211 protein-coding genes, 3 tRNA genes and 1 pseudogene (1 of these 215 only partly in view) are annotated in these 230,686 nt (G+C 47.3%); 110 read left to right on the forward strand and 105 right to left on the reverse strand.

Features of this window, described 5'->3' with window-relative positions:
- From HZF10_RS02655 to HZF10_RS02710, 12 genes are all read right to left on the reverse strand, one after another.
- Positions 1 to 337: the 5' portion of a mechanosensitive ion channel domain-containing protein gene (locus HZF10_RS02655; RefSeq protein WP_176004629.1), read on the reverse strand. 203 nt of this gene lie to the left of the window's left edge; only the first 337 of its 540 coding nucleotides appear in the window; its start codon is at positions 335 to 337; the stop codon falls past the left edge of the window.
- Complete coding sequence (locus HZF10_RS02660) at positions 337 to 924, reverse strand: Maf-like protein (RefSeq protein ID WP_176004630.1); 588 nt, start codon at positions 922 to 924, stop codon at positions 337 to 339. The genes HZF10_RS02655 and HZF10_RS02660 overlap by 1 nt, the downstream gene beginning before the upstream one ends.
- The gene (locus tag HZF10_RS02665; RefSeq protein ID WP_176004631.1) at positions 917 to 1,837 is read right to left on the reverse strand and encodes a geranylgeranylglycerol-phosphate geranylgeranyltransferase; all 921 of its coding nucleotides are present in this window, start codon (positions 1,835 to 1,837) and stop codon (positions 917 to 919) included. The genes HZF10_RS02660 and HZF10_RS02665 overlap by 8 nt, the downstream gene beginning before the upstream one ends.
- Positions 1,838 to 1,881: 44 nt before the next feature.
- A complete protein-coding gene (locus HZF10_RS02670) occupies positions 1,882 to 2,412 on the reverse strand; it encodes a KdsC family phosphatase (protein ID WP_246282452.1) in 531 nt (176 codons plus the stop codon).
- Positions 2,393 to 3,151 carry a Rossmann-like and DUF2520 domain-containing protein gene (locus tag HZF10_RS02675; RefSeq protein ID WP_176004632.1) on the reverse strand — a complete coding sequence of 253 codons (759 nt, stop codon included), beginning with the start codon at positions 3,149 to 3,151 and terminating at the stop codon, positions 2,393 to 2,395. The genes HZF10_RS02670 and HZF10_RS02675 overlap by 20 nt, the downstream gene beginning before the upstream one ends.
- 30 nt (positions 3,152 to 3,181) lie before the next feature.
- Positions 3,182 to 4,216 (reverse strand): carboxypeptidase-like regulatory domain-containing protein, encoded by a 1,035-nt coding sequence (locus HZF10_RS02680; protein ID WP_176004633.1) that lies wholly within the window; start codon positions 4,214 to 4,216, stop codon positions 3,182 to 3,184.
- Positions 4,213 to 5,037, reverse strand: coding sequence for a DUF3667 domain-containing protein (locus tag HZF10_RS02685; protein WP_176004634.1), 825 nt, complete (start codon positions 5,035 to 5,037; stop codon positions 4,213 to 4,215). The genes HZF10_RS02680 and HZF10_RS02685 overlap by 4 nt, the downstream gene beginning before the upstream one ends.
- Positions 5,038 to 5,162: 125 nt before the next feature.
- Positions 5,163 to 6,596, reverse strand: a complete 1,434-nt coding sequence (locus HZF10_RS02690) for an MBOAT family O-acyltransferase (RefSeq protein WP_176004635.1) — start codon at positions 6,594 to 6,596, stop codon at positions 5,163 to 5,165.
- A 6-nt stretch (positions 6,597 to 6,602) separates the two neighbouring features.
- Positions 6,603 to 7,652, reverse strand: coding sequence for a hypothetical protein (locus HZF10_RS02695; RefSeq protein ID WP_176004636.1), 1,050 nt, complete (start codon positions 7,650 to 7,652; stop codon positions 6,603 to 6,605).
- A 139-nt stretch (positions 7,653 to 7,791) separates the two neighbouring features.
- Positions 7,792 to 8,730: a T9SS type A sorting domain-containing protein gene (locus HZF10_RS02700; RefSeq protein WP_176004637.1), complete on the reverse strand. Its 939-nt coding sequence runs from the start codon at positions 8,728 to 8,730 to the stop codon at positions 7,792 to 7,794.
- A gap of 190 nt (positions 8,731 to 8,920) precedes the next feature.
- The gene (locus HZF10_RS02705) at positions 8,921 to 9,547 is read right to left on the reverse strand and encodes a response regulator transcription factor (protein WP_176004638.1); all 627 of its coding nucleotides are present in this window, start codon (positions 9,545 to 9,547) and stop codon (positions 8,921 to 8,923) included.
- Complete coding sequence (locus tag HZF10_RS02710; RefSeq protein ID WP_176004639.1) at positions 9,544 to 10,944, reverse strand: sensor histidine kinase; 1,401 nt, start codon at positions 10,942 to 10,944, stop codon at positions 9,544 to 9,546. Before HZF10_RS02710 ends, HZF10_RS02705 begins: the two co-directional genes overlap by 4 nt.
- A gap of 199 nt (positions 10,945 to 11,143) precedes the next feature.
- Between HZF10_RS02710 and HZF10_RS02715 the strand changes: the two genes are divergently transcribed.
- Positions 11,144 to 14,317 carry a cytochrome c biogenesis protein CcsA gene (locus HZF10_RS02715; RefSeq protein WP_176004640.1) on the forward strand — a complete coding sequence of 1,058 codons (3,174 nt, stop codon included), beginning with the start codon at positions 11,144 to 11,146 and terminating at the stop codon, positions 14,315 to 14,317.
- A gap of 167 nt (positions 14,318 to 14,484) precedes the next feature.
- On the opposite strand, the gene HZF10_RS02720 is transcribed toward HZF10_RS02715, so the two are convergent.
- Together HZF10_RS02720 and HZF10_RS02725 are read right to left on the reverse strand one after the other, a co-directional pair.
- Positions 14,485 to 15,270: an anti-sigma factor gene (locus HZF10_RS02720; RefSeq protein WP_176004641.1), complete on the reverse strand. Its 786-nt coding sequence runs from the start codon at positions 15,268 to 15,270 to the stop codon at positions 14,485 to 14,487.
- 6 nt (positions 15,271 to 15,276) lie between these two features.
- Entirely contained in the window at positions 15,277 to 15,807 is a 531-nt protein-coding gene (locus HZF10_RS02725) for an RNA polymerase sigma factor (protein ID WP_176004642.1), read from the reverse strand.
- A gap of 383 nt (positions 15,808 to 16,190) precedes the next feature.
- Between HZF10_RS02725 and HZF10_RS02730 the strand changes: the two genes are divergently transcribed.
- Positions 16,191 to 16,775, forward strand: coding sequence for a glutathione peroxidase (locus HZF10_RS02730; protein WP_176004643.1), 585 nt, complete (start codon positions 16,191 to 16,193; stop codon positions 16,773 to 16,775).
- 27 nt (positions 16,776 to 16,802) lie between these two features.
- Complete coding sequence (locus HZF10_RS02735) at positions 16,803 to 17,273, forward strand: GyrI-like domain-containing protein (protein ID WP_176004644.1); 471 nt, start codon at positions 16,803 to 16,805, stop codon at positions 17,271 to 17,273.
- Between the two features lie 4 nt (positions 17,274 to 17,277).
- On the opposite strand, the gene HZF10_RS02740 is transcribed toward HZF10_RS02735, so the two are convergent.
- Complete coding sequence (locus tag HZF10_RS02740; RefSeq protein ID WP_176004645.1) at positions 17,278 to 17,778, reverse strand: GNAT family N-acetyltransferase; 501 nt, start codon at positions 17,776 to 17,778, stop codon at positions 17,278 to 17,280.
- Entirely contained in the window at positions 17,775 to 18,956 is a 1,182-nt protein-coding gene (locus HZF10_RS02745; protein ID WP_176004646.1) for a thioredoxin family protein, read from the reverse strand. Before HZF10_RS02745 ends, HZF10_RS02740 begins: the two co-directional genes overlap by 4 nt.
- A gap of 99 nt (positions 18,957 to 19,055) precedes the next feature.
- Between HZF10_RS02745 and menD the strand changes: the two genes are divergently transcribed.
- The 5 genes from menD (at position 19,056) to ygiD (ending at position 24,034) form a co-directional block, all read left to right on the forward strand.
- A complete protein-coding gene (gene menD, locus HZF10_RS02750) occupies positions 19,056 to 20,714 on the forward strand; it encodes a 2-succinyl-5-enolpyruvyl-6-hydroxy-3-cyclohexene-1-carboxylic-acid synthase (protein WP_176004647.1) in 1,659 nt (552 codons plus the stop codon).
- The gene (locus HZF10_RS02755) at positions 20,714 to 21,523 is read left to right on the forward strand and encodes a sulfurtransferase (protein ID WP_176004648.1); all 810 of its coding nucleotides are present in this window, start codon (positions 20,714 to 20,716) and stop codon (positions 21,521 to 21,523) included. The genes menD and HZF10_RS02755 overlap by 1 nt, the downstream gene beginning before the upstream one ends.
- A gap of 266 nt (positions 21,524 to 21,789) precedes the next feature.
- A complete protein-coding gene (locus HZF10_RS02760) occupies positions 21,790 to 22,623 on the forward strand; it encodes a CvfB family protein (protein WP_176004649.1) in 834 nt (277 codons plus the stop codon).
- A 1-nt stretch (position 22,624) separates the two neighbouring features.
- Positions 22,625 to 23,092: a DinB family protein gene (locus HZF10_RS02765; RefSeq protein ID WP_176004650.1), complete on the forward strand. Its 468-nt coding sequence runs from the start codon at positions 22,625 to 22,627 to the stop codon at positions 23,090 to 23,092.
- 108 nt (positions 23,093 to 23,200) lie between these two features.
- Entirely contained in the window at positions 23,201 to 24,034 is an 834-nt protein-coding gene (gene ygiD, locus HZF10_RS02770; protein WP_217703340.1) for a 4,5-DOPA-extradiol-dioxygenase, read from the forward strand.
- 107 nt (positions 24,035 to 24,141) lie between these two features.
- Here the strand turns inward: ygiD and HZF10_RS02775 are convergent, their stop codons facing one another.
- Positions 24,142 to 25,248, reverse strand: coding sequence for a C1 family peptidase (locus HZF10_RS02775; protein WP_176004652.1), 1,107 nt, complete (start codon positions 25,246 to 25,248; stop codon positions 24,142 to 24,144).
- Between the two features lie 58 nt (positions 25,249 to 25,306).
- Here HZF10_RS02775 and HZF10_RS02780 point away from each other — a divergent pair, with 58 nt between their 5' ends.
- The 5 genes from HZF10_RS02780 to HZF10_RS02800 all read left to right on the forward strand — a co-directional run bounded on the left by HZF10_RS02780 (position 25,307) and on the right by HZF10_RS02800 (position 30,062).
- Positions 25,307 to 26,146, forward strand: a complete 840-nt coding sequence (locus tag HZF10_RS02780; protein ID WP_176004653.1) for a 1,4-dihydroxy-2-naphthoyl-CoA synthase — start codon at positions 25,307 to 25,309, stop codon at positions 26,144 to 26,146.
- Between the two features lie 65 nt (positions 26,147 to 26,211).
- Entirely contained in the window at positions 26,212 to 26,724 is a 513-nt protein-coding gene (locus tag HZF10_RS02785) for a PH domain-containing protein (RefSeq protein ID WP_176004654.1), read from the forward strand.
- A gap of 2 nt (positions 26,725 to 26,726) precedes the next feature.
- On the forward strand, positions 26,727 to 28,217 hold the full coding sequence (locus HZF10_RS02790; protein ID WP_317171580.1) for a PH domain-containing protein: 1,491 nt from the start codon (positions 26,727 to 26,729) through the stop codon (positions 28,215 to 28,217).
- Positions 28,218 to 28,402: 185 nt separating this feature from the next.
- Complete coding sequence (gene menA / locus HZF10_RS02795; RefSeq protein WP_176004655.1) at positions 28,403 to 29,347, forward strand: 1,4-dihydroxy-2-naphthoate octaprenyltransferase; 945 nt, start codon at positions 28,403 to 28,405, stop codon at positions 29,345 to 29,347.
- Positions 29,348 to 29,384: 37 nt separating this feature from the next.
- The gene (locus HZF10_RS02800; RefSeq protein WP_176004656.1) at positions 29,385 to 30,062 is read left to right on the forward strand and encodes a metal-dependent hydrolase; all 678 of its coding nucleotides are present in this window, start codon (positions 29,385 to 29,387) and stop codon (positions 30,060 to 30,062) included.
- Positions 30,063 to 30,179: 117 nt separating this feature from the next.
- Here HZF10_RS02800 and HZF10_RS02805 read toward each other — a convergent pair whose 3' ends face one another.
- Complete coding sequence (locus HZF10_RS02805) at positions 30,180 to 30,422, reverse strand: hypothetical protein (RefSeq protein WP_176004657.1); 243 nt, start codon at positions 30,420 to 30,422, stop codon at positions 30,180 to 30,182.
- Here HZF10_RS02805 and HZF10_RS02810 point away from each other — a divergent pair.
- The gene (locus HZF10_RS02810) at positions 30,409 to 31,575 is read left to right on the forward strand and encodes a tetratricopeptide repeat protein (RefSeq protein WP_246282454.1); all 1,167 of its coding nucleotides are present in this window, start codon (positions 30,409 to 30,411) and stop codon (positions 31,573 to 31,575) included. The genes HZF10_RS02805 and HZF10_RS02810 overlap by 14 nt on opposite strands.
- Position 31,576: 1 nt before the next feature.
- Positions 31,577 to 32,608, forward strand: coding sequence for an o-succinylbenzoate synthase (locus tag HZF10_RS02815; RefSeq protein WP_176004659.1), 1,032 nt, complete (start codon positions 31,577 to 31,579; stop codon positions 32,606 to 32,608).
- Between the two features lie 66 nt (positions 32,609 to 32,674).
- Here the strand turns inward: HZF10_RS02815 and HZF10_RS02820 are convergent, their stop codons facing one another.
- From HZF10_RS02820 to HZF10_RS02845, 6 genes are all read right to left on the reverse strand, one after another.
- Entirely contained in the window at positions 32,675 to 33,460 is a 786-nt protein-coding gene (locus HZF10_RS02820; RefSeq protein WP_176004660.1) for an alpha/beta hydrolase, read from the reverse strand.
- Positions 33,461 to 33,598: 138 nt separating this feature from the next.
- The gene (locus tag HZF10_RS02825; RefSeq protein ID WP_176004661.1) at positions 33,599 to 34,189 is read right to left on the reverse strand and encodes a Crp/Fnr family transcriptional regulator; all 591 of its coding nucleotides are present in this window, start codon (positions 34,187 to 34,189) and stop codon (positions 33,599 to 33,601) included.
- Complete coding sequence (locus HZF10_RS02830; RefSeq protein WP_176004662.1) at positions 34,186 to 35,172, reverse strand: bestrophin family protein; 987 nt, start codon at positions 35,170 to 35,172, stop codon at positions 34,186 to 34,188. Before HZF10_RS02830 ends, HZF10_RS02825 begins: the two co-directional genes overlap by 4 nt.
- A 44-nt stretch (positions 35,173 to 35,216) precedes the next feature.
- On the reverse strand, positions 35,217 to 37,466 hold the full coding sequence (locus HZF10_RS02835; protein ID WP_176004663.1) for an acyl-CoA dehydrogenase family protein: 2,250 nt from the start codon (positions 37,464 to 37,466) through the stop codon (positions 35,217 to 35,219).
- On the reverse strand, positions 37,463 to 37,942 hold the full coding sequence (locus HZF10_RS02840) for a nuclear transport factor 2 family protein (protein ID WP_176004664.1): 480 nt from the start codon (positions 37,940 to 37,942) through the stop codon (positions 37,463 to 37,465). Before HZF10_RS02840 ends, HZF10_RS02835 begins: the two co-directional genes overlap by 4 nt.
- Positions 37,943 to 37,994: 52 nt before the next feature.
- Positions 37,995 to 38,657, reverse strand: a complete 663-nt coding sequence (locus HZF10_RS02845) for a spermidine synthase (protein WP_176004665.1) — start codon at positions 38,655 to 38,657, stop codon at positions 37,995 to 37,997.
- Between the two features lie 59 nt (positions 38,658 to 38,716).
- Here HZF10_RS02845 and HZF10_RS02850 point away from each other — a divergent pair, with 59 nt between their 5' ends.
- From HZF10_RS02850 to HZF10_RS02870, 5 genes are all read left to right on the forward strand, one after another.
- Positions 38,717 to 39,286, forward strand: coding sequence for a 1-acyl-sn-glycerol-3-phosphate acyltransferase (locus HZF10_RS02850; protein ID WP_176004666.1), 570 nt, complete (start codon positions 38,717 to 38,719; stop codon positions 39,284 to 39,286).
- A 177-nt stretch (positions 39,287 to 39,463) separates the two neighbouring features.
- Complete coding sequence (locus tag HZF10_RS02855) at positions 39,464 to 40,618, forward strand: M14 family metallopeptidase (protein ID WP_176004667.1); 1,155 nt, start codon at positions 39,464 to 39,466, stop codon at positions 40,616 to 40,618.
- 84 nt (positions 40,619 to 40,702) lie between these two features.
- Entirely contained in the window at positions 40,703 to 41,182 is a 480-nt protein-coding gene (locus HZF10_RS02860; protein ID WP_091399129.1) for an Lrp/AsnC family transcriptional regulator, read from the forward strand.
- 77 nt (positions 41,183 to 41,259) lie between these two features.
- Positions 41,260 to 43,833 carry a phosphoenolpyruvate carboxylase gene (locus HZF10_RS02865; protein ID WP_176004668.1) on the forward strand — a complete coding sequence of 858 codons (2,574 nt, stop codon included), beginning with the start codon at positions 41,260 to 41,262 and terminating at the stop codon, positions 43,831 to 43,833.
- 2 nt (positions 43,834 to 43,835) lie between these two features.
- Complete coding sequence (locus tag HZF10_RS02870; RefSeq protein ID WP_176004669.1) at positions 43,836 to 44,351, forward strand: DinB family protein; 516 nt, start codon at positions 43,836 to 43,838, stop codon at positions 44,349 to 44,351.
- A gap of 23 nt (positions 44,352 to 44,374) precedes the next feature.
- On the opposite strand, the gene HZF10_RS02875 is transcribed toward HZF10_RS02870, so the two are convergent.
- The 6 genes from HZF10_RS02875 to aroB all read right to left on the reverse strand — a co-directional run bounded on the left by HZF10_RS02875 (position 44,375) and on the right by aroB (position 50,122).
- Positions 44,375 to 44,884, reverse strand: a complete 510-nt coding sequence (locus HZF10_RS02875) for a DNA-deoxyinosine glycosylase (protein WP_176004670.1) — start codon at positions 44,882 to 44,884, stop codon at positions 44,375 to 44,377.
- Entirely contained in the window at positions 44,881 to 45,681 is an 801-nt protein-coding gene (locus tag HZF10_RS02880) for a class I SAM-dependent methyltransferase (protein WP_176004671.1), read from the reverse strand. Before HZF10_RS02880 ends, HZF10_RS02875 begins: the two co-directional genes overlap by 4 nt.
- A 205-nt stretch (positions 45,682 to 45,886) precedes the next feature.
- Entirely contained in the window at positions 45,887 to 46,339 is a 453-nt protein-coding gene (locus tag HZF10_RS02885; RefSeq protein WP_176004672.1) for a DNA primase, read from the reverse strand.
- 9 nt (positions 46,340 to 46,348) lie between these two features.
- A complete protein-coding gene (locus tag HZF10_RS02890) occupies positions 46,349 to 47,320 on the reverse strand; it encodes a deoxyhypusine synthase family protein (protein ID WP_176004673.1) in 972 nt (323 codons plus the stop codon).
- A 42-nt stretch (positions 47,321 to 47,362) separates the two neighbouring features.
- Positions 47,363 to 48,766 carry an arginine decarboxylase gene (locus HZF10_RS02895; protein ID WP_176004674.1) on the reverse strand — a complete coding sequence of 468 codons (1,404 nt, stop codon included), beginning with the start codon at positions 48,764 to 48,766 and terminating at the stop codon, positions 47,363 to 47,365.
- A 288-nt stretch (positions 48,767 to 49,054) separates the two neighbouring features.
- The gene (aroB, locus tag HZF10_RS02900) at positions 49,055 to 50,122 is read right to left on the reverse strand and encodes a 3-dehydroquinate synthase (protein ID WP_176004675.1); all 1,068 of its coding nucleotides are present in this window, start codon (positions 50,120 to 50,122) and stop codon (positions 49,055 to 49,057) included.
- 268 nt (positions 50,123 to 50,390) lie between these two features.
- Here aroB and HZF10_RS02905 point away from each other — a divergent pair, with 268 nt between their 5' ends.
- Entirely contained in the window at positions 50,391 to 51,035 is a 645-nt protein-coding gene (locus HZF10_RS02905) for a hypothetical protein (protein WP_176004676.1), read from the forward strand.
- Positions 51,036 to 51,044: 9 nt separating this feature from the next.
- Here the strand turns inward: HZF10_RS02905 and HZF10_RS18040 are convergent, their stop codons facing one another.
- The 4 genes and pseudogenes from HZF10_RS18040 to HZF10_RS02920 all read right to left on the reverse strand — a co-directional run bounded on the left by HZF10_RS18040 (position 51,045) and on the right by HZF10_RS02920 (position 53,661).
- Positions 51,045 to 51,929: an alpha/beta hydrolase family protein gene (locus HZF10_RS18040; protein ID WP_306454586.1), complete on the reverse strand. Its 885-nt coding sequence runs from the start codon at positions 51,927 to 51,929 to the stop codon at positions 51,045 to 51,047.
- A pseudogene (locus HZF10_RS18045) lies at positions 51,921 to 52,766 on the reverse strand (DPP IV N-terminal domain-containing protein); the annotation flags it as partial. The pseudogene HZF10_RS18045 and the gene HZF10_RS18040, both read right to left, overlap by 9 nt.
- Before the next feature lie 18 nt (positions 52,767 to 52,784).
- The gene (locus tag HZF10_RS02915; protein ID WP_176004678.1) at positions 52,785 to 53,231 is read right to left on the reverse strand and encodes a hypothetical protein; all 447 of its coding nucleotides are present in this window, start codon (positions 53,229 to 53,231) and stop codon (positions 52,785 to 52,787) included.
- A gap of 1 nt (position 53,232) precedes the next feature.
- Positions 53,233 to 53,661 carry a MarR family winged helix-turn-helix transcriptional regulator gene (locus HZF10_RS02920; RefSeq protein ID WP_176004679.1) on the reverse strand — a complete coding sequence of 143 codons (429 nt, stop codon included), beginning with the start codon at positions 53,659 to 53,661 and terminating at the stop codon, positions 53,233 to 53,235.
- 392 nt (positions 53,662 to 54,053) lie between these two features.
- On the opposite strand from HZF10_RS02920, the gene HZF10_RS02925 reads away from it, so the two are divergent.
- Entirely contained in the window at positions 54,054 to 58,460 is a 4,407-nt protein-coding gene (locus tag HZF10_RS02925) for a lamin tail domain-containing protein (RefSeq protein ID WP_176004680.1), read from the forward strand.
- A gap of 88 nt (positions 58,461 to 58,548) precedes the next feature.
- Here HZF10_RS02925 and HZF10_RS02930 read toward each other — a convergent pair whose 3' ends face one another.
- The 4 genes from HZF10_RS02930 to HZF10_RS02945 form a co-directional block, all read right to left on the reverse strand.
- Positions 58,549 to 59,103, reverse strand: coding sequence for a DUF4256 domain-containing protein (locus HZF10_RS02930; protein ID WP_176004681.1), 555 nt, complete (start codon positions 59,101 to 59,103; stop codon positions 58,549 to 58,551).
- A gap of 32 nt (positions 59,104 to 59,135) precedes the next feature.
- On the reverse strand, positions 59,136 to 59,603 hold the full coding sequence (locus tag HZF10_RS02935; RefSeq protein ID WP_176004682.1) for an SRPBCC family protein: 468 nt from the start codon (positions 59,601 to 59,603) through the stop codon (positions 59,136 to 59,138).
- Positions 59,603 to 59,932 carry a metalloregulator ArsR/SmtB family transcription factor gene (locus tag HZF10_RS02940; protein ID WP_176004683.1) on the reverse strand — a complete coding sequence of 110 codons (330 nt, stop codon included), beginning with the start codon at positions 59,930 to 59,932 and terminating at the stop codon, positions 59,603 to 59,605. Before HZF10_RS02940 ends, HZF10_RS02935 begins: the two co-directional genes overlap by 1 nt.
- Positions 59,933 to 60,029: 97 nt before the next feature.
- The gene (locus tag HZF10_RS02945; protein WP_176004684.1) at positions 60,030 to 60,404 is read right to left on the reverse strand and encodes a winged helix-turn-helix transcriptional regulator; all 375 of its coding nucleotides are present in this window, start codon (positions 60,402 to 60,404) and stop codon (positions 60,030 to 60,032) included.
- Positions 60,405 to 60,485: 81 nt separating this feature from the next.
- On the opposite strand from HZF10_RS02945, the gene HZF10_RS02950 reads away from it, so the two are divergent.
- A complete protein-coding gene (locus HZF10_RS02950; RefSeq protein WP_217703333.1) occupies positions 60,486 to 61,223 on the forward strand; it encodes an SDR family oxidoreductase in 738 nt (245 codons plus the stop codon).
- Between the two features lie 91 nt (positions 61,224 to 61,314).
- On the opposite strand, the gene HZF10_RS02955 is transcribed toward HZF10_RS02950, so the two are convergent.
- A complete protein-coding gene (locus HZF10_RS02955) occupies positions 61,315 to 61,692 on the reverse strand; it encodes a hypothetical protein (RefSeq protein WP_176004685.1) in 378 nt (125 codons plus the stop codon).
- A gap of 263 nt (positions 61,693 to 61,955) precedes the next feature.
- Between HZF10_RS02955 and HZF10_RS02960 the strand changes: the two genes are divergently transcribed.
- Positions 61,956 to 63,125 carry a proline dehydrogenase family protein gene (locus HZF10_RS02960; RefSeq protein ID WP_176004686.1) on the forward strand — a complete coding sequence of 390 codons (1,170 nt, stop codon included), beginning with the start codon at positions 61,956 to 61,958 and terminating at the stop codon, positions 63,123 to 63,125.
- On the forward strand, positions 63,125 to 63,715 hold the full coding sequence (locus tag HZF10_RS02965) for a DNA-3-methyladenine glycosylase family protein (protein WP_176004687.1): 591 nt from the start codon (positions 63,125 to 63,127) through the stop codon (positions 63,713 to 63,715). The genes HZF10_RS02960 and HZF10_RS02965 overlap by 1 nt, the downstream gene beginning before the upstream one ends.
- Positions 63,716 to 63,845: 130 nt before the next feature.
- On the opposite strand, the gene xth is transcribed toward HZF10_RS02965, so the two are convergent.
- Entirely contained in the window at positions 63,846 to 64,625 is a 780-nt protein-coding gene (gene xth, locus HZF10_RS02970; protein WP_176004688.1) for an exodeoxyribonuclease III, read from the reverse strand.
- 210 nt (positions 64,626 to 64,835) lie between these two features.
- On the opposite strand from xth, the gene HZF10_RS02975 reads away from it, so the two are divergent.
- From HZF10_RS02975 to HZF10_RS03000, 6 genes are all read left to right on the forward strand, one after another.
- Positions 64,836 to 66,062 (forward strand): hybrid sensor histidine kinase/response regulator, encoded by a 1,227-nt coding sequence (locus tag HZF10_RS02975; protein ID WP_176004689.1) that lies wholly within the window; start codon positions 64,836 to 64,838, stop codon positions 66,060 to 66,062.
- 59 nt (positions 66,063 to 66,121) lie between these two features.
- Entirely contained in the window at positions 66,122 to 69,670 is a 3,549-nt protein-coding gene (locus HZF10_RS02980) for a hybrid sensor histidine kinase/response regulator (protein WP_176004690.1), read from the forward strand.
- A gap of 2 nt (positions 69,671 to 69,672) precedes the next feature.
- Complete coding sequence (locus tag HZF10_RS02985; RefSeq protein WP_176004691.1) at positions 69,673 to 70,041, forward strand: response regulator; 369 nt, start codon at positions 69,673 to 69,675, stop codon at positions 70,039 to 70,041.
- Positions 70,038 to 70,847 (forward strand): CheR family methyltransferase, encoded by an 810-nt coding sequence (locus HZF10_RS02990; RefSeq protein WP_176004692.1) that lies wholly within the window; start codon positions 70,038 to 70,040, stop codon positions 70,845 to 70,847. Before HZF10_RS02985 ends, HZF10_RS02990 begins: the two co-directional genes overlap by 4 nt.
- Positions 70,829 to 71,398: a chemotaxis protein CheB gene (locus HZF10_RS02995; RefSeq protein ID WP_176004693.1), complete on the forward strand. Its 570-nt coding sequence runs from the start codon at positions 70,829 to 70,831 to the stop codon at positions 71,396 to 71,398. The genes HZF10_RS02990 and HZF10_RS02995 overlap by 19 nt, the downstream gene beginning before the upstream one ends.
- A 104-nt stretch (positions 71,399 to 71,502) precedes the next feature.
- Positions 71,503 to 72,990 carry an aminotransferase class V-fold PLP-dependent enzyme gene (locus HZF10_RS03000; RefSeq protein WP_176004694.1) on the forward strand — a complete coding sequence of 496 codons (1,488 nt, stop codon included), beginning with the start codon at positions 71,503 to 71,505 and terminating at the stop codon, positions 72,988 to 72,990.
- Here HZF10_RS03000 and HZF10_RS03005 read toward each other — a convergent pair.
- Positions 72,971 to 73,858 carry a lysophospholipid acyltransferase family protein gene (locus tag HZF10_RS03005; protein ID WP_176004695.1) on the reverse strand — a complete coding sequence of 296 codons (888 nt, stop codon included), beginning with the start codon at positions 73,856 to 73,858 and terminating at the stop codon, positions 72,971 to 72,973. The two genes, HZF10_RS03000 and HZF10_RS03005, sit on opposite strands and share 20 nt — an antisense overlap.
- Positions 73,859 to 73,962: 104 nt before the next feature.
- Here HZF10_RS03005 and HZF10_RS03010 point away from each other — a divergent pair, with 104 nt between their 5' ends.
- Together HZF10_RS03010 and HZF10_RS03015 are read left to right on the forward strand one after the other, a co-directional pair.
- Positions 73,963 to 74,607: a rhomboid family intramembrane serine protease gene (locus tag HZF10_RS03010; RefSeq protein ID WP_176004696.1), complete on the forward strand. Its 645-nt coding sequence runs from the start codon at positions 73,963 to 73,965 to the stop codon at positions 74,605 to 74,607.
- Positions 74,608 to 74,653: 46 nt separating this feature from the next.
- A complete protein-coding gene (locus tag HZF10_RS03015) occupies positions 74,654 to 75,349 on the forward strand; it encodes an SIMPL domain-containing protein (RefSeq protein WP_176004697.1) in 696 nt (231 codons plus the stop codon).
- Between the two features lie 522 nt (positions 75,350 to 75,871).
- Here the strand turns inward: HZF10_RS03015 and HZF10_RS03020 are convergent.
- From HZF10_RS03020 to HZF10_RS03030, 3 genes are all read right to left on the reverse strand, one after another.
- Positions 75,872 to 75,952 (reverse strand) — tRNA-Tyr (locus HZF10_RS03020).
- Between the two features lie 132 nt (positions 75,953 to 76,084).
- Positions 76,085 to 77,227 carry a TlpA disulfide reductase family protein gene (locus tag HZF10_RS03025; protein WP_176004698.1) on the reverse strand — a complete coding sequence of 381 codons (1,143 nt, stop codon included), beginning with the start codon at positions 77,225 to 77,227 and terminating at the stop codon, positions 76,085 to 76,087.
- 87 nt (positions 77,228 to 77,314) lie between these two features.
- Positions 77,315 to 78,724 (reverse strand): MBL fold metallo-hydrolase, encoded by a 1,410-nt coding sequence (locus HZF10_RS03030; protein WP_176004699.1) that lies wholly within the window; start codon positions 78,722 to 78,724, stop codon positions 77,315 to 77,317.
- 127 nt (positions 78,725 to 78,851) lie between these two features.
- Between HZF10_RS03030 and HZF10_RS03035 the strand changes: the two genes are divergently transcribed.
- Together HZF10_RS03035 and HZF10_RS03040 are read left to right on the forward strand one after the other, a co-directional pair.
- Positions 78,852 to 79,973, forward strand: a complete 1,122-nt coding sequence (locus HZF10_RS03035; protein WP_176004700.1) for a vWA domain-containing protein — start codon at positions 78,852 to 78,854, stop codon at positions 79,971 to 79,973.
- A 108-nt stretch (positions 79,974 to 80,081) separates the two neighbouring features.
- A complete protein-coding gene (locus HZF10_RS03040; protein WP_176004701.1) occupies positions 80,082 to 81,545 on the forward strand; it encodes an AAA family ATPase in 1,464 nt (487 codons plus the stop codon).
- Here HZF10_RS03040 and HZF10_RS03045 read toward each other — a convergent pair whose 3' ends face one another.
- Entirely contained in the window at positions 81,546 to 81,797 is a 252-nt protein-coding gene (locus HZF10_RS03045) for a hypothetical protein (protein ID WP_176004702.1), read from the reverse strand. It abuts the gene before it with no gap.
- Positions 81,798 to 81,990: 193 nt separating this feature from the next.
- Between HZF10_RS03045 and HZF10_RS03050 the strand changes: the two genes are divergently transcribed.
- Positions 81,991 to 83,958, forward strand: coding sequence for an endonuclease (locus tag HZF10_RS03050; RefSeq protein ID WP_176004703.1), 1,968 nt, complete (start codon positions 81,991 to 81,993; stop codon positions 83,956 to 83,958).
- Here the strand turns inward: HZF10_RS03050 and HZF10_RS03055 are convergent, their stop codons facing one another.
- From HZF10_RS03055 to HZF10_RS03080, 6 genes are all read right to left on the reverse strand, one after another.
- Positions 83,959 to 86,265, reverse strand: coding sequence for a PAS domain-containing protein (locus HZF10_RS03055; RefSeq protein ID WP_176004704.1), 2,307 nt, complete (start codon positions 86,263 to 86,265; stop codon positions 83,959 to 83,961).
- A 224-nt stretch (positions 86,266 to 86,489) separates the two neighbouring features.
- The gene (gene uvrA / locus HZF10_RS03060; RefSeq protein WP_176004705.1) at positions 86,490 to 89,318 is read right to left on the reverse strand and encodes an excinuclease ABC subunit UvrA; all 2,829 of its coding nucleotides are present in this window, start codon (positions 89,316 to 89,318) and stop codon (positions 86,490 to 86,492) included.
- A gap of 128 nt (positions 89,319 to 89,446) precedes the next feature.
- Positions 89,447 to 91,270 (reverse strand): chloride channel protein, encoded by a 1,824-nt coding sequence (locus tag HZF10_RS03065; RefSeq protein WP_176004706.1) that lies wholly within the window; start codon positions 91,268 to 91,270, stop codon positions 89,447 to 89,449.
- 43 nt (positions 91,271 to 91,313) lie between these two features.
- Entirely contained in the window at positions 91,314 to 91,979 is a 666-nt protein-coding gene (locus tag HZF10_RS03070; protein WP_176004707.1) for a DNA alkylation repair protein, read from the reverse strand.
- Positions 91,980 to 91,989: 10 nt separating this feature from the next.
- Entirely contained in the window at positions 91,990 to 93,654 is a 1,665-nt protein-coding gene (gene ggt, locus HZF10_RS03075; protein WP_176004708.1) for a gamma-glutamyltransferase, read from the reverse strand.
- Positions 93,651 to 94,235 carry an acyl carrier protein phosphodiesterase gene (locus tag HZF10_RS03080; RefSeq protein WP_176004709.1) on the reverse strand — a complete coding sequence of 195 codons (585 nt, stop codon included), beginning with the start codon at positions 94,233 to 94,235 and terminating at the stop codon, positions 93,651 to 93,653. Before HZF10_RS03080 ends, ggt begins: the two co-directional genes overlap by 4 nt.
- Before the next feature lie 159 nt (positions 94,236 to 94,394).
- Here HZF10_RS03080 and glmM point away from each other — a divergent pair, with 159 nt between their 5' ends.
- A complete protein-coding gene (gene glmM, locus HZF10_RS03085) occupies positions 94,395 to 95,783 on the forward strand; it encodes a phosphoglucosamine mutase (RefSeq protein WP_176004710.1) in 1,389 nt (462 codons plus the stop codon).
- Positions 95,783 to 96,421, forward strand: a complete 639-nt coding sequence (locus HZF10_RS03090) for a hypothetical protein (protein ID WP_176004711.1) — start codon at positions 95,783 to 95,785, stop codon at positions 96,419 to 96,421. Before glmM ends, HZF10_RS03090 begins: the two co-directional genes overlap by 1 nt.
- A 100-nt stretch (positions 96,422 to 96,521) precedes the next feature.
- On the opposite strand, the gene HZF10_RS03095 is transcribed toward HZF10_RS03090, so the two are convergent.
- The 11 genes from HZF10_RS03095 to HZF10_RS03145 form a co-directional block, all read right to left on the reverse strand.
- Positions 96,522 to 98,462: an SPFH domain-containing protein gene (locus tag HZF10_RS03095; protein WP_176004712.1), complete on the reverse strand. Its 1,941-nt coding sequence runs from the start codon at positions 98,460 to 98,462 to the stop codon at positions 96,522 to 96,524.
- A gap of 221 nt (positions 98,463 to 98,683) precedes the next feature.
- On the reverse strand, positions 98,684 to 100,462 hold the full coding sequence (locus HZF10_RS03100; RefSeq protein ID WP_176004713.1) for an ABC transporter ATP-binding protein: 1,779 nt from the start codon (positions 100,460 to 100,462) through the stop codon (positions 98,684 to 98,686).
- Between the two features lie 97 nt (positions 100,463 to 100,559).
- On the reverse strand, positions 100,560 to 100,937 hold the full coding sequence (locus tag HZF10_RS03105) for a DUF4258 domain-containing protein (RefSeq protein WP_176004714.1): 378 nt from the start codon (positions 100,935 to 100,937) through the stop codon (positions 100,560 to 100,562).
- Between the two features lie 153 nt (positions 100,938 to 101,090).
- Positions 101,091 to 102,284, reverse strand: coding sequence for an alanine dehydrogenase (locus HZF10_RS03110; RefSeq protein ID WP_176004715.1), 1,194 nt, complete (start codon positions 102,282 to 102,284; stop codon positions 101,091 to 101,093).
- A 136-nt stretch (positions 102,285 to 102,420) separates the two neighbouring features.
- The gene (gene tsaE, locus HZF10_RS03115; RefSeq protein ID WP_176004716.1) at positions 102,421 to 102,840 is read right to left on the reverse strand and encodes a tRNA (adenosine(37)-N6)-threonylcarbamoyltransferase complex ATPase subunit type 1 TsaE; all 420 of its coding nucleotides are present in this window, start codon (positions 102,838 to 102,840) and stop codon (positions 102,421 to 102,423) included.
- A 3-nt stretch (positions 102,841 to 102,843) separates the two neighbouring features.
- Complete coding sequence (gene porX, locus HZF10_RS03120) at positions 102,844 to 104,397, reverse strand: T9SS response regulator signal transducer PorX (protein WP_176004717.1); 1,554 nt, start codon at positions 104,395 to 104,397, stop codon at positions 102,844 to 102,846.
- A gap of 304 nt (positions 104,398 to 104,701) precedes the next feature.
- Positions 104,702 to 105,079, reverse strand: a complete 378-nt coding sequence (locus tag HZF10_RS03125) for a VOC family protein (protein ID WP_176004718.1) — start codon at positions 105,077 to 105,079, stop codon at positions 104,702 to 104,704.
- 36 nt (positions 105,080 to 105,115) lie between these two features.
- Positions 105,116 to 105,643 carry a DUF4199 domain-containing protein gene (locus tag HZF10_RS03130; RefSeq protein WP_176004719.1) on the reverse strand — a complete coding sequence of 176 codons (528 nt, stop codon included), beginning with the start codon at positions 105,641 to 105,643 and terminating at the stop codon, positions 105,116 to 105,118.
- Between the two features lie 104 nt (positions 105,644 to 105,747).
- Positions 105,748 to 106,209, reverse strand: coding sequence for a helix-turn-helix transcriptional regulator (locus tag HZF10_RS03135; protein ID WP_176004720.1), 462 nt, complete (start codon positions 106,207 to 106,209; stop codon positions 105,748 to 105,750).
- A gap of 18 nt (positions 106,210 to 106,227) precedes the next feature.
- Positions 106,228 to 106,713: a hypothetical protein gene (locus tag HZF10_RS03140; protein ID WP_176004721.1), complete on the reverse strand. Its 486-nt coding sequence runs from the start codon at positions 106,711 to 106,713 to the stop codon at positions 106,228 to 106,230.
- 137 nt (positions 106,714 to 106,850) lie between these two features.
- On the reverse strand, positions 106,851 to 107,171 hold the full coding sequence (locus HZF10_RS03145) for a hypothetical protein (protein ID WP_176004722.1): 321 nt from the start codon (positions 107,169 to 107,171) through the stop codon (positions 106,851 to 106,853).
- 143 nt (positions 107,172 to 107,314) lie between these two features.
- On the opposite strand from HZF10_RS03145, the gene HZF10_RS03150 reads away from it, so the two are divergent.
- The 9 genes from HZF10_RS03150 (at position 107,315) to HZF10_RS03190 (ending at position 117,485) form a co-directional block, all read left to right on the forward strand.
- Entirely contained in the window at positions 107,315 to 108,550 is a 1,236-nt protein-coding gene (locus HZF10_RS03150; protein ID WP_176004723.1) for an HD domain-containing protein, read from the forward strand.
- A gap of 120 nt (positions 108,551 to 108,670) precedes the next feature.
- Positions 108,671 to 109,699 (forward strand): UDP-3-O-(3-hydroxymyristoyl)glucosamine N-acyltransferase, encoded by a 1,029-nt coding sequence (lpxD, locus tag HZF10_RS03155; protein ID WP_176004724.1) that lies wholly within the window; start codon positions 108,671 to 108,673, stop codon positions 109,697 to 109,699.
- Complete coding sequence (locus tag HZF10_RS03160; protein ID WP_176004725.1) at positions 109,699 to 111,087, forward strand: bifunctional UDP-3-O-[3-hydroxymyristoyl] N-acetylglucosamine deacetylase/3-hydroxyacyl-ACP dehydratase; 1,389 nt, start codon at positions 109,699 to 109,701, stop codon at positions 111,085 to 111,087. The genes lpxD and HZF10_RS03160 overlap by 1 nt, the downstream gene beginning before the upstream one ends.
- Positions 111,088 to 111,097: 10 nt before the next feature.
- Entirely contained in the window at positions 111,098 to 111,883 is a 786-nt protein-coding gene (gene lpxA / locus HZF10_RS03165) for an acyl-ACP--UDP-N-acetylglucosamine O-acyltransferase (protein WP_176004726.1), read from the forward strand.
- Positions 111,884 to 112,070: 187 nt separating this feature from the next.
- A complete protein-coding gene (gene efp / locus HZF10_RS03170; RefSeq protein WP_176004727.1) occupies positions 112,071 to 112,637 on the forward strand; it encodes an elongation factor P in 567 nt (188 codons plus the stop codon).
- 100 nt (positions 112,638 to 112,737) lie between these two features.
- The gene (locus tag HZF10_RS03175) at positions 112,738 to 113,667 is read left to right on the forward strand and encodes a UDP-3-O-(3-hydroxymyristoyl)glucosamine N-acyltransferase (protein ID WP_176004728.1); all 930 of its coding nucleotides are present in this window, start codon (positions 112,738 to 112,740) and stop codon (positions 113,665 to 113,667) included.
- Positions 113,668 to 114,030: a nuclear transport factor 2 family protein gene (locus HZF10_RS03180; RefSeq protein ID WP_176004729.1), complete on the forward strand. Its 363-nt coding sequence runs from the start codon at positions 113,668 to 113,670 to the stop codon at positions 114,028 to 114,030.
- A gap of 81 nt (positions 114,031 to 114,111) precedes the next feature.
- The gene (sucD, locus tag HZF10_RS03185) at positions 114,112 to 114,984 is read left to right on the forward strand and encodes a succinate--CoA ligase subunit alpha (protein ID WP_176004730.1); all 873 of its coding nucleotides are present in this window, start codon (positions 114,112 to 114,114) and stop codon (positions 114,982 to 114,984) included.
- Positions 114,985 to 115,100: 116 nt separating this feature from the next.
- Complete coding sequence (locus HZF10_RS03190; RefSeq protein WP_176004731.1) at positions 115,101 to 117,485, forward strand: DUF7619 domain-containing protein; 2,385 nt, start codon at positions 115,101 to 115,103, stop codon at positions 117,483 to 117,485.
- 30 nt (positions 117,486 to 117,515) lie between these two features.
- On the opposite strand, the gene HZF10_RS03195 is transcribed toward HZF10_RS03190, so the two are convergent.
- Positions 117,516 to 118,238 carry a hypothetical protein gene (locus HZF10_RS03195; protein WP_176004732.1) on the reverse strand — a complete coding sequence of 241 codons (723 nt, stop codon included), beginning with the start codon at positions 118,236 to 118,238 and terminating at the stop codon, positions 117,516 to 117,518.
- 154 nt (positions 118,239 to 118,392) lie between these two features.
- Between HZF10_RS03195 and fabG the strand changes: the two genes are divergently transcribed.
- Positions 118,393 to 119,139 (forward strand): 3-oxoacyl-[acyl-carrier-protein] reductase, encoded by a 747-nt coding sequence (gene fabG, locus HZF10_RS03200; RefSeq protein ID WP_176004733.1) that lies wholly within the window; start codon positions 118,393 to 118,395, stop codon positions 119,137 to 119,139.
- Positions 119,140 to 119,273: 134 nt separating this feature from the next.
- On the forward strand, positions 119,274 to 121,301 hold the full coding sequence (locus HZF10_RS03205) for a hypothetical protein (protein ID WP_176004734.1): 2,028 nt from the start codon (positions 119,274 to 119,276) through the stop codon (positions 121,299 to 121,301).
- Here the strand turns inward: HZF10_RS03205 and HZF10_RS03210 are convergent.
- Positions 121,298 to 121,795, reverse strand: a complete 498-nt coding sequence (locus HZF10_RS03210; RefSeq protein WP_176004735.1) for a DinB family protein — start codon at positions 121,793 to 121,795, stop codon at positions 121,298 to 121,300. The genes HZF10_RS03205 and HZF10_RS03210 overlap by 4 nt on opposite strands.
- Before the next feature lie 124 nt (positions 121,796 to 121,919).
- Between HZF10_RS03210 and HZF10_RS03215 the strand changes: the two genes are divergently transcribed.
- From HZF10_RS03215 to HZF10_RS03255, 9 genes are all read left to right on the forward strand, one after another.
- On the forward strand, positions 121,920 to 123,878 hold the full coding sequence (locus tag HZF10_RS03215; protein ID WP_176004736.1) for an LTA synthase family protein: 1,959 nt from the start codon (positions 121,920 to 121,922) through the stop codon (positions 123,876 to 123,878).
- 62 nt (positions 123,879 to 123,940) lie between these two features.
- Entirely contained in the window at positions 123,941 to 124,360 is a 420-nt protein-coding gene (locus HZF10_RS03220; RefSeq protein ID WP_176004737.1) for a thioredoxin family protein, read from the forward strand.
- A gap of 73 nt (positions 124,361 to 124,433) precedes the next feature.
- Positions 124,434 to 124,865: a thioredoxin family protein gene (locus HZF10_RS03225; protein WP_176004738.1), complete on the forward strand. Its 432-nt coding sequence runs from the start codon at positions 124,434 to 124,436 to the stop codon at positions 124,863 to 124,865.
- Between the two features lies 1 nt (position 124,866).
- Complete coding sequence (locus HZF10_RS03230; RefSeq protein ID WP_176004739.1) at positions 124,867 to 125,790, forward strand: FAD:protein FMN transferase; 924 nt, start codon at positions 124,867 to 124,869, stop codon at positions 125,788 to 125,790.
- Positions 125,791 to 125,836: 46 nt separating this feature from the next.
- Positions 125,837 to 126,019 (forward strand): DUF4266 domain-containing protein, encoded by a 183-nt coding sequence (locus HZF10_RS03235; RefSeq protein ID WP_371315640.1) that lies wholly within the window; start codon positions 125,837 to 125,839, stop codon positions 126,017 to 126,019.
- 2 nt (positions 126,020 to 126,021) lie between these two features.
- On the forward strand, positions 126,022 to 127,203 hold the full coding sequence (locus HZF10_RS03240) for a DUF3570 domain-containing protein (RefSeq protein WP_176004741.1): 1,182 nt from the start codon (positions 126,022 to 126,024) through the stop codon (positions 127,201 to 127,203).
- A 1-nt stretch (position 127,204) separates the two neighbouring features.
- The gene (locus HZF10_RS03245) at positions 127,205 to 127,882 is read left to right on the forward strand and encodes a response regulator transcription factor (protein ID WP_176004742.1); all 678 of its coding nucleotides are present in this window, start codon (positions 127,205 to 127,207) and stop codon (positions 127,880 to 127,882) included.
- Positions 127,882 to 129,267, forward strand: a complete 1,386-nt coding sequence (locus HZF10_RS03250; protein WP_176004743.1) for a sensor histidine kinase — start codon at positions 127,882 to 127,884, stop codon at positions 129,265 to 129,267. Before HZF10_RS03245 ends, HZF10_RS03250 begins: the two co-directional genes overlap by 1 nt.
- Before the next feature lie 6 nt (positions 129,268 to 129,273).
- Positions 129,274 to 131,208, forward strand: coding sequence for an LTA synthase family protein (locus HZF10_RS03255; RefSeq protein WP_176004744.1), 1,935 nt, complete (start codon positions 129,274 to 129,276; stop codon positions 131,206 to 131,208).
- Between the two features lie 3 nt (positions 131,209 to 131,211).
- Here HZF10_RS03255 and HZF10_RS03260 read toward each other — a convergent pair whose 3' ends face one another.
- The 3 genes from HZF10_RS03260 to HZF10_RS03270 all read right to left on the reverse strand — a co-directional run bounded on the left by HZF10_RS03260 (position 131,212) and on the right by HZF10_RS03270 (position 133,550).
- Positions 131,212 to 131,613: a glyoxalase gene (locus tag HZF10_RS03260; protein ID WP_176004745.1), complete on the reverse strand. Its 402-nt coding sequence runs from the start codon at positions 131,611 to 131,613 to the stop codon at positions 131,212 to 131,214.
- 79 nt (positions 131,614 to 131,692) lie between these two features.
- Positions 131,693 to 133,054, reverse strand: coding sequence for an OmpA family protein (locus HZF10_RS03265; RefSeq protein WP_176004746.1), 1,362 nt, complete (start codon positions 133,052 to 133,054; stop codon positions 131,693 to 131,695).
- 211 nt (positions 133,055 to 133,265) lie between these two features.
- Complete coding sequence (locus HZF10_RS03270) at positions 133,266 to 133,550, reverse strand: DUF3817 domain-containing protein (protein WP_176004747.1); 285 nt, start codon at positions 133,548 to 133,550, stop codon at positions 133,266 to 133,268.
- A 74-nt stretch (positions 133,551 to 133,624) separates the two neighbouring features.
- Between HZF10_RS03270 and HZF10_RS03275 the strand changes: the two genes are divergently transcribed.
- Positions 133,625 to 134,143 (forward strand): DUF6155 family protein, encoded by a 519-nt coding sequence (locus tag HZF10_RS03275; RefSeq protein ID WP_176004748.1) that lies wholly within the window; start codon positions 133,625 to 133,627, stop codon positions 134,141 to 134,143.
- 123 nt (positions 134,144 to 134,266) lie between these two features.
- A complete protein-coding gene (locus tag HZF10_RS03280; protein ID WP_176004749.1) occupies positions 134,267 to 134,719 on the forward strand; it encodes a hypothetical protein in 453 nt (150 codons plus the stop codon).
- Here the strand turns inward: HZF10_RS03280 and nfi are convergent.
- On the reverse strand, positions 134,707 to 135,390 hold the full coding sequence (gene nfi, locus HZF10_RS03285) for a deoxyribonuclease V (protein WP_176004750.1): 684 nt from the start codon (positions 135,388 to 135,390) through the stop codon (positions 134,707 to 134,709). The genes HZF10_RS03280 and nfi overlap by 13 nt on opposite strands.
- Positions 135,390 to 136,598 (reverse strand): DUF763 domain-containing protein, encoded by a 1,209-nt coding sequence (locus HZF10_RS03290; RefSeq protein WP_176004751.1) that lies wholly within the window; start codon positions 136,596 to 136,598, stop codon positions 135,390 to 135,392. The genes nfi and HZF10_RS03290 overlap by 1 nt, the downstream gene beginning before the upstream one ends.
- 144 nt (positions 136,599 to 136,742) lie before the next feature.
- On the opposite strand from HZF10_RS03290, the gene HZF10_RS03295 reads away from it, so the two are divergent.
- The 7 genes from HZF10_RS03295 to HZF10_RS03325 all read left to right on the forward strand — a co-directional run bounded on the left by HZF10_RS03295 (position 136,743) and on the right by HZF10_RS03325 (position 149,053).
- Complete coding sequence (locus tag HZF10_RS03295) at positions 136,743 to 137,183, forward strand: hypothetical protein (RefSeq protein WP_176004752.1); 441 nt, start codon at positions 136,743 to 136,745, stop codon at positions 137,181 to 137,183.
- A gap of 116 nt (positions 137,184 to 137,299) precedes the next feature.
- Positions 137,300 to 138,829 carry a DEAD/DEAH box helicase gene (locus HZF10_RS03300; RefSeq protein WP_176004753.1) on the forward strand — a complete coding sequence of 510 codons (1,530 nt, stop codon included), beginning with the start codon at positions 137,300 to 137,302 and terminating at the stop codon, positions 138,827 to 138,829.
- A gap of 346 nt (positions 138,830 to 139,175) precedes the next feature.
- Positions 139,176 to 140,714: a GT4 family glycosyltransferase PelF gene (gene pelF, locus HZF10_RS03305; RefSeq protein ID WP_176004754.1), complete on the forward strand. Its 1,539-nt coding sequence runs from the start codon at positions 139,176 to 139,178 to the stop codon at positions 140,712 to 140,714.
- A gap of 45 nt (positions 140,715 to 140,759) precedes the next feature.
- Positions 140,760 to 142,373: a hypothetical protein gene (locus HZF10_RS03310; RefSeq protein ID WP_176004755.1), complete on the forward strand. Its 1,614-nt coding sequence runs from the start codon at positions 140,760 to 140,762 to the stop codon at positions 142,371 to 142,373.
- A complete protein-coding gene (locus tag HZF10_RS03315) occupies positions 142,360 to 143,163 on the forward strand; it encodes an endo alpha-1,4 polygalactosaminidase (RefSeq protein ID WP_176004756.1) in 804 nt (267 codons plus the stop codon). Before HZF10_RS03310 ends, HZF10_RS03315 begins: the two co-directional genes overlap by 14 nt.
- Before the next feature lie 52 nt (positions 143,164 to 143,215).
- The gene (locus tag HZF10_RS03320) at positions 143,216 to 145,147 is read left to right on the forward strand and encodes a hypothetical protein (RefSeq protein ID WP_179235268.1); all 1,932 of its coding nucleotides are present in this window, start codon (positions 143,216 to 143,218) and stop codon (positions 145,145 to 145,147) included.
- A gap of 3 nt (positions 145,148 to 145,150) precedes the next feature.
- Positions 145,151 to 149,053: a DUF2194 domain-containing protein gene (locus HZF10_RS03325; protein ID WP_176004758.1), complete on the forward strand. Its 3,903-nt coding sequence runs from the start codon at positions 145,151 to 145,153 to the stop codon at positions 149,051 to 149,053.
- Positions 149,054 to 149,110: 57 nt separating this feature from the next.
- Here the strand turns inward: HZF10_RS03325 and HZF10_RS03330 are convergent, their stop codons facing one another.
- The 3 genes from HZF10_RS03330 to HZF10_RS03340 form a co-directional block, all read right to left on the reverse strand.
- Complete coding sequence (locus HZF10_RS03330) at positions 149,111 to 150,736, reverse strand: T9SS type A sorting domain-containing protein (RefSeq protein ID WP_176004759.1); 1,626 nt, start codon at positions 150,734 to 150,736, stop codon at positions 149,111 to 149,113.
- Between the two features lie 866 nt (positions 150,737 to 151,602).
- Positions 151,603 to 151,887 carry a chaperone modulator CbpM gene (locus tag HZF10_RS03335; RefSeq protein ID WP_176004760.1) on the reverse strand — a complete coding sequence of 95 codons (285 nt, stop codon included), beginning with the start codon at positions 151,885 to 151,887 and terminating at the stop codon, positions 151,603 to 151,605.
- Complete coding sequence (locus HZF10_RS03340; protein ID WP_176004761.1) at positions 151,884 to 152,777, reverse strand: DnaJ C-terminal domain-containing protein; 894 nt, start codon at positions 152,775 to 152,777, stop codon at positions 151,884 to 151,886. The genes HZF10_RS03335 and HZF10_RS03340 overlap by 4 nt, the downstream gene beginning before the upstream one ends.
- Before the next feature lie 158 nt (positions 152,778 to 152,935).
- Between HZF10_RS03340 and HZF10_RS03345 the strand changes: the two genes are divergently transcribed.
- From HZF10_RS03345 to HZF10_RS03360, 4 genes are read left to right on the forward strand one after another with little or no spacing between them, the layout of a single operon-like run.
- Complete coding sequence (locus HZF10_RS03345; RefSeq protein ID WP_176004762.1) at positions 152,936 to 154,849, forward strand: DUF294 nucleotidyltransferase-like domain-containing protein; 1,914 nt, start codon at positions 152,936 to 152,938, stop codon at positions 154,847 to 154,849.
- Positions 154,849 to 155,445, forward strand: a complete 597-nt coding sequence (locus HZF10_RS03350; protein ID WP_176004763.1) for a 3'-5' exonuclease — start codon at positions 154,849 to 154,851, stop codon at positions 155,443 to 155,445. The genes HZF10_RS03345 and HZF10_RS03350 overlap by 1 nt, the downstream gene beginning before the upstream one ends.
- Before the next feature lie 20 nt (positions 155,446 to 155,465).
- Positions 155,466 to 156,344, forward strand: coding sequence for a pirin family protein (locus tag HZF10_RS03355; RefSeq protein WP_176004764.1), 879 nt, complete (start codon positions 155,466 to 155,468; stop codon positions 156,342 to 156,344).
- Positions 156,344 to 156,739: an OsmC family protein gene (locus HZF10_RS03360; protein WP_176004765.1), complete on the forward strand. Its 396-nt coding sequence runs from the start codon at positions 156,344 to 156,346 to the stop codon at positions 156,737 to 156,739. The genes HZF10_RS03355 and HZF10_RS03360 overlap by 1 nt, the downstream gene beginning before the upstream one ends.
- Here HZF10_RS03360 and HZF10_RS03365 read toward each other — a convergent pair.
- The 11 genes from HZF10_RS03365 to HZF10_RS03415 form a co-directional block, all read right to left on the reverse strand.
- Positions 156,656 to 157,207 (reverse strand): 4'-phosphopantetheinyl transferase family protein, encoded by a 552-nt coding sequence (locus tag HZF10_RS03365; RefSeq protein ID WP_176004766.1) that lies wholly within the window; start codon positions 157,205 to 157,207, stop codon positions 156,656 to 156,658. The genes HZF10_RS03360 and HZF10_RS03365 overlap by 84 nt on opposite strands.
- Positions 157,204 to 157,458 carry an acyl carrier protein gene (locus HZF10_RS03370; protein ID WP_176004767.1) on the reverse strand — a complete coding sequence of 85 codons (255 nt, stop codon included), beginning with the start codon at positions 157,456 to 157,458 and terminating at the stop codon, positions 157,204 to 157,206. Before HZF10_RS03370 ends, HZF10_RS03365 begins: the two co-directional genes overlap by 4 nt.
- A 10-nt stretch (positions 157,459 to 157,468) precedes the next feature.
- Positions 157,469 to 158,743 carry a beta-ketoacyl-[acyl-carrier-protein] synthase family protein gene (locus tag HZF10_RS03375; RefSeq protein WP_176004768.1) on the reverse strand — a complete coding sequence of 425 codons (1,275 nt, stop codon included), beginning with the start codon at positions 158,741 to 158,743 and terminating at the stop codon, positions 157,469 to 157,471.
- Positions 158,743 to 159,177 (reverse strand): 3-hydroxyacyl-ACP dehydratase FabZ family protein, encoded by a 435-nt coding sequence (locus HZF10_RS03380; protein WP_176004900.1) that lies wholly within the window; start codon positions 159,175 to 159,177, stop codon positions 158,743 to 158,745. The genes HZF10_RS03375 and HZF10_RS03380 overlap by 1 nt, the downstream gene beginning before the upstream one ends.
- Positions 159,177 to 159,962 carry an enoyl-ACP reductase FabI gene (locus tag HZF10_RS03385; RefSeq protein WP_176004769.1) on the reverse strand — a complete coding sequence of 262 codons (786 nt, stop codon included), beginning with the start codon at positions 159,960 to 159,962 and terminating at the stop codon, positions 159,177 to 159,179. The genes HZF10_RS03380 and HZF10_RS03385 overlap by 1 nt, the downstream gene beginning before the upstream one ends.
- Positions 159,962 to 161,014 (reverse strand): type III polyketide synthase, encoded by a 1,053-nt coding sequence (locus HZF10_RS03390; RefSeq protein ID WP_176004770.1) that lies wholly within the window; start codon positions 161,012 to 161,014, stop codon positions 159,962 to 159,964. Before HZF10_RS03390 ends, HZF10_RS03385 begins: the two co-directional genes overlap by 1 nt.
- A complete protein-coding gene (locus tag HZF10_RS03395) occupies positions 161,011 to 161,730 on the reverse strand; it encodes a methyltransferase domain-containing protein (RefSeq protein ID WP_246282457.1) in 720 nt (239 codons plus the stop codon). Before HZF10_RS03395 ends, HZF10_RS03390 begins: the two co-directional genes overlap by 4 nt.
- Positions 161,727 to 162,860 carry an NAD(P)/FAD-dependent oxidoreductase gene (locus HZF10_RS03400; protein ID WP_176004771.1) on the reverse strand — a complete coding sequence of 378 codons (1,134 nt, stop codon included), beginning with the start codon at positions 162,858 to 162,860 and terminating at the stop codon, positions 161,727 to 161,729. The genes HZF10_RS03395 and HZF10_RS03400 overlap by 4 nt, the downstream gene beginning before the upstream one ends.
- 167 nt (positions 162,861 to 163,027) lie before the next feature.
- The gene (gene acs, locus HZF10_RS03405; protein ID WP_176004772.1) at positions 163,028 to 164,938 is read right to left on the reverse strand and encodes an acetate--CoA ligase; all 1,911 of its coding nucleotides are present in this window, start codon (positions 164,936 to 164,938) and stop codon (positions 163,028 to 163,030) included.
- 72 nt (positions 164,939 to 165,010) lie between these two features.
- Positions 165,011 to 165,238: a DUF6814 family protein gene (locus HZF10_RS03410; RefSeq protein ID WP_176004773.1), complete on the reverse strand. Its 228-nt coding sequence runs from the start codon at positions 165,236 to 165,238 to the stop codon at positions 165,011 to 165,013.
- A 1-nt stretch (position 165,239) separates the two neighbouring features.
- Positions 165,240 to 166,757 carry an MFS transporter gene (locus tag HZF10_RS03415; RefSeq protein ID WP_176004774.1) on the reverse strand — a complete coding sequence of 506 codons (1,518 nt, stop codon included), beginning with the start codon at positions 166,755 to 166,757 and terminating at the stop codon, positions 165,240 to 165,242.
- Positions 166,758 to 166,883: 126 nt separating this feature from the next.
- Between HZF10_RS03415 and HZF10_RS03420 the strand changes: the two genes are divergently transcribed.
- The 17 genes from HZF10_RS03420 (at position 166,884) to HZF10_RS03500 (ending at position 182,457) form a co-directional block, all read left to right on the forward strand.
- Positions 166,884 to 167,489, forward strand: a complete 606-nt coding sequence (locus HZF10_RS03420) for a flavin reductase family protein (RefSeq protein ID WP_176004775.1) — start codon at positions 166,884 to 166,886, stop codon at positions 167,487 to 167,489.
- A gap of 75 nt (positions 167,490 to 167,564) precedes the next feature.
- The gene (locus HZF10_RS03425) at positions 167,565 to 169,874 is read left to right on the forward strand and encodes an oxidoreductase (RefSeq protein ID WP_176004776.1); all 2,310 of its coding nucleotides are present in this window, start codon (positions 167,565 to 167,567) and stop codon (positions 169,872 to 169,874) included.
- 52 nt (positions 169,875 to 169,926) lie between these two features.
- Entirely contained in the window at positions 169,927 to 171,534 is a 1,608-nt protein-coding gene (locus tag HZF10_RS03430) for an AMP-binding protein (protein ID WP_176004777.1), read from the forward strand.
- Positions 171,531 to 173,114: an FMN-binding glutamate synthase family protein gene (locus HZF10_RS03435; protein ID WP_176004778.1), complete on the forward strand. Its 1,584-nt coding sequence runs from the start codon at positions 171,531 to 171,533 to the stop codon at positions 173,112 to 173,114. The genes HZF10_RS03430 and HZF10_RS03435 overlap by 4 nt, the downstream gene beginning before the upstream one ends.
- Positions 173,115 to 173,127: 13 nt before the next feature.
- Positions 173,128 to 173,427 (forward strand): hypothetical protein, encoded by a 300-nt coding sequence (locus tag HZF10_RS03440; protein ID WP_176004779.1) that lies wholly within the window; start codon positions 173,128 to 173,130, stop codon positions 173,425 to 173,427.
- 24 nt (positions 173,428 to 173,451) lie between these two features.
- Positions 173,452 to 174,987, forward strand: a complete 1,536-nt coding sequence (locus HZF10_RS03445) for a T9SS type A sorting domain-containing protein (protein WP_176004780.1) — start codon at positions 173,452 to 173,454, stop codon at positions 174,985 to 174,987.
- Entirely contained in the window at positions 174,987 to 175,415 is a 429-nt protein-coding gene (locus HZF10_RS03450) for an acyl-CoA thioesterase (RefSeq protein ID WP_176004781.1), read from the forward strand. The genes HZF10_RS03445 and HZF10_RS03450 overlap by 1 nt, the downstream gene beginning before the upstream one ends.
- Positions 175,405 to 176,385, forward strand: coding sequence for a carbon-nitrogen hydrolase family protein (locus HZF10_RS03455; protein ID WP_217703337.1), 981 nt, complete (start codon positions 175,405 to 175,407; stop codon positions 176,383 to 176,385). Before HZF10_RS03450 ends, HZF10_RS03455 begins: the two co-directional genes overlap by 11 nt.
- A gap of 18 nt (positions 176,386 to 176,403) precedes the next feature.
- On the forward strand, positions 176,404 to 177,726 hold the full coding sequence (locus HZF10_RS03460; RefSeq protein ID WP_176004782.1) for an APC family permease: 1,323 nt from the start codon (positions 176,404 to 176,406) through the stop codon (positions 177,724 to 177,726).
- Between the two features lie 72 nt (positions 177,727 to 177,798).
- Positions 177,799 to 178,911 (forward strand): cupin domain-containing protein, encoded by a 1,113-nt coding sequence (locus HZF10_RS03465; RefSeq protein WP_176004783.1) that lies wholly within the window; start codon positions 177,799 to 177,801, stop codon positions 178,909 to 178,911.
- On the forward strand, positions 178,911 to 179,294 hold the full coding sequence (locus HZF10_RS03470; RefSeq protein ID WP_176004784.1) for a nuclear transport factor 2 family protein: 384 nt from the start codon (positions 178,911 to 178,913) through the stop codon (positions 179,292 to 179,294). Before HZF10_RS03465 ends, HZF10_RS03470 begins: the two co-directional genes overlap by 1 nt.
- Positions 179,295 to 179,329: 35 nt before the next feature.
- Positions 179,330 to 180,247, forward strand: a complete 918-nt coding sequence (locus HZF10_RS03475) for a fumarylacetoacetate hydrolase family protein (RefSeq protein ID WP_176004785.1) — start codon at positions 179,330 to 179,332, stop codon at positions 180,245 to 180,247.
- On the forward strand, positions 180,244 to 180,420 hold the full coding sequence (locus tag HZF10_RS03480; protein WP_176004786.1) for a hypothetical protein: 177 nt from the start codon (positions 180,244 to 180,246) through the stop codon (positions 180,418 to 180,420). The genes HZF10_RS03475 and HZF10_RS03480 overlap by 4 nt, the downstream gene beginning before the upstream one ends.
- A gap of 79 nt (positions 180,421 to 180,499) precedes the next feature.
- The gene (locus HZF10_RS03485) at positions 180,500 to 181,249 is read left to right on the forward strand and encodes a maleate cis-trans isomerase family protein (protein WP_306454585.1); all 750 of its coding nucleotides are present in this window, start codon (positions 180,500 to 180,502) and stop codon (positions 181,247 to 181,249) included.
- A gap of 95 nt (positions 181,250 to 181,344) precedes the next feature.
- Entirely contained in the window at positions 181,345 to 181,518 is a 174-nt protein-coding gene (locus HZF10_RS03490; protein WP_176004787.1) for a hypothetical protein, read from the forward strand.
- Positions 181,519 to 181,656: 138 nt separating this feature from the next.
- Positions 181,657 to 181,899 carry a hypothetical protein gene (locus HZF10_RS03495; RefSeq protein WP_176004788.1) on the forward strand — a complete coding sequence of 81 codons (243 nt, stop codon included), beginning with the start codon at positions 181,657 to 181,659 and terminating at the stop codon, positions 181,897 to 181,899.
- A 276-nt stretch (positions 181,900 to 182,175) separates the two neighbouring features.
- Positions 182,176 to 182,457 (forward strand): hypothetical protein, encoded by a 282-nt coding sequence (locus tag HZF10_RS03500; RefSeq protein ID WP_176004789.1) that lies wholly within the window; start codon positions 182,176 to 182,178, stop codon positions 182,455 to 182,457.
- A 160-nt stretch (positions 182,458 to 182,617) separates the two neighbouring features.
- On the opposite strand, the gene HZF10_RS03505 is transcribed toward HZF10_RS03500, so the two are convergent.
- The 3 genes from HZF10_RS03505 to HZF10_RS03515 all read right to left on the reverse strand — a co-directional run bounded on the left by HZF10_RS03505 (position 182,618) and on the right by HZF10_RS03515 (position 187,658).
- Positions 182,618 to 184,081 (reverse strand): glycoside hydrolase family 130 protein, encoded by a 1,464-nt coding sequence (locus tag HZF10_RS03505; RefSeq protein ID WP_176004790.1) that lies wholly within the window; start codon positions 184,079 to 184,081, stop codon positions 182,618 to 182,620.
- A 285-nt stretch (positions 184,082 to 184,366) separates the two neighbouring features.
- Entirely contained in the window at positions 184,367 to 185,518 is a 1,152-nt protein-coding gene (locus HZF10_RS03510; RefSeq protein WP_176004791.1) for a methionine aminotransferase, read from the reverse strand.
- A 163-nt stretch (positions 185,519 to 185,681) separates the two neighbouring features.
- Positions 185,682 to 187,658, reverse strand: a complete 1,977-nt coding sequence (locus HZF10_RS03515; protein ID WP_176004792.1) for an alpha-ketoacid dehydrogenase subunit alpha/beta — start codon at positions 187,656 to 187,658, stop codon at positions 185,682 to 185,684.
- Positions 187,659 to 187,839: 181 nt separating this feature from the next.
- Here HZF10_RS03515 and HZF10_RS03520 point away from each other — a divergent pair, with 181 nt between their 5' ends.
- The 8 genes from HZF10_RS03520 (at position 187,840) to HZF10_RS03555 (ending at position 193,887) form a co-directional block, all read left to right on the forward strand.
- On the forward strand, positions 187,840 to 188,793 hold the full coding sequence (locus HZF10_RS03520) for an isopenicillin N synthase family dioxygenase (protein ID WP_176004793.1): 954 nt from the start codon (positions 187,840 to 187,842) through the stop codon (positions 188,791 to 188,793).
- Positions 188,794 to 188,903: 110 nt separating this feature from the next.
- Positions 188,904 to 189,254, forward strand: a complete 351-nt coding sequence (locus tag HZF10_RS03525) for a translation initiation factor (protein WP_176004794.1) — start codon at positions 188,904 to 188,906, stop codon at positions 189,252 to 189,254.
- A 106-nt stretch (positions 189,255 to 189,360) separates the two neighbouring features.
- Positions 189,361 to 190,233: a nucleoside phosphorylase gene (locus tag HZF10_RS03530; protein WP_176004795.1), complete on the forward strand. Its 873-nt coding sequence runs from the start codon at positions 189,361 to 189,363 to the stop codon at positions 190,231 to 190,233.
- Positions 190,230 to 190,688 (forward strand): DinB family protein, encoded by a 459-nt coding sequence (locus tag HZF10_RS03535; RefSeq protein ID WP_246282458.1) that lies wholly within the window; start codon positions 190,230 to 190,232, stop codon positions 190,686 to 190,688. Before HZF10_RS03530 ends, HZF10_RS03535 begins: the two co-directional genes overlap by 4 nt.
- 136 nt (positions 190,689 to 190,824) lie before the next feature.
- Positions 190,825 to 191,670 (forward strand): substrate-binding domain-containing protein, encoded by an 846-nt coding sequence (locus HZF10_RS03540; RefSeq protein WP_176004796.1) that lies wholly within the window; start codon positions 190,825 to 190,827, stop codon positions 191,668 to 191,670.
- Positions 191,671 to 191,686: 16 nt separating this feature from the next.
- Positions 191,687 to 192,619 (forward strand): transglutaminase-like domain-containing protein, encoded by a 933-nt coding sequence (locus HZF10_RS03545; RefSeq protein ID WP_176004797.1) that lies wholly within the window; start codon positions 191,687 to 191,689, stop codon positions 192,617 to 192,619.
- Positions 192,620 to 192,705: 86 nt separating this feature from the next.
- Positions 192,706 to 193,287, forward strand: coding sequence for a hypothetical protein (locus HZF10_RS03550; protein ID WP_176004798.1), 582 nt, complete (start codon positions 192,706 to 192,708; stop codon positions 193,285 to 193,287).
- 12 nt (positions 193,288 to 193,299) lie between these two features.
- A complete protein-coding gene (locus HZF10_RS03555) occupies positions 193,300 to 193,887 on the forward strand; it encodes a hypothetical protein (RefSeq protein WP_176004799.1) in 588 nt (195 codons plus the stop codon).
- Here HZF10_RS03555 and ung read toward each other — a convergent pair whose 3' ends face one another.
- A complete protein-coding gene (gene ung, locus HZF10_RS03560; RefSeq protein WP_176004800.1) occupies positions 193,888 to 194,562 on the reverse strand; it encodes a uracil-DNA glycosylase in 675 nt (224 codons plus the stop codon).
- A gap of 98 nt (positions 194,563 to 194,660) precedes the next feature.
- On the opposite strand from ung, the gene HZF10_RS03565 reads away from it, so the two are divergent.
- Both HZF10_RS03565 and HZF10_RS03570 read left to right on the forward strand, forming a co-directional pair.
- Positions 194,661 to 196,832, forward strand: a complete 2,172-nt coding sequence (locus HZF10_RS03565; protein ID WP_176004801.1) for an endonuclease MutS2 — start codon at positions 194,661 to 194,663, stop codon at positions 196,830 to 196,832.
- A 72-nt stretch (positions 196,833 to 196,904) separates the two neighbouring features.
- On the forward strand, positions 196,905 to 197,327 hold the full coding sequence (locus HZF10_RS03570) for a thiol-disulfide oxidoreductase DCC family protein (protein ID WP_176004802.1): 423 nt from the start codon (positions 196,905 to 196,907) through the stop codon (positions 197,325 to 197,327).
- Positions 197,328 to 197,367: 40 nt separating this feature from the next.
- On the opposite strand, the gene HZF10_RS03575 is transcribed toward HZF10_RS03570, so the two are convergent.
- Both HZF10_RS03575 and aroC read right to left on the reverse strand, forming a co-directional pair.
- Complete coding sequence (locus HZF10_RS03575) at positions 197,368 to 198,618, reverse strand: dicarboxylate/amino acid:cation symporter (RefSeq protein ID WP_176004803.1); 1,251 nt, start codon at positions 198,616 to 198,618, stop codon at positions 197,368 to 197,370.
- A 173-nt stretch (positions 198,619 to 198,791) separates the two neighbouring features.
- Positions 198,792 to 199,856, reverse strand: a complete 1,065-nt coding sequence (gene aroC / locus HZF10_RS03580) for a chorismate synthase (RefSeq protein ID WP_176004804.1) — start codon at positions 199,854 to 199,856, stop codon at positions 198,792 to 198,794.
- 171 nt (positions 199,857 to 200,027) lie between these two features.
- On the opposite strand from aroC, the gene HZF10_RS03585 reads away from it, so the two are divergent.
- Together HZF10_RS03585 and HZF10_RS03590 are read left to right on the forward strand one after the other, a co-directional pair.
- Positions 200,028 to 200,876 (forward strand): UDP-2,3-diacylglucosamine diphosphatase, encoded by an 849-nt coding sequence (locus HZF10_RS03585; protein WP_176004805.1) that lies wholly within the window; start codon positions 200,028 to 200,030, stop codon positions 200,874 to 200,876.
- An 87-nt stretch (positions 200,877 to 200,963) separates the two neighbouring features.
- Positions 200,964 to 201,476: a hypothetical protein gene (locus tag HZF10_RS03590; protein WP_176004806.1), complete on the forward strand. Its 513-nt coding sequence runs from the start codon at positions 200,964 to 200,966 to the stop codon at positions 201,474 to 201,476.
- 31 nt (positions 201,477 to 201,507) lie between these two features.
- Here the strand turns inward: HZF10_RS03590 and HZF10_RS03595 are convergent, their stop codons facing one another.
- From HZF10_RS03595 to HZF10_RS03645, 11 genes are all read right to left on the reverse strand, one after another.
- Positions 201,508 to 201,933 (reverse strand): protease complex subunit PrcB family protein, encoded by a 426-nt coding sequence (locus HZF10_RS03595; RefSeq protein WP_176004807.1) that lies wholly within the window; start codon positions 201,931 to 201,933, stop codon positions 201,508 to 201,510.
- Positions 201,930 to 203,063: an N-acetyl-alpha-D-glucosaminyl L-malate synthase BshA gene (gene bshA / locus HZF10_RS03600; RefSeq protein WP_176004808.1), complete on the reverse strand. Its 1,134-nt coding sequence runs from the start codon at positions 203,061 to 203,063 to the stop codon at positions 201,930 to 201,932. Before bshA ends, HZF10_RS03595 begins: the two co-directional genes overlap by 4 nt.
- Before the next feature lie 50 nt (positions 203,064 to 203,113).
- A complete protein-coding gene (locus HZF10_RS03605; protein ID WP_176004809.1) occupies positions 203,114 to 203,602 on the reverse strand; it encodes a hypothetical protein in 489 nt (162 codons plus the stop codon).
- A gap of 48 nt (positions 203,603 to 203,650) precedes the next feature.
- Positions 203,651 to 206,551 (reverse strand): serine hydrolase domain-containing protein, encoded by a 2,901-nt coding sequence (locus HZF10_RS03610; protein WP_176004810.1) that lies wholly within the window; start codon positions 206,549 to 206,551, stop codon positions 203,651 to 203,653.
- Positions 206,552 to 206,560: 9 nt separating this feature from the next.
- A complete protein-coding gene (locus HZF10_RS03615; RefSeq protein WP_176004811.1) occupies positions 206,561 to 207,043 on the reverse strand; it encodes an ABC transporter ATPase in 483 nt (160 codons plus the stop codon).
- 13 nt (positions 207,044 to 207,056) lie between these two features.
- On the reverse strand, positions 207,057 to 207,665 hold the full coding sequence (locus tag HZF10_RS03620) for a hypothetical protein (protein ID WP_176004812.1): 609 nt from the start codon (positions 207,663 to 207,665) through the stop codon (positions 207,057 to 207,059).
- Positions 207,662 to 208,453: a (Fe-S)-binding protein gene (locus HZF10_RS03625; protein WP_176004813.1), complete on the reverse strand. Its 792-nt coding sequence runs from the start codon at positions 208,451 to 208,453 to the stop codon at positions 207,662 to 207,664. Before HZF10_RS03625 ends, HZF10_RS03620 begins: the two co-directional genes overlap by 4 nt.
- 87 nt (positions 208,454 to 208,540) lie before the next feature.
- Positions 208,541 to 208,987 carry an LNS2 domain-containing protein gene (locus HZF10_RS03630; protein ID WP_176004814.1) on the reverse strand — a complete coding sequence of 149 codons (447 nt, stop codon included), beginning with the start codon at positions 208,985 to 208,987 and terminating at the stop codon, positions 208,541 to 208,543.
- 137 nt (positions 208,988 to 209,124) lie between these two features.
- Entirely contained in the window at positions 209,125 to 210,456 is a 1,332-nt protein-coding gene (locus tag HZF10_RS03635) for a 4Fe-4S dicluster domain-containing protein (RefSeq protein WP_176004815.1), read from the reverse strand.
- Between the two features lie 6 nt (positions 210,457 to 210,462).
- Positions 210,463 to 211,422, reverse strand: a complete 960-nt coding sequence (locus HZF10_RS03640) for an MlaD family protein (protein ID WP_176004816.1) — start codon at positions 211,420 to 211,422, stop codon at positions 210,463 to 210,465.
- A gap of 167 nt (positions 211,423 to 211,589) precedes the next feature.
- Positions 211,590 to 212,753: an N-acetylmuramoyl-L-alanine amidase family protein gene (locus HZF10_RS03645; RefSeq protein WP_176004817.1), complete on the reverse strand. Its 1,164-nt coding sequence runs from the start codon at positions 212,751 to 212,753 to the stop codon at positions 211,590 to 211,592.
- A 170-nt stretch (positions 212,754 to 212,923) separates the two neighbouring features.
- Between HZF10_RS03645 and HZF10_RS03650 the strand changes: the two genes are divergently transcribed.
- Together HZF10_RS03650 and HZF10_RS03655 are read left to right on the forward strand one after the other, a co-directional pair.
- Positions 212,924 to 215,563: a putative LPS assembly protein LptD gene (locus HZF10_RS03650; RefSeq protein ID WP_246282460.1), complete on the forward strand. Its 2,640-nt coding sequence runs from the start codon at positions 212,924 to 212,926 to the stop codon at positions 215,561 to 215,563.
- A gap of 74 nt (positions 215,564 to 215,637) precedes the next feature.
- A complete protein-coding gene (locus HZF10_RS03655; protein WP_176004819.1) occupies positions 215,638 to 216,018 on the forward strand; it encodes a RidA family protein in 381 nt (126 codons plus the stop codon).
- A gap of 113 nt (positions 216,019 to 216,131) precedes the next feature.
- On the opposite strand, the gene HZF10_RS03660 is transcribed toward HZF10_RS03655, so the two are convergent.
- From HZF10_RS03660 to HZF10_RS03675, 4 genes are all read right to left on the reverse strand, one after another.
- Positions 216,132 to 216,980 (reverse strand): BadF/BadG/BcrA/BcrD ATPase family protein, encoded by an 849-nt coding sequence (locus HZF10_RS03660; protein ID WP_176004820.1) that lies wholly within the window; start codon positions 216,978 to 216,980, stop codon positions 216,132 to 216,134.
- A 218-nt stretch (positions 216,981 to 217,198) separates the two neighbouring features.
- The gene (gap, locus tag HZF10_RS03665; RefSeq protein WP_176004821.1) at positions 217,199 to 218,203 is read right to left on the reverse strand and encodes a type I glyceraldehyde-3-phosphate dehydrogenase; all 1,005 of its coding nucleotides are present in this window, start codon (positions 218,201 to 218,203) and stop codon (positions 217,199 to 217,201) included.
- Between the two features lie 90 nt (positions 218,204 to 218,293).
- Positions 218,294 to 219,280 carry a 6-phosphofructokinase gene (gene pfkA / locus HZF10_RS03670; RefSeq protein WP_176004822.1) on the reverse strand — a complete coding sequence of 329 codons (987 nt, stop codon included), beginning with the start codon at positions 219,278 to 219,280 and terminating at the stop codon, positions 218,294 to 218,296.
- A gap of 233 nt (positions 219,281 to 219,513) precedes the next feature.
- Complete coding sequence (locus tag HZF10_RS03675) at positions 219,514 to 223,968, reverse strand: translocation/assembly module TamB domain-containing protein (RefSeq protein WP_176004823.1); 4,455 nt, start codon at positions 223,966 to 223,968, stop codon at positions 219,514 to 219,516.
- Positions 223,969 to 224,095: 127 nt separating this feature from the next.
- Between HZF10_RS03675 and tsaD the strand changes: the two genes are divergently transcribed.
- The 6 genes from tsaD to HZF10_RS03705 all read left to right on the forward strand — a co-directional run bounded on the left by tsaD (position 224,096) and on the right by HZF10_RS03705 (position 229,403).
- The gene (tsaD, locus tag HZF10_RS03680) at positions 224,096 to 225,118 is read left to right on the forward strand and encodes a tRNA (adenosine(37)-N6)-threonylcarbamoyltransferase complex transferase subunit TsaD (RefSeq protein WP_176004824.1); all 1,023 of its coding nucleotides are present in this window, start codon (positions 224,096 to 224,098) and stop codon (positions 225,116 to 225,118) included.
- A complete protein-coding gene (locus tag HZF10_RS03685) occupies positions 225,118 to 225,825 on the forward strand; it encodes a 16S rRNA (uracil(1498)-N(3))-methyltransferase (protein ID WP_176004825.1) in 708 nt (235 codons plus the stop codon). Before tsaD ends, HZF10_RS03685 begins: the two co-directional genes overlap by 1 nt.
- Before the next feature lie 85 nt (positions 225,826 to 225,910).
- Positions 225,911 to 226,555 (forward strand): DUF4159 domain-containing protein, encoded by a 645-nt coding sequence (locus tag HZF10_RS03690; protein WP_176004826.1) that lies wholly within the window; start codon positions 225,911 to 225,913, stop codon positions 226,553 to 226,555.
- A 1-nt stretch (position 226,556) separates the two neighbouring features.
- The gene (locus HZF10_RS03695) at positions 226,557 to 227,645 is read left to right on the forward strand and encodes an AI-2E family transporter (protein WP_176004827.1); all 1,089 of its coding nucleotides are present in this window, start codon (positions 226,557 to 226,559) and stop codon (positions 227,643 to 227,645) included.
- A 2-nt stretch (positions 227,646 to 227,647) separates the two neighbouring features.
- On the forward strand, positions 227,648 to 228,829 hold the full coding sequence (locus tag HZF10_RS03700) for a THUMP-like domain-containing protein (protein ID WP_176004828.1): 1,182 nt from the start codon (positions 227,648 to 227,650) through the stop codon (positions 228,827 to 228,829).
- A gap of 4 nt (positions 228,830 to 228,833) precedes the next feature.
- On the forward strand, positions 228,834 to 229,403 hold the full coding sequence (locus HZF10_RS03705) for a hypothetical protein (protein WP_176004829.1): 570 nt from the start codon (positions 228,834 to 228,836) through the stop codon (positions 229,401 to 229,403).
- On the opposite strand, the gene ddpX is transcribed toward HZF10_RS03705, so the two are convergent.
- Positions 229,400 to 230,128, reverse strand: a complete 729-nt coding sequence (gene ddpX / locus HZF10_RS03710; protein WP_176004830.1) for a D-alanyl-D-alanine dipeptidase — start codon at positions 230,126 to 230,128, stop codon at positions 229,400 to 229,402. The two genes, HZF10_RS03705 and ddpX, sit on opposite strands and share 4 nt — an antisense overlap.
- Before the next feature lie 189 nt (positions 230,129 to 230,317).
- Between ddpX and HZF10_RS03715 the strand changes: the two genes are divergently transcribed.
- Both HZF10_RS03715 and HZF10_RS03720 read left to right on the forward strand, forming a co-directional pair.
- A tRNA-Ser gene (locus HZF10_RS03715) sits at positions 230,318 to 230,401 on the forward strand.
- Between the two features lie 41 nt (positions 230,402 to 230,442).
- Positions 230,443 to 230,517 (forward strand) — tRNA-Pro (locus HZF10_RS03720).
- The last annotated feature ends 169 nt before the right edge of the window (positions 230,518 to 230,686 follow it).

The raw sequence follows: 230,686 nt of genomic DNA on the forward strand, positions 1-230,686 counted from the left end.
TGAACAGCAAAATGATACCCGAAGTGATGTTGCTCAAAATCGACCATTGGGCGAACAAAGCCACGCCGATCACCGCGAGTACGCCAGAAAGTGTCGTGATGATATAATCGGTATCGACGCCCCAGATCACGATGATCGCAATCATGGTTATCACGGTGAGCAACACGCTGATGTATTTGATGACAAGATTCGCACGATGCTCGAGAATTTCGCTGATGACCGCGTATTTCTTTACCGCTTTGGTGCTGAAATACCGCACGAGCATCACCACGACCAACAATATTATCGTGCTTATGATCGCTCCCGAGTATTGTATTATGAAGTTCGAATAATCCATCAGTCAATAAAGCTACTCAAATATCGGTACAATTTTTCGGTCGGAAGGCCTACGACGTTGGTATACGAGCCTTCGATGCGCGAAATCACCGTCAAACCCAGCCAATCCTGTATGCCGTATGCGCCCGCTTTGTCGAAAGGTTTGCAGGTTTCGAGATAGTAATGGATGGCTTCGTCCGTCATGGAGGCGAACGTCACTTTGGTCACATCGTGGAAAACAGTCGTCGCTTCGGTCGTTTTGAGGCAAATCGAAGTAAAGACCTCATGCGTGCTTGCTGCCATCGAACGCAACATTTTTACGGCGTCGTCAAAATCTTTGGGCTTGCCGAGCGCTTTCCCGTCGTGCCAAACGATGGTGTCGCTCGTGATCAGGATGTCGTTGGGTTCGAGTTCGCCGTCGAATGCGGTCGATTTGAGAACGGCCAAATAATCGGTTATTTCCTGCGCTTTGAGTTCTGGCGGATAGATTTCCTCGATTTCCTTGAGACGGATTTCGAAATCCAGATCCAAATCCTTCAAAAATTGCTGTCTTCTTGGCGAACCGGATGCCAGTATGATATTTTTGTGCCTGAGTTTTTCCTTAAGCATTGTACTTCATGTTTAGGGTGATGACCGCGATGGACAGGATTCCGAAGAAAATGATGATTTTGAGCAACAGGCTCATCTGCGCGAAATCCTTCTGCTTCTTGCCCGACCAAACCTTGATCGAAAAGAACGCCAGCGGGCTGATCAGGAAAATCAGCGCATAAAGCGTGGCGAACGTAAGTGCGAAAATGTATGCGTAAATGTACCACGCCAAAACCGAAAAGGCAACGACACCCAAAACTGAAGCTATTTTCGCAGTCCTTGTAACGCCTAGTGCGATCGGCAGCGTATTCATGCCTTGGTTGTAATCGCCGTTCACGTCTTCTAGATCTTTTACGATTTCGCGGATCAGGTTGATGATGACCGTGAAAATCGCATAATCCGACAAGATCCCGAAAACGGTCATGACCAAAGGCCTGTCATTGATTTCGAGTGTCGGCACAAGGTCGAAAATCCCGACGATAAGCACGCTGAATCCCGTCAATAAAGCTATCGCGATGTTTCCGGCAAGCAAGGTGCGCTTCAAAAAATTCGCATACGCGTACAAAACGACGCCAACCAGGATGAACGCGGTGGCAAAACCCCATCGGTCGATTTCATAAGCCACGTAATAACCGAGTGCGACGCCCGAAATCGTCAATCCGAAATACAGATTATAACCTGTGGATTCAGAGATTCCTTTTCCGATCACGACGTCATCGGGTTTGTTTTCCAGATCTGTGGCGACGTCTTGCAAATTGTTGATTACGTAACCGCCCGCCGCGACAAGAACCGTCGCCAGCACGAGAAGTACGGCGTTCAGGTCGGACAATGCCAACGCTATGTTTTGCTGCCTCAGGAATCCGAAATGGACGATGAGCTGCATCAGCGCAAGCATGAGAAGGTTTTGGTAACGGATGAGTCTGAGGTAGTTCACTTTGGTGTTTTTGTTTATTTGTTCAATCGTTCATATAACGAACATCAATCGTATTTGGCATCAAAATTTGCCATCCATTTTCCCTGTACGCGCATCACTTGTTCGACGACGTCGCGAACCGCACCGCGTCCGCCATTGCGGTGCGAAACGTATTTGGAGACCGATTTTATTTCTGGAGCCGCATCGACGGGGCAAGTCGGCAACCCAACTTTCTGCATCACGTAATAATCGGGAATATCGTCGCCCATGTATAACACCTGTTCGGGGCTGATATTGTAAAGTTCGATGTATTCCTTGAACGTCTCTACTTTATCGTGAGCGCCCAAATGGATGTCGGTTATGCCGAGATTGCGCAAACGCACGCGCACGCCTTCATTCGTCCCGCCAGAAATCACGCACACGTGATAACCCGAATCTACGGCCGCTTTCATCGCATACCCGTCGCGGATGTTCATGATGCGCAACATTTCGCCGCTTGTTGTGATGTGTACGGAACTGTCGGTCAAGACGCCGTCTACGTCAAAAATGAACGTCGTGATGCCGTTCATGAGTTCCTTATAGCTTTTCTCGCTCATTTTGTATGGAGTGTGTCAGTAATTGGTAAATGTTCTTTTGGTTGGCGGCCGAAAGCAAGGCCAGATGCGCGTCAATGGTATTTTGGTCATGGCGGATTGCGGGACCGGTCTGGGCTTGTCGAGGCGGAAGCGCGAGTATTTTGTTTGCGGTTTCCAAGATCAGCGGCTGCAGGATTTCGAACGGGATCCTATGTTCCTCGCAAATGTCGTTGCCGATCGCATACATGTGATTGGTGAAATTGCTTGCGAAAACAGCCGATATATGAAGCGCCTTTCGTTGCGTAGAGTCGATTCGGTAAACGCTTTTTGAGATGGATTTCGCGATTTTTTCGAGCAATTCCAAATCTGATCCATTTTCGGCTTCCAGACAAAGCGGCACAGACGAAAAATCGACCGATTTGCTTTTGGAAAACGTCTGAAGCGGATAAAAAACACCTTTGCGATTTTTCGCATCGAGTACGTCCATGCCCATGCTGCCGGCCGTGTGCACGACCAATCTGCCTGAAAATGGAAGCTTTTGGGAAACTTCGGATACCGATTTGTCCGAAACCGAAATCACGTATACATCGGCTGTCGCGAGATCGTCCAGGTTATCGATCAGCTTATGCGAAAATGCGACATCTGCGACTTTACCGCTTCTCGAGAAAACCTGGACAAGCTCGATCCTGTCGTTTTCCTCGAATGCCGAAGCCAAATGCTGGCCGACATTGCCGAAACCGATGACGCTGATTTTTATCATGGCGCTAAATTAGTAAAATCGGCAGGTTTTTCAAGGAGAATAGTCCAAAGGCAAAAGATCGCCGACGCGTGGCAGCGACATGGCACCCGCATATGAAATGTCGTAAGCCGAACCCGTGTTTCCGTTGGCATCCATCTTGAAATCAAGGTTCATGAAATGAAGAGTGGACGCTTCATCTTCGCGATAATACACGAACAACGTCGAATGCGGGTTATGCTTGAGTCCTTTTTTGAGTTGCTCCTCGCTTGCTTCTTCGGGCTTGACTTTGACCGAATACAGTCCGTTGTCGTATATCACGGTAAAAAAATCGTCAGCATTGATTTTCGTTCGGTTTTTGTAAAGTTCGAAACCGCTTTTGTCCCATTTTCCGTCAATCACGCAGCGCATCAAATGTTCGCGCGAACCGTAATATACGACTTGACGTCTTTTGAAAAACTTGTCGGAAGCATCGGGAATTTCTTTGAAAACTACCGTGCCTTGGTATGCATTATACAAGGCTTCATGCGCATTCACCGTTTTTCGGCCGAACCCGATCGTCGATTCGATAAGGTTGAATTCGACTTCATAACCCAAATGTGAATTCATGATTTTAAGCGGATTCTGTGAAGTGGTAATCAATCTGTTGTGCGCCGTGTCGTACCGGAATTCGAGGTCGTCTTCGTTGAGAATTGTACAGGCTCGGCCGGCTTCGGTCTTGCCCAAAAACTGTTCGCGGAATACTTTGAGCATGTCTTTGCGCTTGAATTCGCTCTTGTTGCGGTTTACGACGACTTCCTTGAGTTCGTCGGGCTTCGGGTTCATGTAAACCGTATATTTCGCTTTTTCGAACGGATTTTGGATGTAAATCGTTTCGTATCCGATAAAACGCAGCACCAACATCGAATTGAGCATTTGGCTCGAAGAAATCCTGAAATTGCCGTTTTCGTCTGAAACCGTCCCGATCGACGTCCCGTCGAGATAAACCGAAACGCCCGGCATCACGAGTTTATTCTCGTCGTACACGATTCCGGAAATCGTCTGCGAAAAGGCGATGGAAGTAAAAAGCAAAAGGACTAAAAGTTTCATCTTACCATCGCGATCGTGACTTCAAAAAGCAGGAATTTGTAAACGCCTTGGTACATGAACGCGAAAATGGCAACGCAAGCGATCGCTTTCGGAATGGCCAGAAACCATTTCGCATCATAGAATTTCCCGAACGCAATCACGAGGTAGGTAGACAAAATCGTCGCGGTAATCGGGAGCACGATCTGATCCGGGAAGTTGTAGTGGTCGAACAATTCGAAAATCGGCATAACCAGCAACGGAAAAATCAGGAAAAAAACGAGTACGGCGAAACTGCAGAATTCGGTAGCGAGGATGAAATGGTCGAATAGCGGGCGTTTGCTTTTGCGGAACAACAATTTCAACGGAATCACCGTAAGCGGAATCAGCAGAAAAAGGAAAAGCTTCGAGATTTTTTCGGATTTGTGGTGGAAGAGTTCAGACAATTCTTCGAAAGAAATGTGCATAGAAGCCATTTTCGCCTCGATCTGCGAAGTCAAAAGCGGACCGCTGAGCATTTGGTTTTTGTAGTACACCAAAGGTTGGTTGAGCCCGGTGAGTATCGGGAATAGGAGATACAAGACGATCAACAGTAAAAAGAACGAGATCGGTTTATAGTATTTCTTGCGGATGCCGTTGCAGTAATCAAGCGACAGTTTGCCCGGAGAAAACAAAATCGCTTTGGCCGTGCGCGGCAACGTGCCTTCGAAATGCGTTACGAAATGGACGGTTTCCTCTAAAATGTGGGCGAAATTCTTGTCGTGCTCGGTGTAGTGTTTCTGGCCGCAATTGTTGCAGAATTTTCCTTCGAAGACGGTTTGGCAGTTTTTGCAGGTATGGCTCACGTGTCGTGTTTTGCGTTACACAATACTACCTAAAAATCTGCGGAATCCAAAACCATAAAAAAGGCGCGCCACGAAAACCGCGACGCGCCAAAGAAAAAACTACTGCACTATCAAGCATTCATTTTTTAGAACTGGAAGTAGATGAACGCGCTGCCGCTTTCCTGCGCCCATACGATCATGAGTACGAGGAACGACCACGCCATGCCGAGTTTCCACCACGACATGCTGTGCGCTTCTTGGGTGACCTGGCGGTTGCGCATCATCCATTGGAAAACAAGGATACACGGGATGACAATGGCGACTTTGAGGATCGCGATCGTACTCAACAATTTAAAGCCTTGATCCCCGAAAGTACCGACCATCGACAACAACAGCATACCGGCTTTCCCGAACGAATCGGCACGGAAAAATACCCAAGTGATACATACTAAAAGGAACGTGAGCACCGCCAATGAGAATCCTACGAAACCGGTTTTCTTTACCGGAGCGAGTCCTTTCGCTTTCCTTCTTTCAGACAATGCTTTTTCGATCCACAGGTACAAACCGTGGAGCGCGCCCCAGAAAACGAACGTCCAGCTCGCGCCGTGCCACAATCCGCCGAGCAACATCGTAAGCATCAAGGCGATGTACATACGCACTTTTCCTTTGCGGTTTCCGCCAAGCGGAATGTAGAGGTAATCGCGCAACCAGGCCGAAAGCGTGATGTGCCATCTTTTCCAGAAATCCGAAAAACCGATTGAGGCGTACGGATTGTTGAAATTCTGCGGAAGCGAGAATCCAAGACACATCGCCACACCGATCGCACAAGTCGAATATCCGGCGAAGTCCATAAAAATCTGGCCCGAGAAGGCGAGAACTCCGGCCCAAGAATCCAAAGCGTTTAGCGGCATGGGCGCGTTGAAGACCGTATCGGCCGTGTTGGCGAGCAAGCTGTCGGCGATCACGACTTTCATAAAAAGTCCCAGTGAAAGCAACAACAATCCGTCGAAGAACTGTTTGCGCGTGGCCATTTTCGGTTTCTCGAATTGAGGCACCAATTGAGGCGGACGCACGATCGGACCGGCCACAAGGTGGGGGAAGAAGGTCACGAACAACGAGAAATCCAAAAGTGATTTCACAGGCGCGCTTTCCTTTTTGTACATGTCGATCGTGTAGCACAACGTCGTGAACGTGTAGAACGAGATTCCCGCTGGAAGGATGATTCCCGGATCGGCCGGATGATAATCCATCCCGAACATGTTTACGATGGATACGAAGTTTTCAAGAATGAATTCCCCGTATTTGAAGAAACACAGCATACCGAGGTTTCCGATAAGGCTCACAACGAGCAACAGTTTCTTGCGCATTTTGTTCTCTTCGTAATATAATTTGCGTCCGACGAAGAAATCAATCACGGTAGACAGCCAAAGCAACAATATGAACGGCGGATTCCACGCCGCATAAAACACGTAGCTTCCCAAAAGCAGGTTGATTTTCTTGGTTTTCCAAGACAACGGCAAGTAGTGCAACAGCAGCATTACCGCAAAAAAGACGATGAATGTATAAGAATTGAATACCATTTTTTTCTAGTAAAGATTTGACAAAAGACGTTTCTGCGCCGGGATCCATTGTTTTTGCTGCAGGATTGAGGCAAGGCCGATGGTGTATTTCACCGCATCCGACCTGTCGAGGTGCGAAAACTCGGGACATTGCAGTTTGGCAAGTTCTGGATCGTCTGTAAAATGGATGCCTTCACAACCGGTTACCTTCAATAATTTATCCCAGAATTTCTGTCTAGGGAAGCCCATACATTCGCCTTGGTAGAACGGCCCTGACGACGGTGTGCGCACGAAAATCACTTTTCCGCCTCTTGCCTTGATCTTGTCTACGCTGACTTTGACGTTCTGCATGATGCCGTCGAACTGCGCTTGGGTCATCGGCGGACCCATTTTAGCCGACATGAGCAAGCCCCAAATATTGCGCACGACATTGACTTGTGTCGAATCCTGCACGAACCGGTCGGTCATGTACGTTTGACGGTCGAAAGTCGTGAGCCCGAATTCCGTAGGGAAAATCGGCATGCCGAAAACACCTTCGCGGTTCGGGATCATCAATCTGTCGAGTTTGGCGTTGAGCGCGTAATTTTCCTTGTCGAGGAACACCAGTTGGGATTCGACGACTTTGTTGATTTCGAAACTGGCTTGTTGCGCCAACGTCTCTTCGTGGAAATACTTGATGCTCGACGTCGGTTTTTCCATCAGGAAAGGCACGTTCGAAAAGAAAAGCGGTTCGGTCACGTCTATGACCAGGTTGCCTTTGAAGTTCGGGTCGTTGGCCAGATCCTCGATCATAGGAACGGGATTGCTTCCTACGTGCGCCAATTGGATGGCTTTCATTCCCGTTTGGGCTTCCCAAGTTGCCAAGTCAAGGTCGTATTTGATACGTGACGACCCTACGAAGACCACGGCGTTTTCTGCCTTGTTGGCTTCTTTGCGTTGGTTCGTCCAAAGCGGCGAGCCGTCGTCATAGCTGATCTGCATGCCTTGGCCGCGCAGGTACGATTCGTAACCGACGATAGACGCGATTACGACCACGGCCATCAATAAGGCCGATTTTGCGATTGTTTTCTCTGTCATGGATTTTGATTTTTTACCGGATTTCCCCGATGATGATTGTTTTGTTATGGGCGCAAACGATCGGCCTGCACTAAGCCGAGGCTGCGCCGGGTAAAAACACAGTGCCGGAGCGACTGCGTGACGGTTTCGTTTTTGGAAATTACTCCTTTATGATCTTGCGCGAAAGCAGGTTTTTGCCGCTGGCATCGGATACGTTCAGGAAATACAGGCCCGGGTTGTGGTTCTCGAGATCTAATTGGAATGCCGAATTTGAATCGAAGGCGATTTGTTTCTCGACCACTTTTTTTCCGAGCGCATCGTAAATGCTCAAGGTCGCGGCTTGTTCAAGATTGGCATCGCACGAAATGTTCAACGTTCCTTTAGTAGGATTCGGCCAGACAGCGAATGCATTTTTATGCTGGTCGCCCAAGCCTAGTGTGGTATTTTTGACAATGCCCAACGAATTCTCTTCGAGCACGGTCTGCATAAGCGGGTAGAACGGCTGCACGTTGAACCAATTGTAATTGGTCTGTCCGTTCTTGACGACTTTCTGACGGATCACGTTCGTGAATGTTCCCGTAGGAAGTATCAGCGTACCATATCCGTCGTAGGTAAGGGTCGCGGTCGTGGCGGATTCATCCTGTGTCGATTGGTAGGTGTCGGTGAAAACCGATTGGTACGTATACGGGAATTGCAGCCATTTCCTAGGATTCGGCGTGTAATCCCAACCTACGTTTCCGGCATAACCCAGCGAAAGGATCTCGTATTTTTCGCTCGTCACATTGTGGTAATAATAACGAGGCGGCAAACCCATACCTTCGAATTTGTACACGTAATTCGCCGTAGGAAATTGGGCGGCGTAGGGTGAACCAGCCACAGGAATCGACGTATCGGTCCCGATCAGGGTCAAATTGAGGCTTGAGAAATCCCAGGTTTGGTTGGCACCGGGAAGACCGGGGTTGAAACTCTCTCCGATTTGCGTCCAGTAAAATTCACCGGTAAAACCGAAATTGACGTTCGATAAAGTGATTTGGGGTTGTGCAAAAGCGCACGTGGGCAACAGCGCGACGATTATCGCGATCAGATTAACTTTTTTCATGATGATTGATGTGTTTTTTGATTTGTCCGATGCATTTGCGCTCCGGATGATGATTGAATGAGCTTGATTAGGGCTTTGCGATTGTGCGGAGTTTTTTCTTTTTTACATCATAGGCAGCTTGGTTTGATTTCGGTTTACAGACTTTTATCGCATCGTTTTGTTACATCGGCACGATAATTTTGAATGATTCTTAATTCTTGTTGTACAATTTATTGACGGCTTCTACCTTATTCTGCACTTGAAGTTTGGTATAGATGCTGTTCAAATGTCGTTTTACGGTGCTTATGGAGATGTTGAGCTTCTCTGCAATCTCCTTGTACAAAAATCCTTTGCTCAACAACTCCAGCACCTCTTGTTCGCGTTTTGATAATATCTCGTTCACGTCGCTTTCAACCGGGGCGGAGTTGAACGTCGATAATACTTTTCGTGCAATTTTGGGCGACATCGGGCTTCCGCCTTCGTAGAGTTCGATCAGCGATTCGATGATTTTCGCCGGAGCCGTGTTCTTGAGGATGTATCCGCTCGAACCTGCCTTAAGCGCTTCGAAAACCTGATCGTTGTCTTCATAGATCGTAAAGATCATGAACTGCATTTGCGGGAATTGGGGTTTGATCTCGCGCACACAGTCGACGCCGCTTTTGCCGGGAAGATTGATGTCGGTCAAAACGACATCGGGTTGGAGTAGGGGCAATTCCGAAATGGCTTCCTCGGCCGTGGTGAAACTTTTTTGAAGATGGAAACGTTCGTCGGCGAGAATGATCGACTGCAATCCGTTGCGGATATCGGCAATATCTTCTATGAGACAAATGTTTATCATGCTTTCAAATTCTGCGGGGCAAAGGAAAGCTCATTTTGCGTAGCTGGCAATGGTACAAAAGGTTCATTTTCAGCCGCAAAGCTTAAGGGAATGTTAAAAATTATCGCAATTCCGTCGGTTTCAACCACTTCCATGCTGCCGCAAATCGTTTCCATACGCGAGCGCATGTTCTTGATACCGTTGCCGTGCAGCGGATTTTTGGGTCCGTTTTCGTTCAATCCGACGCCGTTGTCTTTGATGCAAATCGTAAAGCCCGAATTGAACGACATTTTAATCAGCACTTTCGTCGCATTGGCGTGCTTGACAATATTATGTAAGGCTTCCTTTACGCATAAAAACAGGTGGCGGCGTTGTTTTCCGTCGAGTGTAATATTTTGGAAATCATCGGGTAACGAAACTTGTATGTCTATATCGTTCGACTCGAAATAATCTACCGCATACGATTTTATATACGTCGCCAAATCTTCGAGCGTGTTGTTTTCGTCTTTCATAACCCAAATCAGTTCGCTCATGTTGCCAATGAGTTCGTTGGCCGTTTTCTGGATTTTCTCGAGGTTGTCGCCCAGATCGCCATGCTGTGCCATTTGGCTCAAATACGTGATTTTGGTGAGTCCGCTGCCCAAATCGTCGTGCATGTCGGCGGCGATGCGTTGGCGTTCGTTTTCGAGTTCGGTCTGTTTGGCGAGGATCACTTTTTGCAGAGCGATGAATTTGTTGGCCTCTTCCAAAAGCGTCAAATTGAGGCTTTCCCATTGCAGCTTATTTCGGTATCCGATGGCGAGCGAGAAGAAGATAATGTCCAGAAAGCTGCCGATCATAAGCCATTCAAGCGGCCATATGAGCCAAGCCGGATCGCTGAAAAGGTTCGTGATGAAGCTCGTCAGTCCGCAAATCATATAAATCGTGCAGCCATACAGGATGATGAGCTGAAATTTGATCTCGCGCAATTTGAAGCTTTGGTACAGCATCGCGCCCGTGACACCGAAAATAAAGATGCGGATGCCGATAAACGCATAGGCATACGCCTCGTTGTCGACATCAGCATACAATTTGCAAACGGTGTAAATTAGGGCGTAAAGAATCAGGAAAGCGGCCGTGATATTCCAATATCGGAACAGGAACGTGTTTTTTTGTTTCGAGATTCCGACGGCCTCGACGATAAAATTGAAATAGGACGCGAGGTATACGATTTGGATCGCTTCGCGGAAGTTATGCAGGATGTAGCGTTCCCAACTTCCGAAGAAATACAGGATCAAACCCGTCTTCAGAAACAGGAAAACACTCGTAAAGAACAGGTACACAAGATAATGGATCAGCAACCGGTCTTTGTTGAACGCGTAAAGCACGACGTGATAAATGAACGCCAGTACGGTCGCGCCCAGAATGAAAAGGCTCATTACCAGTTCTATTTCTACATTGTGCATCAGATAACCCGTTGATTGAGAGGCGCTAAATTAGTCATTTATGCCAAACATTTCGGGCTGTCGCGATTTATGGGCGCGAGATAGTTAAATAGTGTAAAAGTGCGCTTTACGATTACCGTCCGTAGCTAAACTTTTGCTTACTTTTGCACACGATTAAGATCCACTCCTCACAATGGGAAAAAAACTCCTGTCCGCTCTTTTCTCGACCCGTTTAATGGCCATCCTTTTTATCGTTTTTGCCGCTGCGATGGCCGCCGGGACATTCATCGAAAACGACTATAATACCGATACCGCTCGTATTTTAGTGTACAACGCCTGGTGGTTCGAGGCCATCATGCTGCTTTTCATGGTCAATTTCATCGGAAACATCAAACGCTACAATTTGCTGCAACGCGAAAAGTGGCCGACGCTTGTGCTGCATTTGGCCTTCATCCTGATTATTTTCGGGGCTTTCGTGACGCGTTACATCAGCTACGAAGGCATGATGCCGATACGCGAAGGCGCTTCCGAAAACAAGATTTATTCAGAAAGGCCGCATCTTGCCGTTTTGGTCGACGGCCAATACAAAGGGCAATTGCGCCGTCGCATGTTCGAGAAATCGCTGTTGCTTTCTCCTGTTACCGACAACGGTTTTACGATGTCCGAGAAATTCGCCGACACGCCGTTCACGATCACTTACGAAAAGTACATCATGGGCGCGACCGAATCGATTAAGCCGAACGGTGGCGGACATACGTATCTGAAACTTGTAGAAGCAGGAGACGGAGGTAGGCACGAGCATTATCTCAAGGAAGGTGAAGTTCAGAACATCCACAATTTATTGTTCGCGTTGAACAAATTCACCAAAGGCGCGATCAACATCAATACTAAAGGCGGAGCCGTAACCGTGCAGATGCCGTTCGACGGACAGTTCATGCGAATGGCCGACCGCATGCAGGGAAAAGTCACAAAAGATTCGTTGCAACCGCTTATGTTCCGTTCGCTTTATAATGTAGGCGCGGCACAGTTCGTGTTTCCCGAAGCGCCGATCAAAGGTTTCCTCACGTATAAATCGAATGGCGATTTCAAGGATAAGAAGTCGCAGGACGCGTTGATCGTCAGCGTGAAATCGGGCAGTATGACTCGCGAAGTCACGCTTCTCGGCTCGAAAGGACGTGTGGGCGAACCCCAAATGTTCACGCTTGGCAAACTCGATTTTACGCTTTCTTTCGGAAGCAAAACTTACGATTTACCGTTCAAAATACATCTCAACGACTTCATCGCCTCGAAATATCCGGGATCCGAAAAAAGCTATTCGGCCTACGAAAGCCGTGTGACCGTCGAGGATGGCAAGGACAAATTCGACACGCGCATTTACATGAACCACGTGCTTGACCACAAAGGTTACCGTTTTTTCCAGGCGTCTTTTGACCCAGATGAAAAAGGTACGGTACTTTCGGTCAACCACGATTTTTGGGGAACCTGGATCACGTATGTCGGTTATTTCCTTTTGTTCGCCGGAATGCTCGCCATCTTGTTCACGAAAGGTTCGCGAATGGGAGAATTGAGACGCAAGCTCAAGTCGGTACAAAAGAAAAAGACGAAAATCGCAACGATATTGCTTTTGTTTTTAGGACTTTCGGGTCATGCGCAACAAGATCCGCACGCCGGACACGCGCACGAAGCCGAGGTTTCGAAACCGATGATGCCTTCGCTCAAACAAATCGATTCGCTTATCTCGAAATATAAAGTCAAAGAGGAACACGCGGCCAAATTCGGGCGTTTGGTAATTCAGGACGAAGGCGGAAGGATGAAGCCCGTGAATACGTTCTCGTCCGAATTGTTGCGCAAGGTCTCGAAAAAAGACTCGTACAACGGCATGAATTCCGACCAGGTTTTCCTTTCGATGACGCAATTCCCGACGGCTTGGTTCGAAGTGCCGTTCATTTATTTGAAATCGGGTAACGACAGTATCCGCAAGATCATCGGTATCAAACCCGAGGCGAAATACGCGAAATTCATCGATTTCTTCGACAATCAGGGAAATTACAAGCTTTCGCCTTATCTCGACGAAGCGTATCGCGCCGCTTTGCCGAGCCAGTTCCAGAAAGATTTCATAGAAGCCGATCGAAAGGTGAACCTATTGAATTCGGCTCTTGGCGGAAGTATTTTGCGCATTTTCCCGATTCCGAACGAAGAAAACAACAAATGGGTTTCGTATCTGCAGCTCGAACAAGCCGGACTCAAAGGCATCGATTCGACGTTTACGCGCCAGATCATCCCGATTTACCTGATGTCGCTCAAGACGGCCACCGAAACCGGAAATTATAAGGAAGCCGATTTCTATTTGAACGGAATCAATAAATTCCAGCATCGTTACGGATCGAAGGTCATGCCGAGCGACGACAAGATCAATTCGGAAATCCTATACAACAAATACGACGTGTTCAAACGCTTGTTCTATTTGTACATGACCGTTGGCGTGCTCATGCTTTTGTTTGCGATCGCGAATATTTTCGTCCGAAAGAAATTCATGGATTACATCATTTATTTCTTCCACGGATTGATCGTACTGCTGTTCTTGTTCCACACGCTCGGATTGATCGCGCGTTGGTACATTTCGGGTCACGCACCTTGGAGTGACGCCTACGAATCGATGATTTACGTGGGATGGGCGACGATGCTGTTCACGCTGATCTTCTCGAAAAAATCGCCGCTTACCGTGGCTTCGGGAACATTCGTGGCTTCGATGATCCTCATGATCGCGCACTGGAACTGGATGGATCCCGCAATCGCGAACCTGCAACCCGTGTTGAATTCGTATTGGCTCATGATTCACGTGGCCGTGATCGTGGCCAGTTACGGACCTTTCACTTTGGGAATGGTACTTGGCGTGGTGTCGTTGCTGCTCATGATTTTCGTCAACAAAGACAACAGGCAGCGCATGGAATTGCACATTCGTGAAATCACGTACATCAACGAAATGGCGCTCACGATCGGTCTTGTCATGCTTACGATAGGAAACTTCCTCGGAGGCCAATGGGCAAACGAAAGTTGGGGACGTTATTGGGGTTGGGATCCGAAAGAAACCTGGGCGCTGATCAGCATCATGATCTACGCGTTCGTGATCCACATGCGATTGGTTCCTGGCATGCGCAGCAAATGGATTTTCAACGTGGCCAGCGTTTTCGCATTCTATTCGATCATGATGACATATTTCGGCGTGAATTTCTACCTAAGCGGATTGCACTCTTATGCAAGCGGCGACAAAGTCGTGACACCGACGTTTGTGTATGTTTCGGTTGCGATCGCGATTGTTTTGAGCGTTGCGGCCTGGTTTGGACATAAGCGGATGGAGAGAAAATAGATTTTCAGATTTTAGATTTACAGATTTACAGATTTACAGATCGTAAAACTACTTGGAAGAAACTTCGATAAAATAGAAAAAGCCTCGGTACTGATCGAGGCTTTTTCATATCTGATAGTCTAAAATCTGAAATCTATAAATCTGAAGTCTGTAAATCTAAAAATCTTTTAAACTTTCCCCAAAGTATACAACTGCTCAAGCGTAGGCGACTTGCTTCCTCCCGCAGGTTCAAGCGTGATTCCGAAAGCCTCGGCTCCAGACGCGTTATCCACCGCAAAAATCCTGGTGCCGTTCGCTTTGAAATCATCCAAAAGACCGATGCTCGTCGGCGTAAGCGGCGTGAGTTTCAAAGCCCAGACCTGGTAGACTTTTCCTTCGGGCGGTTCAGGCAATCCCGACGCGTCCACATAAACGGTATTCGTCTGTCTGTTCCAATATACTTTAGCCGACGACTGAGGAGAAACCGCTTGCCCGGCAAGTGCCACGACCGTATTGTTCGCATCGCGCACCACATCGAGGGCCGTTTCGGTAGACCTGTTTTTGATTTCGAGATCGGTTACGGCATCCATGAGTTTTGTCTTTTCGTTTCCGGTTACGATCAGCTGCTCGTCGGTCTGTTGCCATCTGTAATAGAAATAGCCGGTTCCCAAAAGGAAAAGCAACGAGGCCGCCCATCCGATGAACGGAGAAATGCCGCTTTCGCGTTTGATCGGTACGACTTTGCCGTGTTTGAGTTCCAATGCCGATTTTATCTTTTCGAAATTCTCGGGCGATAGGAAAGGCGAGAAGCTGCTCGAAAGTTGTATGACGGCTTTTTCTATCGATACGATTTCGGCGTCGATGACCGCATGTTCCTTAGCCATTTTGCTCACTTCGAGGTTTTCCTCTTCGCTGAGCAAACCGTACACGTAAAGCTCGAGTATGCCGGATTCTATATATTCGTTGACTTCCATCTGTAATTATACCTGTAAAAAATTGCGCAAATCGTTTATGCAGTTGCGGTTCTGTGTCTTGACCGTGCCAAGCGGAATCCCGAGCTCGTCCGATGCTTCCTGTTGCGTGTAGCCTTTAAAGAACAGCAGGTTGATGATCTCGATACATTTAGGTTTGAGCTTCTTGACGAAATCGCGAAGTCCGATGGCATCGATGCGATACGTCATGCGGCTGCTGTCTTCAAGCAGATGTACGAAATTATCGCTCGGCAGGTTTTTCTTACTGTTGTTAAATCCTTTCGAACGCAGCTTGTCGATGGCCGTGTTTCGCGTCACATTTAAAATCCAGGTATAAAATCGGCCTTTGCTTTCGGTGTACGAATCGATGTTCTTCCAGATTTTGACGAAGCTTTCCTGCAGTACGTCTTCGGCTTCTTCTTTGTCTTTGATCATGTTGCTGATGACGGCGAAGAGGCTTTTCGAATACATATTGTACATATGCGTGTAGGCTCTTTCTTCTTTTTGGACGATCATCGCAAGCAGTTGCTCTTGGGTCATATTGTGTGTGTTTTACTCAAATTTATCGATTTTATTCTTTCTACGCCCATGATTTTTTGAGCAATAGTCAATTTATCGCCTTGAATTGAAAAAATAAAAAAAAGTGCATTTTTCGAAAACCAAACACATGCCGGTTTCGTATATGATGGCAACCCAATCTTTAGGTTCGGCTGTTTTCCCGGTCTTTACCCCAATAATTTCTTCGGGAAGACAGCCATATAACTTGACGGCAGTATCGGTTAGTTGTTTGGGATTCATACTGCCGTCAACATAAAGCCCGGAGCTACGAAAGCCGGGCTTTTTCTTTATTTTGTGCCAAAACCCTTCACGGCTTGCGGTTTATTCGCTAGATTTGAAAGGCATTTAACCCTAAACACTGCATCATGTCCAAAAAAATCATCGCTGCCTTCGTTTGCCTGTTCGGGCTCTGCGTATCGGCACAGAAACTTGAATCACCTTCACAGAAAAAAATGAACATCCCAAGCATCTATGACCAGAATTTCAAGGTGGAAACCTTGACGGGCGAACCTTTCGACTTGAAATCCCTCAAAGGCAAAAAAGTCATGATCGTCAACACGGCTTCAAAATGTGGATTGACGCCTCAATACGAGCAACTCGAAGAGCTCTACAACAAATTCAAGGGAAAAGATTTCGTGATCATCGGCTTTCCGGCGAACAATTTTGCCGAACAAGAACCGGGCACGAATGCCGAAATCGCCGAATTCTGCAAAAAGAATTACGGTGTGACGTTTCCGATGATGTCGAAAATTTCGGTCAAAGGAGACGACATGTCCCCGATTTATAAATTCCTTACCCAAAAATCCAAAAACGGCGTACAGGATTCAGAAGTAGAATGGAACTTCCAGAAATTCCTGCTCAACGAAAAAGGAGAGCTTGTCAAGGTCGTAAGTCCGAAGACGTTGCCGACCGACGAGAAAATAGCCGATTGGATCAAATCGAAATCATAAGGAGCCGAAAGGTTCCTTTTTTACGTTATGTTTTTACGCATAGAAGAATTTCCCGAAACGAGGCTTATCGGAAAGAAACTAGAAATGAGTTTCGCCCACAATACGACTTTCGAACTTTGGCGCAGTTTTATGCCCAGGCGGAATGAAATACGAAACGCGCACGGCAACGATTTGTTCTCTTTGCAGATTTATCCCGCGAATATGGATTTTTCGGATGCGTCGCGAACGTTCGAAAAATGGGCTGCGGTAGCCGTTGGCTGCGATGAGAATATCCCCGAAAATATGTACAGTCTTGTGATCCCGCCAGGAAAATACGCTGTTTTCCTGCACTCCGGACCTGCAAGCCTCGCCGCCGTCACTTTCGGTTATATTTTCAATGAATGGCTTCCGACTTCGGGTTTTACACTTGACGATCGCCCGCATTTTGAGATTCTCACAGAGAAATATCGCCATGATGCGATCGATTCGGAAGAGGAAGTCTGGATTCCGATCAGGTAATTCCTCAATCCAGAATCAATTGCATGAACAACAGATCCAGCCATCGGTCAAATTTCCACGCGGCCTGTTTGATGACGCCACATTCCTCGAAACCGAATTTGCGATGGAATCCGATACTGCCTAGGTTCGAAGCGTCGATTCCGCCGATCATGTTGTGGTAACCTTGTTGTTTGGCCTTTTCGATAAGGCGTTCCAATAACAGTCGCCCGATGCCTTTCCCTGCATTTCCGTCGGCCACATAAACCGAATGCTCGATCGTGAAACGGTAACCCGTGCGTTCACGGAATTTGCCGTAAGTACTGAAACCGATAACCTTTCCGTCAAGATCGGCCACAAAAACCGGATAGTCTTTTTCGCGTTTTTCGTCGTACCACTTTTGTTGTTCTTCAAGCGTCTGCGGATCGTAATTGTAATTCGCCGTAGTGTGCAAAATGGAGTGGTTGACGATTTCGAGTATGCCCGGAATGTCGGCCGCATTGGCTTCCCTTATCAAAATAGCGCTCATTTGGATTGCAGTCGGTTTAATAGTTCATCGGCTTCTTTGGTGCCGAACCCTACGCGTTCGCAGAATTCCTTTACCCGACGTGCCGCCGCGACGGCCTTTGGGATATCGTTGAGTTTTTCGTACAACTTGGCCGTTTGCAGCAATCCTTCCTTGGATTCCTGTAAAGCCGTAGAACGTTCGCTCCAGGCAACGGCTTTCTGCAACGCATTTTTGTCGTTTATGGCCGCAAGATAAACCGCAGCGGTATTTCGAAGTGCCGAATAATCTTTGGATGCGAAAACATCGGTGGCTTTGATCGTGGCTTTTTTGTACGCGTCCCAATCCTGGACTTTCTCGTAAATCTGTTTGTCGTAAACGTATACAAGCGAATCGGCCTTGCGAATGTTCATGGCTTTGGCCAAAACGCGTTGTCTGTTGTAGGAAACGGTGTCGCCTTTTTCGGCATTCGGGCGCAAGGCTTCCGAAACGATGTTCTCGATTTTGCGCTGCACACGTTTCTCGGACGAAACATCGGCAAATTCCTTTTGATGCTTCAACACATATTGGAATTCGCGAGAACCCATATCCGAAATGCCGTTGGCGATGATTTTCCAGTTGAGCGCGCTTACGAGCTGTTCTTCTTTCTGGGTGGAAAAATAACGTGTCGCGACGTTCGAAGTAGGTTGGCCGGCCTTTCGCAGCGCCATGATCAACGCAAGCGCACGATTTCCGTCTGAGGGCTCATTGCCGAATGCTTTTTTAAGGTAAGGCAGTTGTTTTTCCTCATCGGCCGCATCGGTGATTTCCTTGATGAAATCGGGTTTTTTAAGTTCGCCGTTGAATCCGTAAAGCAGTTCACCGTTTGGGTCGAGCACTACGAAAGTCGGGTAGGACGTGACGTTGAATTTACGCGCGATCGTACGTCCGCCGTCGAGTTCAACATCCTGGGCCGCGACGAGAAAGTTTCTGTTGAGCAAGGCCGCGACTTCGGGTTCGGGAAAAATTTCCTCTCTCATTTTGTGGCAATGCGGACACCAGGATGCGTAAAACATGTACAGCACAGGTTTGTTTTCGGCCTTGGCCTGTTTCATCACCGATGCAAATCCCGATTCGTTGAACGGAAACGGCGTCTGCCCGAACATCGGAAACGCGCAGAACAGCACAAAAAACAAGAGTTTCGGTAGCGTTCGACTTGCCATTTTTTAGTAATTTAGTGCCGGTTTTCGGGCCTTTGCGCAAATATAGTTTTTTAATGGCAATGTCTGTTTATGTATCCGAAACCATCGAAAATCCACTCAATGATTTATCCTAAAATACCTTTGGCGCAGAGCGTACTGCAAATTTGCCTCGCAAAAGGAGTCACTACCGTAGTCATATCGCCCGGATCGCGCAATGCGCCGCTGACCATCGGGTTTGCCAACCATCCTGAATTCACGTGTTACAGCATTGCGGATGAGCGTTGTGCCGCTTTCTTCGCACTTGGCATCGCACAACAAATCAAGAAACCTGTCGCGCTTTTGTGTACGTCCGGTTCAGCCTTGCTCAATTATTATCCGGCGGTGGCCGAGGCTTTTTACAGCCAGATTCCGCTGATCGTGATTTCGGCAGATCGTCCGGTTTCCAAAATCGACATCGGCGACGGACAGACGATCCGTCAGCGCAACGTTTTCGAAAACCATTCGCTTTACAACGCCAATCTCACCGAGGAAGCATCAGAAGAAAACGACGAGAAGATAAACGAGGCGATCAACAAGGCGTATATCAAAAAAGGCCCGACGCACATCAACGTACCATTTGAAGAGCCCCTTTACGAGACGGTCAAGAAGATTTCGGTAGACGCGACGATTTCGGCTACGGCCAAGATTTACCGCAATATTTCGGTTGAGGATATCATCGCTTCGACCAATATCTGGAATGCGGCCAAGAAGAAACTGGTTTTGGTCGGATCTGACGAACCAGGCGAAATCGATGCCGAAATTCTTGAGAATTGGGCGAACGATCCGTCTGTGGTCGTGATGACCGAAGTGACGTCGAATTTGCATCATCCCGACTTCATCTCGAATATCGACACCATCATCACACCTTTCAATGAAAAGGATTTCGAGGCTTTCCGTCCCGAAATCCTGATCACTTTTGGCGGTATGATCGTTTCCAAGCGCGTCAAGGCATGGCTTCGGAAATACCAGCCCGAGCATCATTGGCACATCGATCCGTTGCGCGCTTACAATACGTTTGGTTGTCTGGCGCATCATTTCGTGGCCAATCCGAACGATTTCTTCCAACAGATTTTGCCTTTCACGAAGAACGTCAAGAGTGATTACGCCAAGAAAGCCGCAGCTGTGATGCAACTGCGTGCCAAAAAGCATGCGGAGTTTTTCGAAAAGGCGCCGTATTCCGATTTCAAGGTATTCGGAAAATTACTGCCGACATTGCCCAAAGATTCGCTTTTGCAGATTTCGAACAGCGCGGCGATACGGTATGCCCAATTGTTCGATGTCGATCCGTCGCTTTTGGTGTATTGCAATCGAGGCACGAGCGGGATTGACGGCAGCACCTCGACTGCGCTCGGTGCCGCAACCGCTTCCTCAAAACCAACGATCCTCATTACGGGCGACATCAGTTTTTTCTACGACAGCAACGCACTTTGGAACAATTATGTCCCGAACGATTTCAAGATCATCATCGTCAACAATTCGGGTGGCGGGATTTTCAGGATTCTTCCGGGACATTCCGAAAACAAGGTATTCAACACGTTTTTCGAGACATCGCACCATTTGACGGCCGAACATCTGGCTAAAATGTACGGATTCGAATATATCGCTTCTACTGATGAAAATTCGTTGGACAAAGGTCTTTCATCACTTTACGCCTCGAAACAAAAAGCGATTTTGGAGATTTTCACACCCGAAAAACAAAACGACGCCGTGCTTAAAAACTATTTCAAAAACCTCGACTGATGGCGTTGGTTTCGGCAGATTGGTTGTATAATAATCTCGATGATCCGAAACTTATCGTACTCGATGCAAGCCTTGCAAATCCTGTCGCGAAGAATATCGACTACACTATCGATGTGATCCCGAATGCCGTTTTCTTTGACCTTGAACGACGTTTCAGTGACTTGGATTCGGATTTGCCGCACATGATGATTTCTGAATCGAAATTCAACCGGGAAGCGCAATTATTGGGAATCGACAACGACAACACCGTTGTCATTTACGATAACAAAGGCGTGTATTCGAGTGCGCGCGTTTGGTGGATGTTCCGTTCTATGGGATTTGATGCTTATGTCCTCGACGGCGGATTAGTCGAATGGAAAAAATGTGGGTTTCCGACTGTTGCACTACATCTAAAAGCTGAGAAAGCAGGCGATTTTTTGGCTACTTCCAAAAGCGGGTATTTCGTTTCCAAAAAAGAGGTCGAACACGCTATCGCACAAAAATCGGCACAAGTTTTCGATTTGAGACATCCGAACCGATTTAACGCACTTGAAGACGAACCGCGAAAAGGTTTGCTTCGCGGTAATATACCGACGTCGATCAATATGCATTTTGCCGAATTTACAAATGGAGCGCGAATGAAAAGTCGTGAAGACTTGACTGCATTATTAGCCGATTTTCCTAAAGACACGAATCTTATTTTCAGTTGTGGTTCGGGTGTTACCGCGTGTATCGGCGCTTTGGCTGCGACTGTTGTAGGATATTTTTCGGTGTCGGTTTATGACGGATCGTGGAGCGAATGGGGAATTCCGAAGCAATTCGAATCCTAAGCGAATAGTACTCAGCCTTTTTTCTTCGGCACGCAATTCGGTACTTCCTTTCCGTTTTTCTTTTTGTTTCCGATGCGTTCGTAACCTTTCCAACACGGGGCTTGTTTGGATGATTTGTTCTTGGTTGCCATAAATTCGGGTTTTAAACTCAAAGTTCGCAATGGCAAAGATTATAGACCTTATCGATTTGAGCGAAAAGATTGCAGATTTTACTTCGTACCTTTGGCCGCAATTAAACGTATACAAACGTTTATAAACGTTTACAAATGATTAAAATCGGTAAATACAACACGCTTAAAATACTTCGTGAAACCAAGGTCGGACTTTATTTGGGCGATGGTTCCGAAGAAGTGCTGTTGCCTAACAAATACGTGCCGCTTCGCTATGAAATAGATCAGGAAGTTGATGTTTTCGTGTACCTCGACCATGAAGAGCGCAAAGTCGCCACGACGCTCGAGCCGTATATTTACCTGAACGAGTTCGCTTTGCTTCGCGTGAATTACACCAACGAATTCGGTGCGTTCATGGATTGGGGAATGGAAAAGGATCTGTTCGTGCCGTTTGCCGAACAGGCGCGAAAAATGGAGAAAGGCAAGCGCTATATCGTCTATATGTTCCTCGACGAAAAGTCGAACCGTTTGGTCGGATCGAGCAAGACCAACCAATTCCTCGACAATGAAAACCTTAGTGTCGAAGTAGGTGACGAGGTCGATTTGATCGTTTCCCACATTACCGAAGCCGGAATAAACGTGATCATCAACGAGCAGCACAAAGGACTTTTGTTCCAAAGCGAAGTGTTCGACGAAAACATAAAACCCGGAGACCGATTGGCGGGCTTCATCAAGAAAATCCGTCCCGGAAACAAAATCGACGTATCGCTTGAAAAACAAGGATATGAGAAAGTTGAACCGAACGCCGCCAAAATTCTCGAAAAATTGCAATCGGGACGCGGGTTTTTACGACTCAACGACGAAAGTTCACCCGAAGACATCAAATCGGTGTTGCAAATGAGCAAGAAGACGTTCAAGAAAGCGATCGGCGCTTTGTATAAGGAGCGCAAAATCGAAATCAAACCGGACGGCATCCATCTTTTGAAGTGATATGCAAGGAAAAGGCGCGGTAAACGCATTGCTCGAAATCTACGGAAATGCCGTCGATGGCCTGAAAGCGACGGTTCGATCGATTTCTGCAGAACAACTTATCGAAATCGCCGATTCTAAAACCGCAAATCCCGATTGCCGTTCCATACAGACGATTTTGACGCATGTGGTATACGCGGGATTCGGATATGCGACGACCATCATGAACCGCAACGGTCATATCAACGACCGACCGCCCAGAATTTTACTGCACGATTCCCAATCGTATTGCGATGCGCTCGACGACATGATGCGATTCACCCAAAGCGTTTTTGCCGATATTACCGATGATGAGCTCGAAACGTACGACGAGTCGTCCAAAATGCTAACAGGCTGGAAGCAACGTTACGATATAGAACAGCTTGCTGAACATGCGATCGTCCACATTCTTCGCCATCACAGGCAAATCCACAATTTGCGTAAACGTTAATTTGGTGTTTAAACTAGTTCGCATCCCTACTTAAAACCATATATTTGTATATACAAATGTTGTATGAACCGAAAGGATTTCATCAAAACGATACTAGGAGGGACGCTTATGGCTTCGACACAACCATTTTACAATTGGACCAAAGACTTATCAGAAGAAGATATTTCGCATCCGGTTTTGTTTATCGGACACGGTTCTCCTATGAACGCGATTGAAGACAATGAGTTTTCGCAAACCTGGGCAAAATTCGGCAAAGAAATCCCGAAACCCAAAGCCGTGCTTGTAATCTCGGCACATTGGCTTACAAAAGGCACTCACGTAACGGCAATAGATATCCCGAAAACGATCCACGATTTCGGAGGATTTCCTCAAGCGCTTTTCGACGTGCAATATCCCGCGCCCGGAAGTGCGCAATTGGCCAGGGAAACGGCTTCTTTGTTTTCGGAAACCAACGTCGGGCTCGATCACGATTGGGGTTTGGATCACGGTACTTGGAGCGTCGTAAGACATATGTATCCCGATGCTGACATTCCGGTGTTGCAGTTCAGCATCGATTATCACAAACCGCCCGAATATCATTACAACCTTGCCAAACAACTCAAGGCGTTGCGCAAAAAAGGCGTTTTGATCATCGGAAGCGGAAATATGGTGCACAACCTGCGCATGGTCGCATGGGACAAGCTCAACGAACCCGAATACGGTTACGATTGGGCTATTGAAATGAATACGATTTTTAAGGAACGCATCGGCAACGGAGATTTCAAGGCGCTCATCGATTATGAGAAGCTCAATCCGGCGGCAAAACTTGCGATTCCGACACCCGATCATTATTATCCTTTACTCTATACGATGGCTTTGCAGGATTCTAAAGATGACGTCGGTTTCTTTAACGACAAGGCCGTTGGCGGTTCGTTGACGATGACGGGAGTGAAGTTTGGATGAGGGCAGAAAACAGATTGGTAGAAAGTAGATTTACAGATTTTCTGAAGGCAAAAAGAAAACGGGAGTCATTTTGAACTCCCGTTTTTTATGGTTTTTGATCCAGATTATTACAAATCCAATTCCTTTTTGGTTTTCGACAACAATGCTTTTTTGTGCACCATGACCGAAATCGCCTTGAGGCGCATGTAAGGCACGCTCATATAGACGAATCCGCCGTTCGCGACTTTTTCAGGATCGCTTCCCCATGAATTCTTGACTTTGTAGTACACGTTTCCTTTTTGGTCTTTCACTTTGCCAACGATGTGCATCAGGTGGTCGTCTGTCGTGTTGAAGTTCTCGAATTCGGCCTGGCGGAATTGTTGGGTGATTTCTTTTTCAGGCTTGATTTCGGTAAGGATCAATTTCTCGTCGGCCTCGTTTTGCGGAACCACGGCAATCCCATATTTGCCAGAAAACGTCCTTTCGCTTACGTCGGCATCGAGCGCGAGCGTATAGCCTTTATCGAGTGCGTTGTTGATGTTGGCAATGAATTCGTCTAGCGGCACATTATACATTTTTCCGTACGAGAAATTGTCGGGAATATCGAGGATGAAATTCGAATAAAACGGTGATTGCGTAAACGAGGTAATCGTCACGTAATCATTAAGCTTAAGTTTTGTCATTTCAAGGAACGACTTAGGCGTGTAGGTCTTGCCTTCGTACGTGAATCCGGTCACGTCTTTACCCATGTATTTTTCGAGAACGGCGTCTACTTTATTCTGCCACGCCGGATCGGGTTTCTTCGCGTTCTCTTTGACCAAAGCGTCGAGTTCCTTTACCATTTGGGCATGGTTGTGGGCTTTCTGTCCTTCGGTCATTCCCGAAAACGCACTCACAGGGACGATGCCGAAATCGCGAGCACTGTTGATCACGTCGTGGTTCAGTCCGCCTTCGCCAAATTGGGCATTGCCTTGGCGCATGATGTAATTCCACGCTTTTTTCGGATAAGTGTGGCGTACGTTATACATTTCGGAAAGATCAATGTGCTTTCCGTTGATGCGATAAATTTCAGATTCGAGGAACGAAGTAGAGGAAAAACTCCAGCAAGTTCCCGTTTGCCCTTGTGAAATGACGGGTTCGCACTCGAGATCCTTAACGGTTTGGAACTCATATTTTTGCGAAAAACCCGAAAAGGCGACGGTCAGGAAGGCCAAAGAGGCAACGTATTTTTTCATGTACAGCTAATTTTTATGCGGCCGAAAAGTACTATTTTTACGCAAACAATCCTGAAAAATGGCAGAAATTAACTGGCAAGTCGCCAAAGAATTCGAAGATATCACGTATAAGAAATGCAATGGCGTGGCGCGAATCGCGTTCAACCGCCCCGATGTGAGGAACGCTTTCCGCCCAAAAACCACAAGCGAGTTGTACCAGGCGTTTTACGATGCGCAGGAAGACACGTCGATCGGCGTGGTCTTGTTGTCTGCCGAAGGTCCTTCTACAAAGGACGGCATCTGGAGTTTTTGCAGCGGAGGCGACCAAAAAGCGCGCGGCCACCAAGGTTACGTTGGCGAAGACGGCATGCATCGCCTTAATATCCTCGAAGTGCAACGTCTGATCCGTTTTATGCCGAAAGCCGTCATTGCGGTCGTACCGGGATGGGCCGTCGGTGGCGGGCACAGTCTTCACGTGGTTTGCGATTTGACGTTGGCGAGCAAGGAACACGCGATCTTCAAACAAACCGATGCCGACGTCACGAGTTTCGACGGCGGTTACGGATCGGCTTATCTCGCCAAAATGGTCGGACAGAAAAAAGCGCGTGAGATTTTCTTCCTCGGACGCAATTACTCGGCTCAGGAAGCTTTCGAAATGGGCATGGTGAATGCCGTGATTCCACACGACGAGCTCGAATCTACCGCTTACGAATGGGCGCAGGAAATCCTTGCGAAATCGCCGACTTCGATAAAAATGCTCAAATTCGCGATGAACCTTACCGACGACGGTATGGTCGGACAACAGGTTTTTGCAGGTGAAGCGACACGCTTGGCGTATATGACGGACGAAGCGGTTGAAGGACGCAACGCTTTCCTTGAAAAGAGGAAGCCGAATTTTGAGAAGAAGTGGATTCCATAAAAAAGTGCCTGAGTTGGTACGGTTTAAATGACATTTTTGTCTTAATGTAAATCTCGATTTTATTCATGGAGTTCACGAATAATACCTTAGACGTTACGAGCCTTCCTCGCTTCGAAGAGGTCAAGTTCAACAAAATCCATAGCGATTACTGGAAAGTGATCCTCATAGTCGAGGCTATCATTTTTTTGGTTGTCGGCATCGCGCTCGGATTGGTGTATTATTTCCAACAGGAATTTCGCGGTTACGCCTCGTATTTCGGATTGTCATATGTCGTGTTGATTTTGATTGCCGTGTGGTTTTCGCGCCTGAGTTTTTCCAAGAAAGGATTTGCGTTCCGCGAGCACGATGTGTTGTATAGAGATGGCGTAATCGCAACCCATACGATGGTAATCCCGTACAATCGCGTACAGCATGTAGCGTTGCACGAAGGTGCTATCTCGCGTATTTTCGGGTTGGCCAAAATCGAGATATTCACCGCGGGCGGCCATCAAAGCGATATCGAGATTCCCGGCATCGAAAAAGAACAGGCCGAGAACATCAAGCAACTGCTCATGGGCAAAATCAGAAAAGAACTGTAAACGTGGCAGATTTCAGCAGCCCGCAACGGCAATCCAAAATCGGGATTTTGATCATGTTCGCCCACACCGTACAGGAATGGGGACGTGCGTTATTCCCGATGCTGATCGTACTTGCCGTAAATCTCAACAATAAAAAAATCATCGTCGGATTGATGACGATTGCCATTTTCCTGGTCATCGCGATCGTCGTCGGATGGTTGCGCTACCGTAATTTCACGTTCTGGATCGATGAGGAAAACGAGGAATTCGTTATTACGGAAGGCATCCTCAACAAATCGAAAACCGTCATCCAACTCGGCAAAATCCAGCAGGTAAACATCGGACAATCGCTTTTGCAGCGCATCATCGGGGTTTACGCGCTCGACGTGGACACGGCAGGCTCGAACAAAAAAGAAGGCAAGATCCGTGCGATTTCTCACGGTTTGGCACTCGCGCTCAAGGAACGCCTGCTTGAGAATTCGGGAAAAATCAAATCTGACGTTTCGAATCCGGAAGCATCAGAAACCTTGGACGCATCCGAAAAACCGTTCATCAACATCAGTTTCTTCAGTCTTTTCAAATATGGCATCACATCGAATTACCTGAGAACGCTGGGCGTGATCCTTGCTTTTTTCGCAACGGTTTACGAAAACGTGCACCGTTTCATGGAGAGTTCAAAGTATGAGGCCAACATCGACAATTACGTGGGTGAATCGCTTGCGTTGAAAACCGGGATGATCCTCGTCGGTATGCTGTTGCTGGCGATACTCGTGATCAATGTGCTTCGCGTCATCATCCGATATTACGGCTTCAGGATTGCAAGGCAAAAAGGATCGTTGCTGTTGTCTTTCGGGCTCATCAACACCAAATCTACAATTATCAAACCCGAAAAAGTCCAGATCACGACGGTTTCCCAAAACTATTTCCAAAAAAAGCTCGACATTCTGGAATTGCGTATCAGGCAAGCTACCGGAGGCGAAGAGGAAAAGAAGCGTTCGGCGATCGAAATCCCGGGTTGTGACGCACGCGAACGCGATTCGATCCTCAAGCTATTGTTCAAATCGATTCCCGAAAAAGGGGTTATGCTGCAGCCGAATTATCGCAAGCTCGTGTTTTCGATATTCCTGTCAATTGTGTTACCTTTAGGTATAGCCTATATGGCGATCCCATCCGACGTTCTTTCCGATTTCCTGTGGGTTTTTCCGCTGTGGACGATACTGCGCGGTTTGATGCTGTATTTCGGTTTCCGCAATTACCGCCTGTTCATCCACGATAAATTCATCATAAAACAAAGCGGCGCTTGGGATATAGCAAACCAGATCATCGAGCCTGAAAAAATCCAGGCGTTGTCGGTTTCGCAGCTGTTTTGGCACAAATCGGCCGATATCGGTTATCTCACGATTTACACCGCGGGCGGAAACCTGTCGTTCCAGCTCGGCGATTATACCGTAATCAAGGGTTACGTGAACAAATGGCTGTACGAGATGGAGACGAGCGATAGCAATTGGATGTAAACTGAATTTGAAAATTAGATAATTTGAAAATTTGGAAATGAAGCTTGAAGTGAGTTGAAGTTTTTATTTAAAATTGAACCTATGAGAATATTCGTCAAAGTAAACCAGGGCAAAAGCCTCAAACGAGAAGTAATCGACTTAATGAGCCATTTTCAAATTTTCAAATTCCCAAATTTCCAAATTCAATGAAACACTGGATTGAAGCCGCACGCGTACGAACCTTACCACTTTCCGTTTCGGGAATCCTGATCGGCTGTTTTTACGCCATGTCGCAAAGCACGTTCAACTGGAATATCGTGTTCTTCGCACTAACGACGACTTTGCTGTTGCAGATTCTGTCCAATTTCGCCAACGATTACGGAGACGGTGTCAAAGGAACCGACAACGCCGACCGCATCGGGCCGACGCGTGCCGTGCAAAGCGGCGTGATTTCGCCTGCGCAGATGAAACGCGCCATGGTCGTGACTTCGGTGCTCACGATGATTTCGGCCGTCGCTCTGATTTATTTCTCGTTCAAAGAGAAGTATTTGCTGTATTCGCTCGCGTTTCTTTTCCTCGGATTCCTGGCCGTCGCTTCGGCAATCCGTTATACGGTTGGGAATACGGCTTATGGCTATCGCGGTTATGGCGACTTGTTCGTGTTGGTTTTCTTCGGATATGTAAGTACGCTGGGCATCTATTTCATGTTCATGAAGGAAATCGATCCCAAACTCATCTTGCCGGCGACCGCCGTCGGGTTTTTGAGCGTCGGGGTTTTGAACCTGAACAACATGCGCGACGAGGAATCGGATAGGAAATCCGGAAAAAATACGATTGTCGTCAAAATCGGAGGCGCAGCCGCCAAGAAATACCATTTCTTCCTAGTAGTTTCGGCCATGCTCATGGTCGTGATATTTTCGATTCTCGACGGATTCACCGCGGGCCAATACATTTACCTGATCGCTTTTCTGCCTATGTTGGCGCATCTTGGCAGGGTCGCCAAAAATAAGGAGCCGAGAAAACTCGATCCCGAACTCAAAAAACTCGCCATCAGCACATTTTTAATGTCGGTGCTGCTTTCGCTTTCGTTCATTTATTTCCTTCAGGATATTTTCGTGCAGATTTATGTCGCGCTGACGAATCCTCACTAATGGAAAATAAAGAATAAAAAATCAACAAATCAAAAACATGAAAATCACATACCTCGGCCACGCCAGTCTTGCCATAGAAGTCAGCGGACGCCATATTATCGTCGACCCTTACATTTCCGCGAACGAACTCGCTTCGCACATTAATATAGAAGACCTGAAAGCCGATTACATCCTTGTGACTCACGCCCACGGTGATCATGTGCTCGACGTAGAAGCCATTGCCAAACGCACGGGCGCGATGATCGTTTCGAATGCCGAAATCGCTTCGTACTACGAGAAAAAAGGCTTCAAATCGCACGGAATGAATTACGGAGGAACCTGGAATTTCGATTTCGGAAAAGTGAAATACGTGATCGCGTTGCACTCGAGCACATTCCCCGACGGTTCTCCGGGCGGAAATCCCGGCGGATTCGTGATCGAAGGCGAACACAAAAACGTTTACATTGCCGGCGACACCTCGCTGACTTACGACATGCAGCTCATCGCGTTGCGCACCAAGCTCGATTTGGCGATTTTGCCCATCGGAAGCAATTACACGATGGATGTGGACGATGCGATAACGGCTTCCGATTTCGTCGAATGCGATAAGGTTTTGGGCTATCATTACGATACTTTCGGTTACATCAAGATCAATCAGGAGGACGCCAAGCGCAAGTTTTATGAGGCGGGGAAAGATTTGATGCTTTTACCGATAGGTGACTCTATAGATCTTTAATTTTCTTTTCACTATTAAGATAGTTAAGTTTGTTGCGCTCAGTTTCGGTGTGATCTTAACTTCCTTAACTATCTTATTTGTTTAAAATAATTCTGATTGTCCGAAACAAACGGTAACTCAAATTTTTAAATGGTTTTTCCGTTTAGTACTTTTGGCAGCAAATTCCGGCTGTACGTTCCAAGCTTTCACCCAAAAGCTTTTTTTGAACCGCGCGCCAATAGCTTCCTTTGGTCGCTTTGGCACACGTACAAAAAATAGCTTTTCGTTCAAAAGGCTTTCCTCTTCCATCCGGGCTGCATCAAACACACGCAGAATGACCGTATCAAAAACAATATTCCTTTCCGCTGTGAGCGTTTTCACGACGAGCCTTTTCGCCCAAACCGGCTATTGGGACAAAGACCGCGCGACCTCACGCGAAATCATCGTTCCCGCAGGCGAACGCGTCGTAGTCAAAAGCGAGAATTTCCCGCTGGGCACGACCGAATTCGTCTACCGTATCACCGTTCTCGACGAAAACCAGCAAATGGCCAACAGTTTGGTGTCTTTGCTCAAATCGATTCCCGATCCTTCGGGCATCAGCCAAGGTTCGGCCGGAGCGGTGTTCTTGTTGTCGAAAATTTCTGGAGATGACAAATGCAAATACGCGGTCTTTACAGACAAGGACAAATCCGAGGATTATCGCACATCGGGAAAAACCGAAAAAGCCTGTATTTATCAAAATAAAGCCGTTAGTAAAGAAGTCAAGCTCGTCACGGGCCGATCGCTTTGCCTCAACGCGCCGATCGTCTATTTCGGATTCGAAAGCGACAACTGGATCATGAAACAGAAAATCGTGCTCGAAGTCGTGCCTTGGGTCGATAAAAAAGCAAGTACGGGCTGGACGAACGAAAACAAAAAGTCGGTTCTCGAATTATGCGGTACATCAGGGCTTGCCCAACTCATGACCGATTCCGAAAGTCTTTGTACCTGCGTGCTCGACCAATTTACGTTCAAATACACGTTCGACGAATACCAGAAACTGTTAGTAGAGGAAAAAGCCAAGGCATTCCGCGATTTCGGTGACAATTGCCTCGACAGCAAATCGGCCAACAAAGGGTTGCTTACGGCGATTCGCACGCAAGTCCAACAACATTTCGCCGCAGCGCGTTACGACAAGTCCATCGATCTCATGAATTCGGCCATCTTCGCCAACGGCAACGCCAATTCAAAAGATTACTACAGCCAAGGCTTGAATTATCTGTATTCGCGCCAATTTACCAAAGCCAGGCAGATGTTCGAGGAAGGCGAGAAGCTCGACGATTCCGATTTGTTGCTCAAACTCGGCAAAGCCCACACACTTTTGCTCAGCGACGATTTTTCGCGCGCCCGCGACATCTATCGCAAATACAAAGGCGAGAACGTGAACACGGCGACAAGCTGGAAGGAACGCGTCAAGAAAGATTTCGCCGACCTCAAGAAAGCGGGCTTCGATTCTAAAGACTACGACAAGATCATTAAACTTCTCGAAGACTGATTTGAAAGCCACTTACAAGCGATACGACCTGAACTTCAAGCGTCCGTCGGGAACGTCTCGCGGCGTACTCACGCAAAAGGAAACCTGGTTTTTGTTTTTGGAACACGACGGGAAAACCGGAATAGGCGAGTGCGGGCTTCTTCGCGGCCTAAGCGTAGACGATAGGCCCGATTACGAACAAAAACTCCAATGGGTTTGCAAGAATATCCATTTAGGGGAAAAGGTGCTTTGGGAATCGTTTGTCGAGTTTCCGTCGATCCAGTTTGGGATTGAGATGGCTTTCCGTTCTTTGGAAAGCGAAAATCCATTCGTATTATTTCCTTCCGAATTCACGAACGGGCAAAAATCGATTGCCATAAACGGCTTGGTGTGGATGGGAAACGAGGCGTATATGTTGGAACAGATCCGCGAGAAAATCGCTTCGGGTTTCAGTTGCATAAAACTCAAAATCGGGGCTATCGATTTCGAGAAAGAACTCGATTTATTGCGGTTCATACGGTCGAATTTCACGTCTGGACAAATTGAAATCAGGGTAGATGCGAACGGTGCTTTTACATACGATTCGGCTTTAGATAAACTAAATCAATTGTTTGGTTTTGAATTACATAGTATTGAGCAACCTATAGCGAAAAATCAAACTGACAAAATGGCAAAACTGTGTTCGGACACGCCTTTCCCTATTGCTTTGGACGAAGAACTTATCGGTGTTTTTACAGCTCAGGAAAAAGCCGATCTTCTGGACAAAATCAAACCTCAGTACATTATTTTAAAGCCCAATTTTGTCGGTGGTTTTCGAGGTTCGCAGCAATGGATCGATTTGGCCGAAGCGCGAAACATCGGCTGGTGGATCACATCGGCTTTGGAAAGCAACATCGGCCTGAATGCCATCGCCCAATGGACATACACTTTGGGTAATCTTATGCCGCAAGGTTTGGGAACGGGTGCGTTGTACACGAACAACATCGATTCGCCTTTGGTAGTCAAAAACGGTTCTTTGTGGTACGATCCCAAATTGGATTGGGGAAAAATATAAGCCACGAATGGCACGAATGTCACAAATAGATTAGTGAAATTCGTGCCATTCGTGGCTAAAAACCTTTTAGTTCCGGTCGATCCAATCCAAAATGTAATCGGCTTCTTCTTTCCAGGTCGGCAAGCTCAACACGAAATGGTTCTTGCCTTTGAATTCCTTGTAATCGGTAACCGAACCCGGTGTCTTGTAAGCTTTGAAGTTTCTTAGGTTCATCGATGCCGGAATGATGTTGTCGGTGCTTCCCGAAACGATCAGCAACGGTACGTGCGGTTTTTTGAAATCGACTTTGGCTGCGGAAGTCAATCCGCCACGGGCCACGGTTTTCGATTCGGGAATCACGTTTTCTTCCCACGATTTCTTCTGTTCTTCGAGCGTCATGCCGTTCGTGAACGCGTATTGCCAGTCGGAAAGCGACATGGTGTACGTTTTGTCGAGCGATGTGAACAAGCCCAAAACTTTATATCCGGCTCTCAAAAACGACAATTCATAAGGGATTACGGGTTGAGGCGGAACCGGATGTATCGCGATTCCCGCTACGCCCAAACCTTTGTTAATCAAAATTTGGGTAATCATGCCGCCTAAAGAATGTCCGATGATGATCGGTTTTTCGGGCAATTGTTTGATGAAGTTGGCATAATGGTCGATGAGTTCGGTCAACGTCAACCGTGCCAATGGGATATCGTTTGGCGCTTTGTCGCGCAATTCCTTGGCCGTACCTTCTTTGTGCGGCCAGGCCGGATTGTACGTGGTGTAGCCTTTGCTTTCGAAATATTCTTTCCACGGTTCCCATCCTTTATGGGTTACGAAAGCTCCGGTGACGAATACGACGGTTTTAGAATCAATAGTTTTCATATCAGTATGTTTTTTAATTAATGATTTTACTGATACAAAGTTCTGATGTTCAGTTGGATAAAATTTTAACTTGGGTTAAAATGTGATATTTATTATTTATTTTTTATTCGACCTGATAAAGAATAAAAAATTAAAGAATCATTTTTTAACCAAACGCTTACGTATCCTACTCAAAGACGGGCCTTGGATTCCGAGATAAGACGAAATATGATACAACGGGATCGCATTGAAGATGTCCGGATGATCGTTCATCAAATCCAGATACCGCTGTTCGGGCGAAAGGAACATAAAGCCTTCGGTTCGTCTCAGCGACATCGAAAACGCGGTTTCTGCGATCAACCTGCCCAATTTTTCCCATGCGTGCGATTGTTTGTAAAGCTTCTGGAGATCATCGACATGGATGTAAAAAATGCGTGAGGCCGTCATCGATTGGGTATAGTAATTACAAGGCGCTTGTGCGATAAAGCTCTGGAAGGACACCACGACTTGATGTTTCGAAAAGAAAAACACGTTCTTCTCCTCATCGGTGCGGTCATCTACATAATACGTGCGGAAAACCCCGTCGAGGATAAACCCGAGGTATTTGCAAACGTTTCTGTACTCGTTATAAAATTCGCCTTTCGAGAATTCGCGGTATTCCCAAAAATCGCGCGACAATTCGAAATCCTGAATCGAAAGCCCTGCAAATTGACCAAGTGCGCCTGCAAGTAGTTCTTTTTCGTCCGTCATAACACAATATTGTTTTTGGCGGCGATAGGCGGCGGCAAGTTTTCTTCGTCGAGCATGTCGCGCAAATCAATTTCTATGGTGCGGCTCAAGCTCGCCATCGGAATGTCGTTCGCGCTGCCTTCGAACGGGTTTTCGGTAGCTTCGCCCACGCGATCCATAGACGTGAATACCCACGAAACCACGGTGCTGAACGGGATCGCGAACCAAACGCATTCCGGACCGATCTTGGCGAATTCATTGAGCATGCCCAACGGAAGCAAAAACACGAACAGCCAAACGAAAAACATCGTCAGGCTCGCGAACTGTCTCGGATACGGGAAATTCTTGATGCGTTCGCACTTTCCTTGCTGTTCGTAAAGGTTTGACAGCGTTTGCGCAAGTTCGACATATTCGAATTCTGCTATTTGGTTGCGCTCGCGAAGTTCTTTCAACCGCTTGGATTGTATCGCTATAAGTTGGGTGGCGCGGTTTTTCTTGGACAACACATACGCCAGTTCCGATTCAGGCAGATACTTTTTGAGTTCGTCTTCCAAGGGTGTTTCCCATTCCGGAATCGAATAGAATTTGCGGTATTCCTTGAAATGCGGCTTGTTGGTGTTTTCCCATCCTCGTGTTTCGCGAAGCTGATAACGCAAAGCGGTGAGCCACGCGCAATGACGCAGCATCAATTCCGAATGTACCGATGCGTCGGCTTTTACGAAATCACGCGACAAAATGCCCCAACTGCGGCTCGTATTGACGATGGCGCCCCAAATTTGCCGGGCTTCCCACAATCGGTTGTAGGTTTGGGTGTTCTTGAATCCGATGATAAAAGCGGCTGCCGTACCGATAACGGCAATCGGCACCCATGGGATCGCTATCCATTTCCATCCGAGAACGGCGTAAAGTGTGGTCGGGATTGCGGCCAGCCCTAACAGCCAATAGATGTCGCGACGCGTCCAGATCAGAAATTCGACGAGTTTGTATTGTTTGCCGATGTGCATAAGTTAAGAAGTTGGTTCGGTTTGGACGAATTTAGGAATTCGCTTCAACCCTTCAAAATTTCGGCTCCCAAACAGTTTTCGGGTATGGCGAAAGCATCGACCAGCGGAACGGCGTCAATTCGGATATCCCAACACAATTGGTTTACGAGCTTGCGTATCGCTTTGGTTTTGGCGTTTTCCATATAGCCGTCCTCAAGATACCAACCTTTATGCACTTCAATCTGATACAACGCGAACAGGTTGCGCAATTGTTCGAGCCGCTTTTTGCACGCCACATCTTCGGTCGCAATTATACTTTTTTGAAACTGTTCAAGAATGACACGCTCCAGATAAGCCGTCGCGACGTCTATCATCTGATGTTGGGTCACGTTGAAGGCGTCGTACGCATCCATACCCGAATCGATAAGCTTTTTAAGTCGCCTCGCGGCCGATGCCAAAATAGTTTTCTCTCGATATTGGAATGCCTGCAGATGAAAGTCGACATCGAGCAAGTGGGCTTCGTCGGTACGTCTTGTTATGATAGGATTTTTCTCGGCGACCGCGGTTTTGGCGTTCTCGAATACGTAAGTGATCATTCCGGCAACGTCAAGTTTCCCGAATTCCTTCCTGAAAACCGAAAGGCGGTTTTTGGCGACCAATTGCATGAGTACAGTGTTGTCGCCTTCGAAAGTCGTGTAGATTTCGGTATCGTTCTTCAACGCGTCTATACGATTTTCAGACAGATAACCTTTTCCGCCCATCGCTTCACGGCATTCCTGCAATCCATCGCGCACCGTCCAGGTCGTGTAGGCTTTCATGCCGGCCGCAAGCGCTTCGATTTCCTGCATCTCGTTCTCGGTGCGTTTCAAAAAGCGGTCTGTGAGGTAACGCAATGCGAAATGCAGCGCATACGACTTCGCGAGATAGGGCATGAGCCGTCTTTGATGCATGCGATAATTGAGAATCGGCACTTCCGATCCGCCTTCGGGCCCAAACTGACGACGCCTGTCGCTATACCGGATCGCGATTGTCAATCCTGATTTCATCGCCGACAGACCCGATCGCGGTATTCCGATGCGTCCGCCGACCAAAGTGCCAAGCATCGTAAAGAAACGTCGGTCGTCGCTTGGGATCGGGCTTTCGAATGCTCCGTTTTCGTTTACAGAAGCGAACCGGTCGAGCATGTTTTCTTTCGGAATTGTCACATTGTCAAATCGGATCGTGCCGTTATCGACGCCGTTTAATCCCATCTTATGGCCGCAATCGTCTATGGTTACACCATCGACTGTGGTCATATCGGCATTTCGGATCGGGACGATGAACGCATTCACGCCATAATCCTTACCATCGATGATGAGTTTTGCGAAAACGGTTGCCATTTGCCCGTGTTTGGCCGCATTGCCGATGTATTCTTTCTGGTCGTTTTTGGAAGGCGTATGGATGCTGAAGGTTTGGCTGGAATGATTGTAAGTCGCCGTTGTCCTCAAACCTTTCACGTTCGATCCGTGATGGGTTTCGGTCATCGCAAAACAACCCGGGATTTCGAGCGTCCCGATTTTTTTGAGGTATTTTTCATGGTGTTTTTGAGTTCCGAGGAAATAAACGCTCATGCCCCAAAGCCCGAATTGCACGCCGAATTTGATCACGAGGCTCAAATCGTGAAAGCTCAGGGTTTCCATGATAGAGAAATACTCCTTCATGTTTCCGCCACCGCCGTATTCTTTTGGGAAAGCCATGTTTCCGAGGTTTTCATCGGCTAGTATTTTGCACCATTGCAGTACTTTTTCGCGGTATTTGGCAATGTCGGTCGTGGTCTCGTAGGCGAATTCTTTTCGGCTGATGATTTCTTTGACGCGTTTGATGATCATCGCTTCGTCCGAATCCAGGATTTCGGTCATTTTCGAAACATCGAATCCGTAAGCCGTGTCGTATTTGGAAGTCAGCGAATCCTGTACAGACCGGAATCCGGACAAGACTTCCTCTCCTAAAATACCGAGTTCGCTCTCTAATTGAAGAAATGAATTTCGTGCCTCGCTGAAAGCGGTTTCTTTTCCCGATAAAATAGTGGAAAGCTCATATAGCGAAGTCACTTTCGGATTTTGTTTCAACGTCTCGTGAATCGCGGTTTTCCAATTCGACAATAGTTCGCGTGTCGGCGGATTCGAGACATCTACTTCTGAAAGAAGTCGTTTTTTGTCATCCGGACTAATCCAATCTTGCTTGGAAATAAAATCGCGTACGGTTTCGAATTCTTTCTGAGTCAATAAATCATCGGACCAGATCAGATAGAAAAGCGGAAGGAAAGCCTTGTTCATGGCGTGGAGTTTTGGTTTTGCCAATGTTTCAATGAAGCAAGCGCCTGGTTTCGGACCTTATTTTTGAAAAATGCCGTATTCCCGATAAGCCAACCCGTGAATCCGAACGCCTGAGACGCCCATTTCCCGAAATCGAAGTCGTCTTTGTGCCCAATGATCAATCCGTCCTTGAAAACGAAATTGGCGGTCACTTCGTTGGTAACCTGACGGCCGGTTTTCGAGAACTCATAACGTGCAATCCATTTGGCCGAACCGCATTGTTGGTCGGCTTTTATGTCGGAAAACTCTATATGGAGCTTGCCTTTGCTTCTGTGCAAGAGCATGCGCCACATGTCGCTTGCGTCCTTTCCGTGAAGCGTACCGAATGCGGGATCGGAAAACGCAATTTCAGGATGATAGCAACTCGCCATGGTTTCTGCCTCGTGAGCGGAAAACGCAGCATAGAATTCTTCGATGAGCTGTTCGTGTGGGTTCATTTAAGACGTATCGTTTATACATTGAGCGAGTCTTAAATGTAGGCATTTCCACCTAAATCTTTTCGATGATTATGACTTCGTTATGGTTTTCGAGTCTGGGAATGGTGCGCGTTGCGAAAGAATCAGATGAAAAATATGAAAGGTACTTTTCGTTTCTGGCGTCGTGCTCGCCGTTCAGCGTCATCGTGTTGAACAATATGAAGCCGTTTTTTTTGAGCAGGAATCCCAACCGGTCGGCGAAAAATTGCTCGAACAGGAAGTTGGGCATCGTCGTATCCTGAAAAACATCGATAATGATTAAATCATAATATTTCTTGGTCTTGAGCACATATTCGAAAGCGTCGTCGATCACGATTTCACAGTTCGGAATTCGATCGAGCCCGAAATATTCGTTGGCGACCTTTATGATTTCGGCATCGATTTCCACACCCGTGATCTGGCCTTTGCAGCCGATTTCGTCGGTCAGGGTTTTGATCACGCTTCCGCCGGCCACGCCCAAAACAAGTATTTCCTGCATGTTCGTGATTTTTTGGAAACCGATGTTCTTGAGTCCGAGCCGAAGCACGCGTTGCAGGCTTCCGTACGAATAATTGGTGTTCTTGGAATCCATCACGAGCTGGCCGTTTGCCCATGTAACTTCTATGGTTTTGCTGATGGAGGAATTCCGGCTGTGGATGTTGATCGGAAGAAGGTAACTTAAAATGCGCCGGAACATGCAGAATTTTTGGTAAATGTAGGTTTTTTGTTTATTTGTTGGATTCAAGATTCAAAGATTTGAAAAAGACCTTGTACAAATTCATTTTCTTCAAAATCCTCGGATGGAAAATCACGGGACACATGGACGCATCGATACAGAAAAGCGTCCTTATGATCCTGCCGCATACGAGCATGTTCGACTTTTTCGTGGGCATGTTCGCGCGTGGTATCATCGGGCTTGAGATGCATTACGTGGCCAAAAAGGAGTTTTTCAGGTTTCCTTTGGGACGTTGGTTCCGATGGATGGGCGGCGCACCGCTCGATCGCACAGGAAACAAAAACAAAGTGGATGAGATCGTCGATATTTTCAAAAAGAAACATGTTTTCCGCATGGCGATCGCGCCCGAAGGCACTCGTTCCAAAGTCGATACGCTCAAAACAGGGTTTTATTATATCGCTTTAAAAGCCCAAGTCCCGATAATTCCCGTCGCTTTCGATTACGGAAATAGGGAAGTGCGATTGGGGAAAGCGTTTTTTCCTACAGGTAATATCGACGAGGATTTGAAACAGCTTGTACTTCATTTTAAAGGTGCCGTCGGAAAACATCCCGAAAAGACTTTCGATGTCGAAAAATTTCTGGCTTCGTGAATCCAAATCGTTGTCGATTGCGTAAATAAACACAAAGCAACAGGTTCGGCCTTGCGATAATTTGTGTTTGTTTTATTGGTTCTGGAGCCTCCGATGCCTACGCGTTGGAGGTTTCCTATTTTAACATGTATGCGTACATTTGCTATGCCAAATGGCCAATCGACCAATATCTTTCAAATGGATTATCGCGAACTTTTCGACACGTTTAAGGAAAACACGATCAGCGGACGTTACATAACGCTCGAACACATCCTTCCGTTATTAAAAAAACACAGTACGACCGGATTGGTCAAAGAAATTGGTCAGTCTGTCAAAGGAAAACCGCTGCTTGCGTATTACAAAGGACACGGAAAAACAAAAATCCTGTTGTGGTCGCAAATGCACGGAAACGAGTCTACGGCGACCAAAGCGCTTTTCGATGTTTTTAATGTGTTGGATAGCGGGTCGGAGTTAGCCGCAAGATTACTAGCCGACTACACGTTCTGTTTCGTGCCCATGCTCAATCCCGACGGGGCAAAGGCGTATACGCGTGAAAATGCGAACACAGTCGATCTGAACAGGGATTTTCACAATCTTTCACAGCCTGAAAGCCGAGCACTTACCGAGCTTTTCGAACAATTCGAACCCGATTACTGCTACAACCTTCACGACCAACGTACGATCTTCGGGGCCGGAAATACCGGAAAACCCGCTACGATTTCGTTCCTGTCTCCGGCCTATAATCACAATCGCGACATGAATATTACACGTGAAAAGGCGGTACATATAATCTTGGCGATGAATTCGACTTTACAGGCTTTAATTCCCGGGCAGGTAGGAAGATTCGACGATTCGTTCAACATCAATTGCGTGGGTGATAACTTCCAGTTCCGCGGTGTTCCGACCATTTTGATAGAAGCCGGGCATTATCCCGAAGATTACCAGCGTGAGCAAACACGGTTTTATTTCTTCGTGGCTTTACTGTCTGGATTTGAGCGAATTCACGAAAACGATATAGTTAACAACGCAATTGAAGAATATTTAAATATTCCTCAAAATATGACGCCGTTTTTTGATTTTGTGTACAGAAATGTCAGAATAAATTATGATGGTATTGATAAAATCACGAATTTTGCAGCGCAATTCAAAGAAGAACTTGTCGGAAATTCCGTCCAATTTAACGCATACGTTTCACAGATAGGCGATTTGGAAAATAACTTCGGGCATTTCGAACTTGACGCAAAAGGCGCTGTTTTTACCAATGACGGGCAAAATTTTCCCGAAATCGGCCAAAAAGCCAATTTTAACTTAGGAAACGATGTTAAAATTGTTAATGGTTTAAAAAAAATGTAGTCTTTTCGTTTTTTTATTAAATAAAAAATATTTCTTTTGTATTGCTAAGACAATTCAAAGACCGATAAAAACAAATACACAATTATGAGCAAGTTTCGTTTAGATGAAGTCGATCACCAGATTTTGGACATGTTGATTGACAATACCCGCGTACCGTTCACTGACATCGCCAAAAAACTTTTGATTTCTGCCGGAACAGTCCACGTGAGAGTCAAGAAAATGGAAGACGCCGGAATCATCATGGGTTCTTCTTTGACGCTTGATTATGAAAAACTTGGTTATTCTTTCATCGCTTACGTGGGGGTTTTCCTTAACAATACTTCACAGACCAAATTCGTTTTGGAACGGATCAACGAAATCCCGTTCGTAACCGTTGCCCACGTGACTACAGGAAAGTTCAACATTTTCTGTAAAATCCGTGCGAAAGACACCAAACATGCCAAGGACGTCATTTTCATGATAGACGACATCGACGGCGTTTACCGCACGGAAACCATGATTTCACTAGAGGAAAGCATCAACGACAAAAAACGTCTGATGCACACGATCTTCAAAAATATGTAAGCCAACGACTTAACAAGTTATGAACCCCGACGGTACGTTCGGGGTTTTTTTATACCTTAAAGCAAAAAACAAGACCCATGTATACGCCTGCCAAAATGGAGCGTTTCGAAAGGAACGTGCTCTCTAAATACAATGTGTACAACAGCGTTTTCCTTACGCTTCCGTTTGATGCCATAGACAACACAGGTGCATTTTTACCTTTGTTTACCGAAGTTTGCGAAAAAGGATTTGCCAAACAGGAAACGCCCGAACAGATCGTAGACTTTTTCGTAGGCAAGTATTTGGACAATCCGACCGAGAAGGAGCGCATCGATCTGATGTTCCGTTTCATCCAATATATAGAACGACAGATCGTACTTTTCGATGCGATCGAGGATGCGGCTTTTCCGGTCGTGAACAATCTCGAAGGAAAAGGCTCGCTGCGTGAGGTTCGCGATGCCGCCGAAACCGATGATTTGCGTGAAAGACTAAAGGGTTTTCTCGATGAATTCAAGGTCAGGACGGTTTTGACCGCGCATCCGACCCAATTTTATCCGGGATCCGTTTTGGGCATCATCACCGATTTGACCGAAGCCGTGCGCACCGACAATCTTTATGAAATCAAGCGATTGCTTTCCCAACTCGGCAAGACGCCTTTCCTCAAAAAAGAAAAACCGACACCTTTCGACGAAGCCGTGAGTCTTGTATGGTATCTCGAAAACGTATTTTACGATACCTGCGGCGATATAGTCGATTTTCTTTGCCGCAACGTCTATCAAGGCGACCGCATGAAAGGTTCGATTTTAAGCCTTGGATTCTGGCCAGGAGGCGACCGTGACGGAAATCCGTTCGTGACGACCGAAATCACGTATAAGGTAGCCGACCGCCTGCGTACTTCGATCCTCAAATGCTACTATCGCGACATGCGCAAATTGAGACGCAAGATCACATTTTCGAAAGTAGAGGCGATGGTAATCGAACTCGAGTCCAAAATTTACCGTTCGGCATTCAGTCCCGAAGGAGAACTTTTCCTTTCACCCGACGAATTCAAGTCGGCTTTGCTTGAAATCAGGAAAATAATTGTCGACCAACACCAATCTTTGTATGTAGAAGAAGTCGATTCGTTACTAAACAAACTCCAAGTATTCGGTTTTCATTTCGCTTCCTTGGATATACGCCAGAACAGCCATATCCACAATGCGGTGATCGAAAAAATAAGTCATACAGAAAATTCGGATTTGCCGCAGGATTACATCGAGCTCGACGAACAAAGACGTATGGAAATCGCCTCGCTAATACATTCCGAAAAAAACACGCCCGATTTGGGCGACGAACTCGCCAACCAAACGCTCGATTCGATGAAGGCGATGCGCGAAATCCAACAAAAAAGCGGTGAATTGGCGTGCAACCGATACATCATCAGCAATAACGAAAGCGCGTTGAACGTGTTGGAAACTTTGGCGATGTTCAAATTGTCGGGTTGGCAAAATCCGTCGGTCGATATCGTACCGCTTTTCGAGGCCGTTGAAGACTTGCGACGCGCCGACAAGATCATGGAACAGCTTTACACGAATCCCGAGTATGCGCGCCATCTCGAAAATCGCAATAAGACGCAGACCGTAATGCTCGGCTTCTCGGACGGGACGAAAGACGGCGGTTATCTCATGGCCAACTGGAGCATTTACAAAGCCAAGGAAACCATCACGGCCATGTCGCGCAAATACGGCATCAAAGTCATTTTCTTTGACGGTCGCGGCGGTCCACCCGCACGAGGCGGCGGAAAGACACATAAATTCTATGCTTCTCTAGGGTCGCAGATCGAAAACCACGAAATCCAGCTTACGATACAGGGACAGACCATCAGCTCGAATTTTGGGACCGAAGATTCGTGTCGCTACAATCTTGAGAATTTGTTGAGCGCGGGCATCAACAACGGGATTTTCGACAAAGGAAAGAACGATTTGTCTGAAGACGATAAGAAACTGCTCGACGATTTGTCTGAACTCGGATATAAAAAGTACACCGATTTCAAGAACCACCCGAAATTCCTGCCGTTTCTTCAGGATATGAGCGCGCTCAAATATTATTCGATGCTCAATATCGGCAGCCGTCCGGCCAAACGCAACAAAGGAAGCCAGCTCAATTTCGGCGATTTACGTGCGATTCCGTTCGTTGGTGCATGGAGTATGCTCAAAATCAACGTTCCCGGATTTTTCGGCGTCGGGGCGGCACTCAAGGCATTCGAAGAAAACGGCCGATGGAAAGACGTGCAGGAATTGTTCGATCGTTCGCTTTTCTTCAGGACGTTGCTCGAAAACAGTATGATGTCGCTCGCCAAATCGTTTATGCCGTTAACCGCTTATATGAAGGATGATGCCGAATTCGGCGAATTCTGGACCGTGATTTTCGACGAGTATCAAGAAACGAAACGCTTGTTGCTCAAAATCGCGGGTCATGCCACGCTTATGGAGAATTATCCCGACGGAAAAGCTTCGATCGACATACGCGAACACATCGTATTGCCGCTGCTCGTGATCCAGCAGTATTCGCTTCAGCGCATAAACGAAATCCAAAAACAACCGAAACCCGACGAAAATCTGATAGCCGTATACGAAAAACTCGTCACACGCGCCTTGTTCGGGAATACCAATGCCAGTAGAAACTCCGCTTAAATATGAAACCAAGCCAATTGCAGCCGGGCGAATATCCGGCTTATCAAAAAACGTATATCGACACGGTAGACGAGGTCGATCTGATCGAGGAACTTGAAATTTCGCTGCATCGCTTCATCCGATTCGTGCGCGAAATCCCGATGGACAAATTCGATTACAGATACGCCGAGGGAAAATGGACAATCAAGGAAATCATCCAACACATCATAGATGCGGAACGTATTTTCGCATATCGTGCATTGGCTTTCGCGAGGAACGACAAGACTTCATTGCCCGGTTTCGAAGAAAACGATTATGCCGACGAATCGAACGGGAATTCACGCCACCTGACTTCGCTTCTCAACGAATTGTCGGAAGTGCGCCATTCGAACATTTCGCTTTTCAAGTCGTTTACGCCTGAAATGTTGTTGCGTATCGGGACGGCGAACGGGAATCCTAATTCGGTACGGGCTTTGGGTTTTGCGATCATCGGGCATCAAAACCATCACCAAAACGTGTATCAGGAACGTTACCTGTGATTTTTAGTCACGGATTTGAGGATTTAGATCACTTTAATCCTTGAATCGCGGTCTAAATATTTTTTGATGACCGACCACGATTCAAGTTTCGTTTCGAATTTCATCGTATTGGCCGGACTCGTCGAAGGCATCACGATTTGCGGCAACGAGATCGAATCGCCGAAAGTCTTCACGAACAAACGATGGCTTTCCTTTCCGTTGAAAACGACTGCTTTGATATTTGGATAGGCGGCAAGCAATTCCCGAATTTTGTTCGGGATCCCATTTTTGATATTGGAGTCGAGGCTACCTTCGCGATGGCAACTTTCGAGTACATCCCAAAGCGCGATGCCGTTTTCGATGAGCAGTTTCTTGCGAAGTTCAAATTCTGACGGAACGGGAAGTTCATCGAAAAGCGAGAACAGGATTTTCCAAAACGCGTTTTGCGGATGTGCATAATACTGCTGTTTTTGCAGCGATTGCACACCGGGCATCGTTCCTAACACGAGGATTTTTGAGTTAGCGTCTGCCAGCGCAGGAAAAGAACAGATCATTTTTTGAAAGCGGTTATAGAATAGACCATAGGAATATGGTTGCCCAAATGCTTGATGCGGAATTTTCCGGGCTCGAATTCCTCGGTTTGGTTGAAGCAATCGTATGGAGAATAATCGTACTCGTTGAACTTCTGTATAGTCAATCCGTTTGAAATCAAGCTCGTAAAGACTTCGGAAAGCGAATGATTCCACGAAATGGTTTTATTGACGATGTCGGATTCTTTTTCGGCGTAAGTACCTGTAGATTCTTCGAGTATCGGATCGGATTTGAAATAATTATACGTGATTTTCGAAAAATCGTCGTCGTACATCCAAATGACGGGATGGAATTCGGCGAACACGAATTTTCCGCCTGGTTTCAGGAAATGGCTGATGACTTTGGCCCATTTGTCGAGGTCGGGAAGCCAACCGATCGTACCGTAAGACGTAAAGACGATGTCAAATTCCTGATACATGCGATTCGGAAGGTCATAAATATCGGAACAGATAAAACTAGCATCGGCGTCGAGGTCTTTAGCGAGTTTTTCGGCGACATCGATCGCTTTGTCCGAAAAATCGACCCCAACGGTCGTCGCGCCCATTCTTGCCAATGAAATCGTGTCCTGTCCGAAATGGCATTGCAGATGCAAAATCCTTTTATCTTTTACATTTCCGAGCAATTCGAATTCGATCTGCTGAAGCGTGTTTTTTCCGTCCAAAAAATCCTGTTGCTTGTAAAAGTCGGAGTTTACATGGACGTTTACTTTTTCGTTCCAGGTTTTGCGGTTGATGTCGAGATAGTCATTTTCTTGACTCATGGGTTGATTTTTTGGTAATTTACAAACAAATTTTTTGGAACGCCGATAACGCTGAAAGACGCAGATTTTCTCAGATTTTTTTCATTCCACTAAAAACTGACTCTCAAACAGAATCAGCGAAAATCAGCATGATTCTGTGTTCTCAACGTTCCTTAAAACTTAGTGTCTTCACAAAAAAAAAGGAATCCTTTCGGATTCCCTTATACTATTTTTCGTCTTCTTCGTCTTCGTCCTCATCGTCGCCGTAGTCCTTGTCGTCCTCATCGTCGAAGTCTTCATCGTCGTCATCGTCTCCGTCTTCATCTTCGCCTCGGCTGCGTTTCGGCTTGTCGGCATCATCATCTTCTTCGTCTTCTTCCTCGTCTGCAGAAGGCGCATCCTCGTCGTCGATGTCCATTTTGATGGAATCGATCGGTTCTGCGATGTCGTCGATATCATTGTCGTCGTCGAATTTCTCGAGACGGCTCGCAAGTTTGGTACTTACTTTTACCAGATAAATCGTGTCCTCGGTGCGGACTTCAACGGCTTCTACAAGTTCGTTCTGGGCGTTGCGGAAACGGATGATATGCGAATCGTCATATCCGTCCGGGAATTTTTCCAGAAGCAAGGTCAGGATTTCGTTGGTCAGTTTGTTATAGTCTACAATTACGCGTTTCATAAGCAGAGGTTACATGTCTAAAAGGTAAGCGAAAATAAGCGGAGCCACGATTGTCGCATCCGATTCTATGATAAATTTGGGCGTGTTGATGTCAAGTTTTCCCCAAGTGATCTTCTCGTTCGGGACGGCGCCCGAATACGATCCGTAACTTGTGGTGGAATCGGAAATCTGGCAGAAATAGCTCCAGAACGGAATGTCGTGCATTTCCATATCCTGATACAGCATAGGAACGACGCAAATAGGGAAGTCACCTGCGATTCCGCCTCCGATTTGGAAAAATCCGATGCCGTTGTCTGAATTCTTGGTGTAATAATCGGCGAGATACGTCATGTATTCGATACCCGATTTCATCGTAGTGGCCTTAAGCTCGCCTTTGATCACGTAAGATGCGAAGATGTTACCCATTGTGGAATCTTCCCAACCCGGAACGACGATCGGCAGGTTCTTTTCCGCGGCGGCGTACATCCACGAATCTTTCAAATCGATTTCGTAATATTCTTCGAGAACGCCCGAAAGCAGCATCTTGTACATGAATTCGTGCGGGAAATAACGCTCTCCGTTGTCGTCGGCGTCTTTCCAGATCTTGTAGATGTGTTTCTGCAGGCGACGGAACGCTTCGTGCTCCGGAATACAAGTGTCGGTCACGCGGTTGAGTCCGCGCTCGAGCAAATCCCATTCTTGCTGCGGTGTCAAATCGCGGTAATTCGGAACTCTTTCGTAATGGGAGTGGGCCACGAGGTTCATGATGTCTTCCTCGAGGTTGGCTCCGGTACACGAGATGATCTGTACTTTGTCGCGACGGATCATTTCGGCGAAAATTTTGCCAAGTTCAGCCGTACTCATCGCGCCTGCAAGCGTCACCATCATTTTCGCACCCGAATTCAGTTGGTCTTCGTAGGCTTTCGCCGCGTCTACCAAGGCTGCCGAGTTAAAATGCAGGTAATACTTTTCAATAAACTGGCTAATTGGTCCTTTACTCATTGTCGTTGTAATCTTGTTGTTGTCTTAGCTTTCAAAAATAAATTATTTTTCGTCGTAACCTAGAATTTTAAGCACGTCTTCCGATTTCTGTTCCGGAGAGAACACTTCTGTAGCCAAAATCCCATTTTCGTCACGATCGATCAAAATATGTTTCGGTTGCGGAATCAAACAGTGGTGCAAACCGCCGAATCCACCGATGGTTTCCTGGTAAGCGCCCGTGTTGAAGAATCCGATATAAAGCGGTTTTTCCTTGTTGTATTTCGGAAGATATACCGCGTTCATGTGTTGTTCAGAGTTGTAATAATCGTCCGAATCGCACGTCAATCCGCCCAAAAGCACGCGTTCGTACGTGTCGTTCCAACGGTTCACGGCCAGCATCACGAAACGTTTCGAGATCGCCCATGAATCGGGTAGGGTCGTGATGAAAGACGAATCGATCATGTTCCATTTCTCGCGGTCGTTCTGCTGCTTCTGGTGGATGACTTCGTAAATCGCGCCACCGGATTCGCCAACTGTAAACGATCCGAATTCGGTAAAGATGTTAGGAACGGGAACTTCGGCCTCGTCGCAAGCGGTCTTGATTTGGTTGATGATCTCGTCTACCATATATTGGTAGTCGTATTCGAACGCGAGCGAGTTCTTGATAGGGAAACCGCCACCGATGTTCAAACTGTCCAAAGTAGGACATTCGCGCTTGAGGCTGATGTACACTTTCAAACACTTCAAAAGTTCGTTCCAGTAATACGCCGTGTCGCGGATACCGGTGTTGATGAAGAAGTGCAGCATTTTAAGCTCGACCTGTTTGTTGTCGGCAATCGCTCTTTTATAGAAAGGAACGATGTTTTTGTATCCGATGCCCAGGCGTGAAGTATAGAATTCGAATTTCGGTTCTTCTTCGGCTGCGATACGGATTCCGACTTTGACTTTTTTGGTTGGGACTTTTTCCAATATAAGGTCGAGTTCTTCGTAATTGTCGATTACCGGAATCGTCTTGGAATGCCCGCCGTTGATCAGACGCGCGATATTCTCGATGTATTCGTCGCGTTTGAACCCGTTGCAGACCACATAGGTATTTCGGTTGATCTTGCCTTTCTTGAGCAGGTTCTCGACGATGTTGATGTCGAAAGCCGAAGACGTCTCGATGTGGATGCTGTTCTTGAACGCCTCGTTCATCACGAACTCAAAATGAGAGCTTTTCGTGCAATAGCAATAGTGGTATTTGCCTTCATACCCACTTTTTTCCATCGCTTTCCTGAACCAGCCTTTGGCTTTGTTGATGTTGTTGGAAATCGCGGGAAGATACGTGAACTTCAAAGGCGTACCGTATTCCTCGACGAGTTTCATCAAATCGATGTTGTGGAAAAGCAAGGTGTCTTTGTTGAGTCGGAATTCTTCCTGAGGAAAGTAGAAAGTCTGGTTTATGAGGTCGAAATATTTTGTATTCATTTAGTACCGGATTGAAATTGAAAAAGGTTTAAAAACAGTAGCGAATGCAAGCTGTCCTCAAACCCGTATGTTGGCAAAAATGATGGGGAGTTTCTCGTTTTGGAACGCCGGGCCAGGCTCGATGTTGAACAATGCCCTTGCGATACGGAAAACACAGACGGCCTTGCGGGAAATCCGCTTGCCCATTGAGGCTGGAGGCTCGTTTTTACAAGTGTTTTGCGCTTTGTTCATTGGGGCAAATGTAAAAAATAATGTATCCTATATACAAGCGTTTTTATTAAAAATATATTAAGATTTGCAGGCTTCGAAGGCTTTGAGAATGAGGTCGTTTTCTACTTGCTGGTCGATTTTTATTTTGCCGATGCCATCCAAAAGCGCAAACAACACGTTCCCGTACTCGTTTTTCTTGTCGTGCTTGAGCAATTCCAATACCGATTCTATATCGGAACCGTCAATATCGACCGCATCGAAAATACTGTTTATGGCCGATGCGATCTGCTGGTATTCAGATTCGGTAAGCAAGTCTTTTTTCCAGGATATGTACGCTTCCAAAACCATCCCGATCGCGATCGCCTCACCGTGCAACAATGCCTCTTTCTCATCATTTTCAAGGAAGTGGCTTTCTATGGCATGTCCTAAAGTGTGCCCGAAATTAAGTGCTTTGCGGATGCCTTTCTCGGTCGGATCCTGGGTGACGATTTCATTCTTGATTTCGATCGATCGATAAATAAGCGTGTCGAAATCGGCGAAATCGAGCTGTGACAAATCGAGGAATTTTTCCCAATACGGTTTGTCGTAAATCAAGCCATGTTTGAGCATTTCGGCAAGACCGGATCGCATTTGCTGTTGTGGAAGCGTCGCCAAAAAATCGGTATCTACCAAAAGCAATTCGGGCGTCGTGATCGTTCCTACCTGATTTTTGAGATGCCCCAGATCCACGCCGTTTTTCCCGCCTACGGATGCGTCTACCATAGCAAGCAAAGTCGTCGGTACATGAATGAAATCGATGCCTCTTTTGAACGTCGAGGCTACGAATCCGCCCAAATCGGTCACGACGCCGCCGCCAAGATTGATAATCAGGCTTTTTCGGTCGGCTCCATATTCCGTAAGCACGTTCCATACGGAAACACAGGTGTCGATTGTTTTCTGTTCTTCGCCAGGCTCGATCTCGAGTATCTCGATTTCCGATTCGGTTTCAACGCGCGACATGAAATCGGGTAGGCAGAACTCGTGCGAGTTGCTGTCGGTGATGATGAAAATGCGCGAATATTTTTTAGCGGAAAGGAGTTTGTTGAGTTCCGAATATCCGTATTCGTTAAAGACGATAGCGTATCCGTTGGCCTGTATTGCATGCATGTGATCGAAATTGGAACGCAAAAATACGGCAATTATCGGGGCATTGGATGAAAATTATTTAACCATAGCCGCAAATCGTATAACACGAATCGGCGGTACAAAAAGGAACTTTACTTACAGACGGCCAAAAACCGCGATTTGATTTTAAGTTAGGTTACCCGGCTTTTTCAGAGCCGGGTTTTTTTATCTCTTATTTGTCTGATTGGGAATATTTTATTAAAATTGAATGTTCCAATCTACGCTTACCGATGCTCAAAACTTTAGCTATATGGATGAGTGTCAGAAACAATTTCTCTTGGCGGAATACACGTCTATTTCAGAGCATTTCAGGTCGTATCAGATGAACAGGCTCAATATCGTATTGTTGTCTATTCCGGCCGTCGGCGCCATTATGCTCAATTGTTATGAGAAGGAACATCAGGTGCGGATCATTTCGGTAGTGCTTCTTTACATATTGTTATGCCTTTTGATCACACTGGACAGCGTCTTCATGAAACGCTTGCGGAATTACACGCGCAGGCTCGCCCAAATCGAAAAAGAATTCAAGGTTATCGGGTATTCGACACAAAGGATAAATGACGTGCGCAACAACCACAAGGACGCCACTACCAAAAGTTTCAGGATCATTTTCCATCTGATCAACTGGACGATTCTTTTTTATTCGTTGCTCACCTTAATCAAGGTCAGGGAATTTGTCATAAAAATTTTCGAGTTCGAGAAATACGTGCTCGACAGGATTTTTCCAACAATAATCGTATTTCTGTCTTTGTTGTTCTATGTCATCATCGTGAAGCAACTTGACACGAAAAGGCTTTCATCCTCGATCGATCATAACGATAAGCCAGACACGCAAGCCGTTCCACTCGGAAAAATACTCAAGAAAATTACGCCGGCCTTCTTGAAAGCCAAATGATTCGGGGATTCATTTCTTGAGGTACTCGTCAAAATAACGACGTACGGCATCGTTCGAATATTTTTCGGAAGCGCCTTCGAAGAAATGCGTCTGCTGCGGCAAAAGCAACAAATCGTATGGTTTGCCGGCCTTGACCAAAGATTCGATCATCCGTATCGTGGCCGAAATAGGAGCGTTCACATCGCTCGTGCCGTGTATGAAAAGCAGTTTTCCTTTGAGATTGGCGCCGAGATTCGTATTCGTTCCCAGTTCATAACCCGAAGGATTGTCTTTGGGCAAGCCCATGTACGGCTCCATGATTTCCGCACCTTCGGTCAGTTCTCCGGGAGCGGATGCGATACCTGCTTTGTACACATCCGGAGCTGTAAGCATGGCCCTTACGGCAAAATAACCACCCCAGGAATGCCCGTAAATCCCGACTCTGGACAAATCAATATACGGTCGTTTTGCAGCCAGTTGGTTTAAAGTCGCCACATGATCGGGAATCTCAATTTGACCGATTTTACCGTAAACAGCATCCTGAAACGCTTTTCCGCGTTCTGTAGTGCCGCGACCGTCTACCAAAAAAGTAATGTAACCCAGTTGTGCAAGCGCTTGGGCGTGTTGCGAGAGATCGGTATTCGGGATGAATCCGTTGGGCACGATCGTCATGAAAGGCCCGGCATAAATGAAATCGACGACCGGATATTTCTTTTTAGGATCGAAGTCGTACGGTTTGTAAAGGATGCCGTATAAATCGGTAATGCCGTCGGCTGCCTTGACGACGAAAGTTTCGGGCGCTTTCCATCCGATTTTCTCAAGCGGACTTATATCGGCTTTCGTAATTTGCTGAAGCAATTTCCCATCTGCCCGCCTTAATTCAACGATCGGCGCACGATCGGGCCCCGAATGCATGTCGAGGAAATAATTGCCCGACGGAGAAAACCTCAAGTAATGATATCCGCCGTTTTCTGTCAACCGTTTGAAGTTTTTTCCTTGGAAATCTATCCTATAGAGTTGCGTATCGTACAGATTGCTTTCGGCATTTGCCCTGAAATAAACCCACTCCGATTTTTCATCGATCTTAATCGGTTCAATCACAGGAAAATTGCCTTTTGTGAGTCTTCGGATAAGCTTTCCGTCCATATCATAAAGATACAGATGCTTCCATCCGTCGCGCTCCGAAAGCCAAATGAACCTGTTTCCATCTTTTAGTAAAGTGAATTGCCTGATCCATTTTTCTATGATGAAATCGAGACCGGCCACAAAAGTTTCGGATTTTTCTTTGATGATGACACGGCTGATTCCCGTATTTGGGTCGGCGGCGCACAATTCCAATCTGTTTCCCGTGCGCGAAAGCCGCATAAACAGCACTTCCGATGCATCGGGTCGCCAACCTAAAGGAAAAATGTATTGTTCGGGCTCGCCTCCGACTTCTATTTTTGTTTGATTGCCCGTGGTGATGTCAACAACGAAAAGTTCAGGGATTTCGAGCGCGTCTCCGGTTTTGGCGTAGATGTTCCATTGCACTTCTTCGAGCGGCTTTGAATAATCGACGATGGCGAGGTGGTGCACTTTGCGGTCATCAAGCTTTCTGACTAACAATTTATTCCCATTCGGCGACCAGCTTGCATTCTGTAAACTCCAAGCGTAATCTTTTATGCCATCTTGGGTCAATTGCGAAGGCTTGGGATTGGCAGCATTTCCTAACCAAATATTGTCGTTACGTATAAAAACGAAACGTTTGCCGTCTGGAGAGAATTGCTTGGGTTAGGCTATGGGTTCGGGTTTTGAAGCGGAAGCAGATGAAATTCCGTAATCGCGAAGATGAAGGCGAAATTTTTGCCCTTCTGTCATAAACGCTATGGAATCTTTGCCCACAAACTCGAATTCCTTAAACGGAACGCCTTTATTCACAGGCTCGTGGCCAACAACCGATCCAACGGCTTCGCGCAATCGCAACGTTTCGAAAAACTCTTTTTTGGAATTGAGGCGCGGGTTTACTTCATAAATCGTATTAGTGCCGTTTTTGTCTTCTGCAAACCAGAATCGGTCACCGTCTGAGAACCAATGCGGGCGGATATACGGCGTTTTGACAAGCGAATTGAACTTGAGGTAGCTTTCGTAACGTTTTTCGTTGTCGGCCGGTTCGTCGCTTTGCGAATAAGCAAATGTCCAAAATACCAACAGGAGTAGGGCGGCGGTGCTCTTTTTCATGTCATTTGCAGTTTTGGGTTATCCTTTCAAGTAAATTTTTGAGCGTTTCAATTTCGTAGGCAGAAATGCCTTCGAGCGCTTTTGTACGGTTGCCGACGACGGTCTTTTCCATTTGGAGCAACGTTTCGGTGCCCGATGCGGTTACCGACAATTCGAATCTTCTTCTGTCATCGCGATGGAAATCGCGCTTGAGGAAATCGCGTGACACCAGATTTTCTATGATGCGCGTCACCGAAGCGTGATCCTTGAACGCTCGGACTGCAATTTGCTGTTGTGTTATACCAGGATTGTCCTGTATCAGGCTTAGGATAAGACCTTGGTCGATGGTAACTGAAAAACCGTTGTCTGCTAGATTGCGCTGAGCGAATTGCCTGTAGGATTTAATGGCTTTTTCGAGACTGTAAAAAATCGTTTGTGCCGGCCTTTCCATAAATTCTTTTTTTATTGATACAAATATAATTGATATATCAATTAAAAATATCTCAAACCGATTTTTTTCATAAGTATTGAAAACCAACACTGCAAAAGCCGTTTCGTCCATTTCGCGAACAACTTCCTTAACATTCGCCAAAATTGAATTAATAAATTGCAAAATGTGATTTTTCCTTGATGGGTCGCTAGGCGGATCACATTCAGAAGTCGTTGGATCAGAGTAATAAGCAAAACCGATTAACATCAAATAAAGACAGCTAAAGTTGGCTTGAGGAAACAATAACGATGTGGTTACGAAACCGCAAACTCCCAAAGACAAGTGTATGCCTTTCTTGTATTTAAGTTTGTATTGCGTTGATAATCAATGCATGAACAACTAAACTAATACTTATGAAAACACGTTTACAAAAGGCATTCCTCAATGCCTATTCGCTGTTGGCCGTCTTATTGGCGTCTTCGGCGATGACGGGTCAGGTTACCTTGCCGGGAACCTCTCCTTATTCAGAAAATTTCAACACCACGCCGGGCGCTTCGGGGACGTCTTATCCGACTGGTTGGGCGTCTTACGACGGTACTACGGTCGACAATGCGATGAACGTCGGCAATGCAGCTTCGGTTTCAGGCGCCAATTACAATTATGGTTCGAGAATCGGTATTTTGGGATCGGGAAGTGCTTTTTCGCCTTCATCGATCGTATTGCGTATCGCGAATACTTCGGGCAAAACCGGCCTTAAGATTTCGTACGACGTGGTAAAAATCCGCGAGCAGGCGAGAAGCAACTCGTTCAATCTTGAAGTCAGTACGACATCGGCTACAGCCGGATTTACATCTGTAACCGGAGGTTCTTACGCTTCTGGCTCGATTGCCGAAGGCACGTCTACGGCTTTCACCAACATCGACATCTCATCTGTAGACAACACCAGCGGAAACGTTTGGATCAGATGGTCGTACACCGAAATCAGCGGAAGCGGAAGCCGCGACGGTATCGCCTTGGACAACGTATCGGTTTCATGGGGCGCGTCGGCTCCGGCTGTGACGACTTCTACCGCTACAAGCATCACGGCATCTTCGGCCACTTTGAGAGGAACGATCAACGCCAACGGACAGATCGTAGCGACTTCATTCAACTGGGGAACGACTACAAGCTACGGCAGTTCGGTAGCCGGGACGCCTTCTTCGGCTACGGGAACTTCGGTTACGAACATTACGGCCGGAATCAGCTCGCTTTCGCCGAACACGCAATACAATTACAGAGTCGTAGGAACCGTTAGCGGAACACCTACAAACGGTGCCAATTCAAGTTTCTATACTTTGGCTAAAGTGCCTGGCATACTTACGGTGAACAACGCCGCAATTTTCACGCTTGATGTTACTGTGAATGCTACGACCCAAAACGGAAACCCTGCCGCTACACAGTACGCCATCCGCGAAGACGGCGGTTCTTACGTTCAGGCCGACGGTTCACTTGACGCTGCTGCCGTTTGGCAAACCGCCGCTCAATGGGCAACCGTGACCGTTATCGGGCTTACGGATAATACGACTTACGGTTTCAGCGCAAAAGCAAGAAATAATGCCGGTGCGGAGACTGCGTTCGGAACTTCGGCTTCAGGGACGACTTTGGTCAATACCAACCCAACTTTGACCGTATCTACACTTGCTGGTTTTGGGGATGTTTGCGTTTTCCATACTTCAGAAGCGCAATCGTTCACAATCGACGGTATCAATTTGACCGCCGACGACATTGTGGTAGGTCCGCTTGACGGATTCACTTTTTCACTTACCGAAACCGGAACATATGTGCCGACTTTGAACATCACCCAATCTGGAGGAACATTCTCTGGTGAGGTTTTCGTGCGTTTCGAACCGACTGACGCGATCGCTTACGGCGGAAATATCGACGTAGTTGGCGGTGCTGCCGACGCCGTTGCCGTTGCTGCATCGGGAACAGGAATCAATACCTTGTCTCAGGTAAATACGACTTCTGCCATGGCTTTGACGGCTTCTACTGCCGAAGTTGGAGGAGAAGTGATCAGCGAAGGTTGCGCTCCCGTAACTGAAAAAGGTATCGTTTACAGCACGACATCGAACCCTGAATTGGGCGGAACCGACGTGACTAACGTTGTAAGTTCTGAGGTTACTGCCGCTTATACGGTATCGCTATCGGCTCTTGCCGCAGGAACGGTTTATTACACGAAAGCCTACAGCACGACTGCTGCCGGAACGAGCTACGGAACAGAATTGACGTTCACGACAGCCGATGTAGTTGCCCCGGTTGCGACTGCCGCAACAGATGTGAACCACAACAGTTTTACTGCCAACTGGGATGCTTCGGAAGGTGCAGTTTCGTATCGCCTTGATGTGAGCGAATCAGCTACTTTCGGTACTTCTGCTCCGGCTACGGATTTGTTCTTTTCGGAATATGCAGAAGGTTCTTCAACCAACAAATACCTTGAAATCTATAACGGAACAGGTGCTTCTGTAGACCTTTCCGATTATCGCGTGAAATTGTACTCGAACGGAAGTACTTCGACTACCGGAACGTCTAACGACGTGCAGCTTTCAGGAACGCTTGCCAATGGTAACACTGTAGTGATCCGCAATTCGGGCGCAACCATCTATTCAGGAACGGCTACGGTCGTGGCTTCGGTCAACTTCAACGGAAACGATGCCGTGGCACTTTACAAGATCTCGACGGCTTCTAACGTGGATATTTTCGGACGCATCGGTGAAAACCCAGGTTCGGCTTGGACTTCGGGCTCAATTTCGACTCTTGACAAGACATTGGTGCGTAAATCATCTGTAATTTCAGGTGTCACTTCAAATCCGACTTCTGGTTTCCCAACACTTGGAACAGAGTGGAATGTGCTTGACCAAAACGACGTGACCAACCTTGGATCTCACACGTTTGCCGGAATCGCTGCGTCTTTCGTTGCCGGTTATGAAAATCTTGAAGTTTCTGGTTTGAGCGCTTCTGTTACAGGTTTGACATCGGAAACCGACTACTATTACAGAGTCAGGGCCGTCGCCGGAAACACCAGCGCGAACTCGAACACGATTTCCGTGACGACTTTGGTCAACACGACACCGACACTATCGGTAACGCCGTTGGCATCTTTCGGATCGGCTTGTATTTTCACTATCGGTGAAATCAACAGCATGACCGTATCGGGAATCAACCTTACAAATGCCGACATTATCGTTGGGCCACTTTCTGGCTTTACGTTCTCCACTTCGGCCACAGGTCCTTTTACAAGTTCGGTATTGCTTACTCAACCGGGCGGAACATATTCACAGGAAGTATTCGTGCGTTTCCAACCTATAGAAGCCGTGGCTTATACAGCCGAAGTCGAAATTGACGGAGGTGGCGCATCGAGCGTTTTGGCCGTAGTCGATGCTGTTGGATTGGATACCGTTCCTACCATCGAAGTTACAAACGCTACGGAAGGCATAAGCGATGCGGAAGTCGATGTGGAATTGATTTCTGAAGGTTGTTCGGATGTGATCGAAAGAGGTGTGGTTTACGCGACGACGATCGATCCTGAAATCGGAGGTGTAGACGTGATCAACATTCCCGATGCAGGAACTTCAAGCGATTTCACGGCTTCACTTTCGGGTCTTTTCGGAGGAACGACTTATTACGTACGTGCTTATGCCGTAAACAACGGAGGAACGGCTTACAGCGAATCTTTCACATTGACCACGATGAACGTTGCGGCTCCTTTGGCCATCGATGCTTCGGATATTTTGGCTGATGGATTCACGGCGAACTGGGAAGCTTCAGAAGGAGCTCAAAGCTATAGGTTGGACGTAAGTGAATCGGCTACTTTCGGCACGGTTACACCGGCGACAGATTTGTTCTTCTCTGAATATACAGAAGGTTCGTCTTCTAACAAATATCTTGAAATCTACAACGGAACGGGTGCTTCTGTAGACCTTTCTGACTACCGCGTGCGTTTGTATTCCAACGGAAGTACTTCGGCTACCGGGACGTCTAACGACGTACAACTTTCAGGTTCTTTGGCCAACGGAAGCACGGTTGTGATCCGCAATTCGGCCGCTACGGTTTACACGGGAACGGCTACTGTAGTGGCTTCTGTAAACTTCAACGGTGACGATGCCGTGGCTTTGTACAAAATCTCTACTTCTTCGAACGTCGATATTTTCGGAAGAATAGGAGAAGATCCGGGAACTGCCTGGACTTCCGGTTCATTGACTACTGTCGATAAGACTTTGGTGCGTAAATCGTCCGTCACTTCGGGCGTAACCATAAATCCGACATCGGGCTTCCCGACACTTGCTACAGAGTGGGATGTGCTTGACCAAAACGACGTGACCGACCTGGGAGCGCATACATTCTCGGGATCTGCGCCATCGTTCGTTGCCGGTTATGAAAATCTTGAAGTTTCTGGTTTGAGCCAAGTGGTGACCGGATTGAATTCCGCTACGACGTATTATTTCAGGGTTCGTGCCGTAGCGGGAAACACAAGCGACAATTCGAATACGATTTCAGTGACTACAGATAGCGCGTTCGCAAAATCTTCATTGAACTCAAAAGGAATCGCTTCGAACAATACGGCTGTAGTTTACAAGCAAGCAAACGTGCTCAACATCCATACGGTTACAGATGCGATCGCTTCTGTAAAAGTGTATGATTTGACCGGAAAGCAGTTGTTCGCTTCTTCAGACATCAACCGCAACGATATCGAATTGAACGATTTGAGCGCTTCGAACCAAGTGCTTGTGGTGAAAGTGATGAGCGTTACCAACGAACTTTTCATCAAAAAAGTACAGTTCTGATAAACCGCAATTTTTAGTTACTTATTGAATGGGAAACCGCAGCGTCTTGCTGCGGTTTTTTTGTTCTAGAAATCGTGAATGACGCGCTTCAGACTCTTACAATCGCGCGAAAACCTCTTGCCGCATAATAGGAATCGGCTCCGTTGTGATATAGAAAAACGGTGTCGTAGCGTCTGTCACAGAACACGGCGCCTCCCAATTTCCGGATGTTGTCCGGCGTTTTTACCCAACTCGACGTCTTGAGGTCAAACTTGCCGAGTTGCTGCAACAGGCGGTATTCTTCTTCGGTAAGTATCTCGACGCCCATAGATTTGGCCAGATTCATGGCGCTGTTGGCCGGTTTGTGTTCTTTTCGCGCTTCGAGTGCGGCTTGGTCGTAACAGATGCTGCGGCGGCCTTTCGGGCTTTCGGCACAACAATCGACAAACAGGAATTCGTTTGTTTTTTCGTCGATTCCGATGACGTCGGGTTCGCCTTCGGTCTGTTCCATTTGAAACAGCGCCCATAGTTTTTTGGTATCGGATTCAAGCCTTCTTTGGATTTCGGCCCATTCGAGACCTTTATGTCGCGCGATATTTTTCTCGAATCGCGTTTGCAGCATCTCGATAAATTCTTTTTGTTGTGATGCAGATAAAGTATTCATGTTGAAGTGTTTTTATGGTTCGACTTGGTGTGTCATTTCAATTTACCGACGATTTCCTCAAGGCGGTCGTGCGCCATATTGATGCCGTAAGCGAACGGCAATTTGAGCATCGCATCCCTTAATGCGACTGACTTATAAACGACATGCATGGTAAGGCGGCTCGTCGCTTCCGTTCTTTTTTCGAACTCAAGGAACTCGAGTTGCACGTCGAACGGAGCATTCGTCATTTCGAAAGTCCGGACGATTTTTCGGTTCGGAATGAATTCGTGAATGCAGCCATTGGCCTCGAAAACCACATTTCCGTTCGCATCGGATTTCTGGAATTCGTAACCGCCATGTCTTTTGTTTTCGAGAAGCAGTACGTTATTGTCCATCCATTGCTCGACGATCCGAGGTTCGGTATACGCTTTGAACAACAATTCCAGCGGCAGGTCGAACTCGCGTGTAATGGTTAGGTCATGTCTGTTGTCTTCGGCGTGGATTTTGGTTTTTCTTTCCATTATGCATCGTTTTTTTGTTGGTATGCTTTCATTACGTTTTCGAGTTTGTTGAACCTGTCGTCCCACATTTGTCGGAACGGCTCAATGAAATTGGCTATTTCTTTCATCTTTTCGAGATTCAGGTGATAATGGATTTCGCGGCCTTTTTGTTCCTGCTGAAGCAATTCGCATTCGGTAAGTATCTGTAAATGCTTGGAAATCGTGGGTCGGGCCGTATCGAAATTCGATGCGATCGCGCCGGCCGTCATAGATTGCGTGGTCACCAAAAGCAGTATGGCTCTTCGGGTAGGATCGGCAATGGCCTGGAAAACATCCCTTCTTAAATTCATCGTGTAGTTATTTGACTACGAATATATATGTAGTTATTTAGCTACACAAATTTTTGAACGAATTTTTTATCAGATTCAAATAAATTTTGTCTTCGAATTATTTGCGGATGCGTTCCCTATGCGCTTTTCCCCATTTGATCATCTCGAGGATGATATCACCGAACGAATAGCAATACTCTGTAGAAAAATATTCAACCAAAACAGGTGAAGTAGGCGTGACGGTACGCGTAATGAGCTGGTTGGCTTCCATTTCCTTGAGTTCTTTGGACAGCATACGCGTGGTAATTCCCGGAATGCTGCGCTCTATTTCCCTAAAACGCTTGTTCCCGTTGCAGATAGAGTTGATTATCGGAAGTTTCCATTTGCCTCCGATTACATAAATGGCATCCTGCAATGCCTGGATTTCCTCTTTTTGGTCGCGGAGTTCAGACAGTATTTGTTTGGCTTTTTGATGAATATCTGTGCTTTTCATTTTGATATACTCTGTTATACTGGTTACAAAAGTATATCAATTGCATTGTAAATTTGCATGAAATCTTAAAAACATTAAATCATGCAACTAAAAGATAAAATTGCGGTCGTGACCGGCGGAAACAGCGGTATAGGATATGCGACGGCAAACGAATTGAAAAACCAAGGCGCCAAAGTCATCATCACAGGAAGGCGTAAAGAAGCGGTATCGCAAGCGGCCGATGAATTAGGCGTCGATTGGATCGTCGCCGATCAGGGCAACGTTTCCGACATCGAAAACCTCGTATCCGAAATCAAACGCAAATTCGGAAAAGTCGATATACTGTTCATAAATGCCGGTGTTCTCGGCGGAAGCGCGATCGCAGAAGCCACCGAGGAAATCTTCGACCAAGTGATCAACGTGAATTTCAAAGGCGCCTATTTTACCTTAAGTCGTTTCATACCGATTCTCAACGACGGGGCTTCGGTCGTATTCCTTTCGTCTAACACTGCAAGCATGAACGCCGCGAACTCGTCGATTTATTCTTCGAGTAAGGCGGCGTTGAATTCGGTGATGAAGATTGCCGCTGTAGAGCTTGCGCCGCGTCACATCCGGGTCAACGCGGTCAGTCCCGGGCCGATCGAGACACCTATCTTAAGCAAGCAAGGATACGATCAGGCCACTTTAGACGGAATCAAAGACTGGATCATCGAAAGAGTGCCGCTCAAGCACATAGGCAAAGCCGAAGACGTCGCCAAACTGGTTGCTCACCTAAGCCAACCTGAATCTTCATTCATCACAGGATCGGAATTCCTGATCGACGGTGGAATGAGTTTGTAAACCATATACCTATAAAAAGCACAAAAGGCCGCGGTTTCCCGTAGCCTAGTGCTTTGTTTATGGTATTTACGTTCTTGGGAATGTCCCTGGATTATAGTATTTCTATTTCCATTTCTTCAAGTAGCGCGGCCAAAGGGAAAAATTCTGTGCCGTCGTATTTCTCTACACCGCTCATGTACCATTTACCGATCACACGGATCTGGAATTCGGAATATCCGTCAAGATCGATACTCATGCCCAACACGCCCGAAAGCATGAAATCCTCAAGGATATCGTTGGTCAGGATTTTGCGCGGTATACCGTTAGTGACCAATCCGTTTTTGCTTTCGTAATTATGGCGGCCCGAATAGAATCCGGTGGCAAAAGCTTCCCCGCAAACGCTAAGGTCGCCGTCTATGAATGGATTGAGTCCGAAAATGTACCCATCCATGTATTCCTTTCTGTATACGGGGTCGAAAATTTTATCCATGTTCGTGTGGTATATCTGATCTTAGATTTCGAAGCAAACTTATCAACAATCCTATTGCTGCCCTTTTAAAGTCGTTGAATAGCCAAAAAACTCTTCCAATCACCAGCGGCGTGGCGTTCGTCGATAAAAAAAAGTGCGATTACCGACAAAAAACAAACCCTGCATTTTTTACCGATGAAGTGCGAAAACGATATCATATTTTTCCAATCCGTCAAGAGGAAATGAAATAGTGTGTCTATATTTGCATAATCTTCAAAAAACCGATGGAAAAGATCTTCAACGACACACAAATTGCATTCGCGCTCAAAAGCGACACCGAACTTGACCGCGCTTATTTCCTTTTCAAACTCATAGACAGCGAACCGCTAGTAAGGATCGGTACGGCCGTGACGAATTTCGCGATCAAGGCGCACCTTCCGGTAGAAGGCCTGATCAGGGCTACGGTTTTCGACCATTTCTGCGGAGGCGTGAACGAACAGGACTGTCTTCCGGTGGTCGACAAGATGTTTACTAAAGGCGTTTCATCGGTTCTTGATTATTCGGTAGAAGGAAAAGAAGAAGAAGAACAGTTCGATGCGGCGCTGAAGATGACGCTCAAAACCATAGAGTTTGCCGAGCAAAGACAAGCGATTCCGTTCGCGGTTTTCAAACCTACGGGCTTCGGGCGATTCGAACTGTACGAAAAATTGGGCGAAGGGCAGGAACTCAATCCTCAGGAAAAAGCCGAATGGAGTAGAGTAGTGGAGCGTTTTGACCTCGTTTGTAAAGCCGCACACGACAAGAACGTCGCACTTCTTATCGATGCCGAGGAAAGTTGGATGCAGGACGCGGCCGATGATCTCGTCGAAGAGATGATGCGCAAATACAACAAAGACAAAGCCATCGTTTACAATACGCTTCAATTGTACCGCCACGATAGATTGCATTATTTGCAGCAACTGCACGACCGCGCCAAAAGAGACGGTTTTTATATTGGAATGAAATTAGTTCGCGGCGCTTATATGGAAAAAGAGCATAAACGTGCCGAAGAAAAAGGCTATCCGACGCCGATCTGCGCCACCAAAGAAGCCACCGACAAGAATTACGATTCGGGAATCGCCTACATGCTCGACCATATCGATTCTATGGCCGTTTTCGCGGGAACGCACAACGAAGAAAGCTCCTACAAGTTGATGGAATTGATGCAGCAGAAAGGCATCGCCAAAAACGACGAGCGCGTGTGGTTCGGTCAATTGTACGGCATGAGCGACAACATCAGCTATAATTTGGCAGCCGACGGTTATAATGTGGCCAAATACCTTCCGTTCGGGCCGGTGCGCGACGTGATGCCGTATCTTATACGAAGAGCCGAAGAAAACACGTCGGTTGCAGGCCAAACAAGTCGCGAATTGACCTTGCTCAAAACCGAACGCAACCGTCGCAAAGGCAAATGATGTCGGGCTATCTCGAACATCTGTCGCAAGACAAAGCGTTGTTGCCGATTTTGGAAAACGCACAACAAGTCGAGCTTAAAAGACAGCAGAACCTGCCTCAGTATTTGTATCGGACGATCATCAACCAACAGCTTTCCACGCGTGTCGGCCAAGTGATATTGGAACGTTTCCTGAATTTGTTCGGAGGAAACGAACCGACGTCCCAACAAGTGGCTTCGATAGATTTCGACACGCTCAAAAGTATCGGGCTTTCGAAACAGAAAGCGACTTACATCCAAAACGTGGCTAAATTCGATTTGGAAAACGGCATCAATTTCGAATCCTTGTCGAAAATGTCCGATGTCGAGGCGATCGCTTACATTTCCTCAATCAAAGGTATCGGCAAATGGACGGCCGAACTTTTCCTGATGTTCGCATTAGGGCGCGAAGATTTGTTTCCGGGTGACGACTTGATCCTTCAGAAAAAAGTAGCCGAACTATATGGTTTGGATCGATCCGACAAAAAGAAATTCCTTGCAGACATGTATGCAATCGCCCAAAATTGGAGTCCGTTCAGGACGTATGCGAGCGTTTTGATCTGGAGGAGTTAAAGGGTGAATGGTAAAAGGTGAAATGTGAAATGTAAAATACTATTTGGTGGATTAGGTGTTGAAAGCTTTTCGTTTTCTGACAACCATTCACAAATCACATTTTTACATTTCACATCTCACATTTCACTTTTCACAAATCACCTCTCAACTCAATCCAAACCGGCGCATGATCGCTCGACTTTTCCCAACCGCGCACATGCTTATCCACTTTAGCTTCTACCAATTTATCCTTGAGTTCGGGGCTTAGCAGGAAATGGTCGATGCGCAATCCGGCGTTTCTTCCGTAAGCGGTCCTGAAATAATCCCAAAAGGTGTAAATCACTTCGGTCGGATACAATTTTCGGATGGCATCCGTCCAACCTTGTTCCATCAACGTATGGAAAGCCGTCCTTGTTTCAGGTCGGAATAAAGCATCGTCAACCCATCGCTCGGGTTTGTAAACGTCGAGTTCGGTCGGCATTACGTTGAAATCGCCAATAAGGATTGTAGGTGTCTTGAATTCCAATAGTTTTTTAGCGCGATCCTGTAAACGTTCGAACCATTTGAGTTTGTAGTCGAATTTTGGCCCAGGCGCCGGATTCCCGTTCGGAAGGTACAGGCAACAAATCAGGATTCCGCCGACCATGGCTTCGAGATAACGACTTTGCACGTCTTCGGCATCTCCGGGAAGTGCACGCCCGATTTCTTTTATTTCGTGATTTTTCGAAAGAATTGCCACTCCGTTCCAGCTTTTCTGTCCGTGCCAAACCGCTTGGTAACCCGCGCCGTTTATGGCTTGCTCGGGGAATTTTTCCTGAGGTGCCTTGAGTTCCTGCAGGCAAACCACGTCGGGCCGGGTTTCTTCGAGCCAACGCAACAATACGGGCAACCTGCCGTTGACGCCGTTCACGTTATAAGTCGCTATTTTCATATCACCACGTTTACCACACTAATTTACGGATTTAATCTGTAAGAATTATCGATATAAAAACATGTGAATCATGTAACACCGCATTAAATTTTAATAGCAAAATTTGTGGGTTGAGGCCATCATCAAGCCAAAAGAAAACGAACACATTCAGTTTATGTCTTATTTCCGAACCCTTGCCGATTCTACGATCAGCCGTAATTTTTGTATTTCATGATCCTGATCGTAGACGACAAAAAGGAAAATATTCTTCCGTTAAAAAAAATCCTTGAGGTACATGGGCTCGAATCGGATGCTGCCGAATCTGGTGAAGAAGCACTTCTTAAAATCCTCAAACGGGAATATTCACTCATTATCATGGACGTGCAAATGCCGGGCATGGACGGTTTCGAGGTCGTAGAAACGCTCGCCGGAAGCAGCCGTACGAAAGACCTTCCCGTGATTTTCCTGTCGGCAATCAACAAAGAAAAGAAATACATCACCAAAGGATACGAATCCGGAGGCGTCGACTATATCACGAAACCCGTCGATCCCGACCTGCTGATCCTCAAAGTCAAGACTTTCCTTAAATTGTACCAGCAAAACAAGGAACTTAAGGACATGCGCGACCTGCTTTCGAAGGAAATCGAAATCCGCAAGGAAACCCAGCAGGAACTCATGCTGGCCAACGAAAATCTTGAATTCAAGGTAGCCGAAAGAACGTCCGAACTCACCCAAAAGAACGAAGAACTCGAATTGCGCAACCACGAACTGCAGCAGTTCGCTTGGGTCGTTTCGCACGATTTGAAAGAGCCGCTGCGCAAGATCGAGACTTTCGTGAAACTGTTGCGCGACCGTTACCTCACAGACGATCCGAAAGGAATCGATTACGCCAACCGCACAGTGGGTTCGGCCGCGCGAATGACCAACCTGATCAACGATCTGCTCGATTATTCAAGGCTGTCTTCTACCGTCGTGACCGAAGACGTGTATCTCGACGATACCGTAAACGAAGTCCTGTCCGACCTCGAGCATCAAATCAGCACGAAAAAAGGTGTCGTCAATGTTGGCGAATTGCCAAAAATCGATGGGATTCCGGGACAATTGCGACAACTGTTCCAAAATCTTATAGGAAATGCGTTGAAATTCTCGAAGGATGGAACAGCTCCCGTAATCAACGTTTCCTGCGAAACCGTAGCCGATAAAGATTTCGACGCCAAGCCGCATCCGCAAGGTAAATACTGCCGCATCCTTATCGAAGACAACGGCATTGGTTTCGACGAAATGTACCTCGACCGAATTTTCGTAATTTTTCAGAGTCTGCACGACAGGCAAAGCTATGAAGGAACCGGGATCGGCCTGGCCATCGCCAAAAAGATCGTCGAACGCCACAACGGACTGATCACCGCCAAAAGCAAGCCCGGCGAAGGTGCCAAATTCCTGATCATATTACCAACCTGACCAAACAACAGCCGATGTACACCAATCTTAGGTGACACATTGGAATAAAACCAATACAAATGCAAAACACGTTTAAAAGAAACCTTATCCTGAGCTTCGGCGCTTCGATATTGCTGCTTTTGGTAAGCTCGGGAGCGGCTTACCTGAGTATCCGCAGTCTTTTGGGAAGTACCGAACTCGTCGATCACACGAACGAAGTCATCTACAACCTCAATCGCGGGCAACAGGTGATGACCGACGCCCAGGCGTCCATGCGCGGCTTCCTGATTACGGGAAAGGATGAATACCTTAGTGAATACAACGGATCGGAGGTTCGGGCCGAGGCGTATTTCAACAAACTCAAGCAACTTACGCTTGACAATCCGGTCCAGCAGAACAATTTGCGCGAGCTCGTGCCGTTGAGACTCAAGTATTTCCTGTACCTGCAAGCGCGCATCGGCGAGAAAAAACGAGGTGAATTTTCGGTTTCGGAATTGGGCAACGGAAAAGCCATGATGGCCGAGATGCGCACCATCATCCGACGTATGGAAAGCGAAGAGTTGCGATTGCTCAAGATGAGGACGACCGAATCGAAATCGTACGCGAATTACAGCGTGTCGCTTATCGTGGCTGCGGCTTTGGTTTCGTTGTTGCTCAGCGGACTTTTCTTCGTGAGGATTCTCAACGACTATAACGAACGTACGAAACTCAACCGTCAGCTCGTCGACAAGGAAGCCGAAATGGCCGAGCGCATCCGAATCATCAGCGGGATTGCCGTGCAGATTTCCCAAGGGAATTTCAAGGTGCGCGTCAAGGATTCTACAGCCGATTCGCTCGGAAGTGTGGCCGATTCGCTGAACAATATGGCAACGGAACTCGACCGTTCGTTCCAGTCGCTTTCCGATAAGGAATGGCTACAGACAGGCGTGGCCGGACTTGCCGACGTGATGATAGGCGAGAAAAGCACCAACCAACTCGCCAAAGACATCATAACATATGTATCCGAATATACTTCGAGCAATGCCGGCGTGCTTTACATTCAGGACGGCGATTCGCTTTTGGCCACGGCCGGATACAGTTATGTACCGAACCCGAAACGCGAAAGGCTGCAAATCGGGCAAGGTTTGGTCGGCCAGGCGGTGGAATCGGACAAATTGATACAACTCAAAGCCGATTCTCCGGACAACATCAGCATTTCGTATGCGCTCGGAGAGATGAAACCCAAACACATCATCGCAATCCCGCTCAAGGAAACCAATGTGGAAGGAGCGCTTGAGCTTGCAACCGCCAATTCGTTCACGGCATTGCAGTTGGAATTCATTTTGGCCGTCGCGGATAACATCGCCATCGCGTTGAAAGGAGCACAAAACCGTGCGAAAGTGCAGGAACTTTTAGAAGAAACCCAGGCACAGTCTGAGGAATTGCGCGTGCAGCATACCGAACTCGAAAGCATGAACGCCGAACTCGAAGCCCAGACCGAGAAACTGCAGGCATCCGAAGAAGAACTCAAAGTGCAGCAGGAAGAATTGCAGCAGACCAACGAAGAGCTGGCCGAACGCAGCGTGCTTTTGGAAGAACGCAATACCGAAATCCAAAAGAAATCTGAAGATTTGGAACGCACCACACGCTACAAGTCGGAATTTTTGGCCAACATGTCGCACGAATTACGCACGCCTTTGAATTCGATATTGTTGTTGAGTCGATTGCTTTCCGAAAACAACGAAAAGAACATGACCGAGGAACAAGCCGAATTCGCTCGTGTCATCAATAGTTCGGGCAACGGATTGCTTGGCCTCATTGACGAAATCCTCGATCTTTCCAAAATAGAGGCGGGCAAGATGGATTTGGAATTCGCCGAAATATCAGTACCCGAAATCACCGGTTCGATGCGCAGTTTGTTCGGCGAAGTGGCCAAAGACAAAGGAATCGAGTTCCATATTGACGATAAGGGCGCGCCGATCGTCGTCAAGACCGACAAGATGCGTCTGGAACAAATCCTCAAGAACCTGATTTCGAACGCGATCAAATTCACCGAAAAAGGTTCGGTCACGTTGTCTATTGCCAAATCGTCCGAGAAATCGGTTACGTTTTCGGTCAAGGACACGGGCATCGGGATTCCGCCGGAAAAACAACTGCTGATTTTCGAGGCTTTCCAACAAGCCGACGGTTCAACCAAACGCAAATACGGAGGTACCGGTTTGGGATTGTCGATCAGCCGCGAACTCGCCAAACTGCTCAGAGGCGAACTCAAGTTAAACAGTGTGGTCGGCGAAGGGAGCGAATTCACGTTGACGATTCCGCTTTCCGCTTCATCCGCGCCAGTTGTGATCACCAAGGTGAAAGAAGACACGGACGAAACGACAGAAAGCGATATCCAAATCCAAAAGAAAGACGAGTACATCAGCCAGGATATTCCCGAGGCCGTTCCCGACGATCGCGACAATATTTCCGAAGACGACCGCACGATCCTGATTGTGGAAGACGATACGAATTTCGCCAAATCGCTTCTCGAATTCACGCACCAACGCGGCTACAAAGGAATCGTGTCGGTTCGTGGCGACCACGCGCTCAATCTGGCCTTGGCGTTCAAACCCGTCGGAATTTTGCTCGACATACAACTTCCGGTCAAAAGCGGATGGGAAGTCATGGAAGAGCTCAAAAACAACGGACAGACACGTCATATTCCGGTACATATCATGTCGTCGCACAAACTCAAGCAGGAAAGCTTGCTCAAAGGTGCGGTGAATTTCCTCGACAAACCCGTGGCTTACGAACAGATTCCCGACGTGTTCAAGCGCATCGAACAGATCGTGAACCGCGAATCCCAAAAAGTACTCATCATAGAAGACAACCCGAAACATGCAAAGGCGCTCGCGTATTTCCTCGACGCACACAACATCAATTCCGAAATCAAGAGCGATATTTCGGAAGGCGTCGACGCACTCAAGAAGACCGAAGTGCATTGCGTGATCCTCGACATGGGAATTCCCGACAAGCATTCGTACGAGATATTGGAAAACGTCAAGAAAAACAAAGGTTTCGAGAATCTTCCGGTCATCGTCTTTACGGGAAAAAGTTTGTCGCTCAAAGAAGAAGTGAAGATCAAGCACTACGCGGATTCGATCATTGTCAAGACGGCACATTCGTATCAACGCATGCTCGACGAGGTGTCGCTTTTCCTGCATTTGATGGAAGAACAGAAAAAAGCCGACGGCAAAAACAAAAAAGTCAACCTGCTCAACAACGTGCTCAATGGCAAAACGGTTCTGGTCGTTGACGACGACGTACGCAACATCTATTCACTCACGAAAGCGCTCGAGACCTTGAAAATGAATGTGATTACGGCCATCGACGGAAAAGAAGCGCTCAAAATGCTCGATTCCCATCCCGAAACCGATGTCGTGCTGCTCGACATGATGATGCCCAATATGGACGGATACGAAACAGCCACGCGAATCCGCGAGAACAAAAAGTACAAGAACCTTCCCGTGATCGCCGTGACCGCGAAAGCCATGACGGGCGATCGCGAGAAATGTATCAACGCGGGCGCATCCGATTACATTACGAAACCCGTAGACGTGGACCAGCTCATGTCGCTGCTTCGCGTGTGGCTTTACGATAAGAACTAGTCATGGAAAAGAAAAAAATACTTGTCGTCGATGACGATTCGCGCAACATTTTCGCGTTGTCGGCCGTACTCAAATCGAGGAATTTTGAATGCATTTCGAGTTCGACCGCAAAAGAGGCTATCGATTTATTGCGATCGGATATGCCACTCAACTATGTACTTCTCGATATGATGATGCCCGAAATGGACGGCTATGAAGCGATTTCGATCATAAAAGCGCTTCCGAACCGACAAAAGCTTCCTGTAATCGCGGTGACGGCCCAAGCTATGGTGGGCGATCGTGAAAAATGTCTTTTGGCAGGTGCCGACGAATACATCTCGAAACCTGTCGATATCGACAAACTCGTACAATTGTTATCCAAATTCAAATGACCGACGAACGCGAACTTGATTTGTTGATCAACGAGGTTTACGAATATTACGGCTACGATTTCAGCGGATATTCGCAGGCTTCTTTCGGCAGGCGCATTTCACGCCTGATGGAAGTGGACGGTTTCAAATCGTTTGCCGATTTCCTGTCAAAAGTAAGGTCGGAACCCGAATACTTCAAACGCATGGTTGAGGAAATAACGGTAAACGTAACCGAAATGTTCCGCGATCCGGCTTTTTATCGGGTGTTGCGTACGACGATTTTGCCCGAACTCGCCACCAAACCGTTCATCAGGATTTGGCACGCGGGCTGTTCTACGGGCGAAGAAGTGTATTCGATGGCGATCATGCTCGAAGAAGCCAACCTGATGCACAAGGCGTTGTTGTATGCGACCGACATCAATCCGCAAGTATTGGAAACGGCCAAAAAAGGGATTTTCCCGCTGCGGATGATGAAGGAATACTCCGAAAACTATGTGCATTCGGGAGGCAAGAACGATTTTTCGGGCTATTATACGGCCAACTACGGATTCGCCAAATTCAATGAACGCTTTACCGAAAAAATGGTGTTTGCGCAGCACAATCTCGTGTCGGACCGCTCTTTCAACGAATTCGACCTGATTTTGTGCCGAAACGTACTTATCTATTTCGACAAACAATTACAGGATCATGCGTTGTCGCTTTTCGACGAAAGCCTAGCCAATCTCGGATATTTGGCTTTGGGTACGAAAGAAAGCATCAAATTCTCGTCCATACAGAAAAAATACCAGCAACACGACCGCGACAAGATATGGAAGAAAATCAAGTGAAAAAGCTCGTGCTCATTGGCGGATCGGCTGGAAGTCTCGAAGTTTTGATGCACGTATTGCCCGAACTTTCCACGGGTTTGGCGTTTCCGATCGTGATCGTTTTACACCGCAAGCATTCGGACGATCTTACGCTCGAAGAACTGATTGCAATGAAGACTTTGGTTCCTGTGAAAGAGGTCGAGGACAAGACCGTCATGACAAACGGCGCTATTTATATCGTGCCTTCCGATTATCATCTGCTTTTCGAAAAAGACGGCACGCTCGCGCTCGACGCTTCCGAAAAGGTCAATTACAGCCGACCGAGCATAGATGTAGTTTTTGAATCGGCGGCCGATGCTTTCGGGCCTTCTGTAATCGCTATTTTGCTTTCGGGTTCGAATGCAGACGGCGCTTTCGGTTGTTCTCGTATCAAGGAAAATGGTGGCACGATCATCATCCAGGATCCGAAATCGGCGGGAATGTCGTATATGCCGTCGAGCGCGATCCAAATGGTGGAACCCGATATGGTGGTCGATATGGACGAAATCGCATCGGTCATCAACCGCATCTGAATCCAAAATTATAACGTTTTCGCTTTTGCAGGTTTTGATGCGAACGATTACCTTTGCCGCACTCGCGCCTTAAGGCCGAATTGAATCTTAGTAAACACGACGCCATGAGTCCAGAAACGGCAACCAAAACTTCGTTGGAGCAGTATTTCAGCAAATTCCGTAACCATATCATCGGGATTTCCCAAGAATTCGATTCGCCTTTCGGCACCAAAAAAATCATCTACACCGATTGGACGGCAAGCGGCCGGCTGTATCGTCCGATAGAGGAGAAGCTGCTCAACGAATTCGGGCCTTTCGTGGCCAATACGCATACCGAGACTACGGTTTCTGGAACGGCGATGACGATGGCGTACCACAAAGCACGTCACATCATCAAAGACCATGTCAACGCCGGAAGTAACGATATTTTGATTACCGACGGAAGCGGCATGACGGGCGTCGTCAATAAATTCCAACGCATTTTGGGGTTGAAAGTCCCCGAAAATCTTCAGAAGTATACCGATATCCCGAAAGAAAAGCGTCCGGTGGTCTTCGTTTCGCACATGGAACACCATTCGAACCAGACGTCATGGCTTGAAACCATTGCCGATGTGGTCGTTGTTCCTGCTTGTGAAAAAGGGCTTTTCTGTCTCGATACGTTCGCTAGTCTTTTAGAAGAATACAAGGACAGGCAATTCAAGATCGCTTCGGTGACTTCATGTTCGAACGTGACGGGAATCAAGACGCCGTATTATGAAATCGCGCGTTTGATGCATCGCAACAACGGTGTGTGTTTCGTCGATTTCGCGTGTTCCGGACCTTATGTAAACATCGATATGCATCCGGCGGACGAAGAGTGTTACCTGGATGCCATATTCTTTTCACCTCACAAATTCCTTGGCGGACCCGGCACTTCGGGCGTTTTGGTGTTCAACAAGAAGTTGTACAAGAACATGATTCCCGACCATCCGGGCGGTGGAACGGTGAGCTGGACGAATCCGTGGGGCGAACACAAATACATCGACAACATTGAAGAACGTGAAGACGGAGGTACTCCGGGCTTTCTTCAGACGATAAAAACCGCACTCGCGATTCGATTGAAAGAGGAAATGGGCGTGCAGAATATTTTGGAAAGGGAAGAAGAGATCGTGAATTTCGTTTTTTCGGAACTTGAAAACATTCCGAACCTCACTATTTTGGCGGGCCAACACAAAAGCAGGCTCGGCGTCATTTCTTTTTACATCGACGGATTGCACTTCAACCTGGGTGTGAAACTACTCAACGACCGTTTCGGCATCCAAACACGCGGCGGCTGTAGTTGTGCCGGAACTTACGGCCATTATCTGTTACACGTCGACCAGGAACAATCGCATTACCTTACCGACAAGATCACGCACGGGGAATTGCTTGAAAAACCGGGATGGATCCGTATGTCAATCCATCCGACGACGACCAACGAAGAAATCGCATTCGTGTGCAAAAGCATCCGCGGATTGGCCGCCAACCATAAGGAATGGGCCAAAGATTACCGATACAACAACGCGAACAATGAGTTCGTGCATCAATCGGCCGGCAACCAGATCGGGGAAATGGTCAAGGATTGGTTTGAGTGACGCGTTTGTGTTTCCAGCGTTTGTGCGTCCATAAATAGTATTCGGGAGCTTCAAGGATTTGCTTTTCGACGCGTTTCATGAATTCGTCGGTAATCTCATAATTGGGAACCGAGCGCGCATCTGTCGACAATTCTTCTAGCGTAGCGCGATAATAGCCGCGTTTCACTTTTTCGACGCGCAAAAAAATCACGTTCATGTCGAACTTCTTTGCAAGCATTTCGGCGCCCGTGTGAACTGGTGTTTCGATGCCCATGAACTTCGTCCAGTGATGCGCTTTGCCTGCTTTCGGCGATTGATCGCTCGCGAATCCGTAGACGCTTGGTTTGTGCTCGTGCAGGTTGTGCAATATGGTTTCGCCGGTTTCTTTGGTCGTGATCAGATGGGCTTTGAATCGGGATCGGATATTGCGCACTAGTTTGTCGAAATGCTTGTTCGCAATGCGTTTGTAAATGGCGTATCCGTCGAAAGTGATGTATCGGTTCATCGAAATCACCCACTCGTAACTGGCATAATGCGCGCACATCAACGCAATGTTCTTGCCTTTTTTTTCCATTTCGAGATAAACCGGAAGATTCGTAAAAACGAAACGCTTGTCCATTTCGGATTGGGAAATCGACATCGTCTTGATCATCTCAAGGAACATGTCGCACATATGACGGTAGAATTTCTTCTCTACGATTCTTCGTTCCGATACCGACAAATGAGGCAATGCCATTTCGAGATTGGCGCGCACGGTTTTTTTTCTGTAGCCGATGATGCGGTACACCAATATATATACGGCATCAGAAAATGCGTAAAGCAATCGGAAAGGCAAAATGGAAATCAGCCACAAGGCCGGATAAACCAACAGGAAAAGCAGCAATTGCATCCGTTAAATTTTTGGCAAATATACGTTATAATGCCGTGGAGCGTTGCGCACGTTAACAAAACCACAGCAAAGATTCGTATTTTTGATAGCGTAAAATCACTTCCATGGATATTGTTCTGATCGCGCTGATCGCGGCCACCGTGCTCATTAGCGCCAAAGGTTTCAACGATCTTTATTTCTTTAGAAAATACGACTTTCATATCGGCAGTATACGTTCGGGCGAACAGATCAGGATGATTTCTTCCGGTTTTCTGCACGCCGACGTGATGCATTTGGCGTTCAATATGCTCACCTTGTATTTTTTCGCTCCGACTGTAATCGATGAATTGGGCAGGCTTTCGTTTCTTTTGGTTTATGCCGTGAGTCTTGTTGCGGGAAGCCTTCTGACGCTCGTTTTGCACAAAGACGATTATTCGTATCGGGCGATTGGCGCATCGGGAGCGGTCACAGGTATTCTTTTTTCGGCCATTTTGCTTGACCCGAATCTCGGTGTTGGTTTGATGTTTCTTCCGGGAATCGCCATTCCGGGCTGGCTTTTCGGTATTTTGTATTTGGCTTATTCGATTTATGGGATGCGTGCCAAGATCGACAACATTGGACACACGGCCCACTTTGGAGGCGCGATTGGCGGTTATGCGATCACGCTTTTATATCGCCCACATATTTTTACCGATGACACCTTCACAGTCATCGCTTTAGCCTTGCCGATAGCGGCTTTGTTCATTATGGAGCGGTTCGGAAAGCTGTGATGGCACAATAATTGGAAACACGACAATAACACAAATAACAATCACTATGAAAAAGTTTTTTCTCTTGTCGGCTGTTTTGGTATCTATGGCCGCCACATCCCAAATCCAGGTCGTTGACCAAAAGCCGCAAATCAACGTTTCGGGCGAAGGAAAGGTAAAAGTTACGCCCGACCAGGCGCACATTTCCATCGGAATCGAGAACAAGGGCGCGAATGCTACCGAAATCAAAAAACAGAACGATTTGACTACCGAAAAAGTCATTCAGTTCCTCAAAAAGTTCAACCTTCCGAAAGGCGATGTCCAAACGCAAAAGGTTTCGCTCACGCCTCAATACGATTACGACAAAAAGAAATATAGTTATATCGCGAATCAGACGATCGTGATTTTCCTTCGCAATCTTGACAAATACGACGAACTGATGTCGGGGCTTGTCGATACTGGAATCAACCGAGTGAACTACATCAATTTCGAATCATCCAAAGAAGAACAGTTCAAATCTGATGCACGAAAACTCGCGATGCAGGACGCCAAGCGAAAAGCAGACGATTACGTTTCGGTACTTACGCAAAAAGTAGGCAAGGCACTTATGGTAAACGACAATACGCAGATTATTTATCCGCGTGCCGAGAAATTCATGGCAATGGCCAATGCAGATGCGATGGCTGGCGGCGCTCCCGAAACACTTGCAATCGGGGAAATCGAAGTTACGGCGAATGTAAGCGTGAGTTTCCTTCTTGACTAAATAGTAAAAACACGATAATTTAAAGTCCCGGTTCGTCCGGGATTTTTTTTGGCTTGAAATGAATTTGAAAAGACGGTTTCGAAGTGAAAATTCGTGATTTCGTTTCCGAATTGATTTTTAAGCGATTTGCCGAAAGATTTTTTAAAAAAGGTGAGAATGGGTTCGCGTTTTTTATAGATGCGACAGAAGGAAAATATGGAGGTTAATTTTTATAATTTTTGATTATTGCTTTTTGGATTGAAATAATCTTGGACAATGATTTAGAATTGCAAGGTATCGGTGAAATTTCTATAATTCAAATCTATTTTTAATGGATTGCTCTTTACTCGTGATGTGTGAAGGTGAATCTTTGAAAAAATTAAATTCGAAATGAGTTAGAGTTTTTGATAGCGACATTCCCACAGGATTAACTCGCTGCGCTCGTTCATCCGTGAAGGTGAACCTTCACAAAGCAAAAAAAACTCTTTTCGAAACCGCAATCAAGCGAAGCTTGTTGCATTTCAAAAAGAGTTTTTCACTTAGTGGGAAGAGCAGGATTCGAACCTGCGAAGGTTTCCCAACGGATTTACAGTCCGTCCTCGTTGGCCGCTTGAGTATCTTCCCGTGGCGTTAACCGGCTGCAAATATAGTGCGGTTTTTGGGCTTTGCAAGTTTAAGCCCAATATATTTCGGAACTATTTTTTAAGGATTTGAATGCCAGTAAAATAAAAAATCCTCCGATTGGAGGATTTGCTATTATTTCGGTACATCTGGTTTAGCTAGCCATTCCTCTATTTTTTTCTTGAGTTCGGCTCCGTGGAGGTCTTTTCCGACAACCACTCCGTATTGGTTCACGATGAAACTGCTTGGTATGGCCTCAACCCCGTAGCGCATCGCAATCGGATCTTTCCATTCTTTCAAATTCGAGACTTGTGTCCACGTAAGTCCGTCTTTGGCAATCGCTTCTTTCCATTTGTCCGCTTGTCCCGGTTTATCCAACGAAACTCCGATAATGTTAAGTCCTTTCGGATGCAATTCATTGTACAACGCCACCAATTCAGGATTTGCTTTACGGCAAGGTCCGCACCATGATGCCCAAAAGTCGATAAGCGTGACTTTACCGCGTGCGTCCTTTAGCGAAACCGTTTTTCCGTCTGGAGTCGTGGCAGAAAATTCGGGTGCGCGACGGCCTACTTCGACCACTTTGAATTTTTTGATGTTCTCGCCCAATTTTTTGCCCGCTTTCGTCTTTTTCAGTTCTGGATCGAGATTGTTGTAAAGCGTCTCGATTTCTTCGATATTGGGTTCGAAAGCCCTGAATCCGTTCTGGATAAGGAAAATGGAAATGTAAGCCTTAGGATTGCTTTTAGCCCAGTTGGTCATCTGGGTTCCCAAATCTTTCTGCATGTTTTCCATTTGCGTCTGGATCTTACGCATGGCCGCCGTATCCTTAGAGGATTGTGCCTTCAGGTATTCGGGCTGTAGTTTTTTCCATTTGTCACCGATGCCTTTGGTGAGTTTGGTTGAAAACTCACCATATTCAGTAAATTTCTCATTGTTGAAAGTTCCCGATATCTTATTCTTGAAAATGCTGTCTTTATTGATTGCAATCTCGATTTCACCATTTTCTGCAATGAAAGGAGAAACGTTCGGCTGATCCTGGATCTGCAACCCGTACATTTCGGGTTCATTGATCGTACCTTTGAACTCAAATTTTCCTTTTTCAATCTTTACGGTATCGAGATTTACCTGACCGAGGGAATCGTCCTGTCGTTTCAGGATGATGTTTTTCCCGTCGACGCCCGAAACGGTTCCTTTAAGTACGAATTCGTTGTCACCAACCGAATTACAGGCTACAAAAAGCGTCGGTATCGCCAACGCCAAAAAAGCTTTTTTCATTATTCAAATGTGTTTTCGTGTGCAAATGTATCCAAAAATAAAGCCGCACACGAATTGGACGGCTTAATTTTGTTATAAAAAACGGTATTATTTAGAACCCGACGGACAGGCGAAATTCGTAAGCGGCACTTCGGTTTTCCTGATGCCGGCCATGCCTTTCTCTACGTTTATGAAATTGTGGATGCCGCGCGATTTCAGGATAGATCCCATAATGACCGAACGATAACCGCCGGCGCAATGCAGGAAAAATTCGGTTTTAGGCAATCCCGCGAAATTCTCGTTCACCGTATCGAGCGGAAAATTGAGCGCGTTTTCTACATGTTCGGCTTCAAATTCTCCGGGTTTTCTTGCATCGATCACCGATTTTTTATCTGAAATCTGCGATGCGAACTCCTCGGGTGAAATCGAAGCCATGTCATCCGTTTCGAATCCGGCATTCTTCCAGGCAGCTATTCCGCCTTCAAGATAACCGAGCACATGGTCGAACCCGACACGCGACAGCCGCATGATCGCTTCTTCTTCTTTTCCTTCGGGAGTAACGAGCAACAACGGCTGGTTCACATTCATGAGCAAAGCGCCGACCCAAGGTGCGAAATTGCCCTGAAGTCCTATAAAAATCGAATTGGGAATGTGTTCTTTGACGAACTCGCTTTCGTGTCGGACGTCGAGAATGATGGCATCCGTCTCGTTCACGGCCGCTTCGAAAGCTTGAGCCGACATGGCTTTTTTGCTATGCGACATGATGTCGTCAAGGCTTTCGTATCCTTTGATGTTCAATTTTACGTTTTGCGGAAAGTAGGCCGGAGGTGCACCCAAACCGTCGAGCAGTTCCGAAATGAACTCGTCTTTGGTCATATCGGCGCGCAAAGCGTAATTGGTCTTTTTCTGGTTGCCGAGCGAATCGGTGGTTTCCTTACTCATGTTTTTACCGCACGCACTTCCGGCACCGTGGCTTGGATAGACGGTCAAATCATCGGGCAAAGTCATGATCTTGTTGCGAAGCGAATCGAACAGGTAACCCGCGAGTTTTTCCTGGGTGAGTTCAGAAACCATTTCCTGGGCCAGGTCCGGACGTCCGACATCACCGATAAAAAGCGTGTCACCCGTAATGATTCCGTGCATCTTTCCATCGGCATCAATCAAAAGATAACAAGTGCTTTCCAGAGTATGCCCTGGCGTATGAATCGCCTTTACGGTATATTTTCCGATTTTGAATTCTTCGTTATCGGATGCGATATGCGCCTCGAATTCAGGTTTTGCGGTAGGTCCGTAAACGATCGTCGCGCCCGTTTTCTTGGCAAGGTCGAGATGTCCCGAAACGAAATCGGCATGGAAATGCGTCTCGAAAATGTATTTGATTTTGGCGTTGTCCTTATTGGCCTTGTCGATATAAGGCTGTACCTCGCGCAACGGGTCAAAAATGGCTACTTCACCTTCGCTTTCCAGGTAATACGCAGCCTGGGCGATGCATCCGGTATAGATTTGTTCGATTTTCATAATGTTCGGGTTGGCTTATGCCGGGCATAAAAGTACGATTTTTATAGGTTTGGGCGGAATCCGATTTAACTTAAAATTAGTATCGTCAGCAGGACGTCGGCTTTGATTTTGCCGTAATTTTATCGGTATGGACAATACGCATAGAAAAGGCTTTTACTTCCATTCGTACAAAGCGCCTGAATTGTCTCCTTTCGACCGATTGTTCGACATTTTCAAGGAATTGATTACACATACCTCTGGCGATCTCGATGAAGCTTTAGACTGGCTGCGCGAACTGGATTCCGAATACAACCTTACAGACGAAAATTACACCATAGACGATTTTGTAGAGGACCTCAAGCGAAAAGGTTACATACGCGAAGAGTTCGAGGACGACGGCACCCCCGGCTTGAGCATTACCGCCAAAACGGAGCGCGCCATCCGAAAACAGGCTTTGGAACAGATTTTCGGCAACCTGCAGAAAAGCGGATCAGGCAATCACAAAACCAAATTTACGGGTAGAGGAGACGAACACACGGGCGAATTCCGAGAGTACCAATTCGGGGACGGCCTCGAGAGGATTTCGCTTACGGAGAGTTTGAGGAATGCGCAAATCAACAACGGAGCCGATGAATTCCGCCTTACGGAAAACGACCTGATCGTAGAAGAGGCGCGCTACAAAGCCCAGATGAGTACGGTATTGATGATCGACATTTCGCATTCGATGATCTTATATGGTGAAGACCGCATCACACCTGCCAAAAAAGTGGCGATGGCTTTGGCCGAATTGATCACGACGCGTTATCCGAAAGATACGTTGGACATTATCGTTTTCGGAAATGACGCCTGGTCGATCGCGATCAAGGATTTGCCGTATCTCAAAGTCGGGCCGTATCATACGAATACCGTCGCCGGATTGCAATTGGCGATGGATATCTTGAGGCGCAAACGCAACACGAACAAACAGATTTTCATGATTACCGACGGAAAACCGAGCTGCGTGCGCGAACGCGACGGTTCCTATTATATGAACAGCAACGGCCTCGACGAATATATCGTAGACAAATGTTATACGCAGGCGGCTCAGGCGAGAAGGCTTCATATTCCGATAACGACGTTCATGATAGCCGACGATCCGTATCTGCAGCGTTTCGTAAGTCTTTTCACCGAAGCTAATCAAGGGAAGGCCTTCTATACGGGACTTCAGGGATTGGGTGAGATGATTTTTGAGGATTATGAGACGAATCGGAAGAAGAGGATTCGCGGTTGATGATAGCAGGCACTGACAGTTGTAGTTGCGGTATCAGCGGCAGTAGAAAATAACTTAAATAGAAATTAGCGGAAATCTGGAAAATCAAAGAAATCCGCATTCCAAAATATGAAGACAGAAAACATAAAAACATTGGGCGAGCTCAAAAAATCGGGCTACGTCTCCAAATCGATAAAAGACGAATTGCGCGACAATTTACGTGAGAAAATAAAAGCAGGAAAATCGGCATTCGAAGGCATTCACGGATTCGAAAATTCGGTTATACCAGAACTTGAACGAGCGATTCTTTCACGGCACAATATCAACTTGTTAGGATTGAGAGGTCAGGCAAAAACGCGATTGGCGAGATTGATGATCAATCTGCTCGACGAGTACATTCCCTATGTAGACGGTTCCGAAATAAACGACGATCCTTTACAGCCGATCTCGCGTTTCGCAATTGAACTGATTTCTGAAAAAGCCGATGAAACACCAATCAAATGGCTGCACAGGAACGAACGATTTTTCGAAAAGCTGGCGACTCCGGATGTAACGGTTGCGGATCTTATCGGTGACGTCGATCCGATAAAGGCCGCCAATCTGAAACTGTCGTATGCAGACGACCGAGTGATCCATTTCGGCATGATTCCCAGAGCGAACCGTTGCATTTTCGTGATCAACGAACTACCCGATCTGCAAGCAAGAATCCAAGTCGCGCTTTTCAACATCCTTCAGGAAGGCGACATACAGATTCGCGGCTTTAAAGTGAGGATGCCGCTCGATATGCAGTTCGTATTCACGGCCAATCCCGAAGATTATACGAACCGCGGCAGTATCGTCACTCCGCTTAAAGACCGTATCGGTTCGCAAATCCTGACGCATTATCCCGAATCCATAGAAATAGCCCGCACGATTACCGAACAGGAAGCCCAACTCGACACAAGGCAGCAGCAAAGTATTTATGTGCCTTCATTGGCTAAAGACGTGCTTGAGCAAATCGGTTTTGAAGCGCGTGAAAGCGAATTTGTAGACAACAAAAGCGGCGTGAGCGCACGTATGAGCATCACTGCTTATGAAAACCTGCTGAGTACGGCAGAAAGACGCGCGCTGAAATCGGGAGAAGACAAAACAACAGTACGCTTGTCGGACTTTTTGGGAATTGTACCGGCGATTACCGGAAAAGTAGAATTGGTATACGAGGGCGAACAGGAAGGTGCGGCATTCGTAGCCCAAAGGTTGATCGCCGACGCGGTCAAAACCTTGTTCTCGGACTTATTCCCAAAGATCGAAAAACTCGAAAAACAAGGCCAGTCGAATCCTTATAAGGAAATCATCGATTGGTTTTTTGCCGAAAGCGGTTTTGAATTGGCCGATGAAGCTTCCGAAAAAGAATACCGGAAACAATTGGATTCGATCGCGCCGTTGACCGACCTGATCAAAAAATACCAGCCCGAAACAGAAAAAGAAGATTCGTATTTCACGAAAGAGCTCGTGTTGTGGGGATTGGTCGAATACAACAAACTCAGCAAGGATCGTTTTACCGAAGGTTTTCAGTTCAAGGATCCTTACGGAAGTTATATCAGCAAGCTGTGATTAGGTAACGGCTTTCTTTAGACTGGATTTGTTTTTGGAGAGACAGTTCTCCAATTTGGATTGCGCATGCTCAAGCTCGTTCATGGTAATTTTCATGTCGAGCGTGAGCTGCTTGAGTTCACGTCGATAAACGGCATCCTCTGGCTTTTTGTCGAGTTTAGAGCGAACCGACACTAAACGTTCTTCAAGAATCTTTACGGTTTCCTGCGCCTTTTCAATCTGTAACTCATATTCTTGGCAAGAAATACTCATACGCATTTGTGGTTAGGTGTTTCGTGATACTAATATACTTACTATTACAGTTATGGCAATGCCCGAATACCGGTATTTTGGCGATATCCCTAGTTTCAGGGATATTTAACATGGTAATTCTGCGCTTTTTAACCTTGAATTCATTTGGTCCGACTTTTATTCGCTTACCTTTATCGCGACTAAAATTCCCGAAATGATCAAAATTACGCTCAGGCTACTTTTAATAACACTTTGTTTTACAGCGAATTCACAGGTTGTCATCAATGAGTTGGATACGGACACGCCAAGTACCGACGACAAGGAATTCATCGAACTCAAATCGACTGTGCCTAATTTCGCGCTCGACGGTTACGTATTGGTGTTTTTTAATGGTTCTACAGCTTCGAGCACCGCAAACAAAAGTTATTTCACGATCGATCTTGACGGATTGGTCACCGATGTGAACGGATTGGTACTTATCGGAAATGAATTGGTATCTCCGGTTCCCGAGCGTATTTTTGCCAACAGCGTGATCCAGAACGGTGCCGATGCGATTGGTCTGTACCTTGGCAACGCTTCCGATTTTCCCGACCAGACTTTGGCCACGTCGACCAACCTCGTGAGTGCTTTGGCTTACGATACGAGCGATGCCGACGCCACCGAACTTATGGCTCTTTTGGGACTGACCGTTCAATACGACGAGAACGCGAACAATCTCGGCACGACCCAATCGGTGCAGCGCAAACCCGACGGGACTTACGAAACCAAAGCGCCGACTCCGGGAGCGAACAACGACGGCAGCGGTATCGGTTTCAACGGGATTACGATATCGGCCAACGCGACTTACGAGATCAGCGAAGGAAGTACTTTGACGATAACCTTCACGACCCAAAATCCGGTGAGTTCTACTTTGAATTTCACGTTCAGTCTTCAGGGAAGTCCTTTTTCTTTAGCCGATTTTACGGGAAATACCGCCGTTTCGATTCCGACGGGAAGTTCTACTTTCAGTACGACTATCACTTTCGTGGATGACAATTTAGACGAAGGTGACGAGACTTTCCGCATCAAGTTCGGCACTTTGCCGACGGGTTATAACCGCCTCAACGACAACATCCCGTTTATCGTGATCGACAACGATTTTACGACGGCAACTTACGGAACACCCGTAAATCCTACATACGGACTCGTCACGCCGCAAATTCCGGCGGGTTATTACGATTCGCTCGAAGGGAAATCCGGAAACGAACTCAAGCAGGCGATCCAGGACATCATCGCGAATCTGGCGGTCGTGCATGCACAGAATTATGGCGACATCGAACTCATGCTCAAACAGGCCGACCAGAATCCGCTTAACAGCAACCAGGTTTGGCTTATGTATGTGGAGCAGGGAAGAGGCAAGTATAAATTCCAGTCGACGGCGAGCAATATAGGATCGTGGAACCGCGAGCATATTTTCCCTCAATCGAGAGGCGGATTTTCGGACGGGACAAGCGACCAGGCCGACGGCATGAATGTGTGGCTTCCGACAGGTCCGGACGATATTTTGGCGGGTCATGCCGATGGTCATCACATCCGAGCCGAAGACGGACCCGAAAACAGTTCGCGCAACAACCGCGATTACGGTTCGGACTATAACGGTCCGGCGGGTAACCAAAATAGCTGGAAAGGCGATGTGTCACGCAGTTTGTTTTACATGGCCGTGCGCTATAACGGACTCAACCTCGTCAACGGAAATCCGACGGATACGGCCGGCAACCAGATCATGGGCGACCTTGCATGGATGCTGACCTGGAACCATAGCGATCCTTCGGACGATTTCGAAATGCACCACAACAACGTCATCTATCAATGGCAGGCGAATCGCAACCCGTTCGTGGATTATCCTGATCTGGCCGATTACATTTGGGGAACGCATACGGGCGAGCCTTGGTTCGCGAATCTTTCGAATCCAGAAAACCAGATCGATGCGGTCGTGTTATACCCGAACCCGGCGCGCGATCATTTTTCTATAAAAGGAATCGACAGCGGGCAAGCCGAAATCTTTAACGTAAGCGGAATGAAAGTAGGGGAATTTGAAATCGACGGGAATCGTGAAATCGCGATCGATTTTCCAGTCGGGCTTTACCTTGCGAAAATCACTTCGGATTACAAAACCGCCACGGTCAAACTGATCGTACGCTGATTACTTGAACCGCACGGTAAAAGTCGTGCCTTTATGGGGCTCGCTTTCCACCGAAATACTGCCGCCCATAGCCTCGATCTGATTCTTCGTGATGAACAATCCGATGCCACGCGAATCGGGATTATTGCTGAACGTCTTGTACATCCCGAACAACTTGTCGCCGTACTTGTCAAGGTCGATGCCGATGCCGTTGTCGCTTACCGAAAGTGTTTTTCCTTCGGCATTTTCAATCCATAAGATGTGGATTTTAGGCTGTCTTTCGGTGCTCGAATAACGGATGGCGTTCGAAATGAGATTCAAAAGGATGCTTTCCAGATACGCCGGATTGAACACGATTTCTGCCCAACGCGGCACGTCTATGCTGATGTCGGCGCCTTTGAGTGCGATCTGTTCCGACAAAACCGCAACGGCACTTTCTATGTAATGCCTCAAATTGAGCTTTTCCGAAACCAGACTGATATTGGTCTGGATGTTCACGACCTCGTTCAGGTTGGTCATGGTTTCGTTTAGAGAAGCCGAAACCGTCCGCAACATTCCCGTCATTTGCTGGCGTTCCCTTTCGGATTCTACGGTTTCCATCAAAGCCGCGATTGATTGGATGTTGCTCGTGTGCGAACGCAGGTTGTGCGACACGATATACGAGAAATTCTGCAACCTTTTGTTCTGTTCGATGACGAGTTTGAGCGATTCGTTGAGCTTGTGGTCGGCTTCCTTGGTTTTAGTCACGTCGATCGTAATACCGCGCACATAGGCCGGTTTGCCGTTTTCGGACACTACATTCACATAATCCTTTACCCAAATCACGGTTTCGTCTTTTTTAAGGAAACGATACTCGAATTCGAATTGTTGTTTGGTGTGGACGTTCGCAAAATACGTTCGCAACGCTTCTTCGCGGTCATCGGGATGGATGTGGTTCGTCCAGAAATTAGGTTCCGAAAGCCATTGTTCCATCGGATAACCCATGATTTCCTCGGCTTTCGCATTGACGAACGAAATGTTGTCGCTCTCGAAATTGCTTTCCCAAACCACGCCGTCAATCGTATTGATCAACGATTTGAGCCTTTGCTGGGAATCGGATATGAGTTTTTCGGCATTTTTGCGCTTGGTGATGTCTTCTGTAGCGACGATCACACGGTCAAGCGAATCCTCGCAGCCGCGCATGACGGTCCATTGAAGGAACAAATCCCGGAAACCGCCGCGTCCGTCGATCATACGCGTATCCATCGTGACCTGGTATTGGCCGGCGGCAACTGCCTGTAGTTGTTTGATAAAATCTTCGTACGTGTCCGAATCCATGATCGAATTCAAGTTGTGGCTCAACAATTCCTCACGCGTTTTGGGATAATGCAGACGCAGGCATTCGTTGTTCACATTGATGATCCTGACCAGTTCAAGACATTTGTGGATTTCTTCGGGATGCGTCCTGAAATACACTTCCACGGTTTCCTTGTCACGACCAAACATCCCGATACTTTTGATGTATTCCTTGACTTCGGAAAAATCCTCTTCCCACAGCGCGATAGGCGAATCGTTGAACAGGCTTTCGAAACGCGCTTCACTTTCGCGTACGGCTTTGGCGGGTTTCTCAAGTAATAACGTAATCACGAATCCGAAAAGCAGCGCGAACGAAAATCCGAAAAACACGGTCGGCAATATCGCCCAAAGACTGCTGTAATTGTTTCGGGAAGACAGCACGAGTTCCCAACCGCCGTCGGGAATCGCTTTCGAGACGTAGTAATGCTGCTTGTAATCGTCGGCTCCGGGAAGGAAATATTGGTTTTCACCCGTGACCGGATTGTTTTTCACCAATTGAAAACTGTATTTGCTTTCGTCTACCGACGTTATGCCCGCCATCCTGAAAAGCGTTTCAGGTTTGATTAGTACGGCCGAAAATCCCCAGAATTTACCGTTGACGAAAACCGGCATGCGACCGACGATTCCCGATCCGCCTTGCTGCAATTTTAGAGGTCCTGCGAAATATATTTTGCCGTCGCGTAAAGATCGAAGCGCTTCTTCTCTATGCTCACGTGATTTAAGGATGTCGAATCCTATGGCTTTTTCGTTGCCGATCGTCGGATACACATATTTGATGACACCGTTCGGAACGAGTTCAACGGCGTTGATGACAGAATTTGACTGGAGCAAATCGGCTGCGACCGCTTCAAAATCCTGCGGAATTCCGTCGTCGCTGATCGTAAGGGCTAATGAAAGCGAAGTCGCATAACAGCTTTTTATCGATTGTTCGAGGTTGTGATGGGCCACATCGATCAGGCTGTACATTTCGCGCTGCTCGTTATTGCGAGCCATCTCGTAGCGTTGGAACGAAATGATCGATACGACCACTATCAATACCAGCGACACAAGGACTCCCGAAGTACGGGGCCTTTTCGCGAAGTAGGAAAAGATATTGCGTCTGTGCCGGGCTACCATCCTTGCGCAAACCTATGGGTTAGGTTAGTTGGACAAAGTTAGGCATTAACTTTTAATTAACATTGTAGAATGAATTTAAAGAGTAACAATTCTACTGACAATTAAAGTTCCTTAGCTAAGAACCTGGCCGTATGGCTTTTTTTGACTTTCGCGACTTCTTCGGGCGTTCCGGTAGCCACGACCGTACCGCCGCCCTGACCGCCTTCCGGGCCGATATCGATGATATGGTCGGCAAGTTTGATCACGTCCATATTATGTTCGATGATCAGGATGGTGTTGCCTTTGTCGACGAGTTTGCGGATGACTTCCATAAGCACGCGAATGTCTTCGAAATGCAAACCTGTCGTTGGTTCGTCCATGATGTAGAACGTGTTTCCGGTGTCTTTTTTGGACAATTCCGTAGCGAGTTTTATACGTTGGGCTTCACCTCCGGAAAGTGTCGTGGATTGCTGCCCGAGCGTGATATATCCTAAACCGACGTCCTGAATCGTCTTGATTTTGCGGTAGATTTTCGGGATGTTCTCGAAAAATGTCACGGCTTCGTCTACCGTCATGTTGAGCACATCCGAAATCGATTTGCCTTTGTACCTGATTTCAAGCGTCTCTCGGTTAAAGCGCTTGCCCTGACAGGTTTCGCATTCCACATAAACATCGGGCAAAAAGTTCATCTCGATCGTACGGACTCCAGAACCTTCGCAGGTTTCGCAACGCCCGCCTTTCACATTAAAGCTGAAACGGCCGGCCTTATAACCGCGGATTTGCGCCTCCGACGTCATCGTGAACAAATTCCTGACTTCCGAAAACACGTCCGTATAGGTTGCAGGATTCGACCTCGGCGTACGTCCGATAGGGCTTTGGTCGATATCGATGACTTTGTCGATGTGTTCCAAACCTTCAATCGATTTATACGGCTGCGGTTTCTTGACACCGTTGAAATAATGCGCGTTCAGGATCGGATACAACGTCTCGTTGATCAACGTCGATTTTCCGCTGCCCGAAACGCCCGTCACGACGATCAGTTTGCCAAGCGGAAGGTCGATGGAAACGTTTTTGAGGTTATTTCCGGTCGCGCCTTTGAGCTTCATGAAATTGCCGTTTCCTTCTCGTCTCTTTTTCGGGACTTCGATAGATTTTTCGCCGTTCATGTATTGAGCGGTCAACGTGTGTTCGGCGAGCATTTGTTTTGGCGTTCCCGCAGAAATGATCTCGCCTCCGTATTTTCCGGCTTTTGGGCCGATGTCGATCACATAATCGGCGCGTTCGATCATGTCTTTATCGTGTTCTACGACGATGATCGAGTTCCCGATGTCGCGCAAGGATTCCAGGGAATGGATGAGTTTTTCGTTGTCGCGCTGGTGCAATCCGATGCTCGGTTCGTCGAGGATATAAAGTACGCCGACGAGTTGCGATCCGATTTGTGTCGCCAATCGGATGCGCTGCGCTTCACCGCCCGAAAGTGTTCTCGAGCTGCGGCTCAACGACAAATATTCCAATCCGACATTGACCAAAAAGTGCAGGCGATCGCGGATTTCCTTGATGATCTCGACGGCGATGATTTTCTGTTTTTCGGATAATTTGTCCTCGATCCCGTCGAACCATTTCGTCAAATCGGAAATATCCATATTCGACAGCTCGGCGATATTCTTGTCGTTTACACGGAAATACAGCGCTTCTTTTTTGAGGCGCGTGCCTTCGCAAACCGGGCATTTCACCTCGTCCATGAACTCTTTCGCCCAACGTTTGATCGACGTCGATTCGGTTTCCTCGAACTGGTTCTTGATGAAATTGGAAATACCTTCGAACTCGATCTTGTATTCTTTGGTGACGCCGGCCGCTTTCGACTTGACTTCGAATTTTTCCTTTCCGCCATTGAGAATGACTTCCATGGCTTCTTCGGAAATCTTCTCGATCGCATCGGTGACCTTGAACCCGAATTTCTCTCCGATCGTTTCCAATTGCTTGAAAATCCAGCTTGCCTTGTACTCGCCAAGAGGAGCGAAACCGCCTTGTTTTATCGATAATTTCGGATTCGGAATGATTTTCCTGATGTTGATTTCATTGACCGTACCCAAACCTTTGCAATGCGGACAAGCGCCTTTAGGAGAGTTGAACGAAAACAAGTTCGGTTCGGGATTCGGGTAGGAGATTCCCGTGATCGGATCCATTAATGTACGGCTGAAAAAACGAGCATCGCCCGAATCGTGGTCCATCACCATAAGCACATCCTCTCCATGATACATCGCGGTTTTGATGCTTTCGGTAAGGCGTTTGTCGGTATCTTCAGAATTGTCGATGGCCATGCGGTCGATGACGATCTCAATATCGTGCGTCTTGTAACGGTCGAGTTTCATGCCCGGCGTGATTTCCTTGATCTCGCCGTTGATGCGTACGCGCAGGAAACCTTGTTTGGCGATCTGTTGGAATAATTCTGCATAATGGCCTTTCCTGGCGCGGATGACGGGTGCGAGTATATTGATGCGTTTCGATTCGAAATCCCGTTTGATCAGGTCTTTTATCTGGTCGTCCGAATAACTGACCATTTTCTCGCCCGTGTTGTAGCTGTAAGCTTCGGAACCTCTGGCGTAAAGCAATCGCAAAAAGTCGTAGATCTCGGTAATCGTCCCCACGGTCGAGCGCGGGCTACGGCTCGTGGTTTTTTGCTCGATGGCGATCACGGGAGACAATCCGTCGATTTTATCAACGTCCGGACGTTCCAACCCGCCTAGGAACTGACGCGCGTAAGCCGAAAAAGTTTCTATGTAACGACGTTGTCCTTCGGCGTAGATCGTGTCGAAAGCAAGCGATGATTTTCCCGAGCCGGATAAGCCTGTGATGACCACAAGCTGCTCTCTCGGAATGGTAACGTCTATATTTTTAAGGTTGTGTACGCGGGCACCGAGCACTTCTATAGTTTCGTCTGTCTTTTGCATAAAATTTCGCGGCGGAATATAAGGTGCAAAAGTACGATTTTGGGCTTGATTTTCAGGCAGTGGTTCGGTAAGATTGTGTTAAAGAAAATCCGGATGGCTCATGTACCAAACGCAGTCATATCCTTTGATTATTCGATGACCATCTGCTTGAGCTGCTCGCGATACGCCTCGAGTACGTTGACTTCGGAAAGTAATCCGAAATACTTGCCGTTCTTGATTACCGGCAATGTTTTGATACCCGAAGTCTCGAATTTATGGACGGCGTTCGCGATGCCTTCCTCGAGCGAAATCACTTCAGTTACCGGCGAAATGATTTCTTTAAGAGGCGTGAATTTGATGCGGAACGAATTGAAGATGACAGGTCGGATGGCATCCAGGCAAACGATTCCCACCAAATTGTATTTCTCGTCGATCACCGGAAAAACTTCCTGTTTGGTTTGCGACAGATAATCGACGAGGGTTTCCATCGTGTCGTCGGGCTTGAGCCATTTGGCCTCGTGATGCACGAGTTTAAGGATGTCGATGCTCAAAAGGATGTTCTTGTCTTTATCGGACGTAAACACCTCGTCTTTGTCGGCCAGGTGCTTTACATCCATGGAATGCTTCTCGAATTGCTTGGAAACGGCATAACTTATGGACGATACGATCATCAGCGGCACCATCAATCCGTAGCCGCCCGTAATTTCCCCGATAAGGAAAATAGCGGTCAAAGGCGCATGGAACAAACCGCTCAAAATACCCGCCATTCCGACGATCGTAAAATTTCCGACGGGCAACTGATGACTCATCAAACCTGTCATATTTACGAGTTTCGATACGAAAAAGCCAAGATACGAACCCACGAAAAGAGAAGGAGCGAAGTTACCTCCGTTACCACCGCTGCCCAAAGTCAAGCCCGTGGCAAATGCTTTGAGCAACATCGTAATTCCGAGAAAAGCCAACAAAATCCAATCGTTGTCCTTGAAACGCTCGAGCAACGTATTGTCGAGCAAAGCGCTTGGATTTTCGTTTGACAACGTCTTGATGCTTTCGTATCCTTCGCCAAAAAGCAACGGGAAAAAGAAAATCAGTATGCCGAGTATCGTCGCCCCGAAAAACGCGCGTTTGTACGCCTTGTTTTTCATCCGCGAGAAAAACTTCTCGACGCGCTGGAAATTGCGCGCGTGATAAAGCGACACGAATCCAGCCAAAATCCCAAGCAAAATATAAAACGGAATGTTGCGGTAATCGAACGTATTGAGGCTTTTGAACGACAGCAAAACTTCTTCGTTAAGCAAAACCGTCGACACCAAAGCGCCCGTCGCCGCCGAGATGATGATCGGAACGAAAGCCGAAATCGTCACATCGGTCAACACGACTTCTATCGCGAACAAAACCCCGGCGATCGGAGCGTTGAAAGCAGCGCCGATTCCCGCGGCAACACCGCAGGCAAGCAACAGCAGACGATCTTTTTGCGACAGTCGGTACTTTTGGGCGAAATTCGAACCGATGGCCGCACCCGTAATGGTAATCGGGCTTTCGAGTCCGGCCGAACCGCCAAGTCCTACGGTAAGCGAGCTCGTCACGATCTGCGCGTACATTTGTTTGCGCGGCATGATTCCGCCTTTTTTGGCGATCGCGTACAGGATTCGCGAACTTCCTTTTTCAAGGCTGCCGTCGAGAAAATTCCTGATGACAAAAACAGTCAAAACGATTCCGATAATCGGAAAAATAGAATTGATATAAGGGAGTTTGAGATACGTATTCACATAATTGGCGAACACGAAAACGTAATGGGCGAAACTTTTGAGTACGATTACCGCAAGCGCGCAGCTCAACGCGACGACTACGCAAGACAAGTAAATGAAGTGCCTCTCGGACAACAAGGTTTTCGCAATGAAAAACAAGCGTTCGAACTGTCGGGCGATTTTGCGCAGAAGTAAAATTACGGCTGATATTTTTCGTTCGGGCATCGTTCGGGAATGGATTCGCTAAAATACGCCAACCAAGCCAATGTCACAAGTTTTTAAGAGCCTCGCGCTTACTCAACGGAGAAAGTCGGTTTTTTGACACGAATTCAACAACGGCTTCGGGATTGGTCTTGGCGTATTCGCGAAGTGCCCATCCGATGGCTTTTGGGATGAAAAACTCTTTGTTCGACGCATGTTTACGACATTCTCCGAACAATAATTTCTCATTGGTTTTCGATTTATACCCAAGCTGGAAAAGAATTACCGAACGATTGAGCCACATGTTTTCGGAATCGGAAAACCGCTTGACGACTTTAGGGATTTCATCGGGAAAAGCCAACAGGTAATTTCCGAGAATGTGCTTGGCCAGGAAATCGACGGAATCCCACCAACTGTGCGTCGTCAGCAGCTTTTCGATTAGGCCGATGTCCTCTTTTTCATATCGGTTCTTGATTTCTTTGTACAGGATTTCCATGGCGCAATAATGGAATTCGCGTTCGGGAAGCTTCCAAAGTTCGAGCGCGATGTTTCGATAATCGGACTTTATTTCTGCCGAATGTTCATTCCAAATCGGTTTGAGAATCCCTTTTCGTTTCTCGTTCCTAATACCTAGATACGGAAATAGGTTTTTCATATAAGCGGCCATAGGTTCCGCGGCCTTTTTATCGCTGTTTTCGTCCAGCACGCGTTTCAATTCTTTTACGAAATCCATAAGTATGGTTTTAAAAACCCGATGCCGCATCGTCACCTCGTTTGTCGGCGCCGGCTTCTTTTGTCCCGTCTTTGCGGATCAAGATCGCATCGACCTTACCGATTACGGGCGCATATTTCTCGTCGATTTTATATCCTTTGGCTTCGAGATTGGTGATTTGCTCGCTCGAAAGCGTACCCGGTTCGATCATTACCGAATCGGGCAACCATTGATGATGGAAGCGTTTGGCCTCTACGGCTTGTTGCATGCCCATCCCGAATTCGGTCACGTTCAAAATCGTCTGCAATACAGAAGTGATGATCGTCGAACCGCCCGGAGTTCCTAGAACCATGAACAATTTGCCGTCTTTTTCTACGATCGTAGGTGTCATCGAACTCAACATACGCTTACCGGGAGCGATGCTGTTGGCTTCGGAACCCGTCAATCCGAAATAATTCGGGACGCCGGGTTTTGCGCTGAAGTCGTCCATTTCATTGTTCAGGAAAAAACCAAGCTCATCGCAATACAGTTTCGAACCGTAGGCGCCATTCAAAGTCGTAGTTACCGAAACCGCATTGCCAAAAGAATCGACAATAGAAAAATGCGTGGTCTCGTCGCTCTCGGAAAACGCGATTTCACCATGGGAAACATCGGACGATTTCGTGGCTTTTTCAAAACTAAAACCACTCATGCGTTGCTTCAGATAATTTTTATCAAATAATTGATTTTTAGGTACATTGGTAAAATCGGGGTCACCTAAAAAATGATTGCGGTCGGCATACGATCGGCGCTCTGCTTCGGTAAGTAATTGAATGTATTGTTCCGAATTGTGGCCAAGGCTTTTAACGTCGTATGATTCGATCATCTTGAGGATTTGACCCAAACAGATTCCGCCGCTGCTTGGCGGCGCCATGGTCGTCACGTGTAGTTTTTTATAGTAAAATTCAATCGGCCTTCTCCATTTGGACTTGTAGCTTTCAAGATCCGAAAGCGTCATGATGCCGCCTTTTGCCTTTAGGTAAGCGATGAGCTTTTTCGCGGTTTCGCCTTTGTAGAACTCATTCCGGCCGTTTTTGGAAATGCGTTTCAAGGTTTCGGCCAGTGCAGGAAAACGAATGGTGTCGCCAATTTTGTAGCTTTTCGCATATATCGTGTTTATTCCGTTGAGGCGGATGATATCTTTTTGGTTGTTTTCGATGTGTCTGATGTCTTTTTCAGAAAGTACGATTCCTTTTTCGGCTAAAGCGATTGCGGGTTCAAACAACTTTTTCATCGGAAGCGACCCGAATTTGGCATGTATGTCGTAAATCGCCGCGATCGATCCCGGAACGCCCACGGCCAGCGCGGTTTCGGTACTTTTTCCGGGAATCACGTTGCGGTCTTTATCGAGGAACATGTCTTTCGACGACGCTTTCGGTGCGGTTTCACGAAAATCAAGCGTGCCTTTTTCGCCATTGGCCTTACGATATACCATAAATCCGCCTCCCGAAATATTGCCCGCATATGGATAAGCGATCGCCAATGCGAGTTGGGTAGCGATCATCGCATCGAAAGCATTGCCGCCTTGTCTGATGATTTGAAGTCCTATGTCCGAGGCTTCTTTTTTGGCCGAGACGACCATCGCTTTTTTGGCCGTGACCTGAGCGAGTGAAAGTTGACACGAAAACAGTAACAGTAGCAGGCTGAAACGTCTCATAAGGAATGCAATTTCTGTGCTGCGTTTTGTCTCAAATCCTCGAAAAATTCGATGAATTCCGATTCGAATTCGGTATAGAATTCCTTGAGTTCTTCTATGGCGAACTGCATTTTCGAGTTGTTTCGCGTGCGTTGGTCCATTTGGTACAGGATGCGAGCGATGCCGTCGACGAATTGGTAATCCCAAAGCCAATTGTATTTGATCATATACGGCATCATACCTTTGGTTTTGTCGGTGAGCAAATCGTAATTCGACTCGAGCGAACGATAGAAGTTGTCGACGAAATCCTCAAGTTTCTCATCGGAATACCTGCTCCAGTTTTTGGCCAGGAAATGATCGTAAACCACATCCACGATCACACCCGCATAATGGTGGTATTTCTCATGAAGCCTTTTGGTACTTTTCCTGAAAACAGGATGGGAATCGGTATACGTATCGATGAACCGATGCAGCATCACGCCTTTCTGGATGTCGGGATGCATGGTTTCGTATTCTTTTCCACGGATGCCGTCGGCCATGAAATTACCGATTTTCAAAAGGTCGCTATTGCCCGAAAGATAAATGTGTGCGAGGAAATTCATAAGTTAAATGTAGCGAAAAGTGCCGAAGTGCTAAAGTGTGGGGCGTTTAAGTTTCAGATTTGCGCCGATTGTCGAAAATCTGTTCAAATCAACGAATCGGCTTATGAGCGAATCGACAAACGATTATCTTTGCCCATCCAGTAAATAAAAATCAATAAAATGACATTAATAAAATCCATATCGGGAATCCGCGGCACGATAGGCGGCAAGACCGGAGACAACCTGACGCCCGTCGACGCCGTAAAATTCGCCTCGGCTTACGGAACCTGGCTCAAAAATTACAGCAAAAAGGAAAAGCTTACGGTCGTAATCGGTCGTGATGCGCGTATTTCGGGCCCGATGATACACAATTTGGTCGTGAATACGCTTATCGGTCTTGGGATCGACGTCATCGATTTGGGACTTTCCACAACACCGACCGTAGAAGTGGCCGTGCCTCTTGAAAAAGCAGACGGCGGTATCATTTTGACCGCTTCGCACAATCCGAAACAATGGAATGCGCTCAAGCTTTTGAACGAAAAAGGTGAATTCCTCAATGGAGCCGAAGGTGCCAAAATCCTCGATATCGCCGAAGCGGAAGCGTTTGATTTCGCCGATGTCGACAGTTTGGGCGAAATCATCCCGAACGATGCGTATATGGACATCCACATAGACGAAGTGCTCGAGCTTCCGTTGGTCGATGCCGAAGCGATCAAAGCCGCAAAATTCAAGGTGGTCGTAGACGGCGTGAATTCGTCCGGAGGCGTCATCATCCCTAAACTTTTGGAGCAGCTCGGCGTCGAGACCGTAAAATTGTATTGCGAACCGAACGGGCATTTCCCTCACAATCCGGAACCTTTGAAGGAACATTTGGGCGATATCTGCAAATTGGTCGTCGAAGAAAAAGCCGATTTCGGAATCGTCGTCGACCCCGATGTGGATCGTTTGGCGTTCATTTCGGAAGACGGTGAAATGTTCGGGGAAGAATATACGCTTGTCGCAGTTGCCGATTACGTGTTGAGCAAAACGCCCGGAAATACGGTTTCCAACATGTCGTCGTCGCGCGCTTTGGCGGACGTGACCGCAAAACACGGCGGAAATTATGAAGCCAGCGCGGTAGGCGAGGTGAACGTCGTCGAACTCATGAAAGCGAACAATGCCGTAATCGGAGGCGAAGGAAACGGCGGCATCATTTATCCGGAATTGCATTACGGACGCGACAGTTTGGTTGGCGTAGCGCTTTTCCTTACACATCTGGCCAACAAAAAAATGAAGGTTTCAGAGCTTCGTGCTTCGTATCCAGAATACTACATGAGCAAGAACAAGATCGAGCTCACGCCGACTTTGGACGTGGATGCGATCCTGACCGCGATGACCGACAAATACAAATCGGAGAAAATTTCGACGATCGATGGCGTAAAAATCGATTTTGCCGAAAATTGGGTACACTTGCGCAAATCGAATACCGAACCGATCATCCGCATCTATACCGAAGCGAAATCGCAAAAAGCAGCAGACGATTTGGCTTTGCGCATCATAGACGAAATCAAAGCCGTGGCCGGAATCTGATGAAAAACATTTTTTCGGCTTTATTGCTACTCATCACCGTTTGCGGGTTTGCACAAGACAAAGCCTGCGGATGGTACGGGACGCTTTCGGCCGAAAAAAGACGGACGATGCCTCCGTTCGCTTCGGCGCACAGGATTTTCGCGATCTCGTTTTTCACTACGGCTTATTCCGACAAGCCCATCGTAGACGACAACGGACGCGAAATCGTAGCCGAGGACAGTGCATCGGTCGCCGGTAAAATGGGTTTCAAGGTGCTGCGTGAATTCGACGTCTCGCATATTTTGGGCGGAAGGACGAAAAAATTCGCCGCAATCGAAATGGCCGAACTCAATAAGGCCGAGAAAGATTCGTTGAGCCGTTGGTTTTTCAATTATCGCGCGAATCCCAAAGCAAAAGAGCTTGGGATGCAGACCTCGAAGTGCTACACGCCGCGCAATGCCATTATGTTCGTCGACGCTTCTAACAAAGTCGTAGCTTATATCGAGGTAAGTTTCGAATGCAACCGATTTGTGATCAGGCCCGATGTGGATTGGTTCAACCAGTTGAGTTTGCTTTCGGGATGCGATGGGAAGTACGCTATTTTGAGGCAGATTTTCAGGAGAAAGAAAATAGGGTATGGGGTTGATGCGATGAAGTAGCGGGTAAAATGTGAATGGTGATTGTGAGATGTGAATCGTGAAATGACTGAATAAAAAAATCCGTCTTTTTAGGACGGATTTTTCTTTTGTACGGGTTTGGTTATTCCGCGTTCTTATTGCGTTGAGGCGGTTTCGGATTCGACTTGGCGTTTTTCGCTTCGTTGGCGTCCATCATTTCCATGAGTTTGAGCCCGAGCAATCCGCTTATGGAACCTTCCGATCCGTTGTTGCCTGAAATCAGGACATCCGGAATGACTTTGATGTTGCCTTTTCCGATTTCCTCGGTAATCTTGTACTTGGTAAAGTTGTCGCCCCCCATGGCCGAAACCTGCAATTGATAAGCCTCGGCAGTCGATTTACCTACGGCCATGATTTTTTCGGCTTCGGCAAGACCTGTTTTCGAGATGCGTTCGGCTTCGGCACTTGCGGTAAGTTTCGTTGCTTCGGCTTGCGCGCCGGCTCTTGCTTTGGTCGCTTCGGCTTCTGCATTGGCACGCATTTTTGTGGCTTCGGCTTCGGCGTTCACGTTGAGTTTCAAACTTGTCGCGTCACCTTCGGCTTTCTTGACGGCGGCGTCGGCGGTGCGTTGCGCGATTTCGACACTTTGGGATGCACGTACGATTTCTTTCTGCATATCGGCGATCGCTGTTTCTTTTTCAACCCCTTGACGTTGTTCTTGCGCCATTTTCTGGGTTTGATACGTCTTTTGCTCTTCTTCGGCGATTTTACGGTCGGTAAGCGTTTTCATCAACGATTCTGGCGGAACGATGTCTCCGATCAACGTATCGACCGCATTTACGTTGTATTCGTCTAGTACTTCGCGAATGTGGTTCTTTGCCGAATCCTGTCTTTCCTTACGTGTGCTAAGGAATGAAATCACGTCGCTGTCTTGGGCTGAGTTACGGAAATAGTTACCGATAGTAGGTTCCAAAACCTGTGAAACCAGGTTGGTCATCGATCCGAAACGCGCAATTACTTTAGGCGCTTCGTTTGCCGGAACGTGGATGATTTGCGCCACGTCGAGGTTGAACGGGAATCCGTCTTTGGAACGCACGGTAATCGTAGACAGGTTTTTATCAAGATCGTGGGATTCGCTGCGTGCGTTCGCCCAGTTCAAAACGAGGTTCGTCGTCGGTACGGCTTCGAGTTTGGTCGTGTACTTGTTGAGTGCGTATTTTCCAGGCCCAAGCGGTTCATGCCAAACGCCTCGTTGACCTTTGGACACGATGTTTCCGTGTTTGAAGGTTTCCCCCGTAACGTCGAGCCCGTCTTCTCCAATATACGAAATCACGACGCCGACGTATCCGATAGGCACATCCGTCATCGGATTCTGCTCGATCTGAACAGCCCATGTGTTCAGGTAATACGAACCGGCAAGCATGACCTGAGGCTGCAATCCCCGGTTTCCGCCGTTGCCCAGGAAAGCATCGATATCCTGAAAATTGTTGTGGCCTTCGACAAATTTACCGGCAATTTGTCCGAGTGGAATCGGCTCACCGTCCATTGCCGTAACGATTCCGACCATATTTTCGAAAATCTTTACCTGATCGACGATCACGATCTCGAACAAATAGGTGTTGATACGGTACGAACCAGTCGTAATGAACGCCGTCTGTCGGCCTTTTTGTCCTCCATTGTTGAGAAATGCCATCGCATCCTGGAAATTGTCCGAATCGACACGACGTGCCAAGATATGGCCTGTCGGGATTTCACGTCCGTCCTTTGCCAATACCAGTCCGACTTTGCCTTCCGGAATGATTGTGAAGGATACCATGTCGACTTTGTATTGCCAGAACCACATGGCCCAATACAATCCTGGCGCGAGTGTCTGGGCTTGGAAACCGGCTTCTCCTTTGGTGGCGATGATTCGTCCGTCGGGAAGTGCTTTGTCGGCTCCGAAAATCACGAATTTTTTGGTGACAAGCCCGATTTTGTCTTCGGGAACGATCACCATCCCAAAGAATACCCTTAGGACGAATTTGTACAATACGATACAGATAACCACGGGAATTACCCAGGCTAATAAAGAAATGTTTGTCATGGTTTTGGTGTTTTAACGAGGACAAAATTAGGAGGACGTCGAATATGATTTAAGAAAAATCTTAAACTTTAACATTCGCAAAAATGCGATTAAAAAACTTCGAAAAACACCTCGTTTAAGGCCTGAAATTGACAAGCCGTGACACGATTTCACTTGTCGCCAACCATGATTGGCATCTTGAGTTTTAACAAGCCTTAAGATGAATTTAAAACGAAATCGCTTTAGCTGAACTGCAGCGTGCTCAAACTTCTGTAAAGTCCGTTTTCATGCAGCATCAATTCGGAATGCGTGCCTTGTTCGATGATTTCGCCTTTGTCCAGTACCAGGATTTTATCGGCGTTGCGGATGGTGGACAATCGGTGGGCGATGATGATGCTCGTACGTCCTTCCATCAAAACCTCGAGCGCTTCCTGTACGAGTTTTTCGCTTTCGCTGTCGAGAGAAGACGTAGCTTCATCCAAAATAAGAATAGCAGGATTTTTCAAGAGTGCGCGTGCAATCGCGATGCGTTGGCGTTGGCCGCCCGAGAGTTTGATGCCGCGTTCACCAACGATGGTGTCGAATTTTTCAGGGAAGCCATTGACAAAATCATACGCATTTGCACGTCTTGCAGCGGTTTCGATTTCCTGTTCGGTGGCTTCGGGTTTTCCGTAGGCGATGTTTTCGCGTATCGTTCCTCCGAAAAGAATCACGTCCTGCGGCACGATGCTCATGTTTCCGCGCAACGTTTCAAGGTCGTATTGGGAAATGTCTTTTCCGTCGATCTGGATGTGTCCGCCTTCTATATCGTAAAAGCGCAACAACAATGAGGCAATCGTAGATTTCCCGACGCCGCTTGGGCCGACGAGCGCGATCTTCTGTCCGAAATCGGCACTGAAATTCACATCTCTCAAAACCTGGATTTCTTGTCGCGACGGATAACTGAACGCAACGTGCTCGAACGCAACTTCCCCTTTTATTTTAGGGATGTCGCTTTGTGGGACAGATTTTATTTGTTCTGATTCTTCTCCCAACAATTCGAAAACACGTTCGGTCGCGCCTACGGCCTTTTGTAATTGGGAATAGATTTCTGCAATTCCGCCAAATGAAGCTCCTACAAAGATAGAATACAGCACGAAAGAAACCAATTCGCCTATTTTCATGTCGCCTTGGATAATCAGTACCACGCCGTACCAAACCACCGCTACGATCGAGCCAAAAAGACACAAGATGATGAACGAAGCAAAGTAACCGCGGTATTGGCCGCCTTTAATTCCCAGATTAATGACTTCCTTGATTCTTTCCGAATAGCGTCCGATTTCGAACCATTCGTTCGCAAACGCCTTGACATTTGTTATGCCTTGCAAGGTTTCCTCGACCACAACTTGACTTTCGGCAACGGCGTCGGACGTCTTTTTGGAATATTTGCGGATAAACCTTCCAAAAATCACGGCGGCAATGACAACCAACGGTACGATTGCAAGCATCATCAGCGTCAGTTTCTCGCTCATGAAAGCAAGCAGGATAATTCCTCCTATAATAAGCGTGAATTGTCTTAGGAATTCGGCAAGGCTGGTGGCTAAAGTGTCATAAATTTGAGAAGTATCGGCGCTAAGTCGGCTGTTGAGTTCGCCAACACGTCTTTGGGAATAGAACGTCATTGGCAACTTTATCAAATGGCTGTAAAGCGCAAGACGCAGGTTTCCAAGCGTGTGTTCAGTGAATTGGATGAAAAGCGACAACCTGAAAAACGAAAAGAATGCCTGGCAAAATAAGATGCCGAGCAAGCCCAGGGCAATATTGTTCGCTTTCGGCAGATTTCCTTCCTTGGCGCAGTCGACCAACATTCCTACAAGTTTTGGAAAGGCTAATGCCGTCGCACTTGTCAAAATCAAAAAGACGAGCCCTAGATAGAATTTCCATCTATGGTTTCCCGAAAATTTAAAAATCTGTAATCCTCTTTGAAGTGATGAAGCCGTTATCTTGGCTTTGGGAAGGTCGTTTTCCGCTCTGCGTGGCATTGGGTTGGAGTTTGCCCAAAAATACGAAAACGAGTTGTTAAGGATTCTTTAATTATTTGGGAATCATCACAAGGCAACTTGAATTTGATCGAACGAATTATTTCGATTTTTCGATTTTCCTCAAAAGCGCTTTGTCTGAACCGTTGACGACTTCGAGCACGACCGCCTGATTTTTTGTGGTTTCGCCCGAAATGACATACAATTTACCGCCTTTTACCGAGACATTGCTTTTAGAAAAGTCTACATCTCCTTTGGTCAGTACATATTTGATGTCGTTCTTATCGATCCAGCCTTGCGCGAAAGTACTGTCGGCCTGGGTTGAATAATAGAACGGTTTTTGGCGGATATCGTTAAGCACACGCGCGTTCGGAAAGTAGTTACAGCTCACGCCTTTTTGGCTCCACATCATGGAAACGAAGAAAATACCGATGGCGAATCCGAAAATATAGTAGGCGAAACGGGCGTAGAATTTCATGTGGTCTGATTTGGGCGCAAAGGTAGCAGGATTTGTAGGATTGGCAAGGTGTAATATGAGTTTGTGAAATGTGAAATGTGAAATGTGAAATGTGAAATATGAAATGTGAAATGTGAATGTGACGTCTAACATTTCACATTTTACATTTCACAATCAAAATACGATCAAATTCACGTCGCTGTCCGGAAGACCGAACCAATCGCCGATCACTTTGTTGGTGAGTATGCCGTGATACATATAGACGCCGTTGCGCAAGCCTTTGTCCATGCGGATCGCGGGTTCGATCCCACCGTTTTCGGCAATCTGCAACAGATAAGGCGTGATGATGTTCGAGATTGAAAGCGAGGCCGATTTTGAATAACGCGAAGGAATGTTCGGCACGCAATAATGGATCACGTTGTGCTTGATGAACGTAGGTTTTTCGTGGGTCGTGACTTCGGATGTCTCGAAACAGCCGCCCATGTCGATCGACACGTCTACGATCACCGCGCCGCGTTTCATGTGTTCGACCATGGTTTCGGACACGACGACGGGACATCGATCTTTGCCTCTCATCGCCCCAATCGCGACATCGCAACGCCTAAGCGCTTTGAGGATGCTTTTGGGTTGTATGGTCGAAGTGAAGATGCGGTTGTTCAGGTTTTGCTGCAAACGACGCAATTTGGTGATCGAATTGTCGAAAACCTTGACGCTTGCGCCCAATCCCAATGCGGATCTTGCGGCGAATTCACCTACTGTTCCGGCTCCGAGGATGACGACTTCTGTAGGTGCGACGCCCGTAATATTTCCAAACAGCAAGCCTTTCCCGAATTCGTTGTTGATCATGAGTTCGGCCGCAACCAAAATGGAAGCTGTTCCGGCAATTTCGCTCAAGGATTTTACGGCCGGATACGATCCGTCTTCGTCCTTGATATATTCGAAAGCCAACGCAGTGACCTTCTTCTTGGCCAAAGCTTCGAAATATTCTTTTTTGCGTGTTTTTAATTGGATGGCCGAAATGACGATCGTCGAAGGCTTGACCATCTCGATTTCCTTCATCGTAAGCGGCTCGACCTTGAGTAGGATAGGGCAACCCATGACTTTTTTGGTGTCGGCCGTGATTTCGGCTCCGGCATCGCTGTATTCCTTGTCGCAATAGCTCGCGGAAAGTCCGGCACCTGCTTCGATCATCACGCGATGACCGTGGGATACCAACGAATTTACGCCGTCCGGAGTCAGGCAGATACGTCTTTCCTGATAGGAAGTCTCTTTGGGAATACCGATGAAAAGCTCGCTCTTTTGAGGCGTCACCTCGAGAGTTTCTTCCTGCGGCAGCAGTTGCTGCTTGGTGAAAGGCGTTAAGGCCATGGTTTGGGAATTTGCTTGCCTAAATTAGGCAAAAATGTGGAATGGAGAAAGGTTTTTTTAGTTGTAGAGGCAGTTGCGGTTACAGAAGACAATTCTTGGCCAAAACCACTGTATTTTCTGCTAACGCAACTGTCGACTATCCTACTACGTTCTCCATCTCCAACCTGCGTCTTCCGTCTTCCAAAACCGATAAACGGATGACCGAATGTGACTCCGGGATCAGGTTCGGGATTTGTTCAGGCCATTCGATAAGGCACCAATCACCCGAATACAGGTATTCATCCATGCCCATGTCGTACGCTTCCGACTCGTTTTTGAGTCGGTACATATCGAAATGATACAAACGTTCGTGCGGATTGATGTGATATTCGTTCACGAGCGAGAATGTCGGGCTGCTCGTTGCACCTTCAACGCCCAGAGCGCGCGCGATCTCTTTGACCAACGTGGTTTTTCCGACACCCATTTCGCCATAGAACAATAGTACTTTTTTAGGCTCGGAATCGAGGATTCGGCGTGCGGCCAGGTGGATTCCGTCTAAATCGAATTCAAAAACCATAGTTTATTTCGGGTTGAATACCAAAAACGGGACGATCATCTCTTCCAGCGAAATACCGCCGTGCTGATACGTATTGCGGTAATAGCTCACGTAATGGTTGTAATTGTTCACGTAGGCGAGGAAATCGTCGTTTTTGGCAAAGATAAACGACGAACTCATATTGATCGCAGGCAACCCGATTTTCTTCGGGTCTTTCACCGCATAGACTTCTTTTTCCTCGTACGACAAACTGCGGCCTGTTTTATAGCGCAGATTCAAACTCGTGTTCTTGTCGCCGATGACTTTCGACGGATTCTTGACGTTGATCGTACCGTGATCGGTGGTGATGATGAGCTTGAAGCCCAGCGATTGCGCTTGCTGGATGATTTCGAGCAAAGGCGAATTGCGGAACCAGCTCAACGTAAGCGAGCGATAGGCTTTGTCGTCCGAGGCGAGTTCTTTTACCACGTCCATTTCGGTTTTGGCGTGCGACAACATATCGATGAAGTTGTACACGACCGTCACCAGATCGTTGTCTTTATAGGTCTTGAACGATTCGGCAAGTTTTTTACCGCCCGCAAGGTTCGTGATCTTGAAATAATCTTGTTTGATATTGAGTCCGAGGCGTTTCAATTGGGCCGTAAGGAATTCGGCTTCATGCAGGTTTTTTCCGCCTTCGTCGATGTCGTTTTTCCAGTATTGCGGGAATTGTTTTTCCATTTCTATTGGCAGCAACCCCGAGAAAATCGCATTCCTCGCATATTGCGTAGCCGTCGGAAGGATAGAGTAGTAGGCCGTTTCCTTTTCGAGCTTGTAATGGTTCGACACGACAGATTCGAACGACTTCCATTGGTCGTAACGCAGGTTGTCGATGACCACGAACAGTACCGGCTTATCCTTTTTCTTGAGTTCGGGCACGACCAATTCCTTGAAAAGCACGTTCGACGTGACCGGTTTGTCGGCTTTTGGCTCGAACCAATCCTCGTAATTGCGCTCGATGAATTTTCCGAATTGGGAATTGGCTTCGGTCATTTGGGATTCGAGGATTTCGATCATGCTTTGGTCTTCGATGTTCTCGAGTTCAAGCTCCCAGAAAATGAGTTTCTTGTACGTATCGACCCATTCTTCCCAAGAATTCACCATGGCCATTTCCATGGCGATCTTACGGAATTCCTTTTGATAGTCGAGCGTCGTCTTTTCTGAAACCAGACGTGAATTGTCGAGGTTTTTCTTGAGCGAAAGCAGGATTTGGTTCGGATTAACGGGCTTGATCAGGTAATCGGCGATCTTGGAACCGATGGCTTCTTCCATGATATATTCCTCTTCCGATTTGGTGATCATCACCACAGGCACCGACGCTTTCTTTTCCTTGAGTTCAGCAAGTACTTCGAGGCCACTCATTCCGGGCATGTTCTCATCGAGGAAAACGATGTCGAAGTTCTTCTCGTCGAAGACATCGATCGCATCCGGGCCGTTGTTACGCGTGGTCACTTCGTAGTTTTTCTTCTCGAGGAATATGATGTGCGGCTTGAGCATGTCGATTTCGTCGTCTACCCAAAGTATTTGAATTTTATCCATTTTGTGTTGTCTAATTTGGTCGGCAATTTAACATTTTAACATCTCGGCCGATGCCAAAATTTTTATAAACTTACTCAAGGCACTCACGCACTTTTTTGCTCAGGCACTTATACAAACAGAAAGAGGTTTCATAAAAATGAAACCTCTCTCATCAATAACCTAAATAACAAATAGAAATCTAACTTTCTGAAATTGTTCTTCAGGTTCTTAAGTATTTATATCGCTATAATTACAAGAACTAAGTTAGCTCAAAAATCTGTTGCGAAGGCACTGATTAACGTTTATTTAACCGCTTTTCGGAAGCTTATTTCGCTGGTTCCCACAATTCGATTTTGTTGCCTTCGCAATCACGGATGTGCACGAATTTCCCGTACTCATAAACCGCGATTTCGTCTACAATTTCGACGCCTTCTTTCTTAAGTTCCTCTACGAGTGCTACAAGGTTTTCCACGGTGTAGTTGATCATGAATTCCCTTGAAGACGGTTCAAAATATTTGGTCGTATCGGGAAACGGGCTCCAAAGCGTATAGCCGTTTTCATCGGACTCGATTTGCTGTTTCCAATGAAATTGTGCCCCGTAAGGACTTACGTTGATCCCGAGATGCGTTTTGTACCATTCGTTCATCTTTTGCGGATCCTTGCATTTGAAGAAAATGCCTCCGATTCCTGTTACTCGTTTCATTCTTATTTTTCTTTAATCGATTAGTCGAATTTTATTTTAAGCTTTTACGTACTTTCTTTTCATGACAAGCGCGGCAATCAATGAAACCAGGATTCCCAACGGCAGAATTTCGGTATAAGTGACCAAGGCCACGCCAAGAGGCGTCGAATACATCTTGCGCGAGAACTTGAAATCTTCATTCATCTTGCGCAGTTCTTCTGCGGTCTTGCCGGCCTGTTTCGCTTTTTCCATGCACATGGCGATGTACTTTTCCATAAAATCGGGATAGAGCATGTAATATTCCACAAGCCATGTCAAAACATAAAATGTGGACGCGATAAGACTGATGAGAAGCCCGACCTGTAATGCTTTCCCGAACGTGATGGTTCCGTTCGAATAGTTGTCGCGATAACTTTTGATGCCTACGAAAATGAATGCGAAAGCGATGATCATCGATCCGAAACCGACGACCATTCCCCAATCGCCCATCATCACTTCTTCGATACCGATTATGGCCGACAGCATCAACGTGAAACTTACGATCAGACCCGAAATTAGTCCGTACTTAAAAATTGTTTTTTTCATGTGGTAAGGTTTTGAGATTTATACCGCAAAGTTGTGTCGGACACTACAAAATCGGCTCATACTTTCGGGTGATTTTACCAAAATCATACTTTTAGGCGAGTGGTTCAGGCCAACAAACCGAGCTTTTTTGCCTTTTCGACGGCTTGCGTGCGACGGGCGACCTCAAGTTTTTCGAATATGTTGGCAGCATGTGTCTTGACCGTATTCAGCGAAACGAAAAGTTCAGATGCGATCTCGTTGTTGCTATGGCCTTTTGCCATGAGTTGCAGCACTTCCAGTTCGCGTTTGCTTATGCCGAGGCGATCGAGTTCGGCCTGGTTGATTTCGATATCGATTTTCGCCGGAACCATTTTCTCTACGATCACCGTTTTCGGCTTGACCAACTTGAGCGCCAGCCAAATCCCGAGTGCCGTGAACAGCAATGCGATTCCTGCGACAAAAAATTCCATCGTATAATCGAAAACGAAAAACCGAATTTCGAGGAAGCGCAACGCGAACAATGCGATGCCCATGATAAGGCTGTAAAAAATCGTCTCTTTGTGTCTTGAAAAAAATCGAGGTTTCATCGGTTCAAATTTATGAAATCACGTTTGGGAAATGACTCTTTCGATTTCATAAAGTGATTTGTCCGAATTCAGCAGAAGATGCAAAACTGATTCGGAAACCGCACCCTTCTTTAAATAATTGCGGATTTGACGGATGCGTTTCATCGTATCGCCAGAAGTCCTTAAGAATTCGCCTGTGTAATCTGAAACATCTTTGTGGAAGTAATGCAACGAATTTGCATCTGACTTCAGAAAGTACAGTTTTTCATGTTCGTTATCGCTCGCAAAACCTGACCAATCGGCATATCCGGACTTTTGACGCGATGTTTTTCCCGTGCTGGCGACCAACCTCCATTTGCATTTGGCGGCACGTCCCCAATGGTTCGATTTGCGGAAAACTCCCTCATCGGAAAACCAATATTGGCTACCCGAGGAACTTGTGTAGTCGGGAGAACGGTCGGGGGTTTCGGACTCCTTGAAAATGCAGAATGTGCTTTTATGGAAATTGGCGCGATTGAAAGGCATGGACTATTTTTTACCACTACAAATCCCCATCATGATTTTGGGGTTGCAGACCTAACAGGTTTCTAAAACCTGTTAGGTCTGCAAAGGTCGGCTTTTATCACAATCGTCCTTTACATTTTTTCTGCCTTTTTTGTTAATTACGGCTGAGGCGTCACCGCTTTCTTCTGCGGCGGATTCAACGTATCGTTCAATTTATTCGGCACGCCGCTGTTTGGTTGGGTTTTCACGTTCTGGCTTTGACCTTTCTGTTTGGCGCGCATTTCACCTTCCAATTCCTTCTCGCTTTGTTTCTTGACCGAATTGGCTTTCGCATCGACCGCCGCCGAGCGCTCTACTTGCTTTTGTGTCGGTCTTGGCGGTTCCTGTTGAATCTTATCCTGGTCGGCTTGCCCGTCTTGCTGGGCGCTCGCTATTCCAAAAAAGGCGAGCATTGCCGAAGTGATGATGAACTTTTTCATGATTTCGCATTTTGGATTTATTTAAAGGTACATCCGACGTTTCCAAACGTTTTGCATTTAAATCGGATTAACGCGGGTTTAACCGCTTTTGCCAATGAATGTTAACGGGAAAGCGGCTATATTTGTGCTTCAAATTGTACGCCGTGGCCCAAACGAATAAACTCAAGATTCTCAACGATCCGATTTACGGGTTCATCACCATCCCAAACGAGCTTATTTACGACCTGATCGAGCATCCGTATTTCCAGCGTTTGCGCCGGATTTCACAGATGGGATTGTCGTATTTGGTGTATCCGGGCGCACATCACACGCGTTTCCATCATGCAATAGGAGCGATGCACATCATGCAAAAAGCCGTCGAGGTCCTGCGTTTTAAGGAGGTCAGGATTTCCGATGAAGAAGAAACCGCTTTGCTCGTCGCGATCCTGTTGCACGATATCGGCCACGGACCGTTTTCGCACGCCATGGAGCATTCCATCGTCGAATCGGTGAACCACGAGTCGATCTCGCTTTTGTTCATGGAAGAGCTCAACCGTCAATTCAACGGAAAACTATCGCTCGCCATTCAGGTTTTTAAAGGCGAATACCACCGTAAATTCATGCTTCAGCTTATTTCAAGCCAGCTCGACATGGACCGCATGGATTATTTGAAACGCGACAGCTTTTACACGGGCGTGGCCGAAGGGAATATCAATTCCGACCGCCTGATCCAAATGATGAACGTGGTCGACGACACGCTTGTGATGGAGGAAAAAGGCATCTATTCCGTAGAGAAATTCCTTATGGCGCGCCGGTTGATGTACTGGCAGGCGTACCTTCACAAAACCAGTCTCGTCGCCGAATTGATCCTGATGAAAGCGTTGAAAAGGGCAAAAGAGCTCGTGCAGAAAGGGCAGAAGCTCGAATGTTCGGGAAACCTTCAGTTTTTTATGGATAACAAGGTCACGCTTGACAATTTTGACCGAAATATCCTCGACCGATTTTCGAGGCTCGACGACTACGACATCGTGAGCGCGCTCAAAAGCTGGCAATTTTGTGACGATTTCATCCTTTCGGAACTCAGCCGGATGATCGTGAACCGCGACCTGCTCAAAGTAAAATTAGGCGCCGAAAAGTTCACGAAAGACGAAATGGATTCGTATTTGAAAAGTTACGCTTCAGAAAAGGGCATTTCGATAGAAGAAGCGCATTATTTCGTGTTCAAAGGCAAAATCAAGAATCAGGCGTACAGCAAAGAAGCAGAACCCATCCGCATCCTTAAGAAAGACAGGACTGTCGAAGATGTGGTCGAGGCTTCTGACCAATTGAACCTCAAGGCACTGTCTAAACCGGTGACCAAATATTACATCTGTTTCCCAAAACATCTTTCAGAAAAATAAGGTAGAAAATCAAATTTTTATATTTTTGTCGGGATGGAGACGAACCAAAATTTCGCATATAAGTACGGTAACGTTTTCACGGATTCCATTCTATGTCAATGGAAATTTTAATCAGATAGAATGAAATTCACAGCAGCACAAATAGCCGGAATACTAGAAGGTGAAGTCGTCGGGAATCCCGAGGCCGAAGTATCGAAGCTCGCTAAAATAGAAGAAGGAACCCCAGGTTCGCTTACCTTCCTTTCCAACCCGAAATACGAGAATTACATTTATTCGACACAGGCTTCGATCACGATCGTGAACGCGTCTTTCGAGCCCGAATCTCCTATAACCACCACGCTTATCAAAGTTGCCGACGCTTACGGCGCGTTTACCCGATTGCTCGAAGTGTACAACCAGGTCAAACTAAACAAGACCGGAATCGAACAGCCATCGGTGATTTCCGATAGCGCGAAATACGGCGAAAACCTGTATTTGGGAAGCTTCAGTTATTTGGGAGTGAATGCGGTTTTGGGCGATAACGTCAAGATTTACCCGAACGTTTTTATCGGTGACAATGTGATAATAGGTAACAACGTAACCATTTTTGCAGGTGCTAAAATCTATTCGGAAACGGTGATCGGGAACGATTGCACGATCCATTCAGGCGCCATTATCGGTGCCGATGGTTTCGGATGGGCGCCGACACCCGATGGTTCGTACAAAAAAGTTCCGCAAATCGGAAATGTCGTAATCGAGGACAATGTCGATATCGGCTCGTGCACCACTATCGATCGTGCTACGATGGGTTCGACCGTGATCCGCAAAGGCGTGAAACTCGACAACCAGATCCAGATCGCGCACAATGTCGAAATCGGCGAAAATACCGTAATCGCAGCCCAAACTGGAGTTGCGGGTTCTACCAAAATCGGTAAGAATTGCCAGATCGGCGGGCAGGTCGGTATCGTAGGCCATCTCGTAATCGGCAATAACGTACGCATCCAGGCCCAATCGGGAATCGGAAAAAACATCAAGGACGACGAAGTGCTTCAAGGCAGCCCGGCGTTCACATACGGCGATTACAACAAATCCTATGTCCATTTCAGGAACCTTCCTAAAATAGTTTCGGACATGGACGAATTCATGAAACAAACCAATAACAACAAATAATGGTTAAGCAAACAACCATAAAAAATGAAATATCGCTTACCGGAGTAGGTCTTCATACCGGTAAGGACGTAAAAATGACCTTCAAGCCCGCACCCGTGAACAACGGGTATACTTTTGTAAGGGTAGACCTTGAAGGAAGCCCCGTAATCGAGGCCGACGCGAGTTACGTAGTCAATACGCAACGCGGTACGAACCTGGAGAAATTGGGCGTCAAAATCCAGACTTCTGAACACGTTTTAGCGGCTTTGGTCGGATGCGACGTAGACAACGTGATTATCGAGCTCGACGCTTCGGAACCGCCGATCATGGACGGTTCTTCGAAATATTTCGTCGAAGCCATTGAGAAAGCGGGAATCGTGCAACAGGACGCCGAACGCTATTATTACGTGGTCAAGGAAGTCATCTCTTTCAACGACGAGGCCACCGGAAGCGAGATCATTGTGATGCCCGCAGACGACTATCAAGTGACCGCAATGGTCGATTTCGGTACGAAGGTATTGGGCACACAAAACGCGACGATGAAAAACGTTTCGGAGTTCAAGACCGAAATCGCCGATTCGCGTACATTCAGCTTCCTTCACGAACTCGAAACCTTGCTCGATCACGGTTTGATCAAAGGAGGCGATTTGAATAACGCGATCGTTTACGTGGACAAGGAAATTTCCGAAAACACGATGAAGAACCTCAAATCGGCTTTCGGGAAGGACAATATCTCTGTCAAACCGAATGGCATCCTCGACAACCTTACGTTGCACCATCCGAATGAGGCCGCACGCCACAAATTGCTTGACGTGATCGGCGATTTGGCGCTTATCGGTACGCGCATCAAAGGAAAAGTCATCGCGAACAAACCGGGACATTTCGTCAACACGCAGTTCGCCAAGAAAATGCAAAAAATCATCAAGATAGAACAGCGCAACCAGGTTCCTACTTTCGACATTTACAAAGAGCCGTTGATGGATGTGAACAAGATCATGTCTATGTTGCCGCACCGTCCGCCGTTCTTGCTTGTCGATAAGATCCTCGAGATGTCGGACAGCCATGTCGTAGGTTTGAAAAACGTGACGATGAACGAAAGTTTCTTCGTAGGGCATTTTCCCGGAGCGCCCGTAATGCCAGGTGTTTTAATTGTGGAAGCCATGGCGCAAACCGGCGGCATTCTTATTTTGAGCTCGGTTCCGGATCCGGAAAACTACCTCACGTATTTCATGAAGATCGACAACGTGAAATTCAAGCAAAAAGTACTTCCGGGTGATACGCTCGTATTCTATTGCGACCTTATTTCCCCGATACGCCGCGGTATCTGTCACATGCAAGCCAAAGCTTATGCCAACAACAGATTGGTAGCCGAAGCCGAACTGATGGCACAAATCGCAAAAAACAGCTAAACAAGAACTTATGAACCAACCGCTGGCATACGTCCACCCGGGCGCTAAAATAGCAAAGAACGTCGTGATCGAACCGTTCACGACCATACATAACAACGTCGTCATAGGCGATGGCACCTGGATAGGATCTAACGTAACCATCATGGAAGGCGCGAGAATCGGGAAGAACTGCAATATTTTCCCGGGCGCGGTCATTTCGGCCGTTCCCCAGGATTTGAAGTTCGGAGGCGAAGAATCACTTGCGATCATCGGCGACAACTGCACGATCCGCGAATGCGTTACGATCAACCGCGGTACGATCGCTTCGGGCCAGACCACTTTGGGCAACAACTGCCTCGTGATGGCTACGGCACACATCGCGCACGACTGCCATATAGGCGACAACGCAATCATCGTCAACGGTGTGGCGTTGGCCGGACACGTGACCGTAGGAAATTATGCGATCATCGGAGGTCTTGCCGCAATCCACCAATTCATCAGCATTGGCGACCATGCGATGATTTCTGGCGGATCGCTTGTGCGCAAAGACGTCCCTCCGTATACGAAGGCCGCGAAAGAACCGCTTTCGTATGTCGGAATCAATTCGGTAGGATTGAGAAGAAGAGGCTTCACTTCGGAAAAAATCCGCGAACTGCAGGACATTTACCGCATCCTATACCAGAAAAATTACAATACTTCCCAGGCTTTGGGCATTATCGAGGCCGAATTCGAGGCGACTCCTGAACGCGATGAAATCATCATGTTCATCAGGAATTCTTCGCGTGGTATCATGAAAGGATATTCGGGAAGTTATTAATTTTGGAATTTGGAAATTTGGAAATTTGGAAATTTGAAAATGAGGCAATTGTAGTAAACGGCTAGCCGTATTATAGAATTGAAATTCAGAAGTCATTTTTTCATAAATCCAGTACATTTCCAAATTTTCAAATTCTCAAATTTTCAAATTAGTTAATACATAATTTTATAATTCATAATTCCAGATAATGGCAAGTACAGCTGACATCCGCAACGGATTGTGTATCAAATACAATAACGATATCTACAAAATCATCGAATTCCTTCACGTAAAACCTGGTAAAGGACCGGCTTTCGTTAGAACGAAACTCAAAAGTCTTACGAACGGAAAAGTGCTTGACAACACGTTTTCGGCTGGCCACAAAATTGAGGAAGTACGTGTAGAGACGCACGAATTCCAGTTTTTGTATGCAGAAGGCGACAACTACAACTTCATGCACACCGAAACTTACGAGCAGATTTCTTTGAACAAGGACATCCTCGATGCACCTCAATTGCTCAAGGAAGGTTCTACGGTAAAGGTCATCATCAACGCCGAAACCGAAGCGCCGCTTTCTGTGGACATGCCGGCATCTGTAGTCCTTGAAGTCACTTATGCCGAGCCTGGAGTAAAAGGAAACACGGCCACGAACGCTACAAAACCTGCTAAAGTAGAAACAGGAGCATCGGTAAACGTGCCGCTTTTCATCAACGAAGGCGACAAGATCAAGATCGATACGGCTTCGGGTGCTTATATGGAACGCGTTAAAGAATAATTGAATTTGAAAATGCGGGAATTTGAAAATTTGAAAATGCCATGCGAACCGCTGAGTCATTTCCAAATTTCCAAATTTCCAAATTATCTCATTTTGTAAAATGAAATTCCCCAAAGTCCATTCGCTCAAAGAAATCGCCGACATAATCGGATGCGAGTTCGTAGGTGACGCCAATTTTCCGGTATCGGGAATGAACGAGATCCACGTGGTAGAGCCAGGTGATATCGTGTTCGTAGACCACCCGAAATATTACGACAAGGCATTGCAATCGGCTGCGACCATCGTACTTATCAACAAGAAAGTCGATTGTCCGGAAGGCAAAGCGTTGCTGATTTCTGACGATCCGTTCCGCGATTTCAACAAACTGACCAAACATTTCAAACCGTTTACTCCGGCTTCGGTAGCGATTTCGGAATCGGCCACGATAGGCGAGGGCACGGTCATCCAGCCTAATGTTTTCGTCGGCCACAATGTGACGATCGGGAAAAACTGCGTCATCCATGCCAACGTCGCGATTTACGACAATGCCGTGATAGGCGACAACGTAACGATCCATTCGGGAACGGTTTTGGGAGCCGACGCTTTCTATTACAAAAAACGTCCTGAAGGTTTCGACAAACTGCTTTCTGGCGGACGAGTCGTCATTGGAAACGACGTTTGCCTCGGTGCGCTTTGCACGATCGACAAAGGCGTTACGGGTGACACGACCATCGGCGACGGCACAAAAATCGACAACCAGGTACACGTGGGGCACGATACCGTAATCGGTAAAAAATGCCTTATCGCTGCACAAACCGGGATCGCGGGCTGCGTCGTCATCGAGGACGAAGTCACGATTTGGGGCCAGGTCGGTATCAGAAGCGGCATTACTATCGAATCCAAAGTCGAGATTTTCGCCCAAAGCGGTATCAGTAAAACGCTTGAAGGCGGAAAACAATATTACGGAAGCCCAGCCGTCGAAGCGCGTGAAGCCATGAAACAAATGGCCGGCTTGCGTTTCTTGCCTGAAATCATACAAAAGCTGAAATAAATGGGACCGAAGAAATTTGTCCAACAATTCTACAAATCGGATGCGCTGATCGACCCTGAGGTCATGTCGGCCTACATCCATCCCGACATCGAGATCGAATGGCAAAGCAGCAAAGGGCTTATCGTGCTCGATCGCGAAAAGCTGCTGGCACTGACCACCGAATTGGGCCGAGCTTACATACGATCGAAAGCCCGGATCTCGCATTTGTTGCAGGAAGGGAACTCCATCACCGTGCGCTATTCGCATTACATCAAGACGATCGAGAATCCTCGTGAGGAGATGCTGCTCGCGCATTTCATGGTGATTTGGGAATTGAAGGACGACAAATTGTACCGAGGTTACCAAATCAGCCAGCTGTCTTAAAAATGCATTTTAAAATCGCGAAAGTTCGAACGTAAAGCCGTACTTTTGCAACCGAAAATTAAACCTAATAACAGAACTGCAATGAGCGTTTTAGTCAATAAGAATTCCAAAATAATCGTACAAGGATTTACAGGCAGCGAAGGAACTTTCCACGCTTCCCAAATGATTGAATACGGAACCAACGTGGTAGGTGGCGTCACTCCGGGAAAAGGAGGAACTACGCATCTTGACCGTCCGGTTTTCAATACCGTGAAGGATGCCGTCGACAAGGCCGGAGCCGACACGACGATCATTTTCGTTCCGCCTGCATTCGCCGCAGATGCCATCATGGAAGCTGCCGATGCCGGAATCAAAGTCATCATTACCATTACAGAAGGAATTCCTGTTGCCGACATGGTTCGCGCTTACGACTATATCAAAGGAAAAGAGTGCCGCCTGATCGGACCGAACTGTCCGGGCGTCATTACGCCTGAAGAAGCGAAAGTGGGTATCATGCCAGGTTTCGTATTCAAAAAAGGAAAAGTAGGAATCGTTTCTAAATCGGGAACGCTTACTTACGAAGCTGCCGACCAAGTAGTGAAACAAGGTTTGGGAATCACGACAGCGATCGGAATCGGAGGTGACCCGATCATCGGAACCACGACGAAAGAAGCCGTAGAATTGTTGATGAACGATCCTGAAACCGAAGCCATCATCATGATCGGTGAAATCGGTGGACAATTGGAGGCCGATGCCGCAAAATGGATCAAGGCCGACGGAAACCGCAAACCTGTAATCGGGTTCATCGCAGGAGAATCTGCTCCAAAAGGCCGCACGATGGGTCACGCAGGAGCAATTGTCGGTGGTGCTGACGATACGGCCCAGGCCAAAAAACGCATCATGCGCGAAAACGGTATCCATGTGGTGGATTCACCGGCCGAAATCGGAAAGAAAGTGAAAGAAGTTTTGGGATAATTCTCAAATCTCATATAAAAAGAAGCCTTGCTATTGCAGGGCTTTTTTATTTGTAAGAAATTACACACGCAACCCATTTCGGTTTCTACCATCTGAACAATACTAAACCACAACTAATGAAAAACAACTACCTACTGCTCTTGCTGCTTTTTGCAGTCGGGGTCAAAGCCCAGATCATTTCAATTCCAGACGCTCAGTTCAAGGCCAAACTATTGTCGGGCGAATGCACTTTTGACAGCTCCGATAATCCTTTCCAGATTGACGCGAACGGCAACAACGAGATCGAACAAAGTGAAGCGTTGACTGTTTCCAGGATCAGCATCTACAATGCCATTCCCAAAATCCAAAGTTTTGCGGGAGTAGAGTATTTCACCAACCTCACGGAGTTCCGCACGTCAGAACAGAACGTTTCGACTTTAGACGTAAGCGCACTCTCGAGCTTGACTTTACTCGAAATCTACAACTCTCATTTGACTAGCGTAAACGTTTCGGGACTTTCAAATCTTGAGTACATCAATGTTTCGGGCAATGAAATTGGCACATTAGACTTGAATGGCCTTACCTCGCTAGAGAATCTACAGGTGTACAACAACAACCTGACGACGCTTGACGTACACAGTTTGTCGGCTCTTAAGTATTTTGAAGGCGCTTCGAACGACATTCATTCAATCGATTTTTCGAATCTTTCCAACCTGATCACTTTAAGGATGGACGACAACAACCTGCAAAACCTCAATCTTTCTGGTTGTACTTCGCTCGAGCAATTGCTGTGTCCGTCGAACGATATCGCGACTATCGACGTTTCAGGATTGCCGAGCCTTCGCATCATCTGGATGGCGTACAATCTTTTGACGACCATAGACGTAAGCCAAAATCCTTTGCTTTGGAATTTGGACGTGCAGCACAACAACATCGGAACGATCGATGTTTCCCAAAACACCATGTTGGAACATTTGGTTTGCAACGACAACGCCTTGGTAAGCATTTTCGCCAAAAACGGCACGGACGAAACGAGTTTTCAGTTTTTTGATAATCCCAACCTGCAATATATATGTGCAGACGAGTCTCAAGTGGCGGCCATAGGAACGCTCGCTTCAAATCTTTTTTACGATACCGTGGTGAATTCGTATTGCACGTTTGTTCCCGGCGGAGAATTTTACACCGTGAACGGTACGGCTCGTTTCAATCCTTCGACAGAAGCTTGCGATACAGGAAATGCAGAAATCCCTTTTTTCAAGTTAGGCCTTTCGGCTACAAACGTATCCGGACAATTGACGGCTGATCTAAACGGCAGTTATACGATGCCTTTACAGGCTGGCATTCATACGTTGTTTCCGATGCTTGAAAACCCAAATTATTTTAATGTTTCACCGTCTTCTGTCACGGTCGATTTCCCGACCCAGTCGAGTCCGTTTGCGCAGGATTTCTGTGTGTCGGCCAACGGTTCGCATCCAGATCTTGAAGTGGTCGTTTTTGCTTTGCAGACGTTCCGTCCGGGATTCGAGAACCAACTGAAAATCGTTTACAAGAACAAAGGCACGGAAGCCCAATCGGGTTCGGTGACATTTGCGTTCGATTCTACACTAAGCCAAATCGTTACAGTGACTCCAACCGAAACCAGTCAAACGGCTTCGATCTGGTCGTGGAATTTCTCGGATCTTCAGCCTTTCGAAACGCGCGAAATCAACCTTATCCTGTTGCTCAATACGCCAACCGATACGCCATCTTTGAATTCGGGCGACATCCTTCACTTTACGGCTTCGGTTACAGGAAATCCGTCCGATGAAACGCCTCTTGACAATACGGCACAAATCAATCCGGTGGTGGTGAATTCGTTGGATCCGAACGACAAGATCTGTCTTGAAGGCAACGTTGTCGGAAGCGATAAAATCGGGGAATACGTGCATTACATGATCCGATTCGAGAATACAGGAACGGCTCCAGCCCAAAACGTGGTGATTTCAGACACCATCGACCCGACGCGTTTTGACATGAACTCATTGGTGACGCTTAGTGCAAGTCATGACTTTTTTACACGCTTCGTAGGCATGCGCACAGATTTCGTTTTCGAGAACATCAACCTTGCGTTCGAGGATGGGCTTAACGACGGATATATCGTATTTAAGGTCAAGACGCTTCCTACATTGTCACCCGGGAATTTCCTGATAAATTCGGCCGGTATTTTCTTTGATTACAATGTTCCGATCCCAACCGGTTCGGCCATAACGTTCATCCAGGCATTGTCTGACCCGGATTTCGAGTTCAACGATTATTTCAGTTTGTATCCGAATCCGGCAAGCGATACCATTTCCATCCACGCAAAAGACGCGTCCATCATCGAATCGTTGGATGTGTACGATATCATGGGCAGGCAGGTTCTTTCTATAGCAGACCCGCGATCCTTAAATGCGATCGATGTGTCTAAATTAAAAACCGGGACCTATTTCGTCAGGATAACTTCCGATAAAGGAAAGGCAAACGCAAAATTTATCAAGAAATAAAGAAAAGGCTTCCCCAATCGGAGGCCTTTTTCAATCGTTGAAATATTCGCTGTTCCAAATGCTGCAGTTGAATTTCTTTCCCAGCATGAAGAAACTGTACATCGTCACTGCAAAAACAGATTTGAACGCGAACAGGAAAATGATCGTTCCGGCCATCGGTACGCTTTTGCTCAGATTGGTTTCGGGCGTAACCCAGGTCACCAAAAAACTGATTGCGATTGTCAGCAACGTGAATGTAATCAGGTTGCGGAACGGCCAAACCCAGATTTTACGCCACGAATCCAAATCGTTTCCCCATTTGTGCACGAGGTAATAATAGCCGTTTCCGATGGGCGCGAACAAAAGCGGGTCGTTGAAATTCTTCAATTGGAAGGTTTTGGTAGGCGCGACGATACGGAATCCGCCCAAATTCGTGGCATGGTCATTTTCGAGCATGCTGATTTGGGTTATGGCTTCTTCTGGAATACCGCCTTTGAAATACTTCGATTCAAGAAAACGCAGCCTGTAATCGATACAAATTTTACGGATTTGGTCCAAATGAAAAATCCTGCCCGTTTCGAGTAAATCAAATTCGAGATGGTTTTCGGATACGCCGTCGCCCGATTCGATCGCTTTGAGAATTTCGGCACGACGCACCGCATTTTCGTTCAAAATTTCGGAAACCCGCTCAAGAATCTGGTTTTCAGCAAGCTGCTTATTCCTGATTTCGAGAAGTTCCGTGTGCAGGTTAATGGTTTTGCGCAATAGGTTCATCACAAATCGAATCTGTCGCTTAAAGGTAGTCAGGATTTGGTTAAAGCATCACCGAACTATTGTTAAAAAACCTTGTGAAACTTTGGGAATGCGCACTTTTTAAGCCTGCAATAATTCCTATATTTGAAGGACAAATCAACTTTACATTCAAAACATGAAGTTACTAGAAGGAAAAACGGCCATCATTACAGGTGCGAGCCGCGGAATCGGAAAAGGCATCGCCGAGGCGTTCGCCAAACACGGCGCCAACGTAGCGTTCACATACAGTTCTTCGGTAGAATCGGCTAAGGCTCTCGAAGACGAATTGAATTCGATGGGCGTGCGCGCGAAAGGTTACCAATCTGATGCAGCCGATTTCAACCAGGCACAGGAATTCGTAGATACGGTTTTGGCCGAATTCGGTACCGTAGACATCCTGATCAACAATGCCGGAATCACCAAAGACAACCTGTTGATGCGTATGCCGGAAGAAGATTTCGACAAAGTCATAGACGTGAACCTGAAATCGGTTTTCAACATGACCAAAGCCGTACAGAAAACGATGCTTAAGAACCGCGCGGGCTCGATCATCAACATGAGTTCGGTTGTCGGTGTGAAAGGAAATGCCGGACAAGCGAATTATGCGGCTTCGAAAGCGGGAGCCATCGGATTCACGAAATCGGTCGCTTTGGAATTGGGTTCGCGTAATATCCGTTGCAACGCGATCGCACCGGGCTTTATCGAAACCGAAATGACGGGCAAACTCAACGAAGAAGTCGTGCAAGGCTGGAGAGACAGCATTCCTTTGAAAAGAGGCGGAACTCCCGAAGATGTAGCAAATGCTTGTCTATTCCTCGCTTCAGATTTGAGCGCTTACGTGACGGGCCAAGTGCTCAACGTAGACGGCGGAATGCTTACCTAAAAGACATAAAAATTGACTAAAGCTGCCCACGAGGCGGCTTTTTTTGTTTCATAAAAATGTGATAATGGCCCGCAAAGGCTTGTAAATCCTATGTTTTAATTAGTATCTTAGTTTTTTTATATCCACTTTCGAATATGACCGCCATTACGATCCTAATGCTCTTACTATCAATAGTTTTGGCGGCCGGATTGGCATTCTACCAATATCTTTTCAAAGCAGGACACAAGAGTAAAACCCATCTGTTGCTAGCCTTCTTGCGTTTCATTACGATTTTTGGCGTATTGCTGCTGCTTATCAATCCGAAAGTCACCAAAAGCACCTACGAGACAGAAAAGACACCTTTGCCTGTTGTAGTAGACAATTCCGCATCGGTAATTGACCTCAAAGCAGATGCCGCGGCTACCGAAGTTTTCAGGAAACTCACTTCGGATTCGCGTTTAAAAGACAAATTCGATATGCAGACGTACCGTTTCGATTCAGGCTTCGAACCATCCGAAAGCTTCGATTTCAAAGGCAGGCAGACGAATCTCGACGAAGTGGCCAAGAACCTCAAGAGTATCAACCGGAACCGCAAGTATCCGTCGGTCGTCATTACGGACGGAAATCAAACCGAAGGAAGCGATTACGTGTACAGCTTTTCGCCCGAGAATAAGGTTTATCCGATCATTTTGGGCGACACGACGACTTTTCTCGATTTGCGCGTGATGCAAGTCAACGTGAACAAATACGCTTTCCACAAGAACAAATTTCCGGTAGAGGTTTTCCTTCAATATTCGGGAAACAAAAGCGTGAACGCGAATTTCAGCATCACCAAAGGTTCGACTGTCCTGAGCCGTCAGCAAGTATCATTTTCGTCATCAAAACGTTCGGAAGTCGTCAATTTGCTGCTCCCGGCAGATAATGTCGGTTTGGAGGTTTTCAAGGCCAACCTGACGTCGAGCGAATCGGAGAAAAACACGTATAACAACACCAAGAATTTTGCGGTGGAAGTGATCGATCAACGCACCGAAATCGCGATCATATCGTCTATCAACCATCCGGATCTTGGTACTTTGAAACGTGCCATAGAATCGAATTCACAACGTAAGGTAACTATCCTTAAACCAAACGCTGCTAATTCATTACGCGACTACAATGTTTTAATTTTGTATCAGCCATCGGCCGAATTCCGACAAGTTTTCGAAGCCAATAAAAGTGCCGGCGTCAACACGTTTATCATTACGGGCGACAATACCGATTTCGGTTTTCTGAACCAACAGCAATCGGATCTGGAATTCCGCATGAGTTCGCAAAAAGAAGACTACATCGCAGCCTTTGATTCGGGTTTCAACCTGTTCGCGATAGACGATATAGGATTCGCATCGTTCCCGCCTTTGGAAAATACATTCGGGACGGTTTCGGTAAAAGGCAACGCGAATACGCTTTTGGGCGCGACGATCCGCAACATCGATGCGGGTTCGCCTATGCTGACGTTCTTTGAAAACGGCGGCAAACGTTCGGCTTACCTGTTGGGCGAAGGCATTTGGAAGTGGCGTCTGCAATCGCACATCGACAACAAATCGTTCGAAAAATTCGATATTTTCGCCGATAAGATCGTGCAATATCTCGCGTCCGACAATTCGCGCAAGTCGCTTGTCGTGAACCATGAGAGTTTTTACAATTCGGGAGAAGCGATCGCGATCACGGCCCAATTCTTCAACAAGAACTACGAATTCGACGACAAGGCGAGACTTACGATAACGGTCACGAACAAAGTCACGAAGCAAACCAAGCGTTACGATCTGCTCAAAACCAACAATTCCTATAAGGTCAACCTCGACGGATTGGCGGCCGGACAATACAATTTTTCGGTGCGTGAATTGGGCAGCAATACCAATTACAACGGCTATTTCGAGATTCTCGATTTCGACATAGAAAAACAGTTCGTGAATCCCGACGTGGCGAAACTGAGCCAATTGGCGTCGCAGACTTCGGGCAAAGCGTACCTTCCGAACCAAGTCGACGATTTGATCCAGTCACTCTTGAGCAATACCGACTACAAATCGGTAGAGAAGGAAATCGTAAGGAAAATACCGTTGATCGACAGCCTGCTCATGCTTATCCTGATCGCCTGTTCGCTGGCTGCCGAATGGTTCATCCGCAAGTACAACGGCATGCTTTAAAAGCCTTTTTCATCGGCCGAAGGACCGTAAACCGACGGCACCGCAATATCATTGAGCCTCATGTAAACCGTCAATTGCCCGCGGTGATGCACCCAATGGTTGAGCGTCGTCGGGATATCGTTTTTCTTGGAAGCCGAATACAGTTCCTTCCCATGATCCTTTAAATAGAACATTCCGTCGAGGTCTTTGTCTTTGGCTTTGGAAAGTGTCTTTTTCGCCTTTTCGACATTTTGATCGAAATACGCGACCAATTGGGCGTTCGTTTCGATTTTAGGTTGCGGAAACGTAGCAAAATCGATGACCGAATCTTCCATCATATGTACGATCCACAATGGGATTTGGGCCACGAGAACCGACAGGTAACCCATTTCCATGGATTTTGGGTGAGGTTTGAATCCGAATAGCGATTCGGGAATGCGCTCCAGGCATTTTCGTGTCGAAGCTATTTCGAGATTGAGTTCCCCGAGTAGCGCAGAGGTGAGCGTGTTGTCCATAAGTAGTTGTTTTGGTTAAAGTTACACGATACGAATTTCTCTTAAGCGAACTTTAAGTTGTATTTAAGACAGGCTTAAGCGAGTCCGGATACGGTTTTTTGACTTTTGTCGAAAATTGTATCCAATGTTGCTCCAAAGAATGTTTTCCGGGCGTTATGCGTTGCTGCTCGCCTTTATCAGCTGGTTTTTGGCAGTATCCTTTTTACTGCGCATCGTTTTTTTGGGATGGGAAGCCAACGAGGTTTCGCGAAGCCTGTTCGACATCGTCCGCACTTTTTTGACGGGTTTTTTCTTCGACATAGGAACCGCAAGTTTCATGGCTTTGCCGGCCTTGGTTTACTTCACCGTATTGCCCAATCGCTTTGCGGGTTCTAAATTCGACAAGGCTTTCAGCAGTTTCTTTGCCGTGCTTACGCTGTTCATTCTCGTATTCACGTTTTTTGCTGAGATCACGTTTTGGGATGAATTCCGCACGCGCTTCAACTTCATCGCGGTCGATTACCTGATTTACACGCATGAAGTCATTGCGAACATCCGTCAATCGTATCCGTTGCCGCTTTTGGTTTTGGGCGTGGCTACGCTCACGTTTCTGGTCACGTATATTTTCTATCGAAGACGGATTTTCGAAAACACGTTTACACACAAAGCGGGTTTCAAACAGCGTTTTGTCGTATTCGCGTGCATCGTTTCGATTGCGCTTTTCTTCTCGTTTTTCGTGACCAACAACCAGGCGGAATGGTCATCCAACCGCTACAATTCCGAAATTTCAAAGTCAGGGATTTATTCGTTTTTTGCGGCCATGCGGAACAACCGTATGGATTACGACGAGTTTTACACGACGAATTCCGATGCGGACGCCTTTGCGATGATGCGATCCAAACTAAGCGGACAGCAGGTTGCATTCTCGAGTTCGGGCAATTCCATCCATCGCAATATTGGAGTCGCGAATCCTTCAAAACAGAAAAAGAATGTCGTTTTTATCCTTACCGAAAGCCTGAGCGCCAAGTTCATGAACGAGTTCGGAAATAAGGAAAACATAACGCCGTTTCTGGACAGCATCGCCCAAAAGAGCCTGTTTTTCACGAATATGTACGCCACGGGAACGAGAACGGTTCGCGGTATGGAAGCCGTGACCTTATGCGTGCCGCCGACTCCGGGCCAAAGCATCGTGAAACGTCCCGAGAACAAGGATCTATATACGATTTCGAACGTTTTCCGCTCAAGGGATTACGCCTGCAATTTCTTTTACGGAGGAGACGGGTATTTCGACAACATGAACGCTTATTTCGGTGGCAACGGATTCGATATTTACGATCGCGGCCGCGGAAGTGTGCTCAGCGACAATATAAAGACCACACGTCACAATATCGAAGACCGTGAAGTGACGTTCGAGAACGCTTGGGGAATCTGCGACGAGGACATCTTCTCCAAAATGCTCAAAGTGGCCGATGAACAATACCAAAAGGGCAGGCCTTTCCTCAATTTCGTGATGACGACGTCGAATCACAGGCCGTATACGTATCCGTCGGGGAAAATCGACATTCCGTCGGGAACGAACAGGCAAGGCGCCGTGAAATATACCGATTACGCGTTTCGCGAACTTTTCGAAAAGGCACGCAAGAAGCCGTGGTTCAAGAACACCGTTTTCGTGATCATCGCCGACCATTGCGCGAGCAGTGCCGGAAAAGACGAAATAGACGTGGCCAATTACCACATCCCGGCTTTTGTGATCAATCTTCCCGAACAGCAGAACGCCAAAGTAGGGAAGTTGTGTTCCCAAATCGATTTGTTTCCGACACTTTTTTCGGCCATGGATTGGGATTACGAATCTGATTTTTACGGCAAGGACGTGCTTTCGGACACTTTTGAACCACGCGCGCTTTTCGGAACGTATCGCAAGCTTTGCCTTATGAAAGAGGACAAGGTCATGGTGCTTTCGGACGGCAAGAAGCAGAATTTCTACCGGTGGGAAAAATCGAACAACAATCTCCAGCCGCTCAAAATGGACCGTTCTTTCTTGTCTGAAGCGATTTCGTACTACCAGACCGCCGATTATTTATTCACACACAAATTGTTGAAATAAAGCCCCGATGATTCGACATCGGTTGGGAATTACGCAATACATTTATCCTCAAATTGCAGGATATGAAACCCATTCTAATCGCGCTGTTGCTGGTCTCGACCTCGCTTTCGGCCCAGACGTGGAAAACGGATCTCAACGAGGCTTTGCGTGAAGCGGGCAGCTCGGGAAAAAACGTGTTACTGTTCTTTTCGGTATCGGACGCTTGCGATATCTGCCGCAGGCTCGACCACGATGTTTTTCAGTCTCAGGAATTCCTCGACTACGCCAAAGACAATCTGGTTCTCGTGAAGCTCGATTTCAAAAATCAGGCTTCGCAGGACAAAGCCGACCAATTGCTCATCGTAGAAAAGTACAATAAAGACGGATTCTTTCCGTGGGTCGTGATCGTGAACGCCAACCAGAAGGTCGTCGGTAAATTGCCGATGTACGAAGACCAGAGCATACGCCAATACTTATCGCAGATCAAGGCCGCGAACCGCTAATCTTAAGGCAATCTTAAGCCGGTGCGGAAAATAGGTTGGAGGTACATGCGTTACTTTTGGAAATCCAACAAATATGAAGACACTCGTTTGCTTATTGCTTTTTGTGTTGCCTTTTCAATGGCAGACCGATTTCGACACGGCCAAAAAAACAGCCGGTCAAGAACACAAACTCATCCTACTCAATTTTTCGGGTTCCGACTGGTGCGGCCCTTGCATCCTTTTCACCAAAGAGTATTTGGGAAGTGAGGATTTTTCCCAAATAGCCGACAAGGACCTTGTTTGTGTCAACGCCGATTTCCCTCGTAAAAGCAAGAACAAGCTTTCTGCCGAATTGACCAAATCGAACGAAGCCCTGGCCGAACGATACAACAAAGAAGGCGTCTTTCCTTTTACGCTTTTGTTGGACGCAAAAGGCAACGTCATAAAGACCTGGGCGGGTAAACCCAAAGAAACCCCGGGCGAATGGACATCGAACCTCAAATCGCTCATCCAGTCCAAAAAATAATATGAAGGCATTCAAACGTTCCATGCGGCTTATGGGCAATACGTTTTCGTTTTCGGCGGTTTCCGATGACGAAAAAACGGCCCAACACCACATAGACGAAGCCATCGGCGAAATAAAGCGTATCGAAGCCTTGCTCACGACTTTCGACGCGAACAGCCAAACGAATGCCATCAACGAAATGGCCGGAAAGCGACCGGTAAAAGTCGATTCGGAAGTGTTTTCTCTGATCGAACGCAGCCTTGCCATTTCACGCATCACCCAAGGCGCTTTCGACATCTCGTACGGCAGCCTCGACAAAAGCCTGTGGAATTTCGACCGGAACATGACGCGTTTGCCCGATTTGGAAACTGCAAAAAAAATGGTGCATTTAATCGATTACCGCAACATCGAACTCGATCGGGAAAACGAAACGGTGTTCCTGAAAAGAGAGGGCATGCGCATCGGTTTCGGCGGAATCGGGAAAGGATATGCCGCCGAATGCGCCAAACGACTGGTGCGGAAAAACGGTCTTGAAAACGGCATCATCAACGCGAGCGGCGACTTGACTGCGTGGGGATTCCAGGCCGACGGCAAACCGTGGACGATAGGTGTCGCCAATCCCGACAAACCCGATTTCCCTTTTTCGTATCTCGAGATTTCGGGCAAAGCCGTAGCTACATCGGGCAATTACGAGAAGTTCGTCATGATAAACGGCAAGAAATATTCGCACACAATAGACCCGAAAACGGGATTGCCGATTTCGGGCATCAAAAGCGTCACGGTCATTTGCGACAATGCCGAATTCGCCGACGCCATGGCTACACCGATCGCGGTCATGGGAATCAATGCCGGAATGGATCTCGTGAACCAGATTCCCGGGCTGTACGCGATCGTCATCGATGACTACAACAAAATATATACCTCAAAAAACATCAACCTCAATTGATATGAAACTTAAAAAGAACAGCATCCGAATACTTTTTGTCCTTGCGATGTCGGCCACCGCGATTTCGTGCGCCGAAGTCAAGGAGTACCAGAAATCCAAGCTCAACGACTCCGAAATGGCGCTTACCAATCGCAAGGTCGAAAAGACAGAACTGAGTTTCCAATCGTACAGGGAAGGCGCATCGGGCGCGAATTCGGGAAAAAGCGGAGGCGGCTGCGGCTGTAATTGAACATGAAAAAGCATCTTATCACGGGATTTGCGCTGCTCGCGCTTTTCCAACTCAAAGCCCAACAGCAACCGACCGACAGCACATCGACGTATAAAAGTACCAAACTCACGTTGGACGAAATCAACCTCGTGTCGAGCTATTACAAGCAAGATGGCAACCATTCGGCCGTGGAAGGCGGTATCGGCACGCAGGAATTGACCGATTTGTCGAATACGCTCGACGTGAAGCTCACCAAATACGGCTCGACGGGAAAAAAGCACAGTTTCGGGCTTGAAGTCGGCATCGACCATTACACGTCGGCATCTTCGGACAAGATCGATCCGTCTACGGTTTCTTCGGCTTCGTATGGCGACAACCGATTCTATCCGTCGTTGAGTTACGGTTGGGAAGACGAGGAAAAAGGCAAGGCGATCACCGCCGGCGTGTCTTCGTCTACCGAATTCGATTACCAGTCTTTCGGGGCGAACATCGGTTATTCGAAAAAGACGAAGAACAAAAACGGCGAATTCAGCGCCAAGTTCCAGACGTATCTCGATCAGATCAAGCTCATCACGCCTATCGAATTGCGCACGTCGGGCGGATACGGTACCGACAACCGGAACACCTATGCTTTTTCGCTAGGCTATTCCCAAATCGTCAACAAATCGTTCCAGGTCATGTTCATGGCCGACGTGATCTCGCAGCAGGGTTACCTCGGATTGCCCTTTCACAGGGTTTATTTTACCGACGGAAGCGTACATCAGGAGAAGTTGCCCGATTCGAGACTGAAGATTCCGATAGGCGTGAGGGCGAGTTATTTCCTGGGTGACAATTTCATCATCCGTGCGTATTACCGTTATTATTCGGACGATTGGAAACTCACGGCCCACACGTTCGACGTGGAAGTTCCCGTAAAATTGAGCTCGTTCGTTTCGATAAGCCCTTTTTACAGGTTCTACAGCCAACAAGGCGCGAAATACTTCAAGGCGTATGCTCAACATTCGGATTCGGACGAGTTTTACACGAGTAATTATGATTTGTCGACTTTCGACAGTAACTTTATTGGAGCAGGCATACGTTTGGCGCCTCCGAAAGGCGTTTTCGGATGGAGCCATTTCAACATGCTCGAAATCAGATACGGACATTATTCAAGGACGGATGGGCTTTCTTCGAACATCATAAGCCTCAATATCCGATACAAATAATATGGCAGCAATTTTAATCGTAGAAGACGAAAACGGCATCTCGAAATTCCTTAAACAAGGGCTTGAGGAAGAAGGTTTTGGCGTGACCATAGCCGCAGACGGACAACAAGGGCTTTATTTGGCGCGTTCCAATACATACGACATAATCTTATTGGATTGGATGTTGCCCAAAATGCCCGGAATCGAAGTCTGCACACGGCTTAGGGAAACCGATAAGACCACACCGATCATTTTCGTCACGGCAAAGGACACGATAATGGAAACCATTGCGGGACTCAGAGCCGGTGCTAACGATTACATCAAGAAACCGTTCAGTTTCGAGGAGCTTTTGGAGCGCATCCGTGTCCAATTGCGCAAACAGGAAGCACCTCCGGCCGATTTAAGGCTCGGGCCGATTTTGATCCGCAAAGCCACGCATCAGGTGTTCAACGGCGGACAAGAGGTTTTCCTGACGCAGAAAGAATTCGCGCTGCTCGAATATCTGGTCGCCAACAAAGGCGCGGTGTGTACGCGGAACCGCATCATAGAGGACGTTTGGAACATCCATTTCGCTTACGATACGGGCGTGATCGACGTGTTCATCAATTCCATCCGCAAAAAACTCAACCTCAAAAAAGAAGAGGATTGCATCCGAACCATACGAGGTATCGGGTATATTGCTAACGATATTTCGGTCTAATGTTCAACCTTTCTTTCAGGAACCGCATTTCCATCTATTACCTGATCAGTTCGGCTGCGATCACGCTTGCCGTGTTTTTCGTGATTTTTCAGGTGGTGAGCACGAGCGCGATGAGCGACATCAACGAGGATTTGCACATAGAAGTCCAGCGGCATCAGCAAGATGTTTCCCAATTGTCGGATACGAGACGTCTCATAAAACCCAACGAATGGAACGAGAGCGAACACACCGAAATCCTGATAAATCCGATTTTCGTGCAAATCCACGACGCCGATGGACGGTTTATGGAAAAGTCGCCCAATTTGAAAAACAAACGGCTCAAACTTTTCCCTGTTAGTGAAGAAGACATTTTCCACGATCGTTTTTTGGGAACGGTGCATATCCGCCAAACGCAGACGCCTTTGTTCAACCAAGGCAAAAAAGTGGGATATGCGATCATCGCGATGTCTACCGAAACGCCTCATCTGGTCATCGAAAACCTCAAATGGGTACTGTACATCGCATTTCCGGTCGTGTTGGTCGTGTTGTTCCTGATGACTCGTTTTTTGGCGGGAAGAAGCATCAAACCCGTTTTGAACATCATCAATACCACAAGCCGCATCACGAACAACAATTTTGACGAACGCATCGAACTTCCGCGCAACAAAGACGAATTGTATGTGCTTTCGGAAGCGATCAACAGTCTGCTCGACCGAATCGAAAATGCGATCGCGAGGGAAAAACAGTTTACCTCGGATGCTTCCCACGAACTTCGTACGCCGCTTGCCGTGATAAAAGGGACACTTGAGGTTTTAATCCGCAAGCCTCGAAATATCAACGAATACGAAGAAAAAATCGCGTATTGCATCCATGAAGTCAACCGCATGAATACGCTTGTGGAGCAGTTACTTTTGCTCGCGCGTTTCGAAAGCCAGAAAAAAGGCATCAAGATTCAGGAAGTCGCGCTCGATGAATTGATCCTGGAATCGCTCCAACGTTTTTCGGGCGATATAGAAACCAATAAACTGTCGATCGATTTTGCGTTCGAGGAAAGGCATTACGTACAATCGGATGCTTGGCTTGCAGGTATCATTATCGAGAACGTGTTGTCGAACGCGGTCAAATACTCGAATCCGGCAGGAACGATCCGCATCGAGCTTTCGCATGAGGACAAATTGGTAAAATGTACGATTTCGGATAGCGGCATAGGAATTCCGGCTAAAGAACTCAACCGCGTTTACGAACAATTCTACCGATCGAACGCGGCCGAACACCCGGAAATAAAGGGAACGGGGCTTGGGCTTTCGCTTGTGAAACGCCTTTGCGACCTGCTCAGCATCGGCATTGAAATAAAAAGCGAAATCGATAAAGGGACATCGGTAATCCTTACATTTACCCAACAATAATTTAACATGAAGAAACTTTCGTTCTTGAAACCGGCATTGGTTTTCCTGTGTCTTGCTTTGCTCATCACGACTATCAGCCGATTGGCTTTGTTCTTTATTTTCAACGAACGCGTTTCCGAAACACCTGAGTTTTGGCTGATTTTTCCCATTGGATTGCGTTCCGATCTGATCATCATCAGTTATTTGTCGTTTCTTCCCGTCGTATTGTTGACGTTGCTTCCGACATCGGTTTTGATGAAAATAAGACGTTTTTTCAACGTATATTTCATCTGTTTCCTGTCGCTTTTCCTACTTATGGAGCTTTCGACTCCAGACTTTATCCGACAATACGACACGCGTCCGAACAGTATCTTTTTGGAATATCTTATTTATCCGAAGGAAGTTTTCGGCACGCTGTTCAAAAGCTATTGGATCATGCTTGTGGTCGCGGTAATCGTGATGGCGATATGCATATGGCTGTTGATACGCAACGCGAAGCGCCTGTTTACGCCGCGAGACACACCTTATACAACCAAATTGATATTGTTTCCTTTGATCGCGTTCCTTTTGGTTTTCGGCGCACGCGGAAGCCTTACTTCAAGACGCCCGATAAACGTGAGCAACGCCGTCTTTTCGGTAGACCAATTGACGAACTGCCTAGGATTGAACTCGCTTTACACTGTCGCGTTCGCCGCCTATTCGATGAAAAATGAAGGCAATGTAGACAAGATGTACGGCAAGATGAAAGAGGAAGAAGCGATCGCACGCGTCAAGAAATATATGGATGTGGATGCAAACGGATTCACTTCGGACAGCATCCCGTTGCTGCATATGATTCAACCCGATTCGGTTTCGGCCAAACCATACAACTTAGTCATCATCCTCGAGGAAAGCCTCGGAGCCGAATATGTGGGTTGCCTTGGCGGAAAACCGCTTACGCCTGAAATTGACAAATTAGCGCTTGAAGGCACGCTTTTTACGAATATGTATGCGACCGGTACGAGAAGTGTTCGCGGTATCGAGGCTGTCGTGACGGGATTTTTGCCGTCGCCTTCAGAAAGCGTCGTAAAACTCAGTGATTCCCAATCGGGATTCTATACGGTGGCCGCTTTGCTTGAGCAGAAAGGATACGACACGAGTTTCATTTATGGCGGCATGGCCAACTTCGACAACATGGCGTCTTTCTTTAACGGCAACGGATTCAACCGTATCATAGACGAGGACGATTTCGACGCTAAGAAAAGTGCCTTCCACGGAACTTGGGGCTGGAGCGACGAAGATGTGCTTGTCAAGGCCAACGATTACTTCAAAACGCTCAAAAAACCTTTTGTGTCTTTGGTGTTCTCGTCTTCGAACCACGAACCTTTCGAATTCCCCGACGGACGCATCCAATTGTACGACAAAAAGAAAAACACGGTAAACAATGCGATGAAATACGCCGATTATGCGGTCGGGAAATTCTTCGACCTAGCCAAAAAAGAAGCGTATTACAAAAACACGGTTTTCCTGGTCATTGCCGACCACAACACGCGTACGTTCGGTAAACATCTGGTGCCTATCCACAAGTTCCACATTCCGGCTTTGCTGATCGGGCCGAATGTAGAAAAAGGGAAGAGGTACGACGCTTTGTGCAGCCAGATAGACATACAACCTACCGTACTCACTAAATTGGGTCTGTCGCTTGAGACGCCGATGCCTGGAAGAAACCTGTTCAGGCTTGCGCCCAATGTGGCCGGACGCGCAATCATGCAATTCCACGACATCAATGCGTTTCGCGTGGGCAATCAGGTCGTGGTGATGCAGCCGTTCAAGAAACCGTTGCAATTCAGGTTGGAGAACGATACTACTTTCATTGCGGAACCGGTTAATCCTGAATTGGCAAAAGACGCGCTCGGCCACGTTTCTGCAGCGTCTTGGCTTTACAAAAACGAAAAATACCGCTTGAGGAAAATCTGGCGATAAATTTTAGTCGGGTTGCAGTTCAAAAAGCTGTACCTGGCTTTTGAGCCTTTCTATGAGCATGTTCATCATGCGTTTGTTGAGCTGTGACGAATTTTTGATGTATTGGTCGTATTCGGAGATGGTAAACAACGCGATGACCATTCCTTTAAGTGAATTCCTGAACTTGATGTCTTTCTGTATCGAATTTTCGATGTACTGCAGTTTCCTTTCGGCCGAATAGGAATAGAAGTCATTTTTGTACTTGGCCACATAATTCCTGAAAACGTCCAAAAAAAGGTCGTTCTGTATTTTGAGGATAGGGCGCATGACCTGATTCTGGAATTGTTCGTCTACAGTCGACTGGCTGTTTACATTTCCGATCGCTTCTCCTCTTAACGCTGTGATGAATTCGTCCCTGGCTTCCATGATTGATTTTATTTCTTTTCAAAAAAGTAATAAAAAAACCGCTGCGTGAACAGCGGTTTGATATGAAGTTGTCAACCGATTACTTGATGTGGAAAATCGCTTTTCTTACGAGTCTGCGCGCCATATCGGAATCTTTATCAACAGAGGTGTCTTCTCCTGCAGGAACGATGTTCAGACGAGAACCATCGATTCCGGCTTTTATGAGCACGTTGCGGATGTATTCGGCACGTTTGCCGGAAAGTGACTTGTTGAATTCGGTACCTCCGATCTCGTCGGCATAACCTGTGATATCAGCCGTAGTGGACGGGTTGTTTCTCAAGTAATTCAGGATGAATGCTACGTTCTCTGTTGACGAAGGCGTAGGTTTCACGCTTCCGAAGTCGAAGAACACGGCAATGTACCCGTCGTTGATGAGCTCCTTGACGATTTCGCCGTTTTGGGCCGCATCGGTAACCGCTTGTTGGGCGGCTTGTGTCGCACCTTCCTTAACAGAAGTATTCACGTATTTCTCGAGTTCGTCGGGAACACCGTTTTGGTTCATATCGACCATTCGTCCTTTCGTATCGACGGCAACACCAGGAATGGAATTGTTTTCTACGTCGAGATAATCGGGCACACCGTCTTTGTCGGCATCGTTCATCATCGTTTCCAAATCGCCTATACGCTTGTCAAGAGCAGCGATCTCGTCTTCTTTCTTATCTTCGATCAAGCCCCAATCGCCGTGAAGCGGATTGCTTCCCAGAGAGTAGGAGAGCCCAAGCGATCCCGTAAGCATTTGCCCTTGAAGGTTTTGGTCTTCGTTGGAATAGTGCCCGTCCCAAGCAAAGTGCTGACGGAAGTTATAGATTGAGCTTACGTCGAGGTAGATAGCCAATCTGTCGAGGATGCGGAACTGAGGCGTGAGCCCGAAAACCACACCAAGGTTGTTCTCGGTGCGTCCTTCGTTGGAAGGTCCGCCAACCGGATCGATTCCCGTATCCAATTTCGGTGTGATACGTCCGTAAGACAAACCACCGTGCGCCAACAATCCGAAGCGGTTGATGACTTCCTCGAGGTTCAACAAGCGAGATGCATTGATGACACCCTGAACCTGGAAACGCAGTTGTTGCACCTCGAACGGTTTGCTTTCCGTATCGTCGTTGTTTTCAAACTTGTCATAATTACCGTCAATCTTAAAACCGAATTTCGGACTGATCATGTAACGAACCCCAAGACTGTACGAGTTCAGACGGATCGAACCCAAAACCGAATTCGGGTTGCTCGAGTAATATCCTTCCGTATACGGACGCATTCCGCGCGCCTGTCCGACGCCCGCTTCTATAGTCCATTTGTTATACGTGTCTTCGATTGAAACTTCTTTGGAATCAGCTTCTTCGGTCTGGGCTGAAACCTGACCGAAAGCCAGAAGGCCGAAAGTAAGTAAGAGTAATTCTTTTCTCATAAAGTTTTGGCGTTATTAGCTGGATTGGGCCCGTTTTTGGAACAGACCAATGCAAATATAGGCTTTTACATTTAAAACACCCGATAAATCGTTTACATAAATACGCTCAAATCTTGTATTTTTCAAATTAATTTAACAAGAACGGGTTAAATCCTGAAGCGAAATCGGTTAAACTGTAATATCTGATATGCTTTTATGAATATCGTTGAAATCAGGCCTTTACGGCTCTTAGGTATTTCCAGTCGACGTAAAAAGTTCCCGCCGGGATAACCGACGCCACACAAACGACGCCGAGTTTCTTCCAATTCCAGTTTTCCTCGAACTTGAGCATAAACGCCATGATGATGTATCCGATAAACAAAAGCCCATGAGCCATCCCGATAGGACGGATGTAAGTATGGTCGGCGAACATGTATTTCATCGGCATGGCGAAAACAAACAGAACGAGCAAAGAAATCCCTTCCAGAAGGGCTACGATCTTAAATAATTTGAGCATCTTGCAAGTGGTTTAAAGTGCTGCAAAAATAGGCAATGAAACCCAAACCGGTTCTATCGGATCAATTAATTAACATGGGAAAACGCGACCTCAAAAACTACCTCGGGCAATTAGACAAAAAACAGATTGCCGACCAATTGCTCGAACTTTACGACAAATTTCCTGAAGTAAAAACCTATTATGATTTCGTTTTCAATCCGAAAGAAGAAAAACTCATAGGCGAAGCCAAGGCCAAAATCAGCAATGAGTATTTTCCCGTGAAGTCGCGCCGCCCCAAATTGCGCAGGTCGACGGCCCAAAAATACATCAAGCATTTCGTTTCGCTTGGAGTTGATCCTATTGCATTGGCCGACTTGATGCTCTACAATCTTGAAATAGCACAACGCTACACGGCCAAACGCGAGAGGCGATATGCCTCGTTTTACAAAAGCATGCTTAACTCATTTGTTCAAGTCATCGATTTTGTTATTGCCAATGGCCTTAAACCGGATTTTGCAGACCGCATTCGATCAATCTCCGACCAAACACACAAACAGAATTGGGAAAATTATCACGCTTTCGAACAAGAATTGGAAAGACTCATTGAACAATAGTTAAAGTGAAAATCCTGAAAGAAAACCTACAAATTCTGTAAACGCTAAAAATCGCATTATGTGAACTTTGTTGAAGTGCCAACCGATTAGTTTTGGTCGCAAGTTTAACCAATGCGTTTTATCATGCCGATTTCCGCCCCGATCGACAACCGTAGCTCCACCATTCTTTTCAGGATTCCTCATGTCTCAAAATTGCTGGCGTTCAAAGACGTGCTCAAAAACAAGGATTCATTGGTGAAACTTATAACGGCCATCCTCAAATTAGGCCTGCCCGAAATACTTTATGTCGGATATGATGATGCTTTTTCTCCAAAAAAAGACATAATCGCCAAAAAAAACGATGCGGCCATCATCAGGATTTGCCTGCACGGAAAAGAGCTCGTGAGGCGCAATCACGAAAGAACGATCAAAATGATCATTTCGGAACTCCAAAAGCCCAGGAATTTGATTTCTATGGCAAGCGAGACCTTGAGCCATGACAAAGACATCATTGCCGTGGCCATAAGCGTGGAATCACTGCTTCACCAAAACAAGTACAAAATTGATTGCGAACCCGTCGCCGATCACAATTCGTAAAGACCTTCGTCAAGTTTTCCGGTGCGGAACAGGTTCACTTTTTCGTGAGCGATTCTCGTCGGTTCGGGAATGCGGTATTTCCCGACGCATTCGGTCACGATTTCGAGGCTTTGTTCGTTGGAAATCATGTTTCCCGGAGAAATGTAAATCGGCTTGACCGCATTTTTAGTGCGCAATGCATAACCCGAAAGTTCTTCTTTTATCACGATTGGGGCCGAACTGAATTTCTCGAGTCCCAAATCGTCGAATTTACCCGAAAGCATGCTTTTCGCACATCCGATCGTCGGCTGATTCTCGAGAATGCCAAAATGTGTCGCGATGCCCATCTTCCGAGGATGCGTGATGCCTTGACCATCGAGGATCAACACATCGGGTTTTAAGTTGAGCATTTCCCACGCCTTTTGCAATGCGGGCATTTCGCGAAACGCCAGATAGCCCGAAACATACGGAAAAGCGGTCTCGTCTTTGGCTAGCGCGATTTGACGTATGGTCATTTGGGGAAAATCCATAACTACAATTCCGGCGTATACCGTGGTGCTGAACTTGTTGAACGACACATCGGCTCCGGCCACGAGTTTTATAGGCTTGTCGAGAGGCTCGAGGTTGATTTTCGCTCTTAGTTCTTTCTGGATATTTGTGGCTTCGGTAATGGTTAAGTTGTCGTAGGTCATCAAAATAATGATAATTGATTGTTGTTGTGATTAGGGGATTGGGATTTATCGAAAACCGTGCGTCCTCCATAACGCCACGACTCGTCCCGTTCTTTTCGGATAACGGCGTCGAAATTGGCGTTGGGTTCAAAATCGCTTTCGGCTTTTTGGGCTATTTCCGACAGTTTTCGAATAGCCTGCAACTTGTCGGAATTTCCGATCCTGGATTTATCTACGGCCGTTTTAAGCATAGCGATCGTTTCGTCATAAACCACAGTAGGTACGGGAAACGGATGTCCGTCCTTACCACCGTGAGCGAACGAAAAACGCGCCGGATCGTCGAATCTTGTAGGTGTGCCGTAAATGACTTCGCTAACCAGAGCCAGCGATTGCAGCGTCCTCGGCCCCATTCCTTTTAACAATAAAAGCTCTTCGAAATCCTGCGGCTGCTTTTCGTGCGTGAGCCATAACATCGACCCGAGTCGTTTCAGATCGACATCTTTTGCTTTTACGTCATGGTGGTTGGGCAAGGTCAAATGCCTGATTTCGGACAAAATCCTATCGGGATTTTCGGTTGCGATTTCGACCGATTTTTGTTTGGTGGATGCGGCGGCGGCATCTGTAAAATTCAGGATTTGTCCCTGATTTCGTCCGTAAATGAACGTATGCGGCTGCTCGGTGAACGATTGCACGTTTTCGGAATGCCAATGATATCGTCTGGCCATTCCCGAATTACCGTTCATACCTTGCTGGATGACCGACCACTGGCCTTTGTCGTTCACGATGAAATTATGAAGATACAATTGGAATCCGTCCTGGATGGCCGTGTTGTCTACTTTTGCGGCTAATTTGCTGTTGCGCACAAGTTCGTTTGCGTTGAGACCCGAAGCGTATCCGACTTTGAGAAGTTCATCGGGAGTTTGGGTCGATTGTTTGCCTTTTCCTCCGCAGATATAGATTCCCAAATCTTTCGAATGCGGATTGATCGCACGTTTCAAGGCGCCCATCACAGAAGTCGTGATGCCCGACGAATGCCAGTCCATACCCATGACCGCGCCCAGGCTTTGGAACCAGAACGGGTCGCTCATGCGTTTTATGACTTCTGACGAGGAAAATTCCGAAACCAATGTTTCCACAATGGCTAAACCGAGTTTCGACATTCGCTCGGAAAGCCAGATAGGGACGTGGCCGTTGTGCAGCGGTAAATCGGCGGAGCCTGATCGCTTCATAGGTTAGGGATATCGGTAATTTGGGTTCTTCAAAAATACGGATTACAAACGGAACGGGTTTTAAAATATTCGCAAAATGTTTATAAATCCGATTCAGAAAAGTTACGAAATGCGGATTATATCGTCAAGAAAAAAAACACAAAAATGATCGCCACTTTCCAAAAACAGATGCGCAGCTTACTTTTCTTCAAAGTTTTTACGTGGGGCACGCGCTTCTTGTTGTTTCTTGCTTTCTTGCCTTCGGGTTATAAAAAACTGGCTGGTTTGCGTTTTACCGACATCGGGACCGACAATCAGGTAGGTTTCTTTTTCGAAGCGTTGTTCAGATCGGGTTATTATTGGAATTTCCTTGGATTGATGCAGTTTACATCTGGAATATTATTGCTGGTTCCGCGCACGGCGACATTCGGGGCTTTGCTTTATCTGCCGATCGTTTTGAACATTTTGGTCATCGTGACTTCCATGCATTTTACGGGAACGCCCGTCGTGGTCGGAATGATGCTCATGGCCGTATTTTACCTTTTGGTTTGGGATTGGGCAAAAATCAGTGCGATGACCGCAATCCTTTTCAACAAAGATCTTTAGAACTCTATTCGGCAATAAGCGATACGCTACAAATAGCGGGCTGCGTTAAATTTAACTTTCCCGAAGTAGGAAAACTTCTTTTTAACCGTACTTTTGCAAAATTGTACCAAACCACGATGAATTCAGGGGAAATCGAAGCCGAAAAAGGGCAAAGGAAAGAGCTTTACGGCTACCAGAAAGGCGATATAGACGCTATTTTTGAGCGGCTTGACAACGCGCCCCAGAATTACCATCTGCTTTATCAATTGCCCACGGGAGGAGGAAAGACGGTCATTTTTTCTGAAATCGTAAGGCGCTACCTCGAACTTCACGAGAAAAAAGTGGTCGTACTCACGCACCGCATCGAGCTTTGCCGTCAGACGCATAAAATGCTCAGCGGTTTCGACGTCAAGAACAAGATCATCAACAGCAATGTCAAAGACTTACCCGATCAAAACGAATACTCTTGTTTCGTTGCGATGGTCGAAACGCTCAAGAACCGCATTAACGACAGCAAGTTGCATTTGGACAACATCGGATTGGTGATCATCGACGAAGCACATTACAACTCGTTCCGAAAATTGCTCGCTTTTTTTCCGAATTCGTTCATTTTGGGTGTTACCGCTACGCCTTTGAGCTCGAACATCAGGCTTCCGATGTATCAGAATTATAATGAGCTCATCACGGGCGACACGATCCGTTCGTTAATCGACAACGGTTACCTTGCCCGAGCGACCACGTATACGTACGATGTGGGTCTGACGTCGCTCAAAGTCGGGATAAACGGCGATTATACGGTAAAATCATCCGAGGAGTTGTATTCGACGATGCTCATGCAGGAAAAACTGCTGCATGCGTATTCTGAAAAATCGCTCGGAAAGAAAACGTTGATTTTCAACAACGGGATCAATACTTCGCTTTACGTTTACGACACGTTCAAAGAAGCCGGCTATCCTATCCGTCACCTCGACAATACGACCGGGGCAGAGGAGAGGCGCGACATTTTGAACTGGTTCCGCAAGACGCCAGACGCCATCCTGACATCGGTCGGGATTTTGACTACGGGATTCGACGAACCGACCGTGGAAAGCATCATTTTGAACCGCGCCACCAAATCGTTGACCTTGTATTTCCAGATGATCGGCCGCGGCTCTCGTCGTTTGCCTGCGAAAGATGAATTCCTCGTGATCGATTTGGGCAACAACGCCGCGCGTTTCGGCTTGTGGGACGAACCCGTCGATTGGCAGCTTATTTTCCGTTCGCCCGAATGGTATCTTGAAAATTTGCGTGACGATGCCGAGATCGAGATGTATTTCCGCTATCAGATGCCGGCCGAACTACGTGCCAAATTCGCCAAGACGGTCAACGTCGATTTCGATGTGGACGAAGAACATAGACTGGCCATGGCCGCTAACCTGCGTTCGAAAGTGGTATTCGAGAAATCGCTCGAGCAACATGCGACGATGTGCGTCGAAAACAGCGAAACGCTTATGCAGGCCAAACAGTTGGCGAAAGAGCTCGACGAAGACATCCGTTCACGCATGAAACGATACGCATCCTGCCTTAGCCATACGAGCAAGAACTATCGCGAGTGGCTCATAGACGACTATAAAACCAAACTCGTGTTGCTTATCGGGAAAAAATTCCGTGAGTCTTTAACGGATTGATATTGGTGATCGACGAACTACACGCAACGCTGCCTTTTCATCCATTAAATATTAGCAATCAGCACCGTTTGTCCGATAATCGGTAAAAAATCCCGAGAAAAGACAATGTTTTCCAGCGATAGTGCATTTCATCGACTTTATGAAGAGTTCAACTGAACTTTTTTTTTCGGCAAAAGTCTTGTCCTACATTTGCTTAACCTAAACAACTAAGAAGAGGTCATGCAATACCGTAGTCCGTTGCTTTCCTTTTTAAATGCCACCAACCTGAAGATTAGAATACCTGGACTTTGCCTGGATGATGGAGACATCGTCGTTGGCGACAGTGGAAACTAATGACTTGTTTGTTATGAGTGAAAAATACAATGTGTTATTGATTCTCGAAGGAACTTACCCGTACAATGGTGGCGGTGTTTCGACATGGGCGCATATGTTGTGCAGCGACGTAAGCAATGCCAATTATTCCCTTTACAGCATCAACGCCGATTTCGAGACCAAACCGAAATACGAGCTTAGCGACAACGTCAAAGATGTCGTGCAGGTTCCGCTTTGGTCGCCTCTTGAACCTCAGGAGATGATCAATTACGGCAAGAAATTCCACAAGTTCGTCGAGCGCAAGGAAAACACGAACGATACGAACATCGAGAACATTTTCCTTCCGATTTTCGAAAGACTCATCAAAACCATATACGCCGCGAATCCTGAAGCCGAAGACATGGACGACGTGATTTTCGACATGTGGCGTTATTTCCAAAAGAACGATTACAAGAAAACGATGCGCAGCAAGCAGGTTTGGGATGCGTTCCGCTACCTGATGCACGACATCATCGTTGCCGATAAAGACGAAGAAGCCACGCTTTACGACCTGACCGTTGCCATGCGTTGGATCTATCGTTTCCTTATCCCGCTTAGCATAGACGTACCGAAAGCCGATCTGACACATTTGACATTGTCGGGTTTCCCGGTAATTCCGGCTTTGGTCCTAAAATACAAATACGGTACGCCGATGATCGTGACCGAACACGGGGTTTTTATCCGTGAGCGCCTTATCGCGATCAATGCTTCGGAATACTCTTTCTTCCTCAAGAAAATGCTGATCAAATTCTCTGAAGCGATCACAAGCCTTGTGTATCACAAAGCCGACCGCATCCTTTCGGTGAACAAGTTCAACATGATCTGGGAGAAAATGTACGGAGCCGATCCGAACAAGATCGACGTGATCTACAACGGAATCGACCACAAATTGTTCGTACCTAAAGCAAAACCGGAGCACTTGGTCGGAACGCCGACCGTCGTTGCCGCAGCACGTATCTTTGAATTGAAGGACATCATCACGATGATCAAATCGTGTGCGGTCGTCAAGCAAGTGATCCCGAACGTGAAATATCTGGTTTACGGCGACAACAATGCCGTTCCTGAATATACCGCGGAATGCAACAAGCTGATTTCGGAACTTGGGCTGGAAGACAATTTCATCCTCGCCGGTTTCCACAACAAGCCTCACGAATTGTTTTGTGAAGGAGATATTTCTATATTGACCTCGATTTCGGAAGGTTTCCCTTACACGGTTCTCGAATCGATGAGCTGTGGGATTCCCGTAGTAGCTACCGATGTAGGCGGCGTTACCGAAGCATTGGACCCGACTTGCGGATTCATCTGCAAACCTAAAGACCATGTGGAAATCGGAAACAGTGTGATTACGTTGTTGCAGGACAAAGCGTTGCGCGAAAAAATGGGCGCGAACGCGAGAAAAAAAGTAGCCGAGAATTTTACCATCGGCAAATTCATTTACGAATACGAGCAAGTGTACGACAGGATGCTCTCCAAACGCACAAAACAAGTTGTCGAACCAATCTTTATCGAACTGGAAAGACAGGAAGCGTCTTAATGATATAATAACGAATCATTCTGATTCCATTTTTCCCCAAATCGTATGGAAGCTCAAAATGAAAATATAAAATCCCTGATCATCGACATCAGGGAAAAGGTTGGCAAGCCCGTAAGCAATCGGGTAGTGGTCGCCGCGATCGAGTCGCTCGGAATACGCGATATCGATACGCGTACCGACTACGGAATGCCGTCCATATACGAGCTCGCCGACTTGGTTTATTATGAGCTCACGACTTCGGAAGAGCACAAAGGAGCGAAAAACGTCAAAGAACGCGAAGCCCTTGCGAACAATCCCGAAACTATTACGACTTCCGATTACATGGCCGTGAAAGCCAAGATTTTCGCGCGCTATTATTCACAGGGTATTTTCCATTTGTTCCCGGTATTGCTGCAGATTCTGGCGATCATCTACTTCGGATATTCGCTTTGGACGTTCGTCGGATTCAACAACGTACAATCTACGGCCGTCGTTTTGGGCGTTGTCGTCGGATTGGTTTCCACAGGCGGATTCGTCCAGGTCATCGGGCGTCAGGCATCGTTCTACTGGAACCACGCCGATTACGTGATGACCAAACGCACGGTCGATTACCTGCTCAAGATCGGGTCGCTTTCGATTTTCGGCGTCTTGGGCGCTATTTTCGTATGCAACCTGTTTTTCCACATTTATCCTTATGCATTCCTTTTTATCGTTTTCACGTATGCGCTGCTTATCGGATTGCTCGTGTTGTTGCTCGCACCTTTGCATACGCTCGACCAACGTTGGGTAATTACGGTCGCGATCACATCGGGAACCGTTGTCGCGATACTTTTGAAGACACTTACGCCCATGCTTGTGTATTTCACGCACTGGATCGGAATTTCGGTCGCGGTTTTGGTCGCGTGGATTTTCCTAAAAGTATATTTCAAAAGATTACTCGTCGAGAAAAAAGCCAAATCAAATCTTGAAGTGAAACCGGCTTTGTTCCTGTACCACAACTATAAATACTTCCTTTACGGGTTGTCGATTTACGTGTTTATCTTCGTCGATCGCATGCTCGCTTGGTCTTCGGACAACAACGGGCCGCTTCCGTTCATCATTTATTTCGAGAAGAACTACGAGTTGGGAATGGACTTCGCGATCCTGGTTTTCCTGTTGCTTGCAGGCGTTCTCGAATTCGCGATCGCGTCGTTTTCCAAATTCATGGACATCGGCCAAAAGACCGTTTCGGCTACCGATGTTTCCAAATTCGGCAAAGACCTCTACAAAATGTACTGGCAACACGTGGGAATGCTTGTGTTTACCGGGCTTGCCGTATTCGTACTCGTGTACTTCATGATGTTCGCTTCTTGGGGTTACAGCGGCCAGTTCCATGAAACTCTTAGCGATGTGAGCGTAACGGTTTGTTATATCGGCGGTTTGGGTTATCTTTTCCTCGGATGGGGCATGCTCAATTCGCTATATCTGTTTACATTAGGACAACCGGACAGTCCGCTGCGCGCCATCGTTTTGGCTTGTATCGTCAATTTCGGCGTGGGTTTCGTGCTTAGTCGTTTCGTCGCTTACGAATACAGCGTCGTCGGATTGCTCGTGGCCGGAATCGTTTTCATGCTGATGACCTCGCGCGCGGTCGCCAAATTCTATAAAAACCTCGATTATTACTATTATGCGGCTTATTAAGATGTTTTTGTTCGTGTTACCGTCGATATTGACGGCCAATCCGCCGGCTGCGATAGGCAAGAGCACGGTTTTGGTGTGTTACGGACGATTGAATCCCGAAGACATCAAAGGATACGATTACGTGATCCTCGAGCCGCAATTCTACAATATCTACGAAATCCGCAAGATCAAATCTCAAAACGAAAAAGTACTGGCATACATCAGCATAGGCGAAGTCAACGCGAATGCGCCGCATTATGCCGAACTCAAGGATCATACGGCCGGGAAGAACGAAATCTGGGACAGTTATTACCTCGATCTCAAGTCTGAAAAGACCGTCAATACGTTATTGCGTATCATCGACAGGACTTTGGATAAGGAATACGACGGATTCTTCCTCGACAACGTCGACAATTACACGACCTGGGGCGCGCAACCGAACCAAAAACAGGATTTGGTGAATTTCCTCAAGACGATTTCAGAAAAATATCCTGAAAAGATCTGGATACAGAACGCCGGGCTTGAACTCATTCCGGATACGGCCCAATACGTGGATGCCGTCGTGATCGAATCGGTGGCGACCAATTACACGTTCGACGACAAGACGTACAAACTGCGAGCCGAAGCCGATTTCAAGGCCTATGCCGACAAACTTGCCGACATCAACAAAAAATACAACCTACCGATCATCCTCATCGAATATGCCGATACCGAAAAATTATACAAGCAGGTGCTTCACCGCATCAAACCGCTTGGTTTCGATTATTTTATAGGCAGTATCGATTTGCAGGGAATCCCAACTTTTAAATAAACAGATGCCAATCACCAGTTCCATATTATGGGGTTTCATACGGCTATGCTTCATGCTGTTGTTCATCTATTATCTGAACCGCAAGCTCGTGAACACCTCGTCATCGAATAACTTTTTGGAGTTTCTGGTTTGGCAGTGGTTCCGATACGGCGCGATCATGGGTATCCTGATTTTCACCTCGGTCCAGATCGGGATCTACAACCTGGTCAATTGCGTGATCATCCTGTTGGTCATTATCGCCGTCGATTATATCGGGCTCAGGAATCTGCGACATCCGAAAACGTATTATGAAAATACCGTGCGCAACAACGTACAGCTTTTGCTCAAGCGCATGGAAAACGAATATCCCGTCAAGAAATGGTTTCAGTTCACCAAGAGAACCAAAAATACCGGGAAGGTGAGCGGGCTTTATATTTTACTTTTGGTGATTGCGATTTCGGTGATCACTTTCGCGAGCCGTGTCTATTTCTTTAAATACGATTCGTATTCGCTTTCGCCGGTTTGGATCAGTGACCTTGAGACGATTGTAGGCTTCGATCTGCAGCAATGGTTCGGAGGCCAGTCTTCTGTAGTAGGCGATTTGGCGTATGTGAATTTCTACGGAAAGATCGCCAACGTAACGCCCGAGATCGCATTACAATCGATCGGAATTCTCGAATCGGTGTTGATTTCGGTATTGATTTTTTGGGTCGTGAGTAAAATCACCGCGTCCAAACAGATCGCACCGACAATAGCCGCGTTGATTTTCGCGATGGTGTACACGCTTTCGCCTTTGAACATTTATTTCATCTTGCAGAACCGCCCGATTTTCCTTGCGATGACATTCGGATTGCCCGTCATGGTATACTACCTCAAGCCCGGAATGCTCAAAATGAACAAGTGGCAGTTTTTCCTGAGTTTCCTTGTCGTTTTCGTGGCCATCGGACTCATCGACCTGTTCACGCTTTGTATCCTTTTCCCGCCGTTTATGTTCACGGGTTTGTTCCTGGCCAAGAAAAAATCGGGGAATTTCAAGTGGGTCGGGCTGCTTTCGTACATTTTGGCCGTCGGCTTGATGTTCGGGCTTTACGTGATTATCGGGCTGTATTTCGAAACCGACCTCAAAATGTTCCTGCATTCCAATTTATTGGCGGTGAGTTCGTATACTTATATTCCGCAGCTCGTGATGAATCTCGACGTACTTTTGCGTTATTATCAAATCGCTTCCGGAGTCGCAGTGGTCTTGCTTCTGGCTTATACTTTCATTTATAAGGAAGATTGGCGCGCCTCTTTCGCGTTCCTGATTTATTTCAATCTGCTGCTTGTGCTCAAAAGCATGAACAATGCGTGGATCGACGACGATTTGCTCACACAAGGCCTGTCGATTTTCATGCCGATCGTAGCCGGAATCGGGGTTGCCGTTCTCGTGCGTCCGTTTATCGGATTGTTTTCGAAATTCTCGAAATGGAATCCGATCATCATTTCGTTGGTTTTTATCGGATGCGTAGCGATCGGCGTGCAATCCCAACAGAAAAACCTTGGCGTGCTTACCGAATCGGATCCGGCCCAACGCGAAGTCCTCGAAGCTTACGACAACATCACACGCGATTATTTCCCGTTCTCGTATGCCGTCGTGAACAACAACATGACGCAGACGTTGAGCACGAACAAGCACTTTTTCATGAACTATTCGGATTTCATTTACGACTATCCGCAACAAGACTCGATTTATTTCAAGAACATAAAGAATCCAAAATTCATCAAGGAACATCCCGATGAAGTGATCCCGAAAAGCGTACTCGTGTTTGTATTCGACCAGGAAATGGCGGCCGATTCCGAAACCTATGCCGAAAACGGGGAACTTAAACCCATATTGATGGACCAGCTGGCCTTGCTCAAGAAAAGAGGAAGAAAAGTGCAACTGTTCTACGACAACGAACACGTAAAAGTATACGAGATCGTGAACGAACCCAAATCCAGCCGCATATCCGACCTTATATTCTAGACTATGACGATCAAGACTTACATAGCAAATTCGGCCCGCCTGCGACTTTTCGCTTTGGCCTGTTTGTTCGTAGCCGTAGGATGCGGTTCGCTCGACAATTTCGACGTGGACGATTTCAGCTTTTTTGACGATTCAGGAAAAAACCCGGCCACCGAACTGCGCCAGTACACATTGCCGGGTGAAAGCCAGTCGCCGGTCATTTTTTATATCCGTGACAACGGAGACAAGAACAGCGTCGCCAACGACCGAAACATCAGGAAAGTATGCGATTATACGAAGTTGCCATACAAGTCGATCGACATCGAATCGTTTAACGTAAAACCGGCACTGCCTGCTTCGACGCGTTCACTTTGTGTGTATAACATCAAGCGCCTCAATCAGGCCGCGCTCAACAAATTGACCGAATTCGTAGCGGCAGGCGGAACTTTATTGCTGCCGTTGGCCAGCGAAGACAGACGCATGCAGTTCTTTGCCGGATTGCGTCCCGATTGCGATTTCGAGACCGACATCACATCGAAAGGATTTTTCTTCAGCACTGCCATTTTACCGAACCTCAAAGGTAAGACGTATGATGAAAACGTACAGCATTACGGATATGCGCGCAGCAATTTCAGAAAAGACGTCAAAATATTGGCAACAGCCGCCAACAATAAAGAATTTCCGTCCATTGTCGAAAATCCGATAGGGAAGGGCAAGGTCATTTTTTACAATACGACGATAGAATACGAAAAAATCCACCGCGGTTTGCTGTTCGCAGGTTTGCTCAGAGGCTTGGATGGCATTCCGTATCCGATCGCCAACACGAGTACGATTTTCCTCGACGACTTCCCGTCTCCGGTGTACGACATCAAATCGGAACCGATCAAATCTGAATTGGACCTGACCATCACCGATTTCGTGAAAGACGTTTGGTGGCCCGACATGAAAAAGATCGCCGAGAAGTACAAGATCAGTTATTCGGCCATGATCGCTTTCGATTACAAGAACAATGTGGAGCCGCCGTTTTTGTTCGACCAATGGGATTCGCACAAGATCAAGGTCAATAAAAAGACCGAAATCCTTTCGGACTGGCTGGTTTTCGATTCCAAAAAACACGGACACGAATTGTGCCTTCACGGTTACAACCACGTCGAATTCAAGAAAGGGCATTGGAAAAACCCTGAATTTATCGGAATGGCGCTTAAATCAGTGCAGAAGAAATGGGGAATCGCCAATTACGGGCCGCTTCCGGTTACGTACGTTCCACCGTCGAACATCATCGATCCGGCCGGTGTGGATTATTTGCGAAAAGGCATGCCGTCTATCAAATACATCTGCAGTCTTTATCTGGGCGAACCGACTGAAGGTGGCGCGCGCGAATTCGACTTCGACCCGTACAACAAGGATTTCTTCGATTATCCGCGTATTTCGGATGGTTTTTATATGGAAACCGACAAGAAATTCTCTCTCGAATCCATGTATCTGTACACCGGAATCTGGACGCATTTCGTGCATCCCGACGACGTGTACCAGATTCCGAGCCCGTTCAACAAAAGCTCGGGAGACTTCGACCTTCGCAACGCCCGCGAGCTAGGGTGGCGCAAGACCAAAGGAAAAGGCATCGGGATGTTGGGTGAATTCACGGCAATCCTCGACGAAATGGCCAGGACCTATCCGCAATTGCGTTATGTAAATGCCGGAGAAGGAGGAAAAATCGTCAACGACTGGCGCGCATCCAAATTCGTGCACGAAAACAGGGGCGGATTGTACAGCGTGCGCGAGCTCGAACCCGAAAAATCGATGGGAAATACCCAATATTGGTTCCTATATGCAGGTTTCCAGAATGCGCCGAAAATAGACGCTTCTTTGCAAAAAGAAGAAGCTTTATACTCGAAAACGCCGTTTATGGAAGGTTTTCTGTATTCGGTCTACACGCATAAATCGGAACTTAACCTTACCGACGTGAACCAGAAATCGGCAGCTCAAAGAAAAGAAACCGACCGTATCGTAAAATCGGTCGCCCAACAATACAAGGCCTTCATCGCGAAGCAGAAGAAACACATGTCGGGCGTTGCCGATGTGGTAGAGGAGGAGGATCCCGATTTGGTCATGGATCGCGAAATGTTCCGATTCAGCCAAAAACTCATGGCCAAACCGACCATCGATTCTACAGAGTGGAACCGTTATGCGAAATATATGGCCTGGGATAAGGAGCGTCCGATCGACGTCTGGAAAATGCTCGAGGAATATTGCGTGAAGTATCCGACGAAAGACAACATCATGTATTCGAAGGAACTCGACCGCCTGATCGGTTATCCGAACGACCTTACGATGGAGAAGTGGCTCAACGCCCAATTGCTCGTGACGCCGAACGACGTGCAGTTGCTCAACAGTTACGTGGCCAATTTCTACACACCCGAAAATCAGGAGAAAATCAAGAAAGCATTGCAGGCGCTGCTTAAGGTAGAGACGAATTTTGAAACGTACCTGCAATATCTGCAGCATTTGATGACGTACGAACCCAAAACGGCCCGGGAAGAACTCGACAAGATAAAGCCCGAGGGAAAATACGGTCCGATCGCAACAGACGTGGCCTGGCTATACGCCGACAACAACGAATTCGAGAAAGCTTATGCATGGGCATTGCTTAGCGATGACATCGATTTTGCGTCGAAAATGTCGTGGATGCTAGAGATCAAGGCGTATAAACCGTTGGAAGACGAATACAAAAAGTACATCGCGATAAATCCGGACGATTACAAGACGAAAGCCGTGATGGCAGGCATTTACCATGAACAAGGTAGATTCCTCGAAGCCTGGATTCTGGCCAAATCGCTTCCCGACAGTCCCGAAAAAGACGAATTGCGCGCCATGCTCAACAAAGACGTGATGTATGTGGAAGAAGCGCTGCAACAGGAACTCGTGCTCAAGCATCCGGAACTTTTCTATCCCGAAGTGTTAGCCGCTCTTACCAAAGATTTCCGCAAGCAGTACGGAGATTTCGTATCGATCAACAGCGCGATGGAAACCAACAAAGACCTTCCGCAGTTCTTCAAGAATGTAGCTACTTACGGGCATTTCGACAAGAAAAAGAACATGCACAGCTTTAGTTTCACCTATAGCCGCATGTACGATATCAAAATCGATTTGTACGATCCGAAAGACAATCTCACCAACTCGGTGTACGGATTGCAATACCAGTTCAACAATCCGGTCGATGCCGAAAAACTGCAATATTGGGGACGTGGAAGAGTAGAGTATACTGACTACGGCAATATTTACTTCCACGCCGGATTGGGCGCGAGCAAATCGTTCGGGAAAAGCTTCTTCTCGGCCGAAGCCAAATTGTTCCCGGCCGAAACCGGACCGGCTTATCGCAAGGAAATCTATCGCACGCAGGCCGTGGCTTACGGAGAATTTTTCTTCCTAAAACATTTCAACCAGAACATGACCGTCGAAGGAAATTATTATTCGGCAAGTAAGTCGCGCACGCCAATCCAGATCGGGGCTTCGTATGAAGTGATCCTGACGAGCAAAACGGTTTGGGACAACGGAGCCGATGTGCGCATGCGCTTCCTTCCGTTTGTCGAGGCTTCGTTCTCTCAAGGATCGGTCGGTAAGAGCGTGAACGCCAATACCGCGTACGGATATCCGTATTGGGTACTCGATGAGCGTCTGTATTACGGAGGCGGAATCGGCTGGAGATACGGAAAACAGGACAGCGACCTGACCGCGAAACTCGAAGCGTCATATTTCCAGGACGATTACAGCGGCAACTTCATGCGCTATACAGGCGAGGCCAACTGGCAAATCTGGGATTATACCTCGCTTTCAGCAACATTCGAAATGTATACGCAGGACAAGTTCTATTCGAACGCTTTCCTTTTGGGAGTCAAGCACAACCTAAAGAAAAGGGCAAAAAAATAACCGGCAGAGGAACTTGCTGCCGGTTATAAATCAATCAATTAACTTATGCGTATCAGCTTAATTGCTGACGATGAATTTCTTGACCGTTTTGGTTGATCCGTTGTCGAGTTGCACGAAATAAATCCCGTTGCTCAAGCCCGAAGTATTCAACAACATCTTGTTTCCGTTTAGCGAAGAACGCACGCCTACGACTTGTCCGACAGAGTTGAAAACCGTGGCTTTGAAATCTTCGATACCGTCGTATTCCACGGTAAGTTCGCCATGCGTAGGAACCGGATAGATCCTGAGTTCGGTAGCGATCGGATTGTCGCCAACACCAAGAGCAGTTCCGACATTGATCGTATGATTCAAGCTGTTGTAACCGGTAGAGTTGTCCCAAACGTTGTCGTTCGCCATACGGATCGAATATTCGGGACGTGTGCTCAAAGCCGCCGCAGGATCAGGTAAATTCAAATACAGCTGATAAGCACCCGTCGTCATATTGTTAGGCAAAACGATGCTTTCGGTAACGGTTTGCGTCGTATTCGATTGCCACAATCTCACGTTAGTGGCCAAAGGAATGCTGTAAACGACTCCGTTTGTAGTATTTTTTAGGACGATGTAAGCCGTTCTCGGATTGTAAGGCGCGGCAAATCCGGTGTTTTTCACTTGGAACGATACGGCCATCGCACTTCCGATATTAGCGGTGTTAGGATACGTTCCCGACTGAAGCTCAAATCGATATCCCAACCTTCTTTCCATGTCGTCAAGGCAGGAATTGCTTTCGAATCCGTCGATCACGTCCGGGTGATAATCCACATTGAGATACGACCAGTGAAATTTGGCCATTTCCAAAAGCGCGGTCTCACATTCAGAACGCGGTTCGTTCACGGCACAGGTTTCACCGCCCATAGGCGTATATTTCGTTTCCTGCTCCAAATAAGGATATTCGCTGCCGATGTTGTTATAGGTTCCGTAATCGTCTTCGCTCGCAAGGAAGCAATCGTTGTGATGGCCGATACGCGCCACCGGAAGCGAAGTACTGAAAGCCTGGGCGGCGGTCAAAGCAGCCGATGTCGTATACGTATTCCTTTTAAGAGAAGGCGTGCGCAATTGCACCATGCGACTCGTAGGCAATGCGGCAAGCAAGGCATCCACGACGGCTTTGCGGTTTTGGTAATCGGTTGCGGTCGGTTCCATTCCGAAGTGATCGGTATAATACCATTCGCCCCAAGCACCGATAAAACCGGCCTGCACGACCGCAATCACGTCGGCATTTTCCTGAAGCATGTTCTGCAATTGTCCGATGTGTGCCAAAATCTGGGCCTTGCTTGCGTCTTGCGGATTTCCGTTGTCGTTGTCGTCGGAATAGGCGAAACGCAAAATACATTTAAGACCGGCATTCCTGATTTTGGTGAAATCGGCCTGCATCGCAGTAAGATAAGATGAAGAGATGTTCGCGTTCACGAAGTTTTCAAGATAGCAAAGTCGCAATACGAGCGTGTACTTGTTGTTGACGCGATAATTCGTCAGCGTGGTCTGATTTAGACTGCTGTATGAATCGGAGTGCGTTTCGGTGTGTCGGTAAAACCCTCTTTCCGGATTCGAAAAGCTTGCTGTAGTTGGGGCGTAGGATACAGTGGTAGTTTGCGCGATTCCACAAAAGGAAATCAGCGCCCCCGTCAGAGCCAATAATTTCTTCATAATAGTAGGTCAAGTTTTTTAAAAAGCACTACGCTGCTTTTTGGGGTTAATATTATGTTTTGGATTTAGGGCGTTTTGATTGAGATTCTTTCAAAAATGGCATTTAGAATCCCGTTCGCAAATCTAGTTTGTCGATGTTTTAAAAGTAGAAAAACAAATGTTAAAAAACCTAATTTCATCGATAAACTGTATTTTTTAAGAGTTTATGAAAAATATTTCCTACAAAATATTTTATTACTGTAAGAAATTATCCGACAAAAGACGAAAATAGGTTTTTAACAATTTCATTAAAAATTGTTCATAACTACGGTTTTTTGAAGGAAAAATCGGGTTCGCAGTTGGTCGATGAATGCGTGAATTTCGTCGATTATTTGAAAAGTTTCCAAAAATCGATCGAGTCGATGTGAATTCGGACATTCCGAGATTTATTTTTCGGGAGTCATTTTACTGGAAATTCGTCAAATTGCTGTAAGCGAATCCGTAAGTATTCGAGTTGAATATTTGGTATCAGTCCAGTATCGATTTTAGCAACAAAAAATCTAAGGAATAACGTCGAAGGCCTAAATCAAATTTATAGGTCAAAATTTGCGTTGCGGATTTTAGCGCGTAAACGTTTTACATTTTTCTTGAAGCGGAAAATTCGAAAATTTTGAATCCTTAAAACGTACAGGATTTTAGCTTGAATGTAAACCGGATTTTCAATTTGTTTGAATTTAAATGGTTCATATAATTATTGAAGTAATTCGGGACTGTGGTCGACATTGTCAATAAATCAAGAGCTTTTGATATATTTCCAATATCAAATACATGCACTATAATTTATATTATGTAAAATAGATTTTTAAACTATTCCCGTTCGAACCAGCTTATTCATAAAATCCCAGCCTCCTTTTCAGTTCCAAAACTTCCGATTTCAGATGCGCTTGTTTTTCAAGAAGATTCCGAATCACATCGATGCCTTCCATATTCACATGCAACTCATAATGCCAAACCCTGAAACGCTCCAAATCTGCAAAATTTTCCTCAAGTACATATTTGACGGATTTTTCGGTTCCGAATTCCACAAGACCGTTTTCCTCGAGTTCTTCCAAAAACTCTGGTTCGACTTTATATATACGGCAATATTCGATTATGGTCAGACGTCTGTTCATTTTTTATGCAGATTAGAAATTTCGGTAAACAATTCTTTTTCGCGTTCGCTGAGATTTTTGGGGATTTCCACTTTGTACGTGACGAAAAGATCGCCGAATTGTCCGTCCTTTTTATATATCGGCATTCCTTTTCCTTTGAGCCGTACTTTTGTACCGTTTTGCGTGCTTTCGGTAATTTTCAGTTTTACTTTACCCGACAAAGTTTCAACGGTAATTTCGCCTCCAAGCACTGCCGTAAACAAATCGATGGCTACGTTTTTATATAAATCGTCGCCGAGACGTTTGAACTCCTTGTCGTTTTCGATTACGAACGTCAGATACAGATCGCCCGACGGCCCGCCATTTGTGCCCGGAGCACCGAAACCTGTAAGTTTTATGAGCTGTCCGTCGGCAACACCCGCAGGAACCGTAATCCTGATATTCTTGCCGTTTACAGAAAGCGTCTGCTTGTGTGTTTCGAGTACATCGCGCAATTTCAGATGGATTTCAGACGAATAATCTTGTCCTTTATAAGCTGTTTGTCTGAAGCCGCGGCCTCTTGCGCCACCGAACATCGACTCGAAGAATTCCGAAAAATCGCCTTCATTGAAGTTGGAATTACTATACGTATAACCTTCGTTTTGGCCTTGCTGACGGCTTCTTTGTGCATTTTCGAACTGTTCCGAATGTTGCCAGTTCTCGCCGTATTGGTCGTATTTCTTGCGATTCTCCTCGTTCGAGAGCACTTCGTAAGCTTCGTTGATCTGTTGGAATTTGAGATTTGCGTCCTTATCGTCCGGATTCACGTCCGGATGATGCTTGCGCGCCAGTTTGCGGTAGGCTTTCTTGATGTCGTCGGCCGAAGCGTTCTTGTCTACTCCAAGTGTTTTATAATAGTCGATGAATGCCATGTCGAAGTATATTCTCTTTTTAAATTTACATCATATTTTACGCGGCCTGAACAGTTTAACACGAATTTAAAATCGTTGAAAAAATGCGCAAACTTTGCGTGTTTCGGACTTCTTCGACAGTTTTATTATTCGTATTTTTAAGTTTTTGAACCCTGGACATGAGAAACAGCATTGCAGAAAGAATCGCCGATTTCCTGAAGGACTTCCCTCCTTTCAACAAATTGTCTTACGACGACCTGATCCGTATTGCTACCGATATACGCGTGGTCACTTTAGACAAGAACCAAACGCTTTTCAAGATAAACGATTCGCTCCACGACAGCTTTTACGTCGTGGCTTCGGGCGTAGTGAACCTCACCGTAATTGCCGACGCCGAGGAAAACCTTCTCAATAAGTGTCTTCCGGGCGATATTTTCGGCCTGAGACCGTTTTTTGCGCGTAACAATTATATGATGACGGCCAAAGCGAGAGAAGAAAGTATCGTGTATGCCGTACCTATCGCGACTTTTCGTCCGTTTGTGGCACAGAATTCCGAGGTACTCGATTTCCTTTTGGAAAGTTTCGCCACGAATAGCCGTAACCCGGCCGACAAGCAAACCCGCGGCAAATTGATTTCGGATTCGCACTTTTTACCTGAGCAACAACCCGAAATGCAGTTTTTCCAATCGCTTACGTACAATAAGACGCCCTTGAAAGCTTCGACAGCCTCGCTCGTAAAGGATGTCGCACAGCAAATGACCGAATACCTTTCGGATTGTGCGGTCGTGACCCAAGGCGAAATCCCGTTGGGCATTTTGACCGACAGCGATTTGCGGTCCAAGATCGCGACGGGACGTTTTCCGGTTACGATTGCCGTTGATCGCGTAATGGCTTCTCCCGTGGTTTCCGTTCCCGAAAATGTGTCGTTGGCCGAAGCGCAGTTGTTGCTGCTCAAGAACAATGTCACCCATTTGGTCGTGACGGTTGACGGTTCGGACAAATCACCGTTAAGAGGCGTCATTTCACAGCACGATCTCATTGCAGCTCAAGCCAATAACCCAGGCGTTTTAATCAAAGAGATCAAGCGTGCCCAACATCCTCGTGAATTGCGTGCGGTGCGTGAAAAAATGAGCGAACTGATCCGTTCGTCTTTGACCAAGAACATTCCGATGTCGCATGTGAACAATATCGGAAGCGAGATCAATATGGCGCTCATCAAACGCTCCGTGGAAATCGCGATTCTCGATTTGGGTTCGCCTCCCGCCCGATTTGCGTGGCTCGCCATCGGAAGCCAAGGCCGTAAGGAACAATTGCTGTTGACCGATCAGGACAGCATGCTCGTTTTTGAAGATGTCGCTCCAGAAAAATACAAAGACGTCAAGGACTATTTCTTAAGGCTCGCAAAAAGAACCGTCGCCGTGCTCGAAAAAATAGGATACGCGCCCTGCCCAAATGGTCATGTGGCCGGCAACATGATGTGGTGTAAATCGGTTTCGGACTGGATCAAGCAATTTCAAGGCTGGATGACGACTCCAGGTGAGAAAAGCAACGAGATAAGCCCGATTTTCTTCGATTTCGACCTGGTTTTCGGCGAATCCAAAATAGAAGAAGCCTTGATGGATGTGATCTACACGAGTACAAAACGCAATTCCTTTTTCGACTATCTCGGTAACGATGCCTTGCGCAAACCGCCGCCTTTGAGCTTTTTCAAGAAGTTCAACGTAGAGGAAGAAGGCGAAAACAGAAACAAATTCGACATCAAGCTCAAAGGCATCATGCCGCTTACCGACGGTGCCCGATTGCTCGCTTTGGGCCAGAACCTGCGCGGCATCACCAATACGTATATGCGTTTCAAGCAACTTGCGATGATCGAGCCCAAACATTCCGAAGTGTATCTTAATTGTGCAGAAGCTTACCTCACACTGTCGAAATATCGCACGCTCGAAGGTATGAAGTACGACAATGACGGACGTTTCCTCAACCTCGAAGAGCTTTCGCGCATCGACAAGGACCGACTCAAAATGGCGTTGGAACACATGAAAGACCTCGAAGAAATCATTAAAGACAAATTTAGACTAACGCAGTTTTCATAATGTTCGACTGGATCAAGCACATCAACAAGGAATATCCCGAATTCTGGAAAAAATACCTGGCCAAATTCGATCATCGCTCCAAGAGGTTTGTGACGTTAAGCCTGGAAACGTCGGGCACTAACCCGGAAAAGGACGTGATTTTTGCATTTGGCGCCATGGGTGTCTTCAACAACAACCTTATGATCGGCGACCATTTCGAGATCGTGATCCCGCAATACAAATTCCTGCACGACAACGAGATGGACAACGAATTCGTCATCGAAAGCAAACAAGACAAACTCGGCGAGCCCGAAGCCGTCGAAGCGTTCGTGAATTTTATCGGAAATGCCGTTTTGGTAGGGCATCGCATCCATCACGATGTCGACATGATCAATATGGCGCTCGAAAAATTGGGCTGCGGAAGACTCAAAAACGAAGCGCTCGACATCGAGATCATGCACCGCAAACTCAACGATATCACAGACAAGCAGTTCTCTCTGGACGAACTCGCACGATTTTACAAAATCCCGATTTCGGACCGTATGACCGCCGTCGACGACGCCTATATCATGGCGTTGTTGTTCCTCAAACTCAAGTCGCGCCTGGGCATCCAATAATCCATTAAAAACCAACAATCATGTCGAACATACAACTTATCATCGAAGAACGTCCCGCCGATATCGGCAATTTCCTCGTCGGACGTCTTTTGCCGTTCCGCGAAAAACGCATGGTCGGACCTTTCGCGTTTATCGACCACATGGGACCGGCCAAACTCAGCGACCACGAGAATATGGATGTGCCGCCTCATCCGCATATCGGATTGTCGACTTTGACCTATTTGTTCGAAGGCTCGATCATGCACCGCGATAGCCTGGGTTCGGCCGTAGAAATCAAACCCGGACAAGTCAACTGGATGACGGCCGGAAAAGGCATCGTACATTCCGAAAGGACGCCCGAATACCTGCGCCATTCCGAAAAAATGCTGCACGGCTTACAGATTTGGGTCGCACTTCCGAAACATCTGGAACAAGGAGAACCTTCTTTCCACCATGTCGAAGCCGAAGATATCCCTCATTGGGAAAGCGATGGCGTGCAATTCCGATTGATCGCAGGCGAAGCTTTCGGGCGCAAATCGGCCGTTCCCGTTTACAGTCCTTTGTATCTGATCGAAATCAAATCGACATCAGCCCAAACGATAAACATCGGCAGCGATCTTTTCGGCGAAAGCGGCATGTATATCCTTGAAGGTAATGTGTCGAACGACGGCCATATTTTCGGTCCGAAACAATTGCTTGTGGCCAAAGACGCCCAATTGTGTTCGTTCGAGATGGGCGAAAACACCACCGTTTATATTTTCGGAGGCGAGCCTTTCCCTGAAGAGCGCTTTATTTTCTGGAACTTCGTGGCTTCCTCCAAAGAAATCATCGAAGCGGCCAAACAAAAATGGACGGCTCAGGAATTCGACAAAGTACCTGGTGAAACCGAATTCGTACCACTTCCAAAACCGAGGTTCTGATGGCGAGCACGACTACGAAAATCGGACGCGAAAAATACAAGATGACGATCGTTTCCTCTAGCGGAAATACGTTGATTGCAGACGAACCGGTACATTTAGGCGGAAAAAATTCAGGCTTCTCCCCTTTCGAATTGCTGGCTTCGGCCTTGGGCACATGCACTTCGGCCACGTTGCGCATGTACGCCGACCGCAAAGGATGGGACTTGGAAGAAGTGATTACGCAGGTAAGTTTCGAGCGAGACGACAAGGCAGACAAGGCTACGTTTATCCGTCATATCGCATTTTCGGGAAATCTCGATCAGGAACAATGTTCACGGTTGTTGGAAATCGCCGAAAAATGTCCGGTACATCGCACTTTGGAAGGACAGATCTCGATCGAGACCATTCTTGAATAAACCGAATCGGAATTCGAATCGGCCGTGATGGCTGACCGTTGCGGGAAAATAACCGCCATGTTGATACACGAACGGCAAATCGTCTTTTTTGATGATTTGGGATTCGGAAAGCGAAGCAATCTTGTTCCAATCATTTCGATCCTCGACACAAATCGTATGGATGTATTGTGACGTGATCTCGGTTTTGGAATACACTCTCGAATCTCCGAAAACGACAATGCCCGAATCGTTCAGGTCGCGACAATGGAAATGTTTCGGATTGAACGCGCGTATTCCGGTGTTACGATTGAAGATTTTATACGCGGCTTCTTTCCTGCTCCATAAATTCCAAACCGAAATTTCTGGATTTTCGGATTCGAGTACCAATCGCATTTCATCTGCCGAAAATAACTTTTCGAGAAATCCTTTACGACGCCAATCGCTTTCGGCCGCAGCCAATTCAAGGTCGATGACGTCGTTGCCGATCATTCTTCGGACAATTTGGATTCGATGATTTCGAGTGCCGCTTTTACGTTTAGCATTTTCTCCATCGAAGCGTTGTCTATGGTGATGTCGAAAGCTTCCTCAACGTCGAGCGCGACATCTACGAGATTGGCCGAATTGATTTGAAGATCGCGAATGAAATCGGTGTCTTCGCTTAGGTTTTCAAAAGCTTCGGCATTCTTCACATACGGCTTCACGATGCTCTTGAGCTTCTCTATGGTTTCGGCTTTGTTCATGTTTTGGTGTTTATTCGGTCAAATATCGACTAAATATAACACATCCGTTCACATCGCCAAAACCGAAACTGGCCTTGGCCAAATAGTCAATCTGTTTTTCAATGAGTTGCGTCGGAATTTTTTCTGAGGACACCAATTCGGATATTTCCGGATGCAGGTCTTCGCAATTCGAATTCGGGAATACGAAACCGTGTTTCACCTGAAGTACGGCGGCCACGCTCTCTACGCTTCCGGCTCCCGACAAGCAATGCCCTACTGTTGATTTCAATGAGTTTATGTACGGAAAATCGTCGCCTTTCCTATCCAAAGCTTTTGTCCAGTTCTCGATTTCGAGGCTGTCTTTTGAAGTTGCCGTGAGATGTCCGTTGATCGCATCGATGTCTTTTCCTTCGATTCCCGCGTTTTTGAGCGCGTCCGAAATGCATTTTTGAACTGCAATAGGATTCGGTGCCGTCATCGAGCCTTCACCTCTTTGTCCGCCCGAGTTGACGTTTCCGCCCAAAACCTCGGCATAAATCAGTGCGCCTCTTTCGAGAGCCGAATCCAAATCTTCAAGCAAAAGTGCGCCTGCGCCTGCGCCCGGAACGAAACCTGAAGCCGTCGCGCTCATCGGACGCGAACCTTTTTCGGGATCGTCATTGTGTTTGAACGTACACACGCGCATCGCGTCGAAACCGCCCCAAATGTAAGGACCCGAATCGCTCGTGCTTCCGGCGAGCATGCGTTTCGCCTGACCTGAAACGATTCGGTCGTACGCCATCAGGATCGCTTCCGCGCCCGTCGTACAAGCCGATGAGTTCGTGGTGACGATATTTCCGAGCGCCAATTTTCCGCCTAGGTAAGCACTCACGCCACTGACCATGGTTTGCGCAACGGCCGTGCTTCCTAATCGGCGAACGTTTTTGTCGTCGATCTTATAGATGCTTTCGCGGAATTTGCCGATACCGGAAGTTCCAGATCCGAAAATCGTTCCTGAATCGAAATCGGTTTCTTCGGGATTTGAAGGCAAGTTGGCGTCTTTCCAGGCTTGCATTCCGGCAATTACGCCGTATAGGATACCATCCGCATCGAAATTGCGCAGTTCGAGTTCGGTGAAATATTGTTTTTTTATTTCGTCCGTGATTTGCGGTTTGGCCGAAATCTGACACGAGAATTGAAGATCGGCCAATTGCTCGTCGAATCGTATGCCCGATTTTCCCGAACGGATGGCGTCGAGGAATTCAGCGATACCGATCCCGTTCGGCGCACAAACGCCCAATCCGGTTATGACGACTCTTTTTTTCATTATTTGTTGGTTATGATGCCCGATATCGTGCCGCTGCAAACGATTTCATCTTTGGCGTTGCGCATTTCGACCACGCATTTGAGTTTGCCGAAACGGAAATATTTCTTACTTGAAGTTACGACGACTTTTTCGTTCGGAAAAACAGGTTTTAAAAATTCTATTTCACTGGAAGTTAATGCTATTGTCGTTTGTTTATTAAAGTCATCATCCAACAAATAGATTCCAAGGCTAACCACACCGATCTGCGCCATGGTTTCTATCAAAATCACACCCGGAGTAATCGGATTGTCGCGAAAATGCCCTTTGTAGAAATCGAGATCAGCATCAAAAAAGAAAGTGCCTTTTGCGCCATTTTCGTTCACGTCGAGCAACTCATCCACAAACAAGAATGGTTTGGAATACGGCAGTCTTTCGAGTATTTGCTGATTGGTGATCATTGCAAGTGTTCTCCTCCGTTTACGGGAATTATCGTCCCATTTATCCAAGCCGATTCGTCTTTGTTCATCAGATAAACCACATTCGCGACATCTTCGGGTGCAGTCAATCGCTTGAACGGATTTCTTGAAATTGAATGTTTGACCAAATCCTCATTTCCGGGAATCATGCGCAAAGCCGCCGTATCGGTAACGCCTGCCTGAATACAGTTCGACCGGATACCGTGAGGCGCAAATTCTAACGCGATACTTCGTGAAATGGCTTCCAGTGCAGCTTTCGCCGAAGAGACCGCGGCGTAATGCTTCCAAGCTTTTGTGCTCCCTTCGCTTGTGAAAGCCAGGATTCGAGCGTCCGCAGCGAACAATCCCGCGTTAAAAAGCAGTTTCGTCCATTCGTAAAGACTTGCGGCCATCGCATCGAAAGTGGTACGGAAATCGTCCGAAGAAAGACTGTCTAATCCATCCATCGCTTTCAGGTTTCCTTTGGCGATGCTATGCAGCAAACAACGCACTTTTCCTTCGCCCATCGCATTTTTGAGTTTGGAAAGGATTTCGAGTTGTTTATCGGAATTTAACGCGTCGGCATTGAATTCGAGAAATTCCACACCCGTTTTGCGGATTTGGTAGAAATTGGTTTCGAGCATTTCCTTTTCGGAACGCGGACTGCGGTAAATCACGCATACGTTCATGCCGTGTTCGGCCAGTTTTTTAGCCGAAGCGAAACCCAATCCGCTGCTGCCGCCCAAAACGACGGCCCAATATCCCGTAGCAGAGAAGTCACCCATCAAAAACGCAGCAAGATCCTTTGGGCCGAAAATCCGGGACCGAAACTCAGCATAAGACCGGTCTCGCCTTTTTTGGGATTTTCGTCCATAATTTCCTCAAGCACGTACAACACGGTCGCGCTCGACATATTGCCGTAATTGCGCAAGATCGCTTTGGTCATGTCGATGTTCTTGCCCAATCCGGCGAAAAGCTCCTCGACGGTCTGGATGATCTTTCGTCCGCCGGGATGGAAAATAAGGTGGTCGATATCTTCGATGCGCAATCCGTTTTTTTCAAGGAACGGATGTACGATTTTAGGAAAGTGGGCCGCGATCGTCTCGGGAACTTCGACATCCAAAACCATCTGGAGACCCGAATTGGTCAGCTTGAAGCCCATCATGTGTTCGTTGTCGTAAAAGTGGTACATCTCTTCGGCTACGACTTCGGGACCTTCGTCATTTTCATCGGAAGAAAGCAGCACACAAGCCGCCCCGTCACCGAAAATAGCGGCACTGACCACGTTCGGCATCGAATAATCATTCAATTGGAAAGTAGCCGTGGGGCTTTCGACCGCAATCACCGCCGCGCGTTTACCAGGATTCGCCTTCAGGAAATTCTTCGCGTAAATGATGCCCGAAACGCCGGCCGCGCAGCCCATTTCGGTAACGGGCAAGCGCACGATGTCCTGGCGCAATCCGACAAGATTGATCAGGTACGCATCCAAAGACGGAATCATGATGCCCGTACAGCTCACGGTAATGATATAATCGAGCGCGAGCGGATCCCAAGCCGCTTTGAGCAAGGCTTTACGCAAGACTTTTTCGCCAAGGTCGATGACTTCGCGCGTATAGATATCGTTCTTTTCCTCGAAAGAAGTAGCCGTGAACACATCGGTCGGTTCCATGATGGAATACCGTTTGTCTACGGCCGCGCCCTCGAAAATCTTCTTGACTTTCCGAACGAAACGGTCGTCCTGACCATCGAGCCATCCGTCGAGGAAATCGATGATTTCGGGAGTTTCTTTGCTATAATTCGGTAATTCTTTGGCTACTGCCTTGATTTTTACACTCATAAAGTAGAAATGATCCATTGGTAGCGGAACGCCCACTTCCATCGGATACTGTATTTTTCAAAGTTCAATTTACGGGAAAAATTGCGCAATTCGCTCTTTTTGAACCCGCGAAGTATAGAAATAAGCCCGTCGTTGGTAGGCATCGCGCCCAATCCGAAAACATAGCACACCAACTGGAAAAGACGGTATGCGATGGCCGAACGATGTAAGTCGTTGATTACGATTCCGATAGCCGATTGCTTGCGGAATTTCTTGAGCAGGCTGATGATTTGGGAATCCGAAAAATGATGTAGCGTGAGCGTGCAGATGACGATATCGCATTGGTTTTTTTCGAAATCGGGATGGAAGATGTTCTGGCAGGAATACGAAATGTCGGGATAATGCAGCGACATTTTTCGCGCATACGAAATCGTGTCTTCGTTAGCGTCGATGCCCGACAGTTTGAATTTACGTCCGGTTTGGTCTCCAAAATCGGCAAGGTCGCGCAGCATGTCGCCGTTTCCGCAACCGACGTCGACGATACGGATTTCCTGTTCCATCGGGATTTTTTTGATCAATTGTTTTACGCCTTCAAGCGTTAGGCTGTTGCCTCCGAGCTTTCGGTTCAATCCCGCTATTTTGTCGAGAGTGTCGCGAAGTTGCTCGCCTTTCATGTCGAGGTCGTCCATGATTTCGGGCAAATCACTGCGATAGGTTGTGTCTACTGTAAGGTTCATGCTGCAATCTTCAAAGGTTTTCCGTGGGTCATTCTGATAATTTGAGGCAGTAAAGACGGGAACAGCGACAACGTCCTGAGCAAAAGCCGGGAAACACCTTGTTTTTGTAGGATCGCCGCAAGTAACCGCCCTGTTTTCAATCGTTTTTTGAAATTATAATTCCATATATCGGCATAATTTTCTTCCATTTTTTGACGTGAAACGCCCGATTCTAGATAATCGTTCACGCATTCGCTGGCCAATTTGGCACTGTGGATCGCCATCGCCATACCGTTTCCGCACAGCGGATGGATCAATCCTGCCGTATCGCCAATCATGAGGATATGGTTTTCTACGGGTTCTTTTTTAGCGAACGAAACCTGGCTGATCGTCACCGGTTGTTCGAGCAAAGGCACAAAATTGTCGAAAAGTTCGCTAAGATGCGGATTCGCGCAAACCACCGCCGATTCGTATTCTTCTATGTTCTTGTATTTTTTGAACGACTCGAAATCGGCCAGATAACACACGTTTATGGCGCCGTTTTCGACTTTGGATACACCGCAGTAACCGCCGTCGAAATTGTGCAATCCGACGAGATCATCAGGGTAATCGCCCGAATAATGCATCTTTACGGCCAACCATGGTGATTTTTCGTGTATGAAATCGCGGTCCAATTTCTGGTCGAGCCCCGATCTTTTGCCGAAAGCTCCAAGCACTACACTCGCACTCAATTGTTGTCCGTTGGAAAGCACGACCGAAAAACAATTGGCTTCCGCATCGAACAAAATATTCGAAACCGAATCGCGTATCATGCGACATCCGTTCCGCAACGCCGTTTTATACAGCGTATTATCGAGCGCGTAACGGCTTATCCCTATTCCGCCGAGTGGCAAATCGCACTGGATCTGCTTGCCGTCGACGGTAGAAAAAACGGCCTTTTTTATATGAACGGGACCGATTTCGTTCAAATCGACATCGAGCCAATCGAGATACGGCATCACCTCGTTCGAGATGTATTCGCCGCACACTTTATGTTTTGGGTATTCCTGTTTTTCGACCAAGGTCACCTCGTTTCCGGTTTTGGAAAGATGAATGGCTGCGGTAAGCCCGGCGAGCCCGCCTCCGACGATGATGACGCGATTGTTTACCATAGCCGCAATTTACCAAATAGGCTGTTGATGGATTTGTAAATGAATTCGATTTTCTTACACGATTTACAGAAACCGATTCTATTTTATGCCAGTTCTAAAAAAATAAAATGACCGCAAATAAGCGGAAAAACCTACCCAATTGCGGTCAAATCTTTACTCTTTCTCGATCATTCGATTCTTCCCGATTTGATTTCCTCGACGATCTCCGGATTGAGCAACGTCGTCGTATCTCCGAAATTGCTGAAATCTCCCTCGGCTATCTTGCGCAAAATACGCCTCATGATCTTACCCGAACGCGTTTTGGGAAGACCGGACACGAACTGGATCTTATCGAGTTTGGCGATCGGCCCGATTTGGTCGGAAATGAGCTTATTGATTTCGTTCCTGAGGTTTTTCTGGTCGCGTGTCTCTCCGTGTTCCTTAAGGATGATGTAGCCGTAAAGCGCGTTTCCTTTGATGTCGTGCGGAAATCCTACGATAGCGCTTTCCGCAACCGCCTGGTGTTCGTTGATCGCGTCTTCGATCGGAGCGGTTCCGAGATTGTGGCCCGAAACGATGACGACGTCGTCTACGCGTCCGGTGATGCGGTAGTAGCCGACTTCATCGCGAAGCGCGCCGTCTCCCGTAAAATATTTACCCGGAAATGTAGAGAAATACGTGTCTTTATAACGTTGGTGATCACCCCAGATCGTACGTGCGATCGCGGGCCAAGGGAATTTTATGCACAGGCTTCCGACGACTTGGTTGCCTTCGATCTCGTTTCGTTTTTCATCCATCAAAACCGGTTGGATTCCCGGCAACGGAAGTGTCGCATAGGTTGGTTTTGTCGGAGTTACGAAAGGAACGGGTGAAATCATGATGCCGCCGGTTTCGGTCTGCCACCAGGTATCGACAAGCGGGCAGCGCTTTCCTCCTACGTGGTCGTTATACCAATTCCACGCTTCTTCGTTGATCGGTTCTCCGACCGAGCCGATTACTTTGAGCGATTTCAACGGATAGCCTTGCACGTAATCGATACTTTCTTTTGCAAGCGAACGGATTGCCGTCGGAGCGGTATAAAACTGGTTGACTTTGTGCTTTTCGATGACTTCCCAAAAACGGCTGAAATCGGGATACGACGGAACGCCTTCAAAAATCACGGTCGTCGCGCCGTTCAAAAGCGGTCCGTATAAAATATACGAATGGCCCGTAATCCAACCGATATCGGCCGTGCACCAATACACGTCGTTTTCTTCGTAAGCGAAAATATTCTTGAACGTATAAGCCGTGTAGACCATATAACCAGCGGTCGTGTGCAGCATTCCTTTGGGTTTTCCGGTTGATCCCGATGTGTACAGGATGAACAACGGATCTTCGGCATCCATGATTTCGGCGACGTTGTTGTCTGAAGCTTCGTCGAGCAAAGGCTGCAGCCACATGTCACGGCCATAGGTCATGTTCACCTCTTCGCCCGTGCGCTTCACGACCAATACTTTGTGGACCGTCGGGCAGTGTTGCAACGCCTCGTCAATGATACTTTTTAGGTGTACGGTCTTGTCGCCGCGAAATCCGCCATCGGAAGTGATGACCATATAACATTCGCAATCGTTGATACGCGTCGCGACGGCCGAAGCCGAAAATCCGGCGAAAACCACCGAATGGATCGCCCCTATTCTCGCACACGCCAATACGGCGACGGCCAATTCGGGAATCATCGGCAAGTAAATGCACACGCGATCGCCTTTCTTGACGCCTTGTTCGCGCAAAACGTTGGCCATTTTACATACGCGTTGGTGCAGCTCGTTATACGTGATGTGTTGGGCTTCTTCGTTCGGGTCGTTGGGTTCGAAAATGATCGCGGTCTTGTTGCCTCGTCGCGCCAAATGACGGTCGACACAGTTCTTGACGATGTTGACCTTGGCGTTCACGAACCATTTTACGTCGGCTTCGCCCATGTCGAAATCGATGACCTTGTCCCACATTTGGTACCAGGTGAAGTTCTCTTCGGCAATCTTGCCCCAGAATTTGCGCGGCTCGCGGATGGATTTGTTGTAATGTTTGAAGTATTGTTCCAGAGAGGAAATGCGGTAATAGCTCATTGATCTTAAAGTTGGTACTCACAAATTTAAGCATCCGCGGGTTTCGGCACTAACAAATGCGCGCCAAATGCGTCATAATTTTCGGTTGTCGTATTCGCCTTTGAGCGCGTACCATCCGAAAATCGCCAATCCGGCCACGATCAAAGGCGTGAGCACGAAAAGGATGATGATTCCGAACACGAGGTCTTCCTGTTTTCCCGTCGACAATTTGGGCAATCCGAAGTTGAAAATGCCGAAATAGGCAGCGGCGAGCGCCAATCCTATCCAAACGATGCCGAGTATTTTTTTGAGTGCGTCCATATCAGTCGTGTTGCGTGGTGTCTTTTTTGGTGAGGTAAATGAGTCCTATCGTGAAACTTATAGAAGCGATGATGATCGGATACCACAAGCCTTCGAGGTAAAATTCCACGTCTGCGGCTTCTTTGGCGTTCGTCACGAGATAAGTCGAAATCGCGGGAAGCAATCCGCCGAAAATCCCGTTGCCGACGTGATACGGAAGCGACATCGACGTATACCTGATCTTAAGCGGGAACATCTCGACGAGAAAAGCCGCGATCGGTCCGTAGACCATAGTGACGAAAATGACTTGAATCCAAACCAGAAAAACCAATGTCCATTTATCGGATTCGTTTGCGGTAACCGTCGCTTTGCTTTCCTTGAATTCGCCTCGTCCGAGAGGTTGGGATTCATCGAAATGATAAGTCGTTTTTACTGAAGCGGCAGTTCCGTCGGTATATCCTGTAGAAGAAACGAAATACACTTCGCCTTTTTCGAGATTCATTCCAGCCGGTAAACCATCGGTCTCGGTGCGCGTCTTGCTTGCGAGATCGACCGTTTGATACATCGTCTTATAAATAGGTCGATATAACAAAATGGCTAACAACATTCCCGTCAACATGATCGTTTTGCGTCCGATCTTGTCGCTTAACCATCCGAAAACCACAAAAAACGGCGTTCCGAGCAATAAGGCGATCCCGAGCAACGCATCGACCTGGTTAGACTCGATGTTCATCACGGTCTTGAGGAAACTCATCGCGTAAAATTGTCCCGTGTACCAGACCACGCCTTGCCCCATCGTGGCTCCGAAAAGCGCGAGCAGCACGAATTTGAGGTTGTATTTGTTGCCGAAACTTTCCTTTAGCGGATTCGTACTCGTCTTTCCCTCGGCCTTTGCTTTTGAAAACGCGGGCGATTCGTGCATTTTTTTACGGATTTGATACGACACGAGTACCATGAGGATCGAAATCCAGAACGGAACGCGCCAGCCCCATTCGTCAAACGCTTCGGGAGAAAGCACCGTTTTGGTGGCCAGGATCACGACGAGCGAAACGAAAAGGCCGACGGTTGCGGTAGTTTGTATCCACGACGTCCAATAACCGCGTTGGTCTTTGGGAGCATGTTCGGCCACATAGGTCGCGGCGCCTCCGTATTCGCCTCCGAGCGCCAAGCCTTGCAGCAATCGCAGCAACAGCACCAAAATCGGAGCGGTATACCCAATGGTCTCGAAACTCGGCACGCATCCTATAAGGAATGTCGCGCCGCCCATGAGCAGCAACGTGACCATGAACGTATATTTGCGTCCGATCAGATCGCCCAACCTGCCAAAGAACAGCGCACCGAACGGTCGCACGACGAAACCGGCTGCAAATGTGGCGAGTGTCGATAAAAAGGCTGCTGTCGGATTGTCGGACGGGAAGAATTTGGTCGAAATCACGACGGCAAGGCTTCCGAAAATATAGAAATCATACCATTCGATCAAAGTACCCATCGATGAAGCCGAAATGACTTTCCAGATACCGCGCGTAGATTTGTCCCTCATAATTAGTTGGTTTGGTTCCTAAATTTAGAAAAAAATTCCACAGTCGATAATTTCTTTGCCGATTGCGGAAAAAATCGAAAAAATAAAGCCCGATTTTTATTTAATTTGTGAAAACAACCAACCAACATGCAATTCGATCCCGAAACGCTCGACCAATCGGCCGTTTACAAACTGCTTACCGGATCGGTAATCCCGCGTCCTATCGGATGGATTTCGAGCATTAGCGAAGACGGAATCAACAACCTCGCCCCTTTCTCGTTTTTCAACGCCATCGGCGAAGACCCGCCGCACGTGATGTTTTCGACCGTGCGCGGAGGCGACAAAAACAAGGACACGCTTAACAACGTGCTCGCCACGAAACAGTTCGTCGTGAACATGGTCACCGAGGAAACCGTCGAGAAAATGAACCTCACGGCCTCGATCGTGCCACATGACACAGACGAATTCGTATTGGCCGGACTTACGCCGATCGCTTCACAAAAAGTAAAACCGTTCCGCGTAGCCGAAAGCCCGATCCACTTCGAGTGTGAACTCGTGCATCATTTTGCGCTCGAGAACCATAAATACGGTGGTGCGGTGATGATGGTCGGAAAAATCGTGATGATGCATTTCGACGACAACGTATTACTCGACAACCATAAGATCAACCTTGAGACGTATCGACCTGTGGCCAGGCTTGCCGGCGCGAACTATGCGAAATTGGGCGAGATTTTTACGATAAAAAGGTTGTGATTGACTTGGATTCTTTAAACAAGACCTCAAAGGTTTTGAAAACCTTTGAGGTCTCGAATAAACAATAAACAAAAAATGAAAATAACGGTAATCGGCGGCGGACCAGGCGGCCTCTACTTTTCCATCCTGCTCAAAAAAGCGCTTCCGCAGACGCAAATCGATATTTACGAACGCAACAAAGCCGATGACGCTTTCGGTTTTGGTGTGGTTTTTTCGGATGAAACGTTGAGCGAATTCCTATCGCGCGATCCAAAATCATACGAACTCATCCGAACGAATTTCGCATATTGGGACGAACTCGACGTAGCGCGCGACGGCGAAATCGTACGAATCACGGGCAACGGTTTCTGCGGCTGTTCACGCAAAACATTGCTTCAATTGTTGCAACAACGCTGCAACGAAGAAGGCGTCAATTTGCATTTCGAAGCCAATGTTTCGGATCTGTCGCAATTTTCGGATTCCGACTACATCATAGCCGCAGACGGCATCAACAGCCAAATCCGTGAACAGTTCGCTTCGGAATTCGGCACGAAAATAAAACTGCAGCGCAACAAATTCGTGTGGCTCGGCTCGACCAAACCGCTCAATGCGTTCACGTATTTTTTCCGTTCAACGGATTTCGGCGCATTTGTCGCCCATACCTACCAATACGAACAAGGCAAAAGCACCTGGATTTTCGAATGCACGCCCGAAACCTGGGAAAAAGCGGGGTTCGTGACCGAAGACGAAGCAGGTACGATCGCCAAACTTTCGGAGATTTTCAAAGAGGAACTCGACGGCCACGGTTTGATTTCGAACCGATCCCATTGGCGTCAATTCCCAACAATCACCAACGAAAAATGGCACCACGATAACATGGTTTTGCTCGGTGATGCCAAAGCGACGGCCCACTACTCTATCGGTTCGGGAACCAAACTCGCGATGGAATGCGCGATAGGCCTAGCCGATTCGATCATAAAATTCGGACCTGACAAGCAAAATGCGTTTGCACATTACGAATCGACAAGAAGAAACCGCGTTGAGCAAATCCAGCACGCTGCGGGCGTTTCCCTCGATTGGTTCGAGCATATGGACCGCCACATGCAACACGACTTCTACCAATTTGCTTTCGGGGTCATGACGCGAGCCAAAAAGGTCACGTTCGAGAATTTGCAGCTGCGCGATCCGTCGTTCACCCAAAAAGTATTGACCGAGTTCAATTGTGCAATCGGGAATTTCAAAGTAAGCGTTCCTGCGGCTTTTACCGGATTCGACCTTCGCGGCATGCATCTCAAAAACCGAATCGCGATGTCGGCTATGAGCCAATATTCAGCCGAAAACGGATTGGTTTCCGATTGGCATCTGGTACATTATGGCTCTCGTGCCACAGGCGGCGTCGGGCTTATCATTACCGAGATCACATCGGTTTCCGAAGAAGGACGGATTACTTTAGGTGACGCCGGAATTTACAATGAAGAACAGACACTTGCGTGGAAAAAAATAGTTGATTTTATCCATCGCAACAGCAAATCGAAAATAGGAATACAACTTGGCCATTGCGGTCGAAAGGGTTCGGTCAAGCTACCGCAAAACGGACAATTCACCGTGCCTTTGGAAAACAACGGCTGGGACATCATGTCGGCCTCGGCAATTCCGTTCAACGATATCATGCCGACACCTCGCGAAATGACCGTTTCGGACATGCACAAAGTTACGGCCGAATTCGTAAACGCCGCCGTAAATGCCGACGAAGCCGGTTTCGACATGATCGAATTACAAGCGCATCACGGCTTTTTGATCGCGTCTTTCCTGTCGCCTCTGACGAATATCCGAACCGACGAATATGGCGGAAGCATCGAAAACAGATTGCGTTTCCCACTAGAAGTATTTACGGCCATGCGAGAAGTTTTCAACGCCGACAAACCCATGTCGGTGCGACTTACCGCTTGCGATTGGGCCGAAAACGGAATTACCGACGACGAAGTCCTGATCATCGCCCAAGCTTTTAAAGAAGCCGGCGCGGACGTGATCGACGTTTCTTCGGGAAATACGGTTTCCCATCAAAAGCCCGAAGTCGGCAGGATGTGGATGACGCCTTTTTCGGACGCGATCCGCAACACGGTCCACATTCCGACGATTACGGCCGGTTTCATCCAGGATATCGACCAGATCAACACGATTCTTTTGAACGGAAGAGCCGATCTCGTCGCGCTCGGGAAACCCTTGTTGCTCGACCCGAATTTTGTGCGTCATGCTCAGGCTTACGAGCAATTCCAGCCCGACGACATTCCGAACCAATATACGTTGGCCACGAATTCGTTGTTCCAGTTCAAAAAATCGGAGCGAAAGGAAAAAGAAGGCATGAAGAAAGCGCTCAAACCCGAATCCCACAAAAAAACCAAATAAACCCAACACGGATTCGCGGCATTCGTGCAATTCGTGGCTAAAACAAAAAGGTATGGCTTACCTCGATCATTTCGCCCAAAACCATCTTCCTCCAAAAGAATTGATGGCCGACATCATCCTTGACGATCCCGATTTCCGATTCCCGGACGAACTCAATTGCGTCGATTACCTACTCGACCGCCACATCCGCGAAGGGAATGTCGACAAGATTGCGATACACACTTTTGACGGCAACTGGACATTCGGGCAGCTTTTCGAAAAGGCGAACCAGATTGCCCATGTACTCACAAATGATTTGGATTTCGTTTCGGGCAACCGTGTCATGATCCGTTCGGCGAACAACCCGATGTTCGTGGCTTGCTGGTTCGGGATTCTCAAAGCCGGCGGAATCGTCGTGGCCACGATGCCGCTTTTGCGCGAAAAGGAGCTTACCGTGATGTGCGACAGCGCCGAAATCTCACATGTGTTCTGCGATGCGCGGCTGCTCGAGGAAATGATCGCTGTGAAATCGGATTTTTTGAAAAAGATCTGCGCGTTTGACGGAACCGGAAACAATCCATCGGAATTGGAGCGTCTGATGCACGACAAACCGACATCTTTCGACAATTTCAATACGGCTTCGACCGACATCAGCCTTATCGGATTCACTTCGGGAACGACCGGAAAGCCCAAGATGACGTCGCATTACCACAAGGACGTACTCTTGATTTGCGAGGCGTTCCCTAAATATTCGCTTCAACCGACGCCCGACGATATTTTTACGGGAAGTCCGCCGCTCGGGTTTACTTTCGGGCTTGGCGGCATGGTGTTGTTCCCGTTTTATTTCGGGGCATCGACTTTTTTGATCGAGAAAGCGTCTCCCGATATGTTGCTCAAAGCCATTTCGGAACACAAAATCACGATCTGTTTTACCGCTCCGACGGCGTATCGCGTGCTTACGACGCTTGTCAGTGATTTCGACATATCGTCGCTGCGCAAATGCGTTTCGGCCGGGGAAACCTTGCCTTTAAAAGTCTGGAACGATTGGCACGAAGCAACAGGACTCAAAATCATTGACGGTATCGGATCGACCGAAATCCTGCACATTTTCATCTCGTCTTCCGAAGAAAACATGAAACCCGGCGCTACCGGATTGGCCGTACGCGGATACGAAGCGAAAATCGTCGACCACCTCGGAAACGATTTGCCTTCGGGTCATGCCGGACGACTTGCGGTGCGCGGCATCACGGGTTGCAAATACCTCAATGCGCCCGACAAGCAACGCGAATACGTCGAGAACGGCTGGAACATCACCGGAGACATCTTCAAATGCGACGAAGACGGCTATTTCTGGTTTGTGGCCAGAGGTGACGACATGATCATTTCGTCGGGTTACAACATATCGGCCATCGAGGTCGAGAGCGTGTTGCTCGGCCATCCCGAAATCGCCGAATGTGCCGTCACCGCCGCACCGGACGAAGAACGCGGCATGTTGGTTTGCGCCCATGTCGTCCTTAAGGATCTGGACGCCGCCTGTGCCGAAAAAGCCAAAGAAATCCAGGAATGGTTCAAATTGGCGGCCGCACCTTATAAATACCCGAGAATCGTTAACTTTATAGACCAGCTTCCGAAGACGGAAACTGGCAAAATCCAACGTTTCAAACTCAAACAGACATCATGAGAAAAGTTTTTCTGGTTTTCACGGCAACCGCTTTGGTCCTCACTGCAATTTTGGCATACGTGAACTGGAAATTCTTGTTTCTGCTCGTTTTTTTTCTGCCGCTTATCGGTATGGGATTGTTCGATATGTACCAATCGAGACACGCGATCCGCAGGAATTTCCCGCTTGTGGGCAGATTGCGTTACCTTTTGGAATCGATCGGACCTGAAATACGTCAATATTTTGTAGAAACCGACATTGCCGGACGTCCGTTCGACCGTTTACAACGCGGTTTGGTCTACGCGCGAAGCAAAAAAGAACTCGACACGAAACCGTTCGGCACACAACTTAACGTGTACGACGAAGGTTATCAATGGATCAACCACAGCATCAAAGCCATCGCTTTTCAGGACATAGACGAAAATCCGAAAGTACAGATCGGCTCTTCACAATGTACCAAGCCTTATATGGCAAGCCTTTTCAACATCAGCGCGATGAGTTACGGTTCGTTGAGCCAGAACGCAATCATTGCTTTGAATTCGGGCGCCAAGCAAGGAGGGTTTTTCCACAATACGGGCGAAGGCGGGCTTTCACCCTATCACCTCGACAACGGAGGAGACGTCGTCTGGAACATCGGTACGGGCTATTTCAGCTGTCGCGACGAATACGGCAATTTCTCACCTGAACATTTCGCTGCGCGCGCCACGCTCGACAATGTCAAGATGATCGAGATCAAGTTCTCGCAAGGCGCAAAACCGGGACACGGCGGGATTCTTCCGAAAGAGAAAGTCACCGATGAAATTGCGGCAATCCGTTTGGTCAAAAAAGGAGGCGATATCATCTCTCCGCCCAAACATTCGGCTTTCAAGACGCCTTTGGAATTGATGGATTTCGTGAAAACGCTACGCCTTCTGTCTGGCGGAAAACCGATCGGCATGAAAATCTGCATCGGCAACAAATCGGAGTTCATCGCGATCTGCAAAGCCATGATCGAAACCAAGACGTATTTCGATTTCGTCACGGTAGACGGTGGCGAAGGCGGAACAGGCGCCGCTCCTATCGAATATTCCGATCATGTAGGCATGCCGTTGCGCGATGCGTTGGCCTTCGTTTACGATTGCCTCAACGGATTCGGCCTCAAAGACCAAATCAAGATCATCGCGAGCGGAAAAATCATCAGCGGATTCGACATTATCCGTGCGCTTTCGATGGGTGCCGATTTGTGTAATTCCGCACGCGGGATGATGTTCGCGCTAGGCTGTATCCAAGCTTTGCAATGTCATGCCAACACCTGTCCGACGGGCGTTGCGACCCAAGATCCGAAACTCGTAAGCGGGCTCGACCCGAATCTCAAGAGCGTACGTGTGGCCCGATACCAACACGAAACCGTCAAATCGGCTATGGAGCTTATGGCTTCGGCGGGAATCGACCATCCGGACAAGGTGGGACGCGACGTAGTGAGTATGCGCATCGACAAGACCAACATCCGCACGTTCGCCGAATTGTTTCCCGAACTCAAGCCTGGATGCATGCTGCAGCCGGAAACCGTTCCCGACAAATTTTTTTACGATTGGAAGAAGGCGTCTTCCGCAACTTTCTGAAACACCAAACAACATGATAAGAAATTTACTTTTATTGACGCTTCCGTTATTTGCGATGGCCCAAACGCCCACCGTGCAATGGACACAATCGCTCGGAGGATCTTCTTCGGACATGGCGACCGACTTGATCCAAACGGCCAACGGCGGCTCTGTGATGATCGGCGACGCCTGGTCCAACAACGGACAGGTTTTTGGCGCGCACGGCGAGAATGATATGTGGATGGTCTTATCAAGTGACCGTAAAGACTTCCGACAAAACGTTTTCGACCAAATTCATCAAAAAATGATGTTTCGGAAATCGCAAAAATCCTAAGCGAAAAACAACACAACGACACATATGATAAAAAAACTACTTTACCTGCTATTACCTGCCTGTGCCCTCGGTCAGGCGCCCGTGGTACAATGGAACCGCACATTGGGCACAAGCTCCGTAGACATCGGAATGGACATTGCCGAAACCAACGACGGCGGAATCGTCGTTATGGGCGACGCTTGGTCCCAAACCTCGGCCGTCCAGAATGCGCACGGCGACAACGAAATGTGGCTCGTAAAACTCAATCCAGACGGAACGACTGCCTGGAACCGCGCATTTGGCGGCGCATTATCCGATCACGGCCGCAAAGTCATCCCGACCCAAGACGGCAATTACATCATAGCCGGCACTACATATTCGAGCAACGGCGATGTTTCCCAAAGCCACGGCATGGGCGATTACTGGATTGCGAAAGTGAGCGCGTCGGCCAATACGGGAAATGTGTTTTGGCAGAAAAGCTTCGGCGGAACGCACAACGACTTTTTGGATCAGGTGATCGAAACTCCGGATGCGGGCTATGTCTTATTTGGCCATTCCCGATCTACGGACGGCCAAGTTGGCACGAATCACGGCATCGAAGACCTTTGGATCATAAAAATAGACGCATCGGCGAATATCGTTTGGCAACACGTGTATGGTGGTTCGGGCGAAGATATCATCCACAAAGCGATTTCGACATCCGATGGCGGTTATCTGGCTTTGGGCTATACGAATTCGAACGACGGCGACCTTACGCAGAATCACGGGATTGAAGATGGCTACGCGTTGAAAATCGCTGCCGATGGCACGCTTCAATGGAGTAAACAATACGGAGGATCTTTGTTCGACGTGTTCTATTCGGCGGTTGAAGTAGATGGCGCTTATATTTTGGCCGGAACTACCGCCTCCGATGACGGAGACGTAAACCAGCAGCACGACGTCCACGACGGTTGGCTTTTGAAAATCGGCATGGACGGCCAGATTCTGGAATCGCATCTTTACGGTGGCGAAGGTTCCGATTCGTTCGAATCCATCGAGCTTGCAAGCAACGGCGATATCGTCGTGGCGGGCAATACGCTCTCGAATACGGGAGACGTTTCGGGAAATCACGGGCAATTCGACGTTTGGCTCGTGCGATTTGACCCAAACCTCGACATCATTTGGCAAAAATGTATCGGAGCCAGCTCAAGCGACGTGGCATACGGCCTTTGTCTCACTTCCGACGGCGGTTATGCGACCATTGGCTACACCGAGTCGAACAACGAATATGACGTGCAACCCAATCACGGCATTTACGATTTTTACGTAACCAAATTGGTTCCGGAAGCATTGGCGGTCGACCATCCGGATCCGATTAGTGTAGAATTGTTTCCGAATCCTGTCGCAACCGAATTACAGCTGCGCTTCCGAGACGGAATGACGGCTGATTCCGTTACGATTACCGATATGACAGGTAAAACGGTATTGTCTGAAAATCCGGTTTCGAATTCCGTTGACGTTTCCAGTCTGGCTTCGGGAACGTACCTGATCGCGATTTCGGCCGGCAACAAATCATTCACTTCAAAATTCATCAAAAAGTAATGTTCACCAAAACCGAAACCATCCGTTTCAAACACGTCGATTTCGCCGGGATCGTCTTTTACCCGAGATTTCTCGAAATGCTCAACGATCTTGTCGAAGATTGGTTCGAGGAAGCACTCGACCGTCCGTTTTCTAAAATACACGAAACCAACGGTATTCCGACCGTCGACCTCAAAGTCCAGTTTAAGAAACCCGGACGCATCGGAGACGTGCTTACCAAGTCGCTTTGGGTCAAAAACGTAGGCGGCGCATCGGTTACTTGCGGTTTCCAGTTCAAGCAGGCCGATTCGAGTGTTTGCCTTGAAGGCGAAGTGACGCTCGTGAATGTCGGGCTCGACAAAGCATCGAACCAGATCAAAGCCGTTCCTTTTGAGGACGACACCCGAAATAAAATTTCCAAATTCCAAATCCCGACTGATGGACTTTAAAAAATTCAAAGCCGCCACCGTTCAGACTTCACCTGTTTTCCTAAACGTCGAAAAAACGGTAGACAAAGCCGTTTCCATCATAAAGGAAGCCGCTTCGAACGGAGCGAAACTTATCGCTTTCCCAGAGGTTTTCATCTCAGGATATCCATATTGGAACTGGATCATGACGCCGGTTCAGGGCAGCGCCTGGTATGAAAAACTGTACCGCAATTCGGTAGATGTTTTCGGACCCGACATGCAGAAGATTTATGATGCGGCGAAAGAATTCGACATCCATATCGTGATCGGAATCAACGAAAGAGGCGAAAGTTATGGCGAGATCTACAATACGAACCTGATTATCGACAATTCGGGCAACCTTATCGGAAAACACCGAAAATTAGTTCCGACCTGGGCCGAAAAATTGACGTGGACTTCGGGCGACGGTTCTTCACTTAAGGTTTACGATACGCAAGTCGGGCCTGTGGGAACGCTTGCCTGCGGCGAAAACACCAATACGTTGGCACGTTTCACGTTGCTTTCCCAAGGCGAACTCGTACACATCGCCAATTACATTTCGCTTCCCGTCGCTCCACCCGATTACAACATGGCCGAGGCGATAAAAATCCGTGCGGCCGCGCATTCGTTCGAAGGCAAGTTGTTCACGATTGTTTCCTGTTCAACGATTTCGCAGGAAATCATGGATGCGATGAAGACCGATGTTCCGAATGCCGAAGAATTGCTGACGCGCAAAAATTCGGCGTTTTCCGGATTCATCGGACCCAACGGCGCCGTGATTGGAGAGCCTTTGATAGACGAGGAAGGCATCGCGTATGCCGAAATCGACCTTTCCAAATGCATACAACCCAAACAGATGCACGACATTTTGGGGCATTACAACCGCTTCGACATTTTCGATTTGCGCGTGAATGTGGCCCCGACGCGTAAAATAACGTTTGTAGACAAGCACGAGGATTTCCGCAAAGACTAATCTAAAACCACAGAAACGATGTCTGCCAACCCAAACAACAAACTGCAAAAAGTACTCGGATTGGGCTTCGGCATCGCTATTTTCGTGGGCGGAACGATCGGCGTCGGCATTTTGAGGACACCGGGCGAAATCGCCACTTATCTCGACGACGGCTGGCTTATCGTAGCCTGTTGGCTGATTGGCGGGCTTTATATCCTGATGGGTTGCGGCGCGTATTCGGAGCTCGCCACGTCCATTCCGAAGGCCGGCGGTTCATACAATTACATCAAACGCGCGTTCGGCGATTATGCGGGATTCCTTTCGGGTTGGTTCGATTACATCACCAACGCGATCGCTCCGGCGTTCTTTTGCATCGTCATCAGCGAATACATCGCGATTTTGATTCCCGAAATAAAAGGCCAGACGACGGTCGTAGCCGTGGGATTCCTGATCGGGTTTATGCTGATCCATGTCAGCGGCGTCAGGAACGGCAGTATCGTGCAGCAAATCACGAGCATCATCAAAGTGGCGTTTTTCGTGGCTTTGATCGTCGCTTGTTTCTGGTATTCGGACATTGCCGTAAAACGTATTCCGATAGAACCGCGCCTCATGCCGCTCGGGGTCGTGATCGGCTTTTTCAAATCGTTACAGATGGCTTTGGGCGCTTACGACGGTTGGTACGCGGTGTGCTTTTTTGCCGAGGAAGACGAAAATCCGAACAAGAACATCCCGAAATCGCTTTACACGGGCGCGATCATCGTCATCGCCATTTACGTCGTGATCAATATGGCGTTCCTTCACGTGTTGCCTGCGGCCGCCATTGCCGATTCTCCGTTAGCTGCTTCCGATGTGGCGAAAACCGTGTTCGGGCAAAAAGGCTCGACGATCGTAACGGTCATCGCTATTTTTTCGATTATCGGAATCCTCAATGCCTATATGATGATTCCGCCGCGTATCCTTTACGGATTGAGCCGCGACGGGTTTTTCGTGAAATCGGGCACCAAAGTCAATAAAGGTGGTACGCCTATCGTCACGCTTTTGTGCTCGTCGGCGTTTACGTTGGGATTGATACTCGTCGGTTCGTTCGAGGTGTTGTTCGCATTGGCCACGTTCATGTCGGTCATCGTTTGGGGATTGGCGTATTGCTCACTGATCAAACTGCGTATTTCTGAACCTGACCTGATCCGCCCTTACAAAGCATGGGGTTATCCTTTTACCGCCATTTTACTCGTCGGATTTTCGCTGGCCGTGTTTTTGGGATTCGCCTACAGCGACCGCAACAGCTTTTTGGTCATTGCGGCCATTGCCGTGGTTTCTTACCCTATTTTCCGTCTTATCCAACCTAAAACAAATAGCACATAACCCAATTTCCGATAAAGAAAACGATTGCGAAATACACGTCTAAATCGTAAGTTTGACCTTTAACCACAACCTATGGAAACACAACATTCCGACGATGTGATCGGACGCGCCCGAGTCAAGGACACGCCCGAACTCGAAGCCTACTACAAAGAACTCGAAACCCTTGGTGCGGGCGCGCTTTGGACCGTCGCCAACGATATAGAACCTTGGGAACCGCGCACGAATTCGGTTCCTATGTTATGGAAATACGAGAATTTGCGTGAACTCGTGCTCAAATCTTCGGAACTCGTCACACCCGAACAAGCCGGAAGACGCGTCGTGTACCTCGTGAACGACAAACGCAGGGACGTATCTGCTGCGGTCGGTTGGTTGTATACGGGAATCCAGGTGACGCGTCCCGGAGAAAGCACTTCGGCCCATCGCCATAAAGCATCAGCATTGAGATTTATAATGGAAGGCTCTGGCGGTTATACGGTCGTCGACGGAAATAAAGTCACGTTCGAGGTCAACGATTTCGTGATTACGCCGAATTCGGCCTGGCACGAGCACGGTTGCGATGAAAACGGAAAAACCTGTATTTGGCAGGACGGACTCGACATTCCGCTCGTGAATGCGCTCGAAGCCAACGATTATGCGGTTTTTGACGGAAAACAGCCGTTGAAAACACCAACAAATTTTCTGCCTCTTTCCTACTCCGGCGCCGGATTGCGTCCGAGCGGACACGATTGGGACAAACCGTATTCGCCCTTATTCAAATATGCGTGGAAAGACGTATATCCGACATTGGCCGAGGCCGCGAAAGTCACCGAAGATTCACCTTTCGACGGCGTCATCATGCAATATTCGAATCCGCTTACGGGCGGCCATGTGATGCAGACGATGGGCGCATCCATGCAATTATTGCGTCCGGGATTCAAAGGAAAAGCACACAAACACACGGGCTCTTTCGTATACCAGTGCGCCAAAGGGCACGGGTATTCGATTATCGGCGGAAAGCGTTTCGATTGGAAAGAACGCGATATTTTCTGCGTGCCAAGCTGGACGTGGCATGAGCATGTGAACCTTTCGGATTCGGAAGATGCATGCCTGTTCTCGTTCAACGATTTGCCGACGATCGAAAAACTCGGGTTGTACCAAGACCAGGAATTGACAGAAAACGACGGATTCCAATCCGTAGCACAATAATGACGATCCCAACTGCCATAACCCATCAGGAAATCATGCAGTGCGAACAGCTGCTGTTTGAAGCCATGCGTTCGAGCGACGTGGAAACCCTCGACAAATTGCTGCACGACGACTTGATTTTCATGATCCCGAACGGACAAACCGTCACCAAGAAAGCCGATCTCGATTCCCACAAGGCCGGCACGATGACCATTGACGAGGCCAATTTGACTTTCGGGGAAATCGCATTGATCGACGATTGCGCGGTTTCTACCGTGACGATGACGGCAAGCGGAAAAATGCTCGGCCAACCGTTGTCGGGAGAATTCCGTTACGTGCGCATGTGGAAAAAATTCGACGGACAGATGAAAGTCATCGGCGGAAGCTGCATCCAAACCCAATAAAAACAATAAATAAAATTCATTAGTATCCCAATAAAGTGAAACTACTTACATACACTACCCAAAATTCCGAAGCCAAACTCGGCGTGTTGCACCAGGACGCGATCATCGACCTTGAAACGCTTGGCTTCAAACACAATCTCACGTTTCCGAAAACCATGCTCGACCTTATCGACGCCGGATTTGACGAAGTGAAACGCATCGAAAACACCATAAAAGAATCGAGTGAGAATGTTATCGCCTCGAGTTCGATCCCGATTAACGAAGCGACGTTATTAGCGCCGATCCCGCGTCCGAGGAAGAACATCATCGGCATCGGATTGAACTATACCGAACACGTGGCCGAAAGCGCACGTACTTTGGATACCGACAAAGCGCTTCCGCAAAAGCCCGTGATTTTCTCGAAACCGCCGACGACCGTAACGGCGACCAAGACTGATATCCTTCACAATGAAAACCTGACCCAACAACTCGATTGGGAAGTGGAACTTGCAGTTGTCATCGGCAAAAAAGGAAAATACGTGACCAAGGAAAATGCTATGGATCATGTTTTCGGATATACGGTTATCAACGACATTTCAGCCCGTGATTGCCGCCGCGCCGGACAGTGGATCGTCTCCAAAGGACAGGATACGTTCGCTCCGATGGGGCCGGTTTTGGTGACCAAAGACGAAATTGAAGATCCGCACAACCTCAATTTGTCGCTAAAACTCAACGGAGTCGAAAAACAGAATTCGAATACCAAATTCATGTTGTTCCGAATCGAAGACCTGATACAGGATTTGAGCGAGGTCTTTACGCTAGAAGCGGGAGACATCATCGCCACGGGAACGCCTGCCGGTGTCGGCGCCGGACGCGAACCACAGGAATGGATGTGGGACGGTGACGTCGTGGAAGCGACCGTCGAGAAAATCGGGACGCTTACCAATCGCGTAAAGAAAATCGATAGACCATGAAAAATAAAACCGTCTTACTCGTGCTGATCGTGTTGAATGTGTTGGTGTTGCTGGGTCAACTCGTCCCTGACATGACGCCGCCTTTTGCGCGTACGGTCAATATCATTTTCCTGATCGGCAGTTTTTTGTTTTTCGCTTCGGCTTTGTCAAGTCTCAAAAAAGGTAATAATTAAAAATATCAGCCACGAATGACACGAATTTTCACAAAGTCAGATTAGTGGAATTCGTGTCATTCGCGGCCAAGCAACTACTATGAAAAAATACAGAATCGGCCAGATCGTGCCGTCATCGAACGTTACGATGGAAACCGAAATACCGGCAATTTTCCGTTCACGCGAAACCATCCTTCCCGAAAAATTCACGTTCCACTCGAGCCGCATGCGCATGAAAAAAGTGACCAAGGAAGAATTGGAAGCTATGGATGCGATGAGTTTGAAATGTGCCCAGGAATTATCGGACGCGCATGTGGACGTCATGGGTTATGCCTGCCTTGTGGCCATCATGAGCATGGGACGTGGCTACCACTGCGTTTCGGAAGTGAACCTACACCAGGAAACCGTAGCCAACGACTTCCCTACTCCTATCGTCACGAGTGCCGGTGCGTTGATCAACGGATTGAAGGTTCTCGGTGCGAAAAAAGTCGCCGTGATCACGCCATACATGCGTCCGCTTACGGATTTGGTCGTCGATTATATAGAACATCAGGGTTTTGAAGTCGTCGACTCGATTGCGCTCGAAATACCCGACAATCTTGAAGTCGCGGCCCAAAATCCGATGAACCTTCTGGAAATCTACAAACGTCTCGATTTGACAGGAGTCGATGTCCTCGTGGCTTCGGCCTGCGTCCAGATGCCGTCTTTGGAAGCGATCGATTTGCTCGAGAAAGAAGTCGGAATACCGGTAACCTCGGCCGCGGTGTGCACTACTTATGAAATGATGAAAAAGCTCGGAATCGAAGCAAAAGCCCCTATCGGCGGGCAATTGCTCAGTGGAAAGTACTGATTTCGGTAAATTGTGTAAGCGGAGGTGAAAATTCTGTAAGAATCCTCTAAATCGTTTTCGTCAATTTTGTGAAACAACACTAAAAGCTACCACCTATGGAAACGAACTACAACAATTACGACATCGATTACAGTGCAAATGAGGATTTCGACAACATCATCCGAATCAATAATTCCGAAGAGGAATCGGACGATCAGGATTACGACCTCGACTACGATCCGAATGAGATGTATTTCGCTCTCCTGAACGACAACGAAAACAACTACTAAGAACAACAACCCCTTAAGAAGCTGGCTCCCAAAGCCGGTTTTTTTTTCGCGAAATGGTGAAAAGTTTCATGAAAACTGCATAACACGATTGCAGATTTTGGGCGGTACTTTTATCGTCTAACAAAAAACATGAGTATTATGGCAACTGTAAACAAAGGCGGACAGGCTCGTCACGACGGGCAAAAAAATTACGACCATTCGAACCAGCGCAACGCAGACAACGTACGCAACGCCACTCGTAAACACGAGTACAAAGAACACGACGAAACCCTTACCAACGATGCGAACTACGATGCCAAAGGCCGATTGACGACCGATGGCGAGTTCGATGACAAAAACCAAAACGTAGACCGTCACGCCAACGATCACGGCATGGAGTAAATCGGAACCAATAACCTAAATAACAAACAACATGAACGGATTCTTCAAGACCATCATCGCCGGATTCACAGCCAAAAAGCTTGGAGGCGGCTGCCTTAGCATGATCATTATTTTTATTATCGTGTATTGGCTGTTGGGGAAATTTTGAGTGAGAAGTGCTTACATGCTAAAGTGCTTAAGTGCTAAAAAATTAGTACGGTAAGATTTACCGGCAGCGACTTTCGCACTTCAGCACCTTAGCACTTCAGCACAAACGTTTAACCTAATTCTAAAGCTATGATTGCAGACGACAAAAAACGAGGCATAGACGATCCCGAACTCAATCAGGACGCCTCGACATACGATAAGGATGAAAGCTTCGAGGACTCCGACGACTTTCACAAATACGACGACACACAGAACAGCAACGTAAGCCAGGACGATGCGATTGCCCAAAGCAACGATTCGGTCAATGCCAATGCCCGAAACCATACGCCTACGTTCACGCGCACTTACGACAAAAACGCTTCAGACGAAGTGGACCGGTCAGGACGATATGATGGTGAGATCAACGTCTGATCGTCAATCAAAAGGAAAGCCCCGAGGTATCGCACTTCGGGGCTTTTTATTTAGATATTAGACCTTTAGACTATAAAATCGATAATTCGTTCGATAATAATGCTATCCGTCGGCTCGTTCGGGCAAGAGGTCTGGTTGTCTTTAGTGAAGCGTGTCCCAATCATCCGCCTTTAACCAATCTATCCAACAGCAAATTCAAATTGACGGTTGCGAATCCCGAACTGTGGTCGCTCAATCCGTACGGGATGATCAAATCACCATTGTGTATGATTGACCCGCACGAATACACCACGTTGGGCACGTAACCTTCGCGTTCGTCAGGATTCGGCATGATCAACGGTTCTTTGAGCCTTCCGATTTCTTTTTCGGGATTGTTGATATCGAGCAAAGAAGCTCCGATGCAATAACGGCGCATCGGCCCGACCGCATGTGTCATCACGAGCCAACCGTGAGGTGTTTCAATCGGAGAACCACAATTTCCGATCTGCACCAATTCCCACGGAAATTCCGGCGATTGGATCTTGATCGGGTTATCCCAAATGTTGATGTTGTCGGAATACATCAAAAAGTTGTTCCATCCGTCGATTCGCGAAAGCATGGCGAATTTGCCGTTGACTTTCCGTGGAAACAACGCGAGATTTTTGTTTTTGGCCCCGTCTCCGTTTAACGGCGAAGTTTTGAAATCGTAGAAATCGGTGGTCTGCAACAGTTTGGGCATGATGTGCGAACCGTCGTAAGCCGTGTACGTCGCGTAATAAATTACCTGGCCGTTTTCTTTTACGAAACGCACGAACCGCGCATCTTCTATGCCTTTGCTTTCGAAATCCGAAATCGGGAAAATCACGCGGTCGCTGATGTCGGTATCGCGCGAAAAACTGATTTTGCGATAACTGTCCGAAAGCGCGAGGATTTGTTTGTATTGGGCGATGCGGTTGTCATCATCGGTTTTTTCACGGGCCGCGATGATGATTTTCTTTAGGCTTTCGTAATCGAAGCGATCCTCGAGTTTTTGATCGACTTCGGACAGGAATTCCGGGTCGATTTCGGCTTCTTCCCCTTTTTTCAAAAACAGTTTCTTTTGATAGATTGTCTGGTGCATCTTTTCGGCCTCGTCTATGTAATTTCCGGCCGGGATGATCGAAATGTTGTTGTGCTTGTCTATCATCGCCCGGCGAAAAACCACAGACGAGATGTGTCCCTCACCTACCGCACGAAAACTGATCAGTAAACGTTGTTGGCCTTCCTCGAGGTGGCTCTGGTCTGGATCGATGATGATCGACGGATTGAAGAACGCCGCCGATTCTATCGAATATTCATGTGTAAAATACGATCCGATAAGATATTTCTGATAATCGGTAAGTTGGCTGTAATCGTAACCCGCCTTGATGATGTACGGTTTGACTTTTTCGCAATGCTTCATCAGTTTTTTGGTGATGTTGCGATGGCGTTTCGAAAAATCCTGAAGCAAAGGCAAAATCAGCGCTGCCACGGTTTCGTTGTTCAGCGCCAGTATTTTTTGGAGTAAAAAAACCGCGCGTTCCTCACCGTTAAAGAAATAACGTGCGATCACGCGCCTCGGGTCGGGATACACTTTTACATCCTTTCGTTCTACCGATAGTCGCATAGTTGTGGTTTAGAGGTTTTCTCTAAGTTACGGGTTTTGCGATGGGCAAAGTGTGAAAGGAGTGCTAAAAGAGTGCCTGAGTAATTGAGTTCTTGAGTGCCTGAGTATCTTAGTTTGTTTGGCACGTCGGCGGCTTGGAGCGCTTGGATGACGATGGCAGTCCTGTAAAAGCCGCCGTCGGGCTTTCCGCTGCTATCTTTTTGGGTCTTCGACTGCGCTCAGACCCAAAAAGGATATCCGCTTCAATCCCTCGCGCGATCCCGTTTCCAAACCAAGTCTCAACAATCACATCTGCGAAACACGTCTCAAACGCTTCGCCGCTTCAAGCAACGTGTCGTCTTTCTTCGCAAAACAAATCCGGATCAATCTGTCGTCGTGCCAATCCGAATACAGGCGCGAAACGGGAATCGCCGCAACACCGAATTCCTTTATCAGACGAACGCAGAAATCAAAGTCGCTCTCATCCGAAACATCAGAATAATCGAAAAGCAGGAAATATCCGCCTTCGCACGGCAACGCTTTGAGTTTCGTGTCGCCCAAAGCATCCAAAAACAAATCGCGCTTGCGTTCAAAAAACGCCGACAATTCCAAATGGCTGCCCGACTTTTCCATGTATTTCGCGATCGCTTTCTGCAACGGATGGCTCGTGCAATACGTCGCGTTCTGGTGTACTTTCCTAAGCTCGCCCGTCAACAGTTCGGGCGCGACGCAGTATCCGACTTTCCAGCCCGTGATGTGATAGGTCTTGCCGAAAGAGAACGACGCGAACGTCCTTTGCCTCAATTCGGGATATTGCAACGGGCTGATGTGTTTTTTGCCGTCAAAAGTCATGTATTCGTACACCTCGTCGCACAACAGCAAAATATCGGTTCCTTTGGTAATCGCGATCAATCGCTGCATGTCGTCGTGCGTGAAAACCGTTCCTGTCGGATTGTTCGGCGTGCACAAGCAAATCATTTTGGTCTTTTCCGAAACCAATTTCCCTACTTCATCCCAATCGATTTTGAAATCGGGCGCTTTCATTTTATAAACGACGGCTTTTCCGCCCACGACCTCAATCGCCGGCCGGTAGCAGTCGTAGCACGGTTCGATCAGGATCACTTCGTCACCGGGCCAGACCGTGGCGGCAATCGAGGCGAAAATCAGTTCGGTTGCGCCCGTGCCAATCGTGATTTCGGTTTCCCAATCCAAATCGAGGCCGTAACGCGAATTCATTTTGGATGCGATTTGCTGGCGAAGTATCGGCAAACCCGGCATCGGTGCGTATTGGTTGGTGTTTTCGTTTAGGGCTTCATCGACCAATTTCACCAATTCCGGATCGGGATCGAAATCGGGAAAACCTTGTGAAAGGTTGACGGCGTTATGCTCATTGGCAAGCGCGGTCATGTGCGAGAAAATATGGCGGCCTAGGTTGGGAAGTTTGGATTTGAGTTGCATCGTTTGGTTTTATGTTCAGCCCCGAATTACACGAATAAGTTTTGCTGGAATCAGAAATGTATCCTACGCCTATTTTAACAATTTGTGTAAGTCTTGTAATTCGTGGCCAGCCTAAAAAAAAGCCACAGAAAAATCCGTGGCCCAAATATCGTAAGTCAAAAAATCAATATGCTACCAATTCCTTCAAGGTTTCCTCGAATCGGCCTTTGGCGAGATATTGATCTTCCAACGCCTTCGTAAACGGAATAGGCGTGTCCAAACTCGCCACGCGACGCACCGGCCCGTCGAGGTATTCGAAACAATCTTCGGTAATCATGGCCGCGATATCGCTCGCAATCCCGCCGAACAAGCTGTCTTCCTGAAGGATGATGACTTTGTTTGTTTTCTTGATCGACTTGTAGACCGTGTCTTTATCCAAAGGCTGAAGCGTTCTCAAATCAATCAGATCTGCAGAGATTTCAGGGTTTTTGTCAAGTGTTTCAAGTGCCCAATGCACCGCGGCACCGAAAGCGACGATCGTGACGTCTTTGCCTTCGCGCAAAACCGCAGCCTGGCCTAATGGCAAGGTGTAATAATTCGTCGGAACGTCTTGGTAAATGCTTCGGTACAACAATTTGTGTTCGAAGAACATGACCGGATTCGGATCGTTGATCGACGCGGTCAAAAGTCCTTTCGCATCGTATGGAAAAGCCGGATAAACGACTTTCAATCCCGGTGTTTTCGTAAACCAAGCCTCGTTCGTCTGCGAGTGGAAAGGTCCGGCCTGTGTTCCGCCACCGCAAGGCATACGCACCACGACATCGGCATTTTCGCCCCAACGGTAGTGCACTTTCGCGAGATAATTCACGATCGGGTTGAAACCGGTCGACACGAAATCGGCGAACTGCATTTCGACTATAGATTTGTATCCGTTGATCGAAAGCCCCATTCCCGCAGAAACGACGGCGCTTTCGCAAATAGGTGTGTTTTTGATCCTGTCTTTTCCGAAAAGGTCTACGAATCCGTCGGTAATCTTGAACGCACCACCGTATTCGGCAATGTCCTGTCCCATGATCACAAGGTTTTCATGACGTTCGAACGACTGGCGCAAACCTTGGGAAATCGCATCGACGAATCGGATGTTTTCGGTTTCGGAACCTGGTTTTATTTCTTCGAAATCATAAGGCGCGTAAACGTCTCCGACTTCTTGCTCGTAGGTCGCTTTTATGTCGGCTTCGGTATTGGCGATCAAAAGGTTATCGTCGATTTCCTTACGGATTTCTTCACGCCATTGGTCGTCTTTGTCCTGACGCAGGATATTCTGTTTCAACAGATAACGCCGGAAATTGTCGACCGGATCTTTTTCGGCCCACATGTCCATCAATTCCTGGGGAACGTATTTCGTTCCGCTGGCTTCTTCGTGCCCGCGCATCCTGAACGTCTTGAACTCGATCAACACCGGACGAGGATTGGTGCGCATCGATTCTACGATTTCGGACAGTTCGTTGTAGATTTCAAGGATGTTGTTCCCGTCGAGAATATGCGCTTCCATTCCGTAACCGACGCCTTTATCGGCAAGGTTCTCGCAGCGGTATTGCTCGTTCGTCGGGGTCGAAAGTCCGTAACCGTTGTTCTCTATAATAAATAGGACAGGCAAATCCCAAACGGCAGCGATGTTGAGCGCTTCGTGGAAATCACCTTCCGAAGTCGCGCCTTCACCCGTAAAAACGGCGGTCACTTTGCCATTCTTCTTGAGTTTATTGGCCAAAGCGATTCCGTCTGCGACGCCCATTTGCGGCCCGAGGTGCGAAATCATCCCGATGATCTTGTATTCCTGCGTCCCGAAATGGAACGATCGGTCACGACCTTTTGTAAAACCGGCAGCTTTTCCTTGCCATTGCGAGAACAATCGATATAAAGGAATGTCGCGTCCCGTGAAAACACCAAGGTTTCGGTGCATCGGCAAAATGTATTCGTCTTTGCCCAGAACGGCCGTGATACCACACGAGATGGCTTCCTGCCCTATTCCCGAAAACCACTTCGAGACTTTACCCTGACGGATCAGGATAAGCATTTTTTCCTCGATGAGGCGCGGTTTCAATAAACGTTTGTAAAGGTCGAGCAGTTGGTCGTCTGAAAGGTTCCGGCGTTCGAAATTCATTTGATTTGGAATCTGTTTGGTAAAAACTCTGTCAAAAGTATGAAAAATTACCACTTTCGCAGGTTTCCATTGTGGATTTTTCGATGTTGATAAGTTTAAATCCGACGAGCGTCAATATTTATTTACATTTGTGAATTCAAGGCCTTGACTGGCTTTGAGTTATTAACAAAAAAGTAAACCTATGCAGAACATTCCAAGTGTGGATTTACGTGATTTCCTTTCGGGCGACCCGGAACGTAAACAAAAGTTTGTAAATGAAATCGGAAAAGCCTACGAAGACATCGGATTCGTAGCACTCAAAGGTCATTTCCTCGATGACAAACTCGTGGATGAATTGTACACAGAAGTACGCAACTTCTTCAATCTTCCGCTCGAAACCAAAAAAGAATACGAAATCCCGGGAATCGGCGGCCAGCGCGGCTACGTTTCTTTCGGGAAAGAACATGCCAAAGGACGCTCTGCGGGCGACTTGAAAGAGTTTTGGCACTTCGGGCAATACGTGCAGGACAATCCGGCTCTTGAAGCGGAATATCCGGCGAATGTCGAAGTAAAAGAACTTCCTAAGTTCAACACAGTCGGTAAAGAAGCGTATCAAATGCTTGAAAAAACAGGTATTTACGTGCTTCGCGCTTTGGCCATATACTTAGGATTGGACGAATTCTACTTCGACAATTATATCAAGAACGGAAACAGCATCCTGCGTCCGATACATTACCCGCCGATTACCGATGAACCAGCAGACGGAGCGGTCCGCGCGGCGGCTCACGGCGACATCAACCTGATCACGCTTCTTATGGGCGCGCAGGGAAAAGGCCTTCAGGTGCAGAACCACGACGGCGAATGGATCGATGCGATCGCGGAACCCGACGAATTGGTGATCAACGTAGGCGATATGTTGTCGCGTCATACGAACAACAAACTCAAGTCGACGATCCACCAGGTGGTCAATCCTCCTAGGGAATTATGGGGGACTTCGCGTTTTTCGATCCCGTTTTTCATGCATCCGATCAGCGAGATGAAACTCGACGTTTTGCCGCATACGATAGATGCCCAACATCCGAAACAATACGACGACATTACGGCGGGTGAATTCCTGCATGAGCGTCTTGTCGATCTTGGACTGATCAAAAAATAATAACAGAATAATTAGACGAACAGCTAATGGACAAGGCGTCGGGATTTCCTGATGCCTTCGTTTTTATATCGGATTTATCCGCGTAAATTTGTGTAATCCGCAATACGAAGATGGCAAAGAAACTTACATCACTGAACGACCTCGGCGGTTTCGTGTTCTCAACGAACAAAGACTTCGAGTTCGACACCAACGAATCACCTGAAGAAACCCTCGAACGCGGTAAACAACTGCTTGAAGTCCATCTCGACAAGAAAAACCGAGGCGGAAAAGTCGCGACCGTAATCAAAGGTTTCGAAGGGAACGAAGACGATTTGAAAGCGCTCGGCAAAATGCTCAAGACCAAATGTGGCGTCGGCGGAGCTGTGAAAGACGGCGAAATCATCATCCAGGGAAATTTCCGAGACAAAGTCATGGAAATATTGAAGGTTGAAGGATATAATGTGAAACGCGTCGGCGGATAGAACTTAAAGATTTACGGATTGTCAGATACCAGTTTCTCAGATCATATTCCAAAGTCAATCTGTGAATCTGTTATCTGACAATCTTCAATCCAAAACCAACCCAAACATGATCAAACAATCTGAACTTATATTGAATCCGGACGGCAGCGTTTACCACTTGAACCTGCGTCCGGAACATATCGCGCACGACATCATTTTCGTTGGCGACCAGAACCGTGTGGAAAAAATCACACAATTCTTCGAAAACATCGAATTCTCGACCCAAAAACGCGAATTCAAAACCCAAACGGGAACGTACAAAGGCAAGCGCATAACCGTAATGTCTACGGGAATCGGGCCTGACAACATCGACATCGTGATCAACGAACTCGATGCTTTGGTCAATATCGACCTAAAAACGCGTTTGCCGAAAGAAGAATTGACGTCTCTCAACATCATACGCATCGGCACTTCGGGCTCGCTTCAAGCGGATATTCCGACCGACAGTTTCGTAATGTCGAAATTCGGTTTGGGAATGGACAACATGCTTCGCTCCTACCAGATCGACAGCGTTTCCGATAAAAATCTCGAGGAAGCGTTCATCAAACACACGAATTGGGACGCCAAAAAAGGACGGCCTTACGTGACGCGCTGTTCTGAAAAGCTTGAAAAACTCATCGAGAGCGAACGTATTTTTAAAGGGATTACGGCTACTGCGGGCGGATTCTACGCACCACAAGGACGCGTTTTACGATTGGCTTTACAGGATGCCGACCTCAATTCAAAAATGGACAATTTCGAATTCGAAGACAGCAAAATCACGAACCTCGAAATGGAAACGGCCGCGATTTACGGCTTGTCGGCTTTGCTTGGGCATAACGCGCTGTCGTTGAACGCCATTATCGCAAACCGCGCTTTGGGCACGTTCAGCGACGATCCGTATAAGGCTGTCGACGAATTGATTGCGTATACATTGCAAAAAATAGCTTCGGTAAAATGATGGAAAAAGTCTCGCTTAGGATCGAAGCGCTTTTAAAAGAAGGCACTCGGTTTTTCATGCACGCGTCCGAAGATGAGCTATCGCGAAAACCTTCGCCCGAAAAATGGTCGAAGCGCGAAATCTTGGGACATTTGATCGATTCGGCCATCCACAATCTCGTGCGCTTTACCGAATCGCGATATCAAGCGCAGCCATACAAACACAGGCCTTACGACCAAAACGAACTCGTGCGCATCAACGATTACCAGAATCAGGAAACCGAAGACCTGATGGTGTTGTGGCTTTCGTTGAACAGAAGAATCGCGTCACTTATAGCATCGGTTTCCGAAAACGATCTTTCGATCCCGATCCAATTCACCGACGGAACGGCCAAAGACCTCAAATTCCTGATGACCGATTACGCCGATCATTTGGAGCATCATTTACGCCAGATCGACCCGAGCTTCGGACGTTAATATTTGGTGAAAGCGATTTGGCAATGGCTGTAAAAAATGTAATTTAATTTCGTTGGATGAGATTCCTCCTTCGTCGGAATGCTCAAAGATTCCGACGAAGGAGGAATCTCATCCTCAAACCTTAAACTCAAGCTTCATGAACCTAAAAATCGCCGGCGTTCCCGAACATTTCAACCTGCCATGGCATCTGTGCATCGAAAATGGTGACTTTGCAAAAGCCGGACTCGACGTACAATGGACCGACGTTCCCGAAGGCACGGGCAAATTATGCCAAATGCTGCGATCGGGCGAAACCGATGTGGCCGTGATTCTCACCGAAGGCATCATCAAGGACATTTTGGCCGGAAATCCGTCGAAAATTGTACAAATCTATGTGCAATCGCCTTTGATTTGGGGCATACACGTTGCGGCAAAATCCGATTACCTGACCATTTCGGATCTTAAAGGAACCACGGCGGCGATTTCAAGGAACGGTTCAGGCTCCCAACTTATGGCCTATGTGAATGCCGACAACCAACGCTGGCCCAAAGACGATCTCAAATTCGAAATCGTCCATACGATAGACGGCGCGGTCGAAGCCTTGACAAACGGTACTGCCGATTATTTCATGTGGGAACGCTTTATGACCAAACCGCTCGTCGATAACGGGACTTTCAGGCGTGTAGGCGATTGTCCGACACCGTGGCCATGCTTCGTGATTGCGGTGAGAAGCGAGATTTTGGAGAACAATTCCGAAGCGATCGAAGCACTGCTTTCGGTCATCAATGAAAAAACGGCCGGATTCAAGCAGATTGCGGGAATCGACGAGCTATTATCGCATCGGTATCATCAAAAACCCGAAGACATCCGCCAATGGCTTTCGCTTACCGAATGGTCGCAGGCGAACTTTGGCGAATCGGTGTTAAACAATATTCAAAATCAATTGGCCGGCTTAGGCATTATTGTGAAAAAAGGTACTTTTGCCGATATCGTGCACGGCTGACACCGCGCTATTTCCCATGGTAAAACTCAGCGAAATCCCTTTCCGCAAGATCAAAGACAGGCTTACGATCAAGAAGCCGTGGGACAACGTCATCATTTTTTTGCTCAACATATTGATCGCGATTCCGGTGTTCATCATCATGCACCGCTATATCATTGATCCGGGTTGGCCATACCACATTGACCGCATTTTGCTTTTTGTCGGGATTTTGGTCGTCATCCAATTGGTATTGCGGCTTTTGCGTACGATTATCATCATCTGCATCGCGCTATATCTGGTGATGCTGGTTTGGGGAAGTCTTTTTGGAGGCTACGGATTCACGAGCGTTTTTGAGGATTACCGCTATATGGTCTATGCGATGAACGACAGCCCGAACCCGCAGGATCTGATTTTGTCGCGTCTTTTGCCGTTTCCGAACAAATCGCGCATCCTTAAAGCCGTCCAATACGACAATCCGGCCGTGCGCAACTTTTCGGTCATGGCTACGACAGAGCATTTCCGCGATGTGAAAGGTTACGGAGATTACCGCACGATTATCCAGTGTTTCGCGGTTTTCAAGGAAATCAACAGCCGATGGAACTACGTAAGTGATCCGAAAGGACGCGAATACATCGCCACGGCTTCGGAATCACTGCGTTACCTGTCGGGCGATTGCGACGACCATTCGATCCTGATGTCGTCGTGCGTAAAAGCGATCGGAGGCACGCCACGGCTCATCCACACGGGCGGTCACATCTATCCCGAAATCCTTATCGGTACGAAAAGCGACCTCGAAACCGTGAACTACCTGATCAAAAAAGTGCTGTTTCCGAAAGAAAGCAAAGACAAGACGATCCATTACCACATAGACGAGCGCGGACAGGTGTGGCTCAACCTCGATTATACGGCGACTTATCCGGGCGGACCGTTCATGCACGAGGAGATTTTAGGTGCGTTGACGCTCGATTAAACGCTTCCAAGTCGTACATCGATTAAACGTTTTAGTGTAGCGGCGAATCAATAAATCAACTTATATTAGCGGTCAAAATCATGCTTATGAAACATTTTCTCGTAGGCTGTCTCCTACTTTCGGGGATTGCTTTTGCCCAAGATACCGAATCGAAAAACGAAGGTCCGGTCGCTTCAAAGAAGAATGAAGTGCGCATAGATGCGTTGTCGCTGATCGCTTTCGGCAAGGCGAACATCTCGTACGAGCGTTTCACTTCGGGGAAATGGTCGTATGGTTTGACCGGAAGTTTTACCGTAGGCGACAAATTCGAGGAAGATTTCGACGAAGGTTACCGCAGCACGTTGCCCAAATTCGAGATCATCCCGTATGTACGTTATAAAATGTCGGACAGCGACGCGCATTATTATTTCATCGAAGGATTCATCTCGGCAAACGGAGGTGATTTCCGCCAGATTTTACGCGCAGAAGACGGAACGAACGGTTATTACATGATTTCGAAAGAAGACTATTTCTCTGTAGCTCCGGGCGCAAGCGTCGGTTATAAAGTATATTTCGGTCATGCCGTGGCACTCGAATTCCTAGTCGGCGCAGGATTGAACATCATGGATACCGACAAAAGCCCAGATGTGATCTCGCGTATCGGTTTGAACCTTGGTTACAGATTTTAAAAAATTGCACACATGAAAAAGTTCACCCATCTAGCGATCGCCCTTTCCGCCCTGTTTCTGGCTTCTTGCGATGACGAAGACGGATTTTACAACGAGAAATACATCGACGTCCCGAATCTTGTACAAGTAGAAGCGCAAGACGTATATCAGGTTGGCGACAACATGTATATTTTTGCCGATTTTTCGAGATACCTCGACGAACCAGGATTTTCGACGCCTTTGGATATTTTCAAAACGACAAGCGGCGCCCAAGGTTTTGTGTTTTCGTACACTTTCGAGCGTGAAGTCTCGCCGGGCGTATGGCAGCCAGTCTCGACTACGACACAGGAAATGCATGTGGTCAACGGATCGGTACAAGCGGGAAGTTTCGTTTTGGCGACCGCAGTTTATGATGCTACCGATGAATCCTACGAATATTACGCAGGTTTCCCGTTGGATGCCGTAGGAAATTACCGCATCAGCTTCGGTGTCAACAGCGATTCGACGAACGAGATAGAATTGCGTTCCAAAACGCAGGGCAACAATCTTTTCCTGAATATCATTTCAGGTACGAGCCAACTCGACAATTCAGGTTTTTACCATTTTACGGTAACCAACTAGTCACCACTCGATTTGCGGAAGACCTTTTGATTCGAGATAAGCGTTGGCCTGGCTGAAATGCTTGTTGCCGAACCATTTCCCTTGATTGGCGCTCATTGGCGACGGATGACCCGATTTCAACACCAAGTGTTTTGTCGCGTCTATGTTTTTGCCTTTTTGTTGGGCGTAACTTCCCCAAAGTAAAAACACGACATTTTCCTTGTCGTCCGAAACACGTTGGATGACCGCGTCGGTAAAGGTTTCCCAACCATGGCGTTGATGGCTTCCGGGCTGCCCCTGTCTTACAGTCAATGTCGCGTTGAGAAGCAAAACACCTTGATCGGCCCATCGTTCGAGATTTCCGGTTTGCGGAACGGGTTTGCCTAAATCTTCCTTGATTTCCTTGAAGATGTTGACCAACGAAGGTGGAATCGCGATGTTGTCGGCGACAGAAAAACACAGTCCGTTTGCCTGTCCCGGCCCGTGATAAGGATCTTGTCCGATGATGACCACCTTGACTTTATCGAACGGACAACGGTCGAAAGCCGCGAAGATTTTCGGTCCCGGCGGAAAACAGGCTTTGGGATGATCGGCGTATTCCTTTTTCACGAAGTCGATGAGTTTTGCGAAATACGGCTTTTGGAATTCGTCTTTGAGTTCGGCTTTCCACGAAGGATCGATGGCGATGTCGGTCATGTGTCAAATTTTCCCAAAGATACGACTCGAGCGAGGCTGACACGAATCGGTCCACCCAATTTTTTACGTAAATTTGCTAACCTTTTTTCATCATTTTAATGATCAGCATAACAGAAAAGACACTGCATGATCTGCAGTTTCCCACCATACTCGAAACCGTTTCCGAAGCCTGCGTGACCGACATGGGCAAAGAAAAAGCGCTCGGCATCAAACCTTTCCGCAATAAGGAAGATCTGATGGACGCGCTTTCACAGACCTCGGAATATGTTTCCTCTTTCCAGAACAACAACGCGATCCCGAACCACGGTTTCGAACCGATTTCGCACGAGATCAAATTCCTGTCGATTGAAGACAGTTTTCTCGACGCGGCATCGTTCCGGAAGATCTCGGCTATTTCGGAAACCTCGAACTTACTTATCCAATTCCTCAAAAAGTTCGATGATTACTATCCGAAGCTCAACATGCGCGCTTCCCAAGTCGGATTCACGAAAGACATTGTCACAAAAATCGACGTTATCGTAGACAAATACGGAGAAATCAAAGATACCGCCTCGATCGAGCTGCAGGAAATCCGGAGCCAGATGAACGTGGTTCGTACCAAGGTCAACCAAAGTTTCGGGCAGGCGCTCGCTTCATACAACGGATTGGGTTATCTCGACGACATCAAGGAAAGTATCGTCGAAAACCGTCGTGTGTTGGCTGTTCTGGCCATGTACAGACGTAAGGTCAAGGGCTCGATTTTGGGCAGTTCCAAAACCGGTAGCATCGCTTTCATCGAACCCGAGGCCACACTCAAATTCTCGCGCGAATTGTCGAACCTGGAATACGAGGAAAAACGCGAGATCGAGAAAATCCTGCGCAGACTTTCGGACGACATCCGTCCATATCTCGAAATCCTGATCCAATACCAGGATTTCCTGAGTGACGTGGATGTCGTATGCGCAAAAGCGAAATACGCCCAACGCATAAACGGCCTGCTTCCTAAAATCTCGGATGAAAGGCGACTTTATTTCCGTGAGGCGTTCCACCCTATTTTGTACCTCACCAACAAACGCAAACAAGCCGTCACGTATCCGCAGACGTTTGAATTGTCGCAAGGCAGCCGGATCATCGTGATTTCAGGACCTAACGCGGGCGGAAAAACAATCTCGCTCAAGACCGTCGGATTGTTGCAATTGATGCTGCAAAGCGGCATGCTGATTCCGGTTCACGAACGCAGTGAAACGTTTTTGTTCGATAGGATCATGACCGATATCGGAGACAATCAATCTATTGAAAATCATTTAAGTACATACAGTTACCGACTCAAGAACATGAATTACTTTTTGCGTAAGTGCAACGATAAGACTTTGTTTCTCATCGATGAGTTCGGTACGGGTTCGGATCCCGAACTGGGCGGCGCTTTGGCCGAAGTGTTCCTCGAGGAATTCTATCATCGCGAAGCTTTCGGCATCATAACGACGCATTACGCCAACCTCAAGATTCTCGCCAACGAAATGCCCAACATGACCAACGCGAACATGCTTTTCGACGAGAAATCGCTAGAACCGATGTACAAGCTGGTTTTGGGACAGGCGGGAAGTTCGTTTACGTTCGAAGTCGCGCAGAAAAACGGCATTCCTTACGGATTGATCAATCGTGCGAAAAAGAAAATCGAAGGCGGAAAAGTGCGTTTCGACAAGACGATCGCGAACCTTCAGAAAGAACGCTCCAAACTCGAAAAGACTTCGCAGAATCTCAAGGAAGAAGAAACCAAAGCGCGAGAGGAAAGCAAGAAGCTCGAAGATACGAACTCGCGCATCCGCCAGAAACTCGAAAGCTACCAAGAACTTTACGACGCCAACCAAAAGACGATTTACCTGGGCCAAAAAGTAGAAGACATGGCCGACAAATACTTCGGCAACAAAGACAAGAAACTGTTGATCGGGGAATTCCTCAAAATGGTCGAAATAGAAAATTCGAAGCGCAAAAAACTCACGCCTAAAGAGAAAAAGGTCGAGCAGGAAAAGAAACAGGAAGTCATCCAGGAAGTCAAGGTCGTCGTCGAGGAAATCCGACAAGAGAAAAAGGAAAAGAAAAAGAAAGAAGCCGTAGCTCCAAAACCGAAAGCGATCCTTAAAGTCGGCGACAGGGTGCGCATGCTCGACGGAAAGGCCATCGGTAGCATCGATGCGATCGAAAAGAACAAGGCGACGGTCAATTACGGATTGTTCACCTCTAAAGTAAGCCTGGATGAACTCGAACTCGTCGAAGCCGCGAAAAAGAAATAAATCGTTGTTAAACAAACTAATCGCGTCGGCATTTCAAACTACTTTAGCACCTTGCTTTTGAGCACTTAAATTATGAAACTTTCCGAGCTCCCAAAAGGTAAAAAAATTATCCTGTTCGACGGGGTTTGCAACCTTTGTGACTCGTTCGTGCAGTTCGTGATCAAACGCGACAAGAAGGACGAATTCCGGTTCGTGCCTTTGCAGTCGGAATTGGGAGAAAAGATATTGGAGCACATCGGTATCGACCGCGAACACATCGACAGCATGGTCTTGTACGAACCCGGTGTCGCCTACTTCTACAAATCTTCGGCCGCTATCGAAATTGCCAAAAGCCTTGGCGGACTTATGAGCCTGAGTGTAAGTTTCAAATTGATCCCGAATTTTTTGAGGAACAAAATCTACGACTATGTAGCCAAAAACCGATACAAATGGTACGGTAAAAAGGACAGCTGCATGATCCCGACGCCGGAATTGAAAGCGAAATTTTTGGAGTAAAAAAACCGGACGTAAATCCGGTTTTTGATTTTTAAGAGCCTTACTCCTTTTCCCATTTGCCGACAACCGACGTCGCCAAAGCGTTGCCCAAGACGTTCGTCGCGCTTCGGAACATGTCGCAGAAGTGATCGATCGGCAAAATCAACGCGATGCCTTCGATCGGGATATCGAACATTCCGCAAGTAGCCGCCACGACGACGAGACTGGCGCGCGGAACACCGGCAATACCTTTACTGGTAAGCATCAGCACCAAAAGCATCGTCATTTGGGTCGGAAGATCGAGATGGATGCCGTACACCTGAGCGATAAAAATACTCGCAAAAGTCATATACATCATGCTGCCGTCGAGGTTGAACGAATAACCCAGCGGCAACATGAACGACACCACTTTATCCTTTATGCCGAAACGCTCGAGTTCTTCAGTGAGTTTCGGGAAAACAGCCTCACTGCTCGTCGTACTGAAAGCGATGATCAGCGGACTCACGATGCGTTTGAGCAAAACGCTCATGGATTTGCCCAAAAACAGGAACCCCACCACAAGCAAGACGACCCAAAGCGAACTGATGCCGACGAGGAATGACCCGAAGAACCTTGCATAAGTAATCAAAAGTTCGTCTACGTCGCGTATGGCAAAGACACCGGCAATCGCACCGAAAACGCCGATCGGAGCGAATTTCATCACGTAATTCACCATTTTGAGTACGATGTGCGAAGCCTTGTCCAATGCGTTTATCACGGTTTTCGAAGCCGTTCCCAAAGAAGCTGCGGCCAAACCGAAGAAAATCGAGAAGATTACGATCTGCAGGATTTCGTTTGTAGCCAACGCCTCAAAAACGCTTTTCGGGATGATGTGCTCGACGAAATTCTGGGCCGAAAAGTTCTCAGTCTTTGAAGTCACTTCGGCGGCGGCTTCGGTGTCGAGGTTGCCGAGTTTGAGCCCTTTGCCCGGTCCGAGTGTGTTCACAAAGAACATCCCGATCAAAAGCGAAACCAACGAAGCGGTAAAAAACCAGCCAAGAGCCTTCCCGCCTATTCGGCCTACGGTCTTGAGGTCGCCGAGTTTGGCGATTCCGACAACGAGCGTCGTGAATACCAAAGGCGCGATGATCATTTGCACCAGACGGATGAAAACGGTCGCGAGCAACTTGATGTAACCGCTGAAATTCTTGGCGGTCTCTTCGTCGTAATTGTTGTGGATGAGGATCCCGAGCATCGCGCCGAGAATCATCGCGATCAGGATTTGGCCCGTAAGGCTTTTGAGGAACGGTGTTTTTTGGTTGGTTTCGGTCATTGGTTTGGTCAGGTGGTGTTTTTGGTGCGAAGCCTTAGCCCGGATAGCAGCGGATAGCCTTTTGAAGAAAAACCGTCGATTTTGTGCGGCTGCGAAGGCGACCGCAGGAAGCCCTTTGCGGGCGTTACAAAATAAGGTTTTTCAAGAAAGCTAGCAGCGGGTAGCCGGAATAGCTACTTATTATACGTTTTGTCAATCAGGTAAAAATCGGCGAGCACGATGGCCGCCATGGCTTCGACGATCGGCACGGCGCGTGGCACGACACACGGATCATGACGGCCTTTGCCCTGCATTTCTACGATATTGCCTTGGTTGTCGAGCGCTTCTTGCTTTTGGATGATCGTGGCCACAGGCTTGAACGCGACGCGAAAATAGATGTCCATTCCGTTCGAAATACCGCCTTGGATGCCGCCCGAAAGGTTCGATTTGGTCGTCCCGTCGGGGTTGTACAGATCGTTGTGCTCGCTGCCTTTCATCTTCGCTCCGCAAAAACCACTTCCGTACTCAAAGCCCTTGACGGCGTTGATCGAAAGCATGGCTTTGCCGAGTTCGGCGTGCAATTTGTCGAAAACGGGTTCGCCGAGCCCGATCGGAACGTTTTGGATCACGCAGGTGACCGTGCCTCCGACAGAATCGCCCTGTTTGCGGATTTCCTTGATATAGGCTTCCATTTTTTCGGCGGTCGCGGTATCGGGACAACGCACGTCGTTCGATTCGATCTTTGAAAAATCGAGCGCCTGATACGGTTTGTCTATGAAAATGTCGCCTACGGACGAAACGAAAGCGTTGATTTTGACGTCTTTGAGGAATTGTTTGGCAATCGCACCGGCTACGACTCGTGAAGCCGTTTCGCGTGCAGAACTTCTTCCGCCGCCGCGGTAATCGCGTAGGCCGTATTTCTTTTCGTATACGTAATCGGCATGACTCGGACGATATTGGTCTTTGATGTGCGAATAATCGTGCGATTTCTGGTCGGTGTTCGGGATGATGAACCCGATCGGCGTTCCCGTGGTCTTTCCTTCGAAAATGCCCGATAGGAATTGTACTTGGTCGTTTTCCTTGCGCTGTGTCACGATTGCCGATTGTCCGGGTTTGCGACGTTGCATTTCGCGTCGGATCGCATCGAAATCGAGTTCGATTCCCGGCGGGCAACCGTCTATGATACCGCCAAGGGCTTCCCCGTGCGATTCTCCGAATGTGGTGATTTTGTAAAGTGTTCCGTATGAATTTCCTGCCATGGCGTAAAAATAGGGAAAAGTGCCGAGGTGCTAAAGTGCTTGAGTGCTCAAGCGCGAACATTAAGACAGAAAGCTGCTTTCTTTAGCACGTTCGCACTTCAGCACTCAAAAATAACCTTCGCTTCTCACCTACTTAACATCAAAAAGACACATTTGCAAAACTCCAATCCGATGAAAAAGAGAAAAATAGAACTCGTAGTCCTGTCGGACGTGCATTTGGGCACATACGGCTGCCATGCCAAAGAACTGCTGCAATACCTGAATTCGATCAAGCCGAAAATCTTGGTACTCAACGGCGATATCATCGACATTTGGCAATTCCGAAAATCGTATTTTCCGAAATCGCATTTGAAAGTCATCCGAAAAATCATCGATTTCACGTCTAAAGGTACCAAAGTCTATTATTTGACGGGCAACCATGACGAAATGCTGCGCAAGTTCAGCGGAACGAATTTCGGCAATTTCAAGCTCGACGACAAACTTGTGCTCGATTTGGACGGTTCACAAGCATGGATTTTCCACGGCGATGTTTTCGACGCGTCGGTACAGCACTCCAAATGGATCGCGAAATTAGGCGGTTGGGGTTACGATTATTTGATCCTGTTGAACCGTTTCATCAATTGGTGCCTCCACAAACTCGGAAAAGAACCGTATTCGTTCTCGAAGAAAATCAAGGGAAGCGTAAAGAAAGCGGTCAAGTTCATTTCGGATTTCGAAACCACGGCCACCGAGCTCGCCATAGAAAAAGGATACGATTACGTAATTTGCGGACACATCCACGAGCCCAAAATAACCGAGATCGAAAATAAACACGGCAAGACGATGTACCTCAATTCGGGCGATTGGATCGAGAACCTTACCGCTTTGGAATACAATAAAAAACGTTGGAAACTGTATCGTTATGCCGACAACAAACCCGAAATCGACGAAGAACTTTTCGAAATGGAAAACATGTTGAGCCAGACCGATTTGACCCAAATGTTATTCTCCCAAACACGTCTCGTCTCTCGTCGCAACTGATTTCGTTCCGTGTTAAATAAATGATAAGCGGTATCGCCTACCGGTTTTCAAAAGTTAATTTTGGGTCTTAACCTAAAATGACACGACATGAAGAAATTGCTTTTGTGCGCCGCTTTCCTACTGGCCGGCGCGTTTTCGGGAGAAGCCCAGACCATTCGCGAAAATGCGATCGGGTTAAGGTTGAGTGCCGGTGACGGAATCGGTGCCGACGTTTCCTACCAACGCAAGGTCTTTACCAAAAATCGACTTGAATTCGACTTGGGCCTTCGCGAAGACGACCATTACGATATCGGTAAATTCGTAGCCACGTTCCAATGGGTTTTCCCTATCGACAACGGCTTCAATTTTTACGTCGGACCCGGAATTGGTGCCGGACGCTGGGAATACGACCGCAACGTACCGCCGGGATACGATGACGACGGCGGTTTCGGTATCTTGACCGGAGTGGCGGGAATCGAATACGTGTTTCCGGATGTGCCTTTGCAATTGTCGTTCGACATCCGTCCGGAGCTTCACTTCGGTGATGACCGTGATGATTTCGACGACGATTACAACGAGCTTGTTCCCGATATCGGACTTAGCTTGCGCTATACGTTCTAAAACAAAAATCCCGGCTCTAAACCGGGATTCTTTATTTTATTTCGATAGGTTTTTTCGAATTGATCTTGATGATCGCATACGGATATGTGATGACCTGAACCGTCATGTCACCAGACTTGGGTTCGGTCTCTTTTACCGTAACCACGATTTTGTCGGGCTTCTCCTCTACCTTGTCAACCGTGATCGCATAACCGCCCGTATTTTTCTCGCCCATGTTGAGGATGATGAAATTGGCCGTGTCGAGATCGGAAGCCGAAATTTTCTTCCTGAGATTCTCGTCGGCCTGAAGCATCTTGATTTCCTCGGGAGTCGTGAGGATTTCGAAGAAGTGGATGTTGCCGCCTCCGTCGGACTGACTTGTCAAAACTTCGTAAATGGGTTTTTCTCCTTTCGATTTCGGAGCCGACGAACAAGCCGCCAAAAAGACTAAAAGTGCTGCTGTTGCGATTTTTCTCATACTTTGATTTGTAAAGCTTCTTCGTATAACGCTTCGTATAGCGGCAATATTTTCTTGATGTCGAATTGTTTGGCAACACTAAGAGCATTTGCCCGGAATTGCTGCAGGATGGAATCATCTTTGAGGATACGGATCGCGTTGGCGCCCATTTCTTCTACGTTGCCTACATCGCTGAGATAGCCCGAGATTCCGTTGAAATTTACCTCGGGCAAACCACCCGAATTGGTAGAAATCACGGGAATTCCCCAAACCATCGCTTCGAGCGCGGCCAATCCGAAGCTTTCGGTTTCGGATGGCAACAGGAACAAGTCGGTATAACTCAAGATCTGGTCGATCTCATTGCTGTTTCCGAAGAAAATCACCTTGTCTGTAATACCAAGTTTACGGCAGAGTTTCTCGGCTTTAGGACGCTCTGGCCCATCTCCTACGAGCATCAGTTTCGACGGGATTTCCTGTTGGATCTTATGAAAAATCCTGATCACGTCCGGAATCCTCTTGATTTTCCTGAAGTTGCTGATATGGGTTACGATGCGCTCGTTTTCCTCGGCCATGACCGAACGGCGGCAACGGATGCTCGGATCTGACGTATTTTTATTGAGTTCGACGAAATTGGGAATCACATGGATGTCCTTGTGCACGTGAAAATGACGATAGGTATCTTCCTTAAGGCTTTCCGAAACCGAAGTCACGATATCGGATTTATTGATGCTGAACGTAACCGCGGGTTTATAGAACGGATGGCTTCCGACAAGCGTGATATCGGTGCCGTGCAACGTGGTCACGATCGGGATGTAAATTCCTTCTTCCTTGAGCATCTGCTTGGCCATGTAGGCAGCGTATGCATGAGGAATCGCATAATGCACGTGCAACAATTCGATTCCGTAAAGCTTGACCATATCGACGAGTTTGCTCGAAAGCGCCAATTCGTAAGGTTGGTAATGGAAAAGCGGATATTCGGGAACGTTGACCTCGTGGTAATGTACGTTAGGGCTCAATTGTGAAAGACGTACGGGCTGGCTGTATGTGATAAAATGGACTTCGTGTCCGCGACGGCCCAATTCTATTCCTAATTCAGTGGCGACGACACCCGAACCTCCGAAAGTCGGGTAACAGACGATTGCTATTTTCATTGTAGTTGCATTGTGACGCGAAGGTACGAAAAACAGCTAATGGCTTGGCGTTACTGTGCAGGAGAAAATGTGGTTTCAACATAACCCGCAATCTTGTAGATGGTATGATTTATATCTCCGTCATTAATACGCACGTTGTGGTATTGTATACGATACGTGCCGTTTTGTTGGTCCTGGATGGAAAGCGTGCCAAAGAAAATACTATGGCCGGTATAATCGGTTGTGAACCAAGATTCCGAATTGCCGTTCGTATTGAAGGTATAGTTGCCACTAACGTCTACAGCTTCTGAAGCCGCTGGTATCCATATCGTAAAAGCTTCCTTACTGGCACTGTAAAGACCGTTGCTGAACCGGAACATACGCTGGCCGCTTTCGGCATCATAAAACGTTTCGGCATCCTCGGGATCGGCTCCCAATTGAAACAAGTGTCCGTTGATTTTTAACGGACCATCATAATTTTCGACGTCGAAACCTTCGCTATCGGAAGTACACGAAATCAAACAAAAGACAATAAGCAAGAGGCTGAACAGTTTTTTCATGTTTGGTTGTTTGACACGAAATATACTGCTTTTTTAAGATTTCCGAGTCTATTTTAAAATAGCTTCCTGAATCACTTTCTGCATATCCTCGCGGATGTTCTCTTTAGAAAGCGTATTTACGGTGCTATCAGGGAAAGTGCGGTTCGAAAGGAAAATGAAGATCGTCTCGGTTTCAGGATCGGCCCAAGCCATCGTTCCCGTGAATCCGGTGTGGCCGAAGCTTTTCATCGAGACACAATTGCACGTCGGTCCTGCCTGTCCCGGAAGTTGCGGCTTGTCGAAACCGATTCCGCGACGGTTGCCGTCCTTGATGAAATACGTCGTGTTGAAATCGTCGAACGTTTTTGGCGTGAAAAATTGGTGTCCGGCGTAATGGCCTTTCCACAAATACATCTGCATGATTTTGGCCACGTCCATGGCGTTCGAGAAAATTCCCGCGTGGCCCGCGACACCGCCTTCCATGGCTGCTTCCATGTCGTGCACGTAACCCTGGACAATCTGATATCTAAAATATTTGTCGTCTTCTGTCGGCGGAATCACGCTCATATCGAACTTGCGCAACGGATTGTACAATGTATGATCCATTCCCAAGGGCTTGAAAATACGATTCGCGCTCAACGAATCCAGCGTTTGCTTTGTGGCTTTCTCGAGGTATTCTTTCATGATGATGAAAGCAAAATCGCTGTACTTGTATTCCTTTTTCGGAAGCAGTTTACTGTTGGCGATGAACTTCATGATCGAATCGTGGTAATCGTTTCGGATGTACAGGTTTTCGGCCACTTGTTTCGAAAACATCGGATCGTACATCTTGCGGTAATAACGGTCGTCGGGATGTTTGGTACTGTCGAGCGTCGCTTTGTAGAACGGCTCCCAAGCCTGAAGCCGCGCGTAATGCGACAACAGTTCCTTGATGCGGATGTTCTTTTTGTCGGAATGATGAAAAATCGGAAGCAAATCGCCGAGCTTACTGTCTAAAGTGATTTTCCCTTGATCGTATTGTTGCATCACATTTGGTAATGTGGAAACGATCTTGGTAAGCGATGCGATGTCATAAATATCGGAATTCATCACCTTCATCATGCCTTCGTACGTGTGATACCCGAATGATTTTTGATACACGACTTTTCCTTTTCTGGCCACCAAAACCTGAATTCCGGGCGCCATTTTGCCATTGATCGCTTTATACGCTAGCATGTCGATATTGCTCAATCTGGCCGAACTCATCCCGACATTTTCGGGAGCGGTAAAACCAAGTACATCGAGTTTTTCGGTAGAAAGTCCGGCCCCAACGCCGAAATTCGTGCCTATGGAAACCGGAAGTTTGCCTTTGGCCGAAATCGCTCCGAACAACAATTCCGCCGAAACGATCTGTGCTACTTCGCTGTTTTGGTAAGAAACCACCAATCCTTTGAATTTCGAGAAGTCGGTAACCGGCAAAAGCGCATACGGCTTGGCGAAAATATCGAGGATGACCTTATTGTATTTGGTTATCGAATCGAGTTTAGCCAACTCCTCGGGTTTGAAATCGTGGTTTTTCCACGCGCCGTCGCTTTTGTGGTAACCGACGATTACTTTCGAAAACGGCTTCAGTTTTTCGAGCAACAGATGGATGCTGTCGTCGGCGACTTCGGTGACTTCCGTATATTTTTTGAGCGTGGAAACGAACGCAAGATTGTTGTCGTCCCCAAGTTTAACGTAAGCGATTTTTTCAGACGCCAGATTCCTGATCGGAAGCGTCTGCTCTTCGTTTTTGAGTACGGTTATCGCATTTTCGTACAACGTGTACTGCAAAGCCGCGTCTTCTTTGGTATTCACCCCTTCGTACACGTTTTTCGTATCGACAGGCATGTACATGTCCAATCCAACCTTGTATTTGTATCTCAGGATTTTCTTGACGGAAAACTCGAGGCGTTCTTCGGTCAAAATAGTATCCTGGATTGCGACACAGATCTTGTCAAGCGCTTTCGGAACGTTTTCTGGGCAAAGCAACATGTCGTTTCCGGCTAAAAATGCCTCTAGATCGATGTCTCCGGGCGATTTGAAATTCGATGCTCCTTTCATATTGAGCGCATCGGTGAAAATCAAACCGTTAAACCCGAGTTCTTTCTGCAAAAGCTGCGTGACCACGGCATACGAGATCGAAGACGGATAATTCTCGCGCGTTTCCAGAACCGGAATGTTCAGGTGAGCGACCATGACCGACGACAATCCTTCGCCTATAAGCCTTTTGTAAGGATAAAGTTCGATGTTATCAAGCCTTTCTTTCGTAAAATTCAACGTCGGAAGCGAATAATGCGAATCGGTTTCGGTATCGCCATGACCCGGAAAATGCTTGCCTGTGGCGAGTACTCCGTAGCGTTGGATGCCTTTCATCAAAGCGGACGCTCGTTCGGTCACGTTGACTTTGTCCTCGCCGAAAGAACGCGTCCCGATAATAGGGTTTTTCGGATTGGTGTTGATGTCGACTACGGGAGCGAAATTGAAATGGATGCCCATCCTTCGCGCTTGTCTGCCGTAAGATTCGCCGACTTTTTCTATCAATCCGATGTCTTGCACGGCGCCCAAAGTCATGTTCCAAGGGAATCTCGCGACAGAATCGAGTCGCATCGAAAGTCCCCATTCGGCATCGATCCCGACGAAAAGCGGGATTTTGGATTCGGATTGGTAGCGGTTCGTAAGGTTGGCTTGCCTTCCCGGTCCGCCCTGAAAGAAAATCACGCCTCCGATATGCTGGTTTTTGATCAGTCGCGAAATCGAATTGACGTGGGCCGTGTCCTTGTTCGAATAAGCCGAAACCATGAAAAGCTGACCGATCTTTTCGTCTATCGTCATGCTTTTGTAGATGCTGTCGACCCACACGTCTTCGCGTACGCGCTGGATCGGCGTCTTAGCGAACTGAGCCGAAGCGAACTGGAAACATACGATAAAAGCAAAAAAGGAAATGCGCATGACGATCTTTTAAAAAAAGCGGGAATGCCAGCTTTCGTTTGCGGGAACTTCCCAAAATTCATTCCATTCCCCAATCGTGTTCACGAGATTGTTGAATACGATCGTGTTTCCGGTCACGGCTTTTTCTTTAGCCATTTTCTTGAAATCCATAAGGGTTTTATGTGCGATGTGCTCGCCGTTGCGGAACGTCACGTTCATTTTGTCGAGCAGATCGACTGCATATTTCTTCTCGATCTGTTGGATGAAATGTACAGAAGCATCTATCGAACAACCAGTAGCCGCTTGGGTTTCCTGATTGATGGCCAGGATGATGAAACGGTTGTATTTCAATTGGTAGGACGCCTCGAGCCCGCTGCCGTGAGCGGCCCAATTTTCGACGAAAGATTGTAGCTCTTTGTCGATTTCGGCTATTTCTTCATCCGAAAATTTGCGGTTGGATTGGTAGATCCAGATGCGCGAATCTTCGGGTAATGTGTCAAATGGTACGTACATAGGGTGTGCCGGTTCATTTTGTCAGTCCGGCGATGACTTTGTAATAACGGAATTCCTTCATTTTAGGATCGTACAATTCGATTTCGTTGTACGAAACTTTCGCTTTATCTCCTTTTTTGAGGTTGCCTTCGGTAAACAACGAAGCCGAATCGAAATAATCGAGGAACAGCATCGTATGTGTACGGCCGTTTTCGTCTTTCACTTGTATACTGACGAACTGTTCGGTCTTGATTTCCAAAATCTTGCCCGTCACACTGGCCAACACGGTTTCTTCTGCGGCCGCCTCTTGCTTTTCTTTTATCGCATGTTTGCCCAAAGCGAGAATATAATCCGGGCAGATATTGAGCATTTTGACACCTATCTCGGACCCTAACTTCTCTATGGATGCGGAATCGTCAAATTCCAACTCTTCGCCACCCATGGCTTTTGAATTTGCCGTATAGCTTTGGATCATGCACAATCCGAATTGCCCTTTGAGGTTTTCGAAATCACCGGACATGTCCAACTTCTTATCCTCTATGCATTTACAGGTTTCTTCTGCAACTTTTTGCAGCAAGGCGTCTTTCTGGCTGAACATGAAATTACCGGCAAATAAAACAGCGACTACGATCAATTTCTTCATAGATCGTGAGCGTTTGCGATCAATTCGGCCACATCCAATACTTTGACTTCGGCTTCTTTTTCTTTGTTCTTCACGCCGTCGGTAAGCATGGTATTACAGAACGGGCAGGCCGCCGCAATGATTTTCGAGCCTGTATCCAAAGCTTCTTCGGAACGTTCGATATTGATTTCCTTGTCTCCCGGTTCGGCGTCCTTGAACATTTGCGCTCCGCCGGCTCCACAACACAAACCGTTGGTACGCGAACGCTTCATTTCGACAAGCTCGGCATCGAGTTTCTGGATAAGCTCACGCGGCGCTTCGTAAATGTTGTTCGCGCGTCCCAAATAACAAGGATCGTGAAATACGATTTTCTTTCCTTTGAACGTGCCGCCTTCAATCGTCAATCGTCCGTCGTCTAGGAGCGATTTGAGGAATTGCGTATGGTGCACGACTTCGTAACTTCCGCCCAATCCCGGATATTCGTTCTTGATCGTATTGAAACAATGCGGACACGCCGTCACGATTTTCTTGACCTCGTAAGCGTTCAAAAGCTCGATGTTCATCATGGCCTGCATCTGGAACAGGAACTCGTTCCCTGCTCTTTTCGCGGGATCGCCCGTACAGCTTTCCTCGGTTCCCAACACGGCGAATTCGACACCTGCGCGATTGAGCAGACGCACGAAAGCCTTTGTGATTTTTTTGGCCCTATCGTCGAAACTTCCGGAACAACCGACCCAGAACAATACTTCGGGCGATTTTCCTTGGGCCATGAAATCGGCCATTGTGGGGACTTTGAGTTCTTCTGACATTCTTTTATTTTTTAGATTTTCAGATTTTCAGATCTTCAGATTGTCAGACCTCTGTAAATCTGTCAATCTCTAAATCTGTCAATCTTCTTATTCGTGTTTTCCGTCGTCGAAAACCTGGATCGTGACTTCCTTTTCGATCAGATCGGTGAATTTTCCGCGGTAACGCGTCGCTTTGACCAAATGGTTGTCGATCCAATGATAATTGCCTCCTCTCGGTTTTCCGAAAACGATGCCGTGATACCTGAAACCGTGCTTGTTAAGCCATTCTTCGGTAACCTGACGGTGCGCTTCGGTGCGCGAGGTGAAGAAGAAAATCACGTGACCTTCGTCGTACCACTTGTTCAACGTGACCAACGCATCGGGATACAATTCGGCCGTGGCCATCCTTTCAGGTTCTTCGTTCGGGATGTCGTCGCAAATCGTACCGTCTATGTCGATCAGGTAATTTTTGATCTCCGCTGGCAAAACCGGGCTGATGTGCTTGCCGTTTTCGGTCGCGGGCTGGAGGTTGTCCTCAATTTCTTCCGTTTTCATTTTGTCTGTCTTTAATTAATTTGATTTTTCGAATTGATTAAAAACATCCTTAACCTCACCTATAAGAATATTTTTAGCTTTTTTGATTTATGTTACTGATTCATGACTCGCATCTGCCAAAGCTTCTGTTACTGCCATTAATTCTCATTCTTCCAGTTCAATCGATCCTGTTGGTTATACGGCCAAGGCGCGGCGTTGTTCTCTACATTGCTCATCATCGCGTTCAACGATTGTGGCGCGGCGCTTTGCTCCATCACAAGGAAACGTCTCATGTCCATGATGATCGACAGCGGGCTGATGTTCACCGGACATTCCTCTACGCAAGCGTTGCAAGTCGTACACGCCCACAATTCCTCTGGTGTGATGTAGTCGTTGAGCAACGTTTTGTTATCGGGCACGAACGTACCTTTGTTCGCATCTATATTCTTGCCGACTTCTTCGAGACGGTCACGCGTATCCATCATGATCTTACGCGGAGACAGTTTCTTGCCTGTAATGTTCGCCGGACACGAAGAAGTGCAACGTCCGCATTCGGTACACGTGTAAGCGTTGAGCAATTGCACCCAATTCAAATCCTGCACGTCCTGAGCTCCGAATTTTTCGGGAACGGCATTCGGGTCGGCATTGGCCGGAGCCGCGAACGGGTCGGCATTCGGATCCATCATCAATTTCACTTCGGCCGTTACCGAGTCGAGATTGTTGAATTTCCCTTTCGCGTTCAAATCGGCATAATACGTATTCGGGAACGCCAAAAGGATATGCAGGTGTTTCGAGAAATACAGGTAATTCAAGAATACGAGAATGCCTGCGATGTGAAGCCACCAGCACGTTCTTTCGATCACCCAAACCGAATTGTCGGCCATCCCGTCGAATATCGGCGAAACCACAGCACTCACAGGAAACGCACCTGCTTGTATATAATGAGGGAAATTCCTGTACTGAAGTTGGAAATCGGTTGCGTTCATCAACAAGAAAAGCGTCATGAGCACGACTTCAAAATACAGGATGTAATTGGCATCGCTCTTCGGCCAACCCTTTAGGTCGGAATGGATAAAACGCTTGATTTTGATAATGTTCCTTCTGATCAAAAACGCAATGACCGCGAATAAGACCAATACGGCCAAAATCTCGAACGAACCGATCAGGAAGCTGTAGAATCCTCCGAGGAACGAAAATATGCGGTGTGTCCCGAAAAGCCCGTCGATCACGATTTCGAGCACTTCGATATTGATGATTACGAATCCCACATACACCAAGATGTGCAGGATTCCCGAAACCGGACGTTTTACCATCTTCTTCTGGCCAAGCGCTATCATGGCCATATTCGTCCAACGCTCGCCTGGATTGTCGGAACGGTCGATGTCGCGGCCCAGCTTGATGTTGCGGATCAGCTTCTTCACGTTCATCGCAAAAAAACCGACTCCTAAAGCCAGGATTACGGCAAAGAATATGTTGTCAAGGTAATTCATCGGTGTTTATTTTGGTGGAGTTTCTTCGGTAGGCGCCACATACGGCTTGTTCTTCTTTCCGAAAAGCGAGACATTTATATAGCGTGTCGGATTCAGCCTTACGTCCTGAAGCAGCAATTCGAGCTCGCGCGACGTCTTGGCGAGGTTGTCGTAAAGCGCGTCGTCTTTGATCAATTTACCCATCGTACCTTTTCCTGAATCGATCTGCGCCATCAGGTTGTCTACTTTGGTAAGTGTTGTCTTGAGACTTTCGACGGCTTTGTCAAGTTCCGCTTTTTCAAGATCGGAAGATATTTTGTTGAAATCGGAAGAGACCTTCTCGAAATTGCTCACGACGTTGTCGATCTTGCCTTTGTTGTTGTCGAGAATGCCGTTGAGGCTGTTCGATGCCTTGTGGAATTGCGCCATCGTCGCGTTGAGCTCGGCGATCGTATTCTTGAGGTTTTCCTGACTTTTCTTGTCGAGGATGTTGTTGATGCTCGTAATCGTGCCGTCCAATCCCAAAAGCACTTTGTCGAGTTTGGCCGTAATCGGAGACAGTTTGTCGCCGACCAAAGCCGTCAATCCCGGAACGCTTCCGCCCGTGAGCGTATCGCCCGAGACCGCGAAGTTCGTATCGGTAAGATTAGGGATGATCTGGATTTGCTTACCCGCGATAAGCCCTGGTTCGTACAGGTTGATCTGGCTCGATTTGGCGATTTCGACTTCTTCGTTGGTGATTTGGAATTCCACGACAGGCTTGTTGGTTTTCGGGTGTAGCCTGATTTTGGTCACCTTGCCCACGACCATCCCGTTAATCGTAACCGGAGCCGATTGCATCAAACCTTCGACATTGTCATACTGAACGTAAAATACCTTGTTGGAATTCAGGATATCGGTACCTTTCAAGAAGCTGTATCCCCAAATAAACAATAAAATAGAAGCGATTACCAGAATGGCAGTCTTGATTTCCCTTGTAATTTTCAAAGCTTTGCTGTTTTGAACAAAAGTAAGACAATTATCCCTGAAAATGGGTGGCTTTTTTTGAACTTAGAGATAATAGACCGATAGATAATAGACACTCTAAAGTAAATAAAATCTTGTTTCACATTTCGGACACTCTATTATCTATCCGTCTTTCATCTATTATCTTATCAACGGCGGTTTTTAAGGGCTTCGTCAAGGCTCACACGTTGTCCGTCGCGAAAAGCCACGATATAGGCCGACGGGAATCCTTTTGTTTTCGCTTCCGAAAGTTTTTGGCGCGCGCTCTCGTAGTTCGAGGTTTCTCCGTAAAAATATTTGTAGAGCTTGCCGTCCGAAATGATCGATACGCCACTCAACCCCTTGAAGTTGCTTGGAGTCGTCGCCAATTTGTTGCCGCTGGCCGAAATCTGCACTTTGAAAACCACTCCCGATACCGAATTGTCGACAACTACCGGCTCTACGTTATTGCGAACGGGTACGGTGTTCGAGGATGAAGTGTCCGCAACCGGGGTTTCAACAATCCTTTGGGACGGACGCTCATCTGCCGGATCGTAATTGCCGCTTCCGAAATATTCTTTTTTGTATCCGATGATGGCATTGGCGATCGCACGTGCCATTTCATCCTGTCCGTCTTCCGAATCGAGGAAAGAACCGTCTTTAGGATTGGAAATGAAGCCCATTTCTATAAGTACGCGCGGCATATACGCTTTATGCAACACCATATACGGCGCCTGTTTCACGCCACGGCTTTTCTTTCCGAGCGATTTTACGAACACATCCTGGATTTTGCTCGCGAGCGAGATGCTGTTGTCGAGAAACTCTTCCTGCATGAGCTCTACACCTATCATCGTTTCCGGGTTATGCGGGTCGAAACCTTCATATTTCTGTTTGTAATCTTTCTCCATCGTGATCACGTCGTTTTCGCGCTTGGCCGCCTCGAGGTTGGACGCGTTCTTGGTCATACCCATCACGTAGGTTTCGGTGCCTTCGGCCGCGCTATTCTTGTTCGCGTTGCAGTGGATGGACACGAAAATGTGCGAATCGGCACGGTTGGCGATGTTGGCACGCTCCACGAGTTCGATGAACACATCCGATTTACGGGTATACACCACATCGAATCCGGGGGTGCTTTCAAGGATCTTGCCTACTTTCTGGACGACGCCAAGCGAGATGTTCTTTTCGATGTGGCCGTTGTAGACCGCTCCGAAATCCTTACCTCCATGCCCGGCATCGAGCGTGACCTTAAATTTTTGATTTTGTGCGAAAACACCTATCGACGTGAAGATGAAAACCAATAAAACAGACGGTTTCAGCTTGTTGGAAATCCCCATAAATGCAAAAGTTAATTTTAATGAAATGCGCGAGGCTAAAGTCATTATTTATTTATTTTTGACGGAAAATTATATGTAAGTTTGGCGCTTGAAATCTAGCCATAATCATTACAAAAGTAGCATTAATAGCGTTGCGGGCAAACTTATTCCATATCGTTTTATCAGCAATCTTGCTAACAGTCGGAGCATCAAAAAGCTACTCCCAGGAACTCCGAAACAACAAGACAAATATCCCGCCAAAAAACCAGCCTCAAGCGAAAAAACCGGTTTCTCCTACTGTTAACGCCGATGACAGCCTAAAAATTGCAACGGTTTCGGCACCGGATAGCCTCAAACCCAAAAAGCCACTGCTCGAAAGCAAGATTACGAGAAAAGCCAAGGATTACGAGCGTTTCAACCAAAAGACCAAACAGCTTACTTTATTTAATGAGGCCGAAGTCTATTATCAGGACATCGAACTCAAATCGGGCATCATCGTGCTCGATTACGGAAAGGACGAAATCTATGCGGGCCGCATCAAGGATTCAACCGGAAAATTGACGCAACGCCCTGTTTTCAAGCAAGGACAGAACGTGGTCGAGCCCGATTCGATCCGCTTCAACACCAAGACGAAAAAGGCGCTTATCTGGAATTCGCGCACCGAACAGAGCGAATTCCACATAAAAGCTGATATCGTTAAGCGCGAGAACGACTCGGTTTACTACATGAAAGGCGCAAGATTCACGACTTCGAAAGACATCGACAATCCCGAATATTACTTTTATACGTCACGCGCCAAATTCGTACCGGGACAGAAAGTCGTTGTCGGTGGCACGAACATGGTCATTGCGGACGTGCCTACCCCTATTTTCCTTCCGTTCGCGTTTTTTCCGATGACCGATAAGGCGCAATCCGGGATTTTGCTGCCTTCTTACGGGGAAAGCAACAACCGTGGTTTTTTCCTCCAGAACATCGGCTATTATTTTGCGTTGTCCGACAATTACGACCTCGCGGTCTTGGGCGATTATTACACCAACGGAAGTTACGCGATGCGCTTTGAGTCACGATATGCGTGGCGCTACCAGTTCAGCGGAAACCTCAATGTACGTTTCGAGAATCTCATCAACGGCGAAAGAGGTTATCCCGATTATGCCAAACAGCGTATCTACAACATACAATGGTCGCATTCTCAAGATCCGAAAGCAAACGTAAACTCGCGTTTCTCGGCATCGGTCAACTTGGGTAGCAGCCAGTATTTCAGGCAATCGATCAACCAGATCAACGTCGGATCGTCGCTGAACAACACGTTGAGCTCGTCGATTTCGTATTCGAAGACATTCCAGACCGTGCCTCAGGTCAATATGTCGCTTACGGCAAGCCATCAGCAGAATACCGAAAGCAAGGCGATCAGTATGACTTTGCCGACGCTTCAGGTGAACGTGGACAGGATTTTCCCGTTCGCTCCCGGAGACGGCCCGAAGAAAGGCTTTATCAAGAACATGAACATCCAATATAGTTTGAAGGCCGAAAACCGCTATCAGACTTACGATTCGTTGTTCTTTAAATCGGAAATGTTCCGCGATGCGAAAACCGGTTTCCAGCATACGATTCCGCTTTCGACGAACTTCAAGCTGTTCCGTTATTTCAGTGCCTCGACCTCTGTAAATTATAACGAGGTTTGGTATTTCAAGACGATCCGCAAGGAGTACGATCCTACGACGACGCGTGACACGACGTATAACGTGAACGGTTTCGATGCATTTCGTACGTACAATTTCGGTTCATCGTTGGGAACGACGATTTATGGTACGTTCAACTTCGGAAAGGATAAGAAAATCCAGGCGATCCGTCACGTGATGCGCCCTTCGGTTTCTTACAGCTACACGCCGAGCTTTAACCAATACTACGACAAATACACGTCTCAGGCCACGGCCGAAACCATCGTCAAGGAATACACGCGTTTCGAAAACGGGATTTTCGGATCTCCGGGAAAAAATGTCTCGAACAGCGTCGGGTTCAGCCTTAGCAATACGTTCGAAGCCAAAGTGACCGATCGGGATACGACGAAAACAGAAGCGAAAAAAATCATGTTGCTCAACAACTTCAATTTGAGCACATCCTATAATATCGCTGCCGACTCCCTAAAGTGGTCGCCATTGCGCATTACGGGCGGAACGACTTTGTTCAAAGACAAGATGAACGTCAATTTCGGGGCGACTTTGAACCCTTATGCGCTTGACAATGCAGGAAGGACAATCAACAAGTTCAACATCGACAACGGCGGAAGCTTGTTCCGTATGACCAACGCGAACCTTACCGTCGGCTATTCGCTTGCCAGTACCGACGGAGAGGAAGGCAAAAAGAAAAGCCCGGATTCCCAAGGCGTCCGCAACGGTGGTCGCGAAGACGATCTGTTCGGCGCGAATACCGATCCCAGCGATCCACGTCAGGACGACCAAAAGGACGACGAAGCCACCAATGAAATCAAAGACCTGTTCAAACTCGATATTCCTTGGGACATGACTCTCGCCTACTCGCTGACGTATTCGAATTCAAGACGTGAAAGCGACATTACGGGCAACTCGCTCATGGTTTCGGCCAATACCGATATCACGCCTATGTGGAAAGTCGGGGTCTCTACGGGTTACGATTTTGTACAGGAAGGCTTTACGTTTACCCAAATACGTCTTTCGCGCGACTTGTTGAGTTGGAAAATGGATTTTAGTTGGGTACCTTTCGGACAGAATACGTATTGGAGTTTCTTCATCGGTATCAAGTCGAGCATATTGCAGGACGTGAAGTATGATAAACGCAGCGTGCCGAATCGCTAGTCGGCAGGAATCAGTTGCGGAAAGCAGTTGAAAAAAATTTCAGTCGAAAATCAAACAATCAACAACATAGCATCATGAAAAAAATCATTTACACCGATAAGGCACCGGCTCCGATCGGACCATACAGCCAAGCCGTCCAGTTTGGCGACACACTTTACACTTCGGGACAAATTGCGATCGATCCGACTACCGGACATTTGGTTTTGGGCAATGTAGAATCGGAAACCAAACAGGTAATGGAAAACCTCAAAGCGGTTCTTGAGGCCGCCGATATGGGATTCGAGCACGTAGTCAAAACCACCATTTTCATTATGGACATGGGCGATTTCACGAAAATCAACGCCGTTTACGGAAGTTATCTCGACGAAGCGAATGCTCCGGCACGCGAAACGGTACAGGTGGCCGGTTTGCCAAAAGGCGTTACGGTCGAGATTTCGATGATTGCCAGAAAATAGATTTTTATGTCGCGGATTCGCGGATGTGAATTCAATAAAAATCATTAAATAAAAAAAGGCGAACCATTGGTTATCGCCTTTTTTTATCTGGTAAAATCCGCGGCTAAAATCTTTTAGTTCAAAGAATGATACGCAATCAACCCGTCAATCGGGCGACGCAAAACGTTTCCGATCTTGATGTTGTGCTTCTCGAGAACTTCTTTCAATTCTTCGCGTAAATAGAACGCGATCGAACCGATGAAATGCACCGGAACTGTCGCATGTTCGTCGTACTGTTTGATGTACAATTCGACGAAATCTTCCATCGCGGCATAAATCAATTTCTTGCAGAACGCATCGTCCTTGTGCTGAATCAGGAATTTCGCAAAAGTCGCCAAGTACGCGTTCGGGTTGGGTTCTTTGTACAGATTGTGCTTGATCACATCGGGATCGAGATTGTGTACTTTTTCGAATTCAGTTGCCAGATGTGCCGGCATTTTGCTAAAATAATACGCACGGATCAACTCACGCCCGAAACGGTTTCCGCTACAGTCGTCCATCGCGATATATCCGAGTGATTGCACTTTTTGGTGAAGTTCTTTGCCGTCAAAATAACTGCAGTTCGAACCTGTTCCCAAAATGCAGACCACGGCCTTCTCGTTTTTCGGGGTTGTCGCGTAAACCGCGGCATACGTATCCTCGTTGACCGAAATGTTCGCGTTCGGGAAATAATCCCTGAAGATCGCGGCGAGAAAACTCCTCATGCGCTCCGTACCGCAGCCCGCTCCGTAAAAATACAGATGCGTCACGCTTTTCTTGTTGTGGGAAATGTCGAAACGGTCGTCCAAACGAGAAACGATCTCGTCCTTTCCGAGCACTTCGGGATTTACCCCAAGCGATTGTGTGGTGAACAACACCTTGCCCGCATCATCAATCGCGATCCAGTCGGCTTTGGTCGATCCACTGTCTACTAATAATTTCATTGGGTTCTTTGGATGGTTTGGTTTTATTCCGCTGCGCTCCTTGCTCCCGATGTTTCGGGACGGCTACGCCTCGGGTGTTATAATGGTTTAAAAAGCCCAAATACGTCCGCTTTTTGATGGAGAAAGTTCGCAGTTCTTCCTTTGGCTTCTGAATTCGGAAAATGCAATATAAAAGAAAAATCCCGCCTTGTTTCCAACGGGATTTTCCTTTGTAAAAATTATTTCAATCCGGCAGTGTGCACGGCAAGGTCGATCAATTTGCTAGAATAGCCATACTCGTTGTCATACCACGAAACGATCTTGAAGAACTGTGAGTTCAATCCGATACCTGCTTTTGCGTCGATGATCGAAGTACGTGAATCGCCTACAAAATCCTGTGAAACCACGTCGTCTTCGGTAAAGCCCAAAATGTTCTTGTAGTCGGTTTCGGAAGCTTTTTTCAAAACGGCCATGATTTCTTCATACGTCGTTTCTTTTTCCAATCTTACCGTCAAATCCACTACCGAAACGTCGATGGTAGGCACGCGGAAAGACATTCCTGTCAATTTTCCGTTGAGCGAAGGAATCACTTTTCCGACCGCTTTTGCAGCTCCGGTCGAAGATGGGATGATGTTTACGCTGGCTGCGCGTCCGCCTCTCCAGTCTTTTCTCGAAGGTCCGTCGGCTACCATTTGTGTAGATGTGGATGCGTGTACCGTCGTCATCAAACCTTCTACGATACCGAAGTTGTCGTTGAGGACTTTTGCCAATGGCGCAAGACAGTTCGTCGTACACGAAGCGTTCGAGATTACGGTATCCGTAGCTTTCACTTCGGTGTGGTTGACGCCCATAACGAACATCGGTGCGTCTGCAGACGGAGCCGAAATGATTACTTTTCTTGCTCCTCCTTTGATGTGCGCTTGTGCCGATTCGATCGTGGTGAAAATCCCGGTACATTCCGCCACGACGTCTACTCCTACTTCATCCCACTTCAAAGTCGAAGGATCTTTTTCGGCAGTCGTGCGGATGTGCTTTCCGTTCACGTATAGTTTTCCGTCTTTCACTTCTACGTCTCCGTTGAAACGCCCGTGTACGGAATCATATTTAAGCAAATAGGCCAAATGGTCTACGTCCAAAAGGTCGTTGATGGCCACGACTTCAACGTTGTCGCGGTTGTAGGTTTCGCGGAACACGATGCGTCCGATGCGTCCGAAACCGTTTATTCCTAATTTAACTTTTGACATTTTTCTTGTTTTATTTGATTTAATATAGAGTTCATGTAAAAAAATCAGGTTCAGAATTCAGGCGGAAACCCAAATCTTGAACCTTTTTTGTTATGTGGACATGATGTCTGCGACCTTGAGCAGCTCGCGATCAATCTCAGAATGTCCTTTGATGGCTTGGTCGATCGGCGTAAGTGTAATTTTGTCGCCCAAAATCCCGACCATGAAATTCGATTTGCCTTCAATAAGCGATTCGACTGCTTTCACGCCAAGACGGCTTGCGAGCACGCGGTCGAAACAGGTTGGCGCGCCACCGCGTTGCATGTGTCCGAGAACAGAAACGCGAACATCGTATTCAGGAAGGTTCGCTTCTACGTAATCTTTAAGTTCGAAAACATTCTTTCCGATCTTGTCGCCTTCGGCAATCACGACGATACTCGACGATTTGCCCGACGCTTTACTTTTCTTCAATGAATCGAGCAGACGCTCAAGCCCGAGGTCTTCTTCGGGAATAAGGATTTCTTCGGCACCCGCACCGATTCCGGCGTTAAGCGCGATATGACCGGCGTCGCGACCCATAACTTCTACAAAAAAAAGACGGTTGTGCGATGAAGCCGTGTCGCGAATCTTATCGATGACTTCTACAACCGTGTTGAGTGCCGTATCGTAGCCAAGCGTGAAGCTCGTACCATAAATGTCGTTGTCGATAGTGCCCGGAATTCCCATGATCGGGATGTTGAATTCGGAATTGAAGACTTCGGCTCCTGTAAAACTTCCGTCACCGCCGATGACTACAAGTGAATCGATTCCGGCTTTTTGGATATTGGAAAAGGCTTTTTGACGACCTTCCGGGGTCATGAAATCTTTGGAACGTGCCGATTTGAGGATCGTTCCGCCTTTATTGACGATGTTGTTGACGCTTCTCGGTCCCATTTCCTTGAAATCGCCTTCAATCATTCCTTGGTAACCTCTGTAAATACCTACGCATTCAATATTGTGATACGCACAAGTACGCACCACGGAACGGATGGCAGCGTTCATTCCGGGCGAATCCCCACCCGATGTCAGCACACCAATCCTTTTTATTGTTTTTGACATTTATTATGGTATTAAAATGTAAACTTAGCAAATATGGGCCATTTTTTCGGCACCATTATTACTACTTTAGCATTTGCGATATTTTCAAACGTTTTCGTTGATAAGTTTTCGGAAAGCCGCTTGTAATAAGTGTTTGAGGGATGTTTTTGGGATTCCGACGGAGGAGGAATCTCAGCCTTTAATCTACCCAGATTCCTCCTTCGTCGGAATAAATACGAAACTAAGATATCGTATCAATTACCGTCTTCTGGCGACGGTGGCGGAACTGCTTCCGTATTCGGTTTTGAAGTAGTCGGTTTCTTTTGTTTTTTGTCTTTTACGGGCGTAAAATTCATGCCTTCGTGTATGTACGAATCAGGCACTTCGGAATCGGCTTTTTCAAGATCGATCTTCGTATTCTTGAACAACTTATTGATGAGTTCCTTGAACGTATCGAAATCGACCTCATAGGTAATACCGACGCCTTGCGTATAACCTATTCCTTGTCCGATGTAGTTGATGTCGTTCTCTCGGTTGAACACGCGCAGGTTCATCGTACCGTCTTCGTTGACGCGGTATTGCACTTCCACATCGCCCACGATAGCCGATTCGTTCACGCCACCTACCGGAACGCCGACCTTTCCGTTGATCGTAATGCGGTCTGAAACCTGTGTTGAAACGGTAAAACCGACACGACCGTCGGCTTCGGTGCCGGGACGTCTGTCTGCAGCCACGAAATCGACGCCTACCTTGATGTTGGAATCGGGATCCTGGAAAATATCGCCAATCAATCCGCTTGCGGTTTCGAACAGGTTGCCCGCAAAATCGGACTCGTTCACGCCTTCCGGACTCAGGAACGTACCCGATGAAAGCAAATACAACGCCTGCGTTTGGCGTGTGTCCTTATCGTCGAGTTTGTATTGGATTTCCGATTTGAGCACCGAACTCACTGTCGGGAAGTTGATCGCAAAATCGGGCTCCGGGTTCGACAAGTTGCCGCGTACGCCAATCACGACTTCTACCGGAACTTTTTTGTTCACCGATGGATTCTCGAGCAAAATTGCCGGGTTCGCCGTCGTTTTATATACGGCTTCCATATTGAGCACGGCACGCATAGGGTCACCTTCCCAAGTGATCGAGCCGCCTTTCTTGAGCGCGAATTTCTTGTCGATCAAGCCGCCGTACTTGAAGTTGTAAATCCCTTCGTATGCCTGGAAATCGCCCCACATATTGAATTTACCGAGCGTATTGATCTTGAACAATAACGATCCGAAGCCTTTGCCTTTGATGCTGTGGCCGCTGTTTTTGTCAATGATGACTTCCACTTCGGCTTCAGGCGTGATATCGAAGTCGAACTCGAGTTCCAAACCGTTGTAATTGCGCACCTGTTCTACGATGCCTTTCTCGAGGTTGTATTTTTCTTTCGGACTCAGGAAGTGGATGTAACTTCTCGATCCCGTCGATTCCGTATTGTTGATCGGTACTTTGATCGAAGTGCCCTGTTCCGATTTCGCATCGACCTTGATGAACAAGCCGTTCGTCGGACCCGAAATAGAAGCCGTTCCGTTTATGAACGCCGTTCCGTAATACGCCGCGTCATCGCTGTCCTGTGTGTCGAGTGCAAGCAAGCGTTGTGAAGCGATGTTCAGATCGAGTTCCCAATCGGCAAATTTCTTGTGTTCGATGCGGCCTTCGAGCGTACCAACGGTTTTGTATTTCGTATCGGTAATCCCGGTATTGCGGATCAGGAATTGGGTTTCGGTCACATCGACTACCGATCGCTTATCCATTTCGTATTGCGTATTCAGGTACGGCACTTTGAGCGACGCGTCGTCCAGATACAACCTTCCGTTCACGTCGGGATCGCTGAAAGCGCCGTCGATCCTCGCATTGCCCGAAGCAAAACCTTTGATATCCGAAATGGCTTCCCCGCTTAGCAACGCATTGAGCATCGCGAGGTTGAACCTGTCGAAACGCATGTCGACATCAAGTAACGTCTGGCCGCCACTTACCGTGATTTCGCCATCTGCGCGGAACGCTTCGAAATTCTTGTTCTCGAGTACCGAATTCACGTAGAATTTCCGGAAGCTGTCGTCTCCGTCCACATCGAGCACGAGATTGCCCATTTCGGTTTCGTTGACGAACAGGTTATCTATGCGCACCGACGACATCGGCTGATAAATCTCGCCATCCTGCTTGAGGCTGACCGTTCCGTTAAGACTTCCTTTGACGCGGAAATTCTGGGAATCGGGCGTGAATTTCGAAAGATCGACATGATCGAAACTCAACGTGAGGTCTTTTTTGTTTTTGCCGTTGATCAATCCGTTGAACTTCATGCGTTCGTTGTAGTGCGAAAGCGTGAAATTGTCGAAATTGAAATTCTTGAACGAACGATCCATGACGACTTTGTTTCCGTCCTGATCATCCTCGTTCAGATACCACACGTAATCTTTGTATTTGAGTTCCGATTTGTTGAAACCCACGATCACGTTTTTCTGTTTGTCGAGCGTGTGATACAGGTTCAGGTTGAACGCATCCTGCCCTTTCGGTCCGCCTTTGAATTCCGTCCTTACGAAAAGCGTGTCGCGGGCCGTGACGTTGAGCGCGCTGAAATCGGAAATTTTGTACCATTTGGTTCGGATACTGTCCATTTCGACATAAGCGTTGTACAACGGATTCTTGTTGTCGACCTGGATGCGCACGTTGTCGAAATAATTCTCGTAAGCGCCGATCTGTGGCGAATCGAACCTGAACTTGAAGTCGTTGTTGTCGGAATTGATGCTGCCCGCGACCTGCGTATTCGGCCCGATCGTTATCCCCGGAAGGAAAATTTCGAGCACTTTGTTGTAAATCGCGAAGTTGAACTTCATGTACTGTCCTTTCGCGATTTTGTAAGGCGTGTAGTTCGCGTACAGGCTTCCGAGCGAGTTCTCTATCATTTTCGGCATCTGGTCGAATTTGTATTTTCCGACGATCTCGCCTTCTATGATGTCGGGTGAATTGATCGCTATCGTACGCACGCGGTTTTGGTCGAATGAGACGTTTATCGAAAAATCCTCGAAATAATAAATGTCGCGCTTGTTCTGGTAAGAGGTTTGGTTGATGTGGATGTTGCCCTGAAGATCGTCTATAGAATTTCCCGAAATCTGCGTACTGATGTCGCCTTTGAACACCGCGATCGAATCGTTCTTGACCCAACGCATCTTGCCCAGGTTCGCATAGTCGATCTTGGTGTGGAAATCGTATTCGATCTCTTTTTTGCCGAGGTTGACCTTTCCGTCGAAATCCATGAACAGGTTCGGATCGTTTACGAACACCTGGCCTTCGAACACCGGATTGGTGAAATTCCCGTTGACCAAAATGTTGCTGTACACGTAGTCGCGGTAACGGATCTTGAAGATGTCGCCCGAGAACGACGTGTCCATGTATTCCTGTTTGAAACCTTTTCCGTCTACGTCTACGTCAAGACTCACGATTCCCAAATCGCGTTTGTCGAGGAAATTCCCGATGTCGAAATTGTCGAGTATGATGTGTCCCGTATATTCGGCATTGTCGATGTTTCCGATGTCGGTCATCACGATTTCGGTCTTGATGTTGCCGAGCGAAGTCGTCATCGAAAGTTCCGTATCTATAGACGAAGTGGTGATTTCGGCCCTGCCGGACATGTTGAACTTGCCGAGTTTTTTGAGGTTCGTCGGAAGTTTTTTACCCAATACGTTGGGCAACAGATCGACCAGATCCTGATAATCGGAATACACGCGATCGAATGTGCCGTTCATATAGAAATTCTGTCCGGTTTTCCCGAAAAGGTTCTTGAAACGCACGTCGCCGATGATCTCGGAACCCTTTTCGTCTTTCAGTTTGAGGTTTTGGGCGTAAAGATTATTCAGCGTTCCCGTCACATGCGACGTAAGACTGAAATACTTGTTGCGGCCCATTTCCTTGTAGAAATAGTAGATGTCGTTCGTGGCCAAAGTCGCCTGTTTGACGTTGATGTCGAACTTGACTTTGTTGTTGAAATCGGAAAAATCAGATTTCACATACGTTAGCAACACATCGCCTTTCATCAACGAATGCGCGGTATTCACATCGAGATTCTTGAGACTGATGTTGGTTTTGTTGTATTTGAAAAGCGCCGTAAGGTTCTTCACATAAAGCCCGCGGTAATCCATGAACGCCAGTTCGCGAATGTCCATCGTGACTTCGGGCCCGTACACCATAAAATCTTTGATGCGTCCGTCGAGCTTGCGGAAATCGGCGTCTTTCGGGTTTTGCCGGTTTTCGTCGAGAAGGATGAAACGGCTGTTCGAAACGTAAAGATTATCGGCTTTTAGCAAAAATTTCCTGCCCGACGGTTTTGCTCCGGGTTCGTCGAAAAGCTTGAGGAATTTGTCGAGGTTGGTCTCGCGCTCGCCTTTGTAGGTTTTCATGTTGAAGACCATGCCGTCTGCGCGGATGTCGCCGAAAAGCAGGTCGCCTCCGTACAATCTTTTGAAGCTTAAGATATTGGTTTGTATGCGGTTCGCGTAAATCAGCGTGTCTTTTTTGTAGTCGCGGATCATCACCGTGTTGAGTTTCACGCTGCCGAAAATGCTGATGGCCACTTTGTCGACTTTGATGTCCGTGCCGTAGTCTTCGTTGATTTTTTCGGTAAGGTATTGGGCGAGTTTGGTCTGTACGGGCGGAAGCGACAGTAAGATGCCTGTCATAAGCAAAAACAGGATCAAGGCGATCACCGTCCGGATTGCTATTTTTTTAAATTTTTTGATACCCGTTAATGTTTTAATTTTGCCTTTTTAACTCTGCCCAAAGATAACTCAAAAAAAGTGCCATTTTATGAGCCAAAAGGATGTATTTATCCTGTCGATAGAAAGTTCGTGCGACGACACCGCAGCCGCCGTATTGCATAACGACAAGGTATTGTCTAATGTTGTGGCGAACCAGTCGATACACAACGAATATGGAGGCGTCGTACCCGAATTGGCTTCGCGCGCCCATCAACAGAATATCGTGCCCGTAATCGATACGGCGTTGAAACGCGCCAACATAGACCGCAAACAGCTTTCGGCAATCGCATTTACGCAAGGTCCGGGATTGATGGGTTCGCTTCTCGTCGGAAGTTCGTTCGCCAAATCGTTGGCACTCGCACTCGATGTACCGCTTATCGCGATCAATCACATGCAAGCCCATATTTTGGCGCATTTCATAGACGAGCAAGGATTCGACAAACCCGAATTCCCGTTCCTTGCGCTCACCATTTCGGGCGGACACACGCAAATCGTCAAGGTGAATTCGTTTTTCGATATGGAAATCATAGGCGAAACTACAGACGATGCGGTTGGAGAAGCGTTCGACAAAAGTGCGAAAATCCTAGGACTTCCGTATCCGGGCGGGCCGCTTGTAGACAAATATGCGCAAATCGGCAATCCGAAGGCTTTTAGTTTCACCAAACCCAAAGTTCCGGGTCTCGACTTCAGTTTTTCGGGATTGAAGACCGCGATTTTATACTTCATCCAAAATAACAAAGCGGCAAATCCGAATTTTATCGAGGAAAACCGCGACGACATCTGTGCGTCCATCCAGCATACGATCATCGAGATTTTGATGGACAAGATGAAACTGGCCGTCGAACAAACCGGAATCAAACAAGTGGCCATTGGCGGAGGTGTTTCGGCCAATTCCGGAATCCGCAAAGCGATGAAAGACGCCGAAACCGATTTGGGCTGGAAGACGTTCATCCCTAAATTCGAATACACGACAGACAACGCCGGAATGATCGGCATCGCGGGTTATTACAAATTCCTCGACGGCGATTTTGAAGATGCGTCGGTCGTATCGAAAGCAAGAATCGAATTCTGATGCAACTGTTCTACACTCCCGAAATAAACGCCCAAACCGACACCTTCATCTTCGACAAGGAAGAAAGCCGCCACATCGTTAAAGTATTGCGAAAAACGACGGGCGACAAAGTTTACGTGACCAATGGTTTAGGTTCTTTATTCAAGACCGAAATAACGCTCGCTTCAGACAACAAATGCACGGTCAAAATCGTGTCTGAGGAAAAATCGCAACCGTTGCCATTCCATTTGCACTTAGCCGTCGCACCAACCAAAATGAACGACCGATACGAATGGTTTCTTGAAAAAGCTACGGAAATCGGTGTTTCGGAAATCACGCCCATCATCTGCGACCGATCGGAACGCACTCAGGTAAAAATCGACCGTTTCGAGAAAATCGTGGTGTCGGCAATGAAACAATCGAACCAATACCATCTTCCCAAACTCAATGAAGCCATGACGTTCAAGGAATTCCTGAAAACGAAACCGGATGGGCAAAAATTCATCGCACATTGTGAGGAAACCGACAAGAAGTCGTTCAAAAGCGAACTGCAAAAAGGTGTGGATGCGACGATACTGATCGGACCCGAAGGTGATTTTTCCGAAAAAGAAATTGCGCTCGCCCTTGCAGACGGCTATATTCCCGTATCTTTAGGCGAAACTAGATTGCGTACGGAAACCGCGGCTGTAGTGGCTTGCCATACCGTCATTCTATTAAATGAATTATAATTTTTATTCTTTATTGTTATTTTTTATTAGACTCGGCAGGAAAACGCATTCTGAATAATAATGGTAATAAATAATTGGAAACACAATGTTTAAAAAACTAATCTTCCTTTTTCTAATAGTCAGTGTTTTCAACGGAAATGCCCAGGAAATTGCGCTTTTGAAATACAACGGAGGTGGTGATTGGTACGCCAATCCAACCTCGCTTCCGAACCTGATCAAGTATTGCAACCGCACACTCAATACGCGCATCACGGCGAAACCTGCAACGGTCGAACCCGGAAGCCCCGACCTGCTCTCCTACCCGTTCGTACACATGACCGGCCACGGCAATGTGGTGTTCAGCGACAACGACATCCAGAACCTGCGCAATTACCTTGAAGGTGGCGGATTTCTTCATATAGATGACAATTACGGCATGGACGAATACATCCGTCGTGAAATCAAACGGATTTTCCCGAGCAACGCTTTGGTAGAATTGCCCGCAAACCACGCGATTTTCCAGAAACCCAACGTGTTTTCATCGGGAATCCCTAAAATACACGAACACGACGGCAAGCGCCCGCAAGCGTTCGGGATTTTTATAGACGGACGGCTCGCGTTGCTGTATACGTTCGAAACCGACCTTGGCGACGGATGGGAAGACCCTGAAGTACACAACGACCCGGCCGACGTGCGTGAAAAAGCGCTCAAAATGGGCGCCAATATCATCAATTACGTTTTCAGCAACTGATATGACTTCGAACACATTAGCCAAAGGAATCCTCAAAGCCGTCGGCGTTTTGGTCGCGATCGTACTCGTTTTGTATTTTTTATGGCTCGTGCAATCGGTAATCGTATATCTGGCGGTTTCGTTGATCCTGACGTTGATCGGAATGCCGATCGTGAAATTCCTCAAGAACAAGTGCAAGTTCCGCAACATTTTCGCGGTGCTTACGACTTTGCTGGTTTTCGTCGGATTCATTTTCGGATTCATCATGATGTTCGTGCCTCTGGTCGCTTCACAAGGACACAATCTCTCGCTTCTGAACACGGCGGCGATCGAACAGAATGTCATCCAATTAATCGACCAGGCGAGCAATTGGCTCGAAAGCCATAACATCGATTCGGCCAAATTGCTCAAGGAATCGAACATGACTTCGAAGATCAACTTCAATTTCATCCCGAATTTCCTCAATATGGTCTTGGGCACGATCAGCAGTTTCGGCGTCGGATTGGCTTCGGTGCTTTTCATCACGTTCTTCTTTTTGAAGGACAGGCAGATGTTCACCAACATCATCCGCGTAAGCCTCCCGGAAACCCACAAGGAAAAAATCCTGAATTCGCTCGACAAGATCGATTATTTACTGTCGCGTTATTTCATCGGATTGCTCGTGCAGCTGTTGATCATTTTCGTTCTATACCTTGTCGTCCTGCTCATTTTCGGTGTCGAGAACGCACTCATCATCGCATTTTTGTGCGCGGTCTTGAACATCATTCCGTACGTCGGGCCGCTTATCGGTTCGATTTTGGCCGCAGTACTCACGATGCTCAGCAATTTGGGAAGCGATTTCCAAAGCGAGATATTGCCGACGACGATCTATGTGCTTTTCGGATTCTGGATCGTGCAACTGATCGACAATAACCTCACGGGCCCGCTGATTTTCTCGAACAGCGTCAACTCTCATCCGCTTGAGATTTTCCTGGTGATTCTCGCTGCCGGCTTCTTTTTCGGGATTTTGGGAATGGTGATCGCCGTGCCCATGTATACGATACTCAAAGTCATCGCGAAAGAATTCTTCCCGGACAACAAGATCGTGCAACTGCTAACGCGAAAAATCTAGCCGTGAACCGGGATTTGCTTCGCGACGATGTCCAGAAATGGATTGCCGACCATACGTTTTCGGACGTGAAAAAACTCGCGTTGGCCAAAAATCCGTTTCCCGATGCCGATTATAAAGAATTGCTGAACCAGATTTCGGCTCGTGCCAAGGCCAAAGACAAATTGCCGGGTTGGTTCAATACGGGCGGAATCGTTTATCCTTCGAAAATTTCCGTAGAACAGACGTCTTCCGAAAAAACGGCCGAGTATAAATCGCACTTGGTTTCGGGTGAAAAACTCATCGATCTGACGGGCGGTTTCGGCGTGGACGATTTTTACTTTTCGAAACAGGTAAATCAGGTCGTGCATTGCGAAATGAATCCCGAATTATCTGAAATAGCGGCTCACAATTTCAAGCGACTCGAACGCCACAACATTGTTTGTGAAAGCGGCGACAGTACCGAAATCCTTAAAAACCTCGAAACGCGTTTCGATTGGATTTACATCGATCCTTCGCGCCGAAACGACACCAAGGGAAAGGTTTTCCTTTTGGCAGATTGCCTTCCGAACGTTCCCGAACTTCTCGATTTCTACTTTTCCTTTTCGGACAACATCCTCATAAAGACGGCGCCGCTTTTAGATATAACCGCAGGTTTGAAAGAACTCTCGCATGTTTCGGCCATTCATATCGTCGCTGTCGAAAACGAAGTCAAGGAATTACTTTTTGAAGTCCGAAAAGATTTTATCGGATCGCTTCAAATCAAATCGGTCAACCTATTAAAGAACAGCACACAGGAATTCTCATTTTTAATTTCCGAAATGTATGTGGAAAGTGAATTCGGAACTCCTAAAAAATACCTTTACGAGCCCAATACCGCCATATACAAATCGGGCGCTTTCGATTTGATCGGACGTCGATTCGGGCTCACAAAACTGCACAAGCATTCGCATTTGTACACTTCGGAAACGCTAGTTCACGATTTTCCGGGAAGGATTTTTGAGATCCAAACCGTTTTGGATTACGACAAAAACGCGATGAAAACCCATCTTCAAGGCAAAAAGACGAATGTTTCGGTGCGCAATTTCCCCGAAACCGTAGAAAAGCTGCGCCAGAAATGGAAGATGCTTGACGGAGGCGATTCCTATTCTTTTTTCACGACCGCTTATCCAAACGACAAAATAGTTTTACTTTGCGCCAAAATTTGATTTGATGAAACGTTTTGCCCTCGTGATCGCCCTGTTGTCGATTTCATTCGCGTATTGCCAGAAACCATGCGACTTCAGCACCAATGTAAAAGACAGCCTCGGGACGTATAAATCTACACGCGAATATGCTTTTTACGAAAAGGTATTCGGAGCGACTTCTTCGCGGATTTTCTTCTCTTTGGTAAAGACCGACGATTTGCCCGCGCTCAACGTGACGTTCATCTACAAAAGTAACGATTTCATCAAGGCGAACTGTTTCGACAGCAATTCACGCATGTACCTGCAATTGGCAAACGGAAAGGTCGTGACTTTAGTTTATGCCGGAAACGACAACTGCGGAACGATGGTTCGCGACCAAGCCGGCATCAACAACCGCATACAAACGGGCGTTTTCCTCTTTATGAAAGATTCGTACGAGGAACTCAAAAAATCGCCAGTAAACCTCATGCGCATCCGATATGGTACCGAAACGCTTGACTACATTGTCAAAAGCGAGCTGATCTCGGAAGCCGACGGACTTACGTACCATCCTGAAACCTATTTCGTCGATGCATTGCATTGCATCATGAATTAGCGGCAGTCCCATTTCTCATTCGAGATTTTGTAGTTTGAAGCCCCGTTCAGGTTGAAGTGCCACCATTCCGATCGCAAAACGGTAAAACCATTCGCAGACATTACGGTTTGCAACAGCTTCCTGTTTTTCTTGACTTCTTCGGATAAATTGACGTAGTCCACAGCCGCTTCGGGTCCGAAGTGATCGAAAGCCGTTCCCATGTCGAGTTCTTTTCCTGCTGAATCGACCAGTGTGATGTCTACGGCTCCACCTCTATTGTGTATCGATCCTTTTGCCGGATTGGCGACATAATCGGGATTGGATACGATTTTCCACATTTTTTTCTGGATGTCTAGCGGGCGATAGCAATCGAATATCTTGATGCGGAATCCCAATTTGAGGAAATCCTGATTGGCTTGCATCAACGCCTGCACGGTCTTGAGACGCAGGAAGCATTCGGGGCATTCGTATACTTGGCTTTTTAGGAAATTATCGGTCGTGGCGTATTTGATGTCGTAAACGAAATCGGTGCTGTAATTTTTGAGATCGACAAACGTCGTGTCTGGAATGGCGGGCATGCCTTTTGGTCTTTCGCTCTTTTTGGGCGTAACCGTTTTAGGAAAATCGGATGTAGCGATGATGTCCCCCGAAGGTTGGATTCCTTCGAGTTGTTGCTGTTTGCTTTTGCAATTCCAAAAAAGAGCAAGTATTAAAAGATATGCGAAGGCTTTTACGGATGGCATCATTTGATTTTTGTTCAAGATAGCGAAAAATCAAAAGTTTAGGAAACGGAAAAATTTATGTTAAGTACTGACAATTAACCGCTTTAAAATCTCACCTGAAAAACTTTTAAAAAAAGAAGTCATTATTTTGTAAAATATCGATTGAACGTTTACATTTGCAACCGCAAAAAGCCAAAAGTTCTTTTGCATTTAGGAGAGGTGCCGGAGTGGTAACGGAGCAGATTGCTAATCTGTCGGCGAGCAATCGTCGCCAGGGTTCGAGTCCCTGTCTCTCCGCTTTTAAAATTATATTCAGTAATGCTTTGCTTACTGGATTTCGGGGTGTAGCGTAGCCCGGTCATCGCGCCTGGTTTGGGACCAGGAGGTCGCAGGTTCGAATCCTGCCACCCCGACAAAGAAAATCCTTCCGCATGTAATGCGGAGGGATTTTTTGTTTTGTAGAAAAATGGCCGAGCTCGCTCGAGCTATTTTTCTATAAAACAAAAAAGACCGTGCGATGCGCAGCATCGCGTAAAGGATTTTCTTTGGGTCGACACCCACTCTCAGGATCACGCGCAGCGT

This window comes from Flavobacterium agri (assembly GCF_013401995.1).
Taxonomy (GTDB): domain Bacteria; phylum Bacteroidota; class Bacteroidia; order Flavobacteriales; family Flavobacteriaceae; genus Flavobacterium; species Flavobacterium agri.

Bases quoted from the DNA above. Each gene is read 5' to 3' on its own strand.
- HZF10_RS02930 (WP_176004681.1), bottom strand. From the start codon at position 59,103: ATGAATACTTTATCTGCATCACAACAAAAAGAATTTATCGAGATGCTG.
- HZF10_RS03480 (WP_176004786.1), top strand. From the start codon at position 180,244: ATGAAAAATAAAACCGTCTTACTCGTGCTGATCGTGTTGAATGTGTTG.
- HZF10_RS03330 (WP_176004759.1), bottom strand. From the start codon at position 150,736: ATGAAGAAATTATTGGCTCTGACGGGGGCGCTGATTTCCTTTTGTGGA.
- HZF10_RS03435 (WP_176004778.1), top strand. From the start codon at position 171,531: ATGAGAAAAGTTTTTCTGGTTTTCACGGCAACCGCTTTGGTCCTCACT.
- gap (WP_176004821.1), bottom strand. From the start codon at position 218,203: ATGTCAAAAGTTAAATTAGGAATAAACGGTTTCGGACGCATCGGACGC.
- HZF10_RS02720 (WP_176004641.1), bottom strand. From the start codon at position 15,270: ATGGAAGTCAACGAATATATAGAATCCGGCATACTCGAGCTTTACGTG.
- HZF10_RS03540 (WP_176004796.1), top strand. From the start codon at position 190,825: ATGAACCTAAAAATCGCCGGCGTTCCCGAACATTTCAACCTGCCATGG.
- HZF10_RS03620 (WP_176004812.1), bottom strand. From the start codon at position 207,665: ATGAAGAAATTGATCGTAGTCGCTGTTTTATTTGCCGGTAATTTCATG.
- HZF10_RS03040 (WP_176004701.1), top strand. From the start codon at position 80,082: ATGAAGACAGAAAACATAAAAACATTGGGCGAGCTCAAAAAATCGGGC.
- HZF10_RS03245 (WP_176004742.1), top strand. From the start codon at position 127,205: ATGGCAGCAATTTTAATCGTAGAAGACGAAAACGGCATCTCGAAATTC.
- HZF10_RS02940 (WP_176004683.1), bottom strand. From the start codon at position 59,932: ATGAATTTAAGAAGGGATGTTTTCCAGGCCATTGCCGATCCTACCCGA.
- HZF10_RS03220 (WP_176004737.1), top strand. From the start codon at position 123,941: ATGAAACCCATTCTAATCGCGCTGTTGCTGGTCTCGACCTCGCTTTCG.
- HZF10_RS03470 (WP_176004784.1), top strand. From the start codon at position 178,911: ATGACGATCCCAACTGCCATAACCCATCAGGAAATCATGCAGTGCGAA.
- HZF10_RS02695 (WP_176004636.1), bottom strand. From the start codon at position 7,652: ATGACAGAGAAAACAATCGCAAAATCGGCCTTATTGATGGCCGTGGTC.
- bshA (WP_176004808.1), bottom strand. From the start codon at position 203,063: ATGAAAATAGCAATCGTCTGTTACCCGACTTTCGGAGGTTCGGGTGTC.
- HZF10_RS03295 (WP_176004752.1), top strand. From the start codon at position 136,743: ATGATCGCCACTTTCCAAAAACAGATGCGCAGCTTACTTTTCTTCAAA.
- HZF10_RS03335 (WP_176004760.1), bottom strand. From the start codon at position 151,887: ATGAACAGACGTCTGACCATAATCGAATATTGCCGTATATATAAAGTC.
- HZF10_RS02775 (WP_176004652.1), bottom strand. From the start codon at position 25,248: ATGAAAAAATACGTTGCCTCTTTGGCCTTCCTGACCGTCGCCTTTTCG.
- HZF10_RS02745 (WP_176004646.1), bottom strand. From the start codon at position 18,956: ATGGCAAGTCGAACGCTACCGAAACTCTTGTTTTTTGTGCTGTTCTGC.
- HZF10_RS03045 (WP_176004702.1), bottom strand. From the start codon at position 81,797: ATGAGTATTTCTTGCCAAGAATATGAGTTACAGATTGAAAAGGCGCAG.
- HZF10_RS02870 (WP_176004669.1), top strand. From the start codon at position 43,836: ATGAAACCAAGCCAATTGCAGCCGGGCGAATATCCGGCTTATCAAAAA.
- HZF10_RS02825 (WP_176004661.1), bottom strand. From the start codon at position 34,189: ATGACGGACGAAAAAGAACTACTTGCAGGCGCACTTGGTCAATTTGCA.
- HZF10_RS03690 (WP_176004826.1), top strand. From the start codon at position 225,911: ATGTTTAAAAAACTAATCTTCCTTTTTCTAATAGTCAGTGTTTTCAAC.
- HZF10_RS03420 (WP_176004775.1), top strand. From the start codon at position 166,884: ATGCAATTCGATCCCGAAACGCTCGACCAATCGGCCGTTTACAAACTG.
- HZF10_RS03065 (WP_176004706.1), bottom strand. From the start codon at position 91,270: ATGCCCGAACGAAAAATATCAGCCGTAATTTTACTTCTGCGCAAAATC.
- HZF10_RS03550 (WP_176004798.1), top strand. From the start codon at position 192,706: ATGAAACATTTTCTCGTAGGCTGTCTCCTACTTTCGGGGATTGCTTTT.
- HZF10_RS03000 (WP_176004694.1), top strand. From the start codon at position 71,503: ATGAGTCCAGAAACGGCAACCAAAACTTCGTTGGAGCAGTATTTCAGC.
- HZF10_RS03265 (WP_176004746.1), bottom strand. From the start codon at position 133,054: ATGAGAAAAGAATTACTCTTACTTACTTTCGGCCTTCTGGCTTTCGGT.
- HZF10_RS03450 (WP_176004781.1), top strand. From the start codon at position 174,987: ATGTTCACCAAAACCGAAACCATCCGTTTCAAACACGTCGATTTCGCC.
- pelF (WP_176004754.1), top strand. From the start codon at position 139,176: ATGAGTGAAAAATACAATGTGTTATTGATTCTCGAAGGAACTTACCCG.
- HZF10_RS02875 (WP_176004670.1), bottom strand. From the start codon at position 44,884: ATGATCTGTTCTTTTCCTGCGCTGGCAGACGCTAACTCAAAAATCCTC.
- HZF10_RS03270 (WP_176004747.1), bottom strand. From the start codon at position 133,550: ATGCTCAAATTATTTAAGATCGTAGCCCTTCTGGAAGGGATTTCTTTG.
- HZF10_RS03575 (WP_176004803.1), bottom strand. From the start codon at position 198,618: ATGACCGAAACCAACCAAAAAACACCGTTCCTCAAAAGCCTTACGGGC.
- HZF10_RS02705 (WP_176004638.1), bottom strand. From the start codon at position 9,547: ATGATAAACATTTGTCTCATAGAAGATATTGCCGATATCCGCAACGGA.
- lpxA (WP_176004726.1), top strand. From the start codon at position 111,098: ATGAACCAACCGCTGGCATACGTCCACCCGGGCGCTAAAATAGCAAAG.
- HZF10_RS03195 (WP_176004732.1), bottom strand. From the start codon at position 118,238: ATGAACCTATTGCGCAAAACCATTAACCTGCACACGGAACTTCTCGAA.
- HZF10_RS03240 (WP_176004741.1), top strand. From the start codon at position 126,022: ATGAAAAAGCATCTTATCACGGGATTTGCGCTGCTCGCGCTTTTCCAA.
- HZF10_RS02925 (WP_176004680.1), top strand. From the start codon at position 54,054: ATGAAAACACGTTTACAAAAGGCATTCCTCAATGCCTATTCGCTGTTG.
- HZF10_RS03500 (WP_176004789.1), top strand. From the start codon at position 182,176: ATGATTGCAGACGACAAAAAACGAGGCATAGACGATCCCGAACTCAAT.
- HZF10_RS03160 (WP_176004725.1), top strand. From the start codon at position 109,699: ATGGTTAAGCAAACAACCATAAAAAATGAAATATCGCTTACCGGAGTA.
- HZF10_RS03250 (WP_176004743.1), top strand. From the start codon at position 127,882: ATGTTCAACCTTTCTTTCAGGAACCGCATTTCCATCTATTACCTGATC.
- HZF10_RS03685 (WP_176004825.1), top strand. From the start codon at position 225,118: ATGCAACTGTTCTACACTCCCGAAATAAACGCCCAAACCGACACCTTC.
- tsaE (WP_176004716.1), bottom strand. From the start codon at position 102,840: ATGGTTTTTGAATTCGATTTAGACGGAATCCACCTGGCCGCACGCCGA.
- HZF10_RS02660 (WP_176004630.1), bottom strand. From the start codon at position 924: ATGCTTAAGGAAAAACTCAGGCACAAAAATATCATACTGGCATCCGGT.
- HZF10_RS03275 (WP_176004748.1), top strand. From the start codon at position 133,625: ATGGGAAAACGCGACCTCAAAAACTACCTCGGGCAATTAGACAAAAAA.
- HZF10_RS03530 (WP_176004795.1), top strand. From the start codon at position 189,361: ATGATCAAACAATCTGAACTTATATTGAATCCGGACGGCAGCGTTTAC.
- HZF10_RS02995 (WP_176004693.1), top strand. From the start codon at position 70,829: ATGGAAGAAAATCAAGTGAAAAAGCTCGTGCTCATTGGCGGATCGGCT.
- HZF10_RS03210 (WP_176004735.1), bottom strand. From the start codon at position 121,795: ATGGACAACACGCTCACCTCTGCGCTACTCGGGGAACTCAATCTCGAA.
- HZF10_RS03605 (WP_176004809.1), bottom strand. From the start codon at position 203,602: ATGAAAAAACTGTTCAGCCTCTTGCTTATTGTCTTTTGTTTGATTTCG.
- HZF10_RS03015 (WP_176004697.1), top strand. From the start codon at position 74,654: ATGAAAAAGTTTTTTCTCTTGTCGGCTGTTTTGGTATCTATGGCCGCC.
- HZF10_RS03460 (WP_176004782.1), top strand. From the start codon at position 176,404: ATGTCTGCCAACCCAAACAACAAACTGCAAAAAGTACTCGGATTGGGC.
- HZF10_RS03005 (WP_176004695.1), bottom strand. From the start codon at position 73,858: ATGCAATTGCTGCTTTTCCTGTTGGTTTATCCGGCCTTGTGGCTGATT.
- HZF10_RS03355 (WP_176004764.1), top strand. From the start codon at position 155,466: ATGTCGAACATACAACTTATCATCGAAGAACGTCCCGCCGATATCGGC.
- HZF10_RS02680 (WP_176004633.1), bottom strand. From the start codon at position 4,216: ATGAAACTTTTAGTCCTTTTGCTTTTTACTTCCATCGCCTTTTCGCAG.
- HZF10_RS02845 (WP_176004665.1), bottom strand. From the start codon at position 38,657: ATGTTCCGGCGCATTTTAAGTTACCTTCTTCCGATCAACATCCACAGC.
- HZF10_RS03425 (WP_176004776.1), top strand. From the start codon at position 167,565: ATGAAAATAACGGTAATCGGCGGCGGACCAGGCGGCCTCTACTTTTCC.
- HZF10_RS03030 (WP_176004699.1), bottom strand. From the start codon at position 78,724: ATGAAAATCGAACAAATCTATACCGGATGCATCGCCCAGGCTGCGTAT.
- HZF10_RS02965 (WP_176004687.1), top strand. From the start codon at position 63,125: ATGTCGGGCTATCTCGAACATCTGTCGCAAGACAAAGCGTTGTTGCCG.
- HZF10_RS03410 (WP_176004773.1), bottom strand. From the start codon at position 165,238: ATGGACGCACTCAAAAAAATACTCGGCATCGTTTGGATAGGATTGGCG.
- HZF10_RS03570 (WP_176004802.1), top strand. From the start codon at position 196,905: ATGAAACTTTCCGAGCTCCCAAAAGGTAAAAAAATTATCCTGTTCGAC.
- HZF10_RS03520 (WP_176004793.1), top strand. From the start codon at position 187,840: ATGCAGAACATTCCAAGTGTGGATTTACGTGATTTCCTTTCGGGCGAC.
- HZF10_RS03385 (WP_176004769.1), bottom strand. From the start codon at position 159,962: ATGGGTGACTTCTCTGCTACGGGATATTGGGCCGTCGTTTTGGGCGGC.
- HZF10_RS03625 (WP_176004813.1), bottom strand. From the start codon at position 208,453: ATGTCAGAAGAACTCAAAGTCCCCACAATGGCCGATTTCATGGCCCAA.
- HZF10_RS03415 (WP_176004774.1), bottom strand. From the start codon at position 166,757: ATGAGGGACAAATCTACGCGCGGTATCTGGAAAGTCATTTCGGCTTCA.
- HZF10_RS03485 (WP_306454585.1), top strand. From the start codon at position 180,500: ATGAAAAAATACAGAATCGGCCAGATCGTGCCGTCATCGAACGTTACG.
- HZF10_RS02960 (WP_176004686.1), top strand. From the start codon at position 61,956: ATGGAAAAGATCTTCAACGACACACAAATTGCATTCGCGCTCAAAAGC.
- HZF10_RS02835 (WP_176004663.1), bottom strand. From the start codon at position 37,466: ATGAACAAGGCTTTCCTTCCGCTTTTCTATCTGATCTGGTCCGATGAT.
- HZF10_RS02820 (WP_176004660.1), bottom strand. From the start codon at position 33,460: ATGAAAACTATTGATTCTAAAACCGTCGTATTCGTCACCGGAGCTTTC.
- HZF10_RS03070 (WP_176004707.1), bottom strand. From the start codon at position 91,979: ATGGATTTCGTAAAAGAATTGAAACGCGTGCTGGACGAAAACAGCGAT.
- HZF10_RS02980 (WP_176004690.1), top strand. From the start codon at position 66,122: ATGCAAAACACGTTTAAAAGAAACCTTATCCTGAGCTTCGGCGCTTCG.
- HZF10_RS02855 (WP_176004667.1), top strand. From the start codon at position 39,464: ATGGATTATCGCGAACTTTTCGACACGTTTAAGGAAAACACGATCAGC.
- HZF10_RS03345 (WP_176004762.1), top strand. From the start codon at position 152,936: ATGAGAAACAGCATTGCAGAAAGAATCGCCGATTTCCTGAAGGACTTC.
- HZF10_RS03315 (WP_176004756.1), top strand. From the start codon at position 142,360: ATGCGGCTTATTAAGATGTTTTTGTTCGTGTTACCGTCGATATTGACG.
- HZF10_RS03360 (WP_176004765.1), top strand. From the start codon at position 156,344: ATGGCGAGCACGACTACGAAAATCGGACGCGAAAAATACAAGATGACG.
- HZF10_RS02760 (WP_176004649.1), top strand. From the start codon at position 21,790: ATGATTAAAATCGGTAAATACAACACGCTTAAAATACTTCGTGAAACC.
- HZF10_RS02800 (WP_176004656.1), top strand. From the start codon at position 29,385: ATGAAAATCACATACCTCGGCCACGCCAGTCTTGCCATAGAAGTCAGC.
- HZF10_RS18040 (WP_306454586.1), bottom strand. From the start codon at position 51,929: ATGCATTCGGGGCCCGATCGTGCGCCGATCGTTGAATTAAGGCGGGCA.
- HZF10_RS03590 (WP_176004806.1), top strand. From the start codon at position 200,964: ATGAAGAAATTGCTTTTGTGCGCCGCTTTCCTACTGGCCGGCGCGTTT.
- HZF10_RS03090 (WP_176004711.1), top strand. From the start codon at position 95,783: ATGAAAAACATTTTTTCGGCTTTATTGCTACTCATCACCGTTTGCGGG.
- HZF10_RS03535 (WP_246282458.1), top strand. From the start codon at position 190,230: ATGATGGAAAAAGTCTCGCTTAGGATCGAAGCGCTTTTAAAAGAAGGC.
- HZF10_RS02955 (WP_176004685.1), bottom strand. From the start codon at position 61,692: ATGGATAAAATTTTCGACCCCGTATACAGAAAGGAATACATGGATGGG.
- tsaD (WP_176004824.1), top strand. From the start codon at position 224,096: ATGAGCCAAAAGGATGTATTTATCCTGTCGATAGAAAGTTCGTGCGAC.
- HZF10_RS02890 (WP_176004673.1), bottom strand. From the start codon at position 47,320: ATGAGTAAAGGACCAATTAGCCAGTTTATTGAAAAGTATTACCTGCAT.
- HZF10_RS03135 (WP_176004720.1), bottom strand. From the start codon at position 106,209: ATGAAACCTCGATTTTTTTCAAGACACAAAGAGACGATTTTTTACAGC.
- HZF10_RS03260 (WP_176004745.1), bottom strand. From the start codon at position 131,613: ATGGAAGCCAGGGACGAATTCATCACAGCGTTAAGAGGAGAAGCGATC.
- HZF10_RS02740 (WP_176004645.1), bottom strand. From the start codon at position 17,778: ATGAGCGCTATTTTGATAAGGGAAGCCAATGCGGCCGACATTCCGGGC.
- pfkA (WP_176004822.1), bottom strand. From the start codon at position 219,280: ATGTCAAAAACAATAAAAAGGATTGGTGTGCTGACATCGGGTGGGGAT.
- HZF10_RS03395 (WP_246282457.1), bottom strand. From the start codon at position 161,730: ATGAACCTTACAGTAGACACAACCTATCGCAGTGATTTGCCCGAAATC.
- HZF10_RS03035 (WP_176004700.1), top strand. From the start codon at position 78,852: ATGGACAATACGCATAGAAAAGGCTTTTACTTCCATTCGTACAAAGCG.
- HZF10_RS03105 (WP_176004714.1), bottom strand. From the start codon at position 100,937: ATGAAATTCTACGCCCGTTTCGCCTACTATATTTTCGGATTCGCCATC.
- HZF10_RS02780 (WP_176004653.1), top strand. From the start codon at position 25,307: ATGGCAGAAATTAACTGGCAAGTCGCCAAAGAATTCGAAGATATCACG.
- HZF10_RS03390 (WP_176004770.1), bottom strand. From the start codon at position 161,014: ATGAGTGTAAAAATCAAGGCAGTAGCCAAAGAATTACCGAATTATAGC.
- HZF10_RS02715 (WP_176004640.1), top strand. From the start codon at position 11,144: ATGGGAAAAAAACTCCTGTCCGCTCTTTTCTCGACCCGTTTAATGGCC.
- HZF10_RS03290 (WP_176004751.1), bottom strand. From the start codon at position 136,598: ATGAAGCGATCAGGCTCCGCCGATTTACCGCTGCACAACGGCCACGTC.
- HZF10_RS03375 (WP_176004768.1), bottom strand. From the start codon at position 158,743: ATGAAAAAAAGAGTCGTCATAACCGGATTGGGCGTTTGTGCGCCGAAC.
- HZF10_RS03440 (WP_176004779.1), top strand. From the start codon at position 173,128: ATGATAAGAAATTTACTTTTATTGACGCTTCCGTTATTTGCGATGGCC.
- HZF10_RS03175 (WP_176004728.1), top strand. From the start codon at position 112,738: ATGAAATTCCCCAAAGTCCATTCGCTCAAAGAAATCGCCGACATAATC.
- sucD (WP_176004730.1), top strand. From the start codon at position 114,112: ATGAGCGTTTTAGTCAATAAGAATTCCAAAATAATCGTACAAGGATTT.
- HZF10_RS02830 (WP_176004662.1), bottom strand. From the start codon at position 35,172: ATGCACATCGGCAAACAATACAAACTCGTCGAATTTCTGATCTGGACG.
- HZF10_RS02730 (WP_176004643.1), top strand. From the start codon at position 16,191: ATGTCCAAAAAAATCATCGCTGCCTTCGTTTGCCTGTTCGGGCTCTGC.
- HZF10_RS03465 (WP_176004783.1), top strand. From the start codon at position 177,799: ATGGAAACACAACATTCCGACGATGTGATCGGACGCGCCCGAGTCAAG.
- ggt (WP_176004708.1), bottom strand. From the start codon at position 93,654: ATGAGACGTTTCAGCCTGCTACTGTTACTGTTTTCGTGTCAACTTTCA.
- HZF10_RS03180 (WP_176004729.1), top strand. From the start codon at position 113,668: ATGGGACCGAAGAAATTTGTCCAACAATTCTACAAATCGGATGCGCTG.
- HZF10_RS03310 (WP_176004755.1), top strand. From the start codon at position 140,760: ATGGAAGCTCAAAATGAAAATATAAAATCCCTGATCATCGACATCAGG.
- HZF10_RS02725 (WP_176004642.1), bottom strand. From the start codon at position 15,807: ATGACCCAAGAGCAACTGCTTGCGATGATCGTCCAAAAAGAAGAAAGA.
- HZF10_RS02865 (WP_176004668.1), top strand. From the start codon at position 41,260: ATGTATACGCCTGCCAAAATGGAGCGTTTCGAAAGGAACGTGCTCTCT.
- HZF10_RS03300 (WP_176004753.1), top strand. From the start codon at position 137,300: ATGAATTCAGGGGAAATCGAAGCCGAAAAAGGGCAAAGGAAAGAGCTT.
- HZF10_RS03325 (WP_176004758.1), top strand. From the start codon at position 145,151: ATGACGATCAAGACTTACATAGCAAATTCGGCCCGCCTGCGACTTTTC.
- HZF10_RS03110 (WP_176004715.1), bottom strand. From the start codon at position 102,284: ATGGCCTTAACGCCTTTCACCAAGCAGCAACTGCTGCCGCAGGAAGAA.
- HZF10_RS03050 (WP_176004703.1), top strand. From the start codon at position 81,991: ATGATCAAAATTACGCTCAGGCTACTTTTAATAACACTTTGTTTTACA.
- ung (WP_176004800.1), bottom strand. From the start codon at position 194,562: ATGACCGACATCGCCATCGATCCTTCGTGGAAAGCCGAACTCAAAGAC.
- HZF10_RS03635 (WP_176004815.1), bottom strand. From the start codon at position 210,456: ATGAATTACCTTGACAACATATTCTTTGCCGTAATCCTGGCTTTAGGA.
- fabG (WP_176004733.1), top strand. From the start codon at position 118,393: ATGAAGTTACTAGAAGGAAAAACGGCCATCATTACAGGTGCGAGCCGC.
- HZF10_RS03100 (WP_176004713.1), bottom strand. From the start codon at position 100,462: ATGCCACGCAGAGCGGAAAACGACCTTCCCAAAGCCAAGATAACGGCT.
- HZF10_RS03495 (WP_176004788.1), top strand. From the start codon at position 181,657: ATGGCAACTGTAAACAAAGGCGGACAGGCTCGTCACGACGGGCAAAAA.
- HZF10_RS02885 (WP_176004672.1), bottom strand. From the start codon at position 46,339: ATGAAACGCGTAATTGTAGACTATAACAAACTGACCAACGAAATCCTG.
- HZF10_RS03515 (WP_176004792.1), bottom strand. From the start codon at position 187,658: ATGAATTTCGAACGCCGGAACCTTTCAGACGACCAACTGCTCGACCTT.
- HZF10_RS02945 (WP_176004684.1), bottom strand. From the start codon at position 60,404: ATGAAAAGCACAGATATTCATCAAAAAGCCAAACAAATACTGTCTGAA.
- HZF10_RS03400 (WP_176004771.1), bottom strand. From the start codon at position 162,860: ATGGTAAACAATCGCGTCATCATCGTCGGAGGCGGGCTCGCCGGGCTT.
- HZF10_RS03695 (WP_176004827.1), top strand. From the start codon at position 226,557: ATGACTTCGAACACATTAGCCAAAGGAATCCTCAAAGCCGTCGGCGTT.
- HZF10_RS03320 (WP_179235268.1), top strand. From the start codon at position 143,216: ATGCTGTTGTTCATCTATTATCTGAACCGCAAGCTCGTGAACACCTCG.
- HZF10_RS02675 (WP_176004632.1), bottom strand. From the start codon at position 3,151: ATGATAAAAATCAGCGTCATCGGTTTCGGCAATGTCGGCCAGCATTTG.
- HZF10_RS03585 (WP_176004805.1), top strand. From the start codon at position 200,028: ATGAAAAAGAGAAAAATAGAACTCGTAGTCCTGTCGGACGTGCATTTG.
- HZF10_RS02935 (WP_176004682.1), bottom strand. From the start codon at position 59,603: ATGGAAAGAAAAACCAAAATCCACGCCGAAGACAACAGACATGACCTA.
- HZF10_RS03130 (WP_176004719.1), bottom strand. From the start codon at position 105,643: ATGAAAAAAACAATTTTTAAGTACGGACTAATTTCGGGTCTGATCGTA.
- nfi (WP_176004750.1), bottom strand. From the start codon at position 135,390: ATGACCTACGACAACTTAACCATTACCGAAGCCACAAATATCCAGAAA.
- HZF10_RS03205 (WP_176004734.1), top strand. From the start codon at position 119,274: ATGACCGCCATTACGATCCTAATGCTCTTACTATCAATAGTTTTGGCG.
- HZF10_RS03490 (WP_176004787.1), top strand. From the start codon at position 181,345: ATGGAAACGAACTACAACAATTACGACATCGATTACAGTGCAAATGAG.
- uvrA (WP_176004705.1), bottom strand. From the start codon at position 89,318: ATGCAAAAGACAGACGAAACTATAGAAGTGCTCGGTGCCCGCGTACAC.
- HZF10_RS03215 (WP_176004736.1), top strand. From the start codon at position 121,920: ATGTTGCTCCAAAGAATGTTTTCCGGGCGTTATGCGTTGCTGCTCGCC.
- HZF10_RS02880 (WP_176004671.1), bottom strand. From the start codon at position 45,681: ATGAGTCAAGAAAATGACTATCTCGACATCAACCGCAAAACCTGGAAC.
- ddpX (WP_176004830.1), bottom strand. From the start codon at position 230,128: ATGATGCCATCCGTAAAAGCCTTCGCATATCTTTTAATACTTGCTCTT.
- HZF10_RS02895 (WP_176004674.1), bottom strand. From the start codon at position 48,766: ATGAATACAAAATATTTCGACCTCATAAACCAGACTTTCTACTTTCCT.
- HZF10_RS03555 (WP_176004799.1), top strand. From the start codon at position 193,300: ATGAAAAAGTTCACCCATCTAGCGATCGCCCTTTCCGCCCTGTTTCTG.
- HZF10_RS02690 (WP_176004635.1), bottom strand. From the start codon at position 6,596: ATGGTATTCAATTCTTATACATTCATCGTCTTTTTTGCGGTAATGCTG.
- HZF10_RS02670 (WP_246282452.1), bottom strand. From the start codon at position 2,412: ATGAGCGAGAAAAGCTATAAGGAACTCATGAACGGCATCACGACGTTC.
- HZF10_RS03340 (WP_176004761.1), bottom strand. From the start codon at position 152,777: ATGGCATTCATCGACTATTATAAAACACTTGGAGTAGACAAGAACGCT.
- porX (WP_176004717.1), bottom strand. From the start codon at position 104,397: ATGGATAAAATTCAAATACTTTGGGTAGACGACGAAATCGACATGCTC.
- HZF10_RS03055 (WP_176004704.1), bottom strand. From the start codon at position 86,265: ATGGCTCGCAATAACGAGCAGCGCGAAATGTACAGCCTGATCGATGTG.
- HZF10_RS03610 (WP_176004810.1), bottom strand. From the start codon at position 206,551: ATGCGCATTTCCTTTTTTGCTTTTATCGTATGTTTCCAGTTCGCTTCG.
- ygiD (WP_217703340.1), top strand. From the start codon at position 23,201: ATGGCTTCGACACAACCATTTTACAATTGGACCAAAGACTTATCAGAA.
- HZF10_RS03445 (WP_176004780.1), top strand. From the start codon at position 173,452: ATGATAAAAAAACTACTTTACCTGCTATTACCTGCCTGTGCCCTCGGT.
- HZF10_RS03565 (WP_176004801.1), top strand. From the start codon at position 194,661: ATGATCAGCATAACAGAAAAGACACTGCATGATCTGCAGTTTCCCACC.
- menA (WP_176004655.1), top strand. From the start codon at position 28,403: ATGAAACACTGGATTGAAGCCGCACGCGTACGAACCTTACCACTTTCC.
- glmM (WP_176004710.1), top strand. From the start codon at position 94,395: ATGACATTAATAAAATCCATATCGGGAATCCGCGGCACGATAGGCGGC.
- HZF10_RS02990 (WP_176004692.1), top strand. From the start codon at position 70,038: ATGACCGACGAACGCGAACTTGATTTGTTGATCAACGAGGTTTACGAA.
- HZF10_RS02985 (WP_176004691.1), top strand. From the start codon at position 69,673: ATGGAAAAGAAAAAAATACTTGTCGTCGATGACGATTCGCGCAACATT.
- xth (WP_176004688.1), bottom strand. From the start codon at position 64,625: ATGAAAATAGCGACTTATAACGTGAACGGCGTCAACGGCAGGTTGCCC.
- HZF10_RS02840 (WP_176004664.1), bottom strand. From the start codon at position 37,942: ATGAACCCACACGAACAGCTCATCGAAGAATTCTATGCTGCGTTTTCC.
- HZF10_RS03595 (WP_176004807.1), bottom strand. From the start codon at position 201,933: ATGAGAAAAATCGCAACAGCAGCACTTTTAGTCTTTTTGGCGGCTTGT.
- HZF10_RS03010 (WP_176004696.1), top strand. From the start codon at position 73,963: ATGGATATTGTTCTGATCGCGCTGATCGCGGCCACCGTGCTCATTAGC.
- HZF10_RS02975 (WP_176004689.1), top strand. From the start codon at position 64,836: ATGATCCTGATCGTAGACGACAAAAAGGAAAATATTCTTCCGTTAAAA.
- HZF10_RS03660 (WP_176004820.1), bottom strand. From the start codon at position 216,980: ATGAAATTATTAGTAGACAGTGGATCGACCAAAGCCGACTGGATCGCG.
- HZF10_RS02915 (WP_176004678.1), bottom strand. From the start codon at position 53,231: ATGAAAAAGAGCACCGCCGCCCTACTCCTGTTGGTATTTTGGACATTT.
- acs (WP_176004772.1), bottom strand. From the start codon at position 164,938: ATGAGCTATTACCGCATTTCCTCTCTGGAACAATACTTCAAACATTAC.
- HZF10_RS03365 (WP_176004766.1), bottom strand. From the start codon at position 157,207: ATGATCGGCAACGACGTCATCGACCTTGAATTGGCTGCGGCCGAAAGC.
- HZF10_RS02700 (WP_176004637.1), bottom strand. From the start codon at position 8,730: ATGAAAAAAGTTAATCTGATCGCGATAATCGTCGCGCTGTTGCCCACG.
- HZF10_RS02735 (WP_176004644.1), top strand. From the start codon at position 16,803: ATGTTTTTACGCATAGAAGAATTTCCCGAAACGAGGCTTATCGGAAAG.
- HZF10_RS03255 (WP_176004744.1), top strand. From the start codon at position 129,274: ATGAAGAAACTTTCGTTCTTGAAACCGGCATTGGTTTTCCTGTGTCTT.
- HZF10_RS03645 (WP_176004817.1), bottom strand. From the start codon at position 212,753: ATGGGGATTTCCAACAAGCTGAAACCGTCTGTTTTATTGGTTTTCATC.
- HZF10_RS03235 (WP_371315640.1), top strand. From the start codon at position 125,837: ATGTCGGCCACCGCGATTTCGTGCGCCGAAGTCAAGGAGTACCAGAAA.
- HZF10_RS03350 (WP_176004763.1), top strand. From the start codon at position 154,849: ATGTTCGACTGGATCAAGCACATCAACAAGGAATATCCCGAATTCTGG.
- HZF10_RS03280 (WP_176004749.1), top strand. From the start codon at position 134,267: ATGCCGATTTCCGCCCCGATCGACAACCGTAGCTCCACCATTCTTTTC.
- HZF10_RS03080 (WP_176004709.1), bottom strand. From the start codon at position 94,235: ATGAATTTCCTCGCACACATTTATCTTTCGGGCAATAGCGACCTTTTG.
- HZF10_RS03140 (WP_176004721.1), bottom strand. From the start codon at position 106,713: ATGCCTTTCAATCGCGCCAATTTCCATAAAAGCACATTCTGCATTTTC.
- HZF10_RS03455 (WP_217703337.1), top strand. From the start codon at position 175,405: ATGGACTTTAAAAAATTCAAAGCCGCCACCGTTCAGACTTCACCTGTT.
- HZF10_RS03630 (WP_176004814.1), bottom strand. From the start codon at position 208,987: ATGAAAACGGAAGAAATTGAGGACAACCTCCAGCCCGCGACCGAAAAC.
- HZF10_RS03655 (WP_176004819.1), top strand. From the start codon at position 215,638: ATGAAAAAAATCATTTACACCGATAAGGCACCGGCTCCGATCGGACCA.
- HZF10_RS03430 (WP_176004777.1), top strand. From the start codon at position 169,927: ATGGCTTACCTCGATCATTTCGCCCAAAACCATCTTCCTCCAAAAGAA.
- HZF10_RS03370 (WP_176004767.1), bottom strand. From the start codon at position 157,458: ATGAACAAAGCCGAAACCATAGAGAAGCTCAAGAGCATCGTGAAGCCG.
- HZF10_RS03230 (WP_176004739.1), top strand. From the start codon at position 124,867: ATGAAGGCATTCAAACGTTCCATGCGGCTTATGGGCAATACGTTTTCG.
- HZF10_RS02950 (WP_217703333.1), top strand. From the start codon at position 60,486: ATGCAACTAAAAGATAAAATTGCGGTCGTGACCGGCGGAAACAGCGGT.
- HZF10_RS03615 (WP_176004811.1), bottom strand. From the start codon at position 207,043: ATGTACGTACCATTTGACACATTACCCGAAGATTCGCGCATCTGGATC.
- HZF10_RS02905 (WP_176004676.1), top strand. From the start codon at position 50,391: ATGGATGAGTGTCAGAAACAATTTCTCTTGGCGGAATACACGTCTATT.
- HZF10_RS03225 (WP_176004738.1), top strand. From the start codon at position 124,434: ATGAAGACACTCGTTTGCTTATTGCTTTTTGTGTTGCCTTTTCAATGG.
- HZF10_RS03190 (WP_176004731.1), top strand. From the start codon at position 115,101: ATGAAAAACAACTACCTACTGCTCTTGCTGCTTTTTGCAGTCGGGGTC.
- menD (WP_176004647.1), top strand. From the start codon at position 19,056: ATGATTTATCCTAAAATACCTTTGGCGCAGAGCGTACTGCAAATTTGC.
- lpxD (WP_176004724.1), top strand. From the start codon at position 108,671: ATGAAATTCACAGCAGCACAAATAGCCGGAATACTAGAAGGTGAAGTC.
- HZF10_RS03095 (WP_176004712.1), bottom strand. From the start codon at position 98,462: ATGACAAACATTTCTTTATTAGCCTGGGTAATTCCCGTGGTTATCTGT.
- HZF10_RS03510 (WP_176004791.1), bottom strand. From the start codon at position 185,518: ATGCAACTCAAATCCAAACTTCCCAACCTAGGCCGCCATATTTTCTCG.
- aroB (WP_176004675.1), bottom strand. From the start codon at position 50,122: ATGCATGCAATACAGGCCAACGGATACGCTATCGTCTTTAACGAATAC.
- HZF10_RS03025 (WP_176004698.1), bottom strand. From the start codon at position 77,227: ATGAAAAAAGCTTTTTTGGCGTTGGCGATACCGACGCTTTTTGTAGCC.
- HZF10_RS02755 (WP_176004648.1), top strand. From the start codon at position 20,714: ATGGCGTTGGTTTCGGCAGATTGGTTGTATAATAATCTCGATGATCCG.
- HZF10_RS03545 (WP_176004797.1), top strand. From the start codon at position 191,687: ATGGTAAAACTCAGCGAAATCCCTTTCCGCAAGATCAAAGACAGGCTT.
- HZF10_RS02765 (WP_176004650.1), top strand. From the start codon at position 22,625: ATGCAAGGAAAAGGCGCGGTAAACGCATTGCTCGAAATCTACGGAAAT.
- aroC (WP_176004804.1), bottom strand. From the start codon at position 199,856: ATGGCAGGAAATTCATACGGAACACTTTACAAAATCACCACATTCGGA.
- HZF10_RS02860 (WP_091399129.1), top strand. From the start codon at position 40,703: ATGAGCAAGTTTCGTTTAGATGAAGTCGATCACCAGATTTTGGACATG.
- HZF10_RS03675 (WP_176004823.1), bottom strand. From the start codon at position 223,968: ATGACAGGCATCTTACTGTCGCTTCCGCCCGTACAGACCAAACTCGCC.
- HZF10_RS03705 (WP_176004829.1), top strand. From the start codon at position 228,834: ATGAAACGTTTTGCCCTCGTGATCGCCCTGTTGTCGATTTCATTCGCG.
- efp (WP_176004727.1), top strand. From the start codon at position 112,071: ATGGCAAGTACAGCTGACATCCGCAACGGATTGTGTATCAAATACAAT.
- HZF10_RS03125 (WP_176004718.1), bottom strand. From the start codon at position 105,079: ATGAAACGAGTAACAGGAATCGGAGGCATTTTCTTCAAATGCAAGGAT.
- HZF10_RS03525 (WP_176004794.1), top strand. From the start codon at position 188,904: ATGGCAAAGAAACTTACATCACTGAACGACCTCGGCGGTTTCGTGTTC.
- HZF10_RS02785 (WP_176004654.1), top strand. From the start codon at position 26,212: ATGGAGTTCACGAATAATACCTTAGACGTTACGAGCCTTCCTCGCTTC.
- HZF10_RS03505 (WP_176004790.1), bottom strand. From the start codon at position 184,081: ATGCGACTATCGGTAGAACGAAAGGATGTAAAAGTGTATCCCGACCCG.
- HZF10_RS03145 (WP_176004722.1), bottom strand. From the start codon at position 107,171: ATGAAAAAGTTCATCATCACTTCGGCAATGCTCGCCTTTTTTGGAATA.
- HZF10_RS02710 (WP_176004639.1), bottom strand. From the start codon at position 10,944: ATGAGCCTTTTCATTCTGGGCGCGACCGTACTGGCGTTCATTTATCAC.
- HZF10_RS02920 (WP_176004679.1), bottom strand. From the start codon at position 53,661: ATGGAAAGGCCGGCACAAACGATTTTTTACAGTCTCGAAAAAGCCATT.